Origin of the sequence: Sorangium sp. So ce281, assembly GCF_051527395.1 — a bacterium.
GTDB lineage: Bacteria > Myxococcota_A > Polyangia > Polyangiales > Polyangiaceae > Sorangium > Sorangium cellulosum_B.
In genome coordinates this window covers 10,472,190-10,702,875 of record NZ_CP150322.1, presented here as the reverse complement: position 1 = coordinate 10,702,875, position 230,686 = coordinate 10,472,190, and the positions used below count along the sequence as shown (strand labels likewise).

Annotated in this window: 166 protein-coding genes, 2 tRNA genes and 2 pseudogenes (2 of these 170 only partly in view); 86 read left to right on the top strand and 84 right to left on the bottom strand. The window is 72.2% G+C overall.

Features of this window, described 5'->3' with window-relative positions; genetic code table 11:
- The 5 genes from WMF27_RS40925 to WMF27_RS40905 form a co-directional block, all read left to right on the top strand.
- Positions 1-799, top strand: the final stretch of a protein-coding gene (locus WMF27_RS40925) for a diguanylate cyclase domain-containing protein (RefSeq protein WP_437763473.1). The gene continues 1,088 nt to the left of window position 1, outside the view; 799 of the gene's 1,887 nt are visible here — the last part of the coding sequence; its start codon lies beyond the left edge, outside the window; its stop codon occupies positions 797-799.
- Between the two features lie 31 nt (positions 800-830).
- Positions 831-2,471 (top strand): DUF4388 domain-containing protein, encoded by a 1,641-nt coding sequence (locus WMF27_RS40920; RefSeq protein ID WP_437763474.1) that lies wholly within the window; start codon positions 831-833, stop codon positions 2,469-2,471.
- A 155-nt stretch (positions 2,472-2,626) separates the two neighbouring features.
- The gene (gene ald, locus WMF27_RS40915) at positions 2,627-3,739 is read left to right on the top strand and encodes an alanine dehydrogenase (RefSeq protein WP_437763475.1); all 1,113 of its coding nucleotides are present in this window, start codon (positions 2,627-2,629) and stop codon (positions 3,737-3,739) included.
- Between the two features lie 16 nt (positions 3,740-3,755).
- Positions 3,756-4,847, top strand: coding sequence for an isocitrate/isopropylmalate dehydrogenase family protein (locus WMF27_RS40910; protein WP_437763476.1), 1,092 nt, complete (start codon positions 3,756-3,758; stop codon positions 4,845-4,847).
- 123 nt (positions 4,848-4,970) lie between these two features.
- Complete coding sequence (locus WMF27_RS40905; protein WP_437943475.1) at positions 4,971-8,669, top strand: response regulator; 3,699 nt, start codon at positions 4,971-4,973, stop codon at positions 8,667-8,669.
- 64 nt (positions 8,670-8,733) lie between these two features.
- Here WMF27_RS40905 and WMF27_RS40900 read toward each other — a convergent pair whose 3' ends face one another.
- Positions 8,734-9,420: a hypothetical protein gene (locus tag WMF27_RS40900; protein WP_437763478.1), complete on the bottom strand. Its 687-nt coding sequence runs from the start codon at positions 9,418-9,420 to the stop codon at positions 8,734-8,736.
- 786 nt (positions 9,421-10,206) lie between these two features.
- Here WMF27_RS40900 and WMF27_RS40895 point away from each other — a divergent pair.
- Entirely contained in the window at positions 10,207-10,782 is a 576-nt protein-coding gene (locus WMF27_RS40895; RefSeq protein ID WP_437763479.1) for a DUF2169 domain-containing protein, read from the top strand.
- Between the two features lie 4 nt (positions 10,783-10,786).
- Here WMF27_RS40895 and WMF27_RS40890 read toward each other — a convergent pair whose 3' ends face one another.
- Genes WMF27_RS40890 through WMF27_RS40880 form a run of 3 tightly spaced genes read right to left on the bottom strand, consistent with a single transcriptional unit; the run spans position 10,787 to position 13,891 of the window.
- Entirely contained in the window at positions 10,787-11,707 is a 921-nt protein-coding gene (locus tag WMF27_RS40890; RefSeq protein ID WP_437763480.1) for a hypothetical protein, read from the bottom strand.
- 15 nt (positions 11,708-11,722) lie between these two features.
- Positions 11,723-12,457, bottom strand: coding sequence for a bacteriophage T4 gp5 trimerisation domain-containing protein (locus tag WMF27_RS40885; protein WP_437763481.1), 735 nt, complete (start codon positions 12,455-12,457; stop codon positions 11,723-11,725).
- A gap of 9 nt (positions 12,458-12,466) precedes the next feature.
- Positions 12,467-13,891, bottom strand: coding sequence for a type VI secretion system Vgr family protein (locus WMF27_RS40880; protein ID WP_437763482.1), 1,425 nt, complete (start codon positions 13,889-13,891; stop codon positions 12,467-12,469).
- Positions 13,892-14,158: 267 nt separating this feature from the next.
- Here WMF27_RS40880 and WMF27_RS40875 point away from each other — a divergent pair, with 267 nt between their 5' ends.
- Positions 14,159-16,468: a sulfatase-like hydrolase/transferase gene (locus tag WMF27_RS40875; RefSeq protein ID WP_437763483.1), complete on the top strand. Its 2,310-nt coding sequence runs from the start codon at positions 14,159-14,161 to the stop codon at positions 16,466-16,468.
- Between the two features lie 361 nt (positions 16,469-16,829).
- Positions 16,830-17,582, top strand: coding sequence for a hemerythrin domain-containing protein (locus WMF27_RS40870; protein WP_437763484.1), 753 nt, complete (start codon positions 16,830-16,832; stop codon positions 17,580-17,582).
- A 44-nt stretch (positions 17,583-17,626) separates the two neighbouring features.
- Here the strand turns inward: WMF27_RS40870 and WMF27_RS40865 are convergent, their stop codons facing one another.
- Positions 17,627-18,445, bottom strand: coding sequence for an SOS response-associated peptidase (locus WMF27_RS40865; RefSeq protein ID WP_437763485.1), 819 nt, complete (start codon positions 18,443-18,445; stop codon positions 17,627-17,629).
- Between the two features lie 61 nt (positions 18,446-18,506).
- On the opposite strand from WMF27_RS40865, the gene acnA reads away from it, so the two are divergent.
- From acnA to WMF27_RS40840, 5 genes are all read left to right on the top strand, one after another.
- Entirely contained in the window at positions 18,507-21,260 is a 2,754-nt protein-coding gene (gene acnA, locus WMF27_RS40860) for an aconitate hydratase AcnA (RefSeq protein WP_437763486.1), read from the top strand.
- 120 nt (positions 21,261-21,380) lie between these two features.
- Positions 21,381-22,682, top strand: coding sequence for a serine--tRNA ligase (gene serS / locus WMF27_RS40855; RefSeq protein ID WP_437763487.1), 1,302 nt, complete (start codon positions 21,381-21,383; stop codon positions 22,680-22,682).
- 5 nt (positions 22,683-22,687) lie between these two features.
- The gene (locus WMF27_RS40850) at positions 22,688-24,916 is read left to right on the top strand and encodes an ATP-binding protein (protein WP_437763488.1); all 2,229 of its coding nucleotides are present in this window, start codon (positions 22,688-22,690) and stop codon (positions 24,914-24,916) included.
- Between the two features lie 21 nt (positions 24,917-24,937).
- Positions 24,938-25,966 carry a hypothetical protein gene (locus WMF27_RS40845; protein WP_437763489.1) on the top strand — a complete coding sequence of 343 codons (1,029 nt, stop codon included), beginning with the start codon at positions 24,938-24,940 and terminating at the stop codon, positions 25,964-25,966.
- A gap of 165 nt (positions 25,967-26,131) precedes the next feature.
- On the top strand, positions 26,132-26,581 hold the full coding sequence (locus tag WMF27_RS40840; RefSeq protein ID WP_437763490.1) for a universal stress protein: 450 nt from the start codon (positions 26,132-26,134) through the stop codon (positions 26,579-26,581).
- A gap of 16 nt (positions 26,582-26,597) precedes the next feature.
- Here the strand turns inward: WMF27_RS40840 and WMF27_RS40835 are convergent, their stop codons facing one another.
- Positions 26,598-27,143 (bottom strand): chalcone isomerase family protein, encoded by a 546-nt coding sequence (locus tag WMF27_RS40835; RefSeq protein ID WP_437763491.1) that lies wholly within the window; start codon positions 27,141-27,143, stop codon positions 26,598-26,600.
- A gap of 394 nt (positions 27,144-27,537) precedes the next feature.
- Between WMF27_RS40835 and WMF27_RS40830 the strand changes: the two genes are divergently transcribed.
- The 3 genes from WMF27_RS40830 (at position 27,538) to WMF27_RS40820 (ending at position 32,170) form a co-directional block, all read left to right on the top strand.
- Positions 27,538-29,061 carry a vWA domain-containing protein gene (locus tag WMF27_RS40830; RefSeq protein ID WP_437763492.1) on the top strand — a complete coding sequence of 508 codons (1,524 nt, stop codon included), beginning with the start codon at positions 27,538-27,540 and terminating at the stop codon, positions 29,059-29,061.
- Positions 29,062-29,399: 338 nt separating this feature from the next.
- Positions 29,400-30,596 carry an aminotransferase class V-fold PLP-dependent enzyme gene (locus tag WMF27_RS40825; RefSeq protein WP_437763493.1) on the top strand — a complete coding sequence of 399 codons (1,197 nt, stop codon included), beginning with the start codon at positions 29,400-29,402 and terminating at the stop codon, positions 30,594-30,596.
- 215 nt (positions 30,597-30,811) lie between these two features.
- On the top strand, positions 30,812-32,170 hold the full coding sequence (locus WMF27_RS40820; protein ID WP_437763494.1) for a hypothetical protein: 1,359 nt from the start codon (positions 30,812-30,814) through the stop codon (positions 32,168-32,170).
- A gap of 95 nt (positions 32,171-32,265) precedes the next feature.
- Here the strand turns inward: WMF27_RS40820 and WMF27_RS40815 are convergent, their stop codons facing one another.
- Positions 32,266-32,613, bottom strand: a complete 348-nt coding sequence (locus tag WMF27_RS40815; RefSeq protein WP_437763495.1) for a hypothetical protein — start codon at positions 32,611-32,613, stop codon at positions 32,266-32,268.
- Between the two features lie 821 nt (positions 32,614-33,434).
- On the opposite strand from WMF27_RS40815, the gene WMF27_RS40810 reads away from it, so the two are divergent.
- The 3 genes from WMF27_RS40810 to WMF27_RS40800 all read left to right on the top strand — a co-directional run bounded on the left by WMF27_RS40810 (position 33,435) and on the right by WMF27_RS40800 (position 36,235).
- Positions 33,435-33,710 carry a hypothetical protein gene (locus tag WMF27_RS40810; protein WP_437763496.1) on the top strand — a complete coding sequence of 92 codons (276 nt, stop codon included), beginning with the start codon at positions 33,435-33,437 and terminating at the stop codon, positions 33,708-33,710.
- Positions 33,711-34,085: 375 nt separating this feature from the next.
- Entirely contained in the window at positions 34,086-35,708 is a 1,623-nt protein-coding gene (locus tag WMF27_RS40805) for a thiamine pyrophosphate-binding protein (protein ID WP_437763497.1), read from the top strand.
- A 5-nt stretch (positions 35,709-35,713) separates the two neighbouring features.
- Complete coding sequence (locus WMF27_RS40800) at positions 35,714-36,235, top strand: M17 family peptidase N-terminal domain-containing protein (protein WP_437763498.1); 522 nt, start codon at positions 35,714-35,716, stop codon at positions 36,233-36,235.
- Between the two features lie 33 nt (positions 36,236-36,268).
- Here the strand turns inward: WMF27_RS40800 and WMF27_RS40795 are convergent, their stop codons facing one another.
- The 6 genes from WMF27_RS40795 to WMF27_RS40770 all read right to left on the bottom strand — a co-directional run bounded on the left by WMF27_RS40795 (position 36,269) and on the right by WMF27_RS40770 (position 46,814).
- Positions 36,269-38,335 carry an ATP-binding protein gene (locus tag WMF27_RS40795; protein ID WP_437763499.1) on the bottom strand — a complete coding sequence of 689 codons (2,067 nt, stop codon included), beginning with the start codon at positions 38,333-38,335 and terminating at the stop codon, positions 36,269-36,271.
- Between the two features lie 551 nt (positions 38,336-38,886).
- Positions 38,887-39,702 (bottom strand): hypothetical protein, encoded by an 816-nt coding sequence (locus WMF27_RS40790; protein WP_437763500.1) that lies wholly within the window; start codon positions 39,700-39,702, stop codon positions 38,887-38,889.
- A gap of 71 nt (positions 39,703-39,773) precedes the next feature.
- Positions 39,774-42,137 (bottom strand): AAA family ATPase, encoded by a 2,364-nt coding sequence (locus WMF27_RS40785; RefSeq protein ID WP_437763501.1) that lies wholly within the window; start codon positions 42,135-42,137, stop codon positions 39,774-39,776.
- A 132-nt stretch (positions 42,138-42,269) separates the two neighbouring features.
- Positions 42,270-43,259, bottom strand: a complete 990-nt coding sequence (locus WMF27_RS40780) for a universal stress protein (protein WP_437763502.1) — start codon at positions 43,257-43,259, stop codon at positions 42,270-42,272.
- Positions 43,253-46,312, bottom strand: coding sequence for a glycoside hydrolase family 65 protein (locus WMF27_RS40775; protein WP_437763503.1), 3,060 nt, complete (start codon positions 46,310-46,312; stop codon positions 43,253-43,255). Before WMF27_RS40775 ends, WMF27_RS40780 begins: the two co-directional genes overlap by 7 nt.
- Before the next feature lie 88 nt (positions 46,313-46,400).
- Positions 46,401-46,814: a response regulator gene (locus WMF27_RS40770; RefSeq protein WP_437763504.1), complete on the bottom strand. Its 414-nt coding sequence runs from the start codon at positions 46,812-46,814 to the stop codon at positions 46,401-46,403.
- Between the two features lie 345 nt (positions 46,815-47,159).
- Here WMF27_RS40770 and WMF27_RS40765 point away from each other — a divergent pair, with 345 nt between their 5' ends.
- Positions 47,160-47,822 carry a response regulator gene (locus WMF27_RS40765; protein WP_044970202.1) on the top strand — a complete coding sequence of 221 codons (663 nt, stop codon included), beginning with the start codon at positions 47,160-47,162 and terminating at the stop codon, positions 47,820-47,822.
- A gap of 49 nt (positions 47,823-47,871) precedes the next feature.
- Here the strand turns inward: WMF27_RS40765 and WMF27_RS40760 are convergent, their stop codons facing one another.
- Positions 47,872-48,498, bottom strand: coding sequence for a pentapeptide repeat-containing protein (locus tag WMF27_RS40760; protein ID WP_437763505.1), 627 nt, complete (start codon positions 48,496-48,498; stop codon positions 47,872-47,874).
- Between the two features lie 53 nt (positions 48,499-48,551).
- On the opposite strand from WMF27_RS40760, the gene WMF27_RS40755 reads away from it, so the two are divergent.
- Together WMF27_RS40755 and xth are read left to right on the top strand one after the other, a co-directional pair.
- Positions 48,552-49,436, top strand: a complete 885-nt coding sequence (locus tag WMF27_RS40755) for an alpha/beta fold hydrolase (RefSeq protein WP_437763506.1) — start codon at positions 48,552-48,554, stop codon at positions 49,434-49,436.
- A 79-nt stretch (positions 49,437-49,515) separates the two neighbouring features.
- Entirely contained in the window at positions 49,516-50,325 is an 810-nt protein-coding gene (xth, locus tag WMF27_RS40750) for an exodeoxyribonuclease III (RefSeq protein WP_437763507.1), read from the top strand.
- A 13-nt stretch (positions 50,326-50,338) separates the two neighbouring features.
- On the opposite strand, the gene WMF27_RS40745 is transcribed toward xth, so the two are convergent.
- On the bottom strand, positions 50,339-51,391 hold the full coding sequence (locus WMF27_RS40745; RefSeq protein ID WP_437763508.1) for a penicillin-insensitive murein endopeptidase: 1,053 nt from the start codon (positions 51,389-51,391) through the stop codon (positions 50,339-50,341).
- A 366-nt stretch (positions 51,392-51,757) separates the two neighbouring features.
- On the opposite strand from WMF27_RS40745, the gene WMF27_RS40740 reads away from it, so the two are divergent.
- Together WMF27_RS40740 and WMF27_RS40735 are read left to right on the top strand one after the other, a co-directional pair.
- Positions 51,758-51,831, top strand: a tRNA-Arg gene (locus WMF27_RS40740).
- Between the two features lie 79 nt (positions 51,832-51,910).
- Positions 51,911-51,983, top strand: a tRNA-Lys gene (locus tag WMF27_RS40735).
- A 646-nt stretch (positions 51,984-52,629) separates the two neighbouring features.
- Here WMF27_RS40735 and WMF27_RS40730 read toward each other — a convergent pair.
- The gene (locus WMF27_RS40730; RefSeq protein WP_437763509.1) at positions 52,630-53,436 is read right to left on the bottom strand and encodes an SDR family oxidoreductase; all 807 of its coding nucleotides are present in this window, start codon (positions 53,434-53,436) and stop codon (positions 52,630-52,632) included.
- A 287-nt stretch (positions 53,437-53,723) separates the two neighbouring features.
- On the opposite strand from WMF27_RS40730, the gene WMF27_RS40725 reads away from it, so the two are divergent.
- Together WMF27_RS40725 and WMF27_RS40720 are read left to right on the top strand one after the other, a co-directional pair.
- On the top strand, positions 53,724-54,173 hold the full coding sequence (locus WMF27_RS40725; RefSeq protein WP_437763510.1) for a hypothetical protein: 450 nt from the start codon (positions 53,724-53,726) through the stop codon (positions 54,171-54,173).
- Positions 54,174-54,340: 167 nt separating this feature from the next.
- The gene (locus WMF27_RS40720) at positions 54,341-55,258 is read left to right on the top strand and encodes a cation diffusion facilitator family transporter (RefSeq protein ID WP_437763511.1); all 918 of its coding nucleotides are present in this window, start codon (positions 54,341-54,343) and stop codon (positions 55,256-55,258) included.
- A 47-nt stretch (positions 55,259-55,305) separates the two neighbouring features.
- Here WMF27_RS40720 and WMF27_RS40715 read toward each other — a convergent pair whose 3' ends face one another.
- Together WMF27_RS40715 and WMF27_RS40710 are read right to left on the bottom strand one after the other, a co-directional pair.
- The gene (locus WMF27_RS40715; RefSeq protein WP_437763512.1) at positions 55,306-55,518 is read right to left on the bottom strand and encodes a hypothetical protein; all 213 of its coding nucleotides are present in this window, start codon (positions 55,516-55,518) and stop codon (positions 55,306-55,308) included.
- Between the two features lie 143 nt (positions 55,519-55,661).
- Positions 55,662-55,943 carry a hypothetical protein gene (locus WMF27_RS40710; RefSeq protein ID WP_437763513.1) on the bottom strand — a complete coding sequence of 94 codons (282 nt, stop codon included), beginning with the start codon at positions 55,941-55,943 and terminating at the stop codon, positions 55,662-55,664.
- A gap of 215 nt (positions 55,944-56,158) precedes the next feature.
- Between WMF27_RS40710 and WMF27_RS40705 the strand changes: the two genes are divergently transcribed.
- Positions 56,159-56,557, top strand: a complete 399-nt coding sequence (locus WMF27_RS40705) for a phage holin family protein (protein WP_437763514.1) — start codon at positions 56,159-56,161, stop codon at positions 56,555-56,557.
- A gap of 18 nt (positions 56,558-56,575) precedes the next feature.
- Here the strand turns inward: WMF27_RS40705 and WMF27_RS40700 are convergent, their stop codons facing one another.
- Positions 56,576-57,301 (bottom strand): hypothetical protein, encoded by a 726-nt coding sequence (locus WMF27_RS40700; protein WP_437763515.1) that lies wholly within the window; start codon positions 57,299-57,301, stop codon positions 56,576-56,578.
- A 354-nt stretch (positions 57,302-57,655) separates the two neighbouring features.
- Here WMF27_RS40700 and WMF27_RS40695 point away from each other — a divergent pair, with 354 nt between their 5' ends.
- Together WMF27_RS40695 and WMF27_RS40690 are read left to right on the top strand one after the other, a co-directional pair.
- A complete protein-coding gene (locus WMF27_RS40695; protein ID WP_437763516.1) occupies positions 57,656-57,850 on the top strand; it encodes a hypothetical protein in 195 nt (64 codons plus the stop codon).
- A 67-nt stretch (positions 57,851-57,917) separates the two neighbouring features.
- Entirely contained in the window at positions 57,918-59,333 is a 1,416-nt protein-coding gene (locus WMF27_RS40690; protein WP_437763517.1) for a sugar porter family MFS transporter, read from the top strand.
- 175 nt (positions 59,334-59,508) lie between these two features.
- Here the strand turns inward: WMF27_RS40690 and WMF27_RS40685 are convergent, their stop codons facing one another.
- The 3 genes from WMF27_RS40685 to WMF27_RS40675 all read right to left on the bottom strand — a co-directional run bounded on the left by WMF27_RS40685 (position 59,509) and on the right by WMF27_RS40675 (position 64,401).
- Positions 59,509-62,049, bottom strand: a complete 2,541-nt coding sequence (locus tag WMF27_RS40685; protein WP_437763518.1) for a PAS domain S-box protein — start codon at positions 62,047-62,049, stop codon at positions 59,509-59,511.
- A 79-nt stretch (positions 62,050-62,128) separates the two neighbouring features.
- The gene (gene feoB / locus WMF27_RS40680; RefSeq protein WP_437763519.1) at positions 62,129-64,075 is read right to left on the bottom strand and encodes a ferrous iron transporter B; all 1,947 of its coding nucleotides are present in this window, start codon (positions 64,073-64,075) and stop codon (positions 62,129-62,131) included.
- Positions 64,072-64,401, bottom strand: a complete 330-nt coding sequence (locus tag WMF27_RS40675; protein ID WP_437763520.1) for a FeoA family protein — start codon at positions 64,399-64,401, stop codon at positions 64,072-64,074. Before WMF27_RS40675 ends, feoB begins: the two co-directional genes overlap by 4 nt.
- Before the next feature lie 544 nt (positions 64,402-64,945).
- Here WMF27_RS40675 and WMF27_RS40670 point away from each other — a divergent pair.
- From WMF27_RS40670 to WMF27_RS40650, 5 genes are all read left to right on the top strand, one after another.
- Complete coding sequence (locus tag WMF27_RS40670; protein ID WP_437763521.1) at positions 64,946-65,164, top strand: heavy-metal-associated domain-containing protein; 219 nt, start codon at positions 64,946-64,948, stop codon at positions 65,162-65,164.
- Between the two features lie 338 nt (positions 65,165-65,502).
- Positions 65,503-65,649: a hypothetical protein gene (locus WMF27_RS40665; RefSeq protein WP_437943474.1), complete on the top strand. Its 147-nt coding sequence runs from the start codon at positions 65,503-65,505 to the stop codon at positions 65,647-65,649.
- Positions 65,650-65,678: 29 nt separating this feature from the next.
- On the top strand, positions 65,679-66,944 hold the full coding sequence (locus tag WMF27_RS40660; RefSeq protein WP_437763523.1) for a cellulase family glycosylhydrolase: 1,266 nt from the start codon (positions 65,679-65,681) through the stop codon (positions 66,942-66,944).
- Positions 66,945-67,843: 899 nt separating this feature from the next.
- Positions 67,844-68,314: a hypothetical protein gene (locus tag WMF27_RS40655; RefSeq protein ID WP_437763524.1), complete on the top strand. Its 471-nt coding sequence runs from the start codon at positions 67,844-67,846 to the stop codon at positions 68,312-68,314.
- Positions 68,315-68,488: 174 nt separating this feature from the next.
- Positions 68,489-69,097, top strand: coding sequence for a hypothetical protein (locus WMF27_RS40650; protein WP_437763525.1), 609 nt, complete (start codon positions 68,489-68,491; stop codon positions 69,095-69,097).
- Between the two features lie 69 nt (positions 69,098-69,166).
- On the opposite strand, the gene WMF27_RS40645 is transcribed toward WMF27_RS40650, so the two are convergent.
- Positions 69,167-71,089, bottom strand: coding sequence for a methionine--tRNA ligase (locus WMF27_RS40645; protein ID WP_437763526.1), 1,923 nt, complete (start codon positions 71,087-71,089; stop codon positions 69,167-69,169).
- Between the two features lie 446 nt (positions 71,090-71,535).
- On the opposite strand from WMF27_RS40645, the gene WMF27_RS40640 reads away from it, so the two are divergent.
- Positions 71,536-73,050: a serine/threonine-protein kinase gene (locus tag WMF27_RS40640; protein WP_437763527.1), complete on the top strand. Its 1,515-nt coding sequence runs from the start codon at positions 71,536-71,538 to the stop codon at positions 73,048-73,050.
- Between the two features lie 137 nt (positions 73,051-73,187).
- Entirely contained in the window at positions 73,188-74,477 is a 1,290-nt protein-coding gene (locus WMF27_RS40635; protein ID WP_437763528.1) for an Hsp70 family protein, read from the top strand.
- Positions 74,478-75,726: 1,249 nt separating this feature from the next.
- On the opposite strand, the gene WMF27_RS40630 is transcribed toward WMF27_RS40635, so the two are convergent.
- Positions 75,727-77,022 (bottom strand): metallophosphoesterase, encoded by a 1,296-nt coding sequence (locus tag WMF27_RS40630; protein WP_437763529.1) that lies wholly within the window; start codon positions 77,020-77,022, stop codon positions 75,727-75,729.
- A 741-nt stretch (positions 77,023-77,763) separates the two neighbouring features.
- Here WMF27_RS40630 and WMF27_RS40625 point away from each other — a divergent pair.
- Positions 77,764-79,167 carry a glycoside hydrolase family 6 protein gene (locus WMF27_RS40625; RefSeq protein WP_437763530.1) on the top strand — a complete coding sequence of 468 codons (1,404 nt, stop codon included), beginning with the start codon at positions 77,764-77,766 and terminating at the stop codon, positions 79,165-79,167.
- A gap of 303 nt (positions 79,168-79,470) precedes the next feature.
- A complete protein-coding gene (locus WMF27_RS40620; RefSeq protein WP_437763531.1) occupies positions 79,471-80,400 on the top strand; it encodes a LysR family transcriptional regulator in 930 nt (309 codons plus the stop codon).
- Positions 80,401-80,500: 100 nt separating this feature from the next.
- Here the strand turns inward: WMF27_RS40620 and WMF27_RS40615 are convergent, their stop codons facing one another.
- A complete protein-coding gene (locus tag WMF27_RS40615) occupies positions 80,501-81,580 on the bottom strand; it encodes a hypothetical protein (RefSeq protein ID WP_437763532.1) in 1,080 nt (359 codons plus the stop codon).
- A 125-nt stretch (positions 81,581-81,705) separates the two neighbouring features.
- Entirely contained in the window at positions 81,706-82,389 is a 684-nt protein-coding gene (locus tag WMF27_RS40610) for a DsbA family protein (RefSeq protein WP_437943473.1), read from the bottom strand.
- Between the two features lie 376 nt (positions 82,390-82,765).
- Here WMF27_RS40610 and WMF27_RS40605 point away from each other — a divergent pair, with 376 nt between their 5' ends.
- Positions 82,766-85,657 (top strand): Eco57I restriction-modification methylase domain-containing protein, encoded by a 2,892-nt coding sequence (locus WMF27_RS40605; protein WP_437943472.1) that lies wholly within the window; start codon positions 82,766-82,768, stop codon positions 85,655-85,657.
- Positions 85,658-85,752: 95 nt separating this feature from the next.
- Here WMF27_RS40605 and WMF27_RS40600 read toward each other — a convergent pair whose 3' ends face one another.
- Both WMF27_RS40600 and WMF27_RS40595 read right to left on the bottom strand, forming a co-directional pair.
- A complete protein-coding gene (locus tag WMF27_RS40600; protein ID WP_437295895.1) occupies positions 85,753-86,223 on the bottom strand; it encodes a response regulator in 471 nt (156 codons plus the stop codon).
- A 437-nt stretch (positions 86,224-86,660) separates the two neighbouring features.
- On the bottom strand, positions 86,661-88,982 hold the full coding sequence (locus WMF27_RS40595) for an SdrD B-like domain-containing protein (protein WP_437943471.1): 2,322 nt from the start codon (positions 88,980-88,982) through the stop codon (positions 86,661-86,663).
- A gap of 931 nt (positions 88,983-89,913) precedes the next feature.
- Here WMF27_RS40595 and WMF27_RS40590 point away from each other — a divergent pair.
- The 3 genes from WMF27_RS40590 (at position 89,914) to WMF27_RS40580 (ending at position 93,678) form a co-directional block, all read left to right on the top strand.
- The gene (locus tag WMF27_RS40590; RefSeq protein WP_437763537.1) at positions 89,914-91,341 is read left to right on the top strand and encodes a hypothetical protein; all 1,428 of its coding nucleotides are present in this window, start codon (positions 89,914-89,916) and stop codon (positions 91,339-91,341) included.
- Positions 91,342-91,553: 212 nt separating this feature from the next.
- Complete coding sequence (locus WMF27_RS40585; RefSeq protein WP_437943470.1) at positions 91,554-93,488, top strand: zinc-ribbon domain-containing protein; 1,935 nt, start codon at positions 91,554-91,556, stop codon at positions 93,486-93,488.
- Between the two features lie 43 nt (positions 93,489-93,531).
- Positions 93,532-93,678, top strand: a complete 147-nt coding sequence (locus WMF27_RS40580; protein ID WP_437763539.1) for a hypothetical protein — start codon at positions 93,532-93,534, stop codon at positions 93,676-93,678.
- Positions 93,679-93,693: 15 nt separating this feature from the next.
- Here the strand turns inward: WMF27_RS40580 and WMF27_RS40575 are convergent, their stop codons facing one another.
- Complete coding sequence (locus tag WMF27_RS40575; protein ID WP_437943469.1) at positions 93,694-95,424, bottom strand: DUF3344 domain-containing protein; 1,731 nt, start codon at positions 95,422-95,424, stop codon at positions 93,694-93,696.
- Positions 95,421-97,253 carry an OmpA family protein gene (locus tag WMF27_RS40570; RefSeq protein ID WP_437763541.1) on the bottom strand — a complete coding sequence of 611 codons (1,833 nt, stop codon included), beginning with the start codon at positions 97,251-97,253 and terminating at the stop codon, positions 95,421-95,423. The genes WMF27_RS40575 and WMF27_RS40570 overlap by 4 nt, the downstream gene beginning before the upstream one ends.
- A 778-nt stretch (positions 97,254-98,031) precedes the next feature.
- Here WMF27_RS40570 and WMF27_RS40565 point away from each other — a divergent pair.
- Both WMF27_RS40565 and WMF27_RS40560 read left to right on the top strand, forming a co-directional pair.
- Positions 98,032-98,580, top strand: coding sequence for an HD domain-containing protein (locus WMF27_RS40565; RefSeq protein ID WP_437763542.1), 549 nt, complete (start codon positions 98,032-98,034; stop codon positions 98,578-98,580).
- A 442-nt stretch (positions 98,581-99,022) separates the two neighbouring features.
- The gene (locus WMF27_RS40560) at positions 99,023-99,409 is read left to right on the top strand and encodes an SPW repeat domain-containing protein (protein ID WP_437763543.1); all 387 of its coding nucleotides are present in this window, start codon (positions 99,023-99,025) and stop codon (positions 99,407-99,409) included.
- 16 nt (positions 99,410-99,425) lie between these two features.
- On the opposite strand, the gene WMF27_RS40555 is transcribed toward WMF27_RS40560, so the two are convergent.
- From WMF27_RS40555 to WMF27_RS40530, 6 genes are all read right to left on the bottom strand, one after another.
- Positions 99,426-100,628 carry an exo-beta-N-acetylmuramidase NamZ family protein gene (locus WMF27_RS40555; RefSeq protein WP_437943468.1) on the bottom strand — a complete coding sequence of 401 codons (1,203 nt, stop codon included), beginning with the start codon at positions 100,626-100,628 and terminating at the stop codon, positions 99,426-99,428.
- A gap of 83 nt (positions 100,629-100,711) precedes the next feature.
- Complete coding sequence (gene truA / locus WMF27_RS40550) at positions 100,712-101,590, bottom strand: tRNA pseudouridine(38-40) synthase TruA (RefSeq protein ID WP_437763545.1); 879 nt, start codon at positions 101,588-101,590, stop codon at positions 100,712-100,714.
- A gap of 21 nt (positions 101,591-101,611) precedes the next feature.
- Entirely contained in the window at positions 101,612-102,022 is a 411-nt protein-coding gene (locus tag WMF27_RS40545; RefSeq protein WP_437943467.1) for a hypothetical protein, read from the bottom strand.
- A gap of 10 nt (positions 102,023-102,032) precedes the next feature.
- Positions 102,033-102,575, bottom strand: coding sequence for an AgmX/PglI C-terminal domain-containing protein (locus WMF27_RS40540; protein WP_437943466.1), 543 nt, complete (start codon positions 102,573-102,575; stop codon positions 102,033-102,035).
- Between the two features lie 314 nt (positions 102,576-102,889).
- A complete protein-coding gene (rsmD, locus tag WMF27_RS40535) occupies positions 102,890-103,435 on the bottom strand; it encodes a 16S rRNA (guanine(966)-N(2))-methyltransferase RsmD (RefSeq protein ID WP_437763548.1) in 546 nt (181 codons plus the stop codon).
- Positions 103,436-103,472: 37 nt separating this feature from the next.
- Positions 103,473-104,579 carry a hypothetical protein gene (locus tag WMF27_RS40530; protein ID WP_437943465.1) on the bottom strand — a complete coding sequence of 369 codons (1,107 nt, stop codon included), beginning with the start codon at positions 104,577-104,579 and terminating at the stop codon, positions 103,473-103,475.
- A 340-nt stretch (positions 104,580-104,919) separates the two neighbouring features.
- Here WMF27_RS40530 and WMF27_RS40525 point away from each other — a divergent pair, with 340 nt between their 5' ends.
- The 4 genes from WMF27_RS40525 (at position 104,920) to WMF27_RS40510 (ending at position 108,318) form a co-directional block, all read left to right on the top strand.
- Entirely contained in the window at positions 104,920-106,347 is a 1,428-nt protein-coding gene (locus WMF27_RS40525) for a phosphomannomutase/phosphoglucomutase (protein WP_437943464.1), read from the top strand.
- A 2-nt stretch (positions 106,348-106,349) separates the two neighbouring features.
- Complete coding sequence (gene prmC / locus WMF27_RS40520; protein WP_437943463.1) at positions 106,350-107,231, top strand: peptide chain release factor N(5)-glutamine methyltransferase; 882 nt, start codon at positions 106,350-106,352, stop codon at positions 107,229-107,231.
- A gap of 209 nt (positions 107,232-107,440) precedes the next feature.
- The gene (locus tag WMF27_RS40515) at positions 107,441-107,821 is read left to right on the top strand and encodes a phage holin family protein (protein ID WP_437943462.1); all 381 of its coding nucleotides are present in this window, start codon (positions 107,441-107,443) and stop codon (positions 107,819-107,821) included.
- A complete protein-coding gene (locus tag WMF27_RS40510; RefSeq protein WP_437943461.1) occupies positions 107,818-108,318 on the top strand; it encodes a hypothetical protein in 501 nt (166 codons plus the stop codon). The genes WMF27_RS40515 and WMF27_RS40510 overlap by 4 nt, the downstream gene beginning before the upstream one ends.
- On the opposite strand, the gene WMF27_RS40505 is transcribed toward WMF27_RS40510, so the two are convergent.
- The 5 genes from WMF27_RS40505 to WMF27_RS40485 form a co-directional block, all read right to left on the bottom strand.
- Positions 108,303-108,998 (bottom strand): hypothetical protein, encoded by a 696-nt coding sequence (locus WMF27_RS40505; RefSeq protein WP_437943460.1) that lies wholly within the window; start codon positions 108,996-108,998, stop codon positions 108,303-108,305. The two genes, WMF27_RS40510 and WMF27_RS40505, sit on opposite strands and share 16 nt — an antisense overlap.
- Before the next feature lie 1,615 nt (positions 108,999-110,613).
- Positions 110,614-111,444: a hypothetical protein gene (locus WMF27_RS40500; protein WP_437943459.1), complete on the bottom strand. Its 831-nt coding sequence runs from the start codon at positions 111,442-111,444 to the stop codon at positions 110,614-110,616.
- 225 nt (positions 111,445-111,669) lie between these two features.
- Positions 111,670-112,152 carry a hypothetical protein gene (locus WMF27_RS40495; RefSeq protein ID WP_437943458.1) on the bottom strand — a complete coding sequence of 161 codons (483 nt, stop codon included), beginning with the start codon at positions 112,150-112,152 and terminating at the stop codon, positions 111,670-111,672.
- A gap of 28 nt (positions 112,153-112,180) precedes the next feature.
- On the bottom strand, positions 112,181-113,047 hold the full coding sequence (locus WMF27_RS40490) for a hypothetical protein (protein ID WP_437943457.1): 867 nt from the start codon (positions 113,045-113,047) through the stop codon (positions 112,181-112,183).
- A 67-nt stretch (positions 113,048-113,114) separates the two neighbouring features.
- Positions 113,115-114,104, bottom strand: coding sequence for a tetratricopeptide repeat protein (locus tag WMF27_RS40485; RefSeq protein ID WP_437943456.1), 990 nt, complete (start codon positions 114,102-114,104; stop codon positions 113,115-113,117).
- A gap of 946 nt (positions 114,105-115,050) precedes the next feature.
- Here WMF27_RS40485 and WMF27_RS40480 point away from each other — a divergent pair.
- The 3 genes from WMF27_RS40480 to WMF27_RS40470 all read left to right on the top strand — a co-directional run bounded on the left by WMF27_RS40480 (position 115,051) and on the right by WMF27_RS40470 (position 118,786).
- A complete protein-coding gene (locus tag WMF27_RS40480; RefSeq protein WP_437943455.1) occupies positions 115,051-116,343 on the top strand; it encodes a sensor histidine kinase in 1,293 nt (430 codons plus the stop codon).
- Positions 116,340-116,888, top strand: coding sequence for a response regulator transcription factor (locus tag WMF27_RS40475; protein ID WP_437943454.1), 549 nt, complete (start codon positions 116,340-116,342; stop codon positions 116,886-116,888). Before WMF27_RS40480 ends, WMF27_RS40475 begins: the two co-directional genes overlap by 4 nt.
- 68 nt (positions 116,889-116,956) lie before the next feature.
- Positions 116,957-118,786 carry a glycoside hydrolase family 15 protein gene (locus WMF27_RS40470; RefSeq protein ID WP_437943453.1) on the top strand — a complete coding sequence of 610 codons (1,830 nt, stop codon included), beginning with the start codon at positions 116,957-116,959 and terminating at the stop codon, positions 118,784-118,786.
- A 217-nt stretch (positions 118,787-119,003) separates the two neighbouring features.
- Here WMF27_RS40470 and WMF27_RS40465 read toward each other — a convergent pair whose 3' ends face one another.
- On the bottom strand, positions 119,004-119,732 hold the full coding sequence (locus tag WMF27_RS40465; protein WP_437943452.1) for a hypothetical protein: 729 nt from the start codon (positions 119,730-119,732) through the stop codon (positions 119,004-119,006).
- 998 nt (positions 119,733-120,730) lie between these two features.
- On the opposite strand from WMF27_RS40465, the gene WMF27_RS40460 reads away from it, so the two are divergent.
- Positions 120,731-121,354 carry a hypothetical protein gene (locus WMF27_RS40460; RefSeq protein ID WP_437943451.1) on the top strand — a complete coding sequence of 208 codons (624 nt, stop codon included), beginning with the start codon at positions 120,731-120,733 and terminating at the stop codon, positions 121,352-121,354.
- On the opposite strand, the gene WMF27_RS40455 is transcribed toward WMF27_RS40460, so the two are convergent.
- Positions 121,336-123,426: a carotenoid oxygenase family protein gene (locus tag WMF27_RS40455; protein WP_437943450.1), complete on the bottom strand. Its 2,091-nt coding sequence runs from the start codon at positions 123,424-123,426 to the stop codon at positions 121,336-121,338. The two genes, WMF27_RS40460 and WMF27_RS40455, sit on opposite strands and share 19 nt — an antisense overlap.
- A 259-nt stretch (positions 123,427-123,685) precedes the next feature.
- Between WMF27_RS40455 and WMF27_RS40450 the strand changes: the two genes are divergently transcribed.
- The 3 genes from WMF27_RS40450 to WMF27_RS40440 all read left to right on the top strand — a co-directional run bounded on the left by WMF27_RS40450 (position 123,686) and on the right by WMF27_RS40440 (position 125,783).
- Complete coding sequence (locus WMF27_RS40450; protein ID WP_437943449.1) at positions 123,686-124,807, top strand: site-2 protease family protein; 1,122 nt, start codon at positions 123,686-123,688, stop codon at positions 124,805-124,807.
- Positions 124,808-124,892: 85 nt separating this feature from the next.
- Positions 124,893-125,309, top strand: a complete 417-nt coding sequence (locus tag WMF27_RS40445; protein WP_437943448.1) for a hypothetical protein — start codon at positions 124,893-124,895, stop codon at positions 125,307-125,309.
- Between the two features lie 33 nt (positions 125,310-125,342).
- Positions 125,343-125,783: a hypothetical protein gene (locus WMF27_RS40440; protein WP_437943447.1), complete on the top strand. Its 441-nt coding sequence runs from the start codon at positions 125,343-125,345 to the stop codon at positions 125,781-125,783.
- Positions 125,784-125,943: 160 nt separating this feature from the next.
- On the opposite strand, the gene WMF27_RS40435 is transcribed toward WMF27_RS40440, so the two are convergent.
- Complete coding sequence (locus tag WMF27_RS40435; protein ID WP_437943446.1) at positions 125,944-127,371, bottom strand: sensor histidine kinase; 1,428 nt, start codon at positions 127,369-127,371, stop codon at positions 125,944-125,946.
- Between the two features lie 137 nt (positions 127,372-127,508).
- On the opposite strand from WMF27_RS40435, the gene WMF27_RS40430 reads away from it, so the two are divergent.
- The 4 genes from WMF27_RS40430 (at position 127,509) to WMF27_RS40415 (ending at position 132,521) form a co-directional block, all read left to right on the top strand.
- Positions 127,509-129,707 (top strand): MopE-related protein, encoded by a 2,199-nt coding sequence (locus tag WMF27_RS40430; RefSeq protein ID WP_437943445.1) that lies wholly within the window; start codon positions 127,509-127,511, stop codon positions 129,705-129,707.
- Between the two features lie 48 nt (positions 129,708-129,755).
- Positions 129,756-130,688 (top strand): ABC transporter permease, encoded by a 933-nt coding sequence (locus WMF27_RS40425; protein ID WP_437763589.1) that lies wholly within the window; start codon positions 129,756-129,758, stop codon positions 130,686-130,688.
- The gene (locus WMF27_RS40420; protein ID WP_437763590.1) at positions 130,685-131,338 is read left to right on the top strand and encodes a hypothetical protein; all 654 of its coding nucleotides are present in this window, start codon (positions 130,685-130,687) and stop codon (positions 131,336-131,338) included. Before WMF27_RS40425 ends, WMF27_RS40420 begins: the two co-directional genes overlap by 4 nt.
- Before the next feature lie 295 nt (positions 131,339-131,633).
- On the top strand, positions 131,634-132,521 hold the full coding sequence (locus WMF27_RS40415) for a zinc metalloprotease HtpX (protein WP_437769948.1): 888 nt from the start codon (positions 131,634-131,636) through the stop codon (positions 132,519-132,521).
- Positions 132,522-135,384: 2,863 nt separating this feature from the next.
- Here WMF27_RS40415 and WMF27_RS40410 read toward each other — a convergent pair.
- The 12 genes from WMF27_RS40410 to dapA all read right to left on the bottom strand — a co-directional run bounded on the left by WMF27_RS40410 (position 135,385) and on the right by dapA (position 151,997).
- On the bottom strand, positions 135,385-136,254 hold the full coding sequence (locus tag WMF27_RS40410) for a hypothetical protein (RefSeq protein ID WP_437763591.1): 870 nt from the start codon (positions 136,252-136,254) through the stop codon (positions 135,385-135,387).
- Positions 136,255-136,313: 59 nt separating this feature from the next.
- On the bottom strand, positions 136,314-138,473 hold the full coding sequence (locus tag WMF27_RS40405) for a type VI secretion system Vgr family protein (protein WP_437763592.1): 2,160 nt from the start codon (positions 138,471-138,473) through the stop codon (positions 136,314-136,316).
- 28 nt (positions 138,474-138,501) lie between these two features.
- Positions 138,502-139,119 carry a hypothetical protein gene (locus WMF27_RS40400; protein ID WP_437763593.1) on the bottom strand — a complete coding sequence of 206 codons (618 nt, stop codon included), beginning with the start codon at positions 139,117-139,119 and terminating at the stop codon, positions 138,502-138,504.
- Between the two features lie 15 nt (positions 139,120-139,134).
- Positions 139,135-140,181, bottom strand: a complete 1,047-nt coding sequence (locus WMF27_RS40395) for a hypothetical protein (protein WP_437763594.1) — start codon at positions 140,179-140,181, stop codon at positions 139,135-139,137.
- 283 nt (positions 140,182-140,464) lie between these two features.
- Positions 140,465-141,625, bottom strand: coding sequence for a hypothetical protein (locus WMF27_RS40390; RefSeq protein ID WP_437763595.1), 1,161 nt, complete (start codon positions 141,623-141,625; stop codon positions 140,465-140,467).
- On the bottom strand, positions 141,622-142,842 hold the full coding sequence (locus WMF27_RS40385) for a DUF2169 family type VI secretion system accessory protein (protein WP_437763596.1): 1,221 nt from the start codon (positions 142,840-142,842) through the stop codon (positions 141,622-141,624). The genes WMF27_RS40390 and WMF27_RS40385 overlap by 4 nt, the downstream gene beginning before the upstream one ends.
- Positions 142,839-144,122 carry a hypothetical protein gene (locus tag WMF27_RS40380; RefSeq protein ID WP_437763597.1) on the bottom strand — a complete coding sequence of 428 codons (1,284 nt, stop codon included), beginning with the start codon at positions 144,120-144,122 and terminating at the stop codon, positions 142,839-142,841. The genes WMF27_RS40385 and WMF27_RS40380 overlap by 4 nt, the downstream gene beginning before the upstream one ends.
- Positions 144,123-144,125: 3 nt before the next feature.
- A complete protein-coding gene (locus tag WMF27_RS40375; protein ID WP_437763598.1) occupies positions 144,126-145,193 on the bottom strand; it encodes a DUF2169 family type VI secretion system accessory protein in 1,068 nt (355 codons plus the stop codon).
- A 234-nt stretch (positions 145,194-145,427) separates the two neighbouring features.
- Entirely contained in the window at positions 145,428-147,527 is a 2,100-nt protein-coding gene (gene glyS, locus WMF27_RS40370) for a glycine--tRNA ligase subunit beta (protein WP_437763599.1), read from the bottom strand.
- Positions 147,528-147,699: 172 nt separating this feature from the next.
- Positions 147,700-150,117: a hypothetical protein gene (locus tag WMF27_RS40365; protein WP_437943444.1), complete on the bottom strand. Its 2,418-nt coding sequence runs from the start codon at positions 150,115-150,117 to the stop codon at positions 147,700-147,702.
- Between the two features lie 105 nt (positions 150,118-150,222).
- Positions 150,223-151,020 (bottom strand): 4-hydroxy-tetrahydrodipicolinate reductase, encoded by a 798-nt coding sequence (gene dapB / locus WMF27_RS40360; protein WP_437769949.1) that lies wholly within the window; start codon positions 151,018-151,020, stop codon positions 150,223-150,225.
- A 71-nt stretch (positions 151,021-151,091) separates the two neighbouring features.
- Positions 151,092-151,997, bottom strand: coding sequence for a 4-hydroxy-tetrahydrodipicolinate synthase (gene dapA / locus WMF27_RS40355; protein ID WP_437763601.1), 906 nt, complete (start codon positions 151,995-151,997; stop codon positions 151,092-151,094).
- A 297-nt stretch (positions 151,998-152,294) separates the two neighbouring features.
- On the opposite strand from dapA, the gene WMF27_RS40350 reads away from it, so the two are divergent.
- The 5 genes from WMF27_RS40350 (at position 152,295) to WMF27_RS40330 (ending at position 155,743) form a co-directional block, all read left to right on the top strand.
- On the top strand, positions 152,295-152,948 hold the full coding sequence (locus WMF27_RS40350; RefSeq protein WP_437763602.1) for a NuoI/complex I 23 kDa subunit family protein: 654 nt from the start codon (positions 152,295-152,297) through the stop codon (positions 152,946-152,948).
- A 134-nt stretch (positions 152,949-153,082) separates the two neighbouring features.
- Positions 153,083-153,598, top strand: a complete 516-nt coding sequence (locus tag WMF27_RS40345) for an NADH-quinone oxidoreductase subunit J family protein (RefSeq protein ID WP_437763603.1) — start codon at positions 153,083-153,085, stop codon at positions 153,596-153,598.
- A 3-nt stretch (positions 153,599-153,601) separates the two neighbouring features.
- Positions 153,602-153,910 (top strand): NADH-quinone oxidoreductase subunit NuoK, encoded by a 309-nt coding sequence (gene nuoK / locus WMF27_RS40340; RefSeq protein WP_272102053.1) that lies wholly within the window; start codon positions 153,602-153,604, stop codon positions 153,908-153,910.
- Positions 153,911-154,195: 285 nt separating this feature from the next.
- Positions 154,196-154,441, top strand: a complete 246-nt coding sequence (locus WMF27_RS40335) for a hypothetical protein (RefSeq protein WP_044967022.1) — start codon at positions 154,196-154,198, stop codon at positions 154,439-154,441.
- 258 nt (positions 154,442-154,699) lie between these two features.
- Positions 154,700-155,743: a glycosyltransferase family 2 protein gene (locus WMF27_RS40330; protein ID WP_437763604.1), complete on the top strand. Its 1,044-nt coding sequence runs from the start codon at positions 154,700-154,702 to the stop codon at positions 155,741-155,743.
- A gap of 63 nt (positions 155,744-155,806) precedes the next feature.
- Here the strand turns inward: WMF27_RS40330 and WMF27_RS40325 are convergent, their stop codons facing one another.
- The 6 genes from WMF27_RS40325 to WMF27_RS40300 form a co-directional block, all read right to left on the bottom strand.
- Positions 155,807-158,398: a hypothetical protein gene (locus WMF27_RS40325; protein WP_437763605.1), complete on the bottom strand. Its 2,592-nt coding sequence runs from the start codon at positions 158,396-158,398 to the stop codon at positions 155,807-155,809.
- 15 nt (positions 158,399-158,413) lie between these two features.
- On the bottom strand, positions 158,414-159,463 hold the full coding sequence (locus WMF27_RS40320) for a lysylphosphatidylglycerol synthase domain-containing protein (protein WP_437763606.1): 1,050 nt from the start codon (positions 159,461-159,463) through the stop codon (positions 158,414-158,416).
- A complete protein-coding gene (locus tag WMF27_RS40315) occupies positions 159,460-160,155 on the bottom strand; it encodes a class I SAM-dependent methyltransferase (protein ID WP_437763607.1) in 696 nt (231 codons plus the stop codon). The genes WMF27_RS40320 and WMF27_RS40315 overlap by 4 nt, the downstream gene beginning before the upstream one ends.
- 51 nt (positions 160,156-160,206) lie before the next feature.
- On the bottom strand, positions 160,207-162,999 hold the full coding sequence (locus tag WMF27_RS40310) for a protein kinase domain-containing protein (protein WP_437763608.1): 2,793 nt from the start codon (positions 162,997-162,999) through the stop codon (positions 160,207-160,209).
- A gap of 55 nt (positions 163,000-163,054) precedes the next feature.
- Entirely contained in the window at positions 163,055-163,486 is a 432-nt protein-coding gene (locus WMF27_RS40305; RefSeq protein WP_437763609.1) for a hemerythrin domain-containing protein, read from the bottom strand.
- A gap of 94 nt (positions 163,487-163,580) precedes the next feature.
- The gene (locus WMF27_RS40300) at positions 163,581-164,024 is read right to left on the bottom strand and encodes a hypothetical protein (RefSeq protein WP_437763610.1); all 444 of its coding nucleotides are present in this window, start codon (positions 164,022-164,024) and stop codon (positions 163,581-163,583) included.
- A gap of 135 nt (positions 164,025-164,159) precedes the next feature.
- On the opposite strand from WMF27_RS40300, the gene WMF27_RS40295 reads away from it, so the two are divergent.
- Both WMF27_RS40295 and WMF27_RS40290 read left to right on the top strand, forming a co-directional pair.
- Complete coding sequence (locus WMF27_RS40295; RefSeq protein WP_437763611.1) at positions 164,160-168,236, top strand: transglutaminase domain-containing protein; 4,077 nt, start codon at positions 164,160-164,162, stop codon at positions 168,234-168,236.
- A 193-nt stretch (positions 168,237-168,429) separates the two neighbouring features.
- Positions 168,430-169,350 carry a DUF2267 domain-containing protein gene (locus tag WMF27_RS40290; RefSeq protein ID WP_437763612.1) on the top strand — a complete coding sequence of 307 codons (921 nt, stop codon included), beginning with the start codon at positions 168,430-168,432 and terminating at the stop codon, positions 169,348-169,350.
- A gap of 44 nt (positions 169,351-169,394) precedes the next feature.
- On the opposite strand, the gene WMF27_RS40285 is transcribed toward WMF27_RS40290, so the two are convergent.
- Positions 169,395-170,396, bottom strand: coding sequence for an NAD-dependent epimerase/dehydratase family protein (locus WMF27_RS40285; protein WP_437763613.1), 1,002 nt, complete (start codon positions 170,394-170,396; stop codon positions 169,395-169,397).
- The gene (locus WMF27_RS40280) at positions 170,393-174,976 is read right to left on the bottom strand and encodes an AMP-binding protein (RefSeq protein ID WP_437763614.1); all 4,584 of its coding nucleotides are present in this window, start codon (positions 174,974-174,976) and stop codon (positions 170,393-170,395) included. The genes WMF27_RS40285 and WMF27_RS40280 overlap by 4 nt, the downstream gene beginning before the upstream one ends.
- Positions 174,977-175,268: 292 nt before the next feature.
- On the opposite strand from WMF27_RS40280, the gene WMF27_RS40275 reads away from it, so the two are divergent.
- Positions 175,269-176,225 carry a deoxyribonuclease IV gene (locus WMF27_RS40275; protein WP_437763615.1) on the top strand — a complete coding sequence of 319 codons (957 nt, stop codon included), beginning with the start codon at positions 175,269-175,271 and terminating at the stop codon, positions 176,223-176,225.
- On the opposite strand, the gene hutU is transcribed toward WMF27_RS40275, so the two are convergent.
- The gene (gene hutU, locus WMF27_RS40270; RefSeq protein WP_437763616.1) at positions 176,140-177,813 is read right to left on the bottom strand and encodes a urocanate hydratase; all 1,674 of its coding nucleotides are present in this window, start codon (positions 177,811-177,813) and stop codon (positions 176,140-176,142) included. The genes WMF27_RS40275 and hutU overlap by 86 nt on opposite strands.
- A gap of 192 nt (positions 177,814-178,005) precedes the next feature.
- On the opposite strand from hutU, the gene WMF27_RS40265 reads away from it, so the two are divergent.
- A complete protein-coding gene (locus tag WMF27_RS40265) occupies positions 178,006-178,368 on the top strand; it encodes a hypothetical protein (protein ID WP_437763617.1) in 363 nt (120 codons plus the stop codon).
- 77 nt (positions 178,369-178,445) lie between these two features.
- Here the strand turns inward: WMF27_RS40265 and WMF27_RS40260 are convergent, their stop codons facing one another.
- From WMF27_RS40260 to WMF27_RS40245, 4 genes are all read right to left on the bottom strand, one after another.
- The gene (locus WMF27_RS40260) at positions 178,446-180,512 is read right to left on the bottom strand and encodes a protein kinase domain-containing protein (RefSeq protein WP_437763618.1); all 2,067 of its coding nucleotides are present in this window, start codon (positions 180,510-180,512) and stop codon (positions 178,446-178,448) included.
- Between the two features lie 22 nt (positions 180,513-180,534).
- On the bottom strand, positions 180,535-181,515 hold the full coding sequence (locus WMF27_RS40255; RefSeq protein WP_437763619.1) for a hypothetical protein: 981 nt from the start codon (positions 181,513-181,515) through the stop codon (positions 180,535-180,537).
- Positions 181,516-181,753: 238 nt separating this feature from the next.
- Positions 181,754-182,518, bottom strand: coding sequence for a hypothetical protein (locus WMF27_RS40250; protein WP_437763620.1), 765 nt, complete (start codon positions 182,516-182,518; stop codon positions 181,754-181,756).
- 94 nt (positions 182,519-182,612) lie between these two features.
- The gene (locus WMF27_RS40245) at positions 182,613-182,918 is read right to left on the bottom strand and encodes a YfhL family 4Fe-4S dicluster ferredoxin (RefSeq protein WP_012240614.1); all 306 of its coding nucleotides are present in this window, start codon (positions 182,916-182,918) and stop codon (positions 182,613-182,615) included.
- Positions 182,919-183,086: 168 nt separating this feature from the next.
- On the opposite strand from WMF27_RS40245, the gene WMF27_RS40240 reads away from it, so the two are divergent.
- The 6 genes from WMF27_RS40240 (at position 183,087) to lpdA (ending at position 188,706) form a co-directional block, all read left to right on the top strand.
- Positions 183,087-183,824 carry a hypothetical protein gene (locus WMF27_RS40240; RefSeq protein ID WP_437763621.1) on the top strand — a complete coding sequence of 246 codons (738 nt, stop codon included), beginning with the start codon at positions 183,087-183,089 and terminating at the stop codon, positions 183,822-183,824.
- Positions 183,825-183,877: 53 nt separating this feature from the next.
- Complete coding sequence (locus WMF27_RS40235) at positions 183,878-184,906, top strand: HEAT repeat domain-containing protein (protein ID WP_437763622.1); 1,029 nt, start codon at positions 183,878-183,880, stop codon at positions 184,904-184,906.
- Positions 184,903-185,514, top strand: coding sequence for a DUF4149 domain-containing protein (locus WMF27_RS40230; RefSeq protein ID WP_437763623.1), 612 nt, complete (start codon positions 184,903-184,905; stop codon positions 185,512-185,514). The genes WMF27_RS40235 and WMF27_RS40230 overlap by 4 nt, the downstream gene beginning before the upstream one ends.
- A gap of 39 nt (positions 185,515-185,553) precedes the next feature.
- Positions 185,554-185,829, top strand: a complete 276-nt coding sequence (locus WMF27_RS40225) for a hypothetical protein (protein WP_437295821.1) — start codon at positions 185,554-185,556, stop codon at positions 185,827-185,829.
- A gap of 114 nt (positions 185,830-185,943) precedes the next feature.
- A complete protein-coding gene (locus tag WMF27_RS40220; protein WP_437763624.1) occupies positions 185,944-187,137 on the top strand; it encodes a thiamine pyrophosphate-dependent dehydrogenase E1 component subunit alpha in 1,194 nt (397 codons plus the stop codon).
- Positions 187,138-187,299: 162 nt separating this feature from the next.
- Entirely contained in the window at positions 187,300-188,706 is a 1,407-nt protein-coding gene (gene lpdA / locus WMF27_RS40215; protein ID WP_437763625.1) for a dihydrolipoyl dehydrogenase, read from the top strand.
- 76 nt (positions 188,707-188,782) lie between these two features.
- On the opposite strand, the gene WMF27_RS40210 is transcribed toward lpdA, so the two are convergent.
- Both WMF27_RS40210 and WMF27_RS40205 read right to left on the bottom strand, forming a co-directional pair.
- A complete protein-coding gene (locus WMF27_RS40210; RefSeq protein ID WP_437769950.1) occupies positions 188,783-189,937 on the bottom strand; it encodes a bifunctional methionine sulfoxide reductase B/A protein in 1,155 nt (384 codons plus the stop codon).
- A gap of 103 nt (positions 189,938-190,040) precedes the next feature.
- Positions 190,041-191,057: a hypothetical protein gene (locus WMF27_RS40205; protein WP_437763626.1), complete on the bottom strand. Its 1,017-nt coding sequence runs from the start codon at positions 191,055-191,057 to the stop codon at positions 190,041-190,043.
- Positions 191,058-191,252: 195 nt separating this feature from the next.
- On the opposite strand from WMF27_RS40205, the gene gloB reads away from it, so the two are divergent.
- From gloB to WMF27_RS40180, 5 genes are all read left to right on the top strand, one after another.
- Positions 191,253-192,008: a hydroxyacylglutathione hydrolase gene (gene gloB, locus WMF27_RS40200; RefSeq protein WP_437763627.1), complete on the top strand. Its 756-nt coding sequence runs from the start codon at positions 191,253-191,255 to the stop codon at positions 192,006-192,008.
- A 66-nt stretch (positions 192,009-192,074) separates the two neighbouring features.
- Positions 192,075-193,886, top strand: a complete 1,812-nt coding sequence (locus WMF27_RS40195; protein WP_437763628.1) for a 1-acyl-sn-glycerol-3-phosphate acyltransferase — start codon at positions 192,075-192,077, stop codon at positions 193,884-193,886.
- Entirely contained in the window at positions 193,883-194,827 is a 945-nt protein-coding gene (locus WMF27_RS40190; RefSeq protein WP_437763629.1) for an NAD(P)-binding domain-containing protein, read from the top strand. Before WMF27_RS40195 ends, WMF27_RS40190 begins: the two co-directional genes overlap by 4 nt.
- A 204-nt stretch (positions 194,828-195,031) precedes the next feature.
- Positions 195,032-197,260 (top strand): hypothetical protein, encoded by a 2,229-nt coding sequence (locus tag WMF27_RS40185; protein WP_437763630.1) that lies wholly within the window; start codon positions 195,032-195,034, stop codon positions 197,258-197,260.
- Between the two features lie 48 nt (positions 197,261-197,308).
- Positions 197,309-198,397: a CBS domain-containing protein gene (locus tag WMF27_RS40180; protein ID WP_437763631.1), complete on the top strand. Its 1,089-nt coding sequence runs from the start codon at positions 197,309-197,311 to the stop codon at positions 198,395-198,397.
- Positions 198,398-199,329: 932 nt separating this feature from the next.
- Here the strand turns inward: WMF27_RS40180 and WMF27_RS40175 are convergent.
- Both WMF27_RS40175 and WMF27_RS40170 read right to left on the bottom strand, forming a co-directional pair.
- A pseudogene (locus tag WMF27_RS40175) lies at positions 199,330-202,479 on the bottom strand (type I restriction endonuclease subunit R); the annotation flags it as partial.
- 14 nt (positions 202,480-202,493) lie between these two features.
- Entirely contained in the window at positions 202,494-203,330 is an 837-nt protein-coding gene (locus tag WMF27_RS40170) for a restriction endonuclease subunit S (RefSeq protein WP_437943443.1), read from the bottom strand.
- 226 nt (positions 203,331-203,556) lie between these two features.
- Between WMF27_RS40170 and WMF27_RS40165 the strand changes: the two genes are divergently transcribed.
- Positions 203,557-204,945 (top strand): IS1380 family transposase, encoded by a 1,389-nt coding sequence (locus WMF27_RS40165; RefSeq protein ID WP_437763081.1) that lies wholly within the window; start codon positions 203,557-203,559, stop codon positions 204,943-204,945.
- Positions 204,946-205,115: 170 nt separating this feature from the next.
- Here WMF27_RS40165 and WMF27_RS40160 read toward each other — a convergent pair.
- The 3 genes and pseudogenes from WMF27_RS40160 to WMF27_RS40150 form a co-directional block, all read right to left on the bottom strand.
- Positions 205,116-205,568 (bottom strand): annotated as a pseudogene (locus WMF27_RS40160) (restriction endonuclease subunit S); the annotation flags it as partial.
- The gene (locus tag WMF27_RS40155) at positions 205,558-207,420 is read right to left on the bottom strand and encodes an N-6 DNA methylase (RefSeq protein ID WP_437763633.1); all 1,863 of its coding nucleotides are present in this window, start codon (positions 207,418-207,420) and stop codon (positions 205,558-205,560) included. The gene WMF27_RS40155 and the pseudogene WMF27_RS40160, both read right to left, overlap by 11 nt.
- A gap of 528 nt (positions 207,421-207,948) precedes the next feature.
- Positions 207,949-208,815: a hypothetical protein gene (locus tag WMF27_RS40150; RefSeq protein ID WP_437763634.1), complete on the bottom strand. Its 867-nt coding sequence runs from the start codon at positions 208,813-208,815 to the stop codon at positions 207,949-207,951.
- Between the two features lie 339 nt (positions 208,816-209,154).
- Here WMF27_RS40150 and WMF27_RS40145 point away from each other — a divergent pair, with 339 nt between their 5' ends.
- On the top strand, positions 209,155-210,342 hold the full coding sequence (locus tag WMF27_RS40145; RefSeq protein WP_437763635.1) for an RNA polymerase sigma factor: 1,188 nt from the start codon (positions 209,155-209,157) through the stop codon (positions 210,340-210,342).
- 10 nt (positions 210,343-210,352) lie between these two features.
- Here the strand turns inward: WMF27_RS40145 and WMF27_RS40140 are convergent, their stop codons facing one another.
- From WMF27_RS40140 to WMF27_RS40120, 5 genes are all read right to left on the bottom strand, one after another.
- On the bottom strand, positions 210,353-211,963 hold the full coding sequence (locus WMF27_RS40140; RefSeq protein ID WP_437763636.1) for a hypothetical protein: 1,611 nt from the start codon (positions 211,961-211,963) through the stop codon (positions 210,353-210,355).
- A 9-nt stretch (positions 211,964-211,972) separates the two neighbouring features.
- Positions 211,973-213,061, bottom strand: a complete 1,089-nt coding sequence (locus tag WMF27_RS40135; RefSeq protein WP_437763637.1) for a PEGA domain-containing protein — start codon at positions 213,059-213,061, stop codon at positions 211,973-211,975.
- 134 nt (positions 213,062-213,195) lie between these two features.
- Entirely contained in the window at positions 213,196-214,233 is a 1,038-nt protein-coding gene (locus WMF27_RS40130) for a M28 family peptidase (RefSeq protein ID WP_437763638.1), read from the bottom strand.
- A 211-nt stretch (positions 214,234-214,444) separates the two neighbouring features.
- Positions 214,445-215,521, bottom strand: a complete 1,077-nt coding sequence (locus WMF27_RS40125; protein ID WP_437763639.1) for an SUMF1/EgtB/PvdO family nonheme iron enzyme — start codon at positions 215,519-215,521, stop codon at positions 214,445-214,447.
- A gap of 1,830 nt (positions 215,522-217,351) precedes the next feature.
- Positions 217,352-219,169: a right-handed parallel beta-helix repeat-containing protein gene (locus WMF27_RS40120; RefSeq protein WP_437763640.1), complete on the bottom strand. Its 1,818-nt coding sequence runs from the start codon at positions 219,167-219,169 to the stop codon at positions 217,352-217,354.
- A gap of 243 nt (positions 219,170-219,412) precedes the next feature.
- Here WMF27_RS40120 and WMF27_RS40115 point away from each other — a divergent pair, with 243 nt between their 5' ends.
- The 4 genes from WMF27_RS40115 to WMF27_RS40100 all read left to right on the top strand — a co-directional run bounded on the left by WMF27_RS40115 (position 219,413) and on the right by WMF27_RS40100 (position 223,122).
- Positions 219,413-219,979, top strand: coding sequence for a hypothetical protein (locus WMF27_RS40115; RefSeq protein WP_437763641.1), 567 nt, complete (start codon positions 219,413-219,415; stop codon positions 219,977-219,979).
- 196 nt (positions 219,980-220,175) lie between these two features.
- Positions 220,176-221,279, top strand: a complete 1,104-nt coding sequence (locus WMF27_RS40110; protein ID WP_437763642.1) for a M50 family metallopeptidase — start codon at positions 220,176-220,178, stop codon at positions 221,277-221,279.
- Between the two features lie 10 nt (positions 221,280-221,289).
- Positions 221,290-222,294, top strand: coding sequence for a hypothetical protein (locus WMF27_RS40105; protein WP_437763643.1), 1,005 nt, complete (start codon positions 221,290-221,292; stop codon positions 222,292-222,294).
- 108 nt (positions 222,295-222,402) lie between these two features.
- Entirely contained in the window at positions 222,403-223,122 is a 720-nt protein-coding gene (locus tag WMF27_RS40100) for a hypothetical protein (RefSeq protein ID WP_437763644.1), read from the top strand.
- 83 nt (positions 223,123-223,205) lie between these two features.
- Here the strand turns inward: WMF27_RS40100 and WMF27_RS40095 are convergent, their stop codons facing one another.
- The gene (locus WMF27_RS40095; RefSeq protein ID WP_437763645.1) at positions 223,206-225,518 is read right to left on the bottom strand and encodes a hypothetical protein; all 2,313 of its coding nucleotides are present in this window, start codon (positions 225,516-225,518) and stop codon (positions 223,206-223,208) included.
- Between the two features lie 1,300 nt (positions 225,519-226,818).
- Between WMF27_RS40095 and WMF27_RS40090 the strand changes: the two genes are divergently transcribed.
- The gene (locus WMF27_RS40090) at positions 226,819-227,178 is read left to right on the top strand and encodes a hypothetical protein (RefSeq protein WP_437712606.1); all 360 of its coding nucleotides are present in this window, start codon (positions 226,819-226,821) and stop codon (positions 227,176-227,178) included.
- Between the two features lie 313 nt (positions 227,179-227,491).
- Here WMF27_RS40090 and WMF27_RS40085 read toward each other — a convergent pair whose 3' ends face one another.
- Complete coding sequence (locus WMF27_RS40085; RefSeq protein WP_162144043.1) at positions 227,492-227,719, bottom strand: hypothetical protein; 228 nt, start codon at positions 227,717-227,719, stop codon at positions 227,492-227,494.
- Between the two features lie 180 nt (positions 227,720-227,899).
- Positions 227,900-230,686, bottom strand: the 3' portion of a protein-coding gene (locus WMF27_RS40080; protein WP_437763646.1) for a DNA translocase FtsK 4TM domain-containing protein. Its footprint extends 546 nt past the window's final position; only the last 2,787 of its 3,333 coding nucleotides appear in the window; its start codon lies beyond the right edge, outside the window; the stop codon is at positions 227,900-227,902.

Here is a 230,686-nt window from a genome sequence, read left to right as displayed (position 1 = left end):
CGCCTTCTGGAGGACCACGCCGGCGCCCCCCGCGAACACGCACAACCCGGGTCAGGTCGTCGAGCACCTGCTCCGCGCCGTGCGCGACACCGACATCCTGGCCCGCGTCGACGAGAACGAGTTCCACCTGCTCATGCCCGAGACGGCCGCGCTCGAGGCGCACGCCTGCCATCGACGGATGCTCTCCCACGTCGCCGAGAGCGAGAAGCGGGCCGGGTACCTGCCGAAGGGCCTGCTCGTCGGGGTCGCCACCTTCCCCCATGACGGCCAGAGCCTCGCTCAGCTGCTCCGCATCGCCCGGCGGCGCGCCGACGCCACCAAGTCCTCGATCGTCCACCGCGTCCCTCAGGACCGGCGGAGCATCGGCGAGATCGTCAGCCTCCTCGTCCGGGAGTCCCCCGCGCCCGGCGGCGCTTCCGCGATCTCGGCGCCCCGCGCGCTCGATCTGTCGGTCGCCGATACGATCCTGCTCGCGACGTCGGTCGTCAGGAACGCGCTCCGCGGGGGCGCCGTGTTCCTGCTGGTCGCCCACCACGACGGGCTGAGCCTGGGCGCGCAGGTCAAGGCGCAGCTGGCCTCGCCGCGCGACGACGTGGTGGTGCACACCGTCGACCTCCGCGCCTCGCCGGGGTGCGACGACATCGAGGCGCTCTGTGTCCTCGCGGAGCACGGCGCGTATGCCCTGGTAGGGCGCAATCAGGGGGGGTTCGTGAAGGGGTTCCACGCCGCCGATCCGCTGCTCGCGGACTTCCTCGCCGAGCGGCTCGGCCGCGCGGCCGGGCTGCGGGTCTTCGGCTGACTCGGAGGGCGCCGATCCAGTGTCTCGCAGGGTGCTGTTGGTTGATTCGGACGTGGACGCGCTCGGCGCGCTCGCGTCGGCGCTCAGGGCGCGTGGTCTCACCGTGACCAACGCGAACGGCGCGTTCGAAGCCGTGGAGCAGGCGTTCAAGCGCCGGCCCGACGTCGTGCTCGCCGCCAGGGCGGTCGACGAGGACAACGCGCTCGCGGACGCGTTCGCCGCCCTCCCCGACCTCGCCGATACCCCGATCCTCTTCCTCGTCGACGGCGCCGAGGGCGATCCGGGCTTCGACGAGGTCCTGCGCGGCGACGTCGATCACATCGTCTCGCGGATCACCGAGGCGTCGCCCCGCGGCTCCAAGCCGACGGTGCCGCAGGAGATCCGCGGAGACCTCCAGCAGGTCCCGCTCGTCGACCTGCTCCAGCTGCTCGCGATGAACCGCCGGAGCGGCACCCTCGCCATCACGACGCCGACGGGGGCAGGGGAGCTGCGGCTCCTGGCAGGGGAGGTGATCGATGCCGTCTACCGCCGCCTCGAAGGGGAGAAGGCGCTTTACCGGCTGCTCGGCGAGCGGGACGGGCACTTCGCGTTCTCGCCCGGCGAACCGGCGAGCGTGCGCCGCATCATGGCGCCGACCTCCCGTCTCCTGATGGAAGCGCTCCGCCAGGTCGACGAGGTCCAGCGCCGGCGATCCGAGCTCGCGCCGGCCGGTGAGGCCTTCCTGGTGACCGAGCCCGCGAGCGACGAGCTCGACCTGCCCCCGCTCCCGGACCACGAGACGTTCAGCGTCGACGCGACCTTCGGCGACGGCGCCGCGGCGGACCGAGGGAGCGCCGCGCCCCTGGCGAGCGCCATGTCCTCGCTGCCCGACTTCACCGCCTCGCCGATGCCGGCCAGCGACGTGAAGGGCAACCGCGGCGGGTCGATGCCGCCGCCGCCCACGCTCCGCGCCGCGGAGCCGGCCGCGTTCCGGCTCGAGGCGCTGCGCACCCCGACGACCTCACCGCCGGCGCCCCTCGGGGAGCCGGCGGAGCGCGCGGCCGTGGCCGAGAAGCTGACGGCGCTGCTCCAGATGCCGCACAACCTCGACGAGCTGCTCGACGAGATCAGCGGGCCGGATCTCCTGATCCTCGAGGTCCTGATGGAGCTCACCGCCTCCGGGAAGGTCCGCCGCATCTCGCTCGCCGACCTCACGACGCCGTTCGCGCCGTCGGAGCACCTGCCGGTCCTCCGGTCGCTGGTGACCCGCCTGGCCCGCCCCGGCTTCGCGCCGCCGCCCCACCTCGTCATCGCCGCGAGCACGCGCCGCATGGCGACGCTGTCCCATGCGGTCCGCCGCATCGGAGACGCCATCGTCCCCGCCGAGCCTCCGCCGCAGGCGGCGATCCCGAGGCCGCTCGGCGTGATCCGGCTCGGCGACGGGGTCGAGCTCGCCCTGGTCGGCCTCCCCATCGAGGAGAGCTTCGCGCCAGCCTGGCCGCTCGCCCTGCACGGCGCGGCCGCGGTCGTCCGGCTCGGCGACGGCGGCGAGGACGCGCTGGCGGCGCACTGCGAGGCCCTGGAGCTCCTGCTGCTCGACGCAGAGGCCATGATGGGGCCGCTCGATCTCGCCTCGCCGGGACAGATCACGCTGCTCGTCCGCGCCGCGCTCGAGGCCGCCGCGGGCGTGTAACCGGCCGACGAAGACGTCGCTTCAGAACGGATCTTCCGTGTTTTTCGCCCCGGAAACCGGCGTTTGACGCGGCGGCGCTCGGCGTGCGAGGGCAGGTTTCTGCTATCGTCGCACACGCCTCGCTTCAGCAGTCCGGCGAGGAGAGGAGCGCAATCGTGCTTATCGGCGTCCCGAAGGAGATCAAGACACGTGAGTACCGCGTCGGAATGACGCCCGCGGGAGTCCGGGCCCTGGTCGGGCACGGGCACAAGGTCCTCGTGGAGTCCGGCGCCGGCGAAGGCAGCGGGATCTCCGACGAAGCCTACGGACGCGCGGGCGCCCTCATCGCGAGGTCGGCAGCGGAAGCGTGGAGCGCCGACATGGTCGTGAAGGTGAAGGAGCCGCTCCCCGCCGAGTACGGCCACTTTCGCCAGGGTCTCCTCCTCTATACCTACCTGCACCTGGCCGCCGAGCCGGATCTCACCCGGGAGCTCGCCAGGCGCGGCGTGACCGGCATCGCGTACGAGACCATCCAGCTCGAGGACGGCTCGCTGCCGCTGCTGCGGCCCATGAGCGAGGTGGCCGGCAGGATGGCCGTTCAGGTCGGCGCCTCGTGCCTGGAGAAAGAGCGGGGCGGCAAGGGCGTGCTCCTCGGCGGCGTGCCGGGGACGCGGCGCGGCCGCGTGGCGATCCTCGGCGGCGGCGTGGTCGGCCGGAACGCGGCGACCATCGCGGTCGGGATGGGGGCGCAGGTCACCGTGCTCGACGTCCGCGCCGAGACGATGAGCTACCTCGAAGACGTGTTCGGGGGCGCGATCGAGACGCTCTACTCCAACGCCGAGAACATCGAGATGATGTGCGAGCGCGCCGATCTCGTGGTCGGCGCGGTGCTCGTGCCCGGCGCCAAGGCGCCCCAGCTCGTGACCGAGGAGCACATCCGCCGCATGGAGAGAGGGACGGTCGTCGTCGACGTCGCCGTGGATCAGGGCGGGTGCATCGCGACCTGCCGCCCGACGACCCACGACAACCCGACCTACGAGGTGCACGGGGTCGTCCACTACTGCGTCTCCAACATGCCGGGCGCGGTCTCGCACACGAGCACCTGGGCGCTCACGAACACGACGATCGGCTACGCGGTGGCGATCGCCAACCAGGGCATCGTCGCCGCGGCCAAGGCCGACAGGTCCGTCGCCCTCGGCATCAACACCCACGGCGGCCACGTGACCTACGGCCCCGTCGCGGCGGCCCACCGGCTGGAGTACGTGCCGGTCGAACGCGCGCTCGGCTGACCGGGAGCGCGACCTCGTGGCAACCAAAAAAAGGAAGAAAATCGCGATCATCGGCGGTGACGGCATCGGCCCGTCCGTCATCGCCGAGGCGAAGCTCCTGCTCGAGCTCTACCAGGCGCGGGCAGGGCTGCCGATCGACCTCTGGGAGCTCGATCTCGGCGCCGACCGGTACCTGCGCGACGGGACGACCTTCCCGAACCAGATCCAGATCGCCATCCAGCGCGAGTGCTCGGCGGTGCTGCTCGGCGCCCTGGGTGATCCCCGCGTACCCAACCTGGAGCACGCGCGCGACATCCTCTTCGGCATGCGCTTCGGCTACGACCTCTACGCCAATGTGAGGCCCGTCCGCGCGCTGTCGGACCGGCTGGTGCCGCTCAAAGGCCGCACGGCGAAGGACATCGACTTCGTTGTGTTCCGCGAGAACACCGAGGGGATCTACGTCGGGATGGGCGGGCAGTTCAAACGAGGCACCCCCGACGAGGTCGCGATCAACGAGGATGTGAATACGAGGAAGGGCGTCGAGCGGATCATCCGCGCGGCGTTCGACTACGCGCGCGCGAACGGCCGGACGCGGGTCACGATGGCGGACAAGTCCAACGCGATGCGGCACGCGCACGAGCTCTGGCTGCGCGTCTTCCACGAGGTGCGCGCCCAGTATCCGGAGATCCAGTCGAACCACGTCTACGTGGACGCCCTCTGCCTGTACGTCATCCAGGATCCCTCGCAATTCCAGGTGATCGTGACGAACAACCTGTTCGGCGACATCGTGACCGATCTCGGCGCGGCGCTGCAGGGGGGGCTCGGCATGGCGGCGAGCGCGAACGTGCACGCGTCCGATCCGGCGCGGGTCGCGCTGTTCGAGCCGGTGCACGGGTCGGCGCCGCCGCTCGCCGGCAAGGACATCGCGAACCCGTTCGCGGCGATGCTCACCGCGGGGCTGCTGCTCGCTCACCTCGGGTGGCCCGAGGAAGAGCGCCGCATCGAGCGCTGGGTCTCCCAGGCGCTCGACCAGGGGATGTGCACGGTCGATGTGGGCGGGACGCTCGGCACGCGCGCCGCCGGCGCGTGGGTCCGGGAGCAGATCGCCGCCGAGTTGGGGCCGCCGTGAGGTGACCCGGGGGCGCCGTCGCGCGGCCGGGAGCCACGGGCGCGGGGGCCTCGATCGCCGAGAAGTTCGGGTGTCCGATCCTCCTGTGATACGGGACCGCCAATGGGCGTAGGATCGACGGCAGTGGAGCACGCGGGGCCGCGCAGCAATGCAGCGAGCGAGGCTCGGCACGAGCGGCTGGGCGGAGCGCGCGCCGAGTTCGTGGCGAACCTGGGTCGCCGTGTGGCGGAGCTGCGCGAGATGGTCCGGCGGATCGAGGCGGAGGGCGATGCGCCGCGGCTCGTCGAGGAGCTGAAGCGGCGCCTGCACTCGCTCGGCGCGGGGGCGCGCCTCCTGCGCTTCGCGCGCGTCGCCGAGCGGCTCGCCGAAGGGGAGTCGCAGCTCGCCGCTGCGAACGGCGCGCGGCTCGGCGGCGAGGCCGCGGCGGCCCTGCGGAAGCTGCTCGAGGAGCTGCCCGCCCTGGCCTGGGGGCAGTCGGCCATGGGTGAGCAGGCGCCGCCCCGCGCGAGCGCCGCGCCGCGCGAGCAGGCGCCGGCGCCGCCCCGCGCGCGCGCCGCCGCGGATCAGCCGAGCGCACGCAGCGCCAGCGCGCGGCCGGAAGCCGCGGGCGCGGGCGCGACCAAGGGCCAGGCCACGACGTGGATCGCGGGCTTGGGCCACGGCCGCGCGCTCGCCGCCGAGCCGCTCTCGCTCGAGGAGGAAGAGGAAGCGCGCGCTTCCTCGACGCGCGGCGTGGAGCAGGCGGCCCCCGCCGAGGCGCCGGAGGCCGCGCCGGCCGCGTCGATCGACGCGCCGATCACGGTCCTCGTCGTGGGCGCCGCGCCGCTCGCCCAGGCGCTCGAGCCGGCGAGCGCCGACGTCGGGCCATCCTTCGAGGTCGAGCGGACCGACGACGTGGAGACGGCGATCGATCTCGCGCGGGCCTTCGCTCCGGATCTGGTCCTGCTCGACGCGGACATGCCGGGCGCGCGCGGGCTGGCGGAGGCGCTGGCCGCCGATCCGCTGACCGACCTGGTCCCCGTCGTCGCCGTCGGCCGCTTCGCGCGGCCGGAGGACGCGGCCCCCTACCTGGCGCTCGGCGCCGCGCGCGCGCTGCCGAAGCCCGTGTCGCCGGACGCGCTCCGGCGCGCCGCCGCGGAGGCAGCGGTGGCCTGCGTGCGCGCTGAATCCGCGCGCGCCGTGCGCGGGCCGTTCGGGGCCGTCAGCCTCGACGAGCTCGGGGCGCGCCTCGCCGAGGAGCTCCGCCGCGGCCTCTGCGACGCTGCCGAGCCGAGGAGCCGCGGGGCGAACGTGGATCTGGGCGACGGCGCCGAGGTCCTCGCGGCGCTCTGGGGCGCGGTGGCGCGCATCCGCGATCTCGTGACGATCCGCTCGCAGGGCGGCGTGCGGTTCTCGCCGGACGGGCCGGAGGGCGCGCTGCCGCTCGCCCCGTGGATGATCGCGCCGAGCGCGCCCGACGGTGAGCGCTCGCGGCTGCACAGCGAGATCCGCGCGAGGTCGCCGGCGCGCACGATCAGCGCGTCGAGCGCGGCGCCGGGCGACGCGGCGCTCGACGCGATCGACATCGTGGTGGCGGACGACGATCCGGCGGTGACGTGGTTCCTCGCCGGCGTGCTCCGGGCCGCGGGCGCGAACGTGCACGAGGCGCACGACGGCGCGCGGGCGCTCGACCTCGCGTACCAGACGACGCCGGACCTCGTCGTGAGCGACGTGCTGATGCCGCGGCTCGACGGCTTCGCCCTCTGCCGCGCGCTCAAGCGCGACGTCGCGCTGCGCGACGTGCCGGTCATCCTGCTCTCCTGGAAGGAGGACCTGCTCCAGCGGCTCCGCGAGCTCGGCGCCCAGGCCGACGGCTACCTCCGCAAGGAGGAGAGCGCCGCGGCCTTCGTGCAGCGGGTGCACGAGGTCCTGCGGGGCAGGCGGCGCGTCGCGGAGCGCATCGCGACGGGCGGCGAGGTCCGCGGGCGGCTCGACGGCATGACGGCGCGGACGCTGCTGTCGCTCTCGTGCGCGCGCCGGCCCGACGCGCTCGTGTCGGTCCGGGACGCCGCGTTCCTGTACGAGGTGCTGCTCAAGGACGGCCGCCCCGCCGGCGCGACCCGGACGGCGCAGGACGGGACGTTCCACCGCGGCCCCTCCGTGCTCGCGGCGCTCCTCGGCGTCGGCTCCGGCCGCTTCGTGGTGGCGCCTCTGCCGGAGAGCGAGCTCGCGGCGCCGCCGCGCCCCGGGTTCGAGGGGACGCTCGCGGAGCAGCTCCTGCCCGCGATCGCCGCGGCCCGGGCCGCCCAGCGGCTGTTCCACGGGCCGCCGCTGATGCAGGTCGAGCGCGTCGTCCTCGACCTGGAGGGGATGGGGGCGACCGCCGACGCGACGCCCGAGCCGGCGCGCTCGCTCCTGAGGGCGCTCGCCCGGGGGACGTCGCCGCGGTCGGTCATCACCTCGGGGGAGTTCGCCGCGGGCCTCGTCGAGGACGTGCTGAACGACGTCGCGGCCCGCGGCGGCGTGCGCCGGGTGATCGACCGCGAGGGAGAGGACCTGCTCGCCCCCGCCGTGGCCTACGAGGAGGAGACGCTCCGCGGCGTGCGGCGCCTGCCGGAGCGGGCCGCCCCGGTCGCGGAGCTGCCGCCGGAGCTCGCCGGCGGCGCCGCCGCCGCGTCGTCGCGCGCCTCGGTCGAGCTCACCGACGATCAGCTCACGGTGGTGCCCGGCTCGGTGGCGCCGCGATCGGCCATGCCGGCGCGCGGCCCGGCGGCGCCGAGCTCGGCGGTGCCGGTGCCCGGCCCGGCGGCGTCGGCGCCGGAGTCGTCGGCGTCCGTCTCCGTGCTGTCCATGGACGCCGAGGACGAGGACACGGCGTTCGCGAGCGTGCGCAACGAAGACGCGAGGGCGCTCGCCGGCGCGCTGGTCAAGCCCCGCGTTCCGAGCGATCTCGCCGAGCTGCGAGGCGGCGCGAGCAGCGCGCGCCCGGCGTGGACCTCCCAGATCGAGGCCGCCGTGCTGGCGGGCGTGACGCCGGCCGTGCCCGGCGTGGCCCCGGCGCCCCGCAGGACGGAGGCCACGCTGCCCGCGCTCGAGTACCCGAAGCCCGAGCGGCTGCTGACGCTGGGCTCGCTCCCGCCGCCGCCCGTCGTCGAGGCGCCGGCGCCGGCGGCGCTCCAGGTCCCCGCGGCGCCGCCCGCCGCGCGGCTCGCGGTCCCCGCGCCCGCGCCCGCGATCGACGAGTCGCCCACGCCTCGCCGCGTGCGCCGCCCGTCGGCCTACGTGCCGACGCCGCAGCCGCCCGCCCGCGACAACCGCATGACGATGTGGGTCCTCTTCGCGGTGGCGGCGTTCGTCTTCGCGGTGGCCGCGCGGCTGTCGCGGGATCACGAGCTGCAGAGCGCCCCGCCGCCCCCCGAGCAGCCGGGCCCGGCGGCCGCGGAGCCCGCGGCCGCTGCCTCGCCTGGCGCTGCCGCGCCGGCTGCGGCCGGCTCGTCGGGCGCGGTCGTGGCGGCGGCGGTCGCCGCCGCGCCGGCCCCGGCTGTCGCCGGGCCGATCGGCGAGACGACGTCGAACCCGGTGCTCCCCGAGGATCTGCCGCTGACCGCCGGGCACAAGGTGCCCGAGGGGCAGGGCATGCTCGAGGTGATCGCCGGCGCGGGCGACACGCTCTTCGTGGACGGGCGGAAGGTCGGCACCGGCAGCGTCAAGCTGCCGCTCGCGCCCAAGGACGGCGTCTACGAGATCCGGGCGAAGCTCCGGGACGAGGAGCGCGTGCGCTTTGCGGTCGTCAAGGCCGGCCGCCTCACCCGGCTCCGCGTCGCGCCGCCGTGGCGGCGCTGAGCGCCGCGCGGCGCGGGCTGCGGTGCCGCGCCGCCGTGGCGGCGCCGAGCGCCGCGGCGCCGCGCTACGCCGGCGGATTCTCGACGGCGGGGGCGGCCTTGACCTTCTTCGGCCCCTGCGTGCTCTTCTTGAAGAACCTTCCCGGCCAGTCCTTCGGCAGCCTCCGCTCTTCCGCCCGCTGGATCAGCAGGCCGTAGCGCGTGCGCCGCGCGGCGTTGATGTCGTCCACGAACCGGACGATCTCGCGCACGCGTTGGTCCGCGGTGGCCGCGGCGGCGCGCTGCCGCTCCTCGACCGCGGCGTCGCCGCGGGTGATGTCCCCTTCGAGCCGAGCGCCGAGCGCCTGGAGGGCGGGCTCGCCCTCGGTCTTGAGCGACGCCGGCCACGCGCGCACGACCTCGATCTCGCTCTCCAGCCCGAGGCGCACGATCTCGTGGCGCGCCTTCTTGAAGTAGCGCTTGCGCTGCGGCGCGTCCCGGTCGCGGAAGGTCCGGAGCAGCTCGTTGTCGAGCTCGTCGACGGTGTCGTCGAGCATGTCGTCCTCGGCGTCGATGCCCGCCTGCGCGACGATCTCGGCGCGCCATGCGCTCCGCTGTCCGGTGTTCACCTGAGTCCAGCGCTCCACGAGCGCGCCGGCCTCCGACGCGAGGTCGCTCGCGTTCTTGTCCTTGAGCAGCCGCGCTTCCTCGTAGACCAGGACGCTCCAGATGAGATCGAGGGAGTCGTCGTAATGGATGGTGTTGATGGCCATGGTTCCCCTCTCGTTGTTCGTTCGAGCCTTCGAGCGCCGCCGGTGAAGGGCCGACGAGCGTCGAGGATCGTGGACGCTAAGGGGAAGCAGGCGGGCTCGTCAACCGAGCGCGGCAGCGTCGGGGGCGATGTCGGCGGCCGAGCAAGCTTCCGACGCGGCGTCGGGGGCGATGCCGGCGGCTGCGACGGCACCCGGCGGGGCGGCGGGGGCGGTGTCGGCGGCTGCGGGGGCTTCCGATGCGGCGTCGGAAGCGATGTCGGCGGCTGCGCGGGCACCCGACGGAGCGTCGGAAGCGATGTCGGCGGCTGCGCGGGGGTTCGGCGCGGCGTCGGGGGCGACGTCGCGCTGACGGGAGCGACCCTCCCCGGTATGTTCCCCATGGATGCAGATCGTGGCGCGCTGTCCGCTGAAGGCCGCTTCCCTCCTGTGGCATCCGCGGACGGGGGCTACCGCGCTGACCCTCCTCTGCAAGGCGACCTTTGCGCTCCGGCACATCGATCACGTTGATCAATCGAGAAATGAACCGCCAAGGCGCCATAAGACGCCAAAAAAACACAAAAATCTTGGCGTCTTATGGCGCCTTGGCGGTTCGAAATTCTGCGCCTTTCAGGCAGTTTCAACTCGCTTGTCGCCCTAGAGCGACAAGCGGATTGAAACCACGAGAGAAAGCAGGAATTTCACAGGGAGGCGGGGAGACGGGGAGCGAGAGACGGCAAGAGCGAGAGATTCTTTTTTTTCTTCCTCCCCGACTCCTTGCCTCCCTGTGAAAATTCTCCGGGTTTCAACGTGGTCGGTATTCTAGAGCTCCCCAACCTGGAGGACCCGCTCGATCCGCTCACGCCGGAGCGTCTGGTGTGCGGACACATCGAACACTGGCCGAGCATGCCGCTGCCCCAGGCCATGGACTGGGTCGGTCTCGGCTGGTTTCCCAGGCTCGCCTACTTCGGCGTCGTTCCGGAGCACAAGCCGTTTGCCGGGCTCGTCGCCGAGGCGGCTCGCGGATACGCGCCCGCGGACATCCTCCAGGAGAAGCCGATAGCCGAAAAATTCGATTTTCGTTACGCCAGCGGAGCGTCGCTCGGCCTCCAGCTCCCGTACCTGACGGGCGGAGAACGGATCGAGCTCATCAACCTCCATCCGAGGCGCCCGCGGCTCCAATTTCGCCTTCCCACGGAACGCCCGAAGATCTGGACCGATGGCCGGAAAGGCAAGCTCAATGAGACCAACCCGGTCATTCACACGGTGCTCATCGAGCCGGATGAGGGGCGGTTCTCGGTGCTGTGGAGGGGCTCGGCGCCCGCGCTTCGCCCCTACCTGACTGACGAGCTCGAGAAGATGCCCCTTCGCGTCGAGATCCCGTAGCCTGTCACGACGTGGGCAGTCCGAAGGCCTTCGCGAGGGCGATCCGCGCGCGTTCGTGCTCCTTCTCACCCCGGCGCAGCTCGGGGATGACCGGCAGCGCGGCGCCCGTCGCGGTCCGCAGGACGAGACGTCTGCCCCTCGGCTGAGCCTGGCCGCACGGGATGTACCAATTCGGTGCGGGTCTCTGTTCGATCTCGACCTCGATGACGTCGGGCGGCACCACGAGCTCGTGAACGCGCAGCGGAATGCCGAGGACCGTTCGCGTCACGCGCAACCGCAAACCCTCGCTCGGGCTGTCGTATGCTTGGACCCGATACGCGCCTGGTGAGCGCGCGGCGGCGCTCGTCCCGGGCTGTTCGCTCGGGTTCTCGCGAACCTCGATGCGATACCCCCCGAGATCGCGACAGTCGTGGACGACGATGGTTATCGTGAGACCCAGCGCTAGAACCACCCCCAACGCCATCCATGCTGCTTTCCAGTACGAAGGGAGCACCTCGATCCGCAGGGTGGAGCCGTCCTGGCCCTGCAGGAACCGCTGGATTCGCTCGGTGTTGAGCCGCGCTTGCTCGACCGTCGTGCCGCCGAAGCCCGTCTCGTGCCCGAACACGTCCACGAGCACCGTGTACCCACCGACGACGGAGCCCTTGGCGTACACGTCACGGTATCTCGCCTCGCGCACGGCGCCGGCATCGAAGCGCTCGCTGAGCGCCGGAAGCAGGTGGGCGATCAACCGCGTCTCGCACGTCGCTACCTCGCCGGGCGGACGCACGCACTCGAGCGTCTTGGTCCGATTCGTGTGGACGGCGACCCCGAACAGAAGGGACGTCAACAGCGCGCCGCTCAGCGCGACGGGCACGTTCCGGAAACGCCCCTCGAACGGCCCGTAATGGATCTTGGCCACAAGCTCGCCAGCTCGGGTATTCATGGTCATCGCGAGCCCTCAGTTGACCTTCACGACGTCGCCGGTGATGGTGACCGAGCCGCCCGAGACCTTGATGAGCGGGCCGCTCACCTCGACCCCCCCTCCGCTGATCTTGATCTCGGCGCCGCCGGCCGAGAGCACGATCTCGCTCGCGTTGATCTTGACGCTCGTCCCGTTCAGCTCGAACGCCGGCGTGTCGATCGTCGCCGCGCTGCTGGCGCTCACCGCCAGGTTCGCCGACTTCAGCGACTGCTTGCCCGTCGCGCCGATCTCCTGCGTCGGCGCGGTGATCTTCTGGCTCGCCGACGAGTTGAGCGCTTGAGCCCCGGTCGCGTCCACCGTCTGGCTGCCGCCGACCTTCACCGTCTGGTTCGCGCCGACGGTGACCGACTCGCTCCCGGCCACGACCTCCGCGTTGTCCCCGCCGACCGCCGTGCGGCGGTTCGAGCCGGTGCTCTCGCTGCGGTCCGTGCCGACCTTGGAGTCGCTGTTGTTGTCGACCTTCTCGCTCCTGTCGTTGCCCGCGTGGGAGCTCCAGTTGTACGGCGTGTGCATCTTGATCTGCTCCTTGCCCGCCGTGTCGTCGAACGTGAGCTCGTTGACGGCCCCTGTCGCCGGGCTCGACATGGTCTTGAAGGTGCTCACCGTCTTCGCCCCGCCCGGCGGCTTGTTCCTGCCGTTGTAGACTCGCCCCACGACGATCGGCCGATCGGGGTCGCCCTCATCGAAATCGACGATCACCTCCACGCCCACGCGCGGGTGCTAGACGCCGCCCTCCCCGGCGCCGGCGAAGACCTGGCTGACCCGGACCCAGCAGGACGTCGGTTCCTTGGCGTGACGGTCTGTCTCGTTATCCCAGTGGAACTTCACCCGCACGCACCCGATCTCCGCCCCAGGAGGACCGCCGACGTTGATCTCGGCGCCCTGGGCGTCAGGCTCGGCCGTAACGAAGGCTGTCTGGGTGCCGTGAATGCCGGGCTTCGGGGTGACGCGGGCCGGGCGGAAGCGGGACTCGGCGACGGCGCCCTCCTTGCCGCGACGGGCGCACTCGAACGTGGCAGCATACGGCCCGTCGAGCGTGGCGTTCTGCGGGAGGGCAGAGCGCGCGGAGGGCGCCAGGACGCCCTCCTGTCGGGCGCGGACGTCGAGCTGGGTCACGAGGTACTCCCCCGCATGGCGGGGCTTGAGGCTCTCCAGCGCAAAGATGGATCCGGCCGCGAGGACGCGGCAGGGGCCCTCGCCGACGCCGTAGCTGGCCTCGACACCGAGGCGATCCAGGCGGGCGGCGGCGAGGGGGCGGCCCTGATCGGGGGTGTCAGGGTAACGGCCGGGATAGGCATGATCGACGAGCTCGGCCGCGCCAGGCCTGGCGGGCGCGGCGACGGCCATGTCGAGGGCGGGGTTCTTCCAGTTGTAGTCGGCGAGCGAAACCTTGCGGGGGCGGAGGCGGGCGCCGAGCTTCATGCCGGTGACGGCGCGGCCAGCGATGTTGGGGCCGAGGGGAGCGAAAGGATCGAGGCGGGCGCGGCCCGCGTCGGAGTCGGAGAGGACCAGGAGGCAGACGCCATGGCCGTGCTCGAAGTGGTACGCGATACCCTCCTCTTCGAGCAGGCGCGCGACGAAGGCGAGATCGCTCTCGTTGTACTGGACGCAGTAGGGGCGGGCCGCGACCTGGTCGACGCGCGAGGTGTCTACGACGCGCCAGGCAAAGAGCTCGCGGGCCGGGCTGAAGACGTGCTCGACGTCGGCGGTCGGCGCTGTGGCGCCGTCGTCACGGCGGAGCTGGGGGTCGCCCTGGAGGACAGCGTCGATGATCTGACGGGTGGTCTTCTCGAGGAACACGCGGCAGCGCGTGCGGTACGCGGCGCGCGCGAGCGGGGGGACGAGGACGACCCGGTAGAGCGTGCCGTCCTGGACCGAGCCGAGCTCCTCGGCCTCCGCGACGATGCCATGGACGAGGCGGACGGGGGGCTCGGCGCCCGTGACGATGCGCAAGGTGGCCCGCGCCTGGATGAGCTCCTCGGGATCGACGTCGGGCGCCGGCTCGCGCGCGAAGAGGATGATCTCATAGCGGTAGGGGCGCGAGAGGGCCTCGGTGCCGCGGAGCTCGACGACCTGGAGGTGAGCCCAGGCGCCGATCGCCTCGAGGGCACCTTCCCATGCGAACGCGAAATCGACTTCGCTCATGCTCTCCTCGCTCGTCGGCCGCTCAGGCGGCGCGCCAGGCGGCAGGGTGTGCGGCCGCACCTCGCGAGGAGAACGGTACACGTCCTCCGCCGCAGCGTCTCCGGCGCAGCTCAGGATCCAAGGGTGTTCGCCGCGCGGGGTGGGGGATGGGCCGATGCCGATTGGGGCATCCCCAGCAGGGTCTCACGATCGGCCGCGTGAGCGACACCACCGACGGTCCGATGACACCGGCCGCCCAGGGCTCCCGCTCGTGGTAGAGCACGCCCCGTGCGCGCCCGCGTGATCCGACCCCGCCATCCCTCCGCCGCGCTCGCGCTCGCCTCCGCCGCGGCCGCGCTCTTCCCCGGTTGCACCGGGTGCGAGACGTCGACCCGCGATCTGCCTTCGGACGCCCCGGCCGCGGCGTCCGCGAGCCCGGAGGCGCCGCCTCCGCCGCCGGCGCGCGACGCCGTGCACCTCATCGACGAGCTGCCGAGCTGCGATCTCGAGCACCGAGGGCTCCTGTTCGATACCGGCGCGGGCACGCTCATCGGCCGCTTCGCGTGGCAAGGGACCGTGCCCACCGGCATCCGGGCGATCGAGCACAATGGATCCACCTGGGCGCGGATCTCGCAGCGGCGGATCAAGCTCACGTTCGTCCTGCCGTCCGCGAGCCCCATCTTCGTGTCCGCCCGGGCCGTCGGGCTCACCTCCAGGTACGCCACCGTCTCCCTGGACGACCAGCTGCTCGGCACGCTCCGCCTCCAGCGCGACCAGATCCGCATCGCCTCGACCCCGACCACCACGCTCCCCGCCGACCCCGGCCTGCACACCCTCACGCTCCAGTTCTCCGGCCGGCTCCGCGAGGGGGAGTCGTTCGCCGACGTCGACTGGGTGCGCGTGGGCATCCCGGACGAGGACCCGGCCACGTACGGCCCCCCGACCCTGCGCGACGTCGTCTCGCCCGCCGCCGCGCTGTCGGGCGTCCCCCACCGGTCCATCGCGCTGCGCGCGCCGGGCGCGGTCCGCTGCGCCTTTCGCCCCTCCACGGTGACCCGCCTCCACACCTCCATCGGCGTGCTGGGCGCGGGAGACGGCGACGCCGAGATCCGCGTCCTCCGCGACGGCCAGGAGCCCCTCGTGATCCATCGCGTCCACGTCGAGGGCGGCGACAAGGCGACCTGGACCGACGTCGAGCTGCCGCTCGCGCCCTTCGCCGGGTCCCTCATCTCCCTCGAGCTCCGCGCCGCCGCCGCGGCCCGCGGCGGGCGCATCCTCTTCGGCGACCCCGTCCTCGCCGGATCGCCGGAGCCGCCTCCGTCCGTGCCCCCGGCGCGCGCCGTCGTGATCGTCGCCCTGAACGGGGTCGAGCGGCCCGATCTGCCCCCCTGGAGCGGTCGTCCGGAGCCGCACCTCGCCACGCTCTCGGAGCTCGCGAGGTCCGCGACGACGTTCGATCACCACCGCGGGCCGAGCACGGTCGTGTCCGCCGTGGCCGCGTCGCTGCTCACCGGCCTTCCGCCGCCGGCCCATACCGTCGCCGACGCCGGGGCCCGCCTCCCCGCCCGCGTCACCACCATCGGCGCCATCGCGAGCGACAGCAGCATCCGCACCGGGTTCTTCACCGGCGTCCCCACCACGTTCCGGGCGTTCGGCTTCGGACCCGGCTGGTCCCGGGTCCTCGAGCACCCCCCGACGAGCGGCGAGCCGGCCACCACCCCGATCGACGCCGCCGCCGCCTGGATCAACGAGACCGTCCGCCAGGACGCTTCCAACCGCCTCCTCGCGTTCGTCCACGCGCGCGGCGGACATCCGCCCTGGGAGGTCAGCCCGAAGGAGCTGAACGCCCTCAAGCCCGCCGAGTACGCCGGCCCCGTCGAGCCGCGCCGCGCCGCCCAGGTGCTGGCCAGGCTGAGGGGCCGGCGCCGCGACGTGCTCAGCCCCGAGGATCGCGACCGGATCCGCGACCTCTTCTCCATCGCCCTCGCCGGCCAGGACCGCGCCCTCGGCAACCTCATCGGGACCCTCAAGTCCGCCGGCCTGTGGGACGAGACCCTCTTCATCGTGACCGGCGATCTGGCCAGCGGGCGCTCCGACGCCGTGCTCTACGGCGAGGGCATGGACCTCCAGGAGCCCGTCCTGACGCTCCCGCTTTATGTCCACTTTCCCGGCGATCTGTACGCCGGCCAGCGCGTCGTCGCCCCGACCGAGATCATCGACGTCGCGCGCACGGCGGTCGCCGCCCTCGGCCTCTCGTTCGCCCGCAAGCCGCTCGGCAAGGATCTGGCGGCGGTCGCCTCCGGCCTCGAGGGCGTCGAGCGCGGCCCCCAGATCGCCGCCCTCGGCGATCGTTACTCCACCCGCTGGGGCAACCTCGTGCTTTCGGGTCGCCTCGGCGTTCCCCCCTTTCTCTGCGACCTCGACGTGGACCCGACCTGCGCCTTCAACCGTCGCGAGGTGATGCCCCTCGCCACCGTGTCGCTCTTCCGGCGCACCGTGACGTTCGACCTGTCCGTGCGCGCGCCCGCGGCGCAACGGGAGCCGGCCACGATCGACGCGGAGACGGCGGCCGTGCTCAACGTATGGGGCGCGAACTGAGGCCCGCGCGATCGACCTGCGCCCGCGCGCGCGAGCCGAGGAAAGCCCGCTGACGGCGCCCGGCGGCGCGCCGGCGCCCTGCGCGGGCGGAGGCGTCCGCGACATCGCGCAGGCCGCGCGCGATCACGCTCCAGCGGCGCCACGATGCCTCGCTGCGGGGCAGCACGCCCCGCGTCGCGCGCGCCGCGAGGCCCCCGCGCGGTTGGCCGATCGACGTACGCCCGCGCCCGCGCGTGCGCGTCGTGCGCTCGCTTCGCGCGCCCCTCTCGCCTGGCATGCTTCGCGCACGCGCGGAGACCCGCATACCGCACAGACCAAGCGCCTCGACGGCGCTTCATCTTTCCGTGAGAGGAGTCCCCGCATGAAGGCGACCGACCTATTGAAGGAGCAGCACCAGGAAGTCGAGGAGCTCTTCGAGCGCATGTCGCAGGCTGGCAGCGAGGAGATCAGCGCGCTCCGCGACGAGCTCGTGGCGACCCTCGTGAGCCACACGGCCATCGAGGAGGAGCTCTTCTACCCCGAGAGCCGGGAGGCGCTCGGCGCCTCCCCCCTGATCGCGACCTCGTACGAGGAGCACGCGCTCGTCGACGTCATGTTGCAGAAATTGCTCAGCACCGAGCCGGGTGACGAAACCTTTCACGCCAGGCTCGGCGTGCTGAAGGAGCTCGTGCAGCACCACGTCGAGGAGGAGGAGAAGGAGCTCTTCCCTCAGGTCGAGAGCGCCATGGGCGCCGCGCGCCTCGAGGAGCTCGGCGGCCGCCTGGAGGCGCGCTTCGGCCAGGTGCGCGAGAGCGACGTGGAGGCGCTCCTCGCTCGGAACGTCGCGAAGAGCATGCCCGCCACCGCCGGCCGCCGCGCGCGCGCGGCGAAGCCGTCGGCGCGCAAGGCGGCGGCCAAGCGTCCACCCGCGAAGCGCGCGTCGACGCAGCGCGCCGAGCCGGCGCGGGGCGCGCAGAAGGGGCGCCGCACCACCGCGACCGGACGGAAGAAGACAGCGGCCACGGCGCCCGCGAAGACCGGGCGAGCCGCGCCCGCGCGCAAGGCGAGCCGACCGGCGAAGACCAGCCGCACAGGCCGCAAGGGCGGTCGCACGAGCAACGCCTCCGCGCGCTGAGCGTCGCACGCTGGCCAGCGCACATCGACGCACGTCGCCGCAGCTCAGCGGCGCGAGGTCCGGCCGGAGGGGACGGCGGGCCTCGCGCCGCCGTCGAGATCGAACAGCGGAAGCGTACCGCCGGCCTTCGGGGCAGCGGCCTCCACCGCGAGCTCCTGCAGCAGGGCGGGGTCGTCGTGCGCGACCGAGTTGACCCGCGGCGAGACGGCGCGCGCCGCGAGGGCGCCGCGAGGCGCCGGCCGGAGCAGCGCCTCGGCCCGATCCGCGTCCGCGCCTTCGTCGAGGCCGAGCCAGAGGTCCACGTCCCCGGGGCCCAGCAGGACCGGCATGCGGTCGTGGATCGGCGCGACGTCGGCGTTCGCCTCGGTGGTCAGGATCGTGAACCGGACGTCGGGCTCGCCCGTGCCGGGGTCCTTCGCCGGCTGGTACAGCCCCGCCAGGCGGAGCAGCCCGCCCTCCGCGGGGTGGAACCAGGTGGGCCGCCGCGCGCCCTTGGGCCCGGTCCACTCGTAGAAGCCGTCCGCCGGCACCACGCAGCGGCGCGCCGCGAACGCCTCGCGGAACGTCGGCTTCGCCCGCGCGCTCTCGGCGCGCGCGTTGGCCAGGAGCGAAGGCCCGGCGCCGCCCCTGGCGAAACGCGCCACGAAGCCCCAGGTCGCCGCCACCAGCGCGCGCCGGCCGTCCCGCGCGCGCAGCACCGGGTGGACGGTCGCAGGTGCGATGTTGAAACGAGGCCGAAACCTCGCCGCCATCTCCGGGTCAGCGGCAATCGACCGAGCCGTGCGGCCCGCGCCCGAGGACGGCTCGAGCATTGCCAGGAGGGTCGCAAAGTCCGGCACGGCGAGGGTGAAGCGCGCGCACATAGGACTAGATTAGCGGCTTCGGGGCGCCTACAAGGGCGCTCCGGACGTTGGAGGAGGCCGCATGGTCGACAGCTTTGGCACCAAGAGCACGCTGACGGTTCAAGCCGAAACATACACCTACTACAAGCTCACCTCGCTGGCGCAAGGCGGCGCGTCGATCGACAAGCTCCCCTTCTCGCTCCGCATCCTCCTGGAGAACCTCCTCCGCCACGAGGACGGGCGCGTCGTGCGCAAGGACCACGTGGAGGCCGTCCTCAACTGGGACCCGAAGGCCCGCCCTTCGCAGGAGATCGCGTTCCACCCCGCGCGCGTGCTGCTCCAGGACTTCACCGGCGTGCCCGCCGTGGTCGATCTCGCCGCCATGCGCGAGGCGCTCGCGAAGCTCGGCGGCGACTCGCTCAAGATCAACCCGCTCCAGCCCGTCGACCTCGTGATCGACCACTCGGTCCAGGTCGACCGGTTTGCGTCCTCGACGGCCGTGAAGGTGAACGCGGCGCTCGAGTTCGAGCGCAACGTGGAGCGCTACGCGTTCCTCCGCTGGGGAGCGCAGGCGTTCACGAACTTCCGCGTGGTGCCGCCCGACCAGGGCATCTGCCACCAGATCAACCTGGAGTACCTCGCGGGCGCCGTCATGCGGCAGGGCTCGCTGGTCTATCCGGATACGCTCGTCGGCACCGACTCGCACACCACGATGATCAACGGGCTCGGGGTCGTCGGCTGGGGCGTCGGCGGCATCGAGGCCGAGGCGGCGATGCTCGGCCAGCCGCTCTCGATGCTCATCCCCGAGGTCGTGGGCTTCAAGCTCCACGGCAGCCTGCCCGAGGGCGCGACCGCGACCGATCTCGTCCTCACGGTGACGCAGATGCTGCGGCAGAAGAAGGTGGTCGGGAAATTCGTGGAGTTCTACGGCCCCGGCCTGAGCGCGCTCTCGCTCCCGGACCGCGCCACGATCGCCAACATGGCGCCCGAGTACGGCGCCACGATCGGCTTCTTCCCCGTCGACGACGAGACGATCGCGTACCTGCGCTTCACCGGCCGGCCCGCGCAGCTCGTCGCGCTCGTCGAGGCCTACTACAAGGAGCAGGGGCTGTTCCGCACGGACAGCACCCCGGACCCCGTCTTCAGCGACACCCTCTCGCTCGACCTCGGCGACGTGGTGCCGTCGATCGCCGGCCCGAAGCGGCCGCAGGACCGCATCCCGCTGCGCGACGCGAAGCGCGCCTTCCGCGCCTCGCTCCAGGGCATGCTCGAGAAGGAGTTCGCCGCCGCCGACGCGCCCGCCGTCAAGGCGTTCCTCGAGGAGGGGGCCGGCCACGCCGCCGCGCGCGTCCCCGCGCTCGAGAAGGTGATGCGCCCGGCGGAGATCACCGAGGGCGACACGCGCTACACGCTGCGCCACGGCTCGGTCGTGATCGCCGCCATCACGTCCTGCACCAACACGTCGAACCCGGCGGTCATGCTGGGCGCGGGCCTGCTCGCGAAGAAGGCCGTCGAGCGCGGGCTCACGGTGAAGCCGTGGGTGAAGACGTCGCTCGCCCCCGGGTCGAAGGTCGTCACCGACTACCTGCGCCAGGCGGGGCTCCTGCCGTACCTCGAGGCGCTCGGCTTCCACCTGGTCGGCTACGGCTGCACGACCTGCATCGGCAACTCCGGGCCGCTGCCGGACGTGATCGGCGACACGATCCGCAACAACGATCTCGTCGTGGCGAGCGTCCTCTCGGGCAACCGCAACTTCGAGGGCCGCATCAACCAGCACGTGCGGATGAACTTCCTCGCCTCTCCGCCGCTCGTCGTCGCGTACGCGCTGCGCGGCGACGTCGACGCCGACCTCTTCAAGGAGCCGGTCGGCACGGATCGCAACGGCGAGCCGGTGTACCTCAAGGACATCTGGCCGAGCTCGGCCGAGGTCAGCGAGGCGATCCGGACGGCCGTGCGGCCCGAGCAGTTCCAGGTGCAGTACGAGAACGTCTTCGCGGGCGACGAGGAGTGGCAGAAGCTCTCGGTCCCGGGCGGCCAGACGTTCGTGTGGGACGAGGGCTCGACCTACGTGCGCAGGCCGCCGTTCTTCGAGGGGCTGTCGAAGGAGCCGGCGCCGCTCACCGACATCCGGGCCGCGCGCGTGCTCGCGCTGCTCGGCGACTCGGTGACGACCGACCACATCTCCCCGGCCGGCAACATCGCCAAGAACAGCCCCGCCGCGAAGTACCTGGTCGAGCACGGCGTCGCGCCCGCCGACTTCAACTCGTACGGCGCCCGCCGCGGCAACCACGAGGTGATGATGCGCGGCACGTTCGCGAACATCCGCCTCAAGAACGCCCTTCGCCCCGGCGAGGAAGGCGGGATCACGGTGCACCTGCCCGACGGCGAGAAGACCACGATCTACGACGCGGCCATGCAGTACAAGGCCGAGGGCGTGCCGCTGCTCGTGATCGCCGGCGCCGAGTACGGCACCGGGTCGTCGCGCGACTGGGCGGCCAAGGGGACCAAGCTGCTCGGCGTGCGCGCGGTCATCGCGAAGAGCTTCGAGCGCATCCACCGGTCGAACCTGGTCGGCATGGGCGTGCTCCCGCTCGAGTTCGCGCCGGGCGAGGACGCGTCCACCCTCGGCCTCACGGGGCGCGAGGTGTTCGAGATCGGCGGCATCTCGGAGGACCTCACGCCGGGCAAGAAGCTCAACGTCGTCGTGACCGGGGAAGGCGGGGCGAAGAAGACCTTCACCGTCACCGCGCGCATCGATACACCGAACGAGGTCGACTACTACCAGCACGGCGGCATCCTCCAGTTCGTGCTGCGCAGCCTGGGCGCCAGCGCCTAGCGCCTCCCTGCGCGCCGCTCCCCGCCGAGCGTCTGGCGGGGAGCGCGGGAGGGGGCCCATCCCGGGAGCGGCGCGTCGCGGCTGCTGACGCGCGTGCGGGCTTCGGCTAAACCCTGGGGTATGCTCGATCCTCGCTACGTCGCGGAGCACCTCGATGAGGTGCGCGCGGCGCTCGCCCTGCGCTCGCCCGCCGCCGCCGCCAGCCTCGGAGACGACTTCGCCTCCACGGTGAGCGCGAGGCGGTCCAACATCCAGGAGCTCGAGCGGTGGCAGGCGGAGCGCAACGCGGCGAACGACGCGATGGCGCGCCTCGACAAGAAATCGCCCGAGTTCGCGCAGAAGCGCGACGAGCTGAAGGCCCTGTCGACGCGGATCAAGGAGGCCGAGCAGGTCGTCTCCGAGCTCGAGAAGCGGATGACCGAGCTGCTCTCCGTCGTGCCCAACCTGCCGGACCCGTCGGTGCCCGTGGGCGCGGGGGAGGAGGGCAACGTGGTCGTCCGGGCGTGGGGCGAGAAGCCGAGCTTCTCGTTCGCGCCGAAGTCGCACTGGGACATCGGCACGGCCCTCGGCCTCCTCGACTTCGAGCGCGCGGCGAAGCTCTCGGGGGCGCGCTTCACCGTGCTGATGGGCGCCGCCGCCCGCCTCGAGCGGGCGCTCATCTCGTTCATGCTCGACCTGCACACGCGCGAGCAGGGCTACCTCGAGGTGCTGCCGCCCTTCCTCGTCAAGGACACGGCGCTGTTCGGCACGGGCAACCTGCCCAAGTTCGCCGAGGACCTGTTCAAGACGCAGAAGAGCGACCCGGACAGGGCGTACGACCTGTACCTCATCCCGACGGCCGAGGTCCCGGTCACGAACCTCCACGCCGACGAGATCCTGGACGGCGCGTCGCTCCCGATCGCCTACGCGGCCTACACGCCGTGCTTCCGCAGCGAGGCGGGCAGCCACGGGCGCGACGTCCGCGGGCTCATCCGGCAGCACCAGTTCGACAAGGTCGAGCTCGTGCGGTTCTCGGCGCCGGAGGACTCCGCCCGCCAGCACGAGCTGCTCACCGCGCACGCGGAGGAGGTCCTGAAGCGGCTCGGCCTGCACTACCGGGTGTCGGCGCTCTGCACCGGCGATCTCGGCTTCGGCTCGCAGAAGACGTACGATCTCGAGGTGTGGCTGCCCGGCCAGGGGGTGTACCGCGAGATCTCGAGCTGCTCGAACTTCGGCGACTTCCAGGCGCGCCGCGCCCAGATCCGCTACCGGCCGGAGCCGAAGGCGAAGCCGCGGCTCGTCCACACGATGAACGGGTCGGCGCTCGCGGTGGGGCGGACGGTCATCGCGATCCTCGAGCAGTACCAGCAGGCGGACGGCACGGTGGTCGTGCCGGAGCCGCTCCGTGCGTTCATGGGCTGCGAGGTCCTCCGCGGCAGGTAACAGCGATGGCAGCGGACGAGGAAGCCAAGCGTGAGCTTCCGGAAGCGAAGAGCGCGCACAACGGGGGGGACGGCGAGCGGCGCTCGCAGGTCCCGGACTCGCGGGGCGCGCGCGGCGGGGGGGACGGCGAGCGGCGCTCGCAGGTCCCGGACTCGCGGGGCGCGCGCGGCGGGGGGGACGGCGAGCGGCGCTCGCAGGTCGGGGACGGCGAGCGGCGCTCGCAGATCCACGGGCCGCCGACCAACGCGGAGACGTCGATGGCGCTCGCGCGCCGGCGGCTGCTCGACCTCTGCAAGCGGCACAAGGACGAGCTCATCGACGACTGGATCGAGAACGTGCTGGCGCTGCCGCCGGAGCGGGGCCGGTACACCGATCGGCCCGTGGGCGAGGTCACGGAGAACGTGCGCTCCTGGCTCGCCGCGTTCACCAGGATCCTCGAGGACGGCAGCGAGACGCTGCTCGACGAGTTCATCACGCTCCTGGTCGAGCAGCGCTACGCGACCGGGTACTCCATCAGCGCTCCGCTGATCGCCGCGTCCGAGTTCCGCACCGCGGTCGCGGGCGTCCTCGACACGACGCACGACGACGCCGAGGCCGGCGGCTCGTCCTCGATCGACGTGCTCCGCGCCGTCGACGCGCTGCTGCTCCAGTTCGAGCACCGCTTCGCCGAGGCGTACGCCCAGCGCTCGCTGTTCGCCTCCGAGGAGCGCTACCGGGAGATCGTCGAGCTCTCGTCCGACGTCCTCGCGACGATCGACCAGGAGGGCATGCTGACGCGGCTGAACGTGCGCTTCGAGGCGCTCTTCGGGCACTCGCGGCAGGCGTGGATCGGCCGGCCGATCACCGCGCTCGCGGTCGCGGCGGACGTGCCGGCCCTGCGCACGCTCGTGCTGTCGGCCTCGCGGGCCGAGGCGCCGCGGGAGGCCACCATCCGCTGCGGGACGCGCGCCGGCCTGACCAAGGTGATGACGGTCCGGATCACGCGGCTCTACGGCGAGGACGCCTCGCTCGCGCTCATGCGCGACGTCACCGAGGAGGTCGCGCGCCGCGCGCAGATCCTCCACAGCGAGAAGCTCTCCTCGATCGGCCAGGTCGCGGCGAGCGTCGCGCACGAGCTCAACAACCCCATGGCGTGGGTGATGGCGAACCTCGAGCAGATCCGGAGCGGGGCGCACAAGCTCGTCTCGGCGGCGCGCCCGGTCGCCTCGGGCTCGTACGAGGATCTGCTGCGCGCCATCGACCTCATCGATCGCTCGTGCCACGAGGCGCTCGCCGGCGTCGAGCGGATGCGGGACATCGTGACGGACCTCAACCTCTTCTCGAGCAGCAGCGAGCGCAAGCCCGAGCGGGTCGATCTCGTCGACGTGATCGAGCTCGCGCTGCGCATGACGGGCCCGCAGCTCAGCCAGCTCTGCCGCATCGAGCGCAGCTACGGCGAGATGCCGCCGTTCGTCGGCTATCCGGGCAAGCTCTCGCAGGTGTTCGTGAACCTGTTCATCAACGCGGCGCAGGCGATGCCGAAGCGCTCCCGCGACGAGAACATGGTGCGCGTGACGACGCGCTTCGACGCGGGGGTCCACCACGTCGAGGTGGAGGACAACGCGCGCGGGATGGCCCCGGAGGTCGTCGAGCGGATCTTCGACCCGTTCTTCACGACGAAGGAAGAGAGCGCGCGCCCGGGCATCGGGCTCTGGGTGTCGCGCAACATCGTCGAGGAGCAGCACGGCACGATGACGGTGTCGAGCACGCCCGGCGTCGGGACCGTCTTCACGATCCGCCTGACCGGCCTCAACCCCACGGATCTGCCCGCGCCGCGGCCGCCGCCGGAGCCGCCGCGCGCGTCGTCGCGCGGGACGATCCTGTTCATCGACGACGAGCCGATGCTGCTCAACGCCTTCGCGCGCGCGTTCGAGGAGCGGCACGAGGTGCTCGTGGCGAAGAGCGGCCACGAGGCGCTCGACCTCCTGCGGGACCGCGGCGGCCGGATCGACGCGATCGTCTGCGATCTGCTGATGCCGCAGATGAGCGGGATGGCCCTGTACGACGAGATCGGCGAGCGGTTCCCGCAGCTCTTGCCGAAGATGGCCTTCATGTCCGGCGGCGCCTTCACGCCGAGCGCGCGGGAGTTCGTGGAGCGCGTGGACAACCCGAAGATCGCGAAGCCGATCTCGCTCGACGATCTGGAGCGGGTCATCGGCGATCTTCTCAGCGGCGGGTCGAAGCGGGCGCACTAGGCTGGAGGAGCGAGGGGCTCGATGGTGGTCGCGAAGGTGAGGACGATCCGGGAGCGGGCGAACCACGCGCGTTACCGGCCGGGGCAGCGGGGCGGCTTCTACGAGAGCTTCTTCCAGCGCGCGAACCACCCGACGCGGCCGCTCGCCTTCTGGATCCGGTACACGCTGTTCAGCCCGGCCGGGCGGCCCGAGGCCGCGGAGGGTGAGCTCTGGGCGGTCTACTTCGACGGCGAGTCGGGGCGCCACGTGGTCGCCAAGCGCGAGGTCCCGTTCGTCGGGCGCTGCTCGTTCGCCCGCGACAGCCTGGCGGTCGCCATCGACGGCGCCCGGCTGAGCCTCGGCAGGCTCACCGGCGCGGCGGGCGAGGGGGAGGACGCCATCACCTGGGACCTCGCCTACGAGGGCGGCGGGGAGCCCCTCCTGCTGCTCCCGGAGGCCCTCTACGGCGCCCCGCTGCCGAAGGCGAAGGCGCTGGTCGGCGCGCCGATGGCCGTCTACAGCGGCCTCCTCCGCGTCGCCGGGCGCGGGGTCGACGTCTCGGGGTGGGTGGGCAGCCAGAACCACAACTGGGGGACGAAGCACACGGACCTGTACGCCTGGGGGCAGGTCGCCGGGTTCGACAGCCACCCGGACAGCTTCCTCGAGGTCGCCACGGCCCGGCTGAAGGTCGGGCCGTTCTGGACGCCGAACATGACGCCGCTGGTCCTCCGGCACCGCGGCGAGGAGATCGCGCTCAGCTCGCTCGTCCAGTCGCTCCGCGCCGACGCCTCGTTCGACTACTTCACCTGGCGCTTCCGGACGGAGACCGATCGGCTGAGCGTCGAGGGGCAGATCTCCGCGTCCGCCGGCGATTTCGTGGGCCTGGCCTACAGGAACCCTCCTGGCGGCGTGAAGCATTGCCTGAACACCAAGATCGGGGCCTGCACCGTCACCCTGCGGCGGAAGAGCCTGGGCCGCGAGGTCGGGATCGAGACCCTGACGACGGCGCGGCGCGCGGCGTTCGAGATCCTCACGGACGACCGGGGCCATGGCGTGACGATCCGCGCCTGATCGACGCTGGACGCACCGTCCGCGGCGGTCGGCGCGGTCGGCGCGGGCCGGCGCGGAGGCGCGGAGGCGCGGAGGCGCCGCCGCTCCGCCGAGCGATGCGCTGCGCGCCCGGCGCCAGGTCGGCTAAAGAAGGTGCGGTACGTCACCGCACGAAAGGCGGACGCCATGAGTCTCAAGCACCCCCGGACCATCCTCGTTGCACTGGACAGCTCCCCCAAGGCATCGCTCGTCCTCGCGGAGGGCGTCGATCTCGCGCAGAAGCTCGGCGGCAAGCTCGTGCTCGTGCGCGCGATCGGGCTGCACCACAGCCTGCCCGCGGAGGCGTTGAACGAGTCGCCGACCCGCGTCCCCGAGATCCTGGAGCGGAGCGACCGCGAGGAGCTCTTGGAGCTCGCGCGCGACGTGCCGCCCGAGCTCCTCGCGAAGGTCGTGATCCACGTCGGCGTCGCCTGGGAGGTCATCTGCCGGACGGCCGACGAGGAGAACGCGGATCTCATCGTCATCGGGTCGCACGGCTACTCGGGCATCGACAAGGTGCTCGGCACGACGGCAGCGAAGGTCGTGAACCACACGAACCGGTCGGTGCTCGTGGTGCGCGACAAGCCGTCGGACTGACAGCGGCTCGCCTGCCTCAGCGGAGCCGGGCGATGAGCTCGTCGCTCAGCGTGGGCTGATCGATCTTGCCCAGCCAGATCCGCCAGGTGGCCTTCATGAAATCGACGCCTGCCACGGTCGCCGTCCCGCCGCCGGCGACCGTGACGGTGGTCGCCTTCGCGCGCGGGTCGTACGCGATGGTGACCTCCGCTCCCGCCTTGAGGTCTCCCGCGAACGCCGCCACGAACCTCTCGATCTTCGGTGTGTCCGTGTATCGGTTCAACGCATAGGCGTCCCGCAGCGCCTTGACGATGCTCGCGCGGTCGACGTCGCGGAGCATCGTCCAGACGAACTTCTTCCCCGTGTCCATGTCGATGACGGCGTCCTTGGACCGGGTGGCAGGGAGCTGCTCCATGTAATGGCTGATCCGATAGACATCGACGTGGAGCACGCCGATGGTCCTCACGCGGACGCCCGTGCCGGTGAGCGTGTAGCCCGGCAAAGCAAGGAGGCTCCCGACAGCGAGGAAGACCGCCGCGAACGCGGCGAGAAGAGCTGGAGATTGGCTTCGCGCGAGCTGCATTGGATCGACCTCCTCCGGCATCGCCGCTCCGTGCGGCGCATCGTGTCCGGGCGCCGCGCGCCGGCGATCGCCCGTCGACGGTCGTGAGTGAGCAAGACCTGAACCGCCGACAGAGGGACGTCAGGAGTCGCGGATCTCGCGAGATCTCGAGATGGGCCCTGGAGTCAGGCAGGGACGACCCATGGATGTGTGCTCGGAGGGGGCTCCGGGCGCGGAGCGGCGGCCCTTCGCCGGTGCGAGGGCCGGCGGCGGTGGCGCCGACTCCGGCTCTCCCGGAGATCTTTTTTCGGCCCGGTCCGTAGAAGCCGCGCGCTGCGGAGCCGGGGAGATCGCGGCGGAGGGACGCGGTCCCCCCGTGGGCCGCGCCATGGCTTGCGGCGGAAGGAGCTTCTCGATGCGGACGATGCTCGCTGGATTGCTGATGGGATGGGCGGCGCTGGGCTGCACGGCCAGCGCGGCGGTGCCTCCGGGCACGAGCGCCGCGGCGGTGGCGGCCGCGCCGGGCGCGGCGGCGCAAGGGGAGGCGGCGAAGCGGGTCGCCGTGGCCGCGGCCCCGACGGAGCCGGCCGGGCCCTCCGCGGCGGCGGCCGAGGCGCCGTCGTCCCGGCCGGAGCCGGCGCCCGCGGGGAACCAGGGCGTCTGGATCGGCGCCGCGGGCGCGAGCGCCTTCGCGCTGCCGGGGACGCGCGAGACGCAGCTCGGCGTGTGGATCGATGTCCCGGCGGCGCGCGCGGCCCGCGGGCAGCCGCGCGCGCCGGCGGCGGTCGTGCTGCTCGTGGACGCCTCCGGCTCGATGCAGGGCCCCAAGATGGAGAACGCGCGCGCGGCGGCGCAGGCGTTCGTCGACGGGCTCCCCGACGGCGACCTCGTCTCGGTCGCGTCGTTCGCCGACGCGGCGCAGGCGCGCGTCTCGCCGACGGTGCTGGGCCGGTCGACGCGGCCCGCGGTGGCGCGCGCCATCGCCGCGCTCGGCCCCGACGGCAACACCAACCTCTTCGCCGGCCTCCAGCTCGCGGAGCAGCACGCGCTCACGGCGCCGCCGACGCACGCCGTCCGGCGCGTGGTGCTCATCTCGGACGGCCAGGCGAACATCGGGCCTTCCTCTCCCGACATCCTCGGAGCGCTCGCCCAGCGCGGCGCCGCGCACGGGGTGCAGATCACGTCGATCGGGGTGGGGGCCGACTACGACGAGCGCACGCTCAACGCGCTCGCCATCGGCTCCAGCGGCCGGCTGCACCACCTCACCGAGGCGCGGGAGATGTCCTCCGTCCTCGAGCGCGAGCTCGCCCTGCTCCAGACGACGGCGGCGACGGGCGCGTTCGTCGAGATCGTCCCGGCGCCGGGCGTGGAGCTGCTCGACGTCCCCAACGAGCGCACGGAGCGCTCCGGGGACGCGCTCCGGGTGCTGCTCGGCACGATGTTCGGCGGGCAGCACCGCGAGATGCTCGTGCGGGCGCGGGTCACCGCGCCGGCGGCCGGCTCCCACCCGCTGGCGAGCGTTCGGCTCCACTTCCGCGACGCCGCGAGCGGCAACCTCCCGCGCGTGCAGGAGGTGGTCGCCCGCTACGACGTGACGAGCGATCCGGCCCTCGTCGCCGCGCACCAGAGCGACAGGACCCAGACGATCGCCGCGGTGATGGAGGCGGGCATGATGCAGCTCGACGCGGCCCAGGAGGTGAGCGCGGGCAACTTCGGCGCGGCCGAGGCGAAGCTCGCGGCGGCGGAGGACCGGCTCCGGCAGCAGGCGGCGCGCGCCCGGTCAGACAAGGAGAAAGAGCGCGCCGCCCAGGCGGCCTCGGCGGTAGCGAGCGCGCGGAAGACCGCGCGCGCGGCCGCGGCGGCTCCGCCCTCACCCGCGGCGCGGCGCATGGATGCGCTCGAGATGAACAGCGCCTCCCCGGTCTGGTCGGGTCGCTGACCCGGCGCGGCGTCCTTCATGAGAGGGCAGGTGCGGTGTCCTTCATGGGACCGAAGATGGGATGTCCATCGTGGGATGGCAGATGCGGTGTCCATCATGAGCGGGCAGATGCGATGTCCGTCATGAGACGACCGGACGCGACGTCCATCATGGACGGGTTGACCGGCTCTGCACGACCGGCGGATCCTCGTCATGGTTGATCCATGATTCAACATTGACGACACGATCCATCATGGATCGTGAGCTGCTCCTCGCGTGGCCCTCGACAGGGGTCGGGGCCCGCGCGACATTGTTCCGGGCCCTCCGGCACGTCGCCTCCCCGGGGCCCGCTCCTCGCCATGAACCCGAACGCCTTCCCGGAGTCGCGCGCCGCCGCCGTGCGCGGGCTCTGGTCGCTCGACCCGGCCGTCACCTTCCTGAACCACGGCGCGTACGGCGCCTGCCCGCGCGCGGTGCTCGAGGCGCAGCAGCGCTACCGCGAGCAGCTCGAGCGCGAGCCGGTCCGGTTCTTCCTTCGCGAGCTCGGGCCGCTGCTCGACGCGGCCCGAGGCGCGCTCGCCTCCTTCGTCGGCGCCGACCTCGACGACCTCGTGTTCGTCCCCAACGCGACCGTCGGGGTCAACACGGTGTTGCGGTCGCTCTCGCTGCGACCCGACGACGAGCTCTGCATCACCGATCACGGGTACAACGCGTGCAACAACGCGGCCGAGGCGGCCGCGGCCCGCGCTGGTGCGCGCGTCGTGGTCGCGCCGGTGCCGTTCCCCATCGAGGCGCCCGAGCAGGTGGTCGAGGCGGTGCTCGCGCGCGTGGGGCCGCGGACGCGGCTCGTCCTCGTCGACCACGTGACGAGCCCGACGGGGCTCGTGTTCCCGGTCGCCTCGCTGATCGCCGCGCTCGCGGAGCGCGGCGTCGACGTCCTGGTCGACGGCGCGCACGCGCCCGGCATGGTGCCGCTCGATCTCCGCGCCCTCGGGGCGGCCTATTACACCGGCAACTGCCACAAATGGCTCTGTTCGCCGAAGGGCGCGGCGTTCCTCCACGTGCGGCGGGACAAGCAGGGCGCGGTCCGCCCTCTCTCCATCAGCCACGGCGCCACCTCGCCGCGCGCCGACAGGTCGCGCTTCCTGCTCGAGTTCGACTGGACCGGCACGGCCGACCCCAGCGCGGCGCTCTGCGTCGCGGACGCGCTCCGCGCCATGGGCGCGCTCGTGCCCGGCGGCTGGCCCGCGCTCCAGGCGCACAACCGGGCGACGGCGCTCGCCGCGCGCGACCTCCTGTGCGAGGCGCTCGGCTGCATGCCGCCGAGCCCCGACGCGATGATCGGCGCGCTCGCGACGGTGCCGCTCCCCGACGCGCCGTCGTCCGGGCTGCGCCTCGATCCGCTCCAGGACGCGCTGCTCGAGCGGTGGGGGATCGAGGCGCCGGTGTTCGCCTGGCCCGCGTCGCCCCGGCGGCACCTCCGGATCTCGGCCCAGATCTACAACGACAGGCCGCAGTACGAGCGGCTCGCGGCCGCCCTCGCCGCGCTGCTGTAGCGGCGCGCGGGAGGGCCCGGCCCCGCGCCGCGGCTCCGCGGCCGGGGCCGCGCGGCGCTCCCCTCTGCCTCCGGGTCGCCCCGCGCCCGTGTCGCTGCGGGGTGGCGCTGGCGCTGCGGGACGGCGGTCGCGCCGCCGGAGGCGTCTCCAGCGCTCGCCGGAGCCGACCGCGCGCGCCCGCCGAGGCGATAGGATGCGCGCTCCAAGGAGACACGATGCCACGTCGAATCCTGGTCTTGTCCTCGCTTTCCTGGCTGGCGGCGACCCTCGCGGTCGCGCCCTCCGCTGCGCAGCCCGCGACGCCTCGCCCGACAGCTAACCCTGCGCCCTCCGCGCCGGCGGGAACGCCTCCGGCACCTGGTGCACGGCAGCCGCCCGCGACGCCGGCGCCGGGCACGCCGCCGTCGCCCGCGACGCCGCAGCCGCCGGCGCCGGGCACGCCGCAGCCGCCCGCGACGCCGGCGCCGGGCACGCCGCCGCCGCCCGCGACATCGGCACCCGGCACACCGCAGCCCCCGGCCTCAGGCACACCGCAGGCGCCCGCGACGCCGTTGCCCGGCGGGCCGCCGCAGCCGCCGGCGCTCGGCGCGCCCGAAGCGGGCGCACCGCGGCCAGACGGCTCGCCGCTCGCGCCGCAAGAGGCGCAAACCGCGCCGGGAGCCGCCGGGCCGCCCCCGGAGTCGGCGCCGCCTGACCGGAAGCCGGGCGGGGCGGAGGCGGGCCGCAACGGCAGCACACCGGCGCCCTGGGCGCTGTCCCTCTCGGACATCGAGCTCGGGCCGCCGCCCGCGCGCGCGTCGGGCGGCAGGACAATCGACGAGGGGACCGTCCCGCGGAGCCAGCGTGGCGCGATCGGCCTGGAGACCTCCTCGTTCACCGGCGGCGACAGCGCGGTCTCCGGGCTCTCGGTCGCCCTCTTCGCCCGCATGCCGTTCGCCCAGCACACGTTCCTCGATGTCCGACTCCCGTTCGGGCTCGCGATCGCCGAGCGCACCGACGCCGTGCTCGGCAACGTGACGCTCGGCGCCCATCACGTCGCCCACGTCGGCCGGACGTTCTGGCTCACGGTAGGCGGCGACGTCGGGCTGGCGACGCTCTCGGGCCAGACCCACCACCACGCCAGCTACGAGCCCGTCAGCGCCAGCCGGGCGTACTGGGATCTCCACGAGTACTTCCCGAGCATCCTCCCCATCCACGCGCGCCTCGGCGCCGAGGCCCACGTCGGCTCCCTTGTGATCGGGCGCTTCCAGCTCGAGCCGGTGCTCTACATCCCGCTCGGCCGCAACAAGGAGTACGAGGTCGCGATCCAGCACGCCGCCGAGCTCCAGATCGGCCACGGGATCGGCGGCGGCGTGCGCGTGCAAGGGATGGCGCTGCCCACGTTCGACAACGTGAGCATCCGGCACGCCGTCGCCCGCAATCTCTACGTCCTGGCCATCGAGCCTTTCCTCGCGATCGAGCGCAACCTCGCGTTCCTCCGAACGGGCCTGCTGCTGCCCTTCGACGAGGAGCTCGGCCCGCCGCTCGACCACACATGGGGCTTCCACTTCACCGCGGGCGTCCGCGTCGACTGAGGCCCGCGGCCGGGGCGCCCGGCCGCAGACTCGCTGGCGACGAGCCGCGCCTGCCCGGCGGCCGAGCCCGCAGCGCACGCACCTGCACCCCCGCTCTAAGCGCCTCGCGCGCGGCTCGCTTCGCCGATCGCATACGTGATGTGGCCCTCCAGCTCGCCCGCGGGCAGCTGCTCGGACTCCACGACGACGAGGCGTGCCCCCGCGTCCTCCGCGAGCAACTCGAAGGTCTTCGGCGCACGATCGTGCAAGTGGCTCGGCAAGACGATGGCCAGCGGGCGGAGGCGGACAGCCACCCCCCACGCCGAGCCCGCATCGCAGGAGCGGACGAGGAAACGAGCCCGCGCCGCAACCCTCCGGCAACGAGCCAGGAAATGGGGGCTGCAGTCGAGCGCCAGCACCATGGGTATCCGGATCAACTGACTGCTACTGGGGGGCTCCGACATAGGAAGATGCTACTCCAGCGAAGCGCGATTGCGCGTCCTCTTATCCCGCATAACCGATACAGAGCCTTCCCGAAATAGAAAACAACAAGCTCGCCAGCTCATGTAAGCAGTCACGCGTGATTTTGGTGTATTGGGTAACGTTCTGTGAGCACAGGATATTTGAAATGAACGCTGCGAGAGGGGGAGGCGCCAGCACGCGAGAGCCCCCGCGGGACCGCGCGCAACATCGCCGAGAGTTCGGCCCTCCTTGCGCTGCAACAGGGGCGCGTGATGCCCTGACCGATCGCGCGTTGATGAAATGATGCACCATGGACGGAGAGGGTCTCGGCGCACACCAGTGAAAGCAACATGCCGATCGGGCGTCGGGAATGCCCGGACGGATGAAGTCTCCGCACACGTGGTAGACGCCGCTCGGGACGTAGGTTGTGAAGGCAACGCCCACGAGAGCGTCGCACAAGATGGCTCGTGTTCACCCCTGACGCTGCCCCGATCGCCGCAGCGGCTCCACGCCTCCAGCCCGTCGAGGTCGGTACGCCGCAAAGGAGTTGGCGAGCACACGTCATGGAGATCGTGTGTCGTCGCCGCGCGGCAGGCGAGCCGCGCCAGCGCCGCCATCGGCCGGAGCCGCTGCCCGGTCGCCGCGGCCCTCCCTCGCCGCGACGACCCTGAACCGGTTACGTTCCTCACAGAAGCTCGGGGGCGCCACCTACCCAGCCCCCTTCGAAATGTTTCCGCCAGGTTACGGCGAGCGCCGACGATGGAGGCGACCGCCGGCGGCGCGATGGCCCCGCCGGCAGAGGACCGGACCCTCTCCGAGGCCGGTGGCTGCAGGGAAAGAGCACCGGGGAGAGGTCGAGAGAGGTGGCGGTGTCGAGCTGGCACCTGCAATAAGGTTCCAACTATATCATCTCGTGGCCCGGATAGAAGAGAACAGCGTCGGGGTTGTGATCGCAAAGGCGTCGGCCGCCGCGGTGGGTGACGACCTCGCGTCCAAGGTCGGAGTCGGCGCTGTAGCCAAGCTGTATTTTTACAGCAACGCCTTGCGAAGGGGGGTTATCCTTCTCGGCGGTCGGATAGCCGACCTGATCGGGCGATAGCGTGGCTCACCCGTCAGGGACGCGGCGCGCGCGCCAGCAAGCGGGTGGTGCTCTGATCCCGAGAGAGCTCAGACGAGGTCGGGAGGTTAGGAAGAACACTTGCCTACCCCCCGGACAATGGGGGTTTCAGGCGGACACGACCCGCCAGCTCCGGTGATGTTTCGAGGAGTCGACACCTGGCGCGCCGCCGCAGCGCGAGGGTCATGCGGCCGTCGACGCGCGGCCCCGGGGCTCGTCCCCGGAGCGCCGGCTCGGGGGCGCCGAGCGGCCCGGGCCGGCGACGTGGCCGGGGTGCGCGCGCTCGCCCACGGGCGGCGGCGCGAGCCGACCGCTCGCCGGCAGGACGCTGGGTCGCACATGGTATATGCCGGCCCCATGGCGCAGGTGCATGGCGGCAGGCTCGTCTCGAAGGCCCTCGCGAGACACGGGGTGACGCACCTCTTCACCCTGTGCGGCGGGCACATCCAGGCGATCTACGACGGGTGCCTGGATGACGGCATCCGGGTGGTCGACGTGCGACACGAGCAGACGGCCGGGCACGCCGCCGACGGGTACGCGCGGGTGACCGGGAGGCCGGGGGTGTGCGCCGTCACAGCGGGGCCCGGCGTGACCGACGTGGTGACGGCGGTCGCCAACGCCCAGCGCGCGGGCGTCCCGATGGTCGTCCTCGGGGGCGCCGGTCCGCGCGCCCTCGCCGACATGGGCTCGCTGCAGGACATGAACCACGTCGAGCTGATGCGCCCCATCTCGAAGTGGAGCGTCTCCGTCCCCTCGACCGATCGCATCCAGGAGTACGTGGACTCGGCCTTCCGCGTCGCCCAGGCGAACGTGCCAGGCCCGGTCTTCCTCGAGATGCCGCTCGACCTGCTGATGAACTACGCCGGCGACGACGCGCCCGCCACCGCGCCCGCGGCACCGCCTCGCCCCGGGGGCGACCCGGCCGCCGTCGCGCGGGCCGCGGCCCTGCTGAGGGACGCCGAGCGGCCCATGTTCATCGTCGGGAGCCAGCTCCGGTGGTCGCCGCGGCGCGACGCGCTGCGCCGCTTCGCCGACGCGGTGAAGGCGCCCTTCTACCTGAACGGCATGGCCCGCGGCGCGCTGCCCCACGCGCACCCGGGGCTCATGAGCCGCTCGCGCCGCTTCGCGCTCTCGCAGACCGACCTCTGCGTGGTGCTCGGGACCCCCTTCGACTTCCGCCTCGAGTACGGCCGCGCCGTCAGCCCGGCGGCCAAGGTCGTCCAGATCGATCTCGACGGGAGCGAGCTCGGCAAGAACCGCCGCGTCGACGTCGGGATCGACGGGGACAGCGGCGTCGTCCTCGAGCAGCTGCTCGCGGAGGTGCCCGACAAGACGGCCGCGGCGTGGCTCTCGGCCGTGCGCGAGGCCGAGGAGCGATCGCGCGCGAAGATGCTGGCGGAGATCGCGAGCGACGGCGACCCGCCGAACCCGCTGCGCGTCTGCGCGGAGATCGGCAGGCGCCTCGGCAAGGACGACATCGTCATCGGCGACGGAGGGGACTTCGTGGCCACGGCGGCGAACGTGCTGAAGCTCGAGTGGCCGCAGCTCTGGATGGACCCCGGCCCGCTCGGGACGCTCGGGGTGGGGCCGGGCTACGCGATGGCGGCGAAGCTCGCGCGGCCAGAGGCCAACGTGGTCCTCGTGTACGGCGACGGATCGTTCGGCTTCCACGCGCTCGAGTTCGAGGCGATGGTGCGCCAGGGCATCCCCGTCGTGAGCGTGATCGGGAACGACGCGGCCTGGACGCAGATCCGCCGGGGGCAGGTGGAGCTCTACGGCGAGGGCCGCGCGCCGGCGACGTCGCTCGACTTCACCCGGTACGACCGCGTGGTCGAGGCGCTCGGCGGCTTCGGGGCCTGCGTGGAGCGCGTCGAGGAGCTCGGGCCCGCGCTGGACGAGGCGTTCCGGTGCGGCAGGCCCGCTTGCGTCAACGTGAAGATCGCGAAGAGCGACTTCCGCAAGGGCGCCATCAGCGTCTGATCCACGTGGAGCTACGGTTCATCTCCCCCGACCTGCAGAGCCTCGACGAGCTCGACTCGGAGGTGCTCGCGTGCGCCCCGTTCAGCGACGCGCGGCCGGCCCACGGCGTGGCCGGCCTCTGCGACTGGCGGCTCGGCGGCCGGATCTCCGAGCTGAGGCGGCAGGGCCTGATCACGGGCGAGCTCGGCGAGGTCGTCATGATCCCGTGCAAGCCGCGCATGGCGTTCGACAAGCTCGTCCTGTTCGGCGCCGGCGAGCGCGGCGCGTTCGACGAGGCGATCTTCCGCGAGATCGTGCGCCGGATGCTGGCCACGATGGGCGGGCTCTGCACGCGCGCCGCCGTGGTGGAGCTCCCGGGACGGCACGACGGGCTCATCCCCGCCGAGCAGGCGGCCGACGCGCTGCTCGACTGCGCGGGCAGGGAGCGCGGCGACAACGTGTGGACGCTGGTGGAGCGCGCCGAGGGCAGGCAGCAGATCACCCAGCACATGATCGAGCAGCGCCGCCGGGTGCGGCGGGTGCTCTAGTCGCGCGGCGCGCGGCGCGCGGCGTGGGAGGCGTCAGGCGGGCTCCTTCGGCAGGTCGACGGTGAAGGTCGCCCCCTCGCCCGGCCGGCTGTCGACCTGGATCGTCGCCCCGAGCGCGTCGGCGATCTGCCGCACGATCCACAGCCCCATGCCGAAGCCGCTGTAGTTCTCGCTGGAGACGGCGCGCTCGAAGCGCTCGAAGATGCGGGCCTGCTGCTCCGGGGCGATGCCGATGCCGCGATCCCGCACCGTCAGGCGGGCGCGGTCCGCGAGGTCCTCCAGCGCGACGTCGATGGGCTTGCCGGCGCCGTATTTGACGGCGTTCGAGAGGAGGTTCGTGACGATCTGATCGAGCCGGAGGCGATCCCACCGGCCGACGATCGAGGCGGGGGCCGACAGGTTGACGGGGCAGCCGGCGGCGCAGAGCTCCTCGCGGAACCGCTCCAGCGCCTCGTTCACCGTGGCCGCGAGATCGACGTCCTCGAGCTCGATCTGCAGGCGGCCCGCGGAGATGCGCGAGATGTCGAGCAGGTTCGTGATGAGCCGGGCGAGCCGCTCGACCTGCCGCTTGATCATCTCGAGCCGCGGCGTGGCGCGCTCGGCGGTGAGGCCGCCGCGCTTGCCGGCGCGCAGGAGGCCGTCGACCTGCAGCTGCATGGGCGTGAGGGGCGTGCGGAGCTCGTGCGAGGCGATCGTGAGGAAATCGTCGCGCGCGCGCACCGCGAGCTGCGCCTCCCGGTAGAGCCGGGCGTTGTCGACGGCCAGCGCCGCGCGCCGCGCGAGATCCTGCGCGAGGTCGAGATCGACGGCGTCGTAGCGCCGGTGCGTCGAGGCGAACGAGAGCGTGCCCAGCGTGCGGCCGCGCGCCGTCAGCGGGACCGTGAGGTGCGAGGCGAGCGAGAGCGAGCGCAGCGCCTCGTAGTGCGCCTGATCGAACGAGATCGCGCGGACGAAGGAGTCGGTCACCTTGGGGATGAGCTCCGGCTGCGCCGTGCGCAGGACCCTGCCGATCCCTCGCCCGGCAGAGTCGGCCGTGATCCTGCCGAGCAGCTCGGTCGCCATCGCCATCGACGGATCCGCGTGGGCGGTCACCTGCCGATCGATCGCGCCGGACTCGTCCCGCAGCAGGAGCACGCAGATCGACGCGAAGTCGGGGAGCGCGACGCGGACCACGCGCCGCAGCGTCTCCTCGAAATCGAGCGACTCGCCGAGGATCTGCCCGGCGGAGACGAGGATGCGCTGCGCCTCGTGGACGCGGCGGCGCTCCGTCACGTCGCGGGTGACCTTCGCGAAGCCGCGCAGCTGCCCGGCCTCGTCGAAGAGCACGCTGATCACCTCGTTCGCCCAGTAGCGGGTGCCGTCCTTGCGGACGCGGTAACCCTCCTGGATCGAGCGGCCGGCCTCCACGGTGGACTCGAGCTCCGCGGCGGGCCTGCCGAGCTCGACGTCCTCCGGCGGGAAGAGGACCGAGCAGTGGCAGCCGATGATCTCGTCGGCGCGGTAGCCGTTGATGCGCTCGGCGCCCGGGTTCCAGCTGGCGATGCGGCCCGCGGGGTCGAGCATGAAGATGGCGTAGTCCTGGACGCCCTCGACGATGAGGCGGAACCGCTCCTCGCTCTGCTTGAGGCGCCGGTCGGCGCGCGCCTCCGCCGCCTCCATCTCCCGGCGCAGGAGGAGCTCGCGCATCCTGCGGTTCTCGTCCTCGTAATGCCTCCTGCGCAGCTGGGCGCGCAGGCGCGCCTTCAGCACCGTGAGCTCGCCCGTCTTCGTCACGAAATCGTCGGCGCCGGCCGAGAGGGCGTCGAGGATCGCCTTGTGGTCGTCGCGGCCGGTGAGCATCAGCAGCGGGATCGGCCGCCACGAGGCGTTCGCCTTGATGCGGAGGCACGTGGCCGGGCCCGACAGACCCGGCATCACCATGTCGAGCAGAATGCCGTCGACGCGCGCCACCGTGAGCCGCGCGAGCGCCTCCTCCCCCGAGTGGGCGAGCACCGGCAAGTAGCCTTCGTCGCGCATCGCCGCCGCGACCTGGTTCAGGTACGTGGGGCTGTCGTCCACGATGAGGATGCGATGGGACGGCGTGTCCGCTGGGCGGTTCACGGGAGCCTCCGGGGCGGGCTCCTGTGAGCGAGGGGAGTCGCCAGAATGGGGCGCGTGGGGCTGGTTGAACCGGCGCAACACCCGTCGATCACCCCCCGTGGCGCCTCCACCCTCATTGGCCACCCATACAGGTTGGCATGCGTTCTCCCCCGGTCGACGCGAAAAGGCTACCTGGCCCGATGCACTTTGCGTACAGCATCCTTTTTCTACCAGCCGCCAGGCGCTCGCAACGTTGCTTCCCCCACCGCGAACCGGAATCCCGGGGGAAGCGCACACGATGCGCTCTGTGGGCTTCGAGCGCCCGGCGCCGGCAGAGGGGGCCTTCCCGCGCTACAAACCAGGGAAATGACGCTTGACAAGCGGCGTGACGATCCGAGTTGCGCCTGACTCGAGCGACTCGAGATCCGCGCTTGGCGAGTCGCGGCCTCGCGGCGGCGCACCTGCGTCGAGGAGGGCGTGAGCGCGCGGCGAGGAGCGGAGCTCATCACCACGCTGGCACCTCGGCGGAGCCAGGCCTGGGCGGCGCGGAAGATCGGAGACGCGCGAATCCGTCAGCCCTCGTCGATGAGCTCGATCATCGTGGCCCGGGCGGGCCCGCCCGCGGGAATCCAGCGGCAGAGCTCGTCGACGCCGACGTCATCGACCACCCGGCGGAGCTCCGCGCGCGCTGCGGCGGGCTCGCCGAGCGCGGTGAGCGCGTGCGCGCGGGTGATGCGGTAGCGCTGGCGCACCTCGGTCGGCTCTTCCCGCTCGCCGTCGCGGAGGCCGATGAGGGAGAGCGCGCCCTCGACGTCGCCGGTGCGAACGAGCACCGCGGCGCGCGCTCCCCGCACGAGCGGCCGCACCGACGCCGGCGCGCGCTCCTCGTCCAGGTCCGGGAGGAGCTGCCGGGCGGACTCGATGTCGCCGGCGCAGAGCTGCCATTGGGCGAGGTTGCTCATGACGAGCGCCCGAACCTGCGGAGGTATCCAGTCGCGAGGCACGTCGCGCAGCGAGGCGGCCGCCGCCTTGTAGCTCCCCTCCCAGGCGAGCGACTGGCCGACGGCCTGGGCTGCGAAGGCGTAGACGAGCCGCGGATCGCCGTGCTCGGTCGGCGGCGTCGAGGCGCGCTCCGCGGGGCGCGCGGCCGGCCGCCCAGTCCGCGGGGGCCGAGGCGCCCCGGGCGCCTGGCGCCAGGATCGACCGGGCCCCGCGGCGAAGCGCCGCCGGACGACGCCGCCGAGGAGGACCAGCAGCGCGATCGCGGCGGCGGCCGCGCAGGCGGCGCCGAGCGAGAGCGACGCATCACGCCACCGCGCGAGCGCGCCCCACGCCAGCAGCGGCGCCGCGGCGCCGGCCGCCGCGAGCAGGATGAGCCGCCGCGTCATCGGCGGGCTCCGACGCCCATCGGCGCGGGTTCGGCTGTGCCCTTCGCTGCCATCGGTCCTCTTCTTCAGCTTCAGCGCTCCCTGAGCAGTCTTCGGGGATCCGCGCTCGTCGCGCCCTTCTGCGTGTCGGCGATCGCCTGGTGGAAGCGCTCGAGCCGCTGGTCCGCCGCGTGGAACACGGTCCCCTCCGGGTACCTTCCGTCCACGTCGGCGACGCCCGCGGGGACGCCGGTGATGATCTCGATGCCCTCCTCGACGGAGCTCACCTCGAACACGTGGAAGCGGCCGGCCTCGATCGCCGTCACGACGTCGCCCCGCAGCATGAGCGCGTCGCGGTTCGCGCTCGGGATCAGCACGCCCTGCTCGCCCGTCAGGCCCTTGGCGGCGCACAGATCGAAGAAGGCCTCGATCTTCTCGTTGATGCCGCCCACGGGCTGGATGCTCCCCTGCTGATCGATGCTGCCCGTCACGGCGAGCTCCTGCCGGATCGGGACGCCGGAGAGCGCGGACAGGAGCGCGTACAGCTCGCTCGACGAGGCGCTGTCGCCCTCGATGGGCTCGTAGGTCTGCTCGAAGACGAGCGAGGCGCCGAACGAGAGCGGGCGGTGCTGGGCGAACCGCGCCGCGAGGAAGCCCGTGAGGACGAGCACGCCCTTGCTGTGGAGCGGGCCGGACATCTCGACCTCGCGCGCGATGTTCACCGGGCCCTCGCGGCCCGGGTAGACGACCGCCGTCACCCGGCAGGGGCGGCCGAACGTCTGCGGGCCGTCGGACAGGACCGAGATGGCGTTGACCTGCCCGACGCGCCGGCCGATCACGTCGATGCGGATCGTCCCGTCCGAGAGCAGCTCGTGCACGTGGTCGCGGAAATGGCTCCCGCGGCGCCGCGCCGCCTCGAGCGCCTCGTTGACCTCGGGGCCGTCGACCACCTTGCGGCCGCGGCGCTGGGCCCGGTAGCCGGCCTCGGTCGCGACCTCGGCGATGAGCCCGATCTGCGCGCTCACCTTGGTCTGGCTCTCCGCGAGGCGGCCGCCGTGGAAGAGGAGCGCGGTCACGCCGTCGGCCGTGATCGGCGGGAGGCCGCGATCGTGCGCGAAGCCGGCGAGGAACGCGGGGTACGTGAGGAGCGCCTGATCGAGCGAGATCGTCGTCTCGAAGCGCGCCTGCACCTTGAAGAGCTGCGAGAACTCCGGATCGGCGTCGTGCAGGTCCTGGTAGAGCTGCGGGTTCGTGACGAGGACGACCTTCACGTCGATGGGGATCGGCGGGAAGAGCAGCTCCTCCGCGGTGCCGCGGAAGTACGACGGGTTGTGCTCGGGCACGATGAACTTGCCCGCGAGGAGGCAGGCCTTGAGCTGCTCGTAGAGCGCCTCGTTCTTGAGGAGCGCGCCCGCGGGCAGGATGAGGAAGCCGCCGGCCGCCTCGTGGAGGGCGCCCGCGACGGCGAAGCCGGGCTCCGGCGGGAAGCCGGAGTCGGGCGGCGCGTGGGTGCGGCCGAACAGGGCGGTCAGCGTGGGGTAGGGGACATCGACGACCGGGGCGCCCGAGTCGGGCGTGTGCTCCGTGAGGAGCGTCGGGACGACCACGCCGCGCGGGAGGGTGGCGCCGCCCTCCTCGCCGCGCGCCTCGTCGACGAGCAGGCGGAACTCCTTCGACACGACCGTCTCGACGTCCGCGAGGAAGGCGCTGATGTCATCGCGCCCCTCGAAGCGCGCGCGCACGGGCTGGAAGCAGGCCTTCACCCCGTCGCTGAGCAGCTGCTTCACGACGCCGCGCAGCTCGACGTCGGCCTCGTCCTGCACGGTGGCGAGCCGCATCTCGAACTCCTCGATGGAGCCGGCGATGGCGAGCAGGGCCTCGCCGTCCGGCGCGTTGGCGGCGTCCTCGATCGAGGTGATCTGCACCTCGTCCTCGCCGCGCACGAGGTCGAGGCCGAGCTCGCGCGCCGCGGACTTGAGCTGCTCCTCGAGCCGCCGCTCCTCCGCGTTCACCCGGCGCTGGATCTTGCCGCGCGCCTGCTTGAAGCGCTCGCCTTCGGTCGCGCCGCGCAGGGCGTCGACGAGCTTCTCGTGGAGCTCCTCCATCGCCTCGACGAAGGGGCGCCCCTCGCCCGGCGGCAGCGACAGGACCGTCGGCTCGCTCGGGCGGTGCGGGTTCGGCAGGAGGAGGATGTCGTCGGGCGTGGGGCGGCTCGCCGCGATGCGCTTCGCGACGGCGCGCGCGCAGAACGTGCGGCCCGTGCCGGGCGCGCCGACGACGACGACGTGGAAGCGGGGCTGGCGGATGTCGAGGCCGAAGGCGAGCGCGGCGAGGGCGCGCTCCTGCGAGCCGATGCCCGCCGACAGCGGCGCGACCTCCTCCGTCGTGGAGAAGCGGAAGCTCTGCGGCTCTACGATCTTGCGACACTCGCTGGGGGGCAGCTTCCGGGAGACCATGGCGGCGCACCATAGCGCCTTTCGCCGGTCGTTGGCGTGGAGCCCGCCCGGCGAGGCGCCCGCGCGCCGATCGAAGGCCGAGCGGGCGCCTCGCCGCCGCCCGGGCGCGCCACGCGTCACGTGGGGCGCGCGCTAGCGCCGCAGGACCAGCACGGGGCACGGCGCCCGAGCGAGCACGTCGCGGATGACGCCGCCATGGTGATCGGCGAGCTGCCCGTGCCAGACCAGCACCACGAGGTCGCTGGCCAGCTGCCAGGCGAGGCGCGCGATCTCCGCCGCCGGCTCGCCCTTGCCGAGGAAGAACCGCGTGGAGACGCCGTGGGGGCAGTGCCCGATCGCGCTCAGGAACCGGGCCAGGAACTCCTCGGTGAACGCGGGCCACTCGTGCTGGGGCTGGTCGACGTAGAGGGGCGCCACCATCGCGCCCGGCTCGAATGGCACAGGCGTCGAGACGGGCGGCCCCTCGTCCGCGGCCTCCCGCGGCGAGGCGCAGCCGACCAGCACGATGTCGAGCTCGGCGCCGAGCTTGCGGGCGACCTCCCCGACGGGCCTGATCGCGCTGGCCGTGCTGGGGGTCCCGTCGAGCGGCAGCAGGATGCGCTGTAGCCGCGGCGGAGAGGGCTCCTCACGGATGACGAGGACGCCGAGCGCGGCGGACTCCAGCGCGCGCGCCGCGAGCTGGCCGACGCCGAAGTGCGGGTCCATGGGCTCGTCCGCGTGCGAGGCCACGATCACGAGCGCGGTCCCGCAGCTCGCCACGGCTGAAGCGAGCGCGCCGGCCGGATCGTCGCTCGCCTCGACGTCCAGCACCATGCCCTGCAGCGCCTCCGGGGCGATCCCGAAGTGGGCCGGCACCTCGCTCGCGTCGATCGGCTCCGTGGAGAGGCACAGCCCGCGCAAGGGGGCCCCGAGCCCGTGGGCGATGAGCCGCCCGAGCGCGACGGCGCCGAGGTGGGCGCGGCGGCCGTGGAGCGCGACGACCACGCTCCTGCGCTGCAGGCCGCTCTGCGGCGGGCGCTCGTCGGCCTCCTCGAGCGCCTCGTGGGGCAGCTCGGCCGGGGGCGCCGGCCCGGGCGGCGCCTCGATCCCGACCGGAGACCCGTCGCGTACGGCGCTCAGCATGGCGTGACCTCCTCCCATGGCGTGACGCGGCCGCCCAGCCGCGTCGCATAGCGGCGGCCCGGCTCCGCCAGCACGGCGCAGGCGGGCGCGCCCGCGTCGAGCAGGCAGATTGGCAGCGGCGCGCTCCCCTCCAGCGCGACCTCGACCGCCCCGTCCTCCACGTGGATCTCGAGGGCGCGGCCTCGCCAGGCGATCGGGATCTTGACGTGCCGCCAGCCCGGCAGGAGGTGCGGCTCGATCCCGATCGCCTCGTCCTCGTCGGGGCCCGGCGGCGCGTGGGGGAGCGCCTCGGAGAGCGCGCTCCGCGGCACGCGCGTGACGCCGGCCACGCCGAACGCGACGGCTTGCCAGAGGCCGCCCATGGCGGCGATGTGCACGCCCCCGGCGGCGTTGCCCATCGTGTTGCCGAGGTCGATGTCGGCGGTCTGCTCGAAGTAGCGCTCGGCGTGGGCGTGGAGATCGAGCCGGGCGGCGACGAGCGCGTGGGCGCTGGGGCTCAGCGAGCTGCCGTGGGCGGTGCGCGGCTCGTAGTAGAGGAAGTTGTCGCGCCGGGCGCCCGCGGGCACCGCGCTCCAGAGCAGCGCGATGAGCTGCACGACGTCCGCTTGCTTCACCACCTGGCAGGCCTGCGTCCGCTCGCGCCCGAGCAGGACGTCGATCGGCGCGCTGCGCACGGCGTAGTCGGCGATGGAGAACGGCGCGAGGCCGAAGTAGCCCGCGAACTGCTCGATCAGGCCGGTCTGCGGGTCGATCCCGAGCAGCAGGCGGCACGCGACGTCGCACCAGTGGCCGGGCTCGTCGGGGCGGAGGTCGAGACGCGCGAGCACGTCCGCGCGCGCGACGTTGCGCCGGACGAGCGCGGCGGCGACGCGGAGGTTGTGCCGCGCCATCCAGTTCGTGAACGCGTTGTCGTCCACGGTCTCGTGGTACTCGTCCGGCCCGATCACCCGCCGGATGTGGGCGTGGCCATCCGGCCCGAGCTCGGCGCGGCTCGCCCAGAAGCGCGCCGTCTCGATCAGGATCTCGGCCCCCTCGCCGCGCTGGAAGTCGAGATCGCCGGTTGCGCGGGCGTACGCGTGCGCCGCGTACGCGATGTCGGCGCTGATGTGGTGCTCCTGCTCGCCGGAGAGCACCCGGGCCACCTCGCCGAACGGCGTGACGACGAGCGCCGGCGTCGTCTCGTCGCCCGTGTCCGCCGACTCCCACGCGTAGAGCGCGCCCTCGTAGCCGAGCGCCTTCGCCTTGCGGCGCGCGCCGGCGAGGGTGCGGTGCCTGTAGAGGAGCAGCGCGCGGGCGGCCTCGGGGTAGCAGTGCGTGTAGAACGGGACGAGGAAGGTCTCGGTGTCCCAGAAGACGTGGCCGCGGTACGCCTCCCCGCTGAGCCCGCGCGCGCCGATCGAGCAGCGCGGGTCGTCCGGGTTCGCGGCGCCGATGAGGTGGTACAGGGCGAACCGGAGCGCCCGCTCGATCCTGGGGGCGCCGTCGATCTCGACGTCGGCGCGGCGCCATCGCTCCGCCCACGCCCGCGTGTGCTCGCCGAGCACGTCGGCCATGGCGCGGCTCGACAGCTCGTCCTGGAGCGCCTGGCCCGCCTCGCGCGGCGTGGGTGTGTCGCGCGACGTGTGCAGCGTCGTCGTCCGGAAGAGGCGGCGCCGCTCGGCGACGCGGACGCCGACGTCGCAGCGCTCGGCGATGGATCGCGCGCCGGTGGTGCGCTCGCATCGCGCGCCCTCGAGGGCCTCGAGCGGGGGTGAGCTCTCCGCGGCCTGCTCCGGGAGCTCGCGCAGGTGCGAGGTCATCGCGGTCACGAGCCCGCCGTGCGTGTGCCCGACGAGCAGCAGGCTCTTCGCGCCCGCGTCCGCCGCGAAGCCGGCCCAGTGCGCCGCGCCGCTCGCGCTCTTCACGTCGCCGCTCAGGATCGCGTCGACGCGGATCGTCCCGGTGAAGTTGAGGGGGGCGATGCTGAGCGCTTCCATGAGGACGTGGCGGTTCGCGAGCGACGCCGCGTGGAGCGTGTGCAGGTGCGTGAGGTGGCCTCCCTCGCCGCGCCGCAGGGCCTCGCGCAGCAGGACGCCCCGCCGCATGTCGAGGGCGCGGCGGTGGTGCAGCACGCCGCTCGTCTCCGCGGAGAACGACTCGCCCTCGATGGCGACGCTCAGCCGGCCCCAGTCGGGGGCGATGACGAGCTCCGGCACGCGGCTCACGTCGGCCGAGGGCTCGAAGGCGCCGGCGATGAACGTCGCCGGCCGCGACACGCTCGACCCCTCCGGCAGCGACGCGCGCGAGCCGAGGTAGCCGTTGGCGATCGCGAGCAGCGACTCGATCTCGTGCTCGCGCGCGACGTCGAACCCTGGCTCCTCAATGATCCACGCGGCGTCCCGGGGCGCCGCGAGCGAGCCGAGCTCGCTCTCGAGATCCCGCTGGAGCGCGAGGATCTCGTGGAGCCGCTGCGCGCTGGCCGTCGCATGGACGGCGCCCGCGAGCTCCGGCGCGCCGCGGAGGCCGCGCGCCGCTCCGGCCGTCGCGCCGTCGGGTGATTCGCGTGGTTCGCGTGATTCGCGTGGTTCGCGTGGTTCCGGCGAGATCGCGAGCCGATCGTGCGGCTCGATGCGGAGGGGCGCGATCACCTGAGCGAGCAGCGCGGCGACGGCGGAGCGCCCGTCCGGCTCCGCGCGGGCGGCGAGCGCGACCGCGGCGCCGCGGCGATCGAAGCCGTGGAGCTCGGCGCCCTCGAGCGCGCCGAGGAAGAGCCGCCTGCGGTTCTCGGCGCGCACGCCGCGAGCGAGCCGCCGCGCGAGGTGGGGCATGGCCTTGTCGGCGAAGAGCGCCACGCGCACCCCCATCGCGAGCAGCGCGTCGAGCAGCGCCGCGGCGCCGTCGACCGCCTCCCCGAGGAGGCCCGCGTCGATCGCGATGAAGCGGAAGCGGTGGTGCAGCTCGGCCGGCAGCTTGATCGCGGCCGCCGGCGCGTTCGCGACGGCGGGGCTGCCCGATCCGCCTCGCGCGAGGACGGCTGGCTCGGTGGCGCTGTCTTCTACAAGCAGCGACGACATCCTCGGCTTCTCCTGGGGGCCAGGGGACGCGAGGAGCGTGCCGCCGCGCCTGTGCGGGCCGGGATCGGGGGGCCGCGGCGCCGGTGCGCTAGCGTTGCACGGCGCCGGCTAGGCGCTCGAGCACGACGAGGAGCCGGTCGACGTCGAAGGGCTTCGCCAGCACACCGGCCACGGCGCCGCGAATGTTGGGCTCGTTCACGCCGGAGAGCAGGAGGACGGGCACCTCGACGCCCGCGGCGGCGAGCGCGGCGAGGAACTCCTCGCCGGTCATCTCGGGCATCACGTAGTCGAGCAGGACCGCCCGCGGCCGCGCGCCGCGGGCGAGGCGATCGAGCGCCTCCAGCGGCCGCGTGAAGCCCTGAACGCGGTAGCCCTCGTCGGAGAGCAGGTCGAGCAGCGACTCGACGAGCGCGGGGTCGTCATCGACGACGAAGATCTCCGCGGGCGCGCGCGGCGAGGGCGAGGTGGCGGCAGGGCCGGGAGCGGGGACCGGCGAGCTCATCGTATTTCCCTGGATCGCTGGCCATTCCGGCGCATGAGGCGCGCGGAGGATACCAGACGGTTGCCGCGACCGCATGCGCAGGCCGCTCTGGGCGCATCGTTGCACCTTCCGTCACGTCCACCGTTGCGCATTCCACGTCGCGCGGATCTCCGTCGAGCTCCGAAACTCGCTCAGGACGGAGTTTTCCTCATCAATTGGGCTTGCCGCCGCGCCGCTCCTTGCAGATCGTTGAGTACCTGATACCCCTGTAAGGTTCCTCCCAGGACGACCCGAGCAGCTTGACTTGAACTGCTCACGGGTATCGAATTGTGGTCTGAAGGACACTCCAATCCCCCTGTGGTCATCATGGCGGAAACCCCTGCTAGCAAGCTGCACATCTATCTGATCGACGATCACCCGGTCGTTCGCGAAGGCTTCGCTCGAGCGCTCTCGGACGAGCCCGACATGGTCGTCGTGGGCCAGGCCGGGACGGCGGCCGACGCCCTGCGCGAGACGGCGAGCTGCAAGCCGGACGTCGTGCTCGTCGATCTCAACATCCCCGACCGGGACGGCATCGAGCTCCTCGGGGCGCTGAGAGCGCAGCTGCCGCAGGCGAAGCTCCTCGTGCTGAGCGGCTATGACGACGAGTTCCGCGTCGCCGAGGCGCTCCGCGCGGGCGCGCAGGGGTATCTCGTGAAGACCTCGAAGCTCGAGGAGGTCATCGAGGGCATCCGCCGGATCGCGACCGGGGGAGCGCCGCTCTCCTCGAGCATCGCGGGGGCCGTGGTGCGCGCGATGCGCAAGCCGGCGAGCGAGGGCTCCGGTGGTCTCGACGCGCTGACGCCGCGCGAGCGCCAGGTCCTGCGGCTGCTCGCGGCCGGCGTGTCGACGCGCGAGACGGCCGCGCGGCTGACGATCAGCCCGAAGACGGTGGAGACCCACCGCGTGCGCATCTACGCGAAGCTCGGGTGCAAGAGCGCGGTCGAGCTGACCCGCATCGCGGTCCGCACCGGGCTCATCGAGGCGTAACCACCTGCGGCCGCGCGGGGCGCTGCCCGCTCGCTCCGCGGGTGGGGCGCTACGGTTTCCGCTCCTTTCTCGGCTTCTTCGGCGGCACTTCCTTCTCGATGGCCCTCGGGGCCTGGCTCGCGCGTGATCGCTCCTTCGCCTCCTCGAGCAGGCGATCGATCCGCACTCCGTCGATGGTGAGCCCGTCGATCGCGCAGCCGACGATCTCGACCTCGCGGAGGTCCGACCCCTCGAAGCGAGCGCGGCGCAGGCTCGCGTCGGACCAGCGGGTCGCGGCGGCGTCGGCGTCGTCGATGCGCGCGCCGGCGAGCGAGACGTCATCGAGCGAGGCGCCGGCGAGGGTCGCGTTGTGAAGGCGCGCGTCGCGCAGGTCGACATCGTCGAGCTCGGCCTCCGCGAGCGAGACGTTGTGCAGGCGCGCGTTGCGCAGGTCGACATCGTCGAGCTCGGCCCCGGCGAGGGTCGCGTTGTGCAGGCGCGCGTTGCGCAGGTCGACATCGTCGAGCTCGGCCCCGGCGAGCGAGACGTTGTGCAGGCGCGCGTTGCGCAGGTCGACATCGTCGAAGCTGGCCCCGGCGAGCGCCGCGCCGTGAAACCGCTCGGGCTTCGCCGGCTGGATGCCCTCGTCTTCCGTGGCGTCCGCGCTCGGCGGCGCGATGGGGGGCTTCTTGGCCATGGGTCCATGCTAGCGCTAGGCGCAGGCCGCGCGCTCGCGCGGTCCGGAGAGCCATGAACGCACACGACGGCTTCGTGCCCCACCACGCCCTCGTCTCCGCCCCCTCCGCGGCGCCTGCCCGCTGGATGCTCGTGCTGCACGGCATCTTCGGCTCGGGCGCCAACTGGCGCACCTTCATCCGACGCCTCGCCGAGGCCCAATCCGCCGGGGGCGCGCCAGGCGCAGCCGCCCGGCCGTGGGGCTTCATCCTTGTCGACCTGCGGGCCCACGGCATGTCGCAGAGCCCGCCTGCGCCCCACACGATCGCGGCGGCCGCGGAGGATCTGCTCCGGCTGGGCGACCGCCTCGGCCTCGATATCCGCGGCGTGATGGGCCATTCGTTCGGCGGCAAGGTGGCGCTCGCCTACCTCGAGCGCCGGCCGACGGGGATCGAGCGCGGCTTCCTCCTCGACGCCGATCCGAGCGCGAGGCCCGCCGGCGAGAGCGGATCGGAGAGCCCCGGCGTGCTCGAGATGCTCCGCGCGATCCCGCAGCCGATCCCGTCGCGCGAGGCGTTCCTCGAGGCGGTGCACGCCGCCGGGTTCAGCCGCGGCATCGCGGACTGGCTGGCGATGAACGTCCGCCGCGAGGGCGACGGCTTTCGCATCCGGCTCGACCTCGACATCCTGGACGCGCTGCTCGCCGACTATTTCGCCCGCGATCTGTGGCACGTCCTGGAGGACCCGCCGGCGCCGGCCGGCCCGGGCGTGGAGCAGCGGCGCATCCACGTCGTGCTCGGCGGCAAGTCCAAGTCGATCTCGCCGGCCTCGCGCGGCCGCTTCGAGGCGCTCGCGGCGCGCGCGCCCTGGGTCTCGGTCCACGTCCTCCCGCGCGCCGGCCACTGGCTCCACGTCGACGATCCGGAGGGCCTCTTCGACGTGATCCGGGCGGCCTTGTGATCGGGCGGCGTGGACCCCGCGCGTGCCCCTGGACCAGGCTTCCCGCCCGGCTCTTCATCCGCTATCGCCCGGAGGACCTATGCGCATCGCGTCCTGGAACGTGAACTCCATCCGCACGCGGCTCGAGCAGCTCACGAGCTGGCTGGTCCGCGCCGCGCCCGACGTCGTTTGCATGCAGGAGACGAAGGTCGAGGACGGCAGCTTCCCCGAGGCCGCGCTCTCCGAGGTGGGCTATCGCTCGGTCATCTTCGGCCAGAAGTCCTACAACGGGGTCGCGATCGCCGCGCGCTTCGGCCTCTCGGTCGACGACGTGAAGAAGGGCCTCGACGGCGATGAGCAGGACGTCGCCCGGCGGATGCTGGCGGCGACGATCGAGGGGATCCGGGTCATCAACGTCTACGTGCCCAACGGCCAGGCGGTGGGCACGCCGGCCTTCGCCTACAAGCTCGCGTGGCTGGGGCGGCTGCGGAGCGAGCTCGACGCCCGCTACCGCCCGGATCAGCAGATCGTGATCTGCGGCGATTTCAACGTCGCGCCCGAGGCGATCGACGTCGCCGAGCCGAAGAAGTGGGAGGGGCAGGTGCTCTTCCATCCGGACGAGCGGGCCGCGCTGGGCCGCCTGACGGAGTGGGGGCTCGTGGACGCGTTCCGCGCCTGCCACCCCGCCAAGGAGGCGTACAGCTGGTGGGATTACCGGATGGGCGCGTTCAGGCGCAACAAGGGCCTCCGCATCGATCTCGCGCTGGTGACGCGCCCGCTCGCGGCGCGGTGCACCGATGTGTGGATCGACACGCGCCCGCGGGAGCTCCAGCGCCCGTCCGATCACGCGCCGGTCGTGGTGGAGCTCGCGGACGACGCCGCGCCGCCCGGGGCTGCGCCGGCGGCCTGAGCGCGGGCGGACGTCAGCGGGAAGGCACGCCGTAGATGTCCGGTTCCGTCGCCGCGGGCGCCGCGGAGTCGAGGGCCTTCTTCGCTTCCTCGGCGGCGCACGCGGGGCGGGCCAGCGACTCCTCGATGCAGGCGCCGCGCATCGACGGGGGGCACATCACGCGGATGTGGAAATGGTCGTTGTGCAGGTCGGCGTCCCTCGGGCTCATCATCGCGGCCGCGGCCCGGGCCCGGAGGTCTGCCGGGACGCGCTTCTTCGCGGCGTGCGCGAGCAGCCGCGCCCGCAGCGCGTTGGTCACGAAGAGGTATTTGACGCCCGCCTGCCGGTCCTCGAGCAGCGCCTGGACGAGCGCCCAGTTGCGCGCGTCGTCGAACCGCGCGCCCGGGAGGCCGATGGCGTTGCCCTCGTCGTCGAACGCCACGAACCGGTCCGTGCGGAGGTTCTTTCCCTTCGAGTTGACGACGTAGAAACCGACGTCGGCGTCGCGCCCCGTCTGGTGGGAGTTGTGCCCGTCGAGCGCGCCGCCCGTCCTGGCCGAGAGGTCGCCGACGAGCAGCGCGGAGTCGCCGTGCTTCTTGGCCACCTGGAAGGCGGCGCGCCGCAGGGTCTTCACGAGCACGGGCAGCCCCCATGTCCTGGCGCCCTCGCGCGTCTTGAGGTGCCTCGACGATCGGAGCCGCACGGCGCCGGTCAGCCGCCCGCGGTTGGGAGCGCCCTTCGACAGCGGCTTCCGCTCGTCGGCGCCGGCGGCGGTGCCGCCGCGCGCTGCGCGGGAGGCGTCATCGCGTTTCGCCGCGCGCTTCTTGCCGGCGCGCTCCTGGGCCTTCTCCTTGGATCGCGCGCTGCGCGCCGCCCGCGACTCGCCTTCGCCGCCGACCGAGCTCCGCCGCGCGGCGCGGCGCTCATTCTGCCGGCTCTTGCCCGGCTGCTGCTCGGCCGCGGCCGGCTGCGCGCCCGCGGCGGGGGCGCCCTGGGCCGGCGCGGCGAGCGAGAGGGCGAGGAGGAGCGCGGCGATGGGGCCTCGCGACGCGAGGCAGCGCCGAGAGAGCGGGCGGAGCAGCGGCATGGCGGAGCGGACCCTACCTTGCGGCGCCGCGGACAGAGAACTTCTTTCACAGCCGGCCGGGCAAGGCGCAGCCGCGCCGGGACCAGGAGAGCAGGAGGCAGCCGCCCCGGGCCCGGCGCCGCCGTGTCGGCCCAGGCGCGCCCGGGAGGGCGCGCCGCTGGCTGGCCGTGGCCGCGCGGCAGGTGCTGGTAACACGGCGGTGCGCCTCACGGGGAAGGAGCCCGGATGTACCCGGCGCGCGCGTCCGCCCTGGCTCGGCGGCAGGGGCGGCCTAAAAATTGCGCATCATGTTGCTACAACGCCTTGACATATCGCCGCCGGTGCGGTTAGAAGCGTTCCGCGAGCCCCGCCGAGGGGCGCGCAGGAGCGCCCGTAGCTCAGCTGGATAGAGCGTCGGACTTCGAATCCGAAAGTCGCCTGTTCGAATCAGGCCGGGCGTACCGGGCTCAACGGGCGACTCAAGCGTTCCGGCGAGATCCCGGGAGCCGTTCCAGGTTCAGTCGGTTTGACAATTCACTCGGGCCATTAGCTCAATTGGTAGAGCAGTGGACTCTTAATCCATTGGCTGAAGGTTCAAGTCCTTCATGGCCCACCCGAGATGATTGAGGAAGCCAGCCCGAGAGGCTGGCTGGGACAGCCGGGACAACGGCTGGTTCAGGTGGTTGAGAGCCCGGCGCCCGTGGGTCGCCGGGCTTTTGGCGTTCTGGGCTGCTCTTTTGCCGGCCCGCCCGCTTCGGCACACGAGCGGCGCGGTGTCAGGGGCGCTGCTTGCCGATCTGCGGAGGCAGCTCGTGGCGAAGCTGCCGACAGTCACGAGAGCGTCCTCGAGGGCTCGATCGCGGTGAGAGCGAGGTCGGCGGTGACGGGCATCGGCTGAGCCTCCCACGCGGAAGCGGGACGCCTCCGGGGTTCGTCCCTCGAGCGCAGACCGCCGTCGCTCGCCCCGCTGAGCCGTGCCCGACCTTTCTCGCGTTCGGACCTACGCCGATCGAGCGACCCGGCGGGTCCACCGTCGCGGCTCGTCCGAGGCGAGGCGCCCGGCTCTCACCATCGGGGGGAAAGACTACCCGATGCCCCTCTCTGCCGACTTCGGTATGCCGACCACCGCTTCGCCGAGGCCGAGAAGAAGCTCGCCTTGGCGACGTGGCGGTTCCCTTCCCCGGCCGGCTTCCCGCAGCAGTGCTGGCCAGGCGCGTGCGGGGATATCGAGCCGGCGTGAGGCCTGTGCGCCGCGCGCCTCAGCTCCTCTTGACGGCGAAGCCGGCGAACGCCTGCATCACGGGCATCAGCTCCAGCCGGTTCACGTTGACGTGCTCCGGGAGCATCGCGCACCATACGACGGACTCGGCGATGTCCTCGGCCGAGAGCGGCTTCACGCCGCGGTACACGGCGGCGGCCTTCTCCTGGTCTCCCTTGAAGCGCACCACCGAGAACTCCGTCTCCGCCATGCCGGGCTCGATGTCTGTGACGCGCACCCGACTGCCGAGGATGTCGGAGCGCAGGTTCAGCGAGAACTGCGCGACGAACGCCTTGCACGCGCCGTAGACGTTGCTCCCGGGGTACGGCGTCTCCGCGGCGACCGAGCCGATGTTGATGATGTGCCCGCGGTCGCGCGCCACCATGCCGGGCAGCAGCGCCCGGGTGCAGTAAAGCAAGCCTTTGACGTTGGTGTCGATCATCTCCTCCCAGTCGTTCAGATCGGCCTCGTGCGCCGGCGACAGCCCGAGCGCGCCGCCTGCGTTGTTGACCAGCACGGTCACCTCGGAGAACTCGGGCGGGAGCTCGGCGATGGCCTTGTCGACCGCGCCGCGGTCGCGGACGTCCAGCCGGATCAGGTGGATCGCCGGCGCGCGCGTGCCAGCCTGGCCGGCGATGCGGCTGTCCGAGAGCTCCGCCGCGAGCGCCTCCAGGCGCTCGTAGCGGCGGGCGGCGAGGACGAGGCGCGCGCCCAGGCCGGCGAAGCGCCGGGCGATGGCGGCGCCGAAGCCGGAGGAGGCACCGGTGATGAAGACGATGGGAGGCTGAGCCGTCGTGGTGGCACTCATTGCGATGTCCTGGGCGGAGCTATATCAGCTGTGCGCGCGCCGAGCGACCTCCGGCGCCCTCGGGCCGCGCGCCCGGGCCGCCGGACATCCTCCTGGAACAGCGCGGTCGCGCGGCCGTGGATGTGCTCGTCTCTCCGCCACCCGTCGATGCACATCCCACCTCGGCACGTCGCTTGCTGAAATTACCACGATGCGGCCGAGAGGCTGTGGCACCGGCCAGCCCGAACGCGACGCCCTACGGGGGCAGCGGGGCCGCCATGAAGCAGAGAGGCGATCGAGGTGGCGATATGAAGCACGTTGACATGGGACGGCGGATCGGCGGCCGGCTAGGGCTCACGCTCGGTCTTCTCGCGAGCATGGCGCTCGCGGGCTGTGGCGGCCCGAGCGAGCAGACCATTCAGGGCACGCGGCTCGCGCCCGGCGCCGATGCGCACATCACCGCGGACATCGACTCCGACGCCGCGACCACACGGCTGCTGGTGGACGTCGTTCACCTCTCGCCGCCCGAGCGGATCGAGGCCGGCAGCACGCACTTCGTCGTCTGGCAGCGCCCGAGCCCCGAGTCCCCGTGGAAACGGGTCGGAGTGCTCGACTACAATGCTGACAGCCGAAGAGGCAAGCTGGCCCAGATGAGCGTACCGCATGCCAACTTCGAGCTGCTCATCACCGTCGAGAAGGAGAGCAGCCCCCGCTCCCCATCGTCTGCCGTCATCATCGGGCCGACATCGATCGGGTAGCCGGCAGCCCTAGCCCCCAGCCTCGACGGCCTTACATCAAGCCTGCGCGCTCCTCCAGCGACGGTCGCGCCCGCGCGGCCGCCGCGTCGACAGGGCTCTACCTTCACGACTTCACGATAGGAGGGCGCCTGGCGCGACCTGCACATCGCTGGAAGGATCGGCGCCGCATGAGGGAAGAGTCGAGGCTCGCCATCTATGGCGCCATCGGCGCCAACGTGGCGATCGCAGCGGTCAAGTTCATCGCCGCCGCGGTGACCGGCAGCTCGGCGATGCTCTCCGAGGGGGTGCACTCTCTCGTCGACACCGCAGACGGGCTCCTCCTCCTGCTCGGCAAGCGCCGGAGCGCCCGCCCGGCCGACGCCGATCATCCGTTCGGCCACGGCAAGGAGCTTTACTTCTGGACGCTGATCGTCGCCCTCATGATCTTCGCCGCGGGCGGCGGCATCTCGATCTACGAAGGGATCTTGCACATCTTGCGCCCGCGCCCGATCGAGGATCCGACGTGGAACTACGTCGTCCTCGGCGCAGCGGCCATCTTCGAGGGAACGTCGCTCGCCATCTCGGTCCACGACTTCAAGAAGAAGGCCGGACAGGGCTACCTCGCGGCGATGCGATCCAGCAAGGACCCGACGACGTTCACCATCGTCCTGGAGGATTCCGCGGCGCTCGCCGGGCTCGCCATCGCCTTCCTCGGCGTCTGGCTCGGGCACCGCCTGGAAAACCCCTACCTCGACGGCGCGGCGTCGATCGGCATCGGCCTCGTGCTCGCGGCGGTCGCGATCTTCCTCGCACAGCAAAGCCGTGGGCTCCTCGTGGGCGAGAGCGCGGACAGGGATCTCCTTGCCGCGATCCGCGCGCTCGCCAAGGCGGATCCTGGCGTGGCGGAGGTGGGGCGACCGATGACGATGCACCTCGGTCCGCACGACGTCCTGGCCGTGCTGTACATCGAGTTCGACCCCGCGCTCACGGCCTCCGGGGTGGCGGAGGCGATCGAGCGGATCGAGGCGCGGACACGGAGCCAGCGACCCGAGGTGAAGCACATCTATGTCGAGGCCAGGTCGTTCCAGAGGCGCGCAGGGCCATGACGCGCCCGTGGAGAGGCCGCTCGCAGCCTCCATGGTGAGTCCCGGCGTCACCACCACATGCGCCGGCGTTTGCGGCGTGAGCTCACCGCCACCGCCGCGACACCGCCCAGGGCGAGCACGGCCGCCGCGACGACGGCGACGCGCCAGGCCGCGTGCTCTGCCTCGCTCTCGGCGCCGCGGAGCCTCGCCCTCGCCGCGACGAGGTCGCCCGCGAGCCGCTGCTTGCTGTGCTCGATCTGCTCGGCCGGGCCCGCGGGCACCGCGGAAGCTGCGCCGGCGCCGACGTGACCTCGTTCGCTGAGGGGACGGGCGACCCTCTCCTCGTCGAATAGGACTGCAGCGGATGGTTCCATGTCTCCCGCGCTGCAACCGCCGTTCCTCGCCAGCGCATCGCACAGCAGCGCTAGGTCGCCCCCGCCTGCCGCGCCTGCTTCCGATGCCGGAGGGCGATCCAGAGCCCGGCGGCGTTGTTGACCACCAGCGCGGCGTTCAGGGCGGTGAACACCCAGTTCTTCACGAGCAGGCTGTAGATGAGGTTTCCAGCCGTCCCGGCGATCGCGGCGATGAAGAAGACCAGGGTGTACTTCTCCGATTTATCCTTCTCGCCCTTCCACTCCCTGTAGGTCTGTGACCCGAAGGTCACGAGGAGCAACAGGGAGCTTATCCAGCCGACGACATGCTTCATCGAGGGTTCCCGTGATCGGTTACCAGGTGAGCCGTGATCGGCGACGCCCGCGAGCTCGGATCGCGAGCTCGACCCTGGGCGGCGTGCGACATCCGTGCCGCCCCGCCGCGCTGCGTGCCCCCGGCGCGCCTTCGGGCGGGCGCGGCGCGCGCGGGCGCAGACAATGCATCCCGGGGCGCGCCGGGCGCGTGCTCACGCCGGCAGGGAGAGCCCGTATGCAACAACAGCCATCCATCGGTCCATCACCAACCGATCGCAGCGCGCAGGACCTCGCCGCCGACGCGGTCCACGAGGCGAAGAGGCTCCTCGGCGCGGAGCTCGCGCTCGCCAGGCGCGATCTCCGCCGGTCGGCCGCGGCCCTCTCGCGCTCGGCGATCGCGTTCGGCGTCGCGGGCGTCGCGGGGCTCGCCGGCATCGATGCGCTGATGGTGTCGCTGGCTGTGGGGCAACGCCGCAATCACCCGGCGCGCTCGACCGCCGTGGGGCTCGGGCTGCTCGCGCTCGCGGCCGCCGCGGCGCTCGTGGGGCGGCGGGCGCTGCCCGGCAGCCCGCTGCCGATCGCCGCGCGCATCGCATCGGACCTCGAGGACGTCGCCCAGCGCGTGGTGGGGTGAGGCGAGCGTCGCCCCGGCTCAGCGCCGGAGCGCCGCGGCCGCGCGGCCGGAGACGGCCGAGCCGCTCGTGACGATCGCCGACCCCAGCGCGAGCAGGGCGACGAGCGTGAGCACCATGGGATAGATGCCGACCAGCGCGAGGATGCCGAGCACGACCGTTCCGGCGCCGACGAGCGACTGCAAGCCGGCGGCGGCCATCGCCGCCTGACGAGCGACGTGGGCGAGGTGCATGTGCGCGCCGCGCGCGTCGAGCGCGCCGAGGTCCGCCGTCGCGCCGCCGCTGAGCAGCAGCGTGCCGCCAAAGACGATCACCGCGACCGACGTCAGCGTCCCGGGGGCGAGCCCGAGGAGCGCGAGGATGCCGAGCACGATGCCCGCCGCGCCGCCGACGAGCTCCGCGCCCATGCCGCCGCCGAGCTCGGCGCGCGTGTCCCACTCGACGGGGGCCGTGGTCCGTGTCAAGGCGCCGAAGCGCGACGCGATCGCGCCGCCGTGCGCGATCAGCGCGGCGCCGAAGACGATCGTGGCGATCGAGGTGAGCTCTCCCGGCATGACCCCGGTCAGTCCAAGGATGGCGAGGACGATCGCCCCCGCGCCGCACACCACCTCGGCGAGCGAGCCGCCGAGCACGATCCGCGGCGCCTCCCGCTCCTCCTCTGGCCTGCGCCGCGCGCCCGATATCGGCGCGATCGGGCTCTCCTGCTGTGTAAACCGTTCACGTTCCTCGGGTCCTAGCGTCTGCATGATTCCCCCATCCTGTGGCGTGGCCGCGCCGCGGCTACGCGCCTCTGGCTTGCATGTTCTGCGCCCCGCTGCGGCGATCCGGGTCCACGGGCTCATCGGTCCGCTGCCGCACGTCGAACGGGCCGAAGCGCTGCTCGATCGCCGCGGCCGATGACAGCGAGGCGTCGCGCCACCAGGTTCCCCCGCGGTCCTCGGGCAGCGCAAACCTCGTGCACTGTCGGAAGGAGCAGCGGCGAACGCCAGGGGAACGAGCAGGCGAGAGGCGCCGGCCGGCGGCCCGAACAGCCGCGCGGGAGCGCCCGTGAACGAACGCTCGTCCGAGGTACATGCCCAGCGTCAGGAGGAGATAGAAGCATGCTGCATCTCGAGCTCAGCGAGCGCGAAGCGGATGACACAAGGACGGCCCTCTCGACCCGGCTCGTGGGGATGCGGGACGAGCTGGTCCACACCGACGATCGAGCCTACCGGGCGGACCTGAAGGCGACGATCGAGCGGCTCGAGGTGGTGCTCGGCCGCCTCGAGGCGATCGTGGCAGCGGCGGCGCCGTAGCCGGTCATGCCCGTGCGCGTCGACGCGCCGGGGCGGCCGGCGGCACGGTTCGTGGTTCACCGGGGGCATGGCAGAGCCCGCGGAGCAGCAGGGGGATGAACGCGGCGAAGAGCCCCTCTCGACGTTACGGATCGCCCTGATCGCGTCCGTCGCCGCGCTGGGAGGCTTCCTGTTCGGGTTCGACACCGCCGTGATCAACGGCGCTGTCGGCGCGCTGGAGAGGGTATTTACAGCGCACCCGGGGGTCGTGGGCCTGTCCGTGTCCTCGGCGCTGCTCGGCGCGGCTGCCGGCGCGGTGCTCGCGGGCAGGCTGGCCGACCGTTACGGCCGGACGCGGACGATGATCGCGACCTCCCTGCTGTTTGTCGTCAGCGCGGCGGGCTCGGGGGCGGCGATCTCGCCCTGGGACTTCAGCGCGTGGAGGGTGCTCGGCGGCATCGCCATCGGCGCGGCCAGCGTCGTCGCTCCCGCCTACATCGCGGAGATCGCGCCGGCCCACCTGCGCGGCCGCCTCGGATCGCTCCAGCAGCTCGCGATCGTGCTCGGCATCTTCGTCGCCCTGCTCGGCGATTACGCCATCGCGACGTCCGCGGGCTCGGCGACGAGCCCGTTCTGGCTCGGGGCACAGGCCTGGCGATGGATGTTCTGGAGCGCCGTCCCACCGGCGGTCCTCTACGGGCTCGGCGCGCTGCTGATCCCCGAATCCCCGCGCCACCTCGTGGCGAAGGGGCGTGTGGACGAGGCGCTCGTCGTGCTCCGTGGCCTCCTCGGCGCGTCCGCACAGGCGAAGCTCGTCGAGATCCAGAGGACGCTCTCGTCCGAGCGCCGGCCCAGGCTCGCGGATCTGCGGGGGCGCGCTGGGCTGCTCCGCATCGTCTGGATCGGCATCGGCCTCTCGGCGTTCCAGCAGCTCGTGGGCATCAACGTCATCTTCTATTACTCGAGCGTCCTCTGGCAGGCGGTCGGGTTCTCCGAGCGAGGCTCGCTTGTCATCACGGTCATCACCGGCGTCACGAACATCGTGACCACCCTCGTCGCCATCGCGACCGTCGACCGCGTCGGGCGCAGGCCGCTGCTCATCGCGGGATCCATCGGCATGACGCTGACGCTCGGCGCCATGGCGGCCGTGTTCGGCGCCGCGGGCCAGGACGCCGCGGGCAACCCCGTCCTGACGGGCGCCGCCGGCCCCGCCGCGCTGCTCGCCGCCAACCTGTATGTCTTCTGCTTCGGGGCGTCCTGGGGCCCGGTGACCTGGGTGCTGCTCGGCGAGATGTTCGAGAACCGCATCCGCGCCCTCGCCCTCTCGATCGCGGCCGCCGCGCAATGGCTGGCGAACTTCCTCGTGAGCGCGACCTTCCCCGCGCTCAAGACGGCCGGCCTGGGCATCGCCTACGGGCTCTACACCGCCGCCGCGGCGGCCTCGCTGGTGTTCGTCGTCGCCTTCATCCCCGAGACGAAGGGCAAGGAGCTCGAGGAGATGTGATGTGCGCCCGCCTGGCGAGAGGAGATGTGTGTCAGCGAGGCGCGGCTGCCTCGAGAACATCCGCGGGCGGCGCGCGACTCCGTGGCATCTGTGAAGGAGCGGCAAAAGGCCGTCGCGATCTCTCCTGATGGCTGTCTCGAGCGGCACGGCAGCGCGTCAGGCCCGCGCTTCGTCGCTACGCCAGCGGCAGCGTGAACTGGAAGGTCGTCTTCCCGGGCGCGCTCTCCGCCCAGATCCGCCCCCCGTGGGCCTCGACGATCCCCCGCACGATGTAGAGCCCGAGGCCCAGCCCGGCGGCGCCTCCTGCCTTCGCCTCGCGCGTCCGGTAATAGCGGGTGAAGAGCCTCGGCACCTCGTCCGGCGCGATGCCCTTCCCCTCGTTCTCGACCGCCACGGACACCTCGCCGCTCCGCCGTTCCACGGCGATCCTGATCGGCGTCTCGGGCGCGCCGTACTTGGCCGCGTTGGACAGCAGGTTGGTGAGCACCTGCTCCAGGCGCCCGGGATCGGCCAGGAGCGGCGGGACCCCGTCCAGCACCTCGACGTCGACCCGATGCCCCCTCGTCGCGTCGGCCGTCCGCTCCACCGTCGCGCGGATGAGCGCCGGCAGATCCACCTCGACATGCCTGAGATCCAGCCGATGCGACTCGAGGCGGGAGACGTCGAGCAGATCGTCGATCATCCGGTTGAGCTGCATCGCGCTGGCCCGGATGTGCTGCGCCCTGTCGCTGGACTGCGGCTCCGTCGCGAGCCGAGAGGCCTTGAGGAGGATCGTGGTGATCGGCTGACGCAGATCATGAGCGATGATGCTGGTCCACTCCTCGCGCATGCGCGCGAGCTCCTTCAACGCGCTGATGTCCTCGCCGGCGACGATGGCGCCCGTGATCTTCCCCGCGCTGTCGTGGATCGGCGCGGCGGCGGTGAGGAAGGTTCCGGACGAGCCGTCCGCCTTGGTCACGAGGAGCTCTTCGCCGAGGATCGTCTCGCCGCGCATCGCCCGGCTCGACGGCAGCTCGTCCAGCAGGAGGGCGGTGCCGTCCGGGCGCCGCACGCGACCGACGCACTGCTCCCGCTCCTCCGCGCCCCCGATGAGATCTCGCGCGTGCGGGTTGGCGATCAGGCGCTCTGCGCCGCTCCGATCGACGAGCAGGAGCGGGACGGGCGCGCTGTCGAAGACGGTTCGCAGCGTCCTCCGCTCGGCGTCCAGCTGCGCGAGCAGGCGCTCCCGCTCCTCCTCGGCCTGCTTGCGCGCCGTCACGTCCTCGACCTGGGCGATGTAGTGGATGGGCTCGCCCTTCTCGTCACGCACCACGGACGAATGGAGGACGACGTGGATGGTCGTGCCGTTCTTGTGGATGTACCGCTTGGCGAGCTGATAACGCGGGATCTCACCCCGGCGCAGCCGCTCGACCAGGCCCATGTCGGTGTCCACGTCGTCGGGGTGGGTGATGTCCTGGAAGCGGAGCCGCGAGAGCTCGTCGGCCGCGTAGCCCACGATCTCGCAGTAGACGTGGTTGACGCGGACGAACCCTCCGCCGAGCCCGACGATGGCCATGCCGATGGGCGCGTTCTCGAAGGTGAGCCGGAAGTCCTCCTCGCTCTCGCGGAGCGACTGCTCCATCTGCCTGCGCTCGGTGATGTCCCGCCCCTCGGGGATGAGCATCACGACCCTGCCACGGTCGTCGGTGATGGGCCGGATGGAGAAATCGATGAAGCGCCGCCCGGTCGCTCCGTTCACGTAGATCTCGTCTCGCACGAGCCGGCCCGCCGCGGCCTCGGCGACGGCGGCGCGGATGCGCTCCCGGTACTCGGGGCTCCACCCCGTCAGCTCCCAGAACGGACGGCCGATCGTCTCTGCCTCCGTGGCCCTGCAGAACTCGAGAGCGGTGCGGTTGTTCTCCAGGACGAGGCCCTCCGGCGAGAGCAGGCCGATGAACTGGAGGGCCCCGTCGAAGATCGCCCGAAAGCGCTCCTCTCTCTCCCGGAGCGCCCTCGCCAGGTGACTCGCGCGCCGGAGCTCCCGGGCCATGCGGTCCGAGGTCCGTGCGCTCCCCTCGCGCGCGAGGGCGCTGTCCAGGCCGATCGCGAAGAGCGCGGCGAGCGCGCCGAGATCGACGCCGGCGCAAGGGGGAGGGTGGGGCAGGCAAAACGAGAGGACACCGAGGCAGCGATCGCGGACGCGGAGGGGCATCGAGACCGCGCTCCATGCGTCGGTCCGCGCGCAGAGCTCTCGCGTCATGGACGGACCCGGATCGAGCGAGCGCGCATCGCTCATCACCTGAACCCGACCCGAGCTCGCCGCCCATTCATCGAGCAGCGGCGCGCCCCGCGCCACCCGCGCGAGGCAGAGGCGGATGTCGGCGGGCACGTGGCGGTGGGAATGCAGCCCGAGCTCGCCGGTGTCCTCGGAGGTCAGAAGCAGGTAGGCAGCGCGAGCGCCGAGCTCCATCGCCTGGTCGAGCAGGAGCGCAGCGAGCTCGTCGAGATCGGCCGCGCGCGCCATGCGGGGCGCCGCGCGCGCCATGAGCTCGCCCGGCGCCGGGTAAACCTCGCGGCGAGCGCATGGGCTGAGAGAGGCCGCGCAGGCGACCTCCTCGTCGCTGCCGATCGACGCCGCGATCTCTTCTGCCGATAACGTGGCCCCCACCGGAATTGACCGATTGTTGCATGAGAGCCGCGCCGCCTGAAGGGTCGCCACGGTCAGGTCCCTCGGCATGACTTCCTCGAATACCGATCTGTTCCTGCTCGCCAAGGCTGGGCTCGCCGGCGCGCGCCGCTCCCTGAGCGGCGCCGCCTCACGGCATCCCGAGCAGCCCGCTCCCCTGGTAGACGACGAGCGCCGCGACGTACGCCGCCGCGTAGGTGTAAGCGAGGACGAACGCCGGCCAGCGCCACGACTTCGTCTCGCGCCGGATCGCCGCCACGGTGCTCATGCACTGGCAGGCCAGGACGAAGAACGCGAGCAGCGCGAGCCCGGTGCGCGACGAGTATGCGAGCGCCCCGTCCGGGCGCCTCGCCTCGCGGATCTGCTCGGCGAGCGGCGCGGGCTCGTCGTCGGCGTCCTCGACGCCGAAGATGACTCCCATCGTCCCGACCATGACCTCGCGCGCGCCGAACGAGCCGATGAGGCCGACGTTGATGCGCCAGTCGAACCCGAGCGGCGCGGTTACCGGCTCGAGCGCGCGCCCCACGCTGCCGGCGATGCTCGACTCGAGCGACGTCGCCGCGCTCTCGGCCGCGGCGGCCGGGGGCCCCTCGGGCGCGGCGCCCGGCATGGGGACCTTCAAGAGCACCCACAGCACGGCCGAGACGGCCAGGATCACGGTCCCGACGTCGCGCGTGAACCGCCACGCCGCCTGGCCCGCCTTGCGGACCACGAGCCGCGGCTCGGGGCTGCGGTACGCCGGCATCTCGAGCACCATCGGGAGCGAGCGCCCGCGGGTCGCCGTGCGCCGCAGCACGAGCGAGGCGACGAGCCCGGAGAAGATGCCGGAGACGTAGAGCGCGACGAAGAGCAGCGCCTGCACCCAGGCGCCGTGGGCCGCGAAGAAGGTCGTCAGGAGGAGCGCGTAGGTCGGGATCCGCGCCGAGCAGGCCATGAGCGGCAGGACGAGGATCGCCGTGAGCCGCTCGCGCGGGTCGCGCAGGATGCGCGTGGCGTGCACGGCGGGCACCGCGCACGCGTGCCCCATCAGCAGCGGGAGGAACGCCCGGCCGCTGAGCCCCATCAGCTGGAGCAGGCGGTCGACGAGGAAGGCGCCGCGCGCGAGGTACCCGCTCGCCTCGAGCAGCTCCATGGCGATCGTGAGGATCACGATCTGCGGCATGAAGGCGAGCACCGTCCCCGCCCCGCCGAGCAGGCCGTCGACGACGAACGAGGCGGCGAGCCCCCCGCCGAGGGCGCGGGACACGAGGCTGCCGAGCTCGCCGATCGCCGCGTCGAGCGCCTCGGTGGCCGGGGTGGCCACGAGGAACACGGCGGCGAAGAGGAGCGCCATGAGCCCGAGGAACAGCACCGGGCCGGCCGCCGGGTGGAGCAGCACGGCGTCCGCGCGCGCGGTGAACGTCCTCCGTCGCTCCGCGGCGGCGTCGCGGCGCGGCGGCTCGACGTACACGGCGCGCGCGACCTCGTCCGGATCCCACGCCGCGGCGCCGGGGGGCTCCACGGCGCCCGACGCGATCGCGTCGAGCCGCGCGGCCGCCGCGTCGAGCACCACGCCCCGCGCGTCCGGGTCCCTCGCGCTCACGAGCAGCACGGGCAGGCCGATGGCGCGCTCGAGGGCGCCGACGTCGAGCCCGCGCCCCTCGCCCTCGAGCACGTCGCGCTGCGTGGCGACGACGAGCGGGGCGAGCCCGCGCCGCACGAGCTCGCGCGTGAGCCGCAGGCCGAGCGCGAGCTGCGTGGCGTCCACCACCTGGACGACGAGGCGCGGCCGCTCGCCCTCGCCCGTGCGGTCGAGGAAGCGGCGCGCGACGCCCTCGTCCGTCGCCGGATCGACGACGGCCTCGATCGAGTAAAGCCCGGGGAGATCCGCGATCGTCGCGACGGCCCCGCCCGCGAGGCGGACGTCGGCCGTGAGGATGTCGACCGTGATCCCTGGGAAGTTGCCGACGTGCGCGCTGCCGCCTGTCAGCCGGTTGAACAGCGACGACTTGCCCGAGTTCGGTCGCCCGAGCAGCGCGATGAGCGGCCGCTCTGCCGACGTCGGGAGGCGCTCCGTGCCTGCATGGCAGGCGGTCATCCGCCCCGCCTCTGCGAGGGCAGGGGCGCCACCAGGATCGAGCGCGCGAGCGCCGCGTTGATCGCGAGCTCCCCGCCCGACCCGGTGCGCACGTGGAGCGGCCCGCCGAACGCCGCGCGCCGGATCGACGTGAGCGTCTGGCCGGGGCCGATCCCCATCGCACCGAGCCACGCGGCGAGCTCGGCGTCGAGGCCGACCTCGACCACGATCACGCGCTCGCCGGCGCGCACCTCCGAGAGCGGACCCGCAGGAGCTGCGGCGCCGGCGTGCGCCGGGGCATCCGCGCCGGCCACGCTGCCGGACGAGGCCACATCGGGGAAGGTCACGTCAAATTGGGGAGGAACGCTGGAAACCATGGGTCCTGCCAGATTTTGAAAATCAATTTCAAATCTGCACCCATTGTGAACGGGTTCGGCCGGGATGTCGAGCGTCTCTCGACCCGCTGCCGTGGCGACGGGCCGCTCTGGCGCGGCGGCGACGCCTGTTCTCCTGTTCCTGCCCAGGTGGCCAACCCTTCCGCGTCCTGGAGATGGCCGCGCCGCTCCTCGCTCCGGGGCCCGGCGCACCCTCGATCCGCTCTCCGGAGAGCGGTCGCCGCGCGCCGGCCGAGGCCGCGGAGCGGAGCGCGCGAAGCGTTCGGGTCGGGCGAGCCATCCGATTCACCGGGCAGCGGCGGAGCCTCGGCCAGAGCGACGGCGGCCCGCGGATTGTCCTCCAAGGGTCCCTTCTACCATGGGCGCGCGCATGGGCGCGCGACGCGAGCGCCTCGCGGTCCTCCATCGCAGACCCGCCGCTGCGCGGGGTGTAGTGGACCCCGACGGCTGCGTCTCCGAAGGTGAGCGGCCCGTGGGTCGCCGAAAGGAAGACGCCATGAAAGAGACCATGCTCCAGGTGGACGGGGTGAGCTGCCCGTCCTGCGTCCGCCACATCGACAGCGCGCTTCGCGAGCTCGGCGGCGTGGCCAAGGTGGACGTGCGCCTGCGCGAGGGCGCCGTCGTGGTGCAGCACGATCCGTCGAGCGCGCCCGTTGCCGCCCTCGTCGAGGCCGTGCGCGGCGCCGGCTACGGCGTGCGCCCGCGCGCCGCCTGAACGCGCGCGGCGCGCGATCCCGTGACAGCGCGTCGCGCCATGAGATCTCCCATGCCGCGCTCGACGCTGCAGTGAAATATTTACCGGTTAATCCAAGCGGGGGCCGGCCCGCGCATGGGGCCGTCTCCGCGAGCTCCGAAGCGCGCTCGCCCCCTCGGGCATCGCGGCCCCGCGGCGCCCTTCGAGGCGCTGGACAATGAACCGATTAAGTGGTTTCCTGTCCGCGCTTCCCGCGTGCCTCGGGCCATGTCGCAGGAGTCGTTTGTGGGCCCCGGTCCGCGGTTTCTTGGTTTCTTCATTCTCGTGGGCCCGCGGACGGAATAGGTCCTCTCCTCGCCGTGGGTTCCTCCCAGGCCTTGGCCATGCAGGGCGTCCTTGGCGCGCTGCCCGCGCCGCTGCGCGGCGTCCAGGACCTGCTCGACCTGCAGAACGAGAAGGATTCACCGTGCGGTCACGCAGGGTCGAAGCCGGACGTCGCCAGGTGAAATCAGGGGAGAGGCAGAAGGAGATCACGATGCGCGTTCTTCACGGGTCGGTGGCTGGTTGGACCGGAGCAGCCCTCATGGCGCTGGGCCTCTCCGCGGGATGCGGAGACGACCCGGGCGACCAGCAGGGCGCGGGGCAGGAGACGACCGGAGCGGGCGGCGGCTCATCGGGCGCGGGCGGGGGGGCCACCGGAGCCACGTCCGGCGCCGATGGCACCACGTCCGGCGCAGGCGGCGCCACGTCCGGCGCGGGCGGCGCCACCTCGGGCAGCGGCGCCACGTCCGGCGCCGGCGGCGCCAGCTCGAGCAGCGGCGCCACGTCCGGCGCCGGCGGCGCCGCCTCGGGCGCGGGCGCCGGCGGGGGGGACCAGGAGTCGACGGGGTTCTCGGTGCGCGGCCGCTTCCTTTACGACCGCTGCGGAGAGAAGGTGCTGCTCCGGGGCATCAACGAGATGGTCGTGTGGCTGTCGTCGGGGCCCGACGGCCTGCCGGAGTTCGCGGAGATCGCGAAGACGGGCGCCAACGCGGTGCGGATCGTCTGGCTCGCCACGGAGTCCGCGGCGGGCCTCGAACAGGCCATCACGAACGCGCTCGCGCAGAAGCTCATTCCGATCGTCGAGCTCCACGACGCCACGGGGAAATGGGATCTCCTGCCGAGCCTCGTCGACTACTGGACGAGAGCGGATGTCGTCGCCGTGATCAAGAAGCACGAGCAGAATTTGCTCGTCAACATCGGCAACGAGGTCGGGGACCAGGTGGACAACGCGGCGTGGGAGGCGGGCTACAAGCAGGCCATCACCCGGATGCGCGGCGCCGGCATCACGGTCCCGCTCGTGATCGACGCCTCCAAGTGGGGGCAGAACATCGACCAGCTGCAGGCCGTCGGCCCCGCGCTCGTCAAGCACGACCCGAACATCCTGCTCAGCGTCCACATGTGGTGGACGGACGGCAGCGCGGCCACGATCACGAGAGAGCTGCAGGAGTCCGTGGCGCTGAACCTGCCTTTGATGGTCGGCGAGTTCGCGCAGCACGCCGTGTACGAGTGCGGCAAGCATCCGTTCGATTACAAGGCGCTCCTGGCCAGGAGCGTCGAGCTCGAGGTGGGGTGGCTCGCCTGGTCGTGGGGCGCCGTCAAGAACAGCGACTGTCAGAGCGACGGGCCGTTCGACATGACGACCAACGGGACCTTCGCGGGGCTCACCGGCTGGGGTCGCGAGGTCGCGGTGACCGACCCGAACAGCATCCAGAACACCTCGGTGCGCCCGCGCTCGATCGAGACCGGATCGTGCCGGTAGCGGCGTGACGACGCCCCCTGACCCCGCGAGCCCTGGTTCCTAGCACTACTGCGGACGTCGCCCCGGATCGGCAGAAAAACCGCGATGGCGCCAGGGTCGCCAAGGGAGAAGAAGAAGTGCCGCCCCGGCATTTCCCCCTCCCATTTCACTGGTTTCTTGGCGCCCTTGGCGTCATGGCGGTTCGCTCCCCCCCTCCGACTTCCCGCAGTAGTGCCCGACTCAGCCGCACCGATCCACATGCTCTTGGAGCGCGCGTCCCCGCTCCGCGCATGGTAGTGCTGTCATTTGAACATGAAGGCGGTAAGGCGGGAAGAAAATCTCAATGATCTTCCCGCCTTACCGCCTTCATGTGAACCCTCTCTGGGCAAATGACAGCACCACCCCGCGCATGCCCTGAGAGAGGAGTCCAAAACTGATTTTATTAGTTTTATGGTGTTATTCAAAAATGCTGCTGCGTCCACCTCCATTCCAAATCTAGGTGATCGGGCGAAATAAATCGCAAGGAGAACGTTCTTGACGTTTCGATGCTTTGCGTAGAATCTCCGTGTGTGCTCTTACGCAGGAGGAAGGGCAGGGGGAGTGTTCTTGCGCGGCGTGGAATGATCGCGCCGTTGCAGTAAAATCGAACGCTCCCCACAGATGGTGGGTTTCTGAGATCGTGCGCCTGCGCGAGCGGTGATCCTCGCAGCGCGCCCCTGTTCGGGGGGCGAGCGCGTCCTCTCCGCAGGCACCCGAGGAGGCGACGGTTCAGAGCCTTTCTGAGCGGGAGCCTCATGGGTCGCGGCGTCGATCTGCGACGTGACATCGAGAGAGGAGGCCGGACCCGAACGAGGGTCCTGTCAGGGTCGCCGTGTGTCCGAGTAACTGTTCTGCCAACTGGGGACGCATAAGGAGGATTTATGAAGAAATGGACCATGAGTCTGCTGGGAACGGCTGCGTTTGCTCTCCTGACCACCGGAGCCGCGATCGGCTATTCTGATACGCTGCCAGCGATGGCGGGCCATGCCTGGTCGGCCGCCGATGCCGGTTGTTTTTCCTCGTCCTGGTCCGCGGTGAGCAATACGTGCGGCAGCACCAAGAAGCTCCTCGTCCCGGTTCAGTCGCGAGCGAACGGCTCCGTCAATTTCAGGGCGACCCCCACCACCAGCAGCGGGGGTCCGCTCTGCATCGCCACGCCGACATGCCGGGCCGTGGTGACCTCTCTGAGCAACGGCTTTGTTGCTCAGAGCGGCGCCACCCTCATCTGCTCTTCTGCGAGCCCTCCGGCGACCGTCTCCCTCGGGACCCTCACGGTGTCCAGCACATCGGTCGCGCACTACGACTGCGACTTTCCGGCCGCCTCGACGGCGATCGGCTCCTTCACGTTCTGAAGGGGGCGAGGCGGGACGCGGCCACAAAGAAACGATAGGCGCGACGCGCTGCATGTGAGCGCGCTTCATGCGCCAACGCGTGCTCGGGAGGGGTCCGCGCACCTCGCGTGTGGATCCCTCGCGGGCGCGAAGCTCGTGAGCCATGCATGCAGATCATCAGTCGACGGTGAGAAAATGAACCAGACCCTCAAGCTCGGGATCTCCGTGATAGCCATCGCCGTTGCGGTCGTCGGCGTCGTCCAATTTCTCGTGGACCGCTCACCGAAGCGCCGAGAGCGCGAGTACCGCGTCACGGTTGCCGAGCCGACCAGCGGCGCCAGGGCTCCGGCGCGCCACGCGGCTCCGGCGCGGCCGCCGCACCGAGAGCTCGCACCGGAGCCGACCGCTGAGCCAGAATCGCCTGCCGCCGAGAGAGCAGCGGACGTCGAGCCCGCCGCTCCGGAGCCCGAGGACCAGGTGGCGCACGTCGATGCGCTGTATAGCGGCGAGCCTGTCGATCGCACCTGGGCTGCCTCGGCCGAGCAACGGCTGGACGAAGGGCTGCGGCGCTACTTCGGGGAGGGGTCGCGCATGCTGTCCGTCGATTGCCGGACGTCCCTGTGCAAGGTCAATGTATCTCATCAGGGCCTGTCGGAGCAGGTCGCCTTCGTCGAGCAGGCGTTTCGCGCGAACGACTACTGGCCGGGCGCGAGGATGGCCTGGAGGCAGCAGAACCCCGATGGGAGTGTCACGAGCGAGCTGTACTTCGTGAAGGACGGCGAGCCCCTGCCCCAGCTCAACTAGGCGCGGCAAGGCCCGCTCGCTTGACCGTGTATCCCCTCTGACCAACATGCTGCGTCGTGTGAGGAGGAGCTACTCCTCCGGTACCGGCGGGAAGTAGACCTGCTTGGGACCGATGGCGTGCCCGGCGGGGATGGGGGTGCCGAGCTCGTCGAGGCGGAAGACCTCCGGTGGGAGCCGGAGCGACTCCCGCAGCCGATCCATCGTGGTCGGGACGAACGGGTAGAGCATGATCATCAGGGTCTTGAGCACGTAGAACGAGGAGAAGAGGGCGTCTCGCCGGCCCTCCTCCGGGCGCCGATCGTCGTGGGGCTTGAACTGCGCGAAGAGGCTGTTGATGACGCGCGCGTAGTTCTCGATCTCGAAGAGCAGCGTCGGGTAGTCGGCGCGATCCATCGCGCGCACGTAGCGCTGGACGATGCGCAGGGTGTCCGAGGCGACCTTGTCGAGCAGCGCGCCGTGGGGCACGCGCCCGTCGAATTTCGAGTGCGCCGCGGAGATCGGCCGCTCGAACGCCGCGTTGAGCGGCCCGGCGAGGAACCGGTTGCGCTCGTCGAGCTTGGCGAGATCGAAGTTCGACGGCTTCTCCGCGAGGCCGAGCAGCGCCAGGTAATAACGGATCTGGTCCGCCGAATGCCCCTTCTCGTCGAGGAGCTGATCGGCGGTGAAGAAGTTTCCGCGCGACTTGCTCATCTTGTCGCCCCCGACGAGCAGGTGGAAGCACCCGAGGACGTCGGTGAGCTGCAGCTCGCCGGCCGCCGGCAGCCGGCGCGGATCGGGCTGCGTACCGAGCCACATCGCGCCCTGCATGAGCACGTAGAAGAAGACGTTGTCCTGGCCGAGGAACTGGTAGATCCTGGCCTCCGGATCGCACCAGAAGTCCACGTACCGCGCCGAATCGACGCCCCGCCGGGCGAGCGCGACCTGCGAGAAGGCGATGGGCGCGATCAGCGAGTCGGGCCAGACATAGAGCGTCTTGCCGCAGAGCTCCGGATCGAGATCCACCGGCAAGGAGAGCCCCCAGGCGACGTCGCGGGTGATGGCGCGGTGAGCCCAGTCCTCGACGGGCTCGCTGGGGACGCCATGGCGCGAAAGGGCGGCGCGCGCCTCCTCCATCTCCGGCTTGCTGCCGAGCTGCAGCAGGACCTTGCGATCCTGCGTGAACTTCGCCTTGTGCTTCGGCAGCGACGCCTTGATCTCCTTGTACGTCGCGGCGAGGTCGGCCTCGAAGCGGAGCGAAGGCATCACGGTGTTCAGCACGTCCGCGAGCACCGCCGGGCGCCACGCGCCCTGCTTGCCCTGGATCCAGCCCCGGAGCGTCTCGGACACGGCCCACATGTCGAGCCACCAGTGCGCGGTGTCGCGCATCACCGGCGTGGCGTCGCTGAGCGCGCTGCGCGGACCGCCGAGCTGCGAGGGCGAGTGCTGGTGACCGCAGCGATCGCACTCGTCGCTGTACGCGTCTCCGTTGTCGCACTTCGGGTTGGGGCAGCGCCCGCGCACGAAGCGGTCGGGGAGGAAGCACTGGAGCTCCGGATCGAACCACTGGCTGCTCGTGCGCTTCTCCAGCAGGCCGTTCCCGTGCAGGCGCCGGAGGAAGCGGTGCGCGAGCTCCTGCTGGATCGGGAGGCACTCCGGCCGCGAGGTCCCCGAGTAGACGTCGAGATCGATGTCATACCGCCGGAGGCTCGCGTGCTGCTTCTCGTGGATGCCGTCGATGAACTCGCGTATCGGCACTCCGGCCTGCCGCGCCGCGATCTGGCTGGCGGAGCCGTGATCATCGGTGCCGCAGACGAAGAGGACGTTCTCGCGGCCGATCAAAAGGCCCAGCCACCGCGCGTGGATGTCCGCAGGGACGTGCGCCCCCGCGAGGTGCCCGAGGTGCAACATCCCGTTGGCGTAGGGCATGCCTGCGGTGACGACCGCCCGCCTGGGCCTGCGAACCTGGCGAAGGACCGAGGCGACGTCGGTCGGGGCGCCGTGAGGAGATGCCATCGAAGCTCGCTATACCGCAGCGGGCCCATCAGCACAACGCGCGCCTCAAGCCTCGTCGCGTCCGTCCTCCTCGATACCCATCCTTCGTGTCGCGATTCCCCTCCTTGCCGGCTCGAACGGACGTCGTGAGGTTGCGTGTCCACCGGTGTCCGCGATCCAGGATGCCCCGGAGGACAGAAGGGAGGTTATTGAAGACTTCCGCTCTCACGGCGACCCGCGTAACACCGGGGTGCGCCGCGGACGCCGCCGGGCCGCCGCGCGGCAGCCGGCGGGCCTCTCCGGCGTCGCCCTGCTTCGGCCCCGGCGGGGCCGATCCGTCGCGCTCGGAACCCGCTTCTCGATTAGACTCGCGGCCGATGGCCGACCTAGCCAGGCAAGCCGCCCCGGACCAGGCACGGCAGCAAGTACCCCCGGAGAGGCCCACCCGACGCTGTCCCGTGTGCGGCGTGCGGTACCCGCTCGACTTCCTCGTCTGCCCCATCGACGCGACGGCCCTGGAGCTCCAGGGCGTGACCGCGACCGACCCGATGGTCGGCGAGCTGCTCGCGGGGAGCTTCTGCATCACCGGCGTGATCGGCGCGGGCGGCATGGGCCGCGTCTACGTCGCCGAGCACATCCGCCTGCCGAAGCGCTTCGCCGTCAAGGTGCCGCACGAGCACTTCGCCAGCCACAGGGAGGCGATGGCGCGCTTCGAGCGCGAGGCGCAGACGATCGCGCGCGTCGGCAACGAGCACGTGATCGACGTCGTCGATGTCGTCCGCCTCAAGGACGGGCGCCCGTGCATGGTGACCGAGCTGCTCAAGGGCGAGGACCTCGGCGGCCTCCTCGACCAGGTCGGCAAGCTGCCGCTCCCCACCGCCATCACGATCTCGCGCCAGGTCTGCCGCGGCCTGGCCGCGGCCCACGCGACCGGCGTCGTCCACCGCGACCTCAAGCCGTCGAACCTGTTCCTCGTCCGGCGCGAAGGGGGCAGCGTCCACGTGAAGATCCTCGATTTCGGGGTCGCCAAGGTGCTCGACGGCGCCGACCTCACGCGCACCGGCTCGGTGGTCGGCACGCCCCAGTACATGGCGCCGGAGCAGGCGCGCGGCTCGGCCGACGTCGACTCGCGCGCGGACATCTACGCGGTCGGCGCCGTGCTGTACCGCATGCTGACCGGCGAGCGGCCCTTCCCCGAGGAGGAGCCGACGCGGACCATGCTCCGCCTGCTCACCGAGGATCCCCGGCGCCCGCGCGACATCGACAAGACCATCCCCGAGGGGCTCGAGGCGCTGATCCAGCGCGCCATGGCCCGGGCGCGCGAGGACCGGCCGCCGTCCGCCCAGGAGCTCGATCGCCTGCTCGCGGACTTCGATCTGCAGGATCCGCTCGCGCCTTCCCGCGCGCTCGGCGCGGGCGTCGCGGTGACCGAGGGCGCCCCGAACGACGAGCGGGCCACGGTCGTCATCCCGAACGCCCAGGGCCAGAGCGCGGACGACGTGACGCGCAGGGCGCGGCGCGCTCGCCCCGTCGCGTCGCTGCTGTCCATCGCCGTGAGCCTCGCCGCGGGCGCGGCCGTCTTCACCAGCGCCGCGATGGTCCTCCGCAGGGTCTACGGCATCACCGAGCGGCGGGCGCTCAGCCAGAGCGAGGTCCTCCTCGCCGCGGGCGCCGCGGGAGCGCTGGCCTTCATCGCCTTCGTCGCCACCGTCCGGGTCCTCGTCGGCCGCTGGCGGAGCGCGCCGGCCATGGAGCGCCTCGGCAACGGCCTCCTGGGCGCGCTCGTGTGGCTGTTCGTCTCGTGCGGCGTCCTCGCGCTCGGCGCCGCCGCCTACAACGCGCTCGCGCTGCCGATCCCCGCCCTGGGCCTCGATCCGGCCGACTGGCTCGGCTGGGTCGACGTCGGCGTGATCGCCGTGCCGGCCCTGATCGCGCTCGTCGCGCTCACCGTGGCGCTGCGGCGCGTGACCCGCGTGTCGTAGCGGCGCGGGCGGGCCAGCAAATTCTGCTCATCCCGAGAGCCAGCCACCATTTTCGCATGCATTCGATAGCTTGTAAATAGGTGGCTACGTCGGCGAGATCCGCGTGCCCGCGAAGCACCCCACGAGGAGGCGAGATCATGTCCGCACGATTCAGGCCCGAGGTGTATGCCGTCGATTTCGGTACCTCCAACTCGCTGCTCTCGGCGGCCAGCGCGGAGGCGACCTGCCCGCCCATCCCGCTCGACGCCGCGGCGGCCGATCCGACCGTCCTCCGGAGCCTCCTGTTCTTCGGGCAGGAGCGGTTCTCCTGCGGCGCGGCGGCGATCAGCGACTTCGTCGCGAACGGCATGCAGGGCCGCTTCATCCGCTCGATCAAGAAATACCTCCCCGATCGCAGCTTCTCCGGCACGCAGATCGGGCACCGGGTCGTGACCATCGAGGACCTGATCGGCCGCTTCCTCCGGGAGATGCGCGAGCAGGCGAACCGCCACTTCGACGCCGACGTCGCGCGGGTCGTGCTGGGCAGGCCGGCGAAGTTCTCGGCCGAGCCGGCCGACGATCGCCTCGCCGAGGAGCGCCTCGAGCGGGCGGCGCGCATCGCGGGCTTCCGCGAGGTCTCGTTCTGCCCCGAGCCGGTCGCCGCCGCGCACGACTTCCACCTGGAGCTCGACCGCGGGGCCGTCGTCCTCGTCGCCGATTTCGGCGGCGGGACGTCCGATTACACGATCGTCCGGATGCGGCCGGAGGGGTTCTCGCCGTCCGACGTGCTGTCGCTCGGCGGCGTCTCGGTCGCGGGGGACGCGCTCGACGGCAGCCTCATGCGCCACAAGGTCGCCCGCCACTTCGGCGCGGAGGTCACCTACCGCGTCCCGTTCGGCTCGAACCAGCTGACGATGCCGCGATCCATCGCCGAGAAGCTCTGCTCACCGGCCGACATGACGGTGCTCCAGCACCGCGATGTCCTCGCCTTCCTCCGCGACGTGAAGGCGTGGTCCCTCGGGCCGGAGGATCGGCAGCGCATGGACCACCTGCTCTGCCTCGTGGAGGACTCGCTGGCCTTCCGGCTCTTCGAGGAGATCGAGCGCAGCAAGTGCGCGCTGTCCGGCGAGGCGGCGGCGGAGTTCCGCTTCGATTACCCGTCGATGCACATCCGCGAGCGCATCACCCGGGAGGAGTTCGAGGCCGGGAGCGAGCGGCAGATCGACGCCGTCCTCGGCGCGCTCGACCGGACGGTGGCGGACGCGGGCCTGTCGTTCGACGGCGTCGACGTCGTGTGCTGCACGGGCGGGACCGCCAGGGTGCCGGCGCTCCGGCGCGGCATCGAGCGGCGCTTCGGTGAGGGCAAGGTGAGGCAGCTGCGGAGCTTCCACTCCGTCGTCCAGGGGCTGGCCGAGCGCGCGCGCAGCATCGCCGCCGCGTCCTGCTGAGCGGGCGCCGGCCCCGCCGCTCGGCGCGGCAGCGCCCGCGGGCGGCGCGGCAGCGCCCGCGGGCGGCGCGGCAGCGCCCGCGGGCGGCGGGGCCTCGCCGCCCGCGGACGCTGCCGCGCCGTCGAGCCAGCGGGGATCGCCCTCGACGACCCACGGATACGCCTCGTGGAGCGCGCGTTCCATCAGGCCGCCGTAGCTGTGGCCGGCGCCCACGGCGTGGACGACGCGCGTTGTGACGCCGCCGCGCTCGAGCACCTCCCGCGTCCTGCGCGCCTGCGCCGCGCAGTCGGCCCGCCCGCACGCGAGGAGCACCCGCGCCCCGCCGCCGCCGCGAAAGCGCCGGGCGGCGCCGGGCGTCCACTCGTCGAAGCTGCCGTACCCACCCTCGATCAGCGCCGCCCGCGCGAAGCGGGCGGGATGCCCGGGCAGGAGCAGCGCGCCCATGATCGCCCCCTGCGAGTACCCCGCATAGATCGGGTCGCGGAGATCCACCCGGTCCCCGAAGCGCGCCGACAGCGCCGAGACCGCCGCGGCGACCTCGCGGCTCAGCGCGTGATGGTCCGGGTAGTAGAAGATCCGCCCGGCGTCCGGCGCCCGGACGTCGATCGGCTTGCCGCGCGGGCAGAGCACGAAGCCGGCCCCCCTCACGATCCCGCGCCAGATGTCGCAGTGCCATTCGGGCCGATCGCCCGCGCCGTGCGCGACGACGAGCAGGGGCCGCGGCCCCTTGCCTCGCGGCGTCACGACCACCGCGGGGCCGAAGTCCGGGACCTCGAGCGCGATGAGCTCGGGCTCGTCGGCGGGCGGCGAAGGCTCCGGCGCAGGCGGAGGCGCGCTCTCCGGCCAGCGCCCGCGCCCCTGCTCCTGCCGGGCGGCGGGCGGATCGCTGTGGCCGACACGGCCGAGAGGCGCGGCGAGCGGCGCGCGCGCGCACCCCTCGGCGCCGATCGCAAGCGCGATCCCGAGGAGGAGCGCCCGCCGGGGGCCCGGGGCGGTCAGCGCGTGTCGACGTGCCGCACGCATCGCGCGTGCCTCACGGTTCGCGCGTGTCGTACGGGCCGCACGTGTTGCGCTCATCGCACAACGGAGGGTGAACACCCTCAGCACGGGAATCAAGAACCGGAGGACACGCCACTTCCGGAGACCCACGAGCGCCCGGGAGATCGCGGCGGCTCTCCGCGGATCGACGCCGGGCTCGGCCGCTCGCCAGCGCCACGCGAGCTCGACGGGGACGGCGTCGGGCGTGACGTCAGGCGGCGACGAGGACGATGCGGCTCACCTCGGGCGGCGCTCCGACGCGGGCGGGCGGCCCGGCGGTGCCGAAGCCGCGGTTGATGTAGAGATGCGAACCGCCACGCTGGTAGAGCCCGGCGACGTAGCCGTGGGGGAGCATCAGATCGGCGGGCCGCACGAGGAGGTTGATCTGGCCTCCATGGGTGTGGCCGCTGAGCTGCAGGGCCACCTCTCCGGCCGCGTCCGGGAAGAACACGGGGTTGTGGCAGAGCAGCACGCGCGGCAGATCGCGGGGCACGTCCGCGAGCGCCCGGCCGAGGTCCGGACCGCCGCCGGGGACCCGCCCTCGCGCCCACACATCGTCGACGCCGAGCAGCGCGAAGGCGCCGCCGGGCCCGCCCACGACGCACCCGCGGTTGCTCAGCACCCGGGCGCCGCCGCGCTCCAGCGCGCCCAGCGCCGCGTCGATGCCGGCGAAGTGGTCGTGGTTGCCCGGGATCGCCGCGACGCCATGCCGGGCGAGCGGGCCGAGCCTCCGCGTGAGGCGCCCGAGGTGCTCGGCGTACCTCGGATCGAAATCGACGAGATCACCCGTCATCACGACGAGATCGCCGCGGGCCTTGCGCACGAGATCCTCGGCGGCGCGCATCTCCGGCTCGCCGACGAACAGCCCGAGGTGGATGTCGGACAGCTGCACGATGGCGAACCCGTCCAGGCTCCGCGGCAGGCCCGGTATCGGGATGGCGACCTCTTCGAGGGTGTAGTCGTGCCGCCCGAGCAGCGCGCCATACACCGCGCTGCCGCCGCCGATGAGGAAAGCGGAGCCAGCGGCCCCGGTCGCGAGGAAGTCGCGGCGGGCGAGCGTCGGCCGCTCGACCGGCGGCGGGGGCGGCAGGGCCGCGGGGCCGCCGTCCTCCTGCGCCCCTCGCTCCGTGGGGCGGGGCGCCGCGTCGGCAGGGCGGCTGGTCCGGCCTTCCGCGCGTGCGGCCGCCGTCGCGCGCCGGAGCGCGGCGCGCCCGAGCCGCGCGATCAGCCGGCCGAGGTCCACGACGGCGAGCAGGACCGCGGAGAGCAAGACGCCCAGCGAGAGCGTGCTGCCGGCGAGCCCCATCCCGCGGAGCACCCCGTCGGGCAGCGCGCCGCGCCCGAGCCGCGCGGCCGTCATGCCGACAATCCCGGCGGCCAGCACGCACGCGAGCGCGCGCCGGCCGCGCACTCCCAGGCCGAGCAGCCTGGAGGCGCGCCGGTGCACGTACAGGCCCTGGACGCTGAGGACGAGGACGATGATCAGCCAGAACACGACGAAACGCATGGGAAGCTCTGCGCGAAAGGGAGGACGGAAGCCTAACCGATCGGCGGCGGTCGGCCAGAAAGCGCCCTCCGTGACGGCCCGATGACGGCAGCGCGCCGCGACACGCGGACGTCGCGTGCGATCTCCCTCGCTGTCACGTCGTGAGCGCCTGGCCGGGAAGAAGGTCCACACGCAGCCCGCAGGCGAGCGGCGCACTCGGCCCCTCGACCTCCGACGCTCCATGGCGCCGCGCGTCGCCTCTTCGCGTGACGCCAGGCGCAGCGCTCCGAGCAGCCCTGGTGTGTGGTATCGCCCGGAGAATCGGAGTTTGTCGCCGCTGACAACCTTGGAAATAGAACTGAAACCCTTCTATCCGTCTGCCGTGTCACATCCGGGCCCAGCCGCGCTCGCAACTGCGGAGTCGTGGTGGTTGCGCGTTGCGTTGAGCGGAGCGCGCGCGCCCCCCCGCCGGTGCGTTCTCCCCTCGAAGAACCGCCGCAGCCGCGTCCTGCCCGCGCGCGGGCAGGACGCGGGCAGGACGCGCGTCGAGAGGTGTCGATCGTTGTAGCGTCCATGGAAAAATACCTACATGGCGTACTACGACGTAGCCGCGCTGGCGCGGGAGAGCCGTCGTTTGTCCTTGCCCGAGAGAGGCCATTGGTCTAAATTCGGCCCGCTATTTGACGCGTTGAATTGGCCTGGTTTCTTCATTGAAGTACTGAGAGGCTTAATATGCTGAGAAGGAATGCGCATCGGCTGGGGTTGGCAACGTCGGTTGCGGTCATCCTCGCGCTCACGGCGTGCGGGGACGGCGGGGGCGGTGACACCAGCGGGACGGGCGGGGGCAGCAGCGGCGTGGGCGCGGGCACCCCGACGAGCAGCGGCGTGGGCGCGGGCACCCCGACGAGCAGCGGCAACGTCGACCCGACGACGACGAGCAGCGGCAACGTCGACCCGACGACGACGAGCAGCGGCAACGTCGACCCGACGACGACGACGAGCAGCGGCAACGTCGACCCGACGACCAGCGCGGCTTCGGGCGGCGGCAACTGCTCCCCTGCGGTCGACATCACGGCGCCGAGCGGCAACCCGTTCGCGGGCGGGCACCTGTTCGTGGACCCCGGTTACGTCAAGAAGGTCGACTCGTCGATCGCGCAGGTGACCGATACGGCCCTGAAGGCGAAGATGGAGAAGGTCAAGCAGATCCAGACCGCGTTCTGGCTCGACAGGATCGAGGCGATCAAGGAGCTCCCGGGCTACCTCGACGCGGCGCTCAAGCTCCAGAACGAGCTCTGCGAGCCGGTCACTGCGCTCATCGTCATCTACGACCTTCCGAACCGCGATTGCTTCGCCGAGGCGTCGAACGGCGAGCTCCACCTCGATCAAAACGGCACCCAGCGGTACCGGGAAGAGTACATCGCTCCGATCAAGCAGATCCTCGCCGCTCACTCGGGTCAGCGCATCGCCGCGGTCATCGAGCCCGACTCGCTCCCCAACATCGCGACGAACCTCGGCGGGAAGCGATGCGACGAGACGACGGCGCAGTCCTACCGGGACAACGTCGCGCACACGCTCAAGGAGCTCAACATGCCGCACGTGTACCAGTACATCGACGCGGCGCACTCGGGCTGGCTCGGCTGGCCTGACAACCAGAAGAAGGGCGCCCAGATCTTCGCCGAGGTCATCAAGGCCGCCGGCAGCCCGGCCAACGTCCGTGGCTTCGCGACCAACGTCGCGAACTACACGCAGCTCAGCTACAGCGCGGAGAGCTACGATCAGCAGGACAATCCCTGCTTCGGCGAGTTCGACTACGTCGATGCCATGGCCTCGGCGCTCTCGGCCGAGGGCCTCAGCGACAAGCACTTCATCATCGACACGAGCCGCAACGGCGTCGGCAACATCCGGGCGGACTGGGGCTACTGGTGCAACAACAAGGGCGCGGGCATGGGCGAACGGCCCAAGGCCAACCCGGGCGGCGCGACCAACCTCGACGCCTTCGTGTGGGTCAAGCCGCCGGGTGACTCCGACGGTGTGGGCCAGGAGGGTCAGCCGCGCTACGACCTGTTCTGCGGCAAGGAGGACGCGGACACGCGCGCGCCGCAGGCGGGGCAGTGGTTCCACGAGTACTTCGTGGAGTGCGTGAAGAACGCCAAGCCGGCGCTTTGACGGGCGGGTCGACCTGCTTCAAGCTGTGACGAGCGCGCTCGGCTGAGCGCGCGGCCGGCGGCCGGGGCAGGCGAGGAGCGTGAGAAAAAGGGGTCTACCTTCCCGCGGACGACGCGGGCCCGCTGGAGGGTAGACCCCTTGGGAAAACGCTCCTCGCCTGCCCCGGCCGCCGCGCCGCTTTCAGGGACATCACCAGAGCAAGGGCCCGCAGCTTCTGGCGGGCGCACGCACGCACGCACCCACCCACCCACGCTGCGACCGCACCGCACCGGACCGCGGTGGGCCGTGGCATGGTGATGCGCGGTGCACGACTCCATCACGCTCGAACAGCTGCGAACGTTCATCGCGGTCGCCGACGAGGGCAGCTTCTCGGCCGCGGCCAGGAAGCTCCGGCGTGTCCAGTCGGCCGTGAGCCACGCGATGGCCAACCTGGAGAGCCAGCTCGGGGTCGCCCTCTGGGATCGGTCGACGAGGATCCCGGCGCTGACGGAGCAGGGCCGCGTCCTGCTCGCTGCCGCGCGGCGGGTGTGCGCCGACGCGGACGCGCTCAGCAGCACGGCGCAGCGGCTCGCCGGCGGCCTCGACCCGCTCGTCTCGCTGTGCGTCGATGCCGTCTTTCCGCTGTCCGCGCTCGTCGATCTCTGCGTCGAGTTCGCGCGCGCCTACCCCACCGTGGAGCTCGTCGTCCACACCGAGACCATGGCCGCCGTCGCCGATCGCGTCCTCGACGGCACATGCCAGCTCGGGGTCGTGGGGCCGGCGGCGACGGCCCAGGGGCTCGAGCGCCAGCACCTCACCTCGGTGCGCATGGTCGCCGTCGTCGGCGAGACACACCCGCTCGCCGCCGCAGGGCCGCGCGGCGCGCGCGTCGCGACCGAGCAGCTGCGCGAGCACGTGCAGATCGTGCTGAGCGAGCGCGGCGGAGCGCGCTCGCCGGAGCAGGCCGTCCTGTCCCCGCGCACCTGGCGCGTCGTGGATCTCCAGACCAAGCGAGAGCTCCTGTGCGCGGGGCTCGGCTGGGGGAACCTGCCAGAGCACATGATCCGCGACGACCTCAACGCAGGGCGCCTGGTCCGGATCTGGCCGGCGGCGTGGGGGGACGACGAGCACGTCCTGCCGCTCGCCGTGGTCCACAGGCCGGGCCTCGTGCAGGGGCCCGCGGGGCAGTGGGTGCTGAAGCGCCTCGTCGAGCTCTGCCGCCAGCACGTGGGGGGCCCGGGAGCGCCGCGGTGACCTGACGTCGGGCGGGGTCGCGCAGGGAAGCGCGGCGAGCGCGCGCCCCGCGCCCCTCCACGCTCGCGCTCGCACCGGGCTCCCGGAGCCGGCGCGGGCCTCAGAGCGAGAGCCGCGACAGCAGATCGTTCACGCGGAGCGCGGCCGCGACGCTCCCGGCGTCGTGCGCGTAGTCCATGGCCGCGAACAGGTGGGTCTGCTCGAGGTCGAGCCGCTCCGGAGAGCGCTCGAGGAGCGCCATGTAGTGCTCGAAGAAGCGGCGCTGATCCATCTGCGTGCGCTTCAGCACGGCGTGGCGCACCGTCGCGTGCAGCGCGAAGCGTCCAGCGAACGGCTCCTGCACCAGCCGGAAGCGGCGCAGCGAGGCCAGCGCGTCGCCGGCGCGCCGCCCGGCCCGCGCGAGCTCGGCGAGGGAGCCCTCGTCGATGTGGTCGCCGTTCGAGTGCGCCAGCGCAGCGAGCATCCGCCGCGCCGGCGGCGAGAGCCCGCGGAAAGCCCACGCGACGAGCAGGCCGACCTCGGGGAGGTCGTCCTCGTGATCGAGGACCCGCACCCGGTCGACGCCGCCCGCCACGAGCCACCGGTGGAGCTCGGCGACGTCGGCCGCGCCGCTGCCGACGATCGCGTCGGCGAGCTCCAGGGAGACCGGGTTCCAGCGGAGCAGGCGGGTCAGCGAGGCGACCGCAGGGAAGGGGCTCCGCCCCGAGGTCACGAGCGGCGCGATGACCGGAAAGATGGAGACGCCGGCGACGAGGCAGCGCCGCGCCGTGATGACCCAGGTCACCGCCTCGTCGCGGAGGTCGTCGAGCAGCTCGGCGACGGCGCGGTCGTGCTCGTGGTTGTCGAGCACGATCAGCATCTCCCCGAGCGCCCGTAGGCGGCTCCGCAGCGCAGGCAGCGACGGCGACGGCCCTGCCCCGAAGCGGAGCGACAGCATGCCGCGCAGCGTGCGCGCGTCCCAGGCGCCGACCCGGAACCAGTGGATCCCGCCGGGGAGCTCGCGCGCGAGCTTGTGCCCGAGCGCGCACGCGAGCGTCGACTTGCCGCTGCCGCCGGTGCCGACGAGCGCGACGCGGGTCGGGCGCGCGGCGCGAACCGTCGCCAGGAGCGTCGCGAGCTCGCGGCGACGGCCGCGCAGCGAGGGGGGGCGGGGAGGGAACACGAGCGGCGATGCGGTCATCCCCGCGCGAGCGTACCAAAAAGCGCGCGAGGCGCCGGCGCCCGTCGCGGCGGTCGCGGCGGTTCACCTGCCGCATCGCGGCGGTCGCGGCGGTTCACCTGCCGCATCGCGGCGGTCGCGGCGGTTCACCCGGGCGGTCGCGGCTCGAGCATGAACTGCTCTATCGCGCGGGAGATCGGCTCCGGCGACATCGAGGTGAGGCGGAGCCGGCGGGGCTCCTGCCCCTCCCGGATCAGGAACAGCGCCGGCACGCCCCGGACCTGGAGAGCCGCCGCCTCGGCCCGCGCGGCCTCGAGCTGCTGCACGACCTCCGGGCTGTCGCGCTGCGCCATCGCCTGCGCTGCGTCCACGCCCGGCACCTCGGAGGCGACGCGCAACAGGAGCTCGTCCGTGATCACCGGGCGCTCGCGCGCCTGGAGCCGGAAGAAGCGGTCGACGAAATCAAAGAGCCGATCCTGCATCCCGACCGCGGCGGCCATGCGCGCGGCCTGCACGGAGCTCGAACCGAGGAACGCGAGATTCCGGAATACGAGCTTCACCTGCTTCGTCCTCACATGCCGTTCGAGGATCACCGGCAAGATCTCGAGCCCGTAATCCCGGCAATGCGAGCAACGCAGATCGGAGAACTCGACGAGCGTGATCGGCGCGCTCGGCTCCCCGAGGACGATGCCGTCCTGGGGAATGCCGGAATAGAGGTCAATCCCACCGGTGAGCGCGCCGGTGGGCTCCTGCACCGTCGCCTCGCCGGGGTCGTGGCACGCCGAGATCCCGAGCAGGAGCGCGGCGAGCAGGGCGCCGCGCCGCGCCACGGAGCCAGCGCGCGAGTTGCGTGAATGAGCGAGTGCGTAGCGTTCGAACAGCTCAGGATTCATTCTCGAGCGTGCGGCACGAACCGTACCCCGATGGGCCGCGTGTGAGAGATGCTTTCACGAGGATCTCGGTAAACCGTGCTGGGTGAGGACCTCCAGGCGAGGAAGGACTCCTCTCCAGGGCGCCGCGCGGCGCGAGGAGCGACACCGGCAAGCGCCGGGACCGCCGGAAGGGGTTCAGGACATGGAGGTCCTCTCTCGGCGTTCCTCCCGGCGCGGCGTCGCGCGGCGGCGCGCCGGGCGCGGGCCGGCGCGACGCCGCGCCGGGGCGCTTGCCTGCACCCGGTCCCATCCGCAATGCTGTTGCGGAACCTTCGTGTCCTCGGAATGCCTTCAGCTCAGCGCCGCCCTCCTGGGCCGCGACCGTGAACGGGGCGGCGCCTTCGCCCCGCGCGGCGCCGCGAAGCGAGCGGGCGCGCCCCTCGATGGATCCGCGCCGTCCGCCGACGGCGTGGCGCGGCAGCTCCGCGATCAGGCGCAGGGCGCGCTCGGCGAGGTCCTCCGCGGCTTTCAGGCGGCGGATCCGCAGGGCGGCGGCGTCGCGTGCGCCGGCTCCGCCGAGGGGCGGCGGCGCCTCCGCGCCGGCCTCGTGTCCGCGTTGATGCGGCTCATCTTCCTCCTCTACGCCGAGGCGCGCGGCCTGCTCGCCGGCGTGGAAGGCGGCGGCGCGCCGCTCGCCCGGCTCTTCGAGGAGCTCGAGGAAGAACGGCGACGGCGGGGAGACGACCTCGAGCGCCGCCACGGCGCGTGGGCGAGGATCGCGGCGCTCTTCCGCGCGCTCCGCGATCGCGGCCCCGGGGGCGCGCGCGGCGGCCTCTGCGATCCGGACGCCCATCCCTTCCTGGAGGGGAGACCGTGGCTCAGCGACGGGGCGCTCCACCGGGTGCTCTCGGCGCTCCTCGTGCACGACGGCGCGCCGTTGCGCTACGGCGAGCTCGAGGTCGAGCACCTCGGCACGCTTTACGAGGGCCTCCTCGCGCTCGACCTCGAGATCGCCGAGGGCGAGTCGATGGCGCTCTTGCCGTCGCACGTCGTCGTGGATCTGGAGGCGCTCCTCGTCCTCCCCGGCCGTGACCGGCTCGCGCGGCTCGAGGAGGTGGCGGACCTGAAGCTCGGCGCGCGGCTGGCCGCGCGCGTCGCCGCGGCCGGCAGCGTGGCCGAGCTGTCGCAGGCGCTCGCGCGCCGCGCGTCCCCGCGGCAGCCGGACCGGCTCGCGCGGGGCGCGCTCTATCTCCAGCCGGGGCAGCTCCGGCGGCGCGCGGGCTCGTACTACACGCCGCGGGAGATCACGTCGCATGTCGTCGAGCGCACGCTGTCGCCGCTGCTCGACAGGGACGGCCGGCCGGCGGCGCCCGCGGAGGTCCTCGCGCTCGCCGTGTGTGATCCCGCGATGGGGTCGGGCGCGTTCCTGGTGGAGGCATGCCGCCAGCTCGCCGCGCGCCTCGTCGACGCATGGCAGCGCGCCGGCGCGGCGCCGCCCCTCGCCCCCGGCGAGCCGCCGCTCCCTCGCGCCATGGCGCTCGTGGCGGAGCGCTGTCTGCACGGCGTCGACCTCGACCCGCTCGCGGTCGACCTCGCCAGGCTATCGCTGTGGCTCGTCGTGCAGGACGCGCGCCTCCCGCTGAGCTTCCTCGACGGCAAGCTCCGCTGCGGCGATAGCCTCATCGGCGCCGAGCGCGCGGAGGTCGGCGGCTTCCCGTCCGCCGCGAGGCTGCCCCGCGGCCCCGGGGAGCGGCAGACGCGGCGGGCCCTGCAGCGGCAGGCTCCTGCGCCCCCGCGGCCCGAGGGCGCGCCGCCGGAGGGCGCGCCGCTGGAGCGCGCGCCGCCGGAGCGCGCACCGCCGGGGGGCGCCGAAGGAGCGCCCCGCGACGGACCCGGGGGCGCCGAGGGAGCGGATCAGGCGGCGCTCGACGCCTGGATGGCCCTGTGGTTCTGGCCGCCGGCGGGCGAGCTCGCGGCCCTGGCGCCGGCGCCGGCCACGTTCGCGCGCTACATGGCCGCCGCGCGCGAGCCGGCCGATCCGCGGGCGGCGCTGGCGCGGCGTATCGCCGAGGAGCGCCGGTTCCTGCACTGGGAGCTCGCGTTCCCCGGCGTCTTCGATCGCCCCGAGCCGGGCTTCGACGCTGTGATCGGCAATCCGCCCTGGGTCGCGTACGTCGGCCGCGCGGCGCAGCCGATCGCGCCCGAGGTCTTCCACCTCCACCTCCGGAGGAGCCCGGCGTTCCACGGCTACCGCTCGCTGCACGGCCTGTTCGTGCACCGGGCCGCGGCGCTGCTGCGGCCGGGCGGGCGGCTCGGCCTCGTCATCCCGACGTCGGTGTCGGATCTCGATGGATACGGCCCGACGCGGCGCGCGCACGACGCGCTCTGCGCCGTGGACTCGGATCTTCCGAGCTTCGGCAGCGACGCCTTCGACGGCGTGTTCCAGCCGTGCATGGGCCTCCTCTCGACCCGCCTCGCCCCCGCCGCCCCGCGGGCGGCGGGGGCCGCCTCGTGGCCGCTCGCGCGTTCGGATCTCGACGTCGTGTCCCGCCGGCTCCTCGAGCGGCTCGGCGCGCTGCCCCCGCTGCCGGCGGCCCTGTTCGGCGAGCGCGGGTTTCAGACGACGGCCGAGGACGCCGAGCGCATCCGGCGCGCGGACGCCCCGGAGCCGCCGTACACCTGCCCCATCCGGGAGGGCGCCGACGTGGGCGAGCTGATCGCGCGCGCGCCGCGCCACCACGTCGATCGCGCCGGCGTGAAGGGCCGCTTCCGGAAGGACGAGGACTGGAAGGCGGTGCGGCTGCTCATCCGCCAGACCGCCCGCTATCCGATCGCGGCGCTGAGCGACGGCCTCCCGTTCCGCAACTCGATCCTGGCCGGCTTCTCCGACGCCACCTGGAGCGAGTTCGCGCTGCTCTGTTACCTCAACTCCTCTCCCGTCCGCTGGTGGCATTACACGCGTCACCGGGACGCGCGCGAGGGCATGCCGCAGGTGAAGATTGCCCACCTGCGTGCGATCCCTGCGCCCCTGCCGGCGGGAGCCGCCCTGATCGCGGCGCTCGACGCGCTCGGACGGGAGCTCGGCCCGGCGAACGCGGGCCTGCCGGCCGACGCCCGGCGCCGCCTGGACGGGATGGTGGCGGACATGCTGGAGATGACCGAGGAGGAGCGGGGCTGTGTCGCGCGCTGGGCGGCGGCGACCCCCCTCCCGCGGCCGGACGGCTGAGCGGCGGCCGAGGCGCGCGGAGGAGCGCTCCCTCGTCGGTCCTCGCCGGTCCTCGCCGGTCCTCGCCGGTCCTCGTCGGTCCTCGTCGGTCCTCGTCAGTAACCGCCGTCGAAGCCGGGCGCGTCCTTCAGGTTGAACAGCACGCTGCGGAGATCGTCCAGATCGAACGGCTTCTCGAAGACGGCCGAGGCGCCCAGGCTGCGCGCGGTCGCGTGGAGGTGCGGGTGGCCGAACGCCGTGATCAGGATGACCGGCGGCCGCCGCCTCACCTCGGCGAGGCCCTCCAGGATCTCCATCCCTGAGAAGCAGGGCATCTGGATATCGCTGACGATCGCGTCGATCGGCTTCGGGGGCTCGTTCCCACCGAGGCAGGGCGCCACCTTGTCGAGCAGCTCGAGGCCGTTTCGCGCCTCGGACACCTCGAACCCGTCGCTGCGGAGCGCCATGGCGATCGTGGACCGGAAATCCTCGTCGTCTTCAGCCAGGACGATATGCTGACCTTTGCCGAACAAACCGCAAGGCGGGACCAAGGGCTTATCGCCAATCCAGCTTTCCGTCAGGTTCATGGCAACTTCTCCTTTTCTGGCCCGCCAAACGCTGCGTCATTGGACCGTTTACCGCGGTCCTCGGAGCTCAGCCCCGCAGGATTTGCAGCGCCCGTGCCATGCTGTCCTGTCTTGCGGTGGAGCGGCCTCGACGGGCTCGACCCCGCTCCTTGGCGGGGCGCTGTTCGAGGCGTAGGCGGCGCCGGCAGGGGCTCCCTCCGGGGTGGCAGGGGCAATTTGCCGCGACAGGGGCAGAACACGCCCATGCAGGGGTGTGGGGATGTCCACGGGCGTCGAGGGACGTCCCGTCCTGAGTACGAGGCGGTCCCGCTGCCAGGGGTGAGGAGAGCGACGGCGGAGGGGAGGGGGGAGGCGAGGAGGGGTTGGGCCAGCGTCGGCGGCTCTCCAGGCTGGTCGCTTGGAGCGGGCGCTGGCCCGGGGGCGCTCGCGCCTACGTCTCAGCGGCCGCAGCCGCGGTGATGGTCGCGATCGTTGCGGTTGTCCTCGCAGTCGAGGTCGTCGCGGTGGGGGGCGCAGAGATAGCCGTTGTTGTACTTGTCGAGCATCTCGGACAGCGGCTTGCCGGTCACCCACGGCGCGTTCCTGCTGCAATTGTCCTTCACGTTGCTGCCGAGCTTGTACTTCTTGAGCCAGGCGTCGGCCGCGGCGATGGTGTCCTCGATGCAGCTCGACCGGTTGCCGATACCGACGTTGAGCTTGGCGACGATGAGGTGCTTCGCGATGATGTACGTGACGTCGCCTCGCGTCGGACGGCTGATGATGTCGAGGAGCTGGGACTTCGTATACGTCTTGCCGCCGATGGTCAGCTTCGTGATCTTCCAGGCGCTCGGGTGGTTCTTCCAGTAGCCGGGGGAGCCGGTGCCGGGGGACGAACACTTGCAGACGCCGCAGTCGGCCGCGCAGCTCGAGCAGTTCTCGACGCCCGCCTTGCAGACTCCATCGCCGCAGACGGGCGGGCAGGCGCCGCAGTCGACCGCGCAGCTCGAGCAGGTCTCACCGGCCTCGCAGACGCCGCTGCCGCAGACCGGCGGGCAGACGCCGACGTCGCTCGGGCACTCGAGGCAGTTCTCGCCGGGCTCGATGACGCCGTTGCCGCAGACCGCGGGGCAAGCGCCGCAGTCGCCGGTGCAGTTCGAGCAGTCCTCGCCGTTCTCGCAGACGTTGTTGCCGCAGACCGCGGGGCAGGCGCCGCAGTCGTCCGAGCAGGTGCCGCAGTCCTCGCCGGCCTCGCAGGTGCCGTTGCCGCAGACCGGCGGGCAGGCGCCGCAGTCGTCCGAGCAGGTGCCGCAGCTCTCGCTGGCGTCGCAGGTGCCGTCGCCGCAGACGGGCGCGCAGACGTCGCAGTCGGCGCTGCAGCTCCCGCAGTCCTCGCCGATCTCGCAGGTGCCGTTGCCGCAGACCGGCGGGCAGGTGCCGCAGTCGACAGCGCAGCTGGAACAGCTCTCGTCGCCGCCGCAGACGCCGTTGCCGCAGGAGAGCTGGTAGCCGAAGTCCGCGTCGAGCAGGTCCTGGGCCCAGCCGAGCGACACCACGCCCACGTTGTCGAGCCCGCCGTCGGGGTCGGCCGTCTGCTCCTGTCCGGCGAGCGGACCGCTCGCCATGAAGTTGTCGGGCGTGATGACCACCGAGTAGGTGCCCGCCGGGAGCGTGTCGAAGAGGTAGAAGCCGGGCTGGCCGGTGTAGGGGCTCGTGCCGGTGACGGTGAAGTCGACCAGCTGGGCCCCCTGGAACAGCTCGACACGGACGCCGTTGACGCCGAGCTCGCCGGTCTCCGGCTCGTAGAGCCCGTCGGCGTCGCTGTCGAGCCACACGGTGTCGCCGATCGACGAGTACGTCACGTAGCCGAAGTCGGCGTTGGCCACGTTCTCACCCGCATCGAGGGACACGCCGAGCGGCTCGTCGTCGCTGGTCAGGATATGGCCGAGCGGGAGCGTCGCGTCGTCGACGTCGACGACGTAACAGCCCGCCTCGAGCTCGGTGAAGCGGTAGACGCCGTTCGCGCCGGTCACGGCCGTCTGGAGCAGGGCGCCGTCGGCGACGCCATCGCAGTTCGCGTCGCCGAAGAGGTCGACGACGACGCCGGAGATGCCGAGCTCGGAGGCGTCCTCGATGCCGTCCGCGTTCGCGTCGAACCACACCTTGTCGCCGATCGAGCCCTTCGGCGCCGTGTAACAGACCTCGAGGAGAGGCCGGTAAGACTCATCGGTGTGGGCGCTGCCCTTGTACGACGTCTTCCCGCTGGCGCCCTCCTCGAGGAGGATCCCGTGGCTCGGCGCCGTCCCGTTCACCCAGTCCTGCACGATCCCGGTGAGATCGACCGAGCTCCACCCGGTGACGTTGGGCACGAACGAGGTGAACGCGGCGGGGTCCATGCCGCCGAAGTTGTTCCACGTGACGAGCTCCTCGCTCCAGGGGGCGAGCACCTGGTGGACGTACACGGTCTGCGCGGTGCTCGTGTACGTCAGGGCGTAGAACGTGGCCGACGTGACGAGAGAGCCGGCGGGGATGGGGCTGAGATCGAAGCGGAACAGGGCGCGCTTCTCTCCGACCGAGCTGGAGTACCCGGTGTTGACCTCGAACGGGGACGGGACGTGGTAGCTCGGGGCGAGGCTCCAGATCTCGGCGTTGTAGACGTCGCCCAGGACACCCCGCTTGATCACGGTGCACGTGGGAGACGGAGCGGTCGTGTTGGCGAGGCTGGTGGCGGCGATGAACAGCGTGGCGAGCGCGGCAGAAGATGCGATTACGAACTGCTTCATTGGTAGCTCCTCGAGGTCCTCACGGGTGAACCATTGCTGGAGCGTCATCCGGACAGCAGGCACCATGACACACGGGTCAGGCGAGGTCGGTTTCGCGGGCTCCGGTCGGAATGAGCCCCCGCGGGCTGATCAGGATCGGATCAAGTACGCGGGTGCTTGTGCTTCGATCGGAGAGCGGATGCGCAAGGTAACAGGGTGTAAGTTAGCAACTCAGAGGTCGAGATGTCCAGATCTTTTTGGCGGCAGGTGCGAGAAAAGTATCGAGTTGCACGGTGACAATTTTGGGTCGCGCGGTGACGCTTTTGGGCTGCTTACGGTTCACGGAGACGAGCGCAGTTTGGCGCATCGAGCTCGATGGCCAGATTGCTCGCCAGCTCGACGGTCGGTGCGCAGCTCGCGGTTCGCTGGGGGCGCGCTGGGCGTTCGGCGGCGTGAGGCGATGCCTGGCACGACCGCGGGAAGTTGCCCCGGAGCGGCAGAAAACCGCCAAGCCGCCAAGGACGCCAAGGGGAGAGGGGAAGGGCGCCGTCCGGGCATCCCGCATCCCCCCCCGATTCCCCGGTTTTCCTGGCGCCCTTGGCGGCTTGGCGGTTCCCTTCCCCGGCCGACCTCCCGCAGTGGGGTTAGCAGCCCTCTCCGACCCTCCGCAGGGGTCGAGGGACGAACAGGATCGGATCAGGTACGCGGGAGTTCCTGACGAGATTTGATGCAGAATGCGCACGGGACCATTTTTCAAGATAACGAGTCTTCGCTTCGCCTGTCTAGATCCTTTTTCGAGGGTGTGAGCTTTTTTGTGTGGCTCTGGGTCCTCGCGTGCGGGCGCCTCGGGTGCGGGTCGGCCCGGGCGTTGCGTGTCGGGCCGCACGGCGCCGCGGGCGGCGCTTCGAGCCTGCGGCTGACGCCCGCGCGCGGGCGCTGCTACGGTTCGCCTGTGCGACGCCCGCTGCTCGCCTCGTCGGCCCTGCTCCACGCGCCTCGCCTTGCGTCGCTCGCGTCGCTTGCGTCGCTTGCGTTCATTTTCCTCGCCGTCGCCATCCCCCGCGCGGGCGCCGCGCAGGACCTGCCGACGCTGAGCGGGGCCTGGACCGCGAGCGCCCTCGCTGAACAGTGGTCGGTCTCCGCCTGGGGGCAGGCGTGCGGGCCCAGGCCTCGCCCGCAGGGCGCCCCGGGTGGCGCCGTGCAGATCCAGCAGCACGGCTCGGAGCTCTCGATCTCGGGCGCCGGACGGTCGTGGAGCACCGCCGAGTGCTGGGAGCAGATGCCCGGGCTCGCGCGGAGCAAGCACTCGGCGTCCGGCAACGCGCGCTCCTGGCAGACCCGCTGCACGACGCCGGCCAGCGATCCCCGCCGCGCCGTGGTCACCACCACGACCCAGGCGACCGACGCCAGCATCAACATGGTGGAGACAGGGCAGTACCAGTTCATCATCCAGGACACGACCTGCAGCGCGTCCGTCACGAGGACGCGGACCTACACGCTCGTCCGGCGCGAGGGCGAAGCGCCCCCCGCGGCGAGCACCCCGCCGCCGGCGGCGAGCGCTCCGCCGCCGGTCGTGAGCGCTCCGCCCGCGGCGCCCGCCGCAGCCGAGAAGAAGCCCGCGGCCTCGCGCTCCTGCGACGCCCCCGGCGAGCCGGCGCGCCTCGAGGTCACGCCGTCGCGCAAGCTCATGCGGCCGGGCGAGCGCTTCCAGTTCCGCGCGCTGGTCATGGATGCGGCGGGGTGCGCGCTCCCGACGAGGCCCACGTGGTCGATCGCGCCGGGGCCGCTCGCGTCCGCCGCGACGGTCGACGCGACAGGCGCCCTCTCGCTCGGCGCCGGCGCGGGCGAGGGGGCGCTCGGCCTCGTCGCGTCCGTCGCCGGTAAGGGGGTGACCGTCGCGATCGAGGTGACGAGCCCGGATCGTTACGACGCGCTCCTCGCGGCGAGCGGGCTCAACGAGGCCGGCGAGAGCGAGCAGGCCGCCGTCGTCGTGATCGCGGCCGGCACCATCGGCGGGCGCACGACCTCGGGCGAGGACCTGGGACGACAGCGCAAGAACCTGTTCGTGGCCATCGTGGGCGGGGTCGCGGCCTGCCTCGGATTTGCCGGGTTGATCCTGCTCCGCCGAGGCCGCCGGCGGACAGGCGAAGTGGAAGGCCCGGCCTCCACCGCCGGCGCCGGCGAGCGCGACAGCGCAGGCGCCGAGGGCGCGCCGGCGCCCTCGGGGGCCTCGCCCGCGGGCGCCGCAGGGTCAGCCGCGGCGCCGGTCCGGCCGGCGCCGCGGGTTCGTGGAAAGATCTGCCCAACCTGCGGCGACCGCTATCCGAGCGAGGCGATGTTCTGCGGGAAAGACGGCACGCAGCTGCTGCTGCTCAATTGATCGCGCCACACTGCGCGCGCCGCGCTCGGACGTGGGCGCGCGCTGCGTCATCGCGCGGCGCTGCGCCGGCGGCGATCATAAAAGAAGTCGCCGCCTTGATCGGCCTCGCGCCGTCCCGCTATTCTGCGTCGACCGACCGGGCCGCGTGATTGTGCGCGTGTGTGGTCGTTGAACCCATGCCCGCATGCCGGAACGGGAAGGGCGACAGTCGCATGAAGATTACGTGTGAGTCGTGCCAGGCCAAGTACACGATTGCCGACGAGAAAGTCGTCGGCAAGACGGTCAAGATCAAATGCAAGAAGTGCAACCACTCCATGGTGGTCCACGGCGCGAATGAGGCTGCCCCGGCCGCACCGCAGGACGCGACCGTGGAGCAGCAGGGCGCCCTGTCGGATGACGCCGAGGCGAAGCTCGTGGCCGACGTGGGCGGCGCGCCCGCGGCGGCGCCCGACACGTGGACCGTCAACGTCGCCGAGGGCGACGAGCGGACCATGACGACCGCCGAGCTCGTGGCCGAGTACGCGCGCGGAGGCCTGAGCAACGACACGTACGTGTGGAAGGACGGGATGGGCGACTGGCTGCCGATCGCCAGCGTCCCGGAGCTCAAGGAGCGCTTCTCCTCGCAGGAAGACGCGGCGCCCGCGCCCGCAGCCGCCGTCGCCGCGGCGGCGCCCGCTGCCGCGGCGTCCGCGATCGCGACGCCCATGCCCGCTGCCGCGGCCGCCCCTGCTGCAGCTGCGCCGGCGGCCGCAGCGGCTCCGGCCGCAGCGGTCTCTGCGCCGGCCGCCGCTCCGGCGCCTGCGGCTGCAGCTGCGCCGGTCCCCACGGCTCCGGCGGCTGCTGGGCTCAGGTTCGGGCCCGAGGGGACCGTGGTCATGAAGGACTCGCGGCGCGCCCTGAACCAAGCGGGGGCCGCGACCCCGGCGCCTGCAGCCGTCGCATCGGCGAAGGCCCCGGAAGCCGCGGCGCCGGCGATTCCAGCGGCCGCGGCGCCGGCCCCGGCCGGCGCACCGGCGCCGGCGGTCGCGCGTCGCGCGGCCCGGGGGGCCGCGGTCGACGTCTTCAGCGCCGCGGAGCGCGCCGAGGACCCCGCCGCGTCCTCCCCGCCGCCGGGCCTCGATCGCCAGGTGGGCGAGCGCAACGAGAACTCGGTCCTCTTCTCGCTCTCGGCGCTCACCGCGACCGAGAACGCGGCGGCGGCCAAGCAGAACGAAGAAGACGAGCTCCCGTCGGGCCGGCGTCCCTCGAACCGCCCCTCGAAGAACAACGGTCGAGCCGGCTATGACGACCTGATGAACCTCGGCGGCGGTCCCATCGCCTCCGCGCCGATGCTCGCGCCGCCGCCGTTGCTGGCGCCGGTGACGGACTCGCGGCCGCCTCCCTCGATGTCGCTTCCGTCCAAGGCGTCGGTGCCGCCCGCGTCGCTCTCGTCGCTCTCGTCGCTCTCTCCGCTCACGGCGCCGGAGGCCTCGACCAAGAAGGGCCGCACGGGTCTGATCGCGGCCGCGGTCGCCGCGGTCGTGCTGATCGGCGGCGTCGCCTTCTTCTTCATGCAGTCGCCGACGCCGGAGGCGTCGACGGCCACGCCGGAGCAGGCGAACACGGCCCCCGCCGAGGTGCCGAGCCCTGCGGAGACGGCGCCGCCGGCGCCGGCGCCGACGCCTGCCGAGACCGCGGCGGCCGCGACGCCGTCCACGGCGGAGACGGCGGCGCCGTCCGCGGAGCCCACCGCCAGCGCCGAGGCCCCGAGCGCCGCGACGCCTGCTGCCGCGACGCCCGCCGCGGCGACGCCTCCTGCGGCGGGGAAGCCGGCGTCCGCGCCCGCTGCCGCGGCGGAGAAGCCGGCGTCGAAGCCGGCGCCGGCGGTGTCCGGTGGCGCCGAGTTCAACCGTGGCGCCGCGAGCTCGGCGCTCGGCGCGGCCGCTGGCTCTGCCAAGAGCTGCAAGAAGGCCGGCGGACCGACCGGGACCGGCAGGGTCAAGGTCACCTTCGCGCCGAGCGGCAGCGTCACGTCGGCCGAAGTCCAGGGGGCGCCGTTCGCCGGGACCAGCGTCGGCGGCTGCGTCGCCAGGCTGTTCCGCAGCGCGCGGGTGCCTGCCTTCGGCGGGGGCTCGGTCACCGTCAGCAAGTCCTTCACCATCAACTGATCGCGGCCCGAGCGCGGGCGCGCCCGTGAGAGGGCGGAGCGCGTTGCTGGAGCAGCTCCGGCTGCGCTTCGACGAGCTGCCGCGGCCGATCGAGGCGCGCCTCCGCGCCGCCGGCGCCGCGCAGATCGAAGGCTGGACCGAGCGCGGGCTCACCGCGCCCACGCTCGACGACGCCCTGGTCGAGCGCTGACGCGGCGGTGATCGTCTACCCCCTGCGCCGCCGGCGGAGCAGACCCGCCAGCGCGAGCCCCGCGAGCCAGCCGGCGCTCCCATCCCGGCCCCGCGGGCTGGCCGCGCACGCGCCGAGCATGCCGCTGCCGGCCGCGTAGAAAGACTCCGGCTCCACGGCGACCTCGGTCGGCGGCGCGCCCGGGGCGTCGCCGTTGCCGTCCGTCGGATCGTCGCTGACCGGCGCGCCGAACGCGCCCGCCGCGGCGATCTTCGCCTGGTTCTTGATGAGGTCCGGCGCGTCCGCGTCGACCGTCACCTCGAAGCGCACCGTGACGCTGCCGTCGACAGGGATGCTCCCGCCTCGCGCGCTGTCCGCCCCATCCCCGAGCCAGAACGTGATGGTCCGCGTCGCGGGATCGTACTGCCCGAGGTCGTCGCCGGGCGCGTCCGTCTGGGGACCGGCGTTCGGCCCGTCGACGATCGACAGCGATCCAGGGACGAACGTCACCCCGGCAGGCAGCGCGTCCGTCAGCACCGCGCCCACGGCCTCGTCGTTGCCCGTGTTCGTCGCCGTGATGCGGTATTCGACGGCGTCCCCGCGGTAGGTCGGCAGCCCGCCGAGATCCGTGGCCACCTTGCTCGATTTGCTGAAATCAGGGCCATAGTTGGAGATCGACGTCACCCACCCCGCGAGGAAATAGAGCTCGTCCCGGCTCGTGGCGACGAGCGTGGCCCGATCGTCCCCCGGCTTGAGCTTCGCGCTGACATCCACGATGTCGATGTCGACCCCCGACATGCTCTGAGGCGTGCCCGGGATCCTCGGGAGATCGCCCTCCATCGACACCGGCTTTCCGAGCGCCGAACGGGTGCTGTTGAAGAAGTTGTCGGCGGGGTTCAGCTCGTCGCTCAGCGCCTCGGCCAGATCGGGCTTGCCCGGGTTCTTGGGGTTGAAGAACACGCTGTCGCCGGTGTTCGAGTTGTCGCCCTCGAACGCGACGATGCCCAGCTTCGCCACGAAGCCGGCGTCGGGCACCTTGAAGCCCGAGAGCTCGACCTGCTGCCATCCCACGTCGGAGACCCGGTCGAGCCCGTCGAACAGCGCGAGGTTGCGCATCGGCGATCTCGGCGCCTCGTAAAACACCACCATCCACCACGCCACGAAGGCCACGTCGTCGTCGCTGTCCCTCACGTCGACGACGTCCACGCCGCCCACCCGGTAAGCCCCGGCGCCGCTCTCCTTCACGATCGAGGTGATGTCGGCGACCGACTGGTAGTTGTGCGACTCGTTGGGTTTCCCCTGGTTGATCACCGTCTCGACCGAGTCGATGGCGGTCACCGCGCCGTCGTAGCCGCCCGCGTGGTGGAGCTCCACCTCCGTATCGGCGCCGGCGGCGTTGCGCGCGGCCCAGTACAGGAACGCGTGCGTCACCGCCGCCCCCTCGGGCAGCGCCAGCACCGCGGTCGTGCGCGCCATCTCCGGGGTGATATCGAGGTTCGCCTCCGCCCTGCCGTCAGAAGGCGAGTCGGACCTCCAGAAGAGATCGGGCCCCGACTCGACGGTCGACTGGCCGCAGGCGCCCATCGTGCCCTCCGTGGGCCTCGGCGTCGCGGAGCGGCACTCCTGCCCGAGCGAGCTCCCGATGAGGGCGAAGTCGCCCTGCTGATCGACCTGTACGCGCAGCTTGGGTTCGGCCGTCGCGCTGGCGGTCGTGAGCCCGATCAGCGTGAGGGACGCGAGCCCCGTGATGCTCAACTGCTTTCTCATCGATCCTCTCCGGTCTCGGCCTGCGGCGTGTACGCGGCCTTCTTGATGATGTTGAACTGGACTCGTCGGTTCCGCTGCCTCCCGGCTTCCGTCGCGTTGTCGTCGATGGGCTGCTCCCGGCCGTAGCCCTGTGCCGTCAGCCGCGTCGAGTCGATGCCGCGGCGGACCAGCGCCGCCATGACGGAGTTGGCGCGGTTCTGCGACAGGATCCTGTTGTGCTCCACGGTGCCGCGGTTGTCGGTGTGGCCCTGGATCTCGATGAGCACGATCTCCGGGTGCTCCTTCAGCACCTCGGCGACCTCGTCGAGCAGCGGATCGCTCACCGGCTTGATGGTGGCCTTGTCCGTGTCGAACTGCACCTGCTGGAGGATCACCACGTGCTTCTCGGTGACGCGCACCGCCTTCGGGCAGCCGTTCTTCTCCGGGTCCGGATCCGCGAAGCCCTTCTCCCTCGGGCAGGCGTCGACGTCGTCGCGGAACGTGTCGCCGTCGGTGTCGCGCGGGCAGCCGTTCTTCGCCGGATCCTTCGAGCGGAGCCCCTTGACGTCGGGGCACGCGTCCTCGGCGTCGGCGACGCCGTCGTCGTCCCGGTCCGGCGGGCAGCCGTTCTTCTTCGGGTCGTCGCTGCGCACGCCGGCGACGTCGGGGCAGGCGTCCTCGGCGTCGACGATGCCGTCGGCGTCGCGGTCCGGCGGCGGCGGCGGGCAGCCGTTCTTCTTCGGGTCGTCGCTGCGCACGCCGGCGACGTCGGGGCAGGCGTCCTCGGCGTCGACGATGCCGTCGGCGTCGCGGTCCGGCGGGGGCGGGCAGCCGTTCTTCTTCGGGTCGCCGCTGCGCACGCCCGGCACGCTCGGGCACGCGTCCTCGGGGTCGCCGATGCCGTCCCTGTCCCGATCGGTCGGCTGCTCCGGCGTGAAGGCGGCCATCGCGACGGCGCGCACGTCCGGCGTCCCGATGCCCGAGGTGATCCCCGGCCCGACGCCGATGCCCGCCTCCATGAAGGGCAGGAATCGATACCTCGCGTCGAGGAGGAGCTCCGCGTTGGTCGAGCGGCTGCTGATGTCCTCGAGCACCATCGCGGCGCTGAGCTCCGGCCCCACCTGGAGCCGGCCGTCCAGCGCGAGGAGCCCGACGCCGCCGCCCAGCGAGAGCATCGTCCCCTGCGCCACGCCGCCGAACGACTGGGAGCGCCGGACCTCGGTGCCCAGCGCGGTCGACCAGACGAGCCGATCCATGCGGCCGCCGGCCGCGACGTACGGCATCGCCCGGACGCTCCCGTCGCTCACGAACGAGTCGTCCGCGCCGGTCGGCAGCCAGAGGTAGGCGCCGACGGCGAGCTGGAACGGGTCATGGTACGATCCATGGAGCTGCAAGCGCGCGCCGAGCCGCACGTCGCCGAGCGCCGCGCCGCTCGGCGACGGGAACTGCTGGCCGCCGCCGCTCGGGCTGTCCCCGGACTGCAGCGCGGTGAGCGGCGCATCGAGGTCGACGCTCAGCTTGTTCCAGAGCGGGAGCGACGCGCCCAGGTGGAACGTGAGCTGATCGCTGACGACCGCGCCGATCTCGGCGCCGTCGCGCTCGCGCCGCAGGACCAGCGGGTTGCTCGCGTAATCGGCGAGCAGCATCACATGCGGTGTGAGGTGCCCTGCCACGAACGGCGACGGCACGCTGAACATGCGGTCCCCGGCCGGCGCCGGCACGAAGCGGCTCAGCGCCATGCCTCCGGGGTTGACCGGCGCGTCCTGCCCGTACGCAGGCGCGGGAAGGAGCGGGGCGACGACGAGGGCGGCCAGCGCGGCGGCGAGCGAGCGGAGAGGCCAAAGTCTCATGAGGTGGCACCCTGCATCGGCGGGTTTCGCATGACGATATAAGACGCTGTCGCGGACGAGTATACAGGTCGGCAAGTGCGGAGTCTTGAGCAACGAGCGACGTCGTCGGCATGTTCGTAGGACTTGCGCGCACCTCCCCGGACCATTCCCCGACCATTCCGCGCCACCCCCAGCGCATTCCCCGATCCGCTGAACGAACGAGGGGCGATCGCGCGCGCGCGGCGCGCGCTCCATCCGCAGAGACGCCGCCGCGAGCGGGCGTGCCGAGCGCGCGGAGTCGACCTCGTCGAAGAGCGGATATCCCGCGCTGCGCGCCGGACGACTGGCAGAGAGGGACCGTCGAGTCGCAGAGAGGGCCGGGAGACCCCCTCTCGTCGCGGCGGCCCCGGCGCGATGCGGTCCGACTCCAGGGTCGGTCGCTCCAGCCGTCCTCGCGAGCGGCCAGCGCGACGGCGCGACCGCTCCGGCGCCCCGTCGCGCTGGCGCGAGGCGGGCGCGCGGGCCGGCAGCGCGACGGGGCGCCGGCGATGCGGCGGCGCGCCGCGCCCCTCGCCCGGCGCGCCCGTCGTGGCGCCTGCCCGCCGCGCAGCCAGCGCCCTCGGCGCGCGCCGCTCACCGGGCTCGTGGCGCGCCGGGCGCTCGAACCGACGCGGCCTTCGACGGCGAGCCTCGAGCGGCGCGGGGTCCGATCCGGATGGAGGACCTGCCGGACGGCACAGGGGGCGCTCGGGCGCCTGCGCTCTGGACGCCGAGCGGCTATGGTTGGCGGGACATCGCGATGAGCACCCTCCTCAAGCGTGCGCTCGACCAGGCGGCGGTCTGGCATCGAGCCCAGAAGCGCAAGTATCCGAACGCCGACGTCCCCTACATCAGCCACCTCGCCGGCGTGGCGGTCCTGCTCGCGCGCCACGGCTTCGACGAGGAGGTCGTCGCGGCCGGCGCGCTGCACGACGCCATGGAGGACCAGGGCGTCACGTTCGACGAGCTGAGCCAGCGCTTCGGCGATCGCGTCGCCACGCTCGTCCGCCACGTGACCGAGCAGGACAGGGCGCTGCCGTGGGAAGACCGCAAGCGGCTCTATCTCGAGGCGTTCCCGAAGAAGCCCTGGGAAGCGCAGGCGATCACGCTGGCTGACAAGATAGACAACTTCCAGTCGATCATCGTCTGCGCGCGCGAGCACGGCGATCCGTGGTCGATGTTCAAGCGCGGCAGGGACATGCAGATCGCGAGGTTCGAAGAGCTGCGCGCGATGTGCCGCGGCCTGCGGCCGCACCCGCTGCTCGACGAGTACGGGGCCGTGCTCGACGAGCTCCTGTCGACGGGCTGAGCGCCGGATCCGCCGGGGGCTCGGCGACGCGCTCCGGGGCGTCGGGCTCGGCGGCGAGCGGAGCTCCGCCCGCGGCCAGGAGATCGTGGAGACCGAGGCCTCGGAGACACGGTGTGTCTCGAACGTGCACGACGTGACGGCGACGCGCGCCGGACCCCGGAGAGGCCCTCTCGGGGCTGCGCGCTCGGCGAGAGCAAGCGTGAAGGGGCCAGAGCTCCCGTGAGCCACCCTGCCCCGCTCCGTGCCGGATCGGGCTCACTCGCGCCGTCCGCTCCCTTCTTGTGAGCACGACGAGCACCCCTCCTACCCGTCCCGGGCGAGCGACAACCACCCTGATCCTGGCCGGCGCTGCGTTCCGGAGCGGCCGGGGCGCGCGCGTCGACAGCCGCTCACCGGCACATGCGATGCACCGGGTGAGGGGAGCTCCTCCAAGGAGGCACCGATGAAGCTTCTATCTCCCCGCCACCATGGATACGTCGATTACGCGATCGTCGTCCTGCTCGCGCTCGCGCCGCTCGCGCTCCGCCTCGATCCGGTGCCCACGGCGGTCTGCTACGTCGCCGCCGTGGCGCACCTCGTCGTGACGCTCCTGTCCGATCAGCCGCTCGGCGCCGCCAGGATGATCCCGTTTTCGGTGCACGGCGCGCTGGAGACCTCCCTCGCCGCCGCGCTCCTCGCGTCCCCCTGGCTGTTCGGGTTCTCCGCAGAGCTCCCGGCGCGGACCTTCTTCGTGGTCACCGGGCTCGCGCTCGTGCTCGTCGCCCTCGGCACGAGGTACTCGACCGGCGCCGCCTCCCGGCAGGCGCCGTACGACCGCTACGACCGCTGAGCCGCGCGGGCGGCGCTCAGCAGGCGGAGACGGCCGCCTGCGCCTCCCGCATCACCTCGGGCCAGGCCGGATCCGCGCGCGACACTTCCATGGCGATCGCCAGCGGATCCTCGCCGGCCGCGATGGCGAGGCGCGCGGCAGCGGAGCCGGTGAGCAGATCGAAGGCCGGGATCGTGTCGACGTACTCGTACCGCTCGGTGCGGAAGCGGAACTGCTCGGGCTGCTGCCTGCAGGCGAACGCGATGAGCGCGACGTACGTCGCGACCGGGCGGAAGGCGCGCGGATCGGTGACGTGGATCTGGACGCCGCCGCAGGTCTTGCCCGCGTGCTTCTGGAAGGTGGGCCGGAAGGTGAGCGGCCGCGCGACGAAGCCCGGCAGCGCCGTGGACGCGAGGCGCGCGGCGAGATCGCGGCCGTCGAGCCAGGGGGCGCCCACGATCTCGAACGGGCGCGTCGTGCCGCGGCCCTCCGACAGGTTCGTCCCCTCCAGCAGGCAGCCGCCCGGGTAGACGAGCGCGGTGTCCGCCGTCGGCATGTTGGGCGACGGCAGGACGAACGGGCGATCCCACCCGGACGCGAGCGCCTCCCGGCGATGACCCTCGACCGCCACGACCTGCAGCCCGCAGGCGACGTCGCCGAGCGGGATGCCCTCGCGCCGCGCGAAGAGCGCGACCAGCTCGCCCACCGTGAGCGCGTGGCGGATGGGCACCGGCTCCAGGCCGACGAACGACAGGAACCCCGGCGCCTGCGTCGCGCCCTCGACGCTCTCCGCCGCGCCCCCGAGGGGGTTCGGCCGGTCGAGCAGCACGACGTGCACGCCCGCCGCGTGGGCCGCCCGCAGCGCGAGGAGCGCCGTCCAGACGAACGTGTAGTACCGCGCGCCGACGTCGGCGAGATCGATGAGGAGCACGTCGATCTGCGCGAGGTGCGCCGCGGAAGGCGAGAGATCCTCGAAGCTTTCGCCGTACAGGCTGACGATGCCCGCGCCGGAGCGCGCGTCGACGCTGCTCATCACCGTCGCCATGTCCTGCGCCTCGCCGCCGTAGCCGTGCTCCGGGCCGAAGAAGAGGCACGGGCGCAGGCGGAGGCGCTCGAGGACGAAGGCGATGTGGGTCAGCTCGCGATCGACGCTCGCCGGGTGCGCAAGGACCCCCAGGCGAGTCGAACGGAGGCGCTGGAGCTGCGGAAGATCCGGGAGGCGGTCCAGTCCGACGTGCACCTCGCTGTGCTACCAAGGCCAGCGCGGGCCGTCCATGTGTCCGCGTTGGATTCTGTGTGACGCGCGCGCGGCGACGGGGGGCGTCACTGCTCGGGGGCGCTGTCCGCCGGCGCGCCGGGGTCCATCGGCGCGGCGTCGTCCGCCGAGCCTCCGTCGGAAGGCCCCGCCGGCCAGGCCTCCTGCCCGTCGTCGCGCAGGTGGATGCGCTCGAGGTAGAGCCCGTCCGGCGGCGCCGTGATCCCTGCGTCGCGCCGGTCCAGCGACGAGAGCGCGCGCGCGATCGCGCCGGGCGCGAGGTGGCCGCGCGCCACGTCCATCAAGGTGCCGACCAGGATGCGCACCATGTTGTGCAGGAACGCGTTCCCCTCGACGTCGATCCGCACGACGCGCGGGTCCGCGGGATCGAGCGACAGCTCGACGCCGTACAGCGTCCGCACCGTGGTCGTCCGCTCGTCCGCGCTCGTCCGGAACGCGGCGAAGTCGTGGGTGCCCTTCGCGGCGAGCGCCTCGGCGCGCGCCCGCTCGATCGCCTCGTCCGTGATGCCCTCGACCCGCCAGGCGCGACGGCTGAGGAACGGGTCGCGGACCAGATCCCGGAGGACCAGGTAGCGGTAGCGCTTGCGGAGGCTCTCGAAGCGCGGCGAGAACCCGAGGCGCACCACGGCCGCGCGCCGGATCACGATCTCTTCCGGGAGGTGGCGCGCGGTCGCGAGGACCCAGCCGCGCGGCGGCAGCGGCGCCGCCGTGTCGAAGGCGACCCGCTGGTCGCGCGCGTGGACGCCCGCGTCGGTGCGGCTCGCGCCGCGGATCTCGCGGATGCCGGGGTCGATGACGCGCAGCGCGCCGAGCAGCTCTCCCGAGACCGTGCGCTGGTCGCGCTGGCGGGCGAAGCCCGCGAACGGGCGCCCGTCGTAGGCGACCGAGAGCAGGATCCCCCGGCTCGAAGCGGCGCTCCTCGCCACGGCGCGATCGACGCGCGCGGCCTAGCCGCCGCTCCCCCCGGCGCCGCCCGCGCCGCCCGCGCCGCCGGCACCACCCGCGCCGCCGGCACCACCCGAGCCGCCGCTTCCCCCGTCGCCGTCCGAGCCGCCGTCGCCGCCCGTGCTGGCCGAGGAGGTCCGCGACGCATACCCCTTGACGCACTCCGGGTTGACGAGGCCCTCCGCGTTCTTGCAGCACTCCTCAGGGGCCGCCAGCTGGCCATTCACCACGCAGGACGGGAGCTGATAGCAACCGTCCGGATCGGTCTCGATTCCCTTGTCGGCGTCGAGGTTGTTGTCACAGAGCGCCGTGGTCCCTTCATCGACGTGGCACGCGGCGCTCTGCAGGACGAGCGGCGCGAGCGCGAGCGCGAGGAGGAGCAAGCTGGCCATCCGGGGGGGGAGCGTTCGCATCGGCTGCTTCCTATTGCTTGATGGTGAAGTTGATCGGAACGTTCACCACGACGCATCCGCTCTGCGGCGGAGGCAGTGATTTGCCGCGGAAACGTCCCAGGACGCAAGACGCAATCTCGCCCGACCCCACCGTGTCGTTGAGGATCGAGGCGCTGCACACCGCGCCGTTGGAGGCGACCTGCACGCTCACCGTCAGCTTGCCGGAGACCTCCGAGGTGCGCAGCGCGCGGTTATAACAACCCTGCGCCGAGCGAGCGAGCCCCAGGACGGCGGAGTCGAGCGCGGGCGAGGTCGCGCCGTCGCCGCACTTGCCGGAGCAAGGCGACTTGCCGGTGGTGGCCGGGCCCTGCCCCGAGGTGACCTTGCCGGCGTCCACGCCGGCGTCCTCGAGCTCCTCGACGGGCGGCGGCGGCGGGGGCGCGAACAGCGGCGGAGGCTCCGCGGGCCTCGTGTCCGCGGGGACAGCGGCGGTCGGCGCGGCGGGCGGCGTGGCCGGCTCCGGGCGCAGCTTCCAGTAGAGCAGGCCCGCCATGAGCGCAGCAAGGACGACCATTCCCGCGATGTAAGGCCCAGGGCCGCCGGATTTTCCCGGGATCTGCTGGGATGACGGAGGCATCGATGCGGACACGTTGAGAAGTCCTCCCGGAGAGACGCGCGAGGTCCGGCCGCTTCGGCGGGACCGTCGTGCGCCGGAGCCGAGACGCGGGCGCGTCCGGCGGGGCGAGTCTACAAGGGCGGGCAGGGAAGCGCGCCAGGAAACTGGATGCGCCCCGGATGAACACGACAGCGCTGCGCGGCGCGGAGGGCTGCCCGCGCGTGGCTGGCGCGCAGGCGGCTCAGCACGCGTGGCTGGCGCGCGCAGGCGGCTCAGCGCGTGTAGAACGACACCGCGGTGTCACCGTAGGCGCGGCTCGCGGCGCAGGTGAGCCCGGCGATCTCCGGGGAGGGATCGCGGCGCGCGTGCTCGAGGACGAGGCGCCCCTCCGGGGCGAGCAAGCCGAGCGGGCCGGCGAGGCGCGCGGCCGCGGCGGCGGCCCTGGCCAGGACGGCGTAGGGCGGATCGAGCAGGGCGAGGTCGAAGGGGCCCTCGTCGCGGAGCAGATCGAGCGCGCGCTCGACAGGGAGCGGGACGACCCGCGCCGCCTCGTCGAGGCCGAGCGCGGCGAGGTTCTCGCGGAGCACGGCGAGCGCGGGGCGGCCGCTCTCGACGAAGACCGCGCGCCGCGCGCCGCGCGAGAGCGCCTCGATGCCGAGCGCGCCGGTGCCGGCGTACAGGTCGCAGACGACCGCGCCGGTGACGTCGCCGAGCGAGGAGAAGAGCGCCTCGCGCACGCGGTCCGCCGTCGGCCGCGTGCCCTCGCCGCGCGGCGCGGCGAGCCGCCGGCCGCCGAGCCGGCCGGCGATCACCCGCACGGTCGGCCCCCCGTCATCGCAGCCAGCGAGGCAGAGCTCACCAGCGGTACGTCACGTCGACGCCGCCGCCGCCGAGGCCGACGCTGGGCTGCACGCTCCAGCCCGTGCGCTCCGCGGTCTGGCCGTCGCTCGTCACGAGCAGGTACGCGCCGACACCCGCGGACGCCACCGCCAGCGGGTAGAAGACGTACTGGAGCGCCATGAACGTGTCGGCCCTCTCGCAGAGCTCGATGCCCTTGCGGGCCGTCTTCGCGTCGGCGGTGAAGTCGTCCTGGATGGCCCTGCGGTTCTCGAGCGCGCAGACGTCATCGACGTTCTCCGTGAACAGCCCTCGATAGGCCATGTACCGCGCGTCGTTCTGGATGCTCGCGACCTGGACGGAGCTGATGACGGCGACGGAGCCGAACACCGCCCCGGCGCCGAGGCCGATGAACCCGCCCATGCGCTTCCAGTTGGTCCGCGTCGATTCGGCTGGCATCTGGCTGAGCGCGACGTCCGTCGTGGCGACGGGCAGGACCACGACCGACGCCTGGGAGTCGAGGAAGCCGGCCGACTTGACGCGCACGTCGTGCGGCCCGGCCGTGACGGTGAAGGTCGCCTCGCCGTTGTGCACGTTGCCGGCGGGCTTTCCGTCGATGAAGACGCTCGCCTGCGCGGCGCCCGTCCTCACGCGGAGGGCCCCGCTCGGCGGCCCGCCGGTCAGCGTCGCGATCGCCTGCGCGGCGATCTTGCGGAGCGGCTCGTCGTTGGCCTCGGTGAGGTTCGCGCTGTACTTCACCGGCACGCTCGATTCGGGCTTGCCGCGGGTCCAGAGGTGCAGCTCGCCCTCGACCTCGGTGTCGCTCTTGCGGAGCATGCCCCAGATGTAGCGGTCGCTCTTGATCTGGTCGGCGATGCGGGCCTGGCAGCCCGCGTCGGGACGATCGTCGCACTGGAGGGAGAGCGTCAGGACCTCGAGCGAGAAATCCTCCTCGCTGACCGACCACCCCGGGGCCTCCTTGATGGCGGAGCGGAGCGCCTGGGTCAGCGCGCCGGCCTGGTCGTAGGCGTCGTCGGTCCGGAGGACGACGACGGTGATCGGTAGGGCGGTGGGCGACGGCTCCGCCGCACGGGCGGCGTTGCTGCAGGCGAGGAGGGCCACCACGGCAGCGAGACCGGTCCTCTGTGGGCGCGTCATCATGTGGTCCTGGGCTCCACGCGCCCAAGTTACCCGTCCGGCGGCCAGGAACGCAATCCGTGAGCCGGCGAGGCGGCGCGGCGGGCCGATCGCGATGTCGGCGCGGCGAGGCGGCGAGGCGAGGCGGCGCGATCGCGGTGACGGCGCGGCGAGGCGGCGGCGAGGCGGCGGCGAGGCGGCGGCGAGCCGGCGAGCCCACGCTGCGCGCGCGGCGTTTTTCGTTTCGCCCACGATTGCGCCGTGTCAGAGCGTGCGAGGCGCCGGCCCGCCCTGCAGCGCGGGCGCCGCGCGCTCCTCTGCCTGGTCCATGAAGGTCCCCCGACACATCTTCCGCGAGTACGACATCCGCGGCGCCGCCGAGCGCGACCTCACGAGCGAGCTCGCGCGCGAGCTCGGCGCCGCGTTCGCCCTGCTCCTCGGCCGCGAGCTCGCCGCGGGGGCGCCTCCTCGCCGGGCCCGGCCGCAGGTGGCGGTCTGCCGGGACGGCCGCCTCTCGAGCGACCGGCTGTTCTCCGCCGTCACGGACGGCCTGCTCGCGGGCGGCGCCGACGTGATCTCGGCGGGGGTCGGGCCGACGCCGCTGCTCTACTTCGCGGCGCACCACCTCCACGCCGACGGCGCGATCATGATCACGGCGAGCCACAACCCGGCGCCGGACAACGGGTTCAAGCTCATGCGCGGCAAGGCCTCGTTCTTCGGCGAGGACATCCAGGCCCTCGCCGACCTCATCGAGGAGGGGGGCGCCGATGGCCGGAGCGCCGCGGCGGCGCGGGGCGCGCTCACCGAGGTCGATCTCGCGGAGGACTACATCGCGGCGGTGCGCGCCGCGTCCCGCCTGTCCGGCACCGACGTCCGCTTCGTGATCGACGCCGGCAACGGCGCGGCCGGCCCGCTCGGCGTCCGGACGCTCGCGGCGCTCGGCTTCACGCCGGACGCGCTCTTCTGCGACATCGACGGCCTCTTCCCGAACCACCACCCGGACCCGACCGTGCCCGAGAACCTCGAGGCGCTCCGCGCCCGCGTGCTCGCGACCGGCGCCGCGCTCGGCGTCGCGTGGGACGGCGACGGCGATCGGATCGGCGTGGTCGACGAGCGCGGCGAGGTGCTCTGGGGGGACAAGCTGCTGCTCCTGTTCGCGCGCTCGCTCCTCGCGGAGCGCCCCGGCTCGGCCGTGCTCGGGGAGGTGAAGTGCTCCGAGACGCTCTACGCCGACATCGCCGCGCGCGGCGGGCGCCCTATCCTCTGGAAGACGGGCCACTCGCTCATCAAGACCAAGATGAAAGAGGAGGGCGCCCTGCTCGCCGGCGAGATGAGCGGGCACATGTTCTTCGCCGATCGGTGGTTCGGGTTCGACGACGCGATCTACGCGACGGTCCGCCTGCTCGAGATCGTCGCCCGGGCGCGGCGGCCCGTCGGCGAGCTGCTCGCCGACGTGCCGGAGACCTTCGCCACCCCCGAGATCCGCGTCGACTGCCCCGACGCCGTGAAGTTCGAGGTCGTCCACCGCGTGACCGAGCACTTCCGCCGCGCCCGTCCGGTCGTGGACATCGACGGCGCGCGCATCGACTTCGGCGGCGGGGCCTGGGGCCTCTGCCGCGCCTCCAACACCGGCCCGATCCTGGTGCTGCGGTTCGAGGGGCGGTCCGTCGCGGACCGCGACGCGGCCCGCGCCGAGGTCGAGGCCGTCGTCACCGCCGCCGTCCGCGACGCCGTCGCCGCCGCACCGCTCCCGTGACCATGTCCTCCGAAGGCGAGCAGCAGAGCGAGGCCTGGACGATCCGGCGCGTGATCACCTGGGCCACGGGCGACCTGAAGAAGCGCGGCGCGTCCTCGGCGCGCCTCGACACCGAGCTCCTGCTCGGCAAGGTGCTGGGCATCGATCGCGTCGGGCTGCTCATCGACGCCGAGCGGCCGCTCGACCGGGCCGAGCTCGCCGCCTACCGCGAGCTGCACCAGCGCCGCCGCGCCGGCGAGCCGGTCGCCTATCTCCTCGGTGTGCGGGAGTTCTACGGCCGCCCGTTCCGCGTCGATCCGCGCGTGCTCATCCCCCGCCCCGACACCGAGATCCTCGTCGAGGTGGGCCTCGCCCGGACGAGGCACCTCGCCCTCTCCGCGCGCGTGCTCGACCTGTGCACCGGGTCCGGCTGCGTCGCCGTCAGCCTCGCGTGCGAGCGGCCGACCAGCCGCGTCCTCGGCATCGACATCTCGGACGGCGCGCTCGCCGTCGCCCGCGAGAACGCGCTCCGCCTCGGCGCGGTCAACGCGGGGTTCCTGCGCTCGGATCTCCTCGACGGCGCGCCTTCCGGCCTTCGCTACGACCTGATCACCGCGAACCCACCGTACATTCCGGACGAGGACGTCGCCGCGCTGCAGATCGACATCCGCGGCTACGAGCCCCACCTCGCGCTCGCGGGGGGCCCGGACGGCCTCGTCTTCACGCGCCGGATCGTCGCGGGCGCGCCGGCCTTGCTCGCTGCCGGCGGGGTGCTGGCCGTGGAGGTCGAGGCCGGCAAGGCGGGCGCGGTGGCCGAGCTCTTCGCCGCGGCGGGGTTCGGCGACGTCGCGAAGCACCTCGACTACGGCGGGCACGAGCGCGTGGTCTCCGGCGTCCTGCCCTGATCGCCCGCCGCCCGGGGGGGGCGGGCGGCCGCCGCGGCCGCGCGGCGCGCGCCTCCGCGAGGATGGGGCTGGCGCGCTGTATGCACGGCGACGCACGGCGAGGGTGGCGTGGCGCAGTCGGTGGCGGGGGCTCGGTGGGTGACCCGCGCGCCGCCGGCTGCCTGCGCCGCCCCCGAGCGCGTTCACGCCGCGAGGCGAAGAGGTGTCCCATGAGGCAGGTGGATCCCAGGCCGGAGAGCTCGACGGCAGATCTCGTGAAGGAGGCGATCGCCGAGGCCAGGGAGCTGATGCAGGTCGAGGTCGCGCTGGCGCGCGACGAGATGAACGAGGAGATCTCGCGGGCGAAGGCGTCGTGCGTCGCGCTCGGCGCCGCGGCGGCCGCGGCGCTCCTCGGGGTCGCGCTGGTGCTTGTCGCGATCGCGCTGGCGATCGCGCCGGAGCCGCTGCCGGCGCTGCTGATCGGGCTCGCGTTCATCGCGCTGGCGATCGTGGTGGGCGTGGTCGGCTACCAGCGCGCGCCGAAGAGGCCGCTCGAGAGGACCCGGGGCCGCCTCGGGGCGGACGTCCGGCTGGTCCGGGAGCTCGTATGAAGGGGCTGAACGGTCAACGCGCGGACTTCGAGCGCAGGGCGGACGAGCTGCGCGACCGGCTGATGCACACGATCGAGGCGCTCGATCGGCGGCGCCACGCGCTCGTCGACGTGCGGTCGCGGGTGCGCCGGCACGGCCCCGAGGTGCTCGCCGGCGGGCTCCTGCTCGCGATCGCGGGCGGCGCGGCGGCGATCGTGCTGATCAAGAAGGCCCGCGCGCGCAACGAGCGGCCGGGCGGCGAGCGCCTCCGCGCGCTCGTGCGCTTCTGGCGGCACCCGGAGCGGGTGGCGCCGCGCGGCAAGCCGAGCGTGTCCCGCGAGATCGGCCGGAGGATCCTGGTGGGCATGGCGTCCTACGTGGCGATGCAGCTCATCCGGCGCGGCGTCCGGCGCACGCTGGCGCTCCCGGAGGGGGACGCGCAGGCGCGGCGGAGCCCGCTCGCGCTCGGCGCCGCGGCGTCGAGGACCAGGCCGCCGTCCGGTCAGGGCCCGGTGTAGAGGGCGGTGCGCCACCCCAGGTAGAACCCTGGCTGGCGGACCGACGTGCTCCACGTGTAGTCGGCGTAGAGCCACGGGCCCATCGCCACCTTCCAGAGCCGGATCCCCTCGTAGAACACGCCGCCTCCGATGCGGGCCGGCAGGGCGCCGTCGATGACCTCGGCGCCGTCGGCGTCGGAGGTCGTGTACGCGACGCCCGTGCCGGCGTCGAAGGCGACGCCGACGTCCCTCCACCGATCCGCGAGCGAGAAGAGCGGGAAGACCTCGGTGTGGAGCATGAACCCGCCGGCGAGGGAGGCGTGGTCGGCTGCGCTCAGGCCGTGTCCGCCGAAGGCCGCGCCGAACGTGAGCCAGTCCGCGAGCGCGCCGCCGATCCAGACATAGCCTCCGGCGCCGATCCCGACGCCGGTCTCGGTGTAATGACGCTGGAATCCGATCTTCTGGACGTCGTTCTGGAAGCCGGCGGCGCTCCCGAGCGCCAGGCCTCCGGCGATGCCCGCGGCGAGCCCGCCGCGCCGCACGGCGGATCTGGGCGCGAACAGCGGGTCGGCGGCGGGCGTCTCTCCGGACGCCGCCGGCTGCGCCGCGGCGGCCGCGGGGAGCAAGCTGAGGCCAAGGAGCGCCGGCAGCGCGGCCGCGCGCGCGCGTCGGAGGTGGCGGAGGTGGGGACACGTCGCCATGGGCTCCCTTTCCTATACGATGACGCGGGGCTCGGCATCGCAATCCGCCGACTCGCCGCGGACCGGCGCACCGGGCTGATGGCGCGCGATCGGGCGCGTCGGCCTTGGCCCGTGCTCCGGCCGTCCCGCCGAGGCGCCGCGGAAGACGGGGCTGCGGGAGGCGGAGAAGGGGCTGCGGGAGGCGGAGACGACCTCGAAGAGGGCGGAGGCGACCTCGAGGAGGGCGGAGACGACTTCAAGGAGGGCGGAGACGACCTCGAAGAGGGCGAAGACGACTTCGAGGAGGGCGGAGACGACCTCGAGGAGGGCGGAGACGACCTCGAGGAGGGCGGAGACGACCTCGAAGAGGGCGGAGGCGACTCTGAAAAATCAAGGACTGGACGCGCACTTACGCTGCTTCATCTCGACCCGCATGCCGGTCTCCCGCTGCTCCGACCGCCTCGCCCGGGCGGGGGCGGCCTCGCCCCCTCGCCAAGCGAGATGCGGCGCTGACAGCTCCAGCACCCGTCGTCGTGCTCGGAACTTCGACGCCTGCGTCCCCGGAACGTCGCTTCCCCATGCACGGCGCTCTACCCACGCCGCCCCCCCTCCACAAGCACGCTTCGGAACGCGGTCTGCGGAGCGGCTACGTACGCGCAGCCAGGAGGCAGCGAGGACCTCCTACGTCTTGCGTGCTCTTACCGGCACGGCGCTCCTGCCCGATAAACCTCCCAGGGCTGCTTGCTGCTCCGGTTGCTCTTGTCTGCGGCCGCGTCCGCCCGTGCCTGTGCTCGTTTTGCATCGCGGGGCGCCAGCATGGCCCGACTCCATGTGCGTACGAGCAGAGGTTCAGATGGGCTGTGGGCGGCTCGTTCGAAGAGGGAACGATCGCCGATGAGCGAGAGAGCGATGAGGCGATCGCTCGCGAGTGCCTCTGCTTCGGAGCGATCGAGGGTCCACCCCTCCGGGCATCGGATCTGCGCGAGCACGTCCGGTCGCGGTGAAGACCGTGTCTGATCCTCTGCAATAGTACGTAGAAACGACCGCGATTGATCGTCACCGATGGCGTGTGCCAACGCGAGCGCAAGAGCTCGGAGTGACGTCTGCCCTCGCGCCCCCATCGCATCGTTCAGGGCCCCAAGTGGGTAAGGCGCGCCGACGTGCGCAGAAGCTTCTCCTAGCTCCAGGAGCGAACGAGGCAACGAACGCAGGGCAGGCCCAGGGACTCGCAGCAACGAAAGCACGATTGCGCGGCGCTCGTCGGGAGGAATGTTCGATCTCGTGACCCATCGGCGGAGGGCTTCGAGGCCGCGCGTATCCCGCGTTCGTGCGAGGACCTCGGCGACGATATCTACCGGAGTGGAAGACGTCACTTCGCTGCCGAGCGTCACGAATGCGGCTTCCCGAAGGGTTCGCCAATCAGGGCTGTTTACGGCCGGCAGCGGCGCTGTTCCTGCCGCAATGGCGAGGAAACGGGAAAGCCTGTCCTCCTGTGCCTGAACCGGTATCGGCGCCGCATCGAGAGGAGGCGGAGAAGTTGCGATCGTCCTGCTAGGCGCGAACGCTTCCGGCGGCGACTCACATCCGAGAGGTAGACTCAAGGACCCTGCGATTACAAGCGCAATACCTTGGATCCTCATACGTAAAGTGAATCTCGCAGGAACCGTTCCAAAAACGTCGTCAGTATGGGAGGCGGAAAGGTCCTATATCCGCCGAAGATCGCGAACTGGTGCCGCGTATCGTCGTCGAAACGCATGTCGGGAGCTTCCTTCACCACGTGATCCCAGTAGGGGTTGTCGCCTTGTTTCCAGCCATCTTCGGTGAGTGGTACGGTCGTCACGCGGGGCAGAGGGTCTGGTGACGTGATGCCGGCCATCTGTTTCACGGTCCGCACGATGCTCTCGTTCGCGACCATACGGTATGCGCCGCCCACGAGGCGCAGGCGCGACTCGGGCCGTGACATGGCCCATTGTACAATGGTGCCTGCATAATCAGCAGTTCCCGTGGCGTCGAACCCGTACACTTCATCGGTGCGTTGGATCGTACTTTGAAGCGCAGGCCAAAGCCCATCGCCGCCGCGGCTGAAGCCCGACAATCCGAGTCGCCCCAGGCGAACCTGGCTGACTCCACGGCCGATGCGCTGCTCGGCCCAGAGCAGGTGGAGCGCGGCTTTGAGGAGCCCGGGGAGGCCAGGATTGATGGCTTCGCCAAACTGGGCGCCGCTCGGCCATGGGTGTATCATCACCACCGCTTTCTTGGACTCAACGAGCGACTTTTCGAAGCTGCAGCGAATCAAGTTATACCGCTGTGTTCCGTCAATGTAGTCGCGTTCCCAATAGGGTACGCTCAGGTCGCTCTTGGGAGCTAGAAGGTAACGAGCGAGCGCGCTCATCTGGTGGGGCTGATTTACGGCCGTGTAGGGATATGAGGCAGGCCGGAAGAACACCAGCGTGGCGATCGATGACATGGATGATGTTTGGCAGATGTCAGGAATGCTCGCGAACCAGATGAGGGGGGTCCTTGCGTATACCCCAAGACACAAAGGCTCGTGCCAGGTTCGTGCTCTTTTTGGTAATAAGCCCAATTTTGTGCATACGCGGCCGGGCGCGTCGCGGCGCCCCTGCCTCCGGCTCAGGAGAACGCGCGTGCCCCGCCGCGGGCGCGCGCCGAACCCGGCCGCGCCCGCCGTGCCCTACTCGTTCTCGCACTCCTTGACATGAAACGATGCGGAGACGAGCCATGCACGATGGCCGTCGAAGGCCCGCAGGAGCTCGCAGTCGGCCGCCGAGAACTCCACGTCGCGCGGATCGCCGCCGACCGTCGCCACGACGTCGCAAAAACCGCCATAGCGCTGCTTTTTCAGCTCTGTGATGACGTTCGGAGCGAGCTCTCCGTTCTCTCTCTCCTTGCTGACGAACAATGCGATCACCTTGAGAGGCGGATCGCCGTCGCGCGCGCGCTCCAGCATCATCGACAACTCGCCATCGTCCGTGTCGCACGCCGTTGACCAACGCTCTCCCGTTTTCACGAACCGCTGCCCATCATCGCCGGTGTCCAGGACCAGGGTTTCGTCGTCGAGAAGGATGGACGCTTTCCCTGCGATGTCCGGGTAGTTCTCGCATGCCATCGCAGGCAGCGATAGCATGACCAGGAGCGTGCGCCGCATGCTCGACATGCATGTCTTCATAGTCCGCATGACTGCTCTAGGTCTCGGGCAAGGCGCACACGACGTGAGGCTCGCGTCGCTGCAGGGGGCCGATGACGGCCGGAACGCTGGGGGAGCAGGCGCCCGGCGCCGCCTCCACGAGCGAGGCGCGCACGGCGCCGAGCGGCAGGGACGAGCGGATGTCCGTACAGGGCATCTCCCCGAGGCCGGCGGAGAGCGCCGCATCCATGCGGTCATTGCACGCGCTGTCTCCGTACAAAGTGAGCTCGGCGACGCACGTGCCTCCCGCCGGCGGACCACACTCACACGGGGCGCAGGCGCGGTCGTCGATCAGCTCCTCGAAGAACTCGTGTCGGGTGTATCCATCCCAGCAGGTGCCGTCGCTGCCGGCCTGCATGCAGGCGATGAACCCCGGCGGCTCGTGGTCGGTGTCGCCGGCGCACACCCGGACGAACCTCGCAGGGACCGGCGGCGGTTCGGGCGTCTCCGAAGGCGTACACGGCGAGAGCGCCGGCGGGTCGTAGAGGATCGACGCGAGCTCGTCGGCCGGGACGGGCGATGGCAGCGCGGCGCACGTCCCATCCCATCCGTCGCCACCATCGACGCTCACCGAGCTTCCACCGCCGGGGCAGCTCAGCGCGTCCGTGGTCAGCCGGGAGGGCAGCACGCACGCGGCCGGCCCGCACGCGCACCCATCGCAGCGATCCGGCGGCTCTTCGGGCATCCATCCCTCCCACCGGGGCGGCTGGCCGTCGGCGCAGGGCGGCGCCTCGTCCTGCGGCCCAACCCACATCCACAGCACGGGGATCGTGTAGGGCGGCGGGGTCATCAGCGGGACGAATGATTCGTCTTCACACGCCAGCAGCGTCATCGCGGAGAGAGCCAGGCAGATCAGCCGTCGCATCGGTCGATCCTCCTGCGAGCTTCACGAGGCGCACCGAGGAGATGGCCCTCTATGGCGTCGCCGGCGCTCACCATCGAAACCTTATCTCTGCGCCGTGGGTCGCCACCCGGATCTGCGTGTCGTTCGGCAGCCACACGTACACGAGGGTGGCCACGCCCGCCGCCGCCCCCGTGACGAGCGCGCCGGTCCCGAGGACGCTCATCAGCTTCCCGGTGGCGGCCGTATCAATGATTTCGTTGTAGTCAGGCCGAAGCGCCGTGCCCGCCGCTCGCCCGGAGTCAGCGCTCTTCCAGGCAGCCGTCGCCTCCTGCTTAAACCCCTGCGCGCTCTGCAGGCACACGGCGCCCGTGACCAGCAACCCGACGGAGGCCATCGTGCCTGTGACGACCACCCGGAGATCCGGCCCGGGCCGGGCTGCCCCCTGCGGCGGCCCCTTCGGCGCCGCCGGCCCAGGAGCCGGCGACCCAGACGCCCGCTCCGGCCCCTGCGCGCGATCCACCGGCGCCGGCTTGTCGAGCGTGAGCGGCACCGGTTTCGACTCGCCCGCCTCCACCTTCACGCTCGTGCGCGCGACCTGACCATCCTCGCCGACGGCCGTCACCTCGTGCTGGCCGGGCGGCACGAAGACGCGGCTGCTGCCATGCTTCACCCCGCGGCCGTTCACGAGCATGCCCACGACGCCGGGCGCCGGCACGAGGACCATCTCGCCCACCCGCGTCCGGGCACGGGCGAGGTCGGCGTGACGCCGCTCGTACAGGCTCCGCTCCTGCTTCGTGCGGGGGGCCGGCATCTGGTCGACGCACTGCGACAGCTCCACCATGGCCTCCGCCCAGCGGCCCATCCGCGCGTCGAGCTGCCCCATGGTGCACATCGCGACGTTCGACCGCTCGATCTCGTAGACCTCGGCCCACAGCTCCCGGGCCCGCGCGATATCGAGGCGAGCCACCGCCGCCTCGGCCTCGCGGATGAGCTCCTTGACGGGCCGGGAGCGCTCGGGAGGCCCCGCCGCGTGCGCGGTGGCGGTCGTGAACAGCACGAGGAACAGCGCTGTTCCCAACGGAAAACAGGTTGCTGGCCGAGGACTGCGCATGCACCACTCTGGTCGATGAAGGGCGCCCGGCACACGCGACAGCGTACGGTGGCGCGGCGTTCCTCTTAACATCGTTAACATCGTTCGTGCGTGCGCGTCTAGGCCTTTCCAGGGCGCCGGAGGCTCCGAGGGACACCGGGCGTTGCATTGCGTATTCGGGACGAAAATTCTCATCGGACGTGCATCGATGGCGGTCCGTGGAGATATCGCCGCTTGTTTCGGACCGGCGAGCTCGTGCACTCTGGGACGCCACGGGAGGGGGCGCCGTGAAGGGGCCGGTAAAGATGGGGCGGCGAACCCCCGCCGCGGCCCAATCGTCCTGCTTCTGCTTCCCCATCATGACCTTGAACGCCAGCATCCTGGACAGCACATCGCGATCGCCGTCGGCGCAACGGTCGCGCGGATTGCCGGGGGCGTCGGACGGTGAATGCGCGTAAATCTCGGCCTCGAGCAGGTCCAGCCGGTGCAGCTCCTCTTCCAGCTGCATCTCTCCCACCATCACGGCGCTCGCCGAGGGATCGGGCTGCCCGTGCCGAGATCGCGCGCCGGTCGAGGCGCAGCCCACCGTCGACAAGAGCAATAGCCCGAACACCGCTTCTTTCATGGCGCTCAGCCTACACGCTCTCTCACGCGGCGACGAGACGGAAGACATGGCGGCTCTTGAGGACGGAATGCGTGGTTGTCGACCGGAGGTGGACATCGGAGCACGAGCGCCGTGCGCGCCGAGCCGGCGAGACGGCGGCCGAGAACGCCGAGGACGCGAGGCGCCGAGCACCCCGCCGGCGCGGCCGGAGACGGCGCTCCGCCATGGAGACTGTCGACCAAGAGATCCTCGATCCGCTCCGGCGTGCCGTCGTCGGTGCCCAGACCGCGTCGCGCGCGCCCTCCGGCGCTTTCGCGCTATGATCTCGCCGTGACGCACGAAGCTTCCCTGGAGCGGGCGCCGGCGGGCGGGATCGTCCTCCGGTGGCTCGTCGGGCTGCGCTGGGCGGTGTTCGCGCTGCTCGCGGCGACCCTGGCCGTCGACGAGGCGCTGTTCGGCTACCACGTCCGGTACGCCATCGCCGTGCCCATCCTGGCGCTGGCCGCCGGGCTCAACCTCGCCCTCGACCGTCGGGTGCGCTCGGAGCGGGGCGCGCAGACGGCCCTCGTCGCCGGCGTCGTGGCGCTCGATCTCGTCGCGATCGCCGGGGTCCTCGCCGCGTCGGGCGGCGCGGGCAACCCGTTCAGCGCCCTCTTCTTCGTGCACGTCGCCCTCGCCGCGGCGCTCCTGCCGCCGCGGACGACCTTCGCGCTGGCCGCGCTCGCGGCCTGCCTCTTCGCGGCGCTCTTCGCGCTCCCCGTCGGCGCGTGTTGCCCGAGCCACCCGGAGCACGGCGCGTTCTCCACCCACCTCTACGGGATGCTCCTCGCCTTCGTGCTGAGCGCGGCGCTCGTCGCCCACGTCCTCCTGAAGATCCGCCGCGCGCTCGACGAGAGCGCGGCCGAGAACGCGGCGCTGCGCCGGCGCGCGGAGGAGGCGTCCCGCTTCCAGGCGCTCGGCGCGCTCGCGGCCGGCACCGCCCACGAGCTCGGCACCCCGCTCGGCACGATCGCGGTGCTCGCCGGGGAGAGCCTCGGCGACCCCGGATCGAGCGACGCCGCGCAGCGCCGCGCCCGGACGATCGCGGAGCAGGTCGAGCGCTGCCGCGTGGTGATCGCGCGCATGCGGGCGGACGTCCGGGCGAGCGACCTGCGCGCCGGGGTCGACGTCGGCGAGGCGGCCCGGCGCGGCGTCGAGGCCTGGCAGGCGGCGCACCCCGGCGTCGCGGTCGAGGTGCGCGCCGATCTCGCGCCGCGCCGCACGGTGCCGCTCGACGCGGCCGACGTCGAGGCGGCCCTGTTCGCGCTGCTCGACAACGCCCTCGAGGCGCTCGGGCCGAGCCCCGCGGCCGCGGAGCCGATCGTGGTCACCGTCGGGGACGAGGGCGGCGCGCCGGTGATCAGCGTCGAGGACGGCGGCGCGGGCGTCGCGCCCGGCCTGGAAGGGCGGCTCGGCGAGCCGTTCGTGACGACCAAGGCGCCCGGCGAGGGCATGGGCCTCGGGCTCTACCTCGTGCGGACGCTCATCGAGCAGGTCGGCGGCTGCCTCACCGTGTCGCCGAGGCAGGGGCCTGACGAGCGCGGCACGCGCGTCGCCCTGCGCCTCGCGCCGGTGGACTCGTGAGCTCCGAGGCCGCCGGCGAGCCGACGCTGCTCATCGTCGACGACGACGCGACCTTCCGGACCGCGCTCGGGCAGGCGCTCGGCAAGAGCGGGTTCGCGGTGTCCCTCGCCGCCAGCGCCGAGGAGGCCGCGGCGATGGCCCGAGGGCACGTGTTCGAGTACGCGCTCGTGGACGTCCGGATGCCAGGGCAGAGCGGGATCGACCTCGTGGGGACGCTGCGGAGCATGGATGACGGCATCCGTATCGTGGTGTTCACCGGATACGGCACCATCGCGAACGCGGTGGCGGCGATCCGGGCCGGGGCGGTCGATTACCTGACCAAGCCGGTGGACGCCGCCCAGTGCGCGCGGTCGCTGCTCGGCGTCGCCCCGACCGCGCGCGGCGAGGACGACGAGGACCTGCCGTCGCTCGATCGGGTGGAGTGGGAGTACCTCCAGCGCGTGCTCGCGGACTGCGAGGGGAACATCTCGGAGGCGGCGCGCAAGCTCAGGATGCACCGCCGCTCGCTCCAGCGGAAGCTCTCGCGCCTGCCGCCGAGATCGTGAGGGCGTGGCGGGGAGGATCGACGAGAGGCGGTTCCGCTCGGTCGAGCGGGCCCTATGATGGAGAGGCCATGCCCTACAACCCCATCGAGTCCTACGGTGTCATCGGCGACATGCACTCCGTCGCGCTGGTCGGCATGGATGGATCCATCGACTGGTGCTGCCTCCCTCATTTCGACTCCCCGAGCGTGTTCGCGGCCATCCTGGACGACGAGCGCGGCGGCCGCTTCGCGCTCTCCGCGGCGGACGGCACGTCGCGCAACAAGCAGATGTACATGCCCGACACCAACGTCCTGCTCACGCGCTTCCTCGGCACGGACGGCGTCGGCGAGGTCTGCGATTTCATGCCGATCCACCGGGACACGTACGGCGCCTACCGCCGCGGGATGCACCAGATCGTCCGCGTCGCGCGGGCCGTCCGCGGCGCGGTGCGCTTCCAGCTCGCCTGCCGCCCCGCGATCGACTTCGCCCGCCGCCCCCACCACCTGATCCTCGACGACCCGCGCGGCGCCGTCTTCGACTCCGATGGCCTCGACCTGGCGCTCATCAGCCCGGTCCCCCTGTCGAGCGACGGCGCCGGCGGCGTCACGGCCGACTTCGTGCTCCAGCCGGGCGAGTCGGCCACGTTCTCGCTGCGCCAGGTCGAGGACTGGACGGAGAGCGCCGATCTGCTCGCCAGGCCGATCGACGGCGAGGACGCCCTCCGGCGCACGGTCGCCTTCTGGCGGTCGTGGCTCGCCCGCTCGCGCTACAAGGGGCGCTGGCGCGAGATGGTCGACCGCTCGGCGCTCGTCCTCAAGCTGCTCACGTTCGAGCCGACAGGCGCGATCGTCGCCGCGGCGACGACCAGCCTGCCCGAGGAGATCGGCGGGGTCCGCAACTGGGACTATCGCTACGTCTGGGTGCGCGACGCCGCGTTCACGCTCTACGGCTTCCTCCGGCTCGGTTACACCGAGGAGGCCGCGCGCTTCATGGAATGGCTGAGCGCCCGCGTCTCCGAGGAGGACGGCCCCACCGGGCCGCTGCAGCTCATGTACGGCATCGACGGACGCCACGAGCTGCCCGAGGTCGCGCTCACCCACCTCGATGGCTACCGCGGGTCGCGGCCGGTCCGCGTCGGCAACGGGGCGACGACGCAGCTCCAGCTCGACATCTACGGCGAGCTCATCGACTCGGTATATCTCTTCGACAAATACGGATCTCCCATCTCTTATGATTTCTGGCGCGAGCTCCGGCGCATGGCCTACTGGGTGTGTCAGAGCTGGGAGCAGACGGACGAGAGCATCTGGGAGGTGCGCGGCGGCAAGCAGCAGTTCGTCTACTCGAAGCTCCAGTGCTGGGTCGCGCTCGACCGGACGCTGCGGCTCAGCGCCAAGCGCTCTCTGCCGCTCGACCGGCAGCGCGTCGCGCGCGCGCGCGACGACATCTACGAGGCGATCATGGCGCGCGGCTGGGACGCGCAGCGGAGGACGTTCGTGCAGGCCTTCGGCTCGAGCGCGCTCGACGCGAGCAACCTGCTCATGCCGCTCATGCGCTTCATCTCCCCCACCGATCCGCGGATCCTCGGCACGCTCGACCGCACGCTGGAGGAGCTCGCGAGCGACACGCTCGTCCACCGCTACGAGCTCGGCAAGGGCGCGGGCGACGGCCTGACCGGCAAGGAGGGCACGTTCAGCATCTGCACCTTCTGGCTCGTCGAGGCCCTCGCGCGCGCTGGCCGCCTCGACGACGCGCGCTTCATCTTCGAGAAGATGCTGACGTACGCCAACCACCTCGGGCTCTACTCCGAGCAGATCGGGCCGAGCGGAGAGCTGCTCGGCAACTTCCCCCAGGCGTTCACCCACCTCGGCCTGGTCAGCGCGGCGTTCTACCTGGATCGCGCGCTCGGTCAGGGCGGCTGAAGGTCGGATCTGGGTCCTCGCGCGCTCCCCGCCGGCGAGCGGCGGGGCGTGGCGTATGCGCGAGCGGTGGAGGGGAGAGGGCGGCTACCGGCCGCCCGGGAACTCCAACCCCGGGCGGCCGGCGCGCGCGAGCCTGGTCAAAGGAGGGGGCTGGCGCGGCGCCGAGGGATCCTGCGACGTGGAGTCCCTGGCGCCGGCCAGCGTGACGGGGATCAGATCACCAGAAGCCGCCGAAGCCGCCGCAGCCGCCGAACCCGCCGAGCGGAATGATGGACGTCGTGCAGTTCGTGAACGACGAGACGATGGCGCCGCCGCCGAAGCCGCAGCCGAGGCCGCCGAAGCCGCCCCAGCCGAAGCCGCCCCAGCCGCCGCCGAAGCCGCCCCAGCCGCCGCCGAAGCAGCGCTCGCCCTCACGCTGCCCGGTCTCCTGCCCGACCACGCCCACCTGCCCCAGGCCGGCCTGGCCGATCTGCGCCTGGCCCGTCTGGCCGATCTGCGCCTGGCCCGCCTGGCCGAGCTGCGCCTGGCCGATCTGAGCTTGCGAGAGGTCGGACGCCTGGCCGAGCTGCGCCGGGCCTTGCTGCGCGTATCCGCCCTTGGTCGGGTAGCCGCCCTTGCTCGGGAGGCCCTTGGTCGGAAACTCGCCCTTGCCGGGAAGGAGCCCGCCCTTGCCGGGCAGCTCGCCCTTGCTGGGGAGCATCGGAACGCCCTTCGAGGGCAGACCCTTGCTGGGGGGCAGACCGAGCTTGCTGGGCCCCATCTGGCCGACCTGAGCCTGAGCCTGCGACTGGGTCGCGTACCCACCGCGCTCGTCCGCCTCCAGCGCGCTGTTCGCGGAGTCGACGCTCTCGTCATCCATATCGAAGTCGTCGTCCGCGCCGACCGCGCACCCGGCACCGAGCGCCAGCATCATCGCGAAACCCATCGTCTTGTGCATCGAGATCATTGGTCCTCCCCGGTGTTCCTGATGAGCCTTGCGGCCCCCGAACACCTTGGTGCACCCCAGAGCAGGCTGTGTGCCTCGCTCTTCTGTGCAGAGGCTGCCGCTTCGCACAGCATGGATTCGCGGGATGGCGCCCGCGAATCAGGCGCTCCTCGCATCTGCGCTCCCCTGGGATTTCTCCGCGATTCAATCGCGGTGGATCCGGGCGAGCGCGGCGCTCGCTGGAGCGGCGTCGCGATGATGATGGATAGGATAGAAGGCGCCCCGCCGCGCGCCGCGCGGGAAGAAGGAAGACGCGAGCGCGGCGCCCCCGCGCGGTGGCCGTGGCGAGCGGAGGTGTCCTCAAAACAGGGTGAACCTCCCTCCGGATCCAGAAAAGAGCGGGCTCACGACGCGTCGACATCACGGGACGTCAACGGACGTGATCGAACCCAAACGGACGTGATCGGACGTGATCGGACGCAGGCGGATGGGATCGGACACAAACGAACGTGATCGGGCGAGCTCGATGGCGCCGTCCAGGCGAGACATGCGCCCTGCGCCCTGCCTGCTCAGCGCCTCGCGTCCCGACACGTTTGTGCATCTCTCTGCCCGTGACAGCGGAATTGTCGCTTCCGGTCGGAATCGACCGTCGGCGCCCGACGCGACGCGGCGAGCGGGCGACGAGACCGCCCGCGCCGCAACAAGCCACTCCCGCGGCGCCGCTTTCCTGCTCCGGCGGCGGACGGAGTCGAATCGGCCGTTATTCCCACTTGCGCAGGACGTTCTGTAAATGGTCCAGTGGAGGATGTCGGTGACAGGGAGGGAGCCTCTGATTGTGTAGTTTGCCCCACGGCTCTCGACGACTCGGTGGCGGGTTGTCTCATGTCGTCCGGGACGCTGGCTCTCCAGCGTGCTCGGCGTTGGCCGAACGGCGGTGGTGGAGCGCCGGATCGAGCTGCCTTGGCCAAGGTTTGCAGGATCGGCGCGCGTCGGTCGCGGCGCTGTAGCAGAGCAGAAACATGGTCCAGCGTCGCATCGCGGCCGTCGCCGCCTATCTGCCGGAGCGCGTCGTCACGAACCAGGAGCTCATCACCAGCTATGGTCTCCCTCACGCTGCGGACTGGCTGCACGAGGCGACGGGGGTCGCGGAGCGGCGCTTCGCCGGCGCGACGGAGACCACGCTTTCCATGGCCGCGGCGGTGCTGCGGGAGCTCATCGAGGTGGGGCGGCTCCGCGATCCCTTCGTCGATGTCCTCATCATGACGGGCGACGACGGCGGGGGAGGGGACGCCGGCGGGGCGGCCTTCGCCGCGTGCATGGCCGGCCTCGTGCCCGCGCTGGCGATCGATCTCACGCCCGCTCAGGGCGGTTTTGCCGCGGCCGTCGAGCTGGCGAATCGGCACCTCGACAGGGGGTGTCGTCGCGTGCTCATCGTGGCGAGCGACGTGCGGTCGCGGCGCCTGCGCGAGGGGCAGCCGTGGGGCAACCACCAGATCACGGAGATCCTGGGAGACGGCGCCACGGGCGTGCTGCTCGAGCGGGTCGACGGCCTCGGGGCCGAGGTCCCCCCGCGCTGCGCCGAGCCGCCCTCGTCTCGCGGCTCCCAGCCTTTCCTCTTCGCGGCTCACGCGAACCGCGGATAGACCTCCTCCTCGAAGAGCGTCTTCACCTGCTCCCCGGGGGCCTCTGCCACGAACTCCTCGTAATCCTCCCGCACCGGCACCCTGTATCCACCCCTCCACGGCGCGACCGAGTTGAGCCACGCCGTGTGGAGGGTCAGCCCCGGCCGGAACGCCGGATGTCCCAGCTTGCAGAGCGGCCCGCGCGCCAGGTTCGTCGCGTCGAAGATCCAGACCTCCGCGCGGCACGGCGTCGCGACGATCGCCACGACGTACCCGTCCGTGTCGGCCCCGCTGCCGCCGCGCCGCGGGACGAACTGCAGCGAGCTGAGCCAGCACCCCACGGCGCGCCGCGGGAACTCGTAGCGATCCTCGATCCGCATCGCGCGGTGGTTGAACCGGAACAGGCTGTCGGGGTGGCCGCCCTCCGCGCGCATCCGGCGGAGCGCCGGGAGGGGGAGCGACCTGTGCGGGTGCGCCGCGTAGAGCCGGTCGATGAACTCGGTCGACAGCTCATCCCATATCCCGCCGCCGCGCCAGTAGACGTTCTCGAGGCGATCGGGCGGCATCCACGACGCGCCCGTCTCCCGGTACGCATAGAGGCCGACGCCGAGCGCCCGCGCGGCGTCGGCGAACACCGCCTGGTCCACGACGCGCTCGGCCGCCGCGTCGAGGGTATACCGGCCGATCCGGTTCACGTCCGCCTGCCCGAGCGGGAACAGGCCGCGCAGGCGCGGCGGCGCCGGCGTCTTGTCGGCGGCGTGCCGATCGCAGGGCCGGAGCCACTCTCCGTGATCCGTGGCGCAGTTGTGCGCCGCGTGCACGGTGATGCGGTCCCCCGCGTCCTCGTAGTCGACGAGGAAATGGAGAGTCTCCAGCGGGACGACGACCCGCTTCACCACGACCGGCCCGCCGCCCGGCCGCAGCGCGTCCCGCCGGACCAGGTAGAACGTCGTGCTCGGCTCGTGGGGCATCGTGAGGAGCGACCGGACGAGGCGCTCGACCCCGGGGCTCTCCTTGGAGCCCCGGAACGCCACGCTCTCCAGGCCGATCCTGAGCGCCGTGTCCGCGAGCACGACCCAGCGCCGCGTCAGGCCGATCTGGTGCACGCTCTGCTCGATGCGCACCGGCGCGCCGCTCGGCAGGACCAGCGCGTGCCGCTCGGGCTCGTTGTGGCCGTCCCATCGCAGGAGATGCGCGAAGTCGCCCGCCGGCTCGTCGAGCGCCACGCCGCCGAAGCGCGCCGCCTGCCGCGCGAGGAGGTCGCCCGGCCCAGCCGGCGCGCTCGGGCGGAGGCGCGCGGGCAGGAGCTCGATCGCCCGCTTGGCGAACGCCTCGATCCGATCCGCCCTCGGGCGGACGAGCTGCTGCTCGATCATCGACGCGGCCGCCGCGGCGAGCCGATCCCAGGAGCGCGGGAGCGCGCCGAGCTCGTCGAGCCGCGGCAGCGACGCGACGAACAGGTGGAGGAGCGAGCGGCCGTAGTTGACGGTGAGGAGCTCGCCCCGCTCCGCGTCGAAGCATGGGTGCGCGCTCGAGAGCGTCATCGGAAAGGGGTGATCGACGGGCGCGGCCGGGTACCACGTGCTGTTGCGCCCGACCGGCGTGACGAGCTCCAGCGTGGCCGGGTCGATCTCGTAGGGCCTGCCCGTGTCGCTCGTGACGAGCAGGCGCGCCGGCGCGCGCGGCGCGTGCATGGGCACGAACGCGGTGTTGAGGTGGTTCCGCAGGCCGAGGTGCGGCGAGAAGCGGAGCAGCCCTGCGTCGCGGAAGCCGAGCGCCTCGAAGCGCGTGCCGGCGCGCGAGGCGGCGTCCGCGTGATAACAGGGCGTTCGCGCGATCTTCGAGGTCAGCCGGACCGCGCCGCCGCGGCCGAAGTCGAGCCGGTAGATCATCCCATTGCCATTGAGGATCGGCGCGCCGTCCGCTCTCGGCAGGTCGCCGTCCACCGAGCCGACGGGCCCGATCGCGAACACGTGGCCCGTGAGGTCCCTCGGCACGCCGCCCGCGTGGGAGGACTCCAGGACCGCGAGCTCGACCTTCGTCAGCTCTTCCGTGCTCGCTGCCATCAATGCATCGGGGACGCGCTGGCGCATGACGACCTCGGTCACACCAAGCTACGCCAATCCGCGCGCCGCGTGGGCGCCGCGCTGCGCCGCGCGCCTCCAAATGCGCTCCCCTCGCCGTGAGTCCCGCCTGGGACGGAAGCGCGCTGGCGCCCTCGCAGCGTCGCGCGCCGCTCTGCATTGCGTGGCGGGGCCGCGCGGCTGCCCTGGTCTTCCGCGCATTGGCGCTGTCCCGGCGGCTTGCGAAGGTGCTTGTCGGCCCCATCTGTACCTGCGGATCAGGAGGCACATGTTCGACCAGGGGCTGACAGTCCTGCGGATCCGTGGAATCCCGATACGGCTGCACATCACATTGCTGATTTTCCTGCCGTACGTGGCCTATCTGGCGTCGTCGCAGTTCTCGGTGATCGCGTCGTCGCTCGGGATTCCGCGCGAGGAGATGCGCCTGCCGCCGCTCGCCTGGGGGGCGATCCTGGCTGTCGGGCTGTTCGTGGCGGTGCTCGTGCACGAGCTGGCCCACTCGTTCGTCGCGCTCAAGAACGGGATCCGGGTGCGCGCGATCACGCTGATGATGCTGGGCGGCGTCTCGCAGATGGAGCGCGACGATCCCGAGCACGAGGCGTGGATGGCGTTCGCCGGCCCGCTCATGAGCTTCGGTATCGCGCTCGCCAGCTACGTCGCGTATCGGCTGCTCCCGGCGCCGGCGGAGGTCGGCGCCGCGCTCGTGGCCTTCGCGATCACGAACGCGCTGCTCGGCGCGTTCAACCTGCTGCCGGCCTTCCCGATGGACGGCGGCCGGGTGCTGCGCGGGCTGCTCCTGCGCCGCCTCGGGCGGGCCCGCGCGACGCGCATCGCGACGGCGACCGGCAAGGTGATGGCGGTGGCCTTCGGGCTCTTCGGCTTGCTCTCGTGGAACCTGATCCTGGTGCTCATCGCGATGTTCGTCTACATGGGGGCGTCGGCCGAGCAGGCGCGCTCCAGCACGAACGAGCTGCTCCGCGGCATCCCGATCGCGCGGCTCATGACCGATCGGCTCGGCGAGGCGTATGCGGACGAGAGCCCTCGCGCGGTGGCCGAGCGGCTCCTGCGCAACAACCTGGTCGGCGCGCGGGTCATCGACGATCCCCGGGACGGCGCGGGGCGCCGCGAGATCGGCGTCGTCACGGTCTGGGATCTCGCGCGCCAGCTGCAGGGCGGCGCCGCGCCGGCGACGGTCGGCGCGGTGATGCCCGTGGATGTGCCGAGGGCGCACGCGGACGACGACGCGTCCCGCTCGTTCGACGTGCTGGCGAGCGGCGAGGCGAGCGTGATCGCGGTGCTCGACGAGGGCGAGCGCGTGATCGGCCTGGTGACGTCGGCGGAGATCCAGCGCGCGCTCGCGCTCGCCGGCGCGCTCCGCGCGGCCCGGTGAGCGCCGCGCCGGCGGAGATCCGGAGATCTCGAGTCGCGCCGCGCTGGCACTCGCGTTGCTGAGTTGCGCCCCGAGGAGCAATGACGTGAAGCAGAGCAACAACGTGACTCCGCCCGTGCGAGGGCGGTCCAGATCTCTCGGTGTGACGAGGGCCCCGCTCGCGGCGGCTGCGCTCGCGGTCGGCGCCTCGCTGCTCATGGGGTGTATGGGCACGGTCGGGACCGAGGGGGGGTTCGTCGTGTCCGGCGTTCCGGCGGTGCGCGCCGAGATCGTCCCGGTGGAGATCGCCGCGTATCCGCGCGTCTATTTCCGCGGGACGTATGCGTACCTGGTCGACGGCCGCTGGTATTACCCGACGAACCGGGGCTGGGTCATCTTCGAGGAGGAGCCCACGGAGCTCCAGCACTACAGGCAGACGTACCGGACGTCGCCGCGGTACGTGCCGGAGCGCGAGCTGAGCTATCCGCGCGAGCGGGGGCGCCGTTACTACACACCGCGTTGACAGCGGGGCAGCAGCGAAAGGACGGGTACGAGGATGAATCAGGAGAAGAGCGTCTTTCCCCTCTGCGGCCTCGCGTTATCGAGCTTCCTGGCCCTGGGGTGCATCGTCGACGTGGAGCCCAGCTCCCAGCGCCGGCCGCGGCCCGTGCAGGCCGTCGGGAGCCTGACGATGGAGTGGACCGTGGCGAACCGGATGGATTCGCGGGCGTGCTTCCAGCACAGCCGCGGAGGCGCGGATTTCGAGCTGATCGTTTACCGGGGCAGCCGCGAGGTGGCGAGAGACTACGCGCGCTGCGACGACTTCAGCATCACCGTGGATCTCCCGCCCGACGAATACACGGCCACGGCGACGCTCGTGGAGCGTGGCAACGACCGCCCCGTCACCACGACGCTGCAGGTGGAGGCCATCCATATCGTGCGCGGCGCGACGCTCAACCTCGACGTCGATTTCCCGCCGAGCTCGTTCCTGCGATAGCAGGTGAGAGTTCAACGCAAAGGCGCAAAGGCGCAAAGGCGCAAAAAGGAACAAATGTTCATGCCTTCTTGCGACTTTGCGCTCTTGGCGTCTTTGCGTCTTTGCGTTGGATGTCTCCGCTCGCGAGGCAGAGCCCTGGCGGGATCTCTGCCACGCGGCGCTACCCCGAGCGCGGGATCGTGAGCCGCACCCGCGTCTCGCCGCGCGGCCCGTCCTCGATGGCGATACCGTAGTTCGTGTGGGCGGCGATCGCGTGCGCCGCGATGAGCGGCAGCGCCGGCGGGCGGCCCTGCGCGACCGCCTCGAAGTCGCGGCTCAGCACGACGCTCCGCGCCGCGGCCGGGAGCGGCGGCCCGGCGTCGTCGAAGGTGATCTCGACCCCGCTCGGGCCCTCGGAGAGGGAGACGAGCACCTCGCTGCCCGGCGGCGACGCGCTGATGGCGTGGTCGAGCAGCGCGTGCAGCAGCACCGTCAGCGCGCCCTGCGGCACCACCTCCTGCGTGGTCTCCGGCGCCTCGACCACCACGCGCACGTCGTGGCGGGCCGCGCGCGCGAGATCGTCCTTCACGACGTCGCGCAGCACGTCGGCGACGTCGCAGTGGCGCGGGAACTCGTGGAGCGGACATGCGCCCAACCTGGCGAGATCACTGACGATTTCTGACGCCGCGGTCACGTGGCGCCCCACCGACGAGGCCGTCTCGCCCGCGTCGCCGCCGTGGGTCCGGAGCGGCGCGATGTCGCGGCCGATCGCCGACAGGATGCCGCGCAGCTGCGTGCCGAGCACGCGCACCGCGGCGACGAGCACCGCGAGGCTGTCGCCGCTCGGCGGCAGGTGCGACACCGGCTCGCTGCCGCCGAGCCGCGAGATGACGCTGGGCAGCGACCCGCGCTCCCGCTCGCCCTCGGCCCGCGAGAAGACCGCGGCGAGCTCGCGCGCGTAGGCCTCGCCCTGGGCCTGCGCGGCGGCGAGCTCCTTCTTGAGGCTCTCGACCTCGAGGCGCTGGAGATCGACCTCGGCGGGCAGCGTCAGCGTCTGCATCTGGCCGTCGAGCTCGAGCCGGCCGCCGTAGCGCAGCGCCATGCGCGACAGCCACACCCGCTCGGTCTCGAAGTTCACGGGCGTCTCCGGGCCGAGGTTGACCCGGACGCTGACCTCGGCGCCGACGCGGTGGATGCTCACGTCGGGCGCCCCGGTCAGGCTCGAGGGGTCGCCGCCCTGCGCGATGAGCACCTGGAGCATCCGCCGGAGCTCGGTCTCGTCGCCGAACACGGTGGTCCCTTCGCCCATCTCGATCTGCACGCGCGCCTCGGGCGCGACCTCCCAGAGGAGCGCGGTCAGGTCGACGCGGCCGCGCCGCCCGCGCGGCAGGGGGCGGCCGTGGAGCGACGCGAGCATGCTCACCGCCTCGTCGAGCCGGTTGAGCGTGCTCTCGACGCCGCCCGAGCTGTCGTCCGGCGACGGCGTCGGCGGCGGCGCGCTCTCGGTCGCGATCATCCCCACGCCCTGGCGGAGCTTCTGGGCGGCGCTCCGCGCCTCCTGTGCCAGCAGCCACGTCAGCTCGGGTCGGGTCAATCTGTCGCTGGTCACCCTGTTTTTCCCTCTATCCGCGACGCTCGGCGGAATCGCGCGCCATGATGCCAGACGTGGCGGTGCCCTGCTACGCTCATTGCCGCTCACCTCGTTCGATGCGGACTCACACTTCCTCCTTCTTGACGCCTTCCTCCTTGACGCGTCTCGCTCTCCTCTGCGGAGCGGTCGCCGCGGCGGCGCTCGCCGGCGCCGCCTGCGCCTCGAGCGCCCCGAGCCCCTTCCCGTCGGCCGGGGCGGGCGGCGACGGCGGCGCCGGCGGCGAGGGCGGCGCCGGCGGCGAGCAGGCTCCAGCGGACCCGACGCTGGGCGGCCCGTGCGTCGACGACGATCAGTGCGAGGACGGATTTCCCTGCACCTTCGACGCGTGCGACACCGCCCTCGGGCGGTGCCGCTTCACGCCGGACGACAGCGCCTGCCAGAACGACGTCTACTGCGACGGCGTCGAGCGCTGCAACCCGCGGCTCGGCTGCGTGCCCGGCGCGCCGGTCGCGTGCGACGATCAGAGCACCTGCACGATCGACGCGTGCGACGAGGCGACCAAGACGTGCTCGAGCGCGCCGCGCGACGCCGATCTCGACGGCGATCCCGACGAGCACTGCAGCGGGGGCGACTGCGACGACGCCGATCCCACGGTGTCGTCGGCGCAGCCCGAGGTCTGCGGCAACGATCGGGACGACGACTGCGACGGGCGCGTCGACGAGAGCGGCTGTGTGTCTCCGGAGCACGACACGTGCCTGGACGCGCTGGAGATCTCCGCGCCGGGCTCGTACGCGATGACGACGGCGGGCGCGGGCTTCCACTACGCGAGCTCGTGCGGCCTGCCCCGCCCTGCGAGCACGCACGACGTCGTGGCCGCGGTGATCTTGCCGCCGGGGCCGCCGGTCGACGTGGAGGTGACCGCGCGGACGGAGGCCCCCGATGGGGAGACGGAGGCCACCGACGTCGCCGTGACGCTCGCCGGCCAGTGCGGCGACGCCGCGACCGAGCTCGCGTGCGGGGGGCCCCACGAGGCGGCGGACGGCGGCAAGCTCGCGAAGCTCCGGGCCCGCGGCCTCGGCGATCCGGAGCGGGCGACGGCGCTGCCGCTCTACGTGACGACGAAGGTGGGCGCGCCGGTCATCGTCGACGTGGCGTTCCTGCCGCCGGCGCCGGCGCCGGAGAACGAGACGTGCGGCACGGCGGCGCCCCTCTCGCCGGGCGCGCCGGCGCTGGCGACGATCCTCGACGCCGCCCTGGATCTCGGGACCGCGTGCGAGACCGGGCTCGGGGAGCTCGTGTACACGTTCGAGCTCGCCGAGCCCCGGGACGTCGACCTCTACGCGATCTCGACCGACGGCGACGGCGATCCCTCGCTCTCGCTGCGGAGCGCCGCGTGCGCGCTGCCGGAGGACGAGCTCGCCTGCCAGACGGCGGCGGCGCCGCACCTCTTCCGGCGCGCGCTGCCGGCCGGGGTGTACGCCGTCGCGGTCTCCGCGACGGCGCCGACCTCGGTGCTCGTCACGCTGGAGCTCTCGCCGCCGACCGAGCCTCCGCCGGACGAGGGGTGCGAAGGGGCGGCCGAGCTCGCGCCGAACCGGACGGTCTCCGTGTCGCTGCTCGGCCACCAGGACGACGTGGATCTCGGCTGCGGCCCGGCGGCCGTCGACGCCGTGTACGCGCTCGAGCTGCCGGTCGCGTCCGACGTGCTGCTCGTCGAGAAGCTGTCGGCCGGCGACTCCGGCGCGATCGCCCTGTCCGCGCCGGCGTGCGGCGGCGAAGGCGATCGGCTCGCGTGCGCCGAGGGCGAGGTCACGCCGCTCCGGAGCGCGCGGCGCAACGTCGCGCCGGGGTCGTACCGGGTCGTGGCCGAGGCGCAGCTCGGCCAGCCCGTGAGCGTGACGGCGTTCGTCCGGCCGGCGGCGCCGCCGACGCTGGTGCCCTTCTCCGACGCGTGCGAGGGGGCGCTGGAGATCCCGGAGAGCGGCGGCTTCTTCCAGGGCAACACGGCCAACGCCGCCGCGGACTTCGACGCCGGCTGCGACCGCGCGGGCACGCAGAAGGGCGGCGCCCGGGACCAGCTCCTCCGGCTCACGCTCACCGCGCGCAGGCGGGTCGTGCTCGACATGGCCGGCTCGAGCTACGAGACGCTGCTCTCGGTCCGCCGCGGCCCGGGCTGCCCGGGCGTCGAAATGCCGCGATCGTGCACGATCGGTACGGATCCCCAGCGGAGCTTCCTCGATCTCGTGCTCGATCCTGGCGTTTATTACCTCCAGGTCGACGGCCACGCGCTCGCGCACGGCCTGTGGTTCCTGGACGTGCGGGTCGTCGACCCCGGGGACGGCGCCGGCCCCTGACCGGCGACTCTTTACAAGCGCCCCCCGTCCCTTGCTAACGTCGCCCCGATGTTCGGCCGCATCTCTGCGATCGCCCTCAACACCTACCGGGAATCGCTTCGGGCGCGGATCCTCATCGGCCTCGCGGGCGTCGCCTTCGCGGTCGCGTTCTACTCGATCATCGTCGGCGCCTACACGCTCCGCAACGGGGCGCGGGTCGTGAGCGACCTCGGCGTCGCGTCGATCTCGCTCTTCAGCATCGCGGTCGCGGTCATCATCGGCGCGACGTCGCTGTACCGCGAGCTCGAGCAGAAGACGATCTTCCCGATCCTGGCCCGCCCGGTGCGCCGCGGCGAGCACCTCGTCGGCAAGTACCTCGGCACGCTGCTCACGCTCGGGGTGTTCATCCTGGCCGACGCCGGGCTCGTGCTGCAGATCAGCGCCGTGCTGGCCGGCCGCTCGCTGGCCCTCGTGGCGGGCGCCGGGGCCGCCTCGCTCGCGGCGCTCGGGCTCATGGCGTGGCGCTCGCCGCCGGCGCGCACGTACGGGTTCATCCCCTGGGCGGCGGTCTTCCTCGTGCTCGGCGTGCTCTTCTCGGACGGCGCGCCGACGGAGCGCCGCGTCGTGCTCGCGGGCAGCGCGCTCGCGTTCCTCGAGGTCGGCATCGTCGCCGCGGTGGCGACGCTGTTCTCGTCGTTCTCGACGCCGTTCCTGTCGTCGCTGCTCACGCTGGGCGTCTTCCTCATCGGGCGCAACGCCGACTCGCTCGCCCGGCTGCCGGTGAAGTACTTCGGCCCCCAGATCAGCGCCGCGGCGCGCGCCTTCTCCAAGGTGGTCCCGAACCTTCAGATCTACGTGCCGCCGCGCCCGTTGCTCGCGGGCGAGGTCGCTGACGCGAACCTCCTCGTGTACCTGGGCTGGGCGGCGATCACGTGCGCCGGGTGGGCGCTCATCCTCCTGCTGGTGGCGGCGTTCGTCTTCAAGAGACGCGACTTTCTGTGAGGCTCCCGGTCGTGCTCGGCGTGCTGCGCGGCCTCGCGGTCGCCGGCTTCCTCGTCGGCGCGGCGTCGCTGCGGGTGGTGGCCGCGGGCGAGCGGGAGATCGCGGAGAGCACGGACGCCCTGCGCGCCGGCGACGCGCACGCGGCGGCGCTCCACGCGCGGCGGGCGGCGGGCTGGTACGCCCCCGGGGCGCCGCACGTCCGCGTGGCGTACGAGCGGCTGATCGCGCTCGCGACGGCCGCCGAGGGCCTCGGTCGGGCCGACACGGCGCTCTTCGCGTGGCGCGCGGTGCGCACGGCCGCCCTGGAGACGCGGTGGCTCACGACGCCGCACGCGGAGGACCTGGAGCTGGCCAACGCCGCCATCGCCCGCCTCTCGGCGGCCGCGCCGCGCCCGCCGGGCACCCGGACCGAGCCCGCCGTGACGGTCGAGCGGCAGCACCTCGCGGCGCTCGCGCGCGACGAGGCGCCGCGGGTCGGCTGGGTGGTCGCCCTCGTCGGGGCGTTCGCGGCGTGGGTCGCGGGCGCCGTCTGGGTGGCGCGGCGCGGGGTCACGGTGACGGGGCAGTGGGTGTGGCCGCGGGCGGCGCCGGGGCTCGCGGTGTGCGCGGCGGGCGTCGCGGTGTGGCTCCTGGCGATCTGGCAGGCGTGAGACGCGCCGGCGGGCGCATTCCGCGCTGAGCTCGCGTATCGCGGTGTCAGAGATTCCGCGCTGAGCTCGCGTATCGCGGTGCCAGAGGTGGAATGGGCCGCGAGGCGAAATGGGGCGGTGGGGCGAAATGGGGCGGGCCAGCAGGAGTGGCGGTCGGGAGAGCCACAGGCGGGAATCCGCCGGACACGACATCTGCTGATCGGGTGCGCGGGGTATTGCAATGCGACGCGCGCGACACATCGATCTCCGGGGAGTGGCTCTTGCAGCGCTCCGTTCCGAGGAGGGAACGAAGTTCATGAAGAATCAGATCAAGACGATCCTGTTGCTCGGCGTCATGTCGGCAATCCTGGTGTCCATCGGCGGGGCGCTGGGGCCCGGGTACCTCGTCTTGTTCGGCGTGCTCGCGCTCGCGATGAACCTGGGTGCGTATTTCATGTCCGATCGCATCGTGCTCGCGGTGCACCGGGCCGCCGAGGTCTCGCCCTTCGAGGCCCCGGGGCTGCACCGGATGGTGGAAGAGCTCTCGATCCGGGCGGGGATCCCGAAGCCCCGCGTCTATGTCATTCCGGACGCGCAGCCGAACGCCTTCGCCACGGGGCGCAACCCGGAGCACGGGGTCGTGGCGGTGACCGAGGGCATCATGCAGCTCCTGAGCGAGCGTGAGCTGCGCGGCGTGCTGGCGCACGAGATCGCGCACATCAAGAACCGCGATATCCTGGTATCGACGATCGCGGCGGCGTTCGCCTCGGGCATCACGTGGGTGGCCCATGCCGTGAGCTTCGCCGGGATATTCGGCGGATCGTCGGACGACGAGGGGGACGGCGCGAGCCCGCTCGGCGGGCTGGCCCTCGCGATCGTGGCGCCGATCGCGGCGACCCTCGTGCAGCTCGGCATCTCGCGGTCGCGCGAGTACATGGCGGACGAGCTCGGCGCCAGGCTGTCCGGGGACCCCGAGGCGCTCGCCAGCGCGCTGTCCAAGCTGGAGCACGGCGTGGCGCTCGTGCCCCCCGAGGCGGCGCGCCCGGCGACGGCCAGCCTCTTCATCGTCAACCCGCTCGCCGGGGCCGGCTCGGTGCTGAAGTGGTTCTCGACGCACCCGACGACCGAGGAGCGCGTGAGCCGGCTGCTCTCGATGGCGTCGAGTGGCCGGACGGCGCGGGGTTTTTCGAGCGTGATGGCCTGACGGCGGGCGGCGCTCTCCACGACGCGCAGATCCAGGTCGCCGCGCGCCTCCAGCCTGGAGGCGCCGCCGCTGACCGAGAAGATCCAGGTCTCCGACGAGGTGCCGACGATCACCCGCCCGGAGGCGAGCGCCTCGAGCGTGTAGATCTCGTCCTCGCTCTCCTCCTTGCTGAAGTCGTGCACGAGGACCGGCTTGCCGTGCGGGAGGTCTACCCACCAGAGCTTGGCGTCGCCGTCGGTCGCCACGAGGGCGGCGCTCCGATCCGCGGTCACCAGGCCCGTCGACGAGGGGGAGCTCGCCTTCACCGCGGTCTCGATGAGCTCCCCGTCCTTCAGCACGGCGAAGACGAAGGAGCGCCGGGCTTCCTTCTTCCACCCGATGTACACGTCGGCGGGGCGGTAGCGCTCGAGCTCCCGCGCGCCCGCTCCGAAACGCGCGCGCACGTCCTTCGGGACGTCCTCCTCGTCCTCCGGCAGCGGGCGCTGCTTGCCCAGGTAGCGCACGCCGACGCGGCCCGGGGCGGGCTCGACGGCGTACTCCTCGGGCGCCTTCCTCGGGCCTGACTCCGGCGCCTCGTCGTCGTCATCGTCCTCCTCGGACGGCGTGTACACGGCGACCTCGGGGAACGCGTCCGGGCTCGTGGCGAGCCGCTCGACCAGCGCGTCGAGGCCGAGCAGCTCGTAGGTGTCGCCGACGTGATCCATGAAGGCCCGGCCCCCGGCGATCCGGACCTCGCCCACGGAGGCCTTCACGCGGCCCACGCGGCGCAGCTTGCTCCCGTCGAAGCCGACGATGGTCAGCCCGTCCTCGGAGTCCTCGCCCTCGTAGCTCTTGACGAGGAGCAGCCGGCCGCCGAGGGCGGGGGTCAGGCCGTAGCCGTCCACGTCCCAGCGCTGCTCGAGGACGGCGCCCTCTCCCTCGCGGCGGTAGACGTCGAGGGACGCGCCCGTGGCGAGGATGACGCGGCCCTCCGGGCCGTAGGCGATGTCGGAGATCGACGCCTCGTGCTCGAAGAGGCGGCGCAGCTTGCCGTCCGCGAAGGAGAGCTCGGCGACGAGCTTGTCGTCGAACCCGTACAGCACCGCGCCGCCGTCCTCCCGCGCCGCGATGTAGCCGTGGGGGATGGGCAGCGCCTCGCCCTCGGCGCGCTTGAGCTCCCCGCCCTCGATCCAGGCGGCCGTCGCCGGCTTGCGCCGGAGCTTCGCGATGCCGTAGACGCGATCGCCGGGCGCCACCGCGACGCAGGAGGTCGACCCGAACAGCTCGCGCTCCGCGCGCTCGATCTCGGGCTCCGGGGGCACCTCGCGCGACCTCCGCCGCTCCACGCGGAGCGCGCCCTCCAGCACCTCTGGCAGAGATCCCTCGTCCTCGTCGCCCTCGTCGGACGTGCTCTCGCCCTCGTCGTCACCCTCGCCGGACGCGCTCTCGTCCTCGTCCTCGTCGCCGGGCTCGCGCTTCTTCAGCTCGGGGAAGGAGTCCGGCTGCGCGGCGAAGCGCGCGGCGAGCTCCTCCAGGCCGAGCAGCTCGTAGCACTCGTCGCCGTCCTCCACGATGACGCGGGCGCCGTCGAACACGATGTCGCCGATCGAGATGCGCACGCGGGCCAGCCGGCGCATCGAGGATCCGTCGTAGCCGAGGAGGGTGACGCCGTCCTCGCTCTCGTCCTCGTCGTCGAAGCACTTCAAGAGGAGCAGGCGTCCGCCGAAGACCGAGCGCATCCCGTAGCTGTCGAGGTCCCAGCGCCCCTCGAGCGCGACGCCCGAGCCCTCTCGCCGGTAGACGTCGATCGTGCCGCCCGCGACCAGCACCCGGCCCTCCGGGCCGTAGGCGACGTCGGAGAAGGGCTCGTCGTGCTCAAGGAGGCGCCGCACGGAGCCCTCCGCGAACACGACCTCCCATACGGCCTCCGAATCCTCCCCGATCAGCGCCGCGCCGCCGTCGTCGCGCGGGGCGAGGTACACGCCGTGCGTGGTGGCGAGCGGATCGCCCTGAGCGGTGCGGAGCTCACCGTTCTCGATCCACGCCGGGACAGGCGGCTTTCGCTTCGGCTTGGCGACGCCGAAGACGAGGCCGTTCGGCGCGATGTACACCTCGCCGCTCCGCCCGAAGAGCTTCCGTTGCTCGTCGGGAGCCTCGGGCGCCTTGTAGCCCGGCAGCCGCCCCAGCCGGAGCCCGCCGGAGATGACCCTGGGCTTGTCGTCGTCGTCGCTGGACTCCGCGTCGTCCGCGTCGTGCTCGTCGCCCGCCGCGCGCTCCGACGAGCGCGTCTCCTCGGGTGGCGCCACGCGCGCCGCCTCGCGCGCGGCTTCGACCGCCGGATCCACCGCGCACGCGGCCTCGAAGCGCTCGCTTCCGCCGAAGCGGGGCAGCTCGACGGGCCACCTCGGGCCCGCCGGGGGCTCGGGTCGTTGCTCGGCGAACCAGGCGTCCCAGTCGCTGTCGCTCTCGATCGCCTCGGCCAGGGAGGCCATCTCGATCGGATGCGCGCCGTGCACCGCGGTGAGGGCCTGCTGGACCGCGCGCGCCATGTCGACGACGCACGCCTTGCTCCACCCCGCCGGCCGCACCCGCACGAGCGCCCAGCGATCGGCCCACTGGAATGGCTCGCAGTGCTCCACCGCGCGCGCGTCGAGCGCCCGCTCCCACGCCTCGCCGACGGCGCGCCGCGCGGCCGCGTCCGGGGGCGCCACGAAGCAGAGCTCATAGGAGAACAGGTCCCCTTCGAGGTCGAACCAGTCGCTCGGCGCTGCCCCGAAGAACGCAAACGGATAGGGCGGAGATCCCGGCATGGGGGCGAACGGTACCGCAGCTCCTGTCGAGCGTGCAGGCGTCAGGCGCGCTGCCGGCGTCGATACGGGCCATCTCAGGAGGAGCGGCCTAGCAGCCAGTCCCGGTGGAGCATATAGGCCCGCCGCCATGCCTCCCCCGTCGCTGCCTCCGCCGCGATCCGCGCTCGCCAGTGCTCATCCGCCTGCGCTCGTGTCGCCTCCGTCAGCCCGTAACGCGCGAGGATCTCCGCCGCTTTGTCGGGGGCTATCGCGATCTCCGCGCACATCGCCGCATGTCGCTGGAGCGACGGCACCGCGGCGGGGGGTGCAGCGCCGGCGGGCGCTCTGGGGAAGGGCAGCGGATTCTGCTGGCCGAGCGCCGAGGCAACGGCGGTCGACAGGTCGGCGGTCTCGCCCCCGGGCGGGGCCGCAGCTCGGGCAGGCGAAGTCGATGACCGAGCGCGATCCGCGAGGGATGTCGCGCGCGCGTCGCCCTCGCCAGGTCCTCCGGGCGCGCGGTGCGCGAACGGGAGCGCCGGTCTGCGCAACGCGTCGGCCGAGGCCTCCACGGTCTCCCGCAGGCTCGTGAAGTGCCGCATGCCCGGCGGGACCGCCGCCAGCGCCGGCGGGATCGCTGCCGGCAGCGCGCCGAGCGACGCGAGCGCCGGCTGCTCGCGCTGGAGGCGCGCCTCGGCGCCGGCGAAGGCCCGGCAGAAGCGGTTCGAGAGGGCCTCGCCGCTGTCGGCGCTCTCGTCGGCGAGCGCGTCGGTCCACCCGCACACCGCGGCATCCCAATCCGCGTCCGCGACGTTCAGGCGGGCGAGGACCTCCGCCTTGGCGGATCGCGGGAAGCGGCGCAGGTGCGCGGAGATCTCGCCATACCGCTCGATGGTCAGCCCGCCGTGCGTCATCTCGGGGGGATCGGCCGGGGTCGTTCCGGACGCGTTCGTTGCGTCTCTCGCCATCTTCCTGGTTCCTCCGGCGCGCGCCCACCCGCGGCGCGCGTCCTCTCCGGTCGAGCCGATCAGCTGTTGAGGTTCACGACCGCGCCCTTGATCGTCACGGTCCCATCTCCGGTGACGTTGACCGTCCCTCCGGAGACGTTGATCGTGCCGCCCTTGATCGAGATCGAGCTTCCGCCGTTGATCAGGACGGTCGCGGCGCCATTGACCTCGACGAGCGCGGCGCCGGCCCGGAGCTTCGGGCCTCCCTTGATGTCGATCCAGGGCGCGCCCACGTTGATGTTCCCTTCGCCCGTGATCTCGATGATCGGCGCACCCAGCGACAGGTGGGATCCGGCCGTGATGGTGTTGTTGCCGCTTGCGCCGAGCGACATGTTGTCTCCGGCCGAGCCGACGAACGTCGTCCCGGCCGAGAGCGTCATCCCGGCGCCGGAGTGGACGGCGACCGTGGTTCCGGCGCTCTGCGCGATGGATCCTGCGCTCGTCGACTGGGATCCGGCCACGCGGGTGCTCTGGTCCCCGCCCACCTCGGTCGCGTCGTCGACCCCGACGGTCCGGCTCGCGTTGCGGGTGATCTCCGTCGTGAGATCGCGCGCCGCATGCAGGCGGATCTCCTCCTCGCCCTGGGCGTCCTCGAACGACAGCAGGTTGTAGTTGCCGTCGAACGGGCTCGTGTAGCTCTTGATGGCGCTGTACGTCGGGCGCTTCGTCGCGTTTTCCGGCGAGAGGTTGATCCCGTTGTACACGCGCCCCGTGATCAGCGGCCGGTCGGGGTCGCCTTCGAGGAAGTCGACGACCACCTCGTCGCCGACGCGGGGGTGCCAGACGGCGCCGTGCCCGCGCCCGCCGGCGAACATCTGGCTGACGCGCACCCAGCACGACGTCGCCTCCCTCTCGTGGCGGCCCACGTCGATGTCCCAGTGGAAGCGCACGCGCACGCAGCCGATCGCCGAGGGCCCGCCGACGTTGATCTCGGCCTCCGGATCGGACGGCTCCGCGGTGACGATCGCCGTCTGGCTGCCGTGGATCCGCGGCCGGGGTGTGGTCCGGGCCGGGACGAAGCGCGACGCGGCCTCTTCCCCGTCTTGGCCGCAGCGGATGGCCTCGAAGCGGCACCGGTACGGCTCCTGCTCGCCGCCTCCAGCCGCGAAGTAGCCGCGCTCGTGCGCGAGGTGCTCGATCGCGGTGACGAGATAGGACCCGTTCCATTTCGAGGTCGGGTGCTCGAGCGTGAACAGCGCTCCGGCGCCGAGCAGCCGGCACGCCCCGCTCGCCGTCGCCCACGCCCGCTCGGCGGCGAGGCGCTGGGCCCGCTGCTCGGCGAGGCGCTCGCCCGTCTCCTTCGACTCCTCGTAGCGGCCCGGGTGCTCGTACACGGCGGCATCGGTGGCGCCGGCCGGCGCGGACGCGAGGAGATCGAGCTTCGGCTTGCGCCAGTTGTAATCGCTCAGGACGACCGACGTCGGACGCACCCGGCTCCCCATCCGGACGTCGCTCACCTCCCGCCCGAGCAGGCCTGGGCCGAGCGGCCGCGCAGGATCGAGCCGCGGGCGGCCGCCGTCGTTGTCGATGAGCACCAGGATGCACTCGTCCTTCGTGTGCTCGAAGTGGTACGAGATACCCTCCTCCTCGAGGAGGCGAGAGACGAAGTCGAGGTCGCTCTCCTGGTATTGCACGCAGTACGGCCGCGACTCCACGTCGGCGATCCGGCCCATGTCGATGACGCGCCAGGCGAAGGTCGCCTTGGCCGGGCGGAACGCGCTCTCGTCGCCGTCGTCCTCGGTCGGCTGGCAGGACGAGGGGACGAGCCCGGCGCCCCACGCGGTGCGGGTGAGCGCCTGCTCGACGATCTGTTGAATCGTCCTGTCCAGATAGATGATGCTCTTCTTCAGCATCGTCGCGCGCCAGAGCGGCGGCGCGAGGGTGACGCGGTACCGCGTGCCCAGCTGGACCTCGCCGAGCTCCTCGGCGGCCGCGATCTGCCCGTGGACGAGCCGGAAAGGCGGGTTGTCTTTCGTCGCGATCCGCAGCGAGGCGGGTCTTCCCACGAGATCGGTCACGTCGACGTCCGGCGTGTGGTGCGGGCGCACGAGATCGATCTCGAACGAATACAGCGCGCTGATCGCCTCACGCCCGCGGATCTCCAGCACGCGGAGGTGGTGCCACGGGCCGTCGTCGGAGAGGTTCGCCCCTTCCCAGGCGAAGGTGAAGTCGCTGGCCATGCTGGTTGTTCTCCCTCCGTCTCCGGTGTCAGTTGAGGTGGATGTTCTCGCCTTGCACGATCACGTCGTCGGCCGCGTCCACCCGGACCTCGCCTTGCCGCGCGACGAGATCGATGCTCCTGGCGCTGATGCGGAGCGCGCCCTTCAGCTCGATGTCGGCGTCCTCGGTCATGAGCCGGATCACGGGGCCTGTCGCGGAGGCGAACACCTCGACGAGCGGCTTGCCGTCGGCGGCGGCGACCCGCAGCGCCTCGTCGCCGTGGAGGGTGAGGCGCGCGGCCTCGGCGAGCGGGGGCTCTGGCCGCAAGGCGAAGCCGTCGACGATGCCGGTCACGAGGGGCTCGGGCCAGTTCGATGGCTGGGAGACGAGCACGCGATCCTGCGCGCGTACGGCGAGGCCGTGGAGCGACGGCAACCAGCGCTCGTGTGCGCCGCGGGAGGTCGTCCAGCGGACGAGGAGCCGGCCGGTCAGCGTGGGGTGCCGCGCGTCGACGCACTCGCCGACGAGCACCTCGCCGGGGCGCAAGCCCGTGATCGGCTCGGGCGGCGCGTCGTCGGGGCGCGGCGGGGAGGCGGCGACGAGCTCGTCGACGGGGGAGGGCGCTTCGTAGATGACGGCGGTTTCGCGGTCAGGGCTGCGCTGCATGGGTCACACCGCCTTTCAGGCTGCTTGCGGGCGCGGGGCGCCGAGGTGAGGGGCCGAAGAGGTATCCAGGGGCTCCGTGCTGAGCACCCTTCCCGTGCTCTCGGCCAGATAGATCCGATACCCCAGCTTGGGCACGATGCCACGAAAGATGGGCTTACCGACAGGAATTCTGCGTCCCTGGACTAGAAGGTTGTATGGGTCATCTAGATTCCCAGTCACCGTCCAGTTCAACCTGTTGCTGAGAACATCGCGCTCCACGATGCCCTCCACGCAACGAACGCGTCTCGTGAATACATCACGACGCGGCCGGAGGCAGATGAGCGCGGCGAGGAGGAAAGGTATGGCGAGAATCGACGGGTAAAGGCGGAGCGCGAGCGTCGCGTACATTGCCGGGAGCATCCCGCAGCTGGTGATGAGGACGAAGGGAATGGCCGCGGAGGCGAGGCGTCGACGCACCTGCCGTGGCGACACGGTGCCCCGCCGGTTGTGTCCGAGATCCTCGGCATCGAAATCGAGCCCCGCCGCCATAGCGCGGAGCAGCTCGGCGCGATCTCCGATGTGCGGCGCTGCGGGGAACGGCTCAGCGAGCACCCTACCGGCGTCCCGCGTGAAGTGGAAGCTGAGCCCCATCTGGTTGGCGTCAGCGAGCGAGATGGACCAGACGCCTCCGGGGACGACGGTCGACTCGGCGGCGATGACGACCCGGGAGCGAGGCAGGCAGTAGGCGCGGTACGGACCGGGCGGGAGCGGTGCCCATCCGGCGAGGACGGGCGACGCTCCATCCGTTGGCTCGAGGGCGTAGTCATTACGAGAGATGCCGGCTCGCCAGACGACCCGGCCGGCGAATGCTACCACCTGGTCAGCGACGATGTCGGAGCGAAGCGCTGCGCGGCGCGCCACCGCGCGCAGCAGCACCAATGCCCACGCGAGAGCGCATGCCAGGAGGATGGCCATGCCGAGCAGACGTTCCTCCGTGAACATTTCGCCGGACCCGAGATCCCACAGCATGGCCTCAGCCGTTATGACCACGCCGATGAGGCCGCCGACGATGGCCTGCCGCACTGGGCCTGAGGTAATCCGGACCGAGGCCGCCTGAACGAGCGCAGCCCGCTGCGCCGGCGAGATACACCCCCGCTGGTTCCATGCGAGATCATGGGCCAGCGAGGAAGCGGCGGCTCGCTGGCTCACGCCCGCTCCCGCGGCTCATCCCTCGACAAGATCGGTTCGCGCATCGTGGGCGGAGCCTCGTGGTGGATGGGTCGAGCGCCGTCGATTGTCACCGGGACGACGGGGGAGCGCTCCTCGCAGAGCACGGCGGATCCAGGGTCGGAGATGCGCTGCATGGTCACGTCGCCTCCCAGGCCGCTCCGGCGCGCGGGGCGCCGCGGGGGTGGGTCGATGACGTGTCCAGGGGATCGACGCTCAGGAGGGCACGCGTGTGCTTGGTGAAGTAGAGCCGGTAAGGGAGCTCGGGCACCAGGGCGCGATAGGCTCGCTTCTTCACCACGAACTTTTGATGCTGGACGACGAAGTAATACGTATATCTCGACTGATCCGACGCGTTGGAGCCCGGCGTGACCCATAGGTGACGCTTCACGATCCCCTCCACGGTCACGACGCGCCGCGTGAACACGTCGCGGATGCTCCAGAGGTAATGGAGGGCGGCGACCACGACGATAGGGCTTATGAAGGTGGAATCGTCATTGAATTCCGCGAAGAACGCGAACAGCACCCCACTTGCCGCGACGCACAGGGTCATGGCCAAGAATCCGGCCGATGAGGTGAGGCGATGCCCTACCTGTCGCAAGGATATCCTCCCTCGGCGGTTGTGTCCGAGATCCTCGGCGTTGAATCTGAGCGCGCTGGCGAGCGCGCGGAACAGCTCGATGCGGTCGCCGACGTGCGGCGCCATGGAGAAAGGCTGCGCGAGCGCGGTTCGGCCAGGGCGTCCGGCGAAGACCCCTCCTTCGACGTCGGGGATGCCGAGCGAGATGGACCAGGCGCCCCCTGGAACAACGGTCGATTCGGCGGCGATCAGCAGCCGGGAGCGGGGGAGGAGATAACCGCGGTACGGTCCGGGCGGGAGCGGCGCCGCGGCGGCACGGACCGGCGCCGACCCGTCCGCCGGCTCCATCACGTAATCGCCGTGAAGGCGGCGCACGCGCCAGACGACACGACCGGGAAACATGGCGACGTCGCCGGCGGCGATGTCAGCACGGAGACGGGCGCGGAGCCAGATGCGGCGCAGGGGCATCCACGCCGCTGCAAGGCCGCCCGCTGCCATGAGCGCGCACATGCCCCAATGAAAGCGGCTCTGGCTTCCATCCTCCTGCACCACGATGAGCGCGGCGACGCCAACGAGCGTCGTGGAGAACAACCACGCCATCATTTCATTCGGGTGGATGGATAGGACCTCCTGGAGCGTGGCTCGTTGCGCCGCGGAGAGCCGTCCCGCGCGGTTCCAGGCGATGTCATCGAGGTGCGAGGAGGGGGCTGCGCCGTTCACGGTCGGCCTCCGCGGCTGACCGTCGCAGGCGTCCTCGCGCGGTGCGTGGGCGGCGGCTGGTACTCGATGGGTCGATCGCCGTCGATCGTCACGGCGATCGGAATGTACTTGTGGATGCCCGGGATGAAGGTGCGCGGCAGATCCACCGTGGCGCCGTAGACGATGGAGACGCGCTCGACAGCGGGCTCGACGACGATCGTATGGGTGTGGGGGGCGGCGGGCACGCGGCGGCCCTCCAGCGTGAACTCGATCGACGGTGAGCCGGGCAATGTGAACTCGACAGAGGGCCGCTCCGCGTGCATGCCGTCGACGCGGACGACCTCGTCGCCGCGCACCGCGTCGAGCACGAAGCCCTGCGGCGCCTCCTGGAACAACCGGCGCGAGACCCCGGGATCGCGCGCAGTACGGTAGCCTGTCGGGAGCACGCCGAGGCGCACCTCGGGCAAGCGCTCGTCGTCCGGCGCGGGGAACCACGGCTCGACCGAGGGCCCGAAGCCAAGGTGGCGCGGGAACGCGAGCGGAGGCACGAAGTCGAAGCACGCCGGGAGCGGCTGCCGGTACCAGAGCGCCGGGTCGCCGGTCACGAGCCGCTCGGGCGTGAGCCGATCGAGCGCATCTTCGAGGTTCGGCATCTCGGCTCCATGGAGCGGCGCGGGATCGACGAGGTAGCCCTTGCCGAGCGGATTCCGCGGGTACGTGCCCGGGTGATCCGCGCCCATCGACGCCAGCGCGAGCTGCGACAGGGACACCTCGCCCCGGAGCTCCACGCGCGTATCGGTGCCGCCGTAGGCGAGCTCCCAGATCACCGGCATGACGGTGAACGGCTCCGGGTCATCGATGACCGGCCTACCTCCCGCGGTCCAGCGGATCTCTCGCCGGCCGAAGACCGCGATGCGCTTCGACGTGGCGCCGATGGCGGCCTCCACGAGCATCTGCGCCGCCGGCCGGCCAGAGGGCGCGTACGCGGCGCCGCGGACGACGAAGTCGGTCGCCGCCTTGCTGGGCCAGAACTCGACGCGGGCAGGGAGGCGCGGGGCGAGCCGCTCGTCTCGGGGATCGTTGAGCAGAGGTCGCGGCGGCGCGGGCATGCATCTCCGCCCGGCGATCGTGAACGTCTTCTTCACCAGCACGTACGCCGTCGGTCGAACCCCCTCCCAGGGGCCGAGCTCGAGGACGGCGTCATAGGCCTCGCGCGCAGGGGTGCGTTCGATGCTCACAGCGGAGGACCCCAGATGTCGGATGCCGGTGTGCCCACGGCACGGGGCGGGCTGCCGCCGCGGCCAGCCTGCTCCGGGAGCGCCATGGATTCACTCGGCTCTTTACGGGTCGTCAGGGTGATCTTGCCGTCGCTGTTCTCGACGACCGTGGTCGTCCTGCTTCCGTCGGGGTTGTTCACCGTGGTCGTCCGCCGATCGCCGCTCCGGGTCTTCGCCACCGTCTCCGTTTGGCTCGATGTCCGTTGTCCGTCAGGGGCTCCGGGGTTGATGTCCTTCTGCTCGGACTCCGACCAGAAGGGCGTCGCCGCTTCTTTCTTGAACGTTGCTTTGCCACGCTGTCCCTCGGGAGCGTCGGGGTGGTACTCGCCGCCGGCGGTCGCCTTGCCGCCGAGGCCAGGAGCCGCCGTCGCTCCGCCGACCTGGCCCTTGTACCCCTCCTTGGTCGTGTCGCCGCCGGCGTCCCACGTGTACTCGCCGGAGGCGCCGATGCTCGCCGCGCTGCTCTTGAGTGGATCTTCCCACTTCTTCTCGATGCTGATCGAGAACTTCTGTGGATTATTGCGCGTGTCCGCAGATCCCGCAGAGACGCTCATCTTGATCTCGGTGCCGAAGGGACCCTTCGTCGTGGCATCGACGCGCATCGGATACCGTGGATCGAGCGCGTGTTGAACGACGCTCGCGAGGAGGCTCGCGGCGGCTCCAGCGAGGCTCTTCTCGGACTCCTCCTGCGCCGTCAGGCTCACCCCAGGCGTCCTGACGTAGTAGCGCTCGATCGCCATCGTGGCGGCTGTCCGGACGATCCCGCCGATCAGGTCGGTCCCTGACATGCCGACGTGGACGTTCGTGCATACGTTGGTGAACGTGAACGTCGCGGGCATCGACATCGGCTGACCGCAGGTGAGCAGCGGGAGCGGCGGCCAGTGGCTCGTGCACGCCGTCGTCTTCCCATTCATCCGGACGGAGAAGCAGGTCACGATGACCGCGCGCTTCGACTGCAAGAGCTGCATCGGGATGAACGAGTTCGCCGGCGGGATCGTGATCTGCGCTACGAGGGGCCCGCAGTCGTGCTGATCGAGCATCACGTTCCTGCCGTTGGCGAACACGGTGGTCGTCTTCTGGACCTTCCCCGCGCTCTCACCCGGCGGCCACCCGTGCGGGATCGGGATCTCGATCGCCGGCACGAACGTCGGCGGCGGCGCGGGCGGGATCGGCAGGAAAAGGTGGCTCGAGGAGCCCGCGCTCAGATCGTTCGACCGGGTGACGGGAACTGCAACGCGCATCGCTCATCCTCCTCGGCCGGACGACTCGTACCAGCCGCCCCGCTCGACGCGCAGGCGCAACGAGCGCTCCGCGCTGGGGTATTCGTAGGTGAAGGCGTGGCGGAACACGAGGTAGAAGCGTCGCTCCTCCGGGAGCAGGACGAGCGCGTGGGGCCGCAGCTCGCGCGTACCGGTGCGGAGCCCGGACACGTAGTCGACGAAGATCCGCACCGCCGGAAGCGTGAACGAGAGCGGCTCCGGCCCCGGCGTCAGCCCCGTCATGATCACCGTGCTCCTCGCCGGCGGGAGCGCGATGATCCATTGCGGGTGCGCCCGGTGATACGCGCCTTCGCCGAACTCGGGCAGCCCCGGCGCGGCTCCCGCGGGCGGCGGCGCCACGGTGCGCGCCGCCTGGATGGCGGAGTCTACCGGCACCGCGCCCCAGTACGCCGGATGCGGCGAGTCCTCCGGGCGGCCGATCAGGGCCCTGGGATCTTCGATGTTGGGCAGCCGGCGGATCGCGTCGTAGCGCGGGTAGCCCTCGGGTGGCTTCAGCATCTCCACCAGCGACCTCACGGCGGGTGCAGGATCGAAGCCGCGCCCGCCGCGGTTGCGGGCGTCCATCGCTTCGACGAACGCCTCCCGGTCGACCTCGACCTCGACGGTTCCACCGAAGGCGCGCTCGTGGGTCAGGGGCATCCGGGTGAACGGCACCGGCGCGCTGATCCGGGGGCTGCCGCCGCGCTCCCAGGTGCGATTTCCGGAGACCAGGAGCTCGCGCCGCTCGTCGCCGACAGCGAGGGACACCGTCCTCCGGTCGACCGGCCTGCCGTCGACCGTGTGCGCCGCGCCGAGCAGGACGACCTCGAAGGCGTCGTCGCGCCGCGGCAGGTCGTCGCGCGGCAGGAGGCCGAGCTCCGTCTCGCGATCTTCGTCGAGCAGCGGCCAGGGATCTTGCGTGTCGAGCTCAGTCCCCCGCGGCCCGATGCGGAACGTCGCCTTCGCCACCACCATGCCGATGCGGTGGGTCGCACCGAAGAGGCGCGACGTCATCAGCTTGGCGGGGACGGCGGTTGCGTTGACCAGATGCATGACGCGACCGGCTAGCTCACCAGAGCGCGCCGCGACGTGTCAAGCCGATTGTGCGAGGTTCTCCCACCACATTCCGGCGCCTCGCCAGCGTGCATGTCCAGACGCCCGGCGGCTCGGCGAGGCGCCAAAGGCGCTGCTCATCGTCCACAGTGGGCTTACGGGTTGCTTATTGGTTCCGCGAAGCGAGGTGCATGGACGTGGTTTCACGGCGCTTTCGGAGTCGCCGCTTCCCCGCTACGACGCCGCGCGCGGCGCCTCGCCGAGGAGCTCCAGCCTGGCCAGGCTCCCGCAGGTCTCCGACAGGGCGCGCATCAGCCGCAGCCGGTTGTCCCGCACGGCCGCGTCGTCGGTCATCACGAACACGTCGATGAAGTACTGGTGCAAGAGGGGGGCGAAGTCCGCGACCGCCCTGAACGCGGTGTCGTACGAGCCGCTCCGGACGTCCGACGCGATCTGCTCGCGCAGCTTGAGGTACCCCGCGAAGAGCGCCGTCTCGCTCGGGTGCACGTCCTGTCCGAACGGCGCCACCGGCTCCCCGGCGGGCGCCTTGTCGGCGATGTTCGTGGCCCGCTTGAAGACCTCGCCCACCCGCGCCCGCACCTCCGGGCTCAGCGCGTCGATCGCGCGCACGCGGGCCCGGAGATCGAGCGGGCGATCCGCGGCGACGCGCAGGCACGCGAGGACCGCGTCCTGCGGGAGCCGGTCGGAGAGCAGGCCCCGCAGCCGCTCGGAGAAGAACTCGCCGAGGCGGGTCGCGAGCTCCTCGCGCGAGACGTTGAGCTCCACCCCGGCGTAGCCGTCGTAGGCGGCGCCGAACGCGGCGCCGAGGCGCAGATCGAGATCGCGATCCAGGAGCGTGCGCAGCACGCCGAGGCACGCGCGGCGCAGCCCGTACGGGTCGGCGGTGCTCGTGGGGACGAGCCCGATCGCGAAGCAGCCGACCAGCGTGTCGAGCCGATCGGCCATCGCGACCAGCGCGCCGGCGTTCGTCGGCGCCGTCGCGTCCGCGGCGCCCTTGGGCAGGTAGTGATCGCGGACGACGTCGGCCACCTCCGGGCTGACCCCCTGGGCGAGCGCGTACGCCCGCCCCATCTCGCCCTGGAGCTCGGGGAACTCGCCCACCATCAGCGCGACGAGATCGCACTTCGCGAGGTGCGCCCCCGAGGCCGCCGCCACCAGCGTCTGCTCGGGCAGCATCAGGAGCAGGCCGAGCTCGCGGGCGAGCCGCTCGACGCGCTCGGCCTTCGCCAGCACGCTGCCGAGCCGCTTCTGGAACACGATCCCGCCGAGCTTCTCGCGGCGGCTCGCGAGCGGGATCTTGACGTCCTCCCGGTAGAAGAACTGCGCGTCCGACAGGCGCGAGCGCATCGTGTTGTCGTTGCCGCGCTTGATCTTCTCGGGCGCCTCCGCGGTGTTCACGACCGCCAGGTACCTCGGGAGCAGCGCCCCCGTCCTCGCGTCGCGGACGCCGAAGTAGCGCTGGTGGCCGCGCGCGACCTCGAGGATCACCCGCTCCGGCAGCTCGAGGAACCGCTCCTCGAAGCTGCCGACGATGACGTGCGGCTCCTCCACGAGGGAGAGGTTCTCGCTGATCAGGAAGTCGTCCTCGATCAGCGCGCCGCCCGCGTCCCGCGCCGCGGCGAGCAGGCGCTCGCGCATGAGCTGCGCGCGCGCCTCGGGGTCGACGAGCACGTGCGCCGCGCGCATCGCCTCGACGTAGTCCTTCGCGGCGCCGATCGCGATCTCGCCCGGCGCGAGGAAGCGGTGGCCGCGGCTCGTGCGCCCGCTGCGGATGCCGGCGATCTCGACCGGGATGACCTCGCCGCCGGAGAGCGCGACCAGCCACTGGATGGGGCGGCCGAACGCGAAATCTCCCTGCCCCCAGCGCATCGACTTGCGGAAGGGGATGGCCGCGACGAGCGACGCCAGGACCTCCGAGAGCAGCTCGGCCGCGGGCTTGCCGGCCTCGCGGCGGGTGCCCGCGAGGTACTCGCCCTTCGGCCCCTCGACGCGGCGCAGATCCGCGATGGTACAGCCGAGCTTCTGCGCGAACGCCTCGGCCGCCTTCGTGGGCGCGCCGTCCTTGAAGGCCGCCTTGACCGGCGGGCCGGTGACCTCCTCCTCGAGATCCGGCTGGCGCGCCGCGAGCCCGGAGACGAGCAGCGCGAGCCGGCGCGGGGTGCCGAGCGCGCGCACCGCGCCGTGGCGGAGCCTGAGCTCCGCGAGGCGCTTCGTTGCGAGATCCGGGAGCGCGCGGAGCGCGGCCTCGACAAACGACGAGGGGAGCTCCTCGACGCCGATTTCGAGCAGGAGATCGCTCGCTTCGTTGGACATGGGACCGCGGACGCTACCCCAGAACCGCTCGTTCGGCGAGGTGGTCGAGCGACCGATCCGCGCTGTTCGCGCCGGCCGCGCCGGCCGTGCCGTCCGCGTCGCCCGCCACGTCACGCCGTGGCACGGCGCGCACCACGGGCACGCGCCACGGGCGACGTGACGTGCGCGCGGCTCAGCGCGCCTGCGCCGCGCTCCGGAGCGCGCGCGAGAGCACCTTCCTGAAGGCGCTGGCCTCGCCTCCATCCGGCTTGCTCTTGCGCCCGTAACGGGTCGCGGCGCCGACCCTGGCGACGCACTGGGCTGCGCGCATGTACCGCCGCGCCGCCTTCGCGACCGCCCGATCGCCCGGAGCAGACGCCGACGCGACGGCCGCGCCGAGCTCGTTCAGGGCCTCATCGAGCGGCGCGCAGCCCTCGGGCGTGGGGGGCAGCTCGAGGGGGGGCGGGGCGTGGCAGCAGCGGGCGCGCAGGAGCGCGACGGTCGCCATGTCGTGCCAGCCGAGCACGGCCCATTCCTTCGTGGCGTCCGAGACGCCCTTGGGCCCAGCTGCCTGGGCGAGGTGGCTCTTGAGCGCCGCGACGCCCTTCATCGGGTCGGTCTCGGCGCAGACGAACGACAGCTGGCCCGCGATGGCGGCGTCGACGCTCTTGCCGGGAAAGAGCGGCATCGCGCATGCGGCGAAGTCCGCCGTGGCCGCAGGATCCGGCGCTGTGCTCGCGGTGCCTGCGTCCGCCGGCGCCGCCGTGCCTGTCTGTTCCGCGCCCGCGTCACCGGGCGCCGGGGCGCTCGGCTCTGCGGGGGCGGCGCATGCGGCGGGCGCAGCGCCCGCAGACGGCGGCGCGGGGAGGGACGGCGGCGCGGCGTCGCGGTGGCGAAGCCAGAACCAGGCTCCCGCCGCGGCGCCCGCGATGGCCACGACCCCCAGGGCCAGCGTGACCCACCGGCGCGCCGGGGACGGCGTCTCGCGGCTCGCTCGGGGCGCTGGCGCCGGCGCCCGGAGCGGCGGCGCGACGAGCCCGGACGCGCCGCCGCGCGCGGCGACGCCGCCGGGCGCCATCGGGAAGGGGTGCGACGGCTCGTGTGCGTCGTCTTCGCCCAGCCAGGGGAGATCGACGGCCGGGACGTGGGGCGTCGGCGCGCCGGGCCCGGACGCGCTGAAGCGCACGGCGACGCCGCCGGGCGCCATCGGGAAGGGGTGCGACGGCTCGTGTGTGTCGTGCTCGCCCAGCCAGGGGAGATCGACGGCCGGGACGTGGGGCGTCGGCGCGCCGGGCCCGGGCGCGCCGAGGCGCGCGGCGACGCTGCCGGGCGCCATCGGGAAGGGGTGCGACGGCTCGTGCGTGTGTTGCTCGCCCAGCCAGGGGAGGTCGTCGACCGTTCGTGGGCTCGCCGGGGCATCCGCGTCGAAGAGAGGCACCGCGGTGGGGGAGAAGGGCGGCAGCGCCGTCGCTGCGGGCGCGACGGGCGGCAGCGCCGCCGCTGCGGGCGCGACGGGCGGCAGCGCCGCCGCTGCGGGCGCGACGGGCGGCAGCGCCGCCGCTGCGGGCGCGACGGGCGGCAGCGCCGCCGCTGCGGGCGCGACGGGCGGTCGCGGCGGTGGCTGCACGTGCGCGGTCGGGGCAGCCACGGCGCCCGCGCGTGAGCGCTCCTCCGTCGCTGCGCCGGCGAGCCGCGGCGATGCGGCAGGCAACGCGGTCTGCGCCTTCGAGGCACGGTCTGGCGCCTCCGGAGGCGGGGTGGTCGGCACGCCGATCGTCGACCGGAGCCCCAGGCTCGCGAGCCCGTGGAGGGGCAACGGCGTCCGGCGGGCCGAGGCGCTCGCGATGGGCGGCGGCTGCGAGCTCGAGTGGCCATGCGGCGGCGCGCTCTTGCGGGGCGGCTGCGAGCCGGTGCCCTCGCGCGGCGGCGCGCTCTTGCGGGGCGGCTGCGAGCCGGTGCCCTCGCGCGGCGGCGCGCTCTTGCGGGGCGGCTGCGAGCTCGACGTCCCCCGCACCCCGCTGCTCGACGGGCGCGGCGCCGGAATGGTCCTCGCCGGCGCCGCGAGCGCGTGCTCATCGAGCGGCGGCAGCTCCTCCAGGCCGTCGCCCGGCCGCGCCGCCTCCAGCGCGCGACGGAGCGCCGCGACCTCGGTGATCCGCTGCTCCGCGCGGCGCGCGAGCGCCTGGTCCAGCACGCGCCACAGCGCGTCGCCCGCCGCGCCGGGCGGCGTTACCCGCGGCGCGGCGCCGGCGCCTTGCTTGCGGCGGAGCTCCTGGTCGCTCTCGGCAGGGAACGGGAGCGCTCCCGAGAGCGCCGTGTACAGGGTGACCGCGAGCGCCCACGTGTCGTCCCGGCGCGACGGCCCCTCGCCCGCGGCCCGCTCCGGCGAGCGGTAACCCACGAAGGCGGGCGTGGCGAGCGGATCCGAGAGCCACCCCGTCGACGTGCACGGCTCGCCCTCCATGACCACGCACGCGGCCGACAGGCGGCCGTGCACCGTCCCGCGCGCGTGCAGGCTCTCGACGCGCTTCGCCAGGCGGACGACCCAGCCGACCGCGTCCCTGTCCGGCAATGGACCGGCGCGTGCGATCCTCGCAGCGAGCGTCTCCATACGAGCGCCGCAGCGTAGTGCGGCGAACCGCCGCTGACCACATTGTGGCTCTCTCGCGGCACGCCGGATCGCGGATCGCCCGCGTCTGGCCCTGGAGCGCCGCGGTCAGCCGCCGATCACGTCGGCCATCGTGTATCGGCCGGGCGGCTTCCCGTGCAGGTGCCACGCCGCGCGCAGCGCCCCGCGCGCGAAGAGGTCACGGCTGGTCGCGCGGTGCGTGAGCTCGAGGCGCTCGCCGGGGCCGAGCAGGTGGACCGTGTGGTCGCCGATGACGTCGCCGCCGCGCACGGCGAAGATCCCGAGCTCGTTCGCCTTGCGCGGGCCGACGTTGCCTTCGCGGCCGTGCACGTCGGCGAGCGTCGCGGACGGCTCGCGGGCCGCGCGTACGGCGTCGGCGAGCCGCACGGCCGTGCCGCTCGGCGCGTCCACCTTGGCGCGGTGGTGCACCTCCACGATCTCGACGTCGTAGCCGGGCCCGAGCCGCCGCGCCGCGCTCGCCGCGATCTCCGCGAGCACGTGGATGCCGATGCTCGTGTTCGGCGACCAGAGGACCGGGACGTGCTGCGCCGTCTCGTCGAGCAGCCGCTCGCACGTGCCGTCGAGGCGCGTCGTGCCGCTGACGACGGCGACCTTGGCCCGCATGGCGAGGTGCAGGAGGCGGGGGAGCGCCTCGGGCCGCGAGAAGTCGATGACCACGTCCGCGCCGAGCAGCCCGGCGCTGGTGTCGTCGCTCATCGCGACGCCGAGGGTGCCTGTCCCCGCGAGCTCGCCGACGTCACGGCCGATGCGGGAGGAGCCGCGCGACACGATCGCGCCCACGACCTGGGCTCGCTCGTTCGCCGCGAGCCGGACGATGGCCTGCCCCATCTTGCCGCTCGCGCCGTGGATCGCGACCTTCAGCAGCCGGGCGTCGTCGCCCTGGGGGGCCCCCAGGAGCGCGCTCATCGGCACGCCTCGATGATCTCCGTTCGATTTCACGACGCCTCGCGCCTCGCCTCGAGCCGCCTCATCGCGTCGGCGATCTGCTGCCGGGTCGCCTCTCCGGCCGGCACGAGGGGCAGCCGGACGGCGGCGCTCATGCGGCCCAGGGCGGCGAGTGCGGCCTTCGCGGGGGCGGGGTTCGGCTCGACAAAGAGGAGCCCGTGCAGCTCGAGGAGCGCGAGGTGGGCCGCGCGCGCGCCAGCGAGGTCGCCGGCCAGGAACCGTCGGGTCACCGCGCTGGTCTCGCGCGGCAGCACGTTCGACGTGACGCTGATGACGCCCTGCGCGCCGAGCGCCATCATCGCGAGCGTCAGCGCGTCGTCGCCGCTCAGGATCGCGAGCCGGTCGCCGAGGCGCCGCACGAGCTCCTGGCAGCGGAACACGTTGCCCGAGGCGTCCTTGATGGCGACGACGTTCGGCGCGGCGGCGCAGATGCGCTCGGTCGTCTCGGCGGAGAGGTCGACCACCGTCCGCCCCGGGATGTTGTAGAGCACGATCGGCGCCGGGACGGCCCTGGCCACGGCCAGCGTGTGTTCGCGGAGCCCGTCCTGCGAGGGCTTGCTGTAGTACGGCATCACGATCATCACGCCCGCCGCGCCGGCGGCGAGCGCGGCGCGCGAGGCCTCGATCGTCTTCTTCGTGGAGAACGAGCCCGTCCCCGCGATCACCGGCACGCGGCCGCGCGCCGCCTCGACGACGCGCCGGATGACCGCGGTCGTCTCGGCTTCGCTGAGGGTCGGCGACTCGCCCGTGGTCCCGCACGGCACGAGCCCGCTGACGCCGCCCGCGATCTGCGCCTCGACGAGCGCGTCGAGCGCGTCGAAGTCGACGGCTTCGCCATCGGGCGTGAATGGCGTGACGAGGGCGGTGAACGTTCCCGACAAGGGGAGCTGCGACATCAGACGACCATGATCGCCACCCCGGGTGCGCGTCAACAGGAGAGGACAGGTTCGCCGCGGACTCCCCGCTCTCCGCTGGTTCCTGCGCGGGGCGACACCGAACGGACGCGGCCTTGTGGGCGGTCTGGCGGGAGCCCGCGGGGCCTGTACGGCGCGGTCTGGCGGGAGCCCGCGGGGCTCGCGGGGAGCGGGCCGGACGCTCCAGGGCAGGTCCGCGTCTGCTATCGTCCCCGGTGTAGCGCCTCGCTCCTTCGGGGGATTTGCCCGAGCGCGTCAGGTCCCTGAGAGGCACCGACCATGGATCTCGCCCAGTACATCAAGAGCATCTCCAGCGCGGCCAATACCATCCTGGAGGGGATGGCGGTCACGTTCTCCCATCTGTTCCGGGAGCCCATCACCGTCCAGTACCCCGACAAGACGGACCGCCCCGTCAGCGAGATGCTCCCCCCGCGGTACCGCGGCTTCCTGGAGGTGCAGATGGACATCTGCACCGGCTGCAAGCGCTGCGAGCGCGCGTGCCCCATCGAGTGCATCGCCATCGATCTGGAGAAGGACCCGGCGACGAAGAAGCAGGCGATGAGCCGCTTCGACATCGACATGGGCAAGTGCATGTACTGCGGCCTGTGCGTCGAGGCGTGCAAGACGGAGTCGACCGGCGCGATCCGCCACACCCGCGAGTTCGAGGGGGCGGCGCCGACGCTCGACCACCTCACGTTCCGCTTCATCCCGGAGGGCCTCGTGCCGCTCTACAAGGCGCCGAAGGACCTCGGCGAGGTGCCCGTCGGCGAGTACGGGCCGCACGCCCGGGAGGCCCGCGAGCGCGCCATGCGCGACAACCCGGCCGCGCTGGAGGAGCTGCGCGCCATCTGGCGCAAGGAGCGCGACAAGCAGCAAGGCGCCGAGGGCGAGAAGCCCGCGGGCGGGGGGCCGGAGGGGGTAGGAGCGGGGTAGGAGCGGGCGCCTGAGCGAGGGCGCGCGGGCGAGCAAGAGGGGCGCAGAACGGCGCAGGAGCGCGCCGCGTGCGACGCGCAGGGGTCACCCTTGATGGGCGGTCGGCCGCGGTCTAACGTCGCGGCCCTCCCCCCATGCCCTCCCTGAGCGCACTCGTCTTCCTCGGGCTTGCCGCGCTGACGCTCGGCTCGGCCGGGCTCGTGGCGTTCTCCAGGAACATCATCCACTCCGCGCTGGCCTTGCTCGGCACGTTCCTCGGCATCGCCGGGCTGTACGTCACGCTCTCGGCCGACTTCATCGCGGCGACGCAGGTGCTCGTCTATGTCGGCGGCACGCTCGTGCTCATCCTCTTCGCCGTGATGCTCACGAGCCGCATCGCGGAGATGAAGATCTCGAACCCGCGCGGCGGGCCGGCCGTGGCGTTCGGTCTGGTCACGGCGGTGCTGCTCCTGCTCGGCAGGGTGGCGACCCAGACCCCTTGGCCCGCCGAGGCCAGGCCGGCGATGCCGTCCACCGCCAAGCTCGGGCACGCGTTCCTCGGAGAGTACCTGCTCCCGTTCGAGCTCGGCTCGGTCGTGCTGCTCGCCGCGATGATCGGCGCGGTCGTGCTCGCGCGTCGAGCCGTCAGGCGCTCCTGGGAGAGGGAGTAGGCGATGGAGGTCGGTCTCATCCATTACCTCAGCGTCGCCGCGGTGCTCTTCGGGCTCGGGCTGTTCACCGTCATGACGCGGAAGAACGCGGTGGGCATCCTCCTCGGCGTCGAGCTCATCCTCAACGCCGCCGCGCTCAACTTCATCGCGTTCGACCACTTCGTCGCCGGCGGCGTGGCTGGCCAGGTGTTCACGGTCTTCATCATCGTCCTCGCGGCGAGCGAGGCGGCGATCGCGCTGGCCATCGTGCTTCAGGTCTACCGCAATCACCGGAGCATCATGGCCGACCAGCTGACCTCCCTGAAGAACTGACGCGAGCGCGGTCATCCGTGCGGAAGCGCGCGGTCAACGTGCCGCGCGTGCCGCGCGGGATGGGTGCGACGGGCGCGACGTTCGGACCGGCGGCCGCCGCGTCGCGCGCCCGCGCCCCACGCCGATGCCGATGCCGATCGTCGACCGCCGACCGCCGACCGCCGACCGCCAGGCGATGCGCTCGACGCTCCCGCGCTCTTCCTCTTCACGTGGAGCTCAATCCCAGCGACAAGCAGGAAAAACCTGACCTTGCTAAGCCCCAGCGGGCGACCCACGTTCGAAGCCATGCAGAACCTATCCAAGACGGAGCTGGTGGGGTTCGTGGAGCTCGAGGTCGGTTCGCTTGCTGTGCAGGTGCCGATCCGCGCCGCAGCCGCGGCGACAGAGCTACCGCTCGCATCCTTCGAGGCTGAAGGGGACAATTGCGCCATCCTCGTGCGAGGCGACACGTCCTCGAAGGCGGTCGAGGTCGCGCTGCGAAACGCGGCGCAGGAGGCGGTCAAGCACCTCTCGAAGAAGCTGCTCAACTAGAGCGGAGCGATGGTCCCGCCGGCCCGGCGCAGGGCTGCGGGCCATCATCCCCGCGATGTTCCGTGATGTTCCGCGATGTACGGTGCCCCGGGGCACCGGCGGAGCGGCGTGGACAGGTCTCTGCTGGCCGCCCGGCGCTCAGCGCGAGCGGGGCGGCGCTCCGGCCCGCGCTGGAGCCTCGCGTCGCGGGGGAGCCCGCTGCGCGCCGGGGTGAATTTCTCGACGCGCGTCGTGCTACGCTGCGCCGCGAAATCGCCCGTGAAGCTCATCATCCAAATCCCTTGCTTGAACGAGCGTGACACGCTCGCCCAGACATTCGCGGACCTGCCGCGGTCGATCGACGGCGTGGACGAGATCGAGGTCCTCATCATTGACGACGGCAGCACGGACGGGACGAGCTCGCTCGCCGAGCAGCTCGGGATCCACCACATCGTCCGCTTCGCCAAGAATCGAGGCCTCGCCGCCGGGTTCATGGCCGGCATCGACGCGTGCCTGCGGCTCGGCGCCGACATCATCGTGAACACCGACGCGGACAACCAGTATCGCGGCGCGGAGATCCCGAAGCTCGTCGCGCCCATCCTCGACGGCCGGGCCGACCTGGTGATCGGCGATCGGCAGACAGATAGGATCGAGCACTTCTCGCCGCTCAAGAAGGTCCTGCAGCGGTGGGGCTCGCGGCTCATCCGGCGCCTGTCCGCCACGGAGGTGGCCGACTCACCGAGCGGCTTCCGCGCGGTGAGCCGGAAGGCGGCGCTGCAGCTCTTCGTGCACAACCGCTTTACCTACACGCTGGAGACCGTGATCCAGGCAGGCCGCCGCGGCCTCGCCGTCGCGAACGTGAAGATCACGACCAACCCGAAGACGCGCGAGTCGCGGCTCTTTCGTTCGATCCCCGACTACCTGCGCCGCGCCGGTCCCGTCATGTTCCGGGCTTATGCGATGTACCGCCCTGTGCAGCTCGTGGGCTGGGTCGCGACGGTGCTGCTCGTGTTCGGCTTCGCGCTCGGCGTCCGGTTCCTCTACTTCTATCTGCGGAATCCGGACTACAGCGGTTATATCCAGTCGCTCATCGTCGGCACGGGCGCCGTCGTGATGGCGTGCATCCTGGTGGCCGTGGCGTTGCTCGCGGAGCTCATCGCGACGAACCGCCGCCTCGTCGAGGAAGTGCTGATGCGCGTGCGCCGGATCGAGACCGAGCTCGCGGAGCGGGAGCCGACCCTCAGGCTGGAGGGGATCCAGTCCACGGGCGCGAAGCCGTGGCACAACCAGCAGATGCAGCCGGCGCGAGCGAGCGCGAGGTGAGGAGCCCGGTCCCCCTGGACCGGGCTGCTGGTCGAACAGCGCTCGTAGCCCCGGGCCGGGAGCTCAGCCGTCCGGGTCCTCCAGATCGCCGTCCTCCGGGGGAGCCACAGCGTCGGTCGGCTCCGGCTCCGGCTCCGGCTCCGGCTCCGACTTGGGCGGCGCGCCCGCGGCCGAGGGCTCGGGCGGCGGCTCCGCCCGGGAGGTGTCGCGCTTCTGCCGCAGGTAGACCGTGTAGTTCTTGAAGCGCTCCGCCGTGAAGAACACGCCGTCCAGCTTCACGTTCCGGCTGCCCCGCGCGGCGTTCTTGCCGACCACCACCGCCTCCGCGGCGTCGAGGAGCGCGGCCTGCGCGTTCGTGTCCTTGGGCCACGCCCGCGCGGGCTTGGGCTCCTGGCCCCGGGGCGGCTGGAGCTTGGGGAGGATGTGGAGCGCCTCGACCGGGTAGAGCCCGTCCGTGTAGCCCCGCGCGCCGAGCGTGAGCACCTGATACGGCAGCTCGTCGGCCGGCGGCGGCTCCTTCGGCATGGTCACGAGCTGGAGGCTGCCGAAGCGGCGTTTCTCGGTCGCGTAGCGGTGCACGAGCTCGTTGAACAGCACGGCGGCCTGGAGCGTGTCCGGCGGGCGCTGGTTCGGCGGGTACAGGATGTGGGTGACGCCGACGCTCCGGTAATGCGCGTAGAGCTCGGCCGGCCCTCGCACGGGCTCGTAGAAGATGAGCGATTGCCAGGCCTGGATATCGAAGATGATCTCGCGCTCGATACCGAGCGTCGTGCGGTAGTTGCGCGCGAGGATGCGCGCGTCGGGCGGGGTAGCCTGGTTGATCGCGCGGTGATCCGCGCGAAACTTGAACCGCTGCGCGTCGGTCCATCGCTTCTCGTACGTGGAGCGGATCAGCGAGAGCGCGCTCTCCAGCCGGCGGGGGCCGGAGTAGAAGGGCACATCGCCGCTCCACACGATCTGGAACACCACGAGCGGCACGAGGCCGAGCCGCGCGACGGTCCCGAGCTGCCATGTGCGGACGAGCAGCGCGGCGGCGGCGGCGATCGGCACCGCGAGCATGCCCTGCAGGTACCGGTCCGCGGTGTACGTGTTGCTCCACATCCAGACGCCGGCGAACGTCGCCCAGGCCGCGAGCGCCGGCCTGCGACGACCGCGGATGACCAGCAGCATCGGCAAGAGCAGCGTGAAGAGCGAGCCCATCGAGGGGACGTAGCGAGTGAACGAGTAGTGCGGGGAGAACGAGAACGTGAAGAAGTTGCCGGCCGCGATGAGCTGCCGCTCGAGCCCCTTCCCCTTGGGCAGGTAAGGCGCGTTGGGGTACGCCTTCTCCATGAACTCCGCGGAGCGCGCGTGCTGCGGGTACGACCGCGTGAACACGCGCTGGGCCAGCGGATAAACGGGGTTGTTATGGTAGATGGTGTTCTTGATGAAGTGCGGCGCGGCCGTGCCGAGCGCCACGCCCGACGCGATGAGCCCCGCCACGAGGACGCGGCGCGCCGAGAGCAGCGGCCGCCTGCGCTTCTTCAGGGCGCGGGAGGCCGCGCGCGCGAGCAGGTACGCGGCGCGCGGCACGACGACCGCCGCCGCCATGGCCAGGTGATAGACCGCCTGGTACTTCACCAGCATCGCGCCCCCGAGCGACGCGCCGAGCAGGACGGCATACCGCCTGTCGAAGCGCTCCGCGAAGCGCATGGACGCGAGCAGGACCGGCGCCGCGAAGAAGCCCAGGAAATGGTCCGCCGAACCGCCGGGGTTCTGATCCTGGACGAACAGCGACGGGAACAGGAAGAAAGCCGCCCAGAGGCCAGGGACGCGTTCGCCCTGGAGCAGGTACCGCGCCAGCGCCGCGACGCCGACCACCTTCCCCAGGACGAACACGAACTCCAGGTGGAGCGCCATCATCCACCGTTGCTCCACGAGCATCCCGGGGACGCTGAAACCCCACGCGTAGAGCATGCTCCCGAAGTGGGGGAACGAGCGGTTCACGTCGCCGTAGAACGGCACGATGCGGCCGGCGCGCGCATAGTCCTGCCCGATCGGCAGGTGGTACCAGGTCGCGTCGAAGCTGATGGAATCCGGGGTCAGCGACAACAGGTAGAGGAGCACGAGGCACATGCCGCCGACGCCCGTGGCCGTGAGCCACAGCCAGCGCATCGCCCCTTTCGGCGTCGTCGAGGCGTCGAGATCGTGCTTCAGCCGCGATAGCCAGCGTGGCAGCTCGAGGAGGCCGCCCGCGAAGAGGGCCGCCGGCATCACGAGCCCGTACCAGGGGCGGATCCAGCCGACCACGCCCGCGAGGTACATGCCGAAGACGAAGGCGATGCTGCCGAGCGTCATGCCGAACAGGCCCTCTTCGACCGGCGGCAAGTGCGCGAGGCGGAGCACCCGGCGCAACAGCACGAGGCCGATGCCGAGGCTGGAGAGCAGGAACAGCAGCGAATAGCCCCAGAGCGGCGCGAGCCGCCACAGGAGCCAGTGCTGGACCGGAATATGCGCGTGGACCACGAGCGCGTAGCCGACGAGGCCCGTGAGGCATGCGACGGCCGCGAAGGCGTTGCGCAGCAGCCTTTCCCGGGGCGAGCCGGACGTAAGGGCGGCACAGAAGCGGGCCAGGGGGGAGTCGGAGTTCAGGGCAGCACGCAGGCGGGCCAGCATGAGAGGGGGCGCATCCTAGCGAGGCGCGGCGCGTCGGCAAAGCAGCCGCGCGATGAGCAAGCCGCCCACGTCCACGGCGAGCGAGGTGGCGCGCGAGATGAGCGCGGCGCCCAGCGCCGCGGCGGGTCCGACGGCGGGGGCGAGGCCCACGGAGAGCAGCGCCTCGCGCACGCCGATGCCGCCCGGCGTGGCCATCGCGAGGAAACCGGCGATGGGCGCCAGCACGAACAGGCCCGAGCCACCGAGCGCCGCGCCCGGCGTCGCGCCGACGGCGAGCGCGGCGCACGCGCCGTGCGCGGCCCAGGTCAGCGAGTACACCGCGTGCACGAGCGGCAATCGCACCGGCATGAGCGGCCCGCGCCCCTCGGGCGCGAGGAGCTTGCGGACGCGCTCGGGCGCGCGGGCACGATCCACGGTCATGAGCGCGACGAGGACCGCGCCCAGGGCGAGGAGCACGGGCAGCCTCCATCGACCGATGAGCGCGTTCGCGCCCGCAAACTGCTCGCCGCCCGCCGCGAGCAGGCCGAACCCCACCATCGCGCCGACCGCGATGAAGCTGGTGAACTCGATCGCGAAGGACGACCCCACCTCCGCGCTGGTCGCCCCGATGCGCGGCGCTCCCAGCATGCGGAACAGCGGCACGCCGACCTTGCCGGGGATGTACCGCGCCGCCTGCGACTCGACGTGCAGCGCGATCGCCGGCCAGCGAGGGATGGGCCGGCCGGTCAGCTCTTCCAGGATGAAGGCCCAGGCGAGCCCCAGCACGACGAGGCCGAGCGCGAGGGGCAGCACCGAGAGCGCCACGAACGCGGGACGGATGTCGATCGGCGCGCCGCTCTCCCACCTGCGAGCGAGGTCCCGCGCGGCGAGCCCGATGAACAGGGCAGCGGCGACGACCATGACCGGGCGCAGCGCCGCGCGCACCCTGGCGAGCGGGCCTCCGATCCGCTGCGGCGGGCCGGGCGCGGGCTCGGGCGGATCCGCCGAGATCCTCGGGGGAGCGGGCGGGGCGCCGGTGGTCGGGGTGCTGGGGAGATCGGCGAGCGACGCGGATCCGTCCTTCATGCGGCCCAGCGCTTCGCCACGCAGAAGACCGACAGGCCGAAGCTCGGCCGGTAGCCGCGCGCGATGAGGTCGACCTCGGCACCGAGGACGGCTTCGAGCGCGGAGGAAGCGAGGCCCGACTTCGGCGAGGGCTGCTTCATGCTGGTCTTGCGAGGGCGCAGCTTGCGCGCGGCGCTCCAGACGGCGCGCGAGCCGACCGCGGCAGGGAAGAGGAGCTGGTTGAAGTAGGCGCAAGCTTCCACGTGGAGCTCGGCCGGCAGCGCGGCGCGGAAGCTGCCAGCCGTGTACCGGCGGAAATGCTGCAATGCGCGGTCGTGGTCGCTGAACAGCCACGGATACGCGGGCACCGTGGCGACGAAGATCCCGCCAGGGCTCAGGTGATCATGGATCCACCGGAGAGCGGCGCGGTCGTCCTCGATGTGCTCGATGACATCGAGGGCGCAGATCACGTCATAGCGTCGGTCGAGCTGGAACGGGATGGATGTGCCGTAGAGCGTCCTCGCCGCGCCGGCCTTCGCGATGGCCTCCTGTCCGAGAGGGCTCACCTCGTTGGCGTCGACGGCCCCGAACTCCGCGAGGACGCTCAGGTTCTGGCCGACCCCGGCGCCGACCTCCAGCAGCTCGAGCGGCCGCCGTTCCGGGCCGAACTCGCGCACCAGATGGGCCAGCAGCCGGGCCCTCCCCTTCCTCAACCAGTCTCCGGATTCTTCAGAGTATTGCTGGTATGCAGTCGTTTCCACGCTTCACTCTGCATGCGGGGCCGGATCGCCCTGGGGCGATCCGGCCGGAGGCGGCGACTCTGCTGGTGAGGTCGGTTCCGCCTCGGCCGGCTCCGGGGGGGTCGGGATCTCGATCGTCAGGTCGTCCACCTTGGCCGGCTCTTTCCGCGGCTTCTTCGGCGGTGGCGGCGGCGGCGGGCGCCGCTTCCGCGGCGGCGTCGTCGCGGCGGCCCTGGCCGACGGCTGCGCGGACGTGGCCGTGGCCGTTTCCACGGCCGGCGCCGTGACGGTCGGCTGGGGCGTGGGCTCCTGCGGCGGCGCGGGCTCTGCCGTGACGGCGGGCGGCGGCGGGGCCTCGCTCTCGGCCGCCGGCGTGCTCTGCGGCAGGCGCTGCGAGCGGACGACCATCTGCCACGCGACGACGCCGGCCAGGGCCACCAGCGCGAGGGCTGCCAGGCGGGCGCGCCGGCGCCGACGTGAGCCGGGGTCGAACTCCGGAAGCACGCTCTCGCGCGCCTCGTGCGCCACCCCGCTCACGCTGGACCCCTTCATCCATTGGTCCGGCGACTGGCCGGAGGGCAACGCGCGAGCCCGAGGGGCGAGCGGCGGATCGAGCGGGGGCGGCTCGCGCAGCGAGGCGGGGGGCGTGGCAGCCGCGCCCGCCCCGGCGACCGCTCGCCTGACGTTGTCGCGGAGCCTCTCCGACGACGGGTCCTGGCTCGGCGGCGCCTCGCGCTCCGGGGCGATCGCGCGCGGATCGGCCTGTTGTGGCGAGAGCACGTGTGGCGTTTGCGAGGAGAGCGGCGGCTCGGCCGTGGCGCCTGGCGCGACGGGTACGCCGCTCTGCGGCGCGGCCATCGCGGGCTCGGCCGGCGCCTGGGCCGCGGGCTCGGCCGGCGTCTGGGCCGCGGGCTCGGCCGGTGCCTGGGCCGCGGGCTCGGCCGGTGCCTGGGCCGCGGGCTCGGCCGGCGCCTGGGCCGCGGGCTCGGCCGGCGTTGCGTCTGCGCGCGGAGCGAGCGCTGCGGATGCGGCCGGCGCTGTCCAGGATTCGTCCACGTCGGTGTCGATCGCGTCCTCTTCGAACTCGTCGATGTCGACATCGACGAGCGAGGACGCGCTGTCGGCGGCCTTCCGGAACGTGTCGCTGGGCACCAGCGCCGGTGCAGGCGCGCCCGGCGGGGCGCTGGCGCCGTCTGTCGTCGCGGACGATCCGCTGCTCGGCTGCGCGGAGACCGGCGTCTCGGCAGCGACCGGCGTCTCAGCAGGAACCGTTATCCCGGCAGCGACCGGTGTCCCGGCAGCGACCGGTGTTTCGGCAGCGACCGGTGTTTCGGCAGCGACCGGTGTCCCGGCAGCGACCGGTGTTTCGGCAGCGACCGGTGTTTCGGCAGCGACCGGCGGCTTCTGCGCTGCGCTGTCGCCGTGCTGCGGCGGCGCCGGAGGTCGATCGCCGGGCCGAGCCGAGAGCGGCGGCCGCTGGCTCAGCGGCGGCCGTTCGCCGAGCTCGGGCGAGCCCGGTGATTGCTCGCCGATCTGCGCCAGCGACGGCGTCTGAGGCCGCGCCGTGGGCCGAGGCGGCGCCGGAGGTCGCTCGGTGGCCCGCGGCGGTGCGAGAGGCCGCTCGCCGAACCGAGACGACAGCGGCGGGCGCTCGCTGAGCGGAGGCCGCTCGGTGAGCCGCGGCGGCGCCTGCGGCCGCTCGCTCGGCGCCGCGGGGATCCTCGCGCTCGGCCTGGCCGACGACGGAGCGGCCGCCATGTCCGCCGGCGGCTCGCCCGATCCTCGCTCGGACGATCGCGGCGAGGCGGCGCCCGTGGGGTCGGCCACCCGGGGGAGCGGCGGCGCCTTCGGGATCACCGAGCCTGTCGCCGGCCGCGGCGGGGCCGCCGGCGGGCGCGTGGGCGAGGCCCGGGGCGGCAGCGGCGGCGGCGGCTGCGGCGATCGGATGCTGCTCGGGGCCTCGGTCGACAGGTCGGCGACGCGGGCGAGCGACTCCGCGAGATCGCGCGCGCTGCTGAAGCGCCGCGACGGGTCGCGGTCGCAGGCGCGCGCGAACCACCCGTCGAAGCTCGGCGGCAGCTCCGGGTTCACCCTCGACGGGACCGGGATCTCGCCGAGCGAGATCTTGATCAGCAGGTCGCCCACCCCCTCGCTGTCGAACGGGAGCTCGCCCGTCACGCACTGGTAAGCGATCACGCCGAGCGCCCAGAGATCCGCGCGGTAGTCGACCTCCCGGAGCCCCTTCACCTGCTCCGGGCTCATGTAGTGCGGCGTGCCCATGAGCGTACCGACGCTGGTGCGCTGGGCGACCCGCTTCCCCTGCCCCTTCACCTTGGCGATGCCGAAGTCGAGGATCTTGACGATCTCGTCGTCCTCGTTCGCGCAGAGGAAAAAATTCTCCGGCTTGAGGTCGCGGTGCACGATGCCGGCCCCGTGCGCGCGGGTGAGCGCGCGCGCGACCTGCGTCACGATCTTCGACGTCTCCTGGAGCGAGAGGCGGCGCCGGCGCGCGAGCCGATCGAAGAGGTCCTCACCCTCGAGCAGCTCCATCACGATGAACGGCTGCTCCCCGTCGATGCCGTGATCGATGATCTGCACGACGTGCGCGCTGCGCAGCTGCGCGGCGGCCGTCGCCTCGCGGCGGAACCGCTCGCGCGCGTCCTCCTGCTTCGCGAGCTCCAGATCGATGAGCTTGACCGCGACATGGGTGCCGAGCGCCAGGTGCTCGGCGACCCACACCGCGGCCTGCGCGCCCTGCCCCACGGGTCGGATGAGGCGGTAGCGCTCGCTCAGCACCTGACCAGCTGCAATAGACACGGCGGCAAAAGCCTACGTCGAGGACAACATCCGTGTCGAGTTCATGCGTACCACCTCAGATGCCTTGCGGAGCGGTTTCCTTTATCAGCTCGCGCCATTCGTCGTGAGTGAGCTCTGGATAAATGTAGTCGCCCTCGAAATTTGTATGGTGCAGGAGCAACCGGGCGACATCGACGATGGCCCGCGCGACGTCGCCGCCCTGCGCAACGCCCGCCAGGGCGTCGGTCGCTTCACGCACGGCGGCGTGCTGCTTCAGTGCCACCTGGACCTCCTCGGCGAGCCCGCGCGCCTGGAAATGCGGGAAGATGGCGGTCTCTTCGTAGCGCATGTGCCGCTCCATCGGCCCGCGCAGGAACGCGAGCAGGCTCGCGCGCTCGGCGCTCGCCTCGTCCGCGGAGCGCTGCGCCAGCTCGATCAGCTTCTTCGCCGTGGCGCGAGCGAGCTCCTCCTCCTGGAAGAGCTCGCTCACCATCCGGTCCAGTTCCATGAGGTGCGGGCCGTCGTAGTCCAGATTCCGTGGAGGGTCGAGCGGGGCGCGGCGCGATCCCGCGGCGGAGCAGGTCGGCTCCGTCGTGCGCGCGTCAGTCGTGCGCGCGGGCGCGGACGATCGCGGCGAGCCGGCCGACGACGCCGTTCGCGACCATGGCGAGCACCTGCTTCTCCAGCGCCTGTCGCTCGCTGGGCCTTCCGCCGAACGAGATGTGCGAGCGGGCGGTGGGGCCGCCGACGACGCGGCCGACGACGGTGCAGCTCACGCGGTGGACGTCGCCCCGCGTGGCCGAGGTGAACTCGACGACACGCGCGCTCAGCACGACCGATTTCGCCTTGCCGAAGTCCGCCTTCTTCGCGGCGCTGGAGAGCATGCCCCGCAGCGCTCGAGCCCGCTGGGCCTGGCCCTCGCCCGCGGGCACGTCGACGCTCTTCCATTCGATCTTGGTGTCGCGGGCGAAGGTCGACGCTGGCGAGGCCGTGAGCGTGGTCAGGGCCATCACCGCCGAGAGCAGCCATCGTGAAGCGCGGTGCATGCGCGCAGGGTAGGGGGGCGCGGGCTCGCCGGCCAAGTTCGCGCGCGGGTGCGGCGCGCGCGGCGCGGCCGCGCTCGCGCCGCGCTCGCGCCGCGATCGGGCCCGCGCTATGCCGTGGCGGGGAAGCGAGGTTCGATGGAGCGCAGCTCGCCGGGGGGAGATCGACGGGATCGACGAGGACGAGATCGACGCGCGCGCGCCCGCGCGCTCCGCGGGGGCGGGTGGCTCGCCGCGCTGCTCGCGATCGCCGCCGCGCCCGCGGCGGGCAACGCCCAGTCGCCGCGTCCGGGAGGCGCGACGGCGGGCGCGAGCGCACCCGCGGCGGGCAGCGCGCCGGCGCCGCGAGCCGGGGGCGCGAAGGCGGGCGCGAGCGCACCCGCGGCGGGCAGCGCGCCGGCGTCCGGCAAGCGCGCGCCCATCGTGCTGGCGCCGCGGTGGACCGCCGCGACGCCCGACGAGATGCTCGGCGCGGCGCTGACCCGGGCGCGGCGGGGCGGCGACGACGCGTTCGCCGGGCTCGTGATCGCGGCCGCGCTCGCGGACCGCGCCGCGCAGGGCCGCGCACGGGAAGGCCTCGCGCAGATCGGGGCGTCCTCGTCTCCGCTCGCCGATGAGGCGCGCTGGCTCGCCGCCTCGCTCGCCCCGGAGCCGCCGGCGGCGACGTGGCCGGGCGCGCGCGCCGTCTCGTACGACGCGCCCCCGGACCCGTCCGGGCTCGTCAAGGCGTTCGCCGTCCTCGGCCCGTTCCAGGACAACTCGGGCGGCGGGCTCGTGCTCCGCGAGGGGCCCGAGGCCGAAGGCCAGCGCTTCTCGGACATGAGCGCCCGCTACGCCTGGGGGGTGTACGACGTCGCGTGGCGCAGGGTGCTGCCCGCCGCGTCGACGGCGCGCGGCGTGCCGCTCGATCTTTACATCCACCCGCGCACCGAGACCTGCACGTACCTCGCCTCGCGCGTGACCGTCCCGGCCGCGCTCGATCGCAAGCCGATGCTCGCCCACGTCGCCGCGACCGGCGCCGTGCGGCTCCTGTGGGACGGCGTCGACGTCGCCGCGAGCGACGCGGCGCACGAGCGCCTCGTGCTCGACCGCATCGCCGCGCGCATCGAGGCGCCCGCCGGCGATCACTTGCTCGCCCTCAAGGTGTGCACCGGGGCCATCGCCGACGAGGGGCGCGTCCGCGTGCGCTTCACCGGCGAGGACCGCCGGCCCGTGGTGCTCGCGACCTCGTCGGACCTCACGCCGCTCAAGCCGCCGCCGGCCCCGCCTCCGGGCGCTCGCGCCGCGACCGCCGTCGCGACGGCGCTCGACAGGGCGCTCGACGCGGGCGCGTCGCAGTCGGTCGATCAGACCCTCACGGCCGTCGTGGCGCGCACGCTCGGCGGCGCCGACGACCAGCGGTCGCCCCGCGCGCCCGGGCTGCTCGACCGCGTGACGCGGTCGCCCGGGATCTCCGCCGACGCGCTCGCGCTGGCGGGCTGGGTGTCGCCGTTCGGCGCGAACCGCAGCGGCTGGCTCGAGGCCGCGCGCGCGCGCGGCCTCGCCGAGAAGGACCGCGCCACCGCGGCGTTCGCGCAGCGCCGGCTGGTCGCCGCCCACCTCGCCTCGGAGCGGGTCGACTGGGCCGCGGCCGCGCTGCGCGAGGCGCCGCTGCGCTCGGCGCGCGATCCCGAGGCGCGCGTCCTCAGGGCGCTCGTCAAGAAGAAGCTCGCGACGGCGGGGCTCGCGCGGGCCGGGCTCGAGGAGCTGCTCGCGGTCGAGCGCGAGCGGAAGGACCGGACGCCGGTCGTCGTCTGGCAGGAGATCGCGGCCGCGGCCCGGCTGGACCCGGCGCTCGAGCTGCGGGCCGCGCGCCGGCTCGCCGAGATCGCGCCCGAGTCGCGGGGCGCGCCCTACGTGCTCGCGTTCGAGCCCGACGGCGGCGCCGCGCTGGAGGTGGCGGCCGCCGGGGCGCTCGCGCAGCAGACGTCGGCCGAGGACGTCATCCGGATCGGCCGCGCGCTCCACGACGCGGGCCGCGTCGCGTGGGCGCGCGAGGTGCTGTCGTACGCGACGCAGGTCGCGCCGAACCAGCCCGCCGCGTTCCAGGCGCTCGCCGCGGTGCGGGAGATCGGCGCGGGCGCGCGGCCGACGGCCGCCGCGTCGCGCGTGGCCACGTCGGCGCTCGCGCGGGCGCGCGACCTAACGCCCGGCGATCCGTACCTCAAGGCCGAGCTCGCGCTCCGCCTCGGCGAGGGCTCGGCCGGCGCGCCGGGCCGGCAGCGCATGCGCGACGAGCAGCACATCGTCGCGCCCGGCGTCTTCCTCGCACGCGGGCGGCAGACCCCGGCGAAGAAGGGGGAGGTGGCCGACCGGCAGCTCCACTGGGTGCGCGTCGTGACGTACCACCCGGACAAGCGCGTCTCGCAGCTCATGCACTACGCGCGCGAGATCGTCATCGAGCCGCGCACCGATCAGGATCTCTACGAGCGCGACATCCCGGCCGAGGGGGAGGACACGGAGCTCCTGTTCGCGCGGGTCCACCGCAAGGACGGCACGGTGGCGCAGCCGGACGAGCAGGGCGCGGGCGGGCAGAAGCCGTTCGTGCGCTGGCCCGAGCTCAAGGCGGGGGACGTGGTGGAGGTCGCGGTGCGCTCGTGGACCCGGGGCCCCGTCGGCCGCCGGGGCGACGCGCCGTTCTACTTCATCGACTACGTCGGCTCGACCGACACGCGGCCGATCCTCTACAACGAGGTCGTCGTCGACTCGCCGGCGAGCGACCCCCTGGCGATCGACGTGCTGAACGGCAAGGCCGAGCGGGTGCTCAGGTCCGAGAAGGACGGCCGCCAGGTGACGCGGTACATCTGGGACGACCCGCCCGAGGTGCCCGAGGAGCCGCTCGCCCCGCACCTCGCGGAGGTGCTGCCGGTCGTCGTGGGCTCGACGTTCCACGGCTGGCACGACTTCCGGGAGTGGTACCGGGGCGCGGTCGCCGGCTTCATGGAGCCCGACGATCAGGTCCGCCGGCTCGCCGCGGAGCTCACCAGGGGCAAGGCCACGCGCGAGGCAAAGCTGCGGGCGCTCTTCGACTTCGTGGCGGACGACATCCGGTACGTGAACTTCGTGTCGGGCGAGTGGTGGCTGCCGAACCGCCCGCAGGAGCTCCTCGCGCGGCGCCAGGGCGACTGCGACGACAAGGCGATGCTGCTCATCACGCTGCTCAAGTCGATCGGCATCGAGGCGACGGAGGTGCTGGTGCAGACGCGCTACACGGGCCAGCCCTCGCTGCTCCGGAGCGAGGTGGCCGCGATCCCGGTGTTCGATCACGGCATCGCCTACCTCCCGGGCGCGGGCGGCGCGCCGGGCCTGTGGCTCGACGCGACGAGCCCGCAGAGCCGCCTGGGGCCGCTGCCGGCGATGGACGCGCGCACGCTGGCGCTGTTCGTCGACGAGGGGCCGCCGAAGATCGTGGAGACGCCGGCGAGCTCGCCCGCCGATCACGGCGTCGACGCCGCGTGGACGATCGCGCTGCTCCCCTCCGGCGCGGGCGAGCTCGCGGCGAAGGAGCGGCACATCGGCGACGCGGCGTTCGAGCTCCGGTCGAACCTGGCGGAGGCCGACGCGCGCGCGCAGTGGGTCGAGCAGTACCTCGCGTACGGCTGGTTCCCGACGGTCGACGTGAAGCCCAAGGTGGCGTTCCAGGCCGATCTCCCGCACGGGGCGGCGACGCTCGAGTACGAGGCGCGCTCCGAGGGGCTCGCCCGCCGCGAGGGCGCGGAGCTCGCCGTGCCGCTCTCGGGGGCGTCCACGATGACGTCGCAGCTCGCGCCGCTCGTGAAGCGCACGCTGCCGGTCGTGTTGCCGCCGAGCTTCGCGCCGCGGCACCACAGCCGGACGATCACGATCACCGCCCCGCCCGGGTACGCGTTCGCCGAGCTCCCGCCGGGCGGCGACGAGAACGGCGGCGCGTTCGGGCGGGCGACGATCTCCTTCGCGAGGGTGCCCGGCAAGAACGCCGTGGTGGTGAAGGAGCGCGTGATCCTCGATCAGTCGACCATCCCGGTGGCGCAGTACGCCGCCTGGCGCGGCTGGCTGCAGCGGGTCGACGGGCTCCTGCACCGGATGGTGCGGCTCGCGCCGGTCGCGCCCGCGACCAAGCAGGCGCGCAGCGCGCTGGGCACGCAGGCGAGCGGCGGCGCCGGTGCGGCGCCGCAGGCGCGCGGCGCGATCCGCTGACGAGCAGCTTCGCCCCTCGCGCCGGCGGCGCGACAGGCTCTCACTCGCCCGCTCGCGGCGGCGATCGGCGATCCCGCGCGCCGCGTCCCCCCGCCGGCCACGCGCGCCATCTCGGTTGGTACCGTTCTGGCTAGCCGTGCCCTGGCGTACCCGCGCACAACCTCGAACGCGCTGCCCAGGGGAGGGACTCGCCATGTCGCTCGAAGAGTACCGACGCCCGAGAATGATCGTTCTTAGCCCCCGCTCGACCGCTTACGACGCCGTGAGGGCGATGATGGACAACCACGTCGGCGCGATCCTGGTCCACGACGGCCAGCGCCTCGCCGGCATCGTCACCGACCGCGATATCGCGCTGGAGATCGTGGCAGGCGACCTCGACGCGCGCAGCACGACGCTGCGCGACATCATGTCGGACGAGATCGCGACGCTCGAGCTCGACGCGTCGATCGACGACGCCGTGCGCACCATGCGCGATCATGCGTGTCGGCGCGTGCCGGTGACCGAGCAAGGGCGGCCCGTCGGCCTCGTGACCCTCGACGATCTGCTCGCCGATGGGGCCATCGACGCGGAGGCCGCCGGCTCCGTCGTGAAGGCGCAGCTCGAGGTGGCCGCCCGGTTCAAGCCGGAAGGCGCGCTGCACCCCGAGGGGACCGCGCGCCCGGAGCGCTCGCACGGCCGCGTGCGCGCCCTCACCCGGCGCAAGGCGCGCGCCGACAGCGCCTATGGCCGGCTGATCCACGCCGTCGAGCGCCACAGCGGCCTCCAGCAGCGCGACCGCGCGGAGCTCGCGCTGCAGATCGTCCTCGGCTGCCTCTGCCGCAGGGTGACGCCCCAGGAGGCGCGGCACCTCGTCGCGCAGCTGCCCTCGAAGCTCCACCCGTCGCTCGAGCCGTTCCTCGACGGGCCGGACAAGCGCATCACGACGGCGACCATCGAGGCCGACGTCGCGCGCGAGCTGCGCATGGACCGCGAGGCCGCCGGCTTCGTGCTGCAGGCGATCTGCGAGGCCGTCGCGGACAGCGTGTCCGCGGGGGAGATCGAGGGGTTCCGCGGTCAGCTCCCGCTCGACATGAAGGACCTGTTCCCGCCGACCCCGCTGCGCCGGGCCATCTGAGCCGGGATCGGCCCGGTGCGACGAGGCCGCGCGCCGCGCTCCACCTACGGTTGCGGCCAGACCACGCCGCGGGCGCGCAGATCGGCGACCGTGTCCGCGAGGGTCTCGAGCGGGTCGCGCGGCGTCCAGCCGAGCTCGCGCCGGGCCTTCGTCGCGTCGAGGTACCAGAAGTGCTGGCCCATCTCGGCCGACACCGGATCGACCGGCAGATCGAACGGCAGCCGCTTCCGCGCCTGCTCGATGAGGTGCGCGCCCGCCTTCGCGAGCGCGATGCTCCGCGGCAGCCGCAGGGCGGGGGCCGGGACGCCCGAGATGCGCGCGAGGCGGCGGAAGAAGACCTCCAGGCTCATGTTGGCGGCGCCGAGCAGGTAGCGCTCGCCCGGGCGGCCCTTGTCCATCGCCAGCGCCATGCCCTGGGCCGCGTCGCGGGCGTCGACGAAGGAGAGGCCGCCCGCGGGGGTGAAGGGGAGCCGGCGCTCGAGGAAGCTCACGATGTCCCCGGTCGAGGCGCCGTGGACGTCGCCCGGGCCGAGCAGGATGCTCGGGTTGACGGCGACGACCTCGAAGCCGGGCCCGCTGCGATCGAACGCCGCGCGCTCGGCGTACAGCTTCGAGCGGTAGTAGGGCCAGCCGGCGATGAGATCGATCGGCGTCGCCGCCGTCTCGTCGCGGACGTCGTTCGGGTCCTTGCTGACCGCGACGACGCCGCTCGTGCTCGCGATCACCGCCCGCTTCACCCCCGCGTCGCGGCAGGCGTCGAGGGTGATCTTGGTCCCCTCGACGTGCGTCCTGTAGAGCGCCTCGGCGTCCTCGCGGCGCCGCGAGACGCGCCCGGCGCAGTGGAAGACCCCGTCGCAGCCCTCGGCGGCGCCGCGCACCGACGCCGCGTCGAGGATGTCTCCGCGGCGAAGCGCCACGCCGTGCGCGGTGAGCGCGGGCGCCTCTGCCCGGCAGAGCGCCACCACGTCATGGCCACCCCCACGGAGCGCCGTGACGAGGTGCGATCCCAGGAAACCGGTCGCGCCGGTGACGAGATAGCGGCTCATGCGAGGTCGAAAACCTTCTGGAAGGTCTGCAGGAGGGAGATGTCGTTCGATTTCACGAGGCCCGTCATGAACTCCATCGGGCTCGGTGTGTAGGCCTCGCGGACGATCTTGGTGAATATCTCGGGCGTGGTCTTGAGGACACAGTCCGCTTGCTGGCTCGGCTTACCGATCCGCGCCTCGCAGCTGGCCGCGTCGATCCGCAGCGTCCACTTCGCCTCGTCCTCCGTGCCGAGCGTCACGTAGTAGGTGATCGGCTGGTTGACCCGCCCCGCCACGTATCTCGACTCGAGCTCGCGGAACAGGACCGTGAGCGGGTGCTCCTTGGTGGTGGTGGCGGCCTGATCGATGCTCTCGACCCGGCTCAGATCGAGGGCGCCGCCCTCCTTGAGCTTGATGACGGCGAGCTGCGTGAGCTCCGCGACCTTGCGGCAGGCCACCGCGTACTTCATCCCGGCGGTGAGCCGCCGGAGGTCGCCGATCGCGAGCGGCGGCCCGATGCGCGCGACGAGTTCGCGGCGGATCGGGACGGTGCGCCCCTTGGGGAGCGCCTCGAAGGTGCCGCCCAGGTAGAGGGGCAGGATGTCGACGTTGTGCGTGAGCGCGAGGTGCCCGATCGCCGGCTTGAACTCGAGGATGCCGCCGTCGGGGCTGCGCGTGCCCTCCGGGAAGAGCAGCACGGTCCGCCCGCGGTCCAGGATCTCGCCGGTCTGGCGCAGCGCCGTGCGGAGGCCGCCCTTGCGGTCGAAGGGCGCGAGGTTCGTGAGGTTCTCGAAGTAGGCGCGCCGCCAGCGGTTGCCCTCGAAGAAGTAGTCCTGCGCGGCCAGCGAGACGAGGCCGTCCCCGTAGCTGCCCAGCGCGAACTTCACGAGGCCCATGTCGAGGTGGCTCGCGTGGTTCGAGACGACGATCGTGTTGCGGTTGTGCGGGATGAACGCGCGCCCGTAGACCTTCGGGCGCATGACGTTCCCGTAGAAGCCGGACTGGACCTTGTTCATCCAGTGCTTGGCGAAGTCGGCCACCGGGCGGGGGATGTGGATCGGCTCGTCGCCCACGCCGTGCGCCTTCGGCTCAGCGATCGCCGCGCCGGCGTCTTGCGCGACGGCCGCCGCGCCCGCGCCGGCCGCGGCGGCCTCGGCGGCGAGGCGCGTGACGATCGCCTTCACCTCGGAGCGCTTCACCTGACCGGCCGCGGTGCGGGGCAGGTCGGCCTCGTCGAGGTGGACGGCCATGGGGTGGCACGGCTTGGGCAGCGCCTGGATCGCGGTCCGGAGCGCGTCGAGCGCGCGCTCGTGCTGCGTGGCCCGCGCGAGCGCCGGGTCGCCCTCGCCGTCCTTCGCGCCGGGCGCCTTGGGGACGGCGAGGCAGGCGACCTGCTCGCCGCCGCGGCCGTTGTCGATCCCGACGATGGCGAGCTCCTTGACGTGCTCGACCTTGCCGAGCATTCGCTCGATGTCGGCCGGGTACAGGTTCTCGCCCTTCGCCGCGCTGATGACCTCGCTCTGCCGGCCGACGAGGACGAGCCGCCCTTGCTTGTCGAGCTTGCCGAGATCGCCCGTCCGGAGCCACCCGTCCGCGTCGAGCGCGGCCTGGGTCGCCTCCGGGTCGTCGGCGTAGCCCTTCATCACGTTGGGGCCGCGCGCGAGCACCTCGCCGACGCCGTTCGCGTCCGGGCTCGCGATCTTGATCTTCACCCCCGGGATCGGCTTGCCGACGTTCCCCGGGCTCGCCGCCGGCGAGGGCCTGGTGACGGTCAGGAGCGGCGCCGCCTCGGTCAGGCCGTAGCCCTCGGCGAGCGGCAGGCCGAGCCCCTTGAACACGGCGGCCGTGTCCCTGGGGAGCGCCGCGCCGCCCGAGATGAGGAAGCGGACGTTGCCGCCGAGCGCCTCGTGGACGCTGCCGAAGAAGAGGCGCCCCGCGTTCAGGCCCAGGCGCTTGCCGAGCATGCGGTTCAGCTCCATGCCCCAGCTGAACGCGGTGGCCGCGGCGGGCCCTTGCTCCTTCACCCTGGCGACGATCTGGCGCTCCAGCATCTGCCAGAGCGCGGGCACGCCGACCATCGCCGTGACGCGCGCCTTCTTCAGCCCGTCGCTCACCCGATCGGCCGAGACCTCGTCGAGGTAGATGATCCGCGCGCCCTGCGACAGCGGCAGGAGCAGGCCGCAGGTGACCTCGAAGGTCTGGTGGAGCGGCAGCACGCTGAGCACGCGGTCGCTCGCCTTGAGCGGGAACAGCGGCGCCAGCGAGGCCAGCAGCGCCGTGAAGTTGCCGTGCGTGAGCAGCACGGCCTTCGGCTCCCCGGTCGTGCCGCTCGTGTAGACGACGCTCGCGACGTCCTGGCTCCCCACGCGCACGTCCGGGGGCGCGAGCCCGTCGCCGGACGCCGGGCCCAGGTCGGGCACGTGGCCCTCGGCGAACCCGACCATGTCGAAGGCGACCAGGTTCGGCAGCGCCGCGCGCACGTCGGCGCCGAGCTTCTCCGCCACGCCGCTGTCCCAGAGGACGACCTTCGCCGTCGACGAGCGGAGGACGTCCGCGAACGGCTCCGCGTCGAGCCCGGGATCGATCGGGACGGCGACGGCGCCTGCGCGGAGGATGCCGAAGTAGGCGATGGGCCACGCCGGCTGGTTCGCGCCGGAGAGCGCCACGCGATCGCCGCGGCGGACGCCGAGCGCGGCGAGGCGCGCGGCGGTCATGCAGGCCGCGTCGCGGAGCTCGCGGTAGCTCGTGCGCGAGAGCCCGTCCTGCTCGAAGCGCTGCACCGAGAGCGCGTGATCGAAGCGCTCGGCGACCTCGTCGAGCAGGTCGACCAGGCTGTCGTAGGGCCGGAGCGGCTTGATCTCCCGGCGGAGCATCTCCTCCATGAGCGGGAAGGCCCACTTCTCCAGGCCGGGGAGGTGCACGTTCCAGATGTAGTCGCGCCAGTCGATCTTCTCGGGCGCCCAGACGAAGCGCGCCCGCTCCTCGGGGGGCATGCGGGCCATCGCCGCGCGCGTGTTGGCGCAGGAGTAGACCCAGTCGCCCTCCGCGACGAACGGCATGAAGACCTCGAGGAGCGTGGCCGTCTTCTGCTCGGTCCTGGCGGCGTTCTCCAGCGCGGCCGCCGCCGGCTTGAGGAGGGCCGCGGCGGGGCCGACGCTCGCCGTCTTGAGCAGGCCGCCCAGGCCGCGGAGCGCGCCCTCGATGGCCCGCGCGCCGTGCGCGCCGTACTGCTGCCGGGTCAGCCCGCGCGGCTCGAAGCGGGACGACACGATGTCGAAGAGCGCGGTCTTCTTCCCCTCGAACACCTGCCGCCGCTTGTACAGCCCGGCGAGCTCCAGGTAGCGCGTCACGCGGCAGCCGTTCGTGTCGGCCGATCCGTACTGGTACACGGCGGGCGCGCGGCCCTCGATGAGCTCGCAGAGCGAGGCGATCATGCCGCTCGCGGTCATGTCGACCGGGATGAGGTCGAGCCGCACGTCGTGGTCGCCCGGGAACTGCACCTGCCCCTTCGACGCGAGGTAGAGGTACGGCGCCGAGGTGTTGATCCCCTCGTTCCAGCCGGTGAACGGGAACTCGACGGCGGTCTCGACGACGGCGGGGCGGACGATGGTGAAGGGCAGCCCAGAGCCCGCGAGGACCTGCTCGCCGATGCTCTTCGTGTAGGTGTAGATGTTGGTCCACCCCCAGAAGAGCGCGCGCTCCTTGCCGGCCTCGATGAGCCGGTCCTTGATGAACTTGCGCTTCACCCTGGCGAGCTCGTTCTCGAGCGCGCTGCCCCGGCACGGCTCGCTGCGCGCGGCCAGGTTGGCCTTGGCCTCGTCGAGGAAGGCGCTCTGCCGGAAGGCATCCTCGCACCGCTGGCGCGCCTGCTGCACGAGGTCGAGGCACTCGCTGATCTCGCGCTGCGGATCCCAGTGCGACCGATCGAGCGTCCGCTTCGGGCAGGCGGCGCCGAACCACGTCTCGCCCGCGGCGCGGGGGAAGGGGATCTCGGCCGGGTGGTTCTCCTCGATGAGCCCGGAGCGGTAGCCTGCGACGAAGCAGGTGCTCGTGTGCATCACCTTGGCCCCGAGGGTCCGCGCGAGCTCGACGAGGTTGCTGATGCCGAACGCGTTGACCTCGAGCGCCTCGTCGAGCGGGGGGTTGAAGTCGACGACGCCGGCCACGTTCACGACCGCGGCGATGTTGCCCGTGAGCTCCCCCACGCGGTCGCCCAGCCCGAGCAGCGGCAGGCCGACGTTGCCGTTCATGGGCGTGATCTTCTGCCGCAGGTACTCCTCGAAGGCGGGCCCGGGGTACTGCTCGCGGATCGGGTCGAAGACCGGCGAGGTCACGATCTGCGACCAGAAGCGCTCCTCCGGCGACTGGTTCTCCTTGGCCCGGACGAGCAGGTAGATGTGGGCGATCTCCGGGAACCTCGCGAGCAGCATGGCCAGCCAGACCTTGCCGAGGAAGCCGGTCCCTCCGACCACCACGAGCCGCTTGCCCGAGAGCACGTGCGACGGCATCAGCGGCGGGGCCGCCGCGGTTTCCTCGCCCTTGGCCGCACCCGGCGACCCCGGCATTGCCTCTCCGGCGCCGGCCCCGTTCGTAACACCCATATGGCTCATCGAGACTCCAGGAAGGCCGCTCAATTCGCGCCTGGGCAGGAACGCGTCAAGGGTGAGGTGCCGCGAACCGGGGTTCGCGCCGCCCCGGCACGCGGTTTGCTCGATTTGCTCGCGGAATCGGGGTCGTCGCAGCGGACGGACGAGGCGGCCCGGGCGTTGCCCTCATGCAGGGGGGCGCATGAGGCCGCGCGGGCGCGCGCGGATGGCGGGGGCCGTGGCAGATCCGGCGGGCTCGGGGCAATGCCTTGCCGGCGGCGGGGAAGCGCCCCAAGCAGTGCGGCCCATGATCTTCGGCGCGCACGAGTCCGTGGCTGGCGGCCTTCACCGCGCGATCGCGCTGGCGGGGGAGGACCGCTGCGAGGCGGTGCAGATCTTCACCAAGGTCTCGGGCCAGTGGCGGGAGCCGGCGCTGAGCGCGGAGCAGATCGCCGCGTTTCGCGCCGCGCGCGCGGCCTGGGCCGGCGCGGGCGCGGGCCGAACACTCGCCCACGCGAGCTACCTCATCAACCTGTGCGCCGATGACGCCACGATCCTCGAGCGCTCGCGGGAAGCGCTGCTCCAGGAGCTCGCGCGGTGCGACGCGCTCGGGATCGACTTCGTCGTGTTCCATCCGGGCGCGCACCGCAGCCTCGGCGAGGAGGCCGGCCTCGACCGCATCGGCGAGAGCCTGTCGATCGTGCTCTCTCGCGGGAAGGGGCTCCGCGCGCAGCTGTGCATCGAGAACACGGCCGGGCAGGGGTCGACCCTCGGCCACCGCGTCGATCAGATCGCCGCGATGATCGAGCGCGCCGGGCCGGAGGGGTCGCGGCTCGGGGTCTGCGTCGACACGCAGCACGCCTTCGCGGCGGGGCACGACCTCCGGAGCGAGGCCGGCTACGCGCGGTTCTGGAGCGACTTCGGCCGGCTGCTCGGGCTGGATCGGCTGCGGTGCATGCACGTGAACGACTCGAAGGCGGGGCTCGGCCAGCGGGTCGATCGGCACGAGCGCGTCGGCGACGGGGAGATGGGGCTCGCGCCGTTCTGGCGCCTCGCGAACGACGCGCGGCTCGCGCGCGTCCCGGCGGTGATCGAGCTGCCGCCGCTCGCGAAGGAGCGGCGCGGCTACCTGGAGGAGATCGCGCGGCTGCGCGCCCTCGAGGGCGCGGCGGAGCCGGTCACCCCGCCCGGTGCGGCACCCGGACCCCCCTCTCCTCCGCGACGTGGATCGCCGTCTCGTAGCCCGCGTCGGCGTGCCGGATGATCCCCATCCCCGGATCGATGGTGAGCACCCGCTCGAGCCGCTGCCGAGCGGCCTCGGTGCCGTCGGCGACGATCACCATCCCGGCGTGCAGCGAGTTGCCGATCCCGACGCCGCCGCCGTGGTGGAAGCTCACCCACGACGCGCCGCCCGCCGTGTTCGCGAGCGCGTTGAGGATCGCCCAGTCGGCGATCGCGTCGGAGCCGTCCTTCATCGCCTCCGTCTCCCGGAACGGCGACGCGACCGACCCGCAGTCGAGGTGGTCGCGCCCGATCACGATCGGCGCCTTCACCCGGCCGGCCCGGACGAGCTCGTTGAAGGCGAGCCCGACCTTCGCGCGATCGCCGTAGCCGAGCCAGCAGATCCTCGACGGGAGCCCCTGGAACGCGATCTTCTGCTCCGCGAGCTCGATCCAGCGGCGGAGATCGGCGTCGCCCGGGACCGCCTCGAGCACCGCGCGGTCGGTGGCGAGGATGTCCTCGGGATCGCCCGAGAGCGCGACCCACCGGAACGGGCCCTTGCCCTGGCAGAACAGCTCGCGCACGTACGCCGGCACGAAGCCGGGGATCGCGAACGCGCCCTCGGCGCCCGCCTCCATCGCGCAGGTGCGGATGTTGTTGCCGTAGTCGAAGACCTCGGCCCCGCGCCGCTGCATCGCGAGCATCGCCTCGACCTCCCTGCGCATCCCCGCCTTCGCGCGCGCGACGTACTCCCCGGGATCGCGGGCGCGGAGCGCCGCCGCCTGCTCGAGCGTGAGCCCCGGCGGGATATAGCCGACGAGCGGATCGTGCGCCGCGGTCTGCTCGGTGACGAGGTCGGGCGTGACGCCGCGGCGCACGAGCTCCGGGTAGACGTCGGCGGCGTTGCCGCAGAGGGCGATCGAGCGCGGCGCCCCGCGCTGGACGCTCTCGAGGACGGCGTCGAGGGCGCGGTCGAGATCGTCGATGCGCTCGTCGACGTAGCGGGTGCGGAGCCGCTTCTCGATGCGCGCCGGGTCGATCTCGACGCCGAGGCAGGCCATGCCCGCCATGGTCGCGGCGAGCGGCTGCGCGCCGCCCATGCCGCCGAGCCCCGCGGTGAGCACCCAGCGCCCGCCGCCCGGGGTGCGCGCCGCGTGCGCCTTCCGCGCGGCGACGAACGTCTCGTAGGTGCCCTGCACGATGCCCTGCGAGCCGATGTAGATCCAGGAGCCCGCGGTCATCTGCCCGTACATGGTCAGGCCGAGCGCCTCGAGCCGGCGGAACTCGTCCCACGTCGCCCACCGGCCCACGAGGTTCGAGTTCGCGAGCAGCACGCGGGGCGCGTCCGGGTGCGTGCGGAAGCGGCCCACCGCCTTGCCCGACTGCACGAGGAGCGTCTCGTCGTCCGCGAGCTCCCGGAGCTCGCGGACGATCACGTCGAACGCCTCCCACGATCGCGCCGCCTTCCCGGTGCCGCCGTAGACCACGAGATCGTCGGGGCGCTCCGCGACCTCCGGATCGAGGTTGTTGTGGAGCATCCGGAGCGCGGCCTCCTGGATCCACCCCTTGCAGCTCCGCTCGCTTCCCCGCGGCGCGCGCACCACCCGGGCCCCCTGCTCTCCGGTCGTCATGCTGTCGTGTACTCCACCCGGTCCGGATCGACCAGAAGGCGCGGCGTCCGCTGCGCGCGCGGCGAGGCGAGGCGAGGCGCACGCCGCCGCGCGACGGGAGCCTGCTCGCTCCTCTCCGGGGCAGCCGGCTTCGTCCGAACCGGAGTATGCTTGCTCTGGGCGCGCGCAGCGCCCGTGTGTCCGGGAGAATCCATGATCTCGACGATCCGTTCGGCCCTCGCGCGTTGTCCGGTCCGGGCCCTCCAGCTCGCAGCCCTGGCGCTCACCCTCGCGACAACGGGGTGCGACAAGGTCGGGTGCTTCGAATACACCGAGATCGAGTGGACCGAGAACGGGCGGGCATGCCCCTCCCAGGAAGAGGCGCTCGCGTATTTCGGAAGCGACTCGTGCGGCGGCGAGGTCGAGTCGGTCGACAGCGAGCCCGAGTACGACGACGGTTACTGCTGTTACGACATCACCAAGCGCGACGAGTACGGGGGCGCCTGCACCTCGCCCGGCGGGCGCATCTCTCCGCCGCAGCCGGCGCCGCAGCCCGCCCCGTCTCCGCCGAACTGAGCCGGCGCGCCGGACATCCCCGCGCCCGCGCATCGCGGGCCTCGCGCCTGGCGCCGCCTCCGCCCTGGTTCCTCGATCTAGAGCTCGTCCAGCGCGTTCCTGTCGAGCTCCTGGAGCGCCGCGAGATCCCGCGCCGCGAGCTCCTCCACGTCGCCGGGAGCCTCGCGCGGGTAGGCCAGCGTGAGCTCGCCGTGGTGGACGTAGAGGTGCTGGCTGTCGATGCACCCGTGCGCGCCTCCGGCCGCGTGGAGCGCCGCGATGGCCTCGCCGAGGCGCGCGCGCTGGGCCCTGGTCAGCGCGCGCGCCTCGTCGGCGAGCGCGCGGCCCTGGGGCAGCGCCACCCAGACCTCGCCGCTGGCGAGATCGACCCGGAGGACGGACGTCAAGGCCGCGTGGCCGGCGCGCGCGAAGGCACGGGCCCGGGCGAGGGTCGCGTCGTCGAGCTGCAGCACGAGGACGTCGCGATCGAGCCAGGCGTCGTGCCAGCGCCCCTCCGTGTCCCGGCCGTCGCCGACCTCCAGGGTCGCCGCGAGCCGGGCCGACGTCGTGGGCGGCGCGTCGCTCGATCGGGGCCGGCCGCTCGCCCGCGACCGCCGCGGCCGCGGGCGCTCTGGCCAGGCCATCGCGGTGATCGCGCGCCGCGCCTCGAACGCGTCGGCCGGCCGCGCTGCGGGGTCCTCCGCGAGCAGCGCCGCCACGGCCGCGTCGTGGGCCGCCGTGAGGTCCGGATGGACCTCGCTCGGCGCGGGATCGAGCCGCCCGCGCACGGCGGGGGCGGGCGGCTCTCCGGTGAGCAGCTCGGCGAGCACCGCGCCGACGCCGTACAGATCGCTCGCCAGCGTCGCCGGCCGGCCCATGCGCTGCTCGGGCGACATGTACGCGAACGTCCCGATCGCGCCCGCCGTGGCGGTGGAGGAGAGATCCCCGAGGTGCGCCGCGCCGAAATCCGCGAGGTGAGCCGTCCCGATCTCGTCGAAGAGCACGTTGCTCGGCTTCACGTCGCGGTGGAGGATGCCGAGGCGGTGCGCCTCGCCGAGCGCGGACAGGAGCGCGCCCGCGATCTCGACGGCGCGCGCGGGCGTGACCGGATCCCCCCGGAGCCGCTCGATCAGGGACCCGCCCGTCATCCAGGCGAGCACCATCGCCGGCCCTTCGGGGTGGTACGCGCGGAGCGCGACGACGTTCGGGTGCCGGAGCTGGGCGAGGGCGCGCGCCTCGCGCTCGAACCGGAGGAGCGCGTCGCGGCCCGCTCCGAACGCCGCGCCCGCGAAGATCTTCACGGCGACGCGCTCCGCCGTGATCCGGTCGCGCGCCTCCACCACGCGCGCGTGGGGCGTGGCCGTGACCTCGCGCAGGGTCTCGTAGCGCCCGAAGAGGAGCGGCCCGACGGGCGCGGGGCCCGCAGGAGGAGGTCCCGCGGCGGCGCTGCCGGGAGCGGCGCCTCGCGACGAGAGCGCCTCCTGGCCTGACGGATCGAGCCGGGCGAGCTCCTCGCGGACGGTCCGCGCGGCGTCCTCGAGCCCGAGCTCGCTCAGGCAGCGGCCGAGCAGCGGCAGCGCGCGGGCCCGCTCGGCGGCGGCGAGCGGCAGCTGCTGCAGCGCCCGCACGGCGGCCTCGGTGCGGCCGTGGCGCGCGAGCAGCTCGCCCAGCGCGAGCCACGCCGCCGCGTCGCCCGGGCGGCGGCGGAGCGCGGCCTCGAGCACCCGCGCGCCGTCGGCGGGGCGGCCGGCGAGCTCGAAGCTCTCGGCGGCGCGGCACGCGTCGTGGGCCGCGGTGAACGCCTCCGCGGCCGCCGCGTGAGCGCCGAGCGCCGCGAACAGCGCGCCCGCGTGGCGCGAGAACCCGCGCGCTGCGAGGTCGGCGGCGGCGCGCAGCGCGGCGTCCCGGGGCGACGTGGCGGCGATCCGCTCGAGCGCCTCGCGCGCGAGCGCCTCGTCGCCGCCGAGCGCGGCCATCAGCGCGGCGCGGGCCGGGTCCCCGGCTGCCAGCGCCTCCCGGGCCGCGCCGGCGAAGTCGCAGACGCGCTCGAGCAGCTCGGAGGCGCCCGCGTGATCTCCGGCCGCCGCGAGGAGCGCGGTGCCGCTGTCGCGCTGCCCGATCGCGGCGAGTTCGGCCGCGCGACGTCGCAGATCCTCGTACGCCACGCCGATGTCGGTCGGAGCGCCGTCAGCGCGCGGCGATGCGCGCTCGGCCGTTCACGGAGAGGTCGAAGCGCACCTCGCCGAGGTCGATCCCCGAGGTGTTGAACGGCACCTGCCGCGTCCGGTGCACGGCGAGCGTCGCGTTGGCCGGCAGAGGCCCGAGCGTCGAGGGATCCAGCAAGGAGCCCGGGATCACGCCCCGCCCGGTGTCCTTGAACGCGCACCGCACGGTCGCGCCGTGCGCCGAGGTCACGTCGACGTAGATGATGTCCCGTGCCCGGCCGGCCTCGCTGCCCTCGTCCGCGCGCCACTGCACGAGCGCGCCGACCCCTGCGTCGAGATCGACGCCGTCGGCCAGCTCGGCGTCGCCGATGCGCACCTCCTCGGGACCCGCGGGGGCATCGGCCTCGAACGCGAACCGGTCGAGCTGCCCCGAGCCGGAGCTCTCGAACACGTACCGCGCCGGCGCGGGCAGATCGCTGGTCGCGTCGCGCGACGTGTAGAACACGCCGAAGACCAGGGCGCCCACGTCCGGGAACGCGCGGGCGGCGAGCGGCATCTCGGTGCTCTCGGTCTTCATCGTCACGTCGCCCGCGTCGAGGAGCTCGATGGGGCTGAGCGAGCTGAAGCTGCTCGCCTCGTCGTCGGCGGCGGGCGAGAGGACCATGCAGCTGCCGGCGGAGGGGAGGACGAACGGCTTCCCGACGGCCCCCTCGGCGAGCTCCGGATCCATCGCGGACGAGAGCCGCATGAACTTCGCCAGCACGTTCGTGACCGCCCCCGCCCCCTCGGTGCCCGCGCTCGGCGGCGCGGCCTCGTCGAGCTCACCGGGGGTGGCGGTCAAGGCGGCGTCCCGGCTCAGGTTGATCGCGCGCTCGACGCGCACGACCCCCTGGGTGACCACCCCGTTGATCTCCGTCGCGTCGCCCGCGACAGGCGCCGAACAGCCGACGAGAGCCGCACCGGCGAGCAGGCATGAGGTGGCGAGGGCGCCGTGGGGACGCATAGATCCGAGTCTAAAACGGGTCCTCCGGCCGGGCAAGCGCCTGCGCTCGCCACCGAAAATGGCAGGGAATCCGGCTCATTACGATTTGACGCGCTTTGCCGCCGGTTTGCCGCGCTCTGTCACGCTCCGTTACGTCCCGTTACGTCCCGTTACGTCCCGTTACGTCCGGGGACGCTCCGACGCCGCGCTGCGTCGAGCTCGCCGACGTTGCAACGTGGCTGCGTTGGTTTCGGCCGCGTCAGAAGGTGACCGTGAGGCCGCCGCCCGGGGCGACGGTGCCCTGATCGATCGCGACCGGCTCGCCGGCGATCTCGCCCTCCGCGTGGTGATAGGTCGCGGTGGCCTCGAGCGCGACGTGCACATGGCGGAAGCCTGCGCGGATGCCCAGCACGAACCCGAGCTGGAGATGCTGGCCCGACGCGTCGACGAGCGATCCTCGGAGCGCCGCTCCGGCGGGCAGCCGCACCTGGCCGCCGAGGAGCTCGAAGCCGAGCCGGGGACCGAACCAGAGCGCGTAGAGATCCGCGTCCGACCGGAAGCCGAGCAGGAGAGGGACGTCGAGCCCTGCGCCGTGGACGTCGATCCCTTCGGCGCTGGGGCCCGGCCCGCCCGCGAAGAGCGCCGAGGCGCCGAGGCCGATCGACAGGGCCGCGTCGCCGAGCGGGAACGCGTGGCGCCCGTCGAGCCGGATGGCTCGCCCCGTGTACGTCAGCCCCGCTTCGTTCTCGCCCTCGATCCCGACGCGGGCGCTGGCCCAGGGCGCGACGCCCGGCGATACGGTGATCGCGGAGAGCTTTCGCCGCGCGGCGCCCTCCGCCGTCGCCGGGTCGGCAACGCTCGCCCCTGCGTCCGCCGCTCCGGCGACGACCATGTCACCCGACAGGCCGCCGCCGAGGCGCACGGCGCCCGGACGGAGGACGTGGGCCGGGTGGAGCAGCGGACCGCTGCCATGGCAGCCCGCGCAGGCACCCGCGAGAACCACGGCGGCCCAGCGCCGGATCACGGTGTGACCCGGGCGCCGCATTGAACCGACGGTGCCGGCGGAGGCATGGAAAGCGCGGCCGAAGTGGCGACGCGAGGGGACGCGACGAGGCGCGCTACTTGCGGAAGCGCGAGGGGTAATCGTTGGCGGCGGCCCGCTTCTTCAGCTCCCCATCGTCGGGGTGCAGCCTGACGGCGCGCGCGATGAGGACTTCCTCGGTCTCCACGATCTGCGGGTTGGGCAGGCAGCACTCGACCGGGCATACGGCCTGGCACGCTTCGTGATCATAGAAGCCGACGCATTCGGTGCAGAGCTCCGGATCGATCACGTAGATCTCGTCGCCCTCGCTGATGGCTTCGTTCGGGCATTCGGGCTCGCAGGCGCCGCAGTTGATGCAGTCTTCGGTGATGTAAGTCGCCATGGCCTTCGCTTCGTTCTCCGGGGTCACCCCGGTCCGCTCGTTTGTAGAGGCCTGACCGCAGGGTGTCAATTCGGGCGGAAGCGGGCGCCGGTTCCGGCACGGTGTCGTGGGCGTCGCGGGGCTGCGCTTGCGCGCGGGCGCCCCTGCCGGTACTAAGCGGCCTCCTCGATGCTCCGCCTCACCGAGCCCGCCCTCCTGCTCGTCGTCCTTGGCGCATCCTCGCTGCTCGCAGGATGTGGTCCCCAGATCGGCGATCCGTGCACCTCGTCGCTCGATTGCTTGCAGGCAGAGCAGCAGCTCCTCTGCGATGGGACGCAGCCTGGCGGCTACTGCACGGTCTTCAACTGCGAGCCGGACGGCTGCTCCGGGAGCAGCGTCTGTGTCGCGTTCAACCCGGTGATCGATCCGGCGTGCAGCGAGCTCGAGAACGTCCGCTGGCCGCGCTTCGAGCGCACGTTCTGCATGGCCACCTGCGATGAGGACGACGACTGCCGCAGCGGCTACTCGTGCGTCGCGCTGGGCAACATCCAGGAGGCCGCGGGGATAGCGCCGGGCGAGCGCAACGCCGCGATCGTCGACGCCAGGCCGGACGGCTCGAGGGCTTGCCTGCCGAACCCGCCGTCTGCGTCGAGCGAGCCGCCGGGCGGCGCCGAGAGCGAGCCTGGGGTGTGCAGCGCCGCTCCTGAGCAACCGGACGAGTGGACCCCCTACACGCCGGATGCCTCGGGCGCAGGAGGCGCCGGCGGCGCTGGAGGGTCGGGTGGCGCGGGAGGCGCCGGCGGCTCGGGCGGCGAAGGTGGCTCGGGCGGCGAAGGTGGCTCGGGCGGCGAAGGTGGCTCGGGCGGCGCTGGCGGCTCGGGCGGCGCTGGCGGCTCGGGTGGCGCTGGCGGCTCGGGCGGCGGCTGAGCGCCGCTCGGTGCGGTCCGGCTTTGCGCATCGACCGTGCTAGCGTTGGCCGCGTGTTCGGACCGGCCCCCGCGAAAAGGACGCTCGAGGCTGCGCTGCGCGACGTCGCTTCGCGGAAGCCCGCCGTGCGCGCGGAGGCCGTGAACGACCTCGTCCCGTATGCCGCGACGGCGCGGGAGCGGGTCGTGCGCGCGATCGAGGGCGCGCTCCGCGTCGATGAGCACGCGGCGGTCCGCGCGGCGGCGGCCATCGCCCTCGCCGACACGAAGGCCGTCGAGGCGCTCCCGGCCCTGCTCCTCGCCGTCGAGGACGTGGATCCCTACGTCCGGCAGATGGCGATCACGGCGCTCGGTGAGCTCGGCGACATGCGGGCCACGGGCCGGCTCCGGCGCGCCCTCTCGGACGAGCGGCCCGAGGTGCGGTTCCAGGCGGTGATCGCGTTCCCGCGCGTCTGCGCCCAGCAGACCGACGCGATCGAGGCCGTCATGCAGGCCACCCACGACGACGACCCGCTCGTCTGCCACATCGCGCTGCGGATGTTCGAGGAGCTGGGGGAGTCCACCGGCGAGCTGCCTCCGTCGGGCATGGAGCGGGCCCGCGCGCTGCTCGGCCACGCGTCCCCGCTCGTCCGGGCGGCGGCGGCGGTCGTCACCGCGCGCTTCGGCGATCCGGTGGGCCACCCCGTGCTCGCCGAGATCGTGGGAGGAAAGCTCGACGGGGTCGATCGCGAGGACGAGGCCGCGGCCATCGAGCTCTGCGGCGAGCTCGGCCTCGCCGCTTCCCGGAGCGCCCTGGAGCGGCGCGCGTTCGGGCTCAGGCTCGGCTTCGGCCGCGATCCGCTGCGCTGGCACGCGCGCGTCGCGCTCGCGCGGATGGGCCACGAGCGGGCCATCCGCGACATCCTCACCGAGCTCGGCGCGTGGGACCGCCACAAGCGCACGCTCGCCGTCGCGGCCGCCGGTCGCGCCCGCCTCTCGGCCGCCCGCGCCGCGATCGCGGCGATGCGGGGAGACGAGCGCAAGGCCGATCAGGGGGCCGTCGAGGAGGCGCTCGCCGCCATCGCTTCCGAGGTGGATGCATGAACGATGAAGCCCAGTTCAGCGAGGCGGACCTCGCCCCGAGCCCCGAAGAGCGCGCCGCGTCGCGCCGCTCCCTCATCGATCGCGTGGCCGCGAGCGTGGCCGCGCTCGCCGCGGGGGCCTGGGTCGGCGGCATCGTGGCGCTGGGCGCCTGCGCTGCCCCGTTCGTCTTCCGGCTCGCCCCGGCCCCCTTCTCCGGCGACGCGATGAGCGCGGCGTTCGCGCGCTTCGATCAATTCGCGCTCGGCGCCGCGGTGATCCTCCTCGGCGCGGAGGTGGCGCGCACCTGGGCCGCGTACCGCCACGGCGCCGGCCGCGCGGCGCGCGTGCGCCGGGTCGTCGCCATGGTGCTGGCCGGGTGCGCCGCATACGTCGGCCTGGCGCTCACCCCCCGCATCGCGGCGCTCCACCGCGAGGGCGTCCGCCGCGGCGAGGGGGAGCTCGGCATGGAGCTCGAGCGCGTCCATCGCCGCGCCGAGCTCGTGAGCAAGTCGGAGGTGTTCCTCGGCGCGAGCCTCGTCCTGCTGCACGTCTTCACGCTCGGCGCGCGCCGCCCCGAGCAGGACGACGACGAGGACGCGGCCGCCCCGCTGCCGCCCGGCCCGCGCTGAGGACGCCGCGCATCGCGCCCACGACACCGGAGGGATCCGATGCCGCGTGACAACAAGCTCTATAGCGGCTTCGTCAACCACGACTACATCCTCACCTTCTCGATCGCCGACGAGGCGAGCCGGTCGCGCCTCGTCGCGCTCTGCGCCGGACCGTGGCAGGGCGACGAGGTCACGCCCGACACGTGGGAAGTGTCCAACACGCTGAGCCCCGATCAGATGGAGCGCGCCATCCTCGATCTGATGGGCGACGCGGACCGCGCCGCTTACTACTACCTCTCGGACAGCAAGCGGATGTTCCGCGTCCTGCTCGGCTGAGCTCGGGCGTGAGCGATGTGAGCCGCTTCGCTCCGGCGCGCCGCGGGGGCGGCAGGGGCGTCCCCGCGGGCCGAAGGGGCCGCGAGCGCGGTCATTTCGCGGTATGGTCCGGTCATGAGCGAGCTGGAAGCCACGCCGCCCGGCGCCTCCGCGAGGTCCGCCGCCGACGCCCCTCCACCTCACGCGCCCACGTCCCGACCGGGGGAGGGGGCCGACGAGGGCTTGCTCAGCGTCCTCCGGGACGACGGATCCCTGGATCCCGCGACCGACCCCTGCCTGAGCGACGCGCTGCTGCTGCGCGCGTACCGCGAGATCAAGCGGCTCAGGCTGCTCGACGCGCGCATGCTCCTGCTCCAGCGGCAGGGGCGGGTCGGCTTCTACGGCGCGTGCACCGGCCAGGAGGCGACGCCGATCGCCACGGCGCTCGCGGTCGAGCCCGCGGACTGGATCTTCCCCGCGCTGCGCGAGAGCGTGATGATGCTGGTGCGCGGCTTCCCGCTCCGCACCTATGTGGCCCAGGTGTTCGGCAACTCGGGCGACCTCCTCCAGGGGCGCCAGATGCCGTCGCACATGAGCGGGCGGCAGGTGAACCAGGTGTCCTGGTCGAGCTGCATCGGCCCGCAGCTCCCGCAGGCGGTCGGCGCCGCGTGGGCCGCGAAGCTGCGGCGCGACAGCACCGTGGTCGTGGGGTTCATGGGCGACGGCGCGACGAGCGAGCCCGATTTCCACAGCGCGATGAACTTCGCGGCGGTCGTCAAGGCGCCGTGCGTCATGATCTGCCAGAACAACCACTGGGCCATCAGCGTGCCGACGGACCGGCAGACGGCCTCGAGGACCATCGCCATCAAGGGGCGCGCCTACGGCGTCCCGTCGGTGCGGGTCGACGGCAACGACGTCGTCGCCGTCTACCGCGCCGTCTCCGAGGCGGTCGCGCGGGCTCGTAGCGGCGGCGGCCCCAGCTTCATCGAGGCGCTCACCTACCGCGTCGGCGCGCACTCCTCGAGCGACGACCCGAGCCGCTACCGGTCGCAGGAGGAGGTCGATCGCTGGACGCAGCGCGACCCGCTGCTGCGCCTCGGGCGCCACCTCGCCGGCCGCGGGCTCCTCGACGACGCCGCGGAGTCCTCCCTCGAGGCGGAGCTCAACGCCGAGATCGCCGCCGCCGTCGCCGAGGTCGAGGCGATGGGCCCGCCTGCCCGAGAGACGCTGTTCGACGACGTCTACGCGGAGCTGCCCTGGCACCTGCGCGACCAGCGCGCAGAGCTCCTGCGCTCCCCGAAAGCGCCGGCGCACGGCGGCGGGCGCTGACCTCGGGGAGGGATTTCCCCTCGCTGCGAGGTCGTGTAAGCCCCGGGCCACCCAGGGACGGCTCGCGGTCGCGGGCGCGGCCTCAGGGCTGTCGGCGAGGGGCTTGCCTGATGAACCCCGGCGCCCCTAGTTCCAGTCTTCGAAGCGCACAAAAGGACAAGGATGAAGACCTACGACGCAATCGTGATCGGAGCCGGCCCCGGCGGTTACCCCTGCGCCATCCGGCTCGCTCAGCTCAAGCAGAAGGTGCTCTGCATCGAGAAGGAGAACGTCGGCGGCGTCTGCCTCAACTGGGGGTGTATCCCCTCCAAGGCGTTGATCTCCGCCGCCCACCTCTACGAGAAGTCGCAGGCCGGCGCCGCGATGGGCATCAAGGTCAGCGGCGTCGAGCTCGACGCCAACAAGATGCAGGACTGGAAGGAAGGCATCGTCAAGAAGCTCACGGGCGGCGTCGGGTCGCTGCTCAAGGGCAACGGCGCCGACGTGGTGAACGGCACCGCCACGGTCGTGGGGCCGAAGCGCGTGGACGTGACGCGGGCGGACGGCTCGGTGGAGCAGTTCGAGGCGAGCAAGGCGATCGTGATCGCGACCGGCTCGACGACCATCGAGATCCCGACGTTCAAGTTCGACGGCGACACGATCATCGGCGCGAAGGAGGCGGTCAGCCTGCGCCGCGTCCCGAAGCGGCTGATGGTGATCGGCGGCGGCGTCATCGGCCTCGAGCTCGGCATGGTCTACCAGGCGTTCGGCGCCGAGCTCATCGTCGTCGAGGCGCTGCCGGAGCTGCTCACGGGCGTCGACCCCGACTGCACCAAGATCGTCGAGCGCAAGATCCTGAAGCGCGGCGGCACGATCCACAAGAACGCCAAGGCGCTCGGGTACGAGAAGCAGAAGGACGGCTCGGTCGGGGTGAAGATCCAGTCCGACGGCAAGGAGCAGACGATCGTCGTCGACACCGTGCTCGTCGCCGTCGGCATGCGGCCGAGCAGCAAGGGGCTCGGCCTCGAGAAGGTCGGCGTGACGGTCGATCAGCGCGGGTTCGTCCCGACGGACAAGTTCTGCCGCACCAACGTGCCGTCGATCTACGCCATCGGCGACGTCAGCGGGCCGCCCCTGCTCGCGCACAAGGCGACGAAGGAGGGCGAGATCGCCGCCGAGGTCATCGCGGGGCACAAGGCCGAGAAGGACTGGGTCGCGATCCCGGGCGCGATCTTCACCGATCCGGAGATCGCCACGGTGGGGCTCACCGAGGCCGAGGCGAAGGCGAAGGGCCTCGAGGTCAGCATCGGCAAGTTCCCGTTCTCGGTGCTCGGCAAGGCCATGGCCATGAACGAGACCGAGGGCTTCGTGAAGATCGTCGCCGACAAGAAGACGAAGCAGGTGCTCGGCGTCCACATCGTCGGACCGGAGGCCAGCACCATGATCAGCGAGGCGTCCCTCTCGCTCGAGATGGCGGCCTTCCTCGAGGATCTCTCGCTCACGATCCACCCCCACCCGACCCTCGGCGAGTCGCTGATGGAAGCCGCCGCCCACGCCATGGGCGCGGCCATCCACATCGCCAATCGCTGACCCGCCCACTCTCGAGCATCACCAGCCTGCGCCGTCGACGAAACCATCGAGTCGACGGCGCGGGCCACCGCCCTCATCAGTCGCGCATGAAATGACACGTGTACCCGCTGGGGTACTTCTCCAGGTACTTCTGGTGGTACTCCTCGGCGCGCGTGAACGGCCCGGCCTCCACGATCTCGGTGACGAGCGGGGCGCGCCACTTGCCGCTCTTGTCGACGCGCGCCTTCACCTCCTCGGCGATGCGGCGCTGCTCGGGCGTCGTGACGAAGATCGCCGAGCGGTACTGCGTCCCGACGTCGTTGCCCTGGCGGTTCTGCGTCGTCGGATCGTGCATGCGGAAGAACCACTTCTCGAGCAGCTCGGCATACGACAGCTTCGCGGGATCGAAGACGATGCGCACCGACTCGGCGTGGCCCGTCGCTCCGGTCTTCACGTCTTCATAGGTCGGCGCCTTCGTCCGGCCGCCGGCATAACCGACCTCCGTCTCGAGGACACCGGGGATCTGCCGGAGGAGCTCTTCCATCCCCCAGAAGCAGCCGCCCGCCAGGACGGCCGTCTCCAGCGTCGTCTGGCACCCAGGCGCCTCCCCCGGCGCAGGCACGGCGCAGGCGTTCGCGCTCGCTTGCTCCCGACGCGCGCCGTCGCGGCCCTCGAACAGCGCCCGATAGGCGCCGTAACCCTCCGCCTCGAGGCGAGCCAGCGGGATGAACCGGAGGGACGCGGAGTTGATGCAATAGCGCAGCCCGTCGGGCGCGGGCCCGTCCTCGAAGACGTGCCCGAGGTGCGAGTTGCCTGCCTTGGAGCGCACCTCCGTTCGGACCATCCCGTGGCCCCTGTCCGAGCGCTCCACGACGCGCTCCGGCTCGACGGGGCGCGTGAAGCTCGGCCAGCCGGTGCCCGAGTCGAACTTGTCGAGCGACGTGAAGAGCGGCTCGCCGCTCGCGACATCCACGTAGAGGCCCGCCTCGTGGTTGTCCCAGAAGGCGTTGCGGAATGGCGGCTCGGTCGCGTCGCGCTGGGTCACCTCGTATGCGAGCGGCGTGAGCTGCTTGCGCAGCTCCTCATCCGACGGTTTGCGATAGCTTCTGTCCGACATCGTCACAGCCTCCTTGGACCCCAAAATCACCTTGCTCGCCTTCCCTGCATCGCCAGCGCGAAAGCACGCGAACACGGCGGCGCACGCAATCAGGACGAGCGCGAAGAGAAGACCAGCAGCGCGGAGCCGTTTCATCATCCACCTGGCCTGTCGAGGGTAGCGCACCTAACCCTCCTACGCCCCGCGGCGCCGCTGGTTTCGCCCGGCGAGCGCGGCCCGCGCGGCGCCGGCCCCGGCGCTACGGGCCGCCGCTCTCGAGTGAGGCGTCGCTTTCGCCGTCGCTCTCGCCGGCGCCCCGCTCGAAGCACTCGGCGGGGATCTCGCGCGCGCGGCGGACGAGGCGGGTCGCTCCGATGAACGCCGACGTGACCGGATCGTAGTAGCCGCTCGCCCCGTGCAGGCCCGGGACCGCGCGCTGGTAGTGGCGCGCGACCCGCTCCATGAGCGCCTCGCGGACGTACTTGCCCACCATCGACGCCATCGCGACGCACAGATCCGAGGCGTCGCTGTCGCGGACGAACGCGATCTCGCCGAGGCCGGGGAAGCGGTAGGCGCTGCGGGCGCGGCCCTCCTCGAGCACGGCGTGCATCCTCCCCGCGAGCGGGCCGAACACGGAGCCGTACTTGCCGAAGCCACCGACCTTGCCGCACACCGCGAAGACCTCCGCGCCGGCGAGGCCGCGGAGCTCCAGGACGAGGCGCTCCATCGCGTGGAGATCGAGCACGAACCTGTTCTTCCCGGCGCGCGCCCCGTCGTTCATCCGCTTCGCGCAGAGCAGCACCGAGCGCACGGCGACGACCTCGACCCCCTTCTCCGAGAGCTTGTCGAGGTCCTTGCCGATCGCGCCGAGCAGCGCGTCGGATGCGGTGAACGCCTCGCCCTCCGCCGACCAGCACTGCTCCTCGACGTGGCCCGGGCAGAGCGCGCGGAGCGCGGGGCGATCGTCGAGCGCGACGGCGTGGAGCAGCTCGTCCACCGACGACGCGCCGCTGGCCGTCCCCGCGCGGCCGCAGCCGCGCGCGACCAGCGCGCGAGCCCAGGCCTCGCCGAGCGAGACATCCCCGTGCGCCACGAGCTGCTTCGAGTCGCCGAGCCGCTGGGCGAGGGCGCCGCGAGGGGCGCGGCCGGCGACCTGCCAGCCCGCCTCCGTGACGCGCGCAAGGACCGCCGTCACCACCATCGGACCGAGCCGCGGGCCCAGCCCGTTCTCATCGACGCCGATGCGGTAACGGACGGAGGGCTCGGCGGACGTCATGCCGGCCCCTCTGCCACACCATCGCGCCCGCGTCACCGCGCGGATCTCCGCCAGGCCGCCCGCCGTCCCGCTCGGGACTACTTGCCGGCTCGGTCGCAAAATTCTCAAACTTTCTCGAGCTCATGCGCGATCCACGCGCGCCGCGCGCTCCTTTTCCCCGGCTCTCGCCGGGAGCGCCGCTATAGTCGACGCCTCATGCGCATCCTCCCCGTGCCCTGCCTCAGCGACAATTACGCGTACCTCGTGGCCGCGGACGGGCGGCGCGAGGCGATCGTCATCGATCCCTCGGAGGCCCAGCCGATCATCGCGGCGCTCGAGCGCGAGAAGCTCAGTCTGGTCGCCATCGTCAACACGCACCACCACCACGATCACGTCGGCGGCAACGAGGCGCTCCGCGAGCGTTACGGCGACCTCCCGGTCTATGCGCACTCGAGCGACGTCGGGCGCGTTCCCGCGCAGACGGAGCGGGTCGAGGAGGGCACGCCGGTCCAGGTCGCCGGCCTCACGCTCCAGCCGTTGCACGTCCCCGGCCACACGCTCGGCGCCGTCTCGTATTGCGTCGAGGACGTTGTGTTCACCGGAGACACGCTCTTTATCGCCGGATGTGGCCGCATGTTCGAGGGGACGCCGGAGGTGATGCACGCCTCGCTCTCCAAGCTCGCCGCGCTTCCGGCGCAGACGCGCGTCTTCTGCGGTCATGAGTACACCGTGAACAACCTCCGTTTCGCCGAGACGGTCGAGCCCGAGAACGAGGCTGTCCGCAAGAAGCTCGCTGCCGCCCGTGCGGCACGGGAGCGCGGCGAGCCCACGGTCGGGAGCACGATGGCCGACGAGCTCGCGACGAACCCGTTCCTGCGCTGTGGTGAGCCGAGTTTGAGGGCGCGCTTCCCGGGCGCCACGCCGTCCGACGTGTTCGCCGCCGTGCGTCGCGCGAAGGACGATTACCGCTGACTTTCGGCGTCGCGCGCGGCCGTATTCCGCTCGCGCCCGCCGTCCGATTTCTATACGACTAGGCCCATGGACTCCCGCGCTCCCATCTTCGGGTTCAACGACGCGCGCGACGAGATCGTGCGCACCGTGGTCGACCGGGTCGTCGGCTCCACGAGGGATCCGCTGCTCGCCATGAACGAGGCGGCGTATCAGGAGGCGAAGCGGCTCGAGGGGTCCCGGAAGCCGCAGGACGTCCGCGAGCTCGCCGAGTGGCAGCGGCTCGCCCGCTCGCTCGGCCGCATGCACGACGCCGAGCGCCGCCGCCGCCTGCGGGAGCTCTCGGAGGAGTACGCGTGGGACATCGCGGGGAACTTCGACCGGCGCGTCTACCAGCTGTCGTCGCGGCTCCTGCCGCCGGTCGTCAGCGCCCTGATCGCGCCGCGCAAGCTCATGACGGTGGTCCGCGACCCGCTCAAGCTCGTCAGCCTCGAGCTCCTGGCCGACCGGGTGCTCGTGGAGGGTCCGCTCGCGAAGCTCCGCTCGCTCGTGCAGCGTGGCACGGCCGTCTACGTCCCGACCCACCTGTCGAACATGGACTCGATCGTGTTCGGCTACGCCCTCGAGCGCGCCGGCCTGCCGCCCGCCACGTACGGCGCCGGCAAGAACCTGTTCACGAACCCGGTCCTCTCGTTCTTCATGCACAACCTCGGCGCCTACCGCGTCGACCGGCGCATCCGGCACAACCTCTACAAGGACGTGCTGAAGACGTACTCCGGCGTGCTCCTGGAGCGCGGCTACCACTCGCTGTTCTTCCCGGGGGGCACGCGGTCTCGCTCGGGCGGCATCGAGCGGAAGCTCAAGCTGGGCCTGGTCGGCAGCGCGTTCGAGGCCTACACGCGGACGCTGCAGAGCGGCCGCGAGCGCCGCGTCTTCTTCGTCCCGGCCACGATCAACTACCTCATCACGCTCGAGGCCGAGACGCTGATCGCCGATTTCCTCTCCGAGGCCGGCAAGGGCCGCTTCATCATCGAGGACGACGAGTCGAGCCGCATCGGCCGGATCGCCTCGTTCCTGCGCAAGCTCCTCGCGATGAACGCCGCGGTGGTCATCCGCTTCTCCGAGCCGCTCGATCCGTTCGGCAACCGGGTCGACGAGCTGGGCCGCTCGTTCGACGCCCGCGGTCGCGAGGTCGATCCGGCGAGCTACGTGAAGGATCAGGGCGGCAGGGCGGTCATCGACGCGGCGCGCGACGCCCAGTACGCGCGCGAGCTCGGCGAGGAGATCTGCCGGGCATACGCGCGCGACACGGTCGTGATGGCGACGCACGTCGTCGCGGCGGCGAGCTTCGCCCGGCTCCGCAGCCAGGCGCCCGCCGCGGATCTCTTCACGGTGCTCCGGCAGCGCGACGTGCTCACGGTGCCGCGCGACGACCTCGCGGCCGACGTGGTGGCCCTCTGCGATCGGCTGCGCGCGCTCGAGCAGCGGGGGTGCATCGTGCTGGGCGAGGACGTCCGGCTCGGCTCGGGCGGGGACATCGTCGAGCGCGCGCTGCGCGCCTTCGCGGGTTACCACTCGTCGCCGGTGCTCGACTCGCGGCCCGACGGCATCGCGCTCTGCGACACCAACCTGCTCTTTTACTACCAGAACCGCCTCGCCGCCCACGGGGTGGCGTGGGACGTCATCGCGCCGCCCGGCGTCCCTTCCGGCCTGCAGGTCCAGCCGCCGCTCCCGCCGCTCGAGCCCGCCTCACCGCCGCCGCCGCTGGATGAGCCGCGGGGCTCGGCCTCGCCCGCTTCGTCGTCCTCACCGGCCTCGTCGTCGTCCTCACCGGCCTCGTCCCGCGCGGGCGAGGCGGACGCGCGCGTGGGCTCGATGAACGGCGCCGGGGGTGGCCAGTGAGCGCCCCGGGGAGCGCGCTTCCGGCGCCTTCGGTGGGGGTCATCGGCGGCGGTTTCTGGGGCGTGGCGCTGGCGCTCGCCGCGAGCCGCACCGGCGCGGAGGTCCTCCTGTACTCCCGCCGCGAGCACCCGCAGATCAAAGGCGGCCCGCGGATCGTGCGGGACCACGCGGAGGTCGCCCGGGCGCGGCTGCTCGTGATCGCGGTGCCGTCGAACGCGGCGCGGACGGCGCTGCGCGCGCTCGGCGATCACATGGACGGCTCGCACCTCGTGATCCACGGCGTGCGCGGCCTCGAGGGTGAGGCGCTGAAGACCGTCTCGGACCTGGTGCGCGAGGAGACCCCGGCGCGCCGGGTGGGCGCTCTGGGCGGCCCGGTGCAGGAGGACGAGCTCCGGGAGGGTCGCCCCTCGGCGATGGTGTGCGGCTCGCGCTTCCCGGAGGTCCACGCCGCGGTGACGGCGGCGTTCCAGTCGGAGGCGCTCCACGTCTACACGACGCCGGATCTCCAGGGCCTGGAGTGGGCGTCGGCGCTTGTCGGCTGCCTCGCCGTCGGCGTCGGCTTCGCCGAGCAGGCGGGCGCGGGGCCGGGGTTGCTCGCCGCGCTGATCTCGAGGGCGGTCGACAGCGCGGCCCGCGTCGCCGCCGCGGCGGGCGCGGAGGAGCGGACGATGCTGGGGCTCGGCGGCTACGGCGACCTGCTCGCCTCGATCCGGCTCGAGGGCCGCCCCGAGGTGGTGCTCGGCAAGGCGCTCGCGCGCGGGCGGACGCTCGACGAGGCGGTCGCGGAGGCCAGGCTGCGGGTGGAGGCGATCCCGCTGATCCCGCGCGTCGTGGCGTTCGCGAAGGCGCGGAAGGTGGATGCGGGGGTGTTCGAGGCGCTCGAGGCGACCCTGAAGGGCGGCGCGCCGAGGGCGGTGCTCGATCGGATGTTCGCGGCGTGAGGTGGCAGCGGTTCTACACGCTGCGCGCCTAGCGTTCTGGCTGGGGCGTGTCACCTCGCCGGCAGCCCCGTCCAGCCCGCGCTGGCGGCTGCGACGATGAGCCTGGCGCCGCGTCTGCGAGTAGGAGCTCCAGCTCGGCGATGGCCTCGAAGCCCTTTGGCCGTCTGCACGCCGCCGTCCTGCCTCTATGGTATGCCGATCACGATGGTAGATCGCGCGAGCACGCAGGGCCCCTCGGGGGCAGGTCCTGTCCCCAAGCCAGCCGAGTACGACCTCTGGTTCGACGAGAGCGGGCGGTTCATCGAGACATCGACGCGATCCGGCGAGCGGAACCGAACCCAGAGATTCCCGAGCCAGCTCGCCGGGCTCCTCGTGCGGCGCGGATCACTTTCCCACGGATCCGCGGAGGTCGTGCTCGAAGAGGCCCATAGAGCCGCCAAGCTCCGACTCGGAGAAGAGGTCCACGGCACGGAGATCCCGCAGGCCAGCTTTGAGCCGCTCATCGAGAAGCTGATCAGCGAGATCCGCTCGCGCGGCTGGCAACCCGTCCGGCTCGTGAATCGCGAAGGAGTGAGCTATGGCGACCGCGTCGCGACCTACACGCGAATGGTTGCTGAGCTCATCCTGCGTGTCCTCCGTGAGCTCTCGGCGCGCGGAGAGCCCTGCGTCGATCTCCGCGTCCATGGGGCGCTCGTGGTCATCGCCGAGGATGCGAGCGGCGCTCCCGAGCTCCTCTCCGAGGCGGAGTACGATGAACGCATCCAGGAAGCCATGACGTTCATGGCCGTACGCAGGGGCGTCGCGAGTGAGCTATCGGGCTGGCGTGTATCGGGCATCAAGCTGCTTTCGGGCAGGCGACGGCGTGAGCTCCAGATCTGCGACCTCATCAGCAACGCCAGCCACGCGTCGTTCAAGCGACTTGGACCCGAGGTCCGCCACGCGCTCGAGTCGGCCTTTGGTTCGTTCGACCAGACCCTCGTCATCCGCGAGCTTTTCGAGCGCGTCGACGATCTCGTGCGAGAGCTCTCGTTCGGTCGGGCGCTGATGCTCCTCGCAGAGTCCGCCATCGATCCGGCGCAACCCGCCAGCGAGGGATCACGCCAGCGACTTGGCGCGATCGTCGGTAGGCTCGCTGCACTGGGCGCGCGGATGCGCGATCCTGAGCTCGCGGCGCTCGTGAACTGGCTAGAACAGGTCATCGAGCACCAGCGATCGCTGGAGGACGGCAGGAAGCTCGCGGCGTTCCTCGCGCAGGAGGTCGAGGTCCCGCTCCGGAAGCGGCTTGAAGCCGCCGGGAGCGCCAGCGCGCTCGACTGGTTCACCTACGCGCTCCAGCGCTGGGTCCTCACCGCGAGCAATCATCTCGGCGATCTCATCGGCGCGAAGAGCGCCGCGGCGAAGCTCGACGGGCTCACCTCGGCGCTGACGCACCGCTGGGAACATTCTCCTCTCCTCATCCAGGGCATGATCGCCCAGGCCGTCCACCGTACCGACTGCTTCGCGTTCGACGACGCCGCGGCGCGCATGAAGCTCGTGGCGGACTACTACCGCGAGCTCTCGGGCCTGTTCTCTGCGGCCATGCCGGACGTGTTCCCCGACCGAATCCGATCGACCGCTCGCGCCGAGGCTCTCGGCACGTGGCTTCAGAGCGAGACGTACGCCGGGCTGCGTGATGCCAAGCGGATCGACGTTGCGCGTCAGCTCAGCGATGAGGCCATCGCAGAGTTTTCCACGGACGACGACAAGGCTCGGCAGCGGCAGTACCGGTGTCAGATCGAGACCGTCGCCGGCGATTTCGCCAAGGCGCGAGAATTTCTCGCAGAGAGCCTCGGGCTCGCCAACGCGACGCACGATGCGATCGGCAAGGCGATCGTCGGCCTCGACAATCCCTACGCGCAGGGCTTCGCGCTGCTTCACTGGTTGCGCCTGGGCCGCGCGGCGTCGATGTTCCTCGGCGCAGAGAGGGACGATTTCCTCGCCGCCGTGCGGGCCTGGAAGGTCTTCGGCCTTCCGTGGCTCACCGGTGGGTACGATGACTATCCCGTGCATGGGATTCTACGGCAGGCGGCCGGCATCCATGCGATCCTCAACGCCCCCGCGGACGTGCTCGGCAGCCTCACACACCTCAGGCGAGCGCGCGCGGGGCTCGTCCTGTCGACCATCGTCCTCGCGAGCACCGCGGAGGTTGCTGGTCTCTTGTGGGCGAGGCACCGCAAGGACGCAGAGCGCTTTCTCGACAACAAGGACAAGGAGCGTCCGGGAGCCCTTCAGCTCCTCCAGGCGCTTGGTCATGAGGCGCGCACCGGCGTGTCCGAGCTCTGGGCGGTATTCGAGCCCTGGGAGCCAACGATCCAGCGAGTCTTGGCCGGCGGGGCGGCGCAGCACGATCCGAGAGACCTGCTTCTCGGACTGGCGCGGGTGGTACCTTACTGATGCGGCTCGTATCACGCGTATCTCTCAGAGGAGAGCAAGGAGCTTCCTGTGGTCGATAAGCGCAGAGAACTCGACGGGCTCGAGGCAGTCGCGGAGCTAGTCCGTCAGGGGGAAGAACCGGAGATCACCGGCCGGCAACTGCTGAGCTGGTTTGGTGCCGCCCGGCGTGGTGCACGGGTAGTCGCCCGCATCGATGGTGAGCTCCTGAGGCTCGGGCTCATGACCGAGCCTGACTTCAAGGACGTGTGGGTCGATGTAGCCATTCGCGTGAGACCCGTGAGCGCGCAGGCGACCGACTCCGAGGGCGAGAATCCGGCGGAGGCAAGAACCGCCGATCACCCGGCGGATCCACCTGCCGCCACGACCAGCTCCGCCTCACCGTCTGGGCAGTCTGAGGTCAAGAGTACCGGAGCGAGCGATCCGATTCCCCGGATCGGTGGGTTGCCCGCCGCGAGCAAGCCGATCGTCTCGGTGCGGCCAGGGACGTCGCTCAACGAAGCGATGACGCTCATGATGCTCAGGGATTTCTCGCAGCTGCCGGTCCTCCAGAGCGAGCGAGAGTGCAAGGGGGCCATCTCCTGGCAGAGCATCGCCACGGCTACGGCGCTCGGGGAGAAATGCGAGACGGTCAACGATTGTATGTCAGCAGCCGAAGAGGTCTCCTACGACGTCGGGTTGCTGGACACCATCCCGAAGATCGCGGCCGCCGGCTTCGTTCTCGTGCGCGGCCCCGATCGCACTTTCCAGGGCATCGTAACTGTCGCGGATCTCAGCCTTCAATTCCGAACGCTGACCGAACCGTTCCTCTTGCTGGGGCAGATCGAAAACATGCTTCGCATCCTCATCGCTCGCAGCTTCGATCCCGGTGAGCTCCAGCAGGCTAAGAATCCCGCGGATACGTCACGTGTCATCAACTCCGTTTCGGACCTGAACTTCGGAGAATACGTAGCTTTACTGGAGCCTACCAAGTCCTGGCCGAAGCTGGAAGTTCGATTCGATCGAGGTCCTTTCCTTGCGGATCTGAGGAAGATTCATGAGCTGCGCAACGACGTGATGCACTTCGACCCCGACCAGCTCGGGGACGCCGAGATGGCGCTGCTCCGAAACTTCGCTGTCTTCCTGGAGCGCGTGCTCTGACGACATGGGCTCGCGCCTCATGCCGGCACGACCATCTTCACTTTGCGGTCCGACCTGACCCCGAGCAGCTCAACCTTCGCCCCTGGGCTCACGTCGAGCACGCGCGCCATGAACACTTCGGGCGCACCGTTCCTCTCTGCCACCGCGCACATTACCAGCGGCGCTAGCGGAAGGGGGGGCTTTCCATCCCGCAGCAAGTAGCACCAGCTCTTTTCGAGCTTGCCCGGGATCTCCCGCGGCACGATCCGAAACGGGTCCGTCGATCCCTGGTGGATGCGGACGCTGCAGGTGCTCGTCCCCTTCGTGAAATCCAAATCTAGGATGGCCACTTGCGACACGAGCTCGCACTCGGATAACGGCGCCAGCGCCTCCTTGATGCGCTTCCACAGCGCGTGCAGCGGAGCCTCGTCGCGCGCCACGGCTTCTTCGGAGGCGACGACGGCGTGTGCGAACGTGTTGCGATCGGGCACGACGTCGGTTGTCAATTCCCTTGTCAAGGCGGACTGTTTGCCATCGGACGTCACCAGCATGCGAGCTGCGCGCACGATGGGGTCGGTGGACGATGCGGGCAGCAGGGCTGCGAGCTTCCACGCGAGCTCCAGCCAGGTCCCCATCGAGATGGGCTTACCCAGGGAGTCCTTCAGCAGCGCCAAGGCCGTCTCAGGCAACTTCCCGCCCGCTCCTTCTTTCAGAAGCCCGAGCTCCGCTGCCACCAGGAACGTGAGCGTCCGTTCCACGCCGTCACGGCGCGTTTTCACGCGCAGCACGGCGGTTTCCTGGCTTTCTACCAGGCTGTCAAAGACGGCGATCGGGTACGGCAGCGGCTTCGGCAGCGCGGGGGCGGCCGGCGTCACGACGGGGGCGGGGACCTCCGCCGGATCGGTCCAGCTTCCCAGCTCTCCCGAGGCCTCGGAGCCGCCTTCCACCTCGTTGATCCCGAGCAGCTTGGCCTGCTCGAGCACCGTCTCGGTCGCCTTAGGCGCTGCGTCGGGTGGGTAGCCGTGGTCCCGGAGGAGGCGCTTCACCAGCCGGCGCAGGTTCGCTTGCACCGACCGCTTGTGCGTCCAGTCCAGGGTCGCGTTCTTCCGCACCAGCGCGGTGAGCTCCCGCGCCATCTGGGACAGCGCCTCGTCGCCGAGCTTCTCCACCGCGCTCCGGTTGTCGGCGAGAGCCTCATAGAAGGCTGCCTCCTCCGGGGACAGCGACAGCTCCGCCGGCCGCTGATCGGCGGCGGCCATGGCCTGCGCCAGCTCGATGAGCTCCTCGAGGACCGCCGCGCTGTCGATCGAGCGGTTCCGGAACCGCTTCAGCGCGCGCTCGAGCATCTCGGCGAACGACTTGCCTTGCACCAGGCTGCGCCGCGATCGCGCCGTGACCTCGTCCTCGAGCAGGCTCCGGAGCAGCTCGGCCGCCACGCGCTTGAGCGGCATCTTCCGGATCTCTGCGAGAAACGCCTCCGACAGGATCGACAGGTTCGGCTTGGCTACGCCGGCCGCTTCGAACACGTCGACGACCTGACCGGGCACGATCGCGTTCTCGACGATCTCTCGGATCGCGTGCCCGAGCTCGTGTCGCTGCAGGCGTCGGGACGAGGTGAGCTTCACGAGGCCCGCCTTGACCGCCTGGAAGAACGCGACCTCGCTGCGGATCGCCTCGCATTCCTCGTCGGGCATCGCCAGCGAGAACGCGTTCGAGAGATCCGTCACGCCCTGCAGGAAGCGGTCGTAGCCGTCCGGCGCGCGTTTCTTCTTCTTGCCGCCCTTGCCCTCGCCATCGCCCTGCGGCGCTCGCAACCCGAGCACGTGCTCGCGGGCGCGGGGCAGCACCGCCAGGCGCTCCTCCGGACCGCCCTCGAGGAACGGCCTGTAGTCGAAGCCGTGGAACAGGTCCTGACAGACCTCGAGCGTCGCCTTCATCTTGGCGATCTCTTCGGCTTTATCGGTCGTGGGCTTCCCCTTGCCGCCGCTCTCCGTATAGGCTTTGACCGCTTGCTTTAGCGACTCTTCCAGGCCGAAGTAATCGACCACGAGCCCGCCCGGCTTGTCGCCGAACACCCGGTTCACGCGGGCGATGGCCTGGAGGAGGCTGTGCCCTTGCATCGGCTTGTCGACGTAGAGCGTGTGCATGCAGGGCGCGTCGAAGCCGGTGAGCCACATGTCGCGCACGATCGCGATCTTCAGGGGGTCGCTGGGATCTTTGAAGCGCTCGGCGAGCCGCGCGCGTCGTGCCTTGCTGCGCACGTGCGGCAGGAGCTCCGGCGCATCCGCGGCCGAGCCCGTCATCACCACCTTGATCGCGCCGCCGTCGTCGTCGTCGTCGTGCCACGCCGGCCGCAGCGCCTTGATCGCGTCGTGGAGCTCGACGCAGATCCGGCGGCTCATGCACACGACGAGCGCCTTGCCCTGGATCGTGCCGAGCCGCTTCTCGAAGTGCGCCACGAGATCCGCCGCCACGAGGCCGATGCGCTTGCGCGTCCCGGCCACGGCCTCGACCGCGGACCACTCCGACTTGAGCGCCTCCTTGTGGTCCGCCTCCTCCCCTTCGGTCACCTCCTCGAAGGCGGGGTCGATATGCGGGCGCTCGTTCTCGTCGAGGGCGAGCCGGGTTTGGCGGGCCTCGTAGTAGATCGGGACGGTCGCCTTGTCGTGGACGGCGCGCTGGATGTCGTAAACGCTGATGGTGTCGCCGAAGACCTGGACCGTGCTCCGGTCCTTCAGATCCACCGGCGTGCCGGTGAAGCCGATGAACGACGCGCCGGGGAGCGCATCGCGCATGTGGACAGCGAAGCCCCATGTCTTCTTGCCGGTCTTCTCGTCGACCTTCTCCTTGAAGCCGTACTGGCTCCGGTGGGCCTCGTCGGCGATGACCACGATGTTCCGGCGGTCCGAGAGAGGCTTTCTCCGCTCGCCGCCCTCCGGGAGGAACTTCTGCGCGGTGGTGAAGTAGATGCCGCCCGAGGTGGTGGTGAGCAGCGATCGGAGGTGCTCGCGATCTTGCGCTTGCTCCGGCTCTTGCCGGAGGAGCGCCTTCGCCTGCGCGAACGTGCCGAACAGCTGATCGTCGAGGTCGTTGCGGTCGGTGAGAACGACGATCGTCGGGTTCTGCATCCTCGGATCGCGCACGAGCTTCCCGGCGTAGAACACCATGGTGAGGCTCTTGCCCGAGCCCTGGGTGTGCCACACGACGCCGATCCGCTGGTCGCCGCCCTCGCCGGACGCGGCCACGGTCTTCTCCACGGCCAGGCGCACGGCGTGGAACTGGTGGTAGCCGGCCAGCTTCTTCACGATCCGGCCGCGATCGTGCTCGAAGGTGACGAAGCTCTGGCACAGATCGAGGAAGTGGTGCCTGGCGAAGACCCCGGCGATGAGCACCTGGAGCGGCTGGCTCCCGGCGGGCTCGTCCTTTTCTCCGCCGATGGTGCGCCATGGGGCGAAGCGTGAGAATGGCGCGGAGAGGGGGCCGATCCGGGCGTGGACGTCATCCGAGATCACGAGCACGCAGTTGGTGACGAAGAGCGAGGGGATGTCTCTCGCGTACGTCTGGAGCTGGTTGTAGGCGTCGCCGACGTCGGCGCTCGGGGACGTGGGGTTCTTCAGCTCGAGCACGGCGAGCGGGAGGCCATTGACGTACACCACGATGTCGGGCCGGCGAGCCTGGCCAGTGCCGGTGGCGCGGTCGACGACGTCGAGCTGGCTCGTGACCATCCAGTCGTTCGCGGCGGGATTCTTGGCATCGACGATCCGCACCAGGACGCCGCGCATGCGGCCAGCTTCGCCTGCAACTTCGACGGTGATCCCGTGGGCCAGCATCCGGTGGAACGTGAGGTTGTTCTGAAGGAGCGTGGGCGCGTCGTGACGGCGGAGGATCCGGATCGCTTCGTCGATGGCCTCTTGCGGGGCGCCCGGGTTGAAGCGGTCGAGGGCTGCGCGGAGGCGGCCTTCGAGGATCACCTGATCGACGGCGGCGCGTTCCTGGTAGACGCTCTCCGGGTCGAGGTTGTCGCGGTCGAGGACCTCGTAGCCAAGGGTTGCGAACCAGGAGAGAGCGGCCTGTTCGAGATCGGACTCGGTGGCGTAGGTCATCTGGGCTCCTGGGGTCAGAGGACGGTGGAGGCGATCTTTTCGGCGTCCTTGATGCGGATCTCGCCGGAGATGAGCTTGGGGAGGAGGGCGTCGCGGAGCTCGGCGAGAGTGGAGGATTGAAGTGAGTTGAGAAGCATGGTGTCGAGGCAGGGGCCGGCCTGTTGCTCAAAGGCATTTAGTATGGCGTCGCTTGGTGTCGGAACTGCCAGGTGCTTCATGTCTTGTGTGGTTACATGCCCTAGTCCGGTTGTCTGTTTGTTTCGGGCTATTTCGGCAAATTTCGGCCGTAACCAACGTAGCAAGAAGAATACGAATACTCGCCAACGACGATTTTCTGTGACTACCTTAAATATGTGTTGATTTAACCAGGCGTCGCCACCGGCCCACAGGAATGTGTCGATGGATGTATCCGGATTGCCTGACCAGGAAAAGAGTACGTCGCCTGTGGTGATCTTGTATTTTTCGCCTGGGCTCGAGCGGGTGAACTTCGTCTGTCCTGTGATCCCGGATTTGAGCTCCGCGATCTTTACGATTGGAAGCCCTGATCGATCGGCAGAGAATTCAAAGTCACGATAGGCTGCTCCGTTGACGTATGTTGCGCACTCGTAGACGGATCGCGTCGCCCATGTCTGCGGGATCTCGCCTAGAGATCCTGAGTGTTGAAAGCCAGATGGGAAAAGGTTCGCTGTTGTTGCATCCATCCCGATCGGTTGACGGCCTTCGCTCTTCGCTCGCACTGGATCGAAATCGACGAACCAGCTCTTGAAAAGCGTGCGGGCTATAGCCTCGAGTGTCTCACTGGTGCGCTGGTTGAGTTCGATTTGATCGTCGAGCGCGCCGATGATGCTCAAGATGCGTTTCTGCTCCTTTATGGAAGACAGAAGAACGTGGAACGCTTTGGCTTCTGGATAGTAGATTGTTTGATGGGTGGTTCCGCTTGCGAAGTAGCAGAGGCTATCTCGCTCCGCTAAACGTGGATTTCGCGCCTACGAAGCCGATCTGAGGCGTGAGAAATCCGTCGTCGTAAACGGAAGTCCTTGAAAGAAAGGCTCGGCGTGGCGACCCGTCCGGGTTGCTATGACCAAACGAAGGCACACGCCGAGCACCTCCAAGGTGCGTCGACGCGAGTTCGGGTTCAAGAGGAAAGGCGACGGGTGGCACCCGGGGCGAATCCGGCGGCCAGATCCTGCCGGGATTCACGTCGAGCCCACGGAGAAGAACCTGACGGGCGTCGCAGGGCTTGGCCCCTTCGGCGCCTTCATCCGCGAGCTCGGCATCGACGCGGCCCTGAGCCGCAGGTTCTCCCGGCTGAAGACCGGCCGCACGGTCATCTACCCGATGGCTGCGCAGATGCGCCTGCTGATGGACAGCGCGCTCGCCGGCGAGGAGCGCGTCTTCGGCCTCGAGGCGCTCGCCGTCGATCCGCTCTTCGTGCGTCTCGCAGGCGGCGTCGTCCCGAGCATCGACACCGTCTACCGGGACCTGTGCCGGTTCGATGAGGAGGCGCTCGACGCGCTGCACAGCATGGTCGTCGACCACGGGCTCGCCCTCGTTGCTCGCCGAAAGCACCGGTTCGTGCACATCGACGTCGACACGACCGTGGAGCCGCTCTTCGGGATGCAAGAGGGGGCACTGCCGGGCCCGAACCCACGCTATCGCGGAAGGCCGAGCTATCATCCGATCCTGGCGCGCATCGCCGAGGTCGAGGCCATCGTCGGGGCCAAGCTGCGACCGGGCGACACGAGCTTCGGCGAAGTCGATGTGCCCTTCGTCGAGGAGTGCATTGACCGGGCGCGCGCCGCAGCGCCGAGCGCGGCCATCTACGTGCGGATCGACGGCGCGGGGGATTGCAGCGCCTTGATGCACGCCGTCGCCGCGAAGGGATGCTTCTTCCTGACCAAGGCGCGGATGAGCCCCGATCTGGTGGGCAGGGTCGCGTACGCCACCGGATGGCGTACCGTCGACCGGGATGCCGACGGTCGTCCTCGACGGCAGGTGACCGAGGTCCCCTTCCGGCGCAGCGGTTGGCCGAATGGAGTCCGCGTGATCGCCGTACGCACACGCGATCGGGACAACGGCAAGCAGATCTACCTCTGGGAAGGCCTCGACTACACGGTGCAGGTCTTCTTGACCAACGAGCCGGTCGAAGCGCCCGAAGACGTCGCGGCGCGGTATGACCTGCGCGCGGGCATCGAGCCGCTCATCGGCGATCTCAAGCACGGCTGGGGATGCGGTCGCGTGCCGAGCCAGAGCTTCAACGCCAATCATGCCGCGCTGCTGCTGAAGCTGCTGACCGCCAACCTGATGCGCCGGTATGTGCTCGACCATGTTCCGCACCTCGCGAGCTGGCGAACGCCGTGGCTGCGGCGCGCGCTGATCCTCGTCCCTGGAAGGTTGGCCCGCTCGAGTCGGGGCACGAAGCTGCACGTGCCGGAGCGCTCGCAGCTCGCTCGCCGGCTCAATTGAGCCCGGAACCAGCCGAATTCATGGTGGGGGTAAGGGGGACGTGTGCCTTCGCGGCGCGCTGAGCGCGCCCGATTGTAATCGACGTCGCATTCGTCGGTGGAACGCCGCTCGCGCGTCGCCGTCGGCCCACTCGTGCCCCGTGGGCGCGAAATCCACGCTAAAAGAATATATTTGAGGAATTCGGGTTCAAGCAATGGGCCACAGACCCAGTTGACGAAGTCCTGGCTCGTTGCCATGGGGCGGCCCATTACGACGACATAGCCGACAGAGGCGGTGCGAGATAGGCATACTGTTCGCTCCGGTAGGAGGCGTGCTGATGAGTTTGCAAGACCAAGGTCGGAAATATGTTGATATGTATCGGTTATGGTACGGCCGTGATTGTCGACGGCGTCCTTGATGCCGATCCACGGGACTCCACCGTTCCAATATTCTGAGTGTTTTCGACTTGGAGTATGGCCGCTCTCGAGCTGCGCGACTTCACTAAGAGCAGTCCAATTCCGACCTGGTAGGCATCGCAGCTCTGGACGTCCGACAGATAGCGCAAACCTTCCTGGAATGACGCCTTGGGTGGCCTCGCGCCCCTTGGTGCGACTGATGCGCGCTTTGAACTCGCTAGCCTGCATATCCCAGGCTCCTCAGACCCTTCTTGATGAGCTTCTCTAGTTTTGCCCCCTCGGTGAATTGCTCCTCCAGCTTCGCCACGAGGCGCTGTATTTTGTCCTCGAACGGCTCGTCGTCATTCTCAGCGGCCTCTGCTCCCACGTATCGCCCCGGCGTGAGCACATGCCCATGTGTGCGGATTTCCTCCAACGTTACGCTCTTGCAGAACCCCGGCACGTCGGCGTACCTCCCGGCTTCCTGCTGACCCCGCCAGGCATGGTACGTCCGCGCGATCCGCGCGACGTCCCCCTCTGACCCCTCGGACAGCTCCCGGTGCGTCCTGTCGACCAGCGCCCCCAGCTTGCGCGCGTCGATGAAGAGCACTTCTCCCCGCCGATCCCGGAACCGTTTATCCTTCTTGTTCCGCGCCAGAAACCACAGGCACACCGGGATCTGCGTCGCATAGAAGAGTTGCCCCGGCAGCGCCACCATACAGTCGACCACGTCCCCCTCGACCATGGCCTTCCGGATCTCCCCCTCGTTCGACTGCTGCGATGACATCGACCCGTTCGCTAGCACCACCCCGGCCACCCCGCGCTCCGGGCTCAGGTGGTGCAGAATGTGTTGCAGCCACGCGAAGTTCGCGTTCCCCACCGGCGGTACGCCGTAATCTCTCCACCGCACATCCTCGCGCAGCAGCTCCCCGCCCCAGTCGCTCACGTTGAACGGCGGGTTGGCGAGCACGAAGTCGGCCTTAAGCCCCGGGTGCAGGTCCTGGTGGAAGCTGTTCGCCCACGTCGGGCCGAGGTTCGCCTCGATGCCGCGGATGGCCAGGTTCATCCGGCAGAGCCGCCAGGTCGTCGCGTTCCACTCCTGCCCGTGCACCGAGATGTCGCGCGCGTTACCCCCGTGCGCCTCCACGAACTTCTCCGACTGCACGAACATCCCGCCCGAGCCGCAGCACGGGTCGAAGACGCGGCCCTTGTACGGCTCGAGCATCTCCACGAGCACGCGCACCACCGACTGCGGCGTGTAGAAGTCGCCGCCCAGCCGTCCCTCCGCCGACGCGAACTTCTTGAGGAAGTACTCGTACGCGCGGCCGAGCAGGTCCTTGGTGTTGTGGCCGGGCGCAGCAAGATCGATGTCGCTCATCGTGTCGATGAGCTTTCCGAGGCGCTCCTTGTCGACGGCGGGCCGGGCATACTCCTTCGGCAGCGTGCCCTTGAGCGGCGGGTTCTCCTTCTCGATGACCTCCATGGCCTTATCGATGCGGACCCCGATGTCGGCCTCCTTGGCCGCCTTTTGGAGCGCCGACCAGCGCGCCGCCTTGGGCACCCAGAAGACGTTCTCGGCCTCGTACTCGTCCTTGTCCTCGGGATCCGCGTTCTTCTCGGCGGAGAGCATGGCGTAGCGCAGCTCGAAGGCGTCGGAGATGTACTTGAGGAAGATCAGCCCGAGCACGACGTGCTTGTACTCGGCCGGGTCCATGCTCCCGCGCAGGGTGTCCGCCGCCTCCCACAGCTTCTCCTCGAAGCCGAGCACCGCGGCGCTGCCCGCGGACGACGCCTTGCCCTTGGTCCCGCGGCGCGGGGAGGGCGGGGGCTCCGAGCTCTTTTCCGGTGCCTTCTTCGGGATCTGCGCGGCGGGCTTCTCGAACGGCAGCTCGAGAGCTGCTGCCGGGGCGGACCGGCGGGCCTTCGGCTTGCCCAAGACGGCGTGGAGCTTGGCGATCTGGCCCTCGTTGGGGGTGACTTTGCCGGTCTCCCACTGCGAGATCTGGGCCTGGCTCACACCGGCCTGCTCGGCGAGCCGGGCCTGGCTGAGGTTCCTCTGCTTACGTGCATCGGCGAGCCATGTGGCGAAATCGGATGGCATGCGCCCCTTATACCAGGGGCGGAGGGCTCGCCTGAGCGGCTGCTGGTCGCGGGGGCAGCTTCCGTTGCGACTGGGCTCACCCTGGCGGGGCGGGGCGGCGCGGCTCGGCCAGCGCCATCGCAGTGAGCGCGATGGGTAGGGCCGGCCTTCGCGTGACGGTGGCCACGAAAGCGCAGAGCCGAACGTTCGGGCCGAGGCCGAAGCGGTCGGACCGGGCTCCGAGCATCGATCTCGACAGCCGGAGGGCGGTCCGAACGGCTAGGAGGGATCAATCTCGAAGGCCGGCCGGCGGTCCGAGCCGCTAGGAAGCATCGATCTCGACATGCGCGGGGCGGTCGGACCGGGCTCCGAGCACCGATCTCGACAGCCGGAGGGCGGTCCGACCGCCCCGCGCATGTCGAGATCGACACCAGCGAGGCGGTCGGACCGGGCAGGAGCGATCTCCGCGTCGCGGAGCACCCCGGACAGGGACCGGAACAGCGGCCCGCGCGCTCGGAGCTGCGCGCTCCGGTGCCCCTCCGTCGCGCGCTACTCCTCCGGCGCCCCGCTCCCTTCCGCGCCCGAGCCGCCTTCTTCGGCGGGTTCTCCCACCGTCCCCTCCTCCGCTGCTTCCTCCTTCACCGGCCCCGCGCGCCGCGCGCCGCCCCGGCTCGCGAACAGCGACGGCGCGATCGCATCATGGTCCCCCTCGGCCCAGCGCAGGTACGTGACCCCGCGGCGGCACTGGTCATACGCTCGCACGAGCAGCGTGAACGCCCGCGCGCGCCGGTCCGCCGGATCGGCCGCCTTGGGCGCCGGCAACCCCGGCTGGTTGCGCGCCCCGAGGGCCACGAGCAGCTCCGGGCCGAGCTTCGAGGCGCGCTCGACGTCCGCCCACTCCACCGTCGTCCTGTTCTTCACGGCGTCCCACGCCTCGCCGAACAGCGCGCCCAGCGCGACCAGATCGTTGGCCGTGTCGAGGTGGCCGTTGCCGCTCCGGATCTCCGCGACGCGGCCGGCGTCGACGAAGCCCTTGTGCGCGAGCGCCTCCGCCGCGACGAGCAGGTCGGCGCGCAGCGCGGACGCCTCGTCGAGGAGCGGCTTCATCCCGTCCTGGCCCGGACCGGCGGGCAGCGCGAGCAGGTGCGCGTACCAGGCGCCGAGCGCGTAGCTCATCAGCTTGTCCAGCGCCTCGATCGGGAACCTGGGCAGCTCGTCCACGAAGCGCGCGCGCAGCGCCTTGAGGTGCGGGACGGCGCCCACGGCGACGGCGACCGCGCGCGGGATATCGACGTTGATGGGGACGACCTTCTCGACGCGCTCGAGCTCGGGCTCGATCTGCGCAAACGCCTCGGCAGCTTCGTTCGGCGCGCTCGGCTTGGCCGGCGCTGACTTCTTTTGTCTCGGTCTCGCCACGATTCCTCCCTTGCGGCCGGGATGGCTGCCCGCTGAATGCGGACATGGGCTATTCGTGCGAACAGCCCAGCGTCATCTCGGCCATCGGGCATCCTATCCGGAGGCGCTGGCAGCATGTCAACGGCCAGCCGCCAGCGCCGCGCGACGGATTCTTGCCTCAGCCGCTCGATCCGCGCTCGGGGCGAAGCGCTCGCTCCCACGCGTCGCGGCCAGAGGCGGAGGGCAGCCGATTCCGTGACGAACCGGAGCGCCCGAACGCAATCCATGAGGCGAGGGCTGCGAGATGCGATGACGCGGAGGCCGCGGAGGCCTCCCGTCGCGCGTGGAGGTGAGGTGGCATTGGAACCAGAGAGAGCGCTCTTCGAAGTCATTTGGCGAGACCATCGCGACGTCCTCGCCACGTACCTGCTGCGCCTCGGCGTGCAGCGGCAGGACCTGGACGACCTGATGCAGGAGGTGCTCCAGGGCGCCTACCTCGGGCTGCGCCGGTTCAACCCCGAGCTGGGCACGCTGCGCGGCTGGCTCATCGGCATCGCCATGAACCATTTCTCGCACTACCGGCGCCGAGCCCATCGCCGCCGCGAGGTGCTCTGGTCCCCTCGATGGTTCAAGCCCCTCCGGGCGAGAGCGCCGAGCTCGGAGTCCCGGGCCATCGACAACGACCGCCACGAGGCGCTCGACGCGCTGCTCGCCGAGCTGCGCCTGGACCGGCGCTGCATCCTCGTCGCGCACGACGTCCTCGATCTGGACATGCGCGAGATCGCCCAGGCCCTCGGCATCCCCGTCAACACGGCGTGGAGCCGCCTGCGCCTTGCGCGCCGGGATCTGGAGGCCGCCGATGCGCGGCGGCGGGCTCGCTGCCGCCGGCGCGGTTGGGACGAGGCGCCCATGATCCTCCCAGCCCTTGCCGCCGGCGGGCAGCCGGTGTCGCCGCTGCGCGATGTGCTGCGCGACCGCATCGGGGACTGGCTGCTGCGCCGCCTCGGAGACCTGGGCCTCGGCACGCCCACGAGCGCAGGCGCCTGGGGCGCCTCCGCGCTCGGCAGCGCGAAGCCCCTCTGCGCTGTCGCCGCAGGGGCCGTGCTGGCGGCCGGCGCCCTGCTGCCGCCCGCGGAACCGGAACCGGCGCACCCTCACGCCAGCGCCGGCGTCCACGCGGCGCTCGCCCGGCGTGCTCCCGCCAGCGCGCCGGCGGCACGAGGGCCGTACGACGGCACAGCGGAGCGCGCAGAGCCGCGCACCGAGGCAGAGCCGCACACAGCGACGGAAGTGCGCGCCGGAGATGCGGCAGCAGCGACCGCGAACACGACCACGCGCCGCGGTCGCGATCGTCCCGGCGACGGTGGTGCGCGCCTCGCCGAGGAGCACCGGCTCATCGAGGAGGCCGCGGTCGCGCTGCGAGCCGGCCACCTCGCCGAGGCCGCCGAGCTGCTCACGCGCCACGCGCGGGGGTTCCCGCGGGGACAGCTCGCCGGACGGCGCGAGGCGCTCCTCCGCGAGCTCGGCGCCGGCAGCTCCACCCCATGATGAAGCCCGCCTACTGAAGGAAGCCGAGCACCTCGGCGCCCGTGCCGTCCTGCCCCGCCAGCTCGATCATGTCCGGCCGCCCGCCCGCTCCTCCCTTGCCCGGCTCGCCGAGGCGCAGCGCCAGCGTTCCCAGCGCCTCCGGAGGATCCAGCAGGTACGCGATCCCGATGGACGGGCCGCCCAGGCCCCCGCCGCCGTGGCCACCGTTGCCGCCCTGGCCGCCGCGCCCGCCGTCGCAGCCTCGCAGCGAGCCGCTCCGCGCAGCGCCCCCGCTGCCACGGCTGCCGCCCTCTCCCCCGATCTGGCCAGCGCCGCCGTGGCCACCGTTGCCGCCGTTCGCGGACGACAGATCCATATCGTGCAGCGTGACGCCGGCGCTCAGGCTGATCAGCGCGATGCTCGCGCCCCCGTAACCGCCACCCTCGCCGCCCTTGCCCCCGCAGCCGCCGCCGCCGCCGGAGCCGCCGCTGGCGCCGCCCTTCGGCGTCACCGGCGACGTGCCGCAGTACATGACCCCGCCCAGCGTCCCGCCGCCGCCCCCGCCGCCCTGGCCGGAGATCCCCGCCGCGCCGCTCGTGCCGTGGATCCCCTCCCAGCCCGCTCGCGTGATCATGCCGCCGCGACTGGCCGCCCTGCGGCCATGCGTGCCATGGCGGCCCGAGATGCCCTGCACCCCGTCGGAGCAATCCGCACCTCCCGTCTGGCCCTGCCCCGCGCGCCCCCAGTCGATGGAGCTCGATGACTGTTCCGGCAGACCGTCGCGCCCGTCGTCTCCGCTGCTGACAGCGCCGTCGCCGCCGGAGCCCCCGAGCGAATCGATGTCGTCGCACGTCGTGGTGACCGACGGCGCTCCCGGGACCACGTCGGCAGAGCACGCATCGCCGCCGCGGAGGCCGTCCGCTCCGCCCGCGGCGGGGCCGTCTCCGCCGTCCTCGCCGTGCGCGCCGGGGGCTCCGTTCCCCGCGACGAGCGCGCCGCGGAGGAACGTCAGGGTTGCGCCGGGCAGGACCAGCGCCGCGATCGAGGAGCCGCTCGGCTGCGCGGCGTCCGCGGCCCGCGCGAGCACATCCGCGACGATCGACGTGCCGCTGCCTCCCTCGATGCGCAGCGGGATCAGGCCCGGCGCCGGCGCGAGCACGGCCTTCGCGCGGTCGCCGACGAACGCCCAGCCGCGCGCGCAGTCGAGGCCTCCCCAGATCTGCGTGCCCGCGGGGACATCGACGGCTTCGGGGAAGATCTCCGCGCAGGCGTAGACGCGCCGCGCGCCCTGGCGTGAGCGCTCGATCGCCCGGCGCACCGTGCGCACCGGCAGCGTGCGGGTGCCCGGGTTCGCGTCGTCCCCGAGGCTGCTGCTCACGAACACACCGCAGCCGTCCCTGGGCACGGCTTCGCTGGGATCGTCGCCGCAGGGGAGCTCGCCGGGGCCTCCTGGCGCGCCCGGGGCGTCAGGCTCGACCTCGGTCTCCGGCGCGGAGGGATCGCCGCACGTGACGTGGTCGGCGCAGTCGTAGGGGAAGCACCCGCACACGCTGACCGCGCTGCCGCACCCGACCGCCGCGCTCGCGACAACGCCGAGCGCGCAGCGCACGGCGGCGTTCCACCCTGGTGTGCCCCCGGTCACTGGAGCACCCTACCACACCGTCTGGAAGGTCACGCTGGGCGAGAGCGCACCGGCGGCGACCGGCTCGACGCGGATCGTGGCGCGCAACGGAGTGTCCGGTGCCCACCAGTACGACGATACCGAGAGCGCTCCGAGCGCGCCGCTCGCGATGAGGACCGCGACGGCCGCCGCGCCCACGCTGTCGCGCCGCGCGATGAGGAACTCCTGGTGCTTGCACGCCGAGGGGAACTCGGTGCCGTTGCACGCGCCGCTCCCGCCGCGAGCGCGGAGGCTCGCGGCGCGCTCCTCGACGACGCCGTCGAGCACGCCCGCGGCGACCCAGAAGCCCACGCCGACGATCACGCCCGAGATGGCGGTCCCGAGGGCGATGGTCCGCAGCGTGCGGGGCGTCGCGCCGGCACCATTGGCCGGCGCGGGCGCGGTGCTCGCGCCGGTTGCTTCGGGCGATGGCACCGGGGTAGCCGTCCTCGCCAGGAGGGTCAGCGTGACGCTCGTCGAGGCTCCCCGCACCGCCTGGATCGCGGCCACGGCGTCGGCATGGTCGGAGAGCCTCGCGCGGATCGTGTGCGGTCCAGGCTCGACGAAGACGACGTGCGTCGGGCGCGGCGCGCCGAGCGGCTCGCCGTCGAGGAGGACCTCGGCGTCGCGGGGGCTCACCGCGAGGAAGAGCGTGCCGACCTCGCGCTCGGCCTGTTTCTGTGCGGCCTCGAAGCGCATCTGCTGCTCGATGGAGAGCGCGCTCCGGTGCTCCAGGCTGAGGTGGAGGTGCTCCGCCGCGTCGCGGTGGTCGCCGAGGGCGAGCTCGCACAGGCCGAGCTCCCCGAGCACCTCGGCGCGCTTCGCGGGGGAGGGCTTCGGGCCGTGATGGTCCGCCAGCGCGGCCCGGTAGGCCTCGACGGCCTCGGCGAATCGGCCGGCGCGCCGTGCCTCCCCGGCACGATGGAGGGCATCGCGCGCGCCCGCTTCTGCGGCCAAGGGCGTCGGGGCGGCGGATGCCGGAGAGCGCCCGGAGGCGTCCGGCTCCGCCGATGCGGGCACGACCCCCAGCGTGAGCGCAGCGCTCAGGGCGAGCGACGGAGAACGGCGGCCGAGGGACATGGCCGCATCCTATCGTGTGTCGGGCGGCTTACGGTGTCCTCGCTCGACGAGGATCGACCGAGGTTCCGGTCGCGCCGGCGGGTCGCGCGTGCCCCGTCCGGGGAGGAGCGAACGGCATGGCGACGGCAGCGCGCTCACTCGTTCGCGAGCGCGAGGACGGCCTGGGCCACGCCGGTGACGACCTTTGCCGCGCGCGGGTAGTCGAGCGTTTCCGGCGTGTCCTTGTCGGTGTGGTAACGCCGGTTGCGCAGAAACGCCGTGTCCGTGATCATGACCGCTGGATAACCCGCTTCCCAGTAGCTCCGGTGGTCGGACCAGTCCACGCCCTGAACGAGCGCCGGAGCGCTCAGGGAATAGGCGGGCAGATCGGTCGCGCCGCGCATCGCGCCCTTGACGGTGCGAACGAGCGAGAACCCCTCCAGGTTGCCGACCACGGCCACGAAATTCCCCGTCGTGGGATAGAGCATGGCGAGCGGCGCCAGCGGGAACGCCTGACTGTCCTCCTCGTCGGTGAAATACCCGATCATCTCCAGGCTGATCATCGCCCGGACCTTCACGCCTGCTGCTTGCATTGCATTGGCATGATGGGCGCTTCCCATGTGCTCAGACCGGAAATAGGGCGGCTCCTCCAGCGTGAACGCCACGAGCTCGACCTCGCCCCGGAGGGGCGTCCGGCCGAGCATCCGCCCGAGCTCGAGCAGCCCTGCCACGCCGCTCGCGTTGTCGTCGGCGCCGGGCAAGTCGTTCGCCGCGTCGTAGTGGGCGCCGACCACGACGCGCGCCGGCGAGTCCGGGCCGAACCGGGCGAGCACGTTGCGGTACGTCCGCCCCTCGACATCGTAGAGCTGCTCGGTCACGCGTCCTCCGGCGGCGCTGAGCTCGTCGCGGAGGTACGCCGCCGCGCGGTCCAGCTGCTCGATTTGCCGGTAGCCCCGCGGGCGGAACTCCTCCACGAGCCTCCGGACGTCGCGCTCCATGCGAGCGGGGTCCGCGAAGAGCGCCGGAGCGGGCGGCGGGAGCGTCGCCACGAGGGGCTGGCTGATGCAGACTGCGACGGCCGCGAGGCCGGAGAGGAGCAGCGCCGCGGCAGCCGCGGCCCACCGGCCGTAGCGGGGGCGAAGCCTCGTGCTCGCGCGAGCGTCTTCCGTGGTCGTCGCTGCGCCCGTGCTCATCGCGGGGGGAGGACATCTGGGGGAGGCGCCCTGTTCCTGGCGCGGGCAGGAATCGACGGGCGATCCTCCGAGACGGCCGACCGCGACGAGCACGCCGCAGCCGTCCCCGGGGCGCAGCGTCGCTGGGGGCGCCGCCGCGGGCGAGCTCGCCGGGGCCAGCGGGCGCCGGGCGATCTCGGCGCCGGCCCGCGCGTCGCGGCCGGCCGCGACGTCAGCCGCCGTCTCGCTGGCTCGCGTCGATCGCCGCCGGCGCGGCCGGCAGCTCGACGCTGTCGCAGCAGCGGAATCCCGTGGAGTAGTCGTGATAGGCCGGCTCGTGGGCGATGGTGGTGAAGTAGCAGCCGGGGCCGAGCTCGCTTGTCGTGCTGAAGAAGCCGCCCATGAACACGCCGTTTCCCTCGTGCCACGGCTGATCGCGGCGCTCGACGCCTTCGGTGCTCATCCGCATCACGAGCTCGCGATCGACCATGTCGCCGACCCACTCGTGCAGGTTCCCGACCATGTCGTGGACGCCGAGCTCGCTGGCGCAGCCGGCGTGTTCGCCGCTCCTCGCCAGGAAGCCGGGTTTCTGGTCGAGGTCGGGGCTGTTGAAGTGTCGTTCGTAGCTCCACCCGCCCGGCGGGTGCTCGCCGAAGACCTCCCGCAGGAGGTGGGGTTTGCCGGTGTTGCACCGCCCGCGCTCGCCGCGTGGGCCGTAGGGGTAGCGGTGGGCGCCGTTGCCGCGGCAGGCGCGCTGCCATTCCCGCCGCGTGCAGAGGCGCTTGCCCGCGGCGACGCAGGCGGCCTTGGCCTCGACGCGGCTGATGTACGCCTGCGGAAAGGCGCCGGCCGTGCTTCGGGCGAGGTAGCGGACGCCCGGCTCGGGGCGCTTGAAGTGCGGGTGGACGGCGAGCTCCCCGCCGGCATCGACGACCAGGTGCGCCTCGTAGCGATCGATGCAGAAGCCGCCGACGAGGGCCATGTCGGCGGGGCAGGGGCCGGGCGGCGGGGCGTGGGGGGCGGGCGGCGGGACGCCGGTCGAGCTGAGCGGGGGCGTCTCTGCGGGGGCGGCGCTCGGGCTGACGGTGATCTGCGCGGGATCGGGGGCTGCGCTGCCCGGGATGGTTGCGCCGGCGTACGCGCTGCCGGCGGACGCTGGCGCCGTGAGCGCGGAAGCCGCGGCGGGAGCCGTCCCCTCGGCGGCATCCGTCATGGGGGGGGCGCCGGGGGCGTCCGCCTTCTTCGCCGAGCTGGCGCCGCCGTCGTTCGGAACGGAGCACGCGGTGAGCCCTACCAGCGCGGCGAGCAAGGCGGAGCCTGCGGGACGTGACGGGCGGTGTCGGGGCGGCGAGGATCTCTTCGACAGGCGAGCCCGGAGGCGATCGCGGGGCGGCGCAGACGGCACGAGGCGGAGTGTACACGCGTCCCGCGCGGCGGCGTGAGATTGCGGTGCGCCCTTCCATCTTGCCCGCCCGCGTGGTCGCGTCGCTCTCGTGGGCTCGCGTCGTCGTAACTGAGATCACGCTGAGGGGAGGAGCGAAGCGTCGAAGTCAAGGCGCCTGTCGTGCTCGATCGGCGGAGCGGTGATGTCGTCTCGACGCAACGGCTCGCGAGAGGCGCTGAGGCTTTTCGCACTACGATGGCGCGCATGAGAATGCGCACATCGCTCCGCTGGCTCGCCGGTGTCGGCATCCTGGTCGTATCCGGCCGTGGGCTGGTGCTCGGCCTCGACGACCTCGAGGACGCCGCACCGGCGGACGCCACGACGGCGACGGGACAGGCGGAGGCTCCACGCGCGTGCCCGAGCACGCGATCGCGTGCTACTCCGGCCCCCCTGGGACGAAGGGCGTCGGGATCTGCGAGGCCGGGACGCGGGCGTGCAAGCAAGACGGCTCCGGGTACGAGGCGTGCCAGAAGGAGATCTGGTGGTCGCAGGCTCCTTCTGCGGCTCGATCGACCGCGAAGACCGGTGGTGGGACCTTCTCGGTCGCTCGATCAGAACCCGCGAGCGCTAACACCACTGCGGGAAGTTGCCCCGGATCGGCAGAAAAACCGCCATGGAGCCAAGGTCGCCAAGGGAGAAGAAGAAGTGCCGTCCCGGCATTTCCCCCCTCCCATTCCCCTGGTTTCTTGGCGTCATGGCGGTTTGCATCCCCCTCAGACTTCCAGCAGTAGTGCTAAATCGCCTACTGATTGCACGGATCCACCACGGAATCGCAGCTCTCGTTGCAATCTGTGCAGGTGCATGCGTAAACGGCGTCAATCATCTCTTCCGTCGGTGTGCCAACGTGGTCTGTGTTGCAGCCGCTGAAGCACTGGGGCTGCGGATCGTTTCTCATGCACCCCAGCGCACACAGTTGCCAGAGCTGACATGAAATGTCGTCGCCGCAGGCATCCAGGCAGCCGTTTTGGTTCGCGCAACTCAGGCACGCCACGGCGCTGCCCCCTTCGCTACCCTGGCACTCGTTCAGGCAGTCGGTGAGCTCCTGATCCGCGGGGCCCGCTTCGAGCGACTCGAGCTGCTCGCACGTCGCGCCGACCACGCACCGAGCGCTGCACTCCGCTGCTGGATCTGCGCAGTCGAACGGAAGGGCGTCACACACGGGCAAGCCGCATTCGTCTGCCTTGTCGCAGGCCTGATCGCACACGGTGGCGCCGCCGTCGCTGCCGCCTCCTCCGTCCCCGCCAGCTCCGCTCGACGTCGCGGCCGTCGTCGAGCTGGTGCTCGCCCCTGTCGTGCTGCTCGTCGTTCCCGCGCTGCCGCTCGCTCCGCTTCCCCCGTCCCCGCCAGGGTTCTCCGTCGTCTCGCCCGAGCACGCCGCGAACGCGGCGCCCGCCGCGAGACAGATTACGAACACCAAAGAAGAAGTTCTGCTGCGCATCGCCGTTCTCCTTGGGCACGCCGCGGGTGTTCCACGGTATTGCCCCAACGGCGCGGGATCGTTCGCCTGCTTCATTCCCCCGGCAAGGTTTTTCGCCGAGGAACCCATGCCCGGGCGCGCGCATCCCCGCGACCAGCTTCCGGTGACGCCGTCGCCACCCGAAGGCGGCCCCGTCGTCGCCCTCCTCGCCCCGGCTGCGCCCGGCGCGCCCCCGGCACGCCACGCCGTGCTCGACGATCCCTCGCCGCCGCCTTCCCTCACGGCCCCGGCGACAGGGCCCCGAGCTCCGCGCCTTTGCGCTCCACGCCGAGCAGATCCCGCGCGGGCACCTCGCGCGCATCGCCCTGCCCGAGCAGCATCTTCGACGAGCGCTTCGGCCTGAAATCCGGCCGGCTCGGGTTCAGCTTCCACCAGCCCCCCTCGAGGATCACCCACGGCTCCTCGCTCGCGCGCACCACCTCCGCGGCGAGCCGCGCGCGCGTGATGCCCGTGATCGCCCGCGTCTCCGGCAGCGCCGCCGCCAGGCGCTTCAGGCCGTCCGGCATCCCGCCGTAGCTCACCTGGGTCACCACGTTGTTGTCCGCGTCGAACCGGTAGATGCCCGTGCTCAGCACCTCGATCGACGACGCGGCGTCGTTGACGAAGATGTTGTTCCGCAGCCGGCAGCCCCAGCTCCCGTTGCCGCACTGGAGCGCGGCCCGGCCGCTCGCGTTCATGATCACGGTGTTGTTGCGGATGAGGTTGTTGCGGCAGCCCCACAGCGGGAGCGCCTCCGGGCCGCTCACCTGCTCCGGAGCGCGCGGACCGGGCTCCACGTAGGCCCGGTCGAACGGGTTCGCGTTGTCCCACTGCGCGATCCCGTGGGCGAGGTTGCCGTAAACGAGGTTGTTCTGGATCAGCGAATCCGACAGCCCGGCGAGGTTGATCGCCCCACCGCCGATGCGACCGTTGCCGTTCATCACGTTCTGCTCGATGATGAAGTTGACGCCGCGGCCGTCCGGAAACCCATACTCGCCGAACCTGTCTGTCGCGAGCTTCATCAACCCCGCGGCCCAGGCGCGGGTCGGCTCCATCGGCGGATAGCTCCGGAACGAGGGGTGCCTCATCACCTCCTCGAGCGACGCCTCCGGATCGAGGTTCGCCTGGAACCCGCCCGCGTTGTTGCCGAAGAACACGTTGCGACGAACCACGTAGTTGTCCGAGCCGTCGGACGCATAAGCGCCGTGCTCGCGCCCGGAGAGGGCGAACAGGTTGTCCTGCAGGAGGACCGTGTGGCTGTCGGTGGAGTGGAACCCCCACGTGTGATGGTGATGAGAGAAATTGCCGACGATGGCGATGTGGTGCGCGAGCCTGCCGGTCTCGCCGAACGCGCCGTCCACCATGATGCCCGCGCGCGGCGTGCCCGCGCGCGGCGCGCCCGGCTCGCTGCTCCCGGCGATGTTGAAGCCCTCGATCACGACGTGGTGCGCCGCCTTCAGGTAAATCATCCAGTCCGGGTCAGCGGCGCACCCCCGGTTGATCACGACCTCGCCCGGGCTCCCCATCGCCTTGAAATGGATGTACCGCTCCTGGCCGGCGCTCGGCTTGTCGCCAATCGAGAACCCCACGTACGTCCCGGGCAACACGGCGATGAGATCGCCGCCGCGCGCCGCGTCCGCCGCGTCCTGGAGCGTCGCGAACGCGCGCGTGACAGGGAGCTCCCGTGGCTCGCCCGCAGCGCCGCGCGCGTTCAGATCGAGCGCGGCCACGCGGATCGTGGCGGGGGCCGGCGCGCCGACGACGAGGACGCGCTCGTGCCGCGCCTGCACTTTCATCGTCTGGCGCACCCACTCGTCGGAGTCCCGCGTGGTCACGAACGGCTCGACGGCCGCGGGCGCGGGCGGCTCTGGCGCCTCGGGGGCCTTCGCCGGCGCGGGCGGCTTCTTCGCCTGCGCCGGCGGGGGCGCCGTGTCCTCGGGCGGCGGCCCCGCGACCTGGATCGTGCCGCTGCACGCCAGCGCGGCGACCGCGACGAGCCCGCCGCCGATGCGCGCGCAGCCACGGGCCAGCTGGATGACGCTTGTCGATCCTCTCATCTGGACGCTCCGGGGAAGGCCGCCCCTCCGAGGTGCGCCGCGCGTGCGGCGCTTGGCTCTCGTTACCCCGGCTTACCCCAAAGCGCGCGCCTCGGCCAGGGCCCGCGCGCGCCGCGGCCCGCGCCGCGCGCCGCGCGCTGCGCGCCGAGCGAGGTGCGACATCGCCTTCCAGCGGCGGCGGTCATGCGGCCGACACGTGCCCGTTTGCTTCCGTCGCTGCCCTTCCTTTGGTACGAAGAGCTCATGAAAGCGCTGCCCTCGCTCGTGAGCGTCGCTCTTGCCGGCGCCACCCTCCTCACGCTCGCGCCCGAAGCGCAGGCGAACATCAAAAATCCGAACGATCACCCCCGCTACTTCGCCGAGCTCGAGCCGCACGGGGACTTCGTCTTCATGCACCGCGACTACGGCCTGCGGCGGTACGGGCCCGATCGCTACAACGGCTTCGGCGACCCCGAGTTCGGCGTCGGCTTCAGGGCGAGCATCGAGCTCGCCGACCCGGCGTTCATCCCGAAGCTCAACAACACTGTCGCCATCTCGTTCGGGCTGGATCTCACCAACTGCAGGTACTGCCGCCGTGACTTCACCATCTGGAGTCCGGTCACCATGCAGTGGAACTTCTTCTTCACCGATCAGTGGAGCGCGTTCGCCGATCTCGGCGCTGTCGTCCGCACCGACGGGTTCTACAACGACGTGTGGCTCGACTTCGTCACCATGGTCGGCGGCCGCTACCACTTCAACGACAACATGTCGCTCACGATGCGGATCGGGTATCCCTTCTTCAGCGTCGGCGTCTCGTTCTTCGTCGGCTGAGCCGCTCCCCGCTGGCTCTGGCCCTCTGGCGGGCTGAGCCGTCTCGGGCGCTGCCCTCCTGTCGCGCTCTCCCGGCGCGTCCGGGGCCGGCGGGAGCGCGCGGCCTCCGCCGCGGGCGGCCTCTCGCCGGGGCGGGCGTACGGCGCGGACATCGGGCACGTGCGGACAGGGCCCGCCCTGGTTAGACTAGCCGGAGATGGTCGGCTGGTATTTCGTAGGCATCCTCGGTCTCGCCCTGCTGATGGTGGTCCACGAGGGAGGGCACTTCCTCGCCGCGCGCGCTTACGGCATGCGCGTCTTGAAGTTCTCGATCGGCTTCGGCCCCACCTTCTTCAAGGTCGTCCCGAAGGACGGGTACTACTGGTTCACGACCGCCGCGGACAAGGTCCGCGTGCGGCTCTTTCGCCACGACCCGGTGAAGCACGGCCCCACCGTGTTCCAGGTCGCGATGATCCCCTTCCTGGCGTACGTGCAGATCGCGGGGATGAACCCCCTCGAGGAGGTCGATCCCGAGGACAAGGGCAGCTACGCGAACGCGAGCCTGATGGGCCGGATCGCCGCGATCTTCGCCGGTCCGCTCGCCAATTACCTGTTCGCCTCGGTCCTCTTCTTCGCGAGCCTGATGGTGGGCGGCAAGCCCCACCGCCTGACCGACATCGGCGTGGTCGCCGGGATGCCGGCGGCGGCCAGCCTGAAGGACGGCGACCGCATCGTCGAGATCGACGGGACCCCGGTCCACGACTGGGAGAAGATGGCGGAGATCATCTCCAAGAGCCCCGGCCGCCCGCTCGACCTCGTGGTGGAGCGCGCGGGCGAGCGCGTCGAGGCCAAGGTCACGCCCGCGAACGAGAGCGGCTCGGGCAAGATCGGCGTGATCCCCGTCGGGCCGATCCAGCGGGTGCCGGTGACCGCGGGCGAGGCCGCGCTGCTCGCGCTGAAGATGCCGCCGAAGGTCGTGCAGGACCTGGTCGTCGGGCTCGGCCAGGTCCTCACGGGCAAGATCGAGGGCGAGCTCGGGGGCCCGGCGCGGATGATCGGGGAGACCGCGCACGCGGCCAAGCGCGGCTTGCCGCACGGGCTCGAGTTCCTCGGCGTGCTCTCGGCCTACCTCGGCGCGTTCAACCTGATCCCGTTCCCCGCTCTGGACGGCGGCCGCCTGATGTTCCTGTTTTACGAGGCGGCCACGCGGCGCCGGCCGAACGCGCGCGTCGAGGCGCACATCCACCTGGTCGGCGTGTTCATGCTGCTCGGGCTGATGCTCTACGTCACCGCGAACGACTTCGGCCTCGGGTCGAAGTAGCTTTCCCTGCGTGGCGACGAGGCCGCCCGCGCGGGTTCCGGCGCCCGACGAGCGCCTCGCCCGCGCGGTGATGCGGCTCCTGCTGCGCTGCCTGCCCCTGCTCCTGCTCTGGCCGTGCGCGCGGCCGGCGTCCGCGCTGGCCGCGGCGCCGGGCGCGTGGTCCGACGAGGAAGACGAGGCCGTCTTCGACGTCCCCGCGCCACCGACGCTCCCCGGGCTCACGCTGCGGGATCCGACCTTCACCTTCGAGTACACGGCGGCCGTGATCGAGCCCGACGCGGCGAGCCGGGCGGGCGGCAAGCTCGCCTTCGCCTGGTACTCGCACGGCGAGATGGAGGTGCCGCTCGTCCCGCGCAAGTGGTTCGTCGGCGCGGTGCATGACAGCGCCGCGGCGAGCGTCCCGGGGGTCGAGCGGTCGATCCTGCTCGGCAGCCCCGAGCTGTACGGGCGCGGCGTCTGGTCGAGCGTGCGCGGGCTCGCCTCCGGCGGGGGCTTCGGCGTCGTGCTCCCGGTCCCGCGCGACGTCTCGCGCGACCAGGCCGAGGTGCTCCGGACGGCGCGCGTGGTGCGGCCGTGGGACGAGACGCGCTTCCGGGAGCTCACGCTCACGTTCCGCCCCTGGTTCGACATGCGGCACATCACCGGGCCGTTCATCTTCCAGCTCAGGCAGGGCCTCGACTGGTCGCTGCTCGTGCGCGGCCCGCGGTCCGGGGAGCGCCGCACCGACATCACGGCGCACACGGCGTTCTACTTCGGCTACCGGATCGCGAGGCCGGTCGGGGTGGGTCTGGAGCTGTGGGAGGTCTACCAGCTGACCCAGGACGTGCTGGACGACCGGCGCGCGACGTTCGCGGTCTCGCCGAGCGTCCGCTTCATCCTGTCGAACGTGCAGCCGGCGCTGAGCGTGCTCTTGCCGGTCACGACCCCGCTGCGCGGCGACGTCGCCTCGTACTATGCCGCGCGGTTCAGCGTCGGGTTCACCTTCCCGACAGGCGCTCGACAGGCTCCCCCGTGAGCGCGGCGGGCGCGCTCGCCGGGCGCGCCTGTGGCCGAAGGCGCCGAAGGCGCGGGCTCGGCTTCGAGTGTGCGTGCATCCAGCGCGGGCGCTCGGTACCCTGGCCGCGTGGTCAACGCAGGATGGCTCCGGCGCGGTCTGGTTCTCGCGGCGCTACTCGGCCCGGCCGGCTGCTCGACCCAGCTCGTGAGCCTGAACGAGGGGCCCCGCGAGTACGTCGCGACGGACTACGAGAACGTGCTGCGCAGCTGGACGCGCACGGAGCACCTGTTCGCGCTCTCCGAGCTCGACAACTTCCTCACCGCCACCGCGACCTTCGAGTCGTGGGACTTCCGCTGGGCCTACGTGGTCCGCTACGCGCAGGACTACCGGCTCACGATCGAGCAGCGGCAGAAGCTGCTCGAGAAGACGCTCGAGGAGACGCGCCAGCGCCATCAGTTCTTCGTCGCGATCTTCGGGGGCGAGCGCAAGTACAACGACCTCTCGACGCCGAACAGCGCGTGGATCGTGCGGCTGATCGACGACACCGGGAACGAGACGGCGCCCGAGGAGATCGTCGCGATCGCCAAGCCGAACGCGCTCGAGCGGACCTACTTCCCGTACAACACGGTGTGGCGCCAGGCGTTCCGCATCCGCTTCCCGCGCGCGACCGCGGACGGGAAGCCGACGATCTCGCCGAGCGCGAGGTGGTTCGGGCTCCGCTTCGCCGGGGCGCAGGGCAACAGCGAGCTCGTCTGGCAGGTCAACGAGGAAGCGGAGCCCATCGACCCTGCCGAGCTGGAGCAGGAGGCCGCGCGGCCGCTGCGGCCGAGGCGCGGCCAGCTGTAGCTCCGCCCGCCGGGCATCCCGCCAGGGCTCGCTGACGCGCGGAGCCAGCCGGGCCCCGCGCGGCGCTGGCTCCGCGCGCCGCCTCAGCCGCGCTGAGCGTTCATCGAGACCGCCTGCGCCAGGATGGAGAGCAGCTCGGGCGTGCTCTCGAACAGCTCGCGCAGCGTGGGGTGGTCGGCGAGGAGCACGAGCGCGCCGCCCCCGGCGGCGCGAGCGATCGACGGCGCCGGCTGGCCTCCGAGCAGCTCCGAGGCGAACAGGAGCTCGCCGGGCCTCGCGGTGCCTGCGATCGCCTGCGATCGCTCCGCGACCAGCTCCAGCGCGCCGGCGCCGATGATCACGAGCCCGGGGATGGGGTTGCCGGCGTGGATGAAGTGCTCGCCGGGCGCCAGGCCGCGCAGCTGGAGCCGGCCGAGGACGCGGCGCAGCAGCGGTTCTTCGAGCTCGCCCAGCGGCCCCATCGTGGCGCCTGCGAGCGACTGGATGCGGTCTGCGACGGTGCGCAGCTCGTCGAGCACCCAGGGGCAGCTGCGGAGCGCGTGATCGATGGTCGCCTGGCCCCAGATCGCCACCTGCGCGCCGTCCGCGCCGGCGACGACGCGCAGGGGGATGCCTTCCTCGAGCGTCCCTCGAGACGGCACGAGCGTCCTCGTCGCGGCGCGCTCGGCGGGGATATCGACGATGTTCGCGCACACGGCGGCGTCCCCGCGCAGCACCAGCGCCGCCCCGTCGACGGCGAGCTCCTCGTCGGACGAGAGGTCTTCCACGCGCGCTGCGAGCGCGAGCTCGTCGTGCATCTCCTCGGGCAGGTCCGCGAACGCCTCGATCTGCTCCAGGTCGCGGCCGGTGAGGGCCGCGGCGTCAGCGGCTGGCGCGGCGCTGGCCGCGCCGGGCCGCGGCAGATCCGGCGCGATCTCCGGTGCGAGGTCGCGGGCCGCGAGCGCCTCCGCCTCCGGCGGCGCGCTGGGCGGCGCGTCGAGCGCCATCGCGGTGAGGTCGGCGCTCTCGCCTGCGGCCGACCGCCGCCGCTCGTCCGCGGGCACATCGAGGAGCGGCGCCTCGGCGAGATCGGGGAGGGCCTCGACCGAGGCCGGCGCGCGGGCGTCGGCGGCGGACGCAGGCCGCGGCGCGGCGTCGGGCGCCTGGGCCGGGGGCTCCTCGACGAGCGCGAGGTCCGCGTCGTCGAGCAGCTCTTCCACGGGCTCCGGCGCGGGCTCGCCCGGGGCTTCATCGAGCGAGCGCGGGCGCGGCGCCTGGACCTCGGCGCCGTGGGGCGCGGGCTCGTCGCGGGACGGGGTGGCCTTCGTCTGCAGGTCGTCGTCCTGCTCCGCTGCCTGCGGAGAAGGCGGAGGGGTGGCGAGCCGGCTTGACATCGGCGCTTCGAGGTCGCTGTCGGAGAGCTCGATGACGACCGTGCCCTCGATCGTCGACTCCGCGGGCGACGCGTCTGCGCTCGCAGGGGGCTCGATCTGTGCGCCGTCGCTCGCGGAATTTGCGGTGCCCTTCGCGGGGATGCTGTCGGCCGAGGCCCCGAGGTGCCCCGGGGGTTCGTTTCCGGTGGGCGTCGCCGGGCGGGGGCGCGCCGCCGCAGGCGCCGGGGGCGCGGGAGGTCGCGCGGAGATCGGCTTCCGCTTGAGCGTCAGATCGAGCGGCGCGGCCGAGGTGATGACCTCGTCTTCGTCTTCGTCGCCCGGCTGTGGCGTCGAGGGATGCCTGCGCGCCACGAGGTACGTGTCGCCGTTCGACGTGATGATCTCCTGGGGAGGCCGCGGCGGCGCGGCTGGCTCCGCGTCCTCGGACCACGGGTCGAGGATCGGCTCGCGCGGCCTGCGTTTGGAGCTGATCGCTCCCTGTGCGGGCGCGGCCGTGCCTGTGCGGGCCGGCGTGGGCGTCGGGGCCTCGGCCTCGACGACGATCTCGCCGATGTCGTCGCTGGGCGCGTGCTCGTCGGCGGGAGCTGGAGGGCTCGGGGCCTGGTGCGACGCCGAAGTCTGGAGCGAAGCCGCTGCGACCAGAGGCGCGGCGGATACCGGCAACGATGGCGCGGCGGGCTGCGCGGGCGGCGGGACGGACGCCGGCGATGGCGCGGCGAGCGGCGGCGCGGCAGGTGATGGAGGCGGCGCGGCGGCCCCCGAGGGTGCATCGGGAGGCGCAGCAGGCGGCGCGGCCGGGATCGACGAGGCCAGCGGCGGCGCCGCGGGGGGCGGAAGCGCGCCGGGCGGCGGTGTCGCGGAGGTCAGCGTGGGCGGCGGCGCCGTTGGGGGAGGCAGCGCCTGCGGGTGTGGCGGCGTGCTGATCGGCGGCTGCGGCGGCGCGAAAGACGGCGGCGACACCGGCGGGGGGAGCACCTGCGGGGGCGCAAGCACGCCGGCCGACGGCGCCGCGTGTGTCGGCACGGCGGGCGGAGGCGGAGGTTGCGGGCGCGGAGGTTGAAAAGACGGCGGATGCGGTGCTGGCGCAGGCTGCGGGCGCGGGGGCGCCAAAGGCGGCGGGTGCGACGCGGGTGGAGGCCCGAACGACGGCGGGTGCGGCGCTGGCGGAAGTCCGAGGGACGCCGGATGCGGCGCTGGCGGAGGTCTGAACGACGGCGGGCGCGACGCGGGCGGAAGTCCGAGGGACGCCGGATGCGGCGCTGGCGGAGGTCTGAACGACGGCGGGCGCGACGCGGGCGCGGCGCCTCTTGCCATCGGCGGCTGCGGCTCCGCGACGAGGCTCGGCAGCGGAGCAGGTAGAGGTACCGCCGGCAGCGCCGACGGGGGTCGCGGGGCCGCGGGCGGTGGCTCGCTCATGGAGCGTGTTCCGGCGGGGCGCGGGGGCTGCAGGGGGCTCGTCGCGGGGTCGGATCGGCCGCGCTCCGGCGATGGAGGTAGGGCAGACTGCAGCTCCTGCGGCGTGGGCACGGAGGCGGCGCGAGGGGGGATCGATGACGGCCGCCGCGATGCTCCCCGCGGTACGGCCGGCGGTGGTATCGGGGCGGGCGGTCGCGCGCTCGGCGTCTTCGCCGGCGCTGTCACCTGAAGCGGGTCCGTGGTGAGCTGCTGCCGGAACGACGGAACCCCCGGCGCGGGAGGCAGCGGCGGAATGGCGTTCGCCATGGGGGCGGGCAGCGGAGCCGCCGGCGGTGGCTGACTCCGGTACATCGCGCCGGTCTGGACGCTGGGCGCAGCCGCCGGCGGTGCGGAGGGCGCGGCCGACGGCGCCAGCGGTTGCGCGTGCGGTGGGTCGAGCCGCTGCGGGTACGCGGCGGGCGGCGGCTGCGAGCGCGACACGGGCGGCGCCGCCGGCGCGAAGGGCGGCGGCTGCGAGCGCGACACGGGCGGAGCCGCCGGCGCGAAGGGCGGCGGCTGCGAGCGCGACACGGGCGGAGCCGCCGGCGCGAAGGGCGGCGGCTGCGAGCGCGACACGCCAGGCGGCGCCGCCGGCGCAAAGGGCGGCGGAGGCGGCTGAACGGGCGGCGCAGCCTGCGGGAAGGCACCGCCGGGAGACTGCTGCGTCGGCCGCTGCGCCATCGGCGGCGCGGGGGGCGACGTGCTGCCTTGCGCAGGGCCGGGCGGCGCGGGGGAGAACGGCGCGATCGGTCGTGCTCCGGCGCCCTGCCCGCCCTCTGCACCCGGGCGGAGCGGCGGCGACGGCGGGGACGATCCCGTCAGTCGCTCTGCTTCGGCCGCCAGCTCCGGCTGCGAGAGCGGTTCGAACATGTCGATCTCGATCGAGGGCATCGAGGCGCGCAGCTCCTGGGCGAGCGACATGCGGCGGCGCCAGGTCTGCTCGTCCGACGGCGGCGCCTCGTCAGAGGACGGGGGCGGCGCGTCGCCTTCGCTGTCGATGGTCTCCAGGAGATCGGGATCGCTCGGCTGCCCGACCTCCGAGGCCATGACCTCCTCGAGCGCCGTCACGCACAGCCCGAGCTCCGAGGCGCGGAACGGCTGCCCGGCCGCCCCGGCGGCGTCGGCCGCGCGTCGCAGCCACACGATAGCGTCGCGCCGCTCGCCGCGCGCCCACAGCGCGCTTGCCGTGGAGATCCCCCACACGACATCTTCATCGTCATTCGGGTGAGGTTCGGGGAGGGCGACCACGCGGTTCGCCATGAGCAACACCACCTATCACAGGCCCCACTGCGGCCGTTTACCCCATGGTACCGAGCGAGCCGACGTCCCGGATCGGGCGTCGCGCGAGCCCCGCGGCGCGGAAAGCCGCGCCGCCCAGGAGCTTAGCCGCGCTCGCTACGGCACGTACAAATTACGGTACGGATGTCGCTTTTAGCGCTCGCCTCGCCATCGTCGCCCATCAGACGCACCGTCAGGTGCCCGTCAGCACCCGGTGCTGGCACACATGCGGGGGCGTCCGCGGCCTGTGCAATGGCGGCGGGTCAGGTGGAGCGCCGTCCACCGATGCGCCGCGGCCGGCAGCCCAGGACCGCCGCGCGACGGCACATCTCCTCGACACCATCCCGCGATGCGGCCTCTCCGGGCATGCGTCTCGCGAGCCAGCCGATGAGCGTCAGCCCCGCTGCGCGGGCGTCTGCGGGCATCGTCCCGTCGTTCAGGAGGCTCGCGATCTGGGCGATCAGACGCGTGCGCGTTTCCTCGGGCGCCATCCTGGGTGCTCCATGAAGCATTCGAACGGGAAAGTCAAAAGAACCGCCATGCCGGCGCGCAGCCCCGTCGGCGGGCACCTCGACGCTGTGTGCTCCTCGACATCCTGTCTGTCCCGCTTGCCTGGGTCGGCGGCGTGCCAACTCCCTCTGTGCAGTGGCGTCAAGATAAATCACATAGGGTCAAATCGGCGCGATCAGCACCTCGCGATCCTTCGCGCCGTTCGCGGGCCCGACGAGCCCGCGCTTCTCCATCGCCTCGACCAGCTTGGCCGCGCGGTTGTAGCCGACGCCGAGCTTGCGCTGCAGCCACGAGGTCGAGCAGCGCCGGGTGTCGGCCACGATGCGAACCGCGGCGTCGTACATCGGATCGGCCTCCGCGTCGGACGTGTCGGGCTCCTCGCCCTCCTCGTCTCGGGGCCGGAGGATCGCCTCGTCGTAGACGGGCTCGCCCTGGAGCCGCAGGAAGTCGGTGATCCGCTGGACCTCCTCCTCCGAGCAGAACGGGCACTGGACGCGGCGCGTATCGTTCGAGCCGTTCATCTTGATCAGCATGTCGCCGCGGCCGAGCAGGTGCTCCGCGCCCTGCTCGTCGAGGATCGTCCGGCTGTCCACCTTCTGCGCGACGCGGAAGGCGATGCGCGTCGGGAAGTTCGCCTTGATCATGCCGGTGATCACGTCGACGCTCGGCCGCTGCGTCGCGAGGATCACGTGCATGCCGGCGGCGCGCGCCTTCTGCGCGAGGCGGGCCACGCTCGCCTCCACGTCCTTGCCTTGCTGCATCATGAGGTCGGCGAACTCGTCGACCACGATCACGATGAACGGGATCTTCTCCGGCAGCGCCGCGTCCGATCCGTCCTTCGCCGCGTCGATCTCCACCTCGAGCCCGTCGGCGCCGACGGCGCTCACCTTGGCCGGGGGCTTCGGCGGGCGCGCCTCGCCGCGCTGCACGCGCTCGACCCAGGCGTTGTAGGTCGTGATGTTCTTCGTCCCCGCGTTCGCGAAGAGCTGGTACCGGCGCTCCATCTCGTCGACGGCCCACTTGAGCGCGTTCGCCGCCTGCTTCATGTCCGTCACGACCGGCAGGAGCAGGTGCGGGATGCGGTCGAAGGGCGCGAGCTCGACGACCTTGGGATCGATCATCAGCAGCCTGAGCTCCTCCGGCGTCTTGCGGAAGAGCAGGCTCACCAGCATCACGTTGAGGCCCACGCTCTTGCCCGCGCCGGTCGCGCCCGCGACGATGACGTGCGGCATCGACGCGAGGTCGGCGAAGTACGGCGTCCCGATGATGTCGCGGCCGAGCACGCACGGCAGCGGCGCCTTCATCTCGACGAAGCGGCGATCCTCGACGAGCTCGCGCAGGTTGACGGGCAGGCGGTGCTCGTTCGGGATCTCGAAGCCGATCCGGTTCTTGCCGGGGATGGGGGCGACGATGCGGACCTTGCGCGAGAGGCCGAGCGCGAGGTCGTCCGCGAGGCCTGCGACCTTCGACACCTTGGTGCCGGCGGCGGGAGAGACCTCGAACGTCGTGACGGTCGGCCCCGGGTGGATCTCCTCGACCTTCCCGCTGACGCCGTAGTCGGCGAGCGTCTTCTCGAGGAGCTGCGCGGTCGCCTTCAGCTGATCCGCGTCGAGCTGCAGGCGCCCGCCCGCGGCCGCCTCGAGCATGTCCGTCAGCGGCAGGCGGAAGCCCGCCCCGGCCGCCGGGACGACCTTCACCACGGCCGGCTTCTCGCTGACGAGCTCGCGGCTCGTATCGACGATCGTCGGGTCGCGCGGCGCGACCCCGCGAGCCCGCTCCGGGCCGATGGCGGGCGAGGGCTCGCGATGAACCATCGCGGCGTCCGGCGCGCGCGCGGGCAGCTCGCGATGAGCCATCGCGGCGTCCGGCGCGCGCGCGGGCAGCTCGCGATGAGCCGCCGCGGCGTGCGGCTCGCGCGCAGGCAGCTCGCGCGCAGGCAGCTCGCGCGCCGGTGGCTCGCGCCGCTGGCGCACGGGCAGGATGGGCGACGGCGTCGGCACGTCGACCTCGTCCGGTTCTCCGAGAGCGGTCACCATCTCGTCGTCGCCCGGGTCGAGCGCCGCGAGCGCCACCGGCTCGTCCTCGTCGAGGTCGCCCTGCTCCTCGTCGAAATGGCCCTGCTCCTCGTCGAGGTCGCCCTGCTCCTCGTCGATGTGCGCCTCGCCTCCGAGCGGCGGCTCTTCGCTGTCCTCCTGGGCGGCGGCGCCGCGCGGCGCCGCGGGAGACGCTGCGCGACGCCGCGTCGCTCGGCGCTGCGTTCCCTCGCGCGGCTCGGCGGCGCGCTGCGCCCGGCCGCGCGGCTCGGCGCCGTGCGACACCGCCTCGCGCGGCTCGTCGTCCCGCTGCGCTGCCTCGCTGGGCTCGGCGCCGTGGGTCACCACCTCGTGCGTCTCACCGCCGTGGATCACCAGCTCGTGCGGCTCGGCGCCGTGGGTCACCACCTCGTGCGCCTCACCTCCATGGATCTCCACCTCGCGCGGCTCGGCGTCGCGCGGCTCTGCGCCCCGCTGCGCCGCTTCGCGCGGCTCCTTGGCCTGCGCCTTCCGCCCGCGCCGCGGCTTCGCCGGGGCGGCCGGCTCCTCGGGGGACGCGTCGAACGGCGCGCTCTTCCAGAGATCGAGCGCCGGCGCCTCGACGGGCGCCGGCTCGACGGGCGTCGCCCTGGCGGCGGGATCGGAGGGCCGCTCGTCGGTGTCGTCGGCCAGCGCGGCGATGATCGCGTCCGGGCTCGAGTTACGCGCGATGATCGGCGGCGCGTTCTGCGTCTTGGCCTCGGTCTGCCGCTCCAGGTCGCGCGCCGCGGCCCACGCCCCGAAGAGCGCGCGCGCCCAGCCGGCGACGCGCGCGGCGATGGCGATCGCGAGCTGCTCGGCCCGGTGCGCGAGCTCGATGAACGAGAACGTCGCGCGGCCCATGAGGATGAGCGCGACGATGGTGAGCCCGATGAT

Excerpts from the sequence above, each read along its gene's own strand:
- WMF27_RS40595 (WP_437943471.1), bottom strand. The coding sequence starts at position 88,982 with ATGAAGCAGTTCGTAATCGCATCTTCTGCCGCGCTCGCCACGCTGTTC.
- WMF27_RS40570 (WP_437763541.1), bottom strand. The coding sequence starts at position 97,253 with ATGAGACTTTGGCCTCTCCGCTCGCTCGCCGCCGCGCTGGCCGCCCTC.
- WMF27_RS40115 (WP_437763641.1), top strand. The coding sequence starts at position 219,413 with ATGAAAGCGCTGCCCTCGCTCGTGAGCGTCGCTCTTGCCGGCGCCACC.
- WMF27_RS40565 (WP_437763542.1), top strand. The coding sequence starts at position 98,032 with ATGAGCACCCTCCTCAAGCGTGCGCTCGACCAGGCGGCGGTCTGGCAT.
- WMF27_RS40165 (WP_437763081.1), top strand. The coding sequence starts at position 203,557 with ATGACCAAACGAAGGCACACGCCGAGCACCTCCAAGGTGCGTCGACGC.
- WMF27_RS40870 (WP_437763484.1), top strand. The coding sequence starts at position 16,830 with ATGAAGGCGACCGACCTATTGAAGGAGCAGCACCAGGAAGTCGAGGAG.
- WMF27_RS40425 (WP_437763589.1), top strand. The coding sequence starts at position 129,756 with ATGTTCGGCCGCATCTCTGCGATCGCCCTCAACACCTACCGGGAATCG.
- WMF27_RS40760 (WP_437763505.1), bottom strand. The coding sequence starts at position 48,498 with ATGGCCAAGAAGCCCCCCATCGCGCCGCCGAGCGCGGACGCCACGGAA.
- WMF27_RS40765 (WP_044970202.1), top strand. The coding sequence starts at position 47,160 with ATGGCGGAAACCCCTGCTAGCAAGCTGCACATCTATCTGATCGACGAT.
- nuoK (WP_272102053.1), top strand. The coding sequence starts at position 153,602 with ATGGAGGTCGGTCTCATCCATTACCTCAGCGTCGCCGCGGTGCTCTTC.
- WMF27_RS40805 (WP_437763497.1), top strand. The coding sequence starts at position 34,086 with ATGGCGCAGGTGCATGGCGGCAGGCTCGTCTCGAAGGCCCTCGCGAGA.
- WMF27_RS40820 (WP_437763494.1), top strand. The coding sequence starts at position 30,812 with ATGCCACGTCGAATCCTGGTCTTGTCCTCGCTTTCCTGGCTGGCGGCG.
- WMF27_RS40790 (WP_437763500.1), bottom strand. The coding sequence starts at position 39,702 with ATGACGCGGCGGCTCATCCTGCTCGCGGCGGCCGGCGCCGCGGCGCCG.
- prmC (WP_437943463.1), top strand. The coding sequence starts at position 106,350 with ATGTCCTCCGAAGGCGAGCAGCAGAGCGAGGCCTGGACGATCCGGCGC.
- WMF27_RS40350 (WP_437763602.1), top strand. The coding sequence starts at position 152,295 with ATGGATCTCGCCCAGTACATCAAGAGCATCTCCAGCGCGGCCAATACC.
- feoB (WP_437763519.1), bottom strand. The coding sequence starts at position 64,075 with ATGACCGCCTGCCATGCAGGCACGGAGCGCCTCCCGACGTCGGCAGAG.
- WMF27_RS40600 (WP_437295895.1), bottom strand. The coding sequence starts at position 86,223 with ATGAACCTGACGGAAAGCTGGATTGGCGATAAGCCCTTGGTCCCGCCT.
- WMF27_RS40210 (WP_437769950.1), bottom strand. The coding sequence starts at position 189,937 with ATGAAACGGCTCCGCGCTGCTGGTCTTCTCTTCGCGCTCGTCCTGATT.
- WMF27_RS40705 (WP_437763514.1), top strand. The coding sequence starts at position 56,159 with ATGCAACAACAGCCATCCATCGGTCCATCACCAACCGATCGCAGCGCG.
- WMF27_RS40695 (WP_437763516.1), top strand. The coding sequence starts at position 57,656 with ATGCTGCATCTCGAGCTCAGCGAGCGCGAAGCGGATGACACAAGGACG.
- WMF27_RS40515 (WP_437943462.1), top strand. The coding sequence starts at position 107,441 with ATGAGGCAGGTGGATCCCAGGCCGGAGAGCTCGACGGCAGATCTCGTG.
- WMF27_RS40290 (WP_437763612.1), top strand. The coding sequence starts at position 168,430 with ATGTCGCTCGAAGAGTACCGACGCCCGAGAATGATCGTTCTTAGCCCC.
- WMF27_RS40710 (WP_437763513.1), bottom strand. The coding sequence starts at position 55,943 with ATGAAGCATGTCGTCGGCTGGATAAGCTCCCTGTTGCTCCTCGTGACC.
- WMF27_RS40645 (WP_437763526.1), bottom strand. The coding sequence starts at position 71,089 with ATGGCATCTCCTCACGGCGCCCCGACCGACGTCGCCTCGGTCCTTCGC.
- WMF27_RS40130 (WP_437763638.1), bottom strand. The coding sequence starts at position 214,233 with ATGAGCACGGGCGCAGCGACGACCACGGAAGACGCTCGCGCGAGCACG.
- WMF27_RS40830 (WP_437763492.1), top strand. The coding sequence starts at position 27,538 with ATGCGGACGATGCTCGCTGGATTGCTGATGGGATGGGCGGCGCTGGGC.
- WMF27_RS40300 (WP_437763610.1), bottom strand. The coding sequence starts at position 164,024 with ATGCACCGCGCTTCACGATGGCTGCTCTCGGCGGTGATGGCCCTGACC.
- WMF27_RS40285 (WP_437763613.1), bottom strand. The coding sequence starts at position 170,396 with ATGAGCCGCTATCTCGTCACCGGCGCGACCGGTTTCCTGGGATCGCAC.
- WMF27_RS40345 (WP_437763603.1), top strand. The coding sequence starts at position 153,083 with ATGCCCTCCCTGAGCGCACTCGTCTTCCTCGGGCTTGCCGCGCTGACG.
- WMF27_RS40155 (WP_437763633.1), bottom strand. The coding sequence starts at position 207,420 with ATGCCATCCGATTTCGCCACATGGCTCGCCGATGCACGTAAGCAGAGG.
- gloB (WP_437763627.1), top strand. The coding sequence starts at position 191,253 with ATGCGCATCCTCCCCGTGCCCTGCCTCAGCGACAATTACGCGTACCTC.
- WMF27_RS40280 (WP_437763614.1), bottom strand. The coding sequence starts at position 174,976 with ATGGGTGTTACGAACGGGGCCGGCGCCGGAGAGGCAATGCCGGGGTCG.
- acnA (WP_437763486.1), top strand. The coding sequence starts at position 18,507 with ATGGTCGACAGCTTTGGCACCAAGAGCACGCTGACGGTTCAAGCCGAA.
- WMF27_RS40195 (WP_437763628.1), top strand. The coding sequence starts at position 192,075 with ATGGACTCCCGCGCTCCCATCTTCGGGTTCAACGACGCGCGCGACGAG.
- WMF27_RS40635 (WP_437763528.1), top strand. The coding sequence starts at position 73,188 with ATGTCCGCACGATTCAGGCCCGAGGTGTATGCCGTCGATTTCGGTACC.
- dapA (WP_437763601.1), bottom strand. The coding sequence starts at position 151,997 with ATGTCGCAGCTCCCCTTGTCGGGAACGTTCACCGCCCTCGTCACGCCA.
- WMF27_RS40455 (WP_437943450.1), bottom strand. The coding sequence starts at position 123,426 with ATGCGCCAGCGCGTCCCCGATGCATTGATGGCAGCGAGCACGGAAGAG.
- WMF27_RS40850 (WP_437763488.1), top strand. The coding sequence starts at position 22,688 with ATGGCAGCGGACGAGGAAGCCAAGCGTGAGCTTCCGGAAGCGAAGAGC.
- WMF27_RS40900 (WP_437763478.1), bottom strand. The coding sequence starts at position 9,420 with ATGGCCATCAACACCATCCATTACGACGACTCCCTCGATCTCATCTGG.
- WMF27_RS40470 (WP_437943453.1), top strand. The coding sequence starts at position 116,957 with ATGCCCTACAACCCCATCGAGTCCTACGGTGTCATCGGCGACATGCAC.
- WMF27_RS40815 (WP_437763495.1), bottom strand. The coding sequence starts at position 32,613 with ATGTCGGAGCCCCCCAGTAGCAGTCAGTTGATCCGGATACCCATGGTG.
- WMF27_RS40495 (WP_437943458.1), bottom strand. The coding sequence starts at position 112,152 with ATGTCGAGCATGCGGCGCACGCTCCTGGTCATGCTATCGCTGCCTGCG.
- WMF27_RS40890 (WP_437763480.1), bottom strand. The coding sequence starts at position 11,707 with ATGAATACCCGAGCTGGCGAGCTTGTGGCCAAGATCCATTACGGGCCG.
- WMF27_RS40225 (WP_437295821.1), top strand. The coding sequence starts at position 185,554 with ATGCCGCGTGACAACAAGCTCTATAGCGGCTTCGTCAACCACGACTAC.
- WMF27_RS40835 (WP_437763491.1), bottom strand. The coding sequence starts at position 27,143 with ATGCAGCTCGCGCGAAGCCAATCTCCAGCTCTTCTCGCCGCGTTCGCG.
- WMF27_RS40230 (WP_437763623.1), top strand. The coding sequence starts at position 184,903 with ATGAACGATGAAGCCCAGTTCAGCGAGGCGGACCTCGCCCCGAGCCCC.
- WMF27_RS40205 (WP_437763626.1), bottom strand. The coding sequence starts at position 191,057 with ATGACGTCCGCCGAGCCCTCCGTCCGTTACCGCATCGGCGTCGATGAG.
- WMF27_RS40505 (WP_437943460.1), bottom strand. The coding sequence starts at position 108,998 with ATGGCGACGTGTCCCCACCTCCGCCACCTCCGACGCGCGCGCGCGGCC.
- WMF27_RS40085 (WP_162144043.1), bottom strand. The coding sequence starts at position 227,719 with ATGGCGCCCGAGGAAACGCGCACGCGTCTGATCGCCCAGATCGCGAGC.
- WMF27_RS40220 (WP_437763624.1), top strand. The coding sequence starts at position 185,944 with ATGAGCGAGCTGGAAGCCACGCCGCCCGGCGCCTCCGCGAGGTCCGCC.
- WMF27_RS40490 (WP_437943457.1), bottom strand. The coding sequence starts at position 113,047 with ATGCGACGGCTGATCTGCCTGGCTCTCTCCGCGATGACGCTGCTGGCG.
- WMF27_RS40865 (WP_437763485.1), bottom strand. The coding sequence starts at position 18,445 with ATGTGCGCGCGCTTCACCCTCGCCGTGCCGGACTTTGCGACCCTCCTG.
- WMF27_RS40825 (WP_437763493.1), top strand. The coding sequence starts at position 29,400 with ATGAACCCGAACGCCTTCCCGGAGTCGCGCGCCGCCGCCGTGCGCGGG.
- WMF27_RS40755 (WP_437763506.1), top strand. The coding sequence starts at position 48,552 with ATGAACGCACACGACGGCTTCGTGCCCCACCACGCCCTCGTCTCCGCC.
- WMF27_RS40265 (WP_437763617.1), top strand. The coding sequence starts at position 178,006 with ATGATCTCGACGATCCGTTCGGCCCTCGCGCGTTGTCCGGTCCGGGCC.
- WMF27_RS40700 (WP_437763515.1), bottom strand. The coding sequence starts at position 57,301 with ATGCAGACGCTAGGACCCGAGGAACGTGAACGGTTTACACAGCAGGAG.
- WMF27_RS40365 (WP_437943444.1), bottom strand. The coding sequence starts at position 150,117 with ATGGAGACGCTCGCTGCGAGGATCGCACGCGCCGGTCCATTGCCGGAC.
- hutU (WP_437763616.1), bottom strand. The coding sequence starts at position 177,813 with ATGACGACCGGAGAGCAGGGGGCCCGGGTGGTGCGCGCGCCGCGGGGA.
- WMF27_RS40730 (WP_437763509.1), bottom strand. The coding sequence starts at position 53,436 with ATGAGTGCCACCACGACGGCTCAGCCTCCCATCGTCTTCATCACCGGT.
- WMF27_RS40615 (WP_437763532.1), bottom strand. The coding sequence starts at position 81,580 with ATGACCGCATCGCCGCTCGTGTTCCCTCCCCGCCCCCCCTCGCTGCGC.
- WMF27_RS40540 (WP_437943466.1), bottom strand. The coding sequence starts at position 102,575 with ATGGTCGTCCTTGCTGCGCTCATGGCGGGCCTGCTCTACTGGAAGCTG.
- WMF27_RS40745 (WP_437763508.1), bottom strand. The coding sequence starts at position 51,391 with ATGCCGCTGCTCCGCCCGCTCTCTCGGCGCTGCCTCGCGTCGCGAGGC.
- WMF27_RS40295 (WP_437763611.1), top strand. The coding sequence starts at position 164,160 with ATGGAGCGCAGCTCGCCGGGGGGAGATCGACGGGATCGACGAGGACGA.
- WMF27_RS40460 (WP_437943451.1), top strand. The coding sequence starts at position 120,731 with ATGGTCCAGCGTCGCATCGCGGCCGTCGCCGCCTATCTGCCGGAGCGC.
- WMF27_RS40880 (WP_437763482.1), bottom strand. The coding sequence starts at position 13,891 with ATGAGCGAAGTCGATTTCGCGTTCGCATGGGAAGGTGCCCTCGAGGCG.
- WMF27_RS40185 (WP_437763630.1), top strand. The coding sequence starts at position 195,032 with ATGGTAGATCGCGCGAGCACGCAGGGCCCCTCGGGGGCAGGTCCTGTC.
- WMF27_RS40630 (WP_437763529.1), bottom strand. The coding sequence starts at position 77,022 with ATGCGTTTCGTCGTGTTCTGGCTGATCATCGTCCTCGTCCTCAGCGTC.
- WMF27_RS40575 (WP_437943469.1), bottom strand. The coding sequence starts at position 95,424 with ATGAGAAAGCAGTTGAGCATCACGGGGCTCGCGTCCCTCACGCTGATC.
- WMF27_RS40780 (WP_437763502.1), bottom strand. The coding sequence starts at position 43,259 with ATGCTGAGCGCCGTACGCGACGGGTCTCCGGTCGGGATCGAGGCGCCG.
- lpdA (WP_437763625.1), top strand. The coding sequence starts at position 187,300 with ATGAAGACCTACGACGCAATCGTGATCGGAGCCGGCCCCGGCGGTTAC.
- WMF27_RS40405 (WP_437763592.1), bottom strand. The coding sequence starts at position 138,473 with ATGGCCAGCGACTTCACCTTCGCCTGGGAAGGGGCGAACCTCTCCGAC.
- WMF27_RS40725 (WP_437763510.1), top strand. The coding sequence starts at position 53,724 with ATGAAGCACGTTGACATGGGACGGCGGATCGGCGGCCGGCTAGGGCTC.
- WMF27_RS40090 (WP_437712606.1), top strand. The coding sequence starts at position 226,819 with ATGTCGATCTCGATCGAGGGCATCGAGGCGCGCAGCTCCTGGGCGAGC.
- WMF27_RS40110 (WP_437763642.1), top strand. The coding sequence starts at position 220,176 with ATGGTCGGCTGGTATTTCGTAGGCATCCTCGGTCTCGCCCTGCTGATG.
- WMF27_RS40660 (WP_437763523.1), top strand. The coding sequence starts at position 65,679 with ATGCGCGTTCTTCACGGGTCGGTGGCTGGTTGGACCGGAGCAGCCCTC.
- WMF27_RS40785 (WP_437763501.1), bottom strand. The coding sequence starts at position 42,137 with ATGGTCTCCCGGAAGCTGCCCCCCAGCGAGTGTCGCAAGATCGTAGAG.
- WMF27_RS40320 (WP_437763606.1), bottom strand. The coding sequence starts at position 159,463 with ATGAAGGACGGATCCGCGTCGCTCGCCGATCTCCCCAGCACCCCGACC.
- WMF27_RS40510 (WP_437943461.1), top strand. The coding sequence starts at position 107,818 with ATGAAGGGGCTGAACGGTCAACGCGCGGACTTCGAGCGCAGGGCGGAC.
- WMF27_RS40585 (WP_437943470.1), top strand. The coding sequence starts at position 91,554 with ATGAAGATTACGTGTGAGTCGTGCCAGGCCAAGTACACGATTGCCGAC.
- WMF27_RS40135 (WP_437763637.1), bottom strand. The coding sequence starts at position 213,061 with ATGTCCCTCGGCCGCCGTTCTCCGTCGCTCGCCCTGAGCGCTGCGCTC.
- WMF27_RS40560 (WP_437763543.1), top strand. The coding sequence starts at position 99,023 with ATGAAGCTTCTATCTCCCCGCCACCATGGATACGTCGATTACGCGATC.
- WMF27_RS40120 (WP_437763640.1), bottom strand. The coding sequence starts at position 219,169 with ATGAGAGGATCGACAAGCGTCATCCAGCTGGCCCGTGGCTGCGCGCGC.
- WMF27_RS40500 (WP_437943459.1), bottom strand. The coding sequence starts at position 111,444 with ATGTCATCGATCGCCACGCTGGTGTTCTTCCGGCCTGCCTCATATCCC.
- WMF27_RS40655 (WP_437763524.1), top strand. The coding sequence starts at position 67,844 with ATGAAGAAATGGACCATGAGTCTGCTGGGAACGGCTGCGTTTGCTCTC.
- WMF27_RS40325 (WP_437763605.1), bottom strand. The coding sequence starts at position 158,398 with ATGCTGGCCCGCCTGCGTGCTGCCCTGAACTCCGACTCCCCCCTGGCC.
- WMF27_RS40255 (WP_437763619.1), bottom strand. The coding sequence starts at position 181,515 with ATGCGTCCCCACGGCGCCCTCGCCACCTCATGCCTGCTCGCCGGTGCG.
- xth (WP_437763507.1), top strand. The coding sequence starts at position 49,516 with ATGCGCATCGCGTCCTGGAACGTGAACTCCATCCGCACGCGGCTCGAG.
- WMF27_RS40670 (WP_437763521.1), top strand. The coding sequence starts at position 64,946 with ATGAAAGAGACCATGCTCCAGGTGGACGGGGTGAGCTGCCCGTCCTGC.
- WMF27_RS40690 (WP_437763517.1), top strand. The coding sequence starts at position 57,918 with ATGGCAGAGCCCGCGGAGCAGCAGGGGGATGAACGCGGCGAAGAGCCC.
- serS (WP_437763487.1), top strand. The coding sequence starts at position 21,381 with ATGCTCGATCCTCGCTACGTCGCGGAGCACCTCGATGAGGTGCGCGCG.
- WMF27_RS40465 (WP_437943452.1), bottom strand. The coding sequence starts at position 119,732 with ATGATCTCGATGCACAAGACGATGGGTTTCGCGATGATGCTGGCGCTC.
- WMF27_RS40720 (WP_437763511.1), top strand. The coding sequence starts at position 54,341 with ATGAGGGAAGAGTCGAGGCTCGCCATCTATGGCGCCATCGGCGCCAAC.
- WMF27_RS40845 (WP_437763489.1), top strand. The coding sequence starts at position 24,938 with ATGGTGGTCGCGAAGGTGAGGACGATCCGGGAGCGGGCGAACCACGCG.
- WMF27_RS40775 (WP_437763503.1), bottom strand. The coding sequence starts at position 46,312 with ATGTCGTCGCTGCTTGTAGAAGACAGCGCCACCGAGCCAGCCGTCCTC.
- WMF27_RS40450 (WP_437943449.1), top strand. The coding sequence starts at position 123,686 with ATGTTCGACCAGGGGCTGACAGTCCTGCGGATCCGTGGAATCCCGATA.
- WMF27_RS40240 (WP_437763621.1), top strand. The coding sequence starts at position 183,087 with ATGCTCCGCCTCACCGAGCCCGCCCTCCTGCTCGTCGTCCTTGGCGCA.
- WMF27_RS40400 (WP_437763593.1), bottom strand. The coding sequence starts at position 139,119 with ATGCAGCGCAGCCCTGACCGCGAAACCGCCGTCATCTACGAAGCGCCC.
- WMF27_RS40545 (WP_437943467.1), bottom strand. The coding sequence starts at position 102,022 with ATGCGAACGCTCCCCCCCCGGATGGCCAGCTTGCTCCTCCTCGCGCTC.
- WMF27_RS40525 (WP_437943464.1), top strand. The coding sequence starts at position 104,920 with ATGAAGGTCCCCCGACACATCTTCCGCGAGTACGACATCCGCGGCGCC.
- WMF27_RS40375 (WP_437763598.1), bottom strand. The coding sequence starts at position 145,193 with ATGCATCTGGTCAACGCAACCGCCGTCCCCGCCAAGCTGATGACGTCG.
- WMF27_RS40440 (WP_437943447.1), top strand. The coding sequence starts at position 125,343 with ATGAATCAGGAGAAGAGCGTCTTTCCCCTCTGCGGCCTCGCGTTATCG.
- WMF27_RS40840 (WP_437763490.1), top strand. The coding sequence starts at position 26,132 with ATGAGTCTCAAGCACCCCCGGACCATCCTCGTTGCACTGGACAGCTCC.
- WMF27_RS40275 (WP_437763615.1), top strand. The coding sequence starts at position 175,269 with ATGATCTTCGGCGCGCACGAGTCCGTGGCTGGCGGCCTTCACCGCGCG.
- WMF27_RS40415 (WP_437769948.1), top strand. The coding sequence starts at position 131,634 with ATGAAGAATCAGATCAAGACGATCCTGTTGCTCGGCGTCATGTCGGCA.
- glyS (WP_437763599.1), bottom strand. The coding sequence starts at position 147,527 with ATGTCCAACGAAGCGAGCGATCTCCTGCTCGAAATCGGCGTCGAGGAG.
- WMF27_RS40650 (WP_437763525.1), top strand. The coding sequence starts at position 68,489 with ATGAACCAGACCCTCAAGCTCGGGATCTCCGTGATAGCCATCGCCGTT.
- WMF27_RS40410 (WP_437763591.1), bottom strand. The coding sequence starts at position 136,254 with ATGGCGAGAGACGCAACGAACGCGTCCGGAACGACCCCGGCCGATCCC.
- WMF27_RS40685 (WP_437763518.1), bottom strand. The coding sequence starts at position 62,049 with ATGCCGAGGGACCTGACCGTGGCGACCCTTCAGGCGGCGCGGCTCTCA.
- WMF27_RS40335 (WP_044967022.1), top strand. The coding sequence starts at position 154,196 with ATGCAGAACCTATCCAAGACGGAGCTGGTGGGGTTCGTGGAGCTCGAG.
- WMF27_RS40245 (WP_012240614.1), bottom strand. The coding sequence starts at position 182,918 with ATGGCGACTTACATCACCGAAGACTGCATCAACTGCGGCGCCTGCGAG.
- WMF27_RS40380 (WP_437763597.1), bottom strand. The coding sequence starts at position 144,122 with ATGCGCGTTGCAGTTCCCGTCACCCGGTCGAACGATCTGAGCGCGGGC.
- WMF27_RS40770 (WP_437763504.1), bottom strand. The coding sequence starts at position 46,814 with ATGAGCTCGCCGGTCCCCGCTCCCGGCCCTGCCGCCACCTCGCCCTCG.
- WMF27_RS40305 (WP_437763609.1), bottom strand. The coding sequence starts at position 163,486 with ATGGAACTGGACCGGATGGTGAGCGAGCTCTTCCAGGAGGAGGAGCTC.